The organism is Franconibacter pulveris (assembly GCF_056780215.1).
The window spans coordinates 1,085,127-1,310,873 of record NZ_CM165555.1 but is presented as its reverse complement, the minus strand read 5'-3'; the positions used below and the strand labels follow the sequence as shown (position 1 = coordinate 1,310,873).

Sequence of the window (225,747 nt, the reverse complement as noted above, 5' to 3'; positions counted from 1 at the left end):
GACCAGCAAACAGAGCCCCACCGTCACCGTCGCCACCAGCACCGAGTTAAGCAGGCTGCGGGCGATGCCGTTATCTACCAGCGCCACCACGTAGTTATCCCAGTGCCAGCCAGTGGGCAGATAGGAAGGCAGGAAGAGTTCCTGGCCGGTGCGCAGCGAGGTAAGAATGGCGTAGTAAAACGGGAAAACGCAGAACAAGCAGGCAAGTAGCGCGCCGAAGAAAATCAGCGCCTTAAATGCCGCCTTCCGCTGCCAGCGGGTGGTTTTCATCAGCGTTTCTCCTTCTCGTTAAGCCGTGAAACGCGGATAAAGCAGGCGGCAATGCCCGCCACCATCATAAAGACCAGCACCGACGCCGCCGAGCCGACGCCCATATCCTGATAAGAGACGATCTGTTCGCGGGCATAGCCGGAAATAGACATCGTCGCCTCACTGTTGGAGGTCAGCACGTAGATAAGGTCGAAGACGCGCATGGCGTCCATGATGCGAAAAATCAGCGCCACCACCAGCGCGGGCATAATGAGCGGCAGCGTGATGCGCTTAAAGCGCTGCCACGGGCTCGCGCCATCCACCTTCGCCGCCTCATAGAGATCCGCCGGAATAAGCTGCAGCGCGGCAAGCAGCATCAGCGCCATAAACGGCGTGGTTTTCCAGACATCGGCTATCACCACCGCCCACATGGAGAGCGAAGGTTCGGCAATCCAGGCGAGATGGGAAGGCAGACCAATGGCGCCAAGCAGGTCGTTCACCACGCCGTACTGATCGTGGAACATCCAGCCCCACATCTTGGCACTGACGATGGTAGGGATCGCCCAGGGCACCAGAATGGCGGTGCGCACCAGTCCCTGGCCGCGGAATTTTTCATTCATCAGCAGCGCCAGCAGCATGCCGAGCAGCAGCTCCAGCGCCACTGAGGTAAAGGTAAACCACAGGGTGTTGCCTACCGCCTGCCACCAGAGCGGGTCGCTCAGCACGCCAATGGCGGTGTCGTCGCGCATCGCGTAATAGTTGGCGAGGCCGACCATTTCATACTCGCCGGGGTTATCCAGCATGGCGTTGGTAAAGCTAAACCAGATGGTGCGAAAGAGCGGCCAGCCCGCCGCCAGCGCCAGCAACAGTAGCGCCGGCAGGATAAGCCCCCACGCCACGCGACGGCGGCGCTGATGCCAGGTGAGCTTGCGGGCAGGCGCAGTAACAGGTTGCGTAAGGCTATCGGATTTCATAAGCGCTCCGTAGTCAGAGAAACAACGGTTATTTCCTCCGGGCAGGCCCCTCGCCCCGGCCCTCTCCCTTTGTGCGAAAGCCCCGAAAATCGGGTCTCGCTTACCTGCGGGTTCCCTCGTCCCGTCTAAGAGAGGGTCATGGCGAGGGGCTATTGCGGCAAAACCTTACCGCCAGCCGGCGCCTTTCACCCGGTTAAGCCGCCGCTCCAGGTCCGCCGCCGCCTTCTTACCATCCTCTTTGCCGTTCAGCACGCTGAAGGTCACATTGAAAATGGCGTTGGAAACGCGCGGATACTGGGCTTTGGTTACCGTCGCCGGGCGCGGCGCGGCTTTGGCGAAAATATCGCGGAACATGGTGAGCTGCGGCGCCATGGCCAGCACTTCTTTATCTTCATAAAGCGCGACGCGGGTAGGCGCATGGCCGATGATTTTCAGGCGCGTTTTCTGCGAATCGTCATCGGTAAGGATTTTCAGCAGCTCAATGGCCGCCTGCGGGTTTTTGGTGTTGGCGTTAACCGACCACTGCCAGCCGCCCAGCGCCGTGGCGCTCTGTCCCCCTTCGCCTGCTGGCAGCGGCGCGACGCCGACTTTGCCTTTCAGCGGGCTGTCTTGCGCCTGCGAGAGCTGCCAGACGTAAGGCCAGTTGCGCATAAAGAGCGCGTCGCCATTCTGGAAGACGGTGCGCGACTCCTCTTCTTTGTAGCCCAGCACCCCTTTCGGCGAGATGGTGCCGATCCAGCTTTTCGCCATATCAAACGCCCGGGCCGCCTTCTCGTTATTGATGGTCACGTTCCCTTTTTCATCGACAAAAGAACCACCGCCGTAAGACTGCACCCACTCCAGCGCGTTGCAGGTCAGCCCCTCGTAAGATTTGCCCTGGAAAATGTATCCCCAGAAGTTCTTGCGGCCCGCCTTGCGCTCTTCAGCCTGAATTTTGGTGGCGATGCGCGTCATCTCTTCCCAGGTTTTGGGCGGCTGCTCGTTATATTTCTCCAGCAAATCTTTGCGGTAAAAGAGCACGCCGGTGTCGATGTAGTTAGGGATAGCCTTCAGGCGGCCGTTAACCGTGTCGTTCTGCCACGGCCCTTCGAAGAACTGATCTTTCTGATTGCCCATCGCGTCGGTGAGGTCGAGCGTTTGCTTATCGAGCAGCCCCACCCAGATAGTGTCGGATTCAAACACGTCGACCGCTTTTTCATCTTTCGCGGCGAAAAGCTGCTGGAGCAACGCCAGCTTTTCATCCGAAGCGGCCGGGAATTCGATAAATTCAAGCTGGTTGCCGGTCTGCTTTTCAAACCGCTCTTTGATGTACTGGCAATATTGTTTACCGCCGGGTGAAACAGGACATTCCATGCGCAGGGTATCGGCAAAAGCGAAATGGCTGGTTCCCGCCAGCGCCAGGGTTATGACACTTAACGTCAGCTTTTTCATCATTTCCTCTTATGAGCTGTAGTCAGACAGAGGTGGCGTTGCGCCGCCGTAATCGGAAAGGTGTACAGAAAATCACCTATAAAAAAGCTAGTTAATGAAAGCGTTAAGCGGCAAAGATCATGAATATTCGCTGCTTAAAAGCTGGATATGGCCGACATTTCTGCGCATTTCATCAAAAAAAGGTGCGCAAAAACGGCGAGATGAACTATGAGACGTTTGCAGCGCCGCGGCGAGAGGCAGAGAGCGGTTTTACGACTAAAATTTATCCTTTCCGGACCGGTTAAGGGATAAAAGGCGGAGTTTGAAGTCTGTCGCAAAATGTTAATAAACATGTCGAGGGTTATTTACATCACCTTGCATGTTACCGATATCATGTTACCGGTATCAGAGAAGGCAACGCTCCGGCAATCCGCCTCTCTACTCTACTTCTGAGGAAAAAATAAAGATGACGGAAATAACTGCTGTTTACGGCGCGGGGACCCTGCTCGGTATCGCCGCCGCCGCAGTGGCCCTTCTGCTGGTGCTCATCATGCGCTTTAAGGTGCATGCTTTTCTGGCCCTGACGCTGGTGAGCATCGTGGTGGCGCTGGTCACCAGAGTGCCGTTCGATAAAATCGTGCCAACCATTCTGACCGGCTTTGGCAGCACGCTTGCGGGCGTGGCGCTGCTGGTAGGCCTTGGCGCGATGATTGGCCGCCTGCTGGAGGTTTCCGGCGGCGCGAAAGTGCTCGCCGATACGCTGATTAATAAATTTGGCGAACATCGCGCGCCGTTCGCCCTCGGCATCGCCTCGCTGCTGTTTGGCTTCCCTATCTTCTTCGACGCAGGCCTGGTCGTGATGCTGCCGATTATCTTCAGCGTGGCGAAGCAGTTCGGCGGCTCAACGCTGAAATACGCCTTCCCGGCGGCAGGCGCCTTTGCCGTTATGCATGCGCTGGTGCCGCCGCATCCGGGCCCGGTCGCCGCAAGCGAATTGCTCGGCGCCAACATCGGCCTGCTGGTGATTCTGGGGCTTATCGTCGCCCTGCCAACGTGGTACATCGGCGGCTACCTGTTCGGTCTCTATGCCGGTAAAAAGTTTAACGTGAAGCTGCCCACCTCGTTCCTGGGCGACGTGGAAGTGGATAAAGACCATCGTCCGCCTTCTTTCGGCATGGTGCTCACTATCCTGCTGCTGCCGCTGGCGCTGATTTTCCTTGATACCGGCCTGAATACCGCCAAAGTGCTCGGCTGGGTAAGCGGCGACAATACGGTGGTCAACTTCCTGCGCATGCTCGGGAAAACCCCGGTGGCGCTGCTTATCACCGTCTTCTTTGCGCTGATGGTCTTTAGCCGCAACCACAGCCGCCAGCATCTGGAGAAAATTTGCGACGGCGCGCTCGGCCCCATCTGCGGCATTATTCTGGTGACCGGCGCGGGCGGCATGTTCGGCGGCGTACTGCGCGCAAGCGGCATTGGCGACGCGCTGGCGGGCGTACTCTCCGATACCGGCATGCCCGTTATTCTCGCGGCGTTTGTTATCTCTACCGCGCTTCGCGTGGCGCAGGGCTCCGCAACGGTCGCGCTGACCACTACCGCCGCGCTGGTCGCGCCGATGGTGCAGGCCACACCTGGCTTAAGCCAGTTCGACCTTTGCTTTATCGTTATCGCCATCGCAGGCGGCGCGACCGTGCTGTCGCACGTGAATGACTCCGGCTTCTGGCTGGTGGGCCGCTTCCTGGAGATGGACGAGAAAACCACGCTGAAAACCTGGACCGTAATGGAAACCCTGCTCGGCTCCATCGCCTTTGTGCTGGCCGCTATCGGCAGCGTGCTGCTCTAAGGCGCGTTCTGTGAGCTGAGTCACTTTAAACGGCGGGCGCGGCTCAGTATCATCCCCTCAAGGAGACCCTCATCGTTTTGGCGGTGGGGGTTTTTCTTTGGACACCTTTTAGCGGCCTGGCCGTAAGTATCGACATGGAGTAAATATGTCCCGACCTGCCATTATCATTAACGAACTCGACGCCGAGCGTCTCGATATGCTGCTGGAGAAGCCCGCCTTCGCCGGTTTGCCTGTCGCTCAGGCGTTAAACGAGGAACTTGACCGCGCGCAGATCTGCCGCCCGCAAGCGCTGCCCGCCGATGTGGTGAGCATGAACAGCCAGGTCAAATTTCGCGACCTGACCAGCGGCGAGGTCTATCTGCGCACCCTGGCTTACCCGGCGCAGGTGACCGACAGCACGTCACAGCTCTCCGTTATGGCGCCGGTGGGCGCGGCGCTGCTGGGGCTGCGCGTGGGCGACGCCATCCGCTGGCCGCTGCCGGACGGCAGCGAAACCCATCTTGAGGTGCTTGAGCTGCTCTACCAGCCTGAAGCGGCGGGCGAGTACCACCGCTAAGCCTGTTCAGAGGATGCCCCGCATCCTCTTTCCGTTTTTATCGAGCGTTTACGACGCTGCGCGCCCTTCAGCGAACCCTCAGCGCTTTTGCTTTTGACAGGCAAAAAAACGCCGCTGGCGATGCAGCGGCGCGACGGGTTACGGCTGTACCGGGTTTAGCGGCTCCAGCGGCGTATTGCTAAGCGCGCTCGCGCGTTCGCGGGCGGCTTCCGGCGTGGCGGCGCCCGGAACAAGAATAACCTTGCGGCACTCCTCTTCTTTCTTATCGAAAACCTTATAGCCGTGCACCGCATCTTCCAGCGGTAAATAGTGGGTGACGATTTCTTCGGGCTTCAACAGCCGTTTTTCAACTAACGGCAGTAGCTCCGGCAGCCATGCCTGAACGTGCGTCTGGCCCATTTTGAACGTCAGCCCTTTGTCGAAGGCGTCGCCAAACAAAAAGCCGTGGATAAAGCCCGCATACACGCCCGGCACGCTGACTATCCCGCCGCGGCGCACCGCCGCAATGCACTGGCGCAGCGCTTTACCGCTGCTGCCTTCAATTTTCAGGTTGCTCAGCACGGTTTCGGTCAGGCTGCCTTTAGCCTCAAACCCGACGGCGTCAATGACGGCGTCAACGCCGCGGTTGCCCGTTGTGTTTTCGATGATAAACGCGGCCGGATCGTCGTTATCGTCAAAGTTAATAGGAATAGCGCCGTAGCGTTCTTTGGCGAATGCCAGGCGGTAATTATTGTGGTCGATACTAAAGATCTGCTCCGCCCCCAGCAGGCGGGCGCAGGCGGCGCAGAGCAGCCCCACCGGACCGGCGCCGAAGATAGCGACGCTGGAGCCTTTTTCTACCTGCGCGTTTTTTACCGCCTGCCAGGCCGTAGGCAGAATGTCGGAGAGAAACAGCACTTTGTCATCCGAAAGCACCGGCGGCACTTTGAGCGGGCCGACGTTGCCTTTCGGCACGCGCACATATTCCGCCTGCCCGCCCGGCACGCCGCCATACAGGCCGCTGAAGCCGAAGAGCGCGGCGGGCGACGTTATCGCTTTTTTGTTAAGGATGGCGCCCCGCCCGGGGTTGGTCGTTTCACAAGCGGAATATTGGTGGAGCTTACAGAAAAAACATTCGCCGCAGGCGATAACAAAAGGGATCACCACGCGGTCGCCTTTGCGCAGGTCTTTCACGTCGCGACCGGTCTCTACCACCTCCCCCATAAATTCATGGCCAAAGATATCGCCGTGGCTCACCTGAGGGATCTTGCCGCGATAAAGGTGCAAATCGGAGCCGCAAATCGCAGTGGCGGTGATGCGTAAAATCACATCATCCTGCGCTTCGATAATGGGATCCGGGACGTTTTCAACTTTGACATTATGAGGGCCGTGGTACGTCAGCGCTTTCATGTCGACCTCCTGGCGGATAAGTGAATGGTGTCGCAAGGCGATGAGCCCGGCAATTATTCAAGGGTAGACGGGGTAGCCGCGAGCTTGCACTGTTACCTACGCTGGGGTATTGGCGGTTTAAGAATAATCCTGGTGAACAGCGCGGCGCTGAGATGCATGTCTAATTGAGCCTGCGTAAGGCCCGTGAAACGTCTTGTTCGCCGCATTGCGGGCAGTCGCGCCCTCCTGGCGGAGAGCGCTGCGACGCAAGCATGACGGAATAATCAAACCTTCTGCGTTAAAAATAAAAAAGCCGCCCCGGAGGGCGGCTTTATCAGCGCAGGCTGTCTTACTTTTTTTGATTATGCCGTCTTAGTGCGAATCAGATAATCAAAGGCGCTGAGCGAGGCTTTCGCCCCTTCGCCGGTGGCGATGATTATCTGCTTGTACGGTACGGTGGTGCAGTCGCCCGCCGCGAACACGCCTTTCACGCTGGTTTCGCATTTGGCGTCGATAATGATTTCGCCCATGCGGTTGCGCTCAACGGCGCCTTCCAGCCAGGTGGTGTTCGGCAGCAAACCAATCTGTACGAAGATGCCCGCCAGCTCCAGGTTATGGATAGAGCCGCTCACGCGATCCTGGTACTCAAGACCGGTCAGTTTGGTGCCGTCGCCTTTCACTTCGGTGGTCATGGCGTTCAGAATGATGTCGACGTTTTTCAGGCTGCGCACTTTATCCTGCAGCACCTGGTCGGCTTTCATTTCCGGCGCGAATTCCAGCAGGGTGACGTGTTCAACGATGCCTGCGAGGTCAATCGCCGCTTCCACGCCAGAGTTGCCGCCGCCGATAACCGCTACGCGCTTACCTTTAAACAGCGGGCCGTCGCAGTGCGGGCAGTACGTCACGCCGCGGGTGCGATACTGCTCTTCGCCCGGCACGCCCATGTTGCGCCATTTTGCACCGGTGGCAATGATGATGCTGCGCGCTTTCAACACCGCGCCAGAAGCGGTTTCAATCTGATGCAGGCCGCCTTCAGTCGCCGCCGGAATCAGCTTCGTGGCGCTCTGGGTGTCGATAACGTCGACTTCATAGTCGTTAACGTGCGCTTTCAGCGCGCCAGCCAGCTTCTGGCCTTCGGTTTTCGGCACGGAGATATAGTTTTCGATATCCACCGTATCCAGCACCTGGCCGCCGAAACGCTCGCCCATCAAACCGGTACGGATGCCTTTACGAGCAGAGTAGACCGCCGCCGCCGCGCCCGCCGGGCCGGAGCCGACAATCAGCACGTCGAACGCGTCGCGTTTGTTCAGCGCTTCTGCCGCGCGTTTTTCCGCGCCGGTATCCACTTTAGAAACGATTTCCGCAAGCGTCATGCGGCCGGAACCGAACTCAACGCCGTTCAGGAACACCGCCGGAACGCCCATCACATTGCGATCGGTGATTTCGTTCTGGAACGCGCCGCCGTCAATCGCCGTGTGCTTGATGCGCGGGTTCAGCACCGACATCAGGTTCAGCGCCTGCACCACGTCCGGGCAGTTATGGCAAGAGAGCGAGTAGTAGGTTTCGAACTCAAAGTCGCCATCCAGCGCGGCTATCTGCTCCAGCATCTCTTTCGCTTCTTTCGACGGGTGTCCGCCGGTCCACAGCAGCGCGAGAACCAGAGAGGTAAATTCGTGACCCAGCGGGGAACCGGCGAAACGCGGGCCCTGGGTAGAACCTGGGTTAGTAATCAGGAATGAAGGTTTGCGCACGGCCAGCGTGTTGTCTTCTTTGAAAGAGACTTTATCTGACAGTTCCGCGATTTCAGCCAACAGTTCCTTGATCTCTGCCGATTTTGCGCTGTCATCCAGCGTGGCAATCAACTCAACAGGCTTTGTCAGTCGCTCAAGATAGGCTTTGAGCTGGGTTTTCATGTTTGTGTCGAGCATTGTTAATCTCCTGGGCTTAAAACATCATCATGCAAGCTGCCTTTTGCGGCTGCCTGAATGCAACTTGAATCATGGTGTGCGGGATAAAAATCGGGTGCAAAACTGCACCCGATATAAAGCATCTATTTTTCAAAGCATTTTCGCTTCAGAGCAAGGCGGCGAGCGCTCAAGTCCCCGGGAGCTTACTAAAGTAAGTGACCGGGGCGCGAGCGTGAAGCCAACGCAGCTATGACGCGAAAGCCGAAGAAAAATTAGATTTTGCCGACCAGGTCGAGGGAAGGAGCCAGAGTCGCTTCGCCTTCTTTCCATTTAGCCGGGCAAACTTCGCCTGGGTGAGCGGCAACGTACTGCGCTGCTTTGATTTTACGCAGCAGGTCAGACGCGTCGCGGCCGATGCCTTCAGCGGTAACTTCAATAGCCTGAATGATACCCTGCGGGTCAACGATGAAGGTGCCACGGTCAGCCAGGCCTTCGTCTTCACGCATGTTTTCGAAGTTACGGGTCAGGGCGCCAGTCGGGTCGCCGATCATCGCGTATTTGATTTTAGCGATGGTTTCGGAGCTGCTGTGCCATGCTTTGTGGGTGAAGTGGGTGTCAGTAGAAACGGAGTAAACGTCTACGCCCAGCTTCTGCAGTTCTTCGTAGTGGTCTGCAACGTCGCCCAGTTCAGTCGGGCAAACGAAGGTAAAGTCAGCCGGATAGAAGAAGAATACGCTCCAGCGGCCTTCAGTGTCTTTCTCGGTGACTTCGATGAATTCACCGTTTTTGAACGCCATGTTTTTGAAAGGTTTGATTTTGGTATTAATCAAGGACATCTATACTTCCTCCGTGTTTTCGATGTGTGTAAGTTATCGAAGTTTATTGATTGGTGCCAATGCGTTTGCATTATCAAATCAATAAGTGATAGCTAACAACCCACCGCTAACCGATTTGTGAACTAAACCAGGCCAACGCCCGCCATGTGCTGCCTTTTACGCAAGCGTAACGCGAAAAACAAAAAAGCCGCCCGCAGGGCAGCCTTCTTAGCGGTAAACCCCGCAACGAAATTCAGCGCAACGCGAGCCTACCAAAAGGCACCGGCAGCGCCAGCGATTAAAACACTCCCTTTTTCAAAGGGCAATCGGGACGATGAAAACTCCTGCCTATGACTGTGACAGGAATCGCTTATCAATGCCCTGCGCCCTTTTTAACGTTAAGGACTTTATGATGAAACGCCTGCTGCTGCTTTCGACCCTGCCCTTCTGCGCCAGCGCGCTGGAGCTGCCCGCCCCGGTGAAAGCAATAGAAAAACAAGGGGTTACTATTATCAAAACCTTTCCCGCCCCTAACGGCATGACGGGATACCTGGGCAAATACCAGGAGATGGGCGTGACCATTTATGTAACGCCGGACGGCAAGCACGCTATTTCCGGGTACCTTTATGATGATAAAGGGGTCAACCTGAGCGAAAAACGCATTGAGCAAGAGCTCTACGTGCCCGCCGGGCGGGAGATGTGGCAGCGGCTGGAAAAAGCGAAATGGATAAGCGACGGCAAGGCCGACGCGCCGCGCAAAATCTATGTTTTCGCCGACCCTTTCTGCCCTTATTGCCGCCAGTTCTGGCAGCAGGCGCGCCCCTGGGTAGAGTCTGGCAAAGTGGAGCTGCGCACGCTTTTAGTCGGCGTGATAAAACCGGAAAGCCCCGCTTACGCCGCCGCCATTCTGCGCGCCGAAGACCCGGCGCAAGCCTGGCGGGCCTTTGAGCAGTCCGGCGGTAAAACGGCGCCGGCGCTGCCGACGCGCGTACCCGAGGAGCAGGCGAAGGCGGTTAATATGAATCAGAAATTAATGGATGAGCTTGGCGCTAACGCCACTCCCGCTATCTATTACATGAATGAAGATAATGTGCTGCAACAGGTAGTGGGGCTACCGGATGAAGAGAAATTTGCCGCCATGATGGGAAAATAAACCTATGTCTTATTGATAAAAAACAAAGCGGCGTTCATTGCCAGCGCACTTTTTATAAACTCAGCTATGCTCTTAAAAGAAATTAACGAAGCGCGAAACGCTTTTTGTAATTGCTGAGGCTGGCAATGGCTAATCTTCAGGATTTAAAAAAGTTTGACCTCAATCTGCTGGTCATCTTCGAATGTATTTATCTGCATCGCAGCGTCAGCAAAGCGGCTGAAGCGCTGTTTCTTACCCCTTCGGCGGTCAGCCAGTCGTTACAACGCTTGCGCAATCAGCTTAACGATCCGCTGTTTATCCGCTCCGGCAAAGGCATCAGCCCTACCACCGTAGGCACGAATTTGCATATTTATCTTGAGGATAACCTTAATCAGCTGGAGCAGACGATCAACATCATGCAGGGCGCGCCGCTGCGCAAAAGTTTTGTTATTTATTGCGCCCAGTCGCTCGCTATCGATTTTTTCCCGACGCTTGCGGAAAAGTTTTTTCAGCAAAGCGATTACGAGCTGATTCATTACGATTCAGCGCTAAAAAATGAGACGGCGGAAGACCTGCTTATTTATCGCAAAGCGGATGTGATTATTGGACTGACGCCTATTCTTAGCCATTCCATTATTTGCAAATCCTGTTATAGCGAAGAGACGGTGCTGGTATGCGGCATGGAACATCCGCGCCTGAAGGAAAAAGCCGATGCCGTGATGCTGGCGCAGGAGAAATTCACCCTGTTTCAGGGCACAGGCCAGGGGCAAAAAGATTTCCATGTGAAAACCGACGAGGCGCTGCCGGAGCGCAGGATAGCCTTTCGCAGCAATTCCGCTATGTCGATTCTCGCGATGATAAGCAAAAGCGAACTGGTGGGAATTCTGCCGCGCTCCACTTACGAACGTTACAAGTCGCTGTTCCCGATTAAGCGCCTGGATATCGCCTTCACGCTGCCGAAAGTGGAATATTACATGGCCTGGAACCGCGCTGCGCTGGCGAATCCCGCCGTTACGCAGCTTATCGCCGATATCGAAGGCTATTTCGCCACGCGAAACGCGTAACCCCGGCCTGCGCCGGGGAGCGCGTTAAATGGCGGCGAGTTTTTCCGCCGCAGCGAGCAACGTCGCTTCCTGTTTGGCGAAGCAGAGGCGAATGAGCTTATGCGGGAACGGATCGGCGCAGAACACCGAAAGCGGAATAGCCGCTACCCCTACCTCTGTTGTCAGCCACTGGCAAAAGCTGACATCGTCCATGTCAGAGATAGCGCTGTAGTCCGCCAGCAGGAAATAGGTTCCCTCGCAGGGCAAAATCTCAAAACGGCTGTTCGCCAGCGCCTGAACAAAGCGGTCGCGGCGGGCCTGATAGAACGCCGGCAATTCGCGATAATGCGTCGGCTGGCTGCGCAGCATATCGGCAATCGCCAGCTGCGCGGGCGTATTCACCGCGAACGTTAAATACTGATGTACCTTGCGCAGCTCAGCGCTGAGCGCCGCGGGCGCCACGCAATAGCCCACCTTCCAGCCGGTCATATGAAAAGTTTTGCCGAATGAGGAGACGGCGATGGCGCGCTCGCGCAGCTGCGGATGCGCCAGCACGCTGGCGTGCCCTTCTTTCGCAAAGCAGATGTGCTCATACACTTCGTCGCTTAACACATAAATTTCACGCTCCGCGATGGCCTGCCACAGCGCGGCGAAATCCTCTTTTTGCCAGACGGTAGCGGAAGGGTTGTGCGGCGTGTTAAGGATAACCAACCGCGTACGCTCGCTCAGCAGCGAAGCGAAATGCGCCCAGTCGACGCGAAAATGCGGCGGCTGTAGCGCCTGGCGCTTCAGCACGCCGCCTGCAAGCTGCACCGCCGGGGCGTAGCTGTCGTAGCTTGGGTCGAAGCAGACAACCTCATCGCCCGGGCGCACCAGCGCGGTAATGGCGGCATAAAGCGCTTCTGTCGCGCCCGCCGTTACGGTGATATCGCTTGTCGGGTCGGGATAGTGGCCGTAAAGCTCTGCGGTCTTATCGGCAATGGCTTCGCGAAGCGGTTGCACGCCAGTCATCGGCGCATACTGGTTAGCGCCCTGCGCCACATGGTAAGCGAGCCGCTCCTGCAGGTAACGCGGGCCGTCAAAATCGGGGAACCCCTGGGAAAGATTAATCGCGTTATGCTGCTGCGCCAGCGCGCTCATCCGGGTGAAAATCGTGGTGCCGAGAGAAGGCAGTTTGCTCTCGGGAATCAAAGGCTTAATGCTCATTATTGGTTAACCTTTTGCGCCTGTTTCTGTTTACCCTGTGTTGCCGCCACTATAACACGATGTTAAGCTTTGGCAATCAAGACGCTTAGACGTCTAAACCATAACATTATTCCTGCCGCCACCACGCCACAAGGAAAGCTATGACACAACACCTGCAACTGGCCGCGCTTGTCGAAGCGTGCCACTGGATAGGCGCCAAAGGCTGGGCTCCGGCCACCGGCGGCAATATGTCGGTGCGCGAAGACGCCCGCTGGTGCTGGCTCAGCGAGTCGGGCAAAGATAAAGGCAGCCTGACGGCGGCGGATTTCCTGCAAGTGGAGATAGCCACTAACAAGGCGCCGTCCGGGCGCAAGCCCTCCGCCGAAACCGGTCTGCATACCCTTATTTACCGCCTTTTTCCTGACGCCGCCGCCGTGCTGCACGTGCATACCGTTAACGCGACGGTGCTTTCACGCGTGGAAAAAAGCGGCGAACTGCGCCTGAGCGGCTATGAAATGCAGAAATCGCTCAGCGGCCAGACGACCCATCTCGATACTCTGCCCATCGCCCTTTTCGATAATGACCAGGATATCGACGCGCTGGCCGGGCGCATTGAGGCTTACAGCCGCGAAAACCCGCTGCGCTACGGCTTTTTGCTGCGCGGCCACGGGCTAACCTGCTGGGGACGCAGCGTGGAAGAAGCGAAGCGCCATCTGGAAGGGTTGGAGTTTTTATTTGAATGCGAAATGCAGCGCAGGCTGCTGGAGAGAAGATGATCCGCGCCATTGTTACCGATATAGAAGGCACAACCAGCGACATCCGTTTCGTGCATAACGTGCTGTTTCCGTATGCTCGCGAGCGGCTGGCAAGCTTTGTTCAGGCGGGCGTTGATAGCGAACCCGTGCGCGCAATCCTGGATGATTTACGGGCGGAAATTTCACAGCCGCAGGCGACCCCGGACGCGCTGATTGCCGTGCTGCTCGGCTTTATGGAGGAAGATCGCAAATCCACCGCCTTGAAAGCGCTGCAGGGACACATCTGGCGCGACGGCTACGTCAACGGCGATTTTACCGGTCACCTTTACCCGGACGTGCTGCCCGCTTTCCGGCAATGGAAATCGCAGGGGATTGATCTCTATGTTTATTCCTCCGGTTCCGTCGCCGCGCAGAAACTGTTATTTGGCTACAGCGACGAAGGTGATATTACTGGGCTGTTCAGCGGTTATTTTGACACGCACGTTGGCGCGAAGCGGGAAACACACTCCTACCGCAACATAGCGGAGCAGATTGGTTTACCGCCGGCGCAGTTGCTGTTCTTATCCGATATCCGCCAGGAGCTGGACGCCGCGCGCGAAGCGGGCTGGCAAACGGTGCAGCTAATTCGCGGCGAGGCTGACCATGAAAGTCGCCATCGTCAGGTTTCCCGTTTTGATGACATTCACCCGGAGCAGACTTCTTTATGAGCGCACTGACAATTTTTACCGATAAGGAAGCCGGCGAGCCGCTGTTCCACAGCCGCGACGCCGAGGCCATTCGCGAAAAACTTAACGCGCAGGGCGTGCGTTTCGAGCGCTGGCAGGCAGACCGTGACCTGGGCGCCAACCCGGACGCGGAAACCGTGATTAAGGCGTATCAGCACGCCATCGACCGTCTGGTGGCGGAGAAAGGGTATCAGAGCTGGGATGTGATCAGCATGCGCGCCGACAACCCGCAAAAAGCGGCGATGCGCGAGAAATTTTTAAACGAGCACACCCACGGCGAAGACGAAGTGCGCTTTTTCGTGGAAGGCGCCGGGCTGTTTTGTCTGCATCTCGACGGCCACATCTATCAGGTGTTGTGCGAGAAAAACGATCTGATCTCCGTGCCCGCCGGCACGCCGCACTGGTTCGACATGGGTTCCGAGCCGCACTTTACCGCCATCCGCATTTTCGATAACCCCGAAGGCTGGATAGCGCAGTTTACCGGCGACGATATCGCGCAAGGCTATCCACGGCTGGCGTGACCGGGCCGTAGGGGGATTCGCGCTTTTCCCCCTCACCCCGACCCTCTCCCCAGAGGGACGAGGGAGAAAACCCGCGAGTGGCGCTGCGCTTACGCGCCCTCCTGACCAACAACACGCATTCTGCCCTACAGCGACACCACCTCAACTGTTTTAATCAACCTGCCAGCGATGACGTTTATCCGGCCTCAAAATCGCCTTCCTGGGGCAAGCCGGAGGGAACCGGCGTGAGGGGGAGATGACATATAAAACAACGTTCTGGCGAACGGAACAGTTCACTGCCCGAATATATCCCGGAACAGTAAAACTCAGCGCCTGCGCCCCTCACCTCGGCCCTCTCCCCAAAGGGGCGAAGGAGAAAACCCGCGAGTGGCACGGCGCTTGCTCCCCCCTGAACCACCAGAACGTGTCCTGCCCTACAGCGACACCACCACAACTGTTTTAATCAACCTGTCAGCGATGACGTTTATCCGGCCTCAAAATCGCCTTCCGGGCGGTCAGATGGCTGGGGCTGGCCGTCAGGAACGGCCAGAGGCGTGTCGGCACAGGGATGTGCCGTCGCGTCGACCCGAAGCCAGATGACAGAACGGAAGGTTTGCCCCGAAGGGGTCGATTTTGCGAGCCGGGAGCCGGGATTGTTAAGGGGGCGGCGGCGAGCCCCCTTAACACGTTCGCGTGAAAGGAGGGTACATATTCAACCTCCGCTCCGGCGAACGTAACCTTTCACTGTCCATGCTGATATCCAGAGGGAGTAAGGCCCAGCGCCTGCGCCCCGCTGAATGGCGTCGTCTTACCCCAGCATGTCCTTCAACACGGGTCCTATCGCCTCAAACGCCTGCGGGCTGATGATATCCACGTGCGCGCAGTCTACCGGGTGAATGGCCGTTTCGCGCGTCCATGGCGCCCAGACCTGGCGCGGATCCATGCCCGGCGTGACGGTGCGCTGCGCCACAAACAGCGTCGCTTTACCGTCAAAACGCACGCTTTCCGCTGTCGCCAGCAGGCGCACCGCGTCGGCGTAGTTGCCTTCGATAGCCTCAAACAGACGCGCCGGGCCTTGCCCCTGTTGAGCGGCGATAAACGCTTCACGCTCGCGCTCTATTTCCGCCAGCACCGCCGGGTCGAGCTCATTCGCCCCCTTCTGCGCCCAGTTTTGCGACTCCGGCGGCCAGGTGTCGAGCAGCCCAAGGAAAGCCACCTCTTCACCCGCCGCCTTCAGGCGCGCGGCAATACCGTGCGCCAGCGTGCCGCCAAGGGAATAGCCGAAGAGATAATAAGGTCCGCGGGGTTGCAGTTCGCGCAGCGTGGCGAGATGGGCGTCGCAGACATCAGCGACCGACGCGGCCTGCTGCATCGGGCCTTGTGGTCGCGGCGACTGGATGCCGGTGATGGACCAGCGCGGGTTAAGCCAGCGCTGCAGCACGCTGAACTGCCAGGCGAAGCCGGAAGCGGGATGGAAACAGAAAAGCGTCGGGCCGCTGCCCTGGCGAAGCGGCAGAACGGCCTCAAAGCCGGCCTGCTCCGCCTGCGCCTCGCTCTGGCCGCTTGCGAGCAGCGCCGCCAGTTTTTCCACGGTCGACGCGGTCATCACCTGCCCTACCGTTACCGGCAAGCGCAGCGTGCGCTTAAGCTCCGCGGCAAGCCGCATGGCGAGCAGCGAATGGCCGCCGAGGGCGAAGAAATCGGCCTGCGCGTCGTTGATGTCGATACCAAGCAACGCAGAAAACGCTTTCGCCACTGTCGTTTCAAGACCCGGCGCAGGGCTGCGCCCCGTCGCGCTGGCCTGCGCCTTCGGCAGCGGCAGCGCTTTGCGGTCAAGCTTGCCGTTAGCGCTGAGCGGCAACGAAGGCAGCTGAATCAGCAGCACCGGCACCATATGCGCAGGCAACAGCTCGCTTAAGCGTTCGCGCAGCGCAGCCGTATCCAGCGGCAGGCCGGAAGCGGAAACCAGATAGCCCACCAGTTGGCGCGCATCGCCGCCGTTCGCCGCGTTTTCATTCAGCACGCAGGCGTGGGTCACCGCCTGCGCCACGTCCGGCAGTCCCTGCATTATTTTGTCGATTTCACCCAGCTCGATGCGCTGACCGCGAATCTTTAGCTGGTCGTCGCTGCGGCCCAGGTATTCCACCGCGCCGTTCGCCAGCCACCGCGCCACATCGCCGGTGCGGTACATCCGCGCGCCTGGGGCGAACGGGTCGGCGATAAAGCGGCTGGCGGTAAGGTCCGGGCGCGAAAGGTAGCCCTGCGCCAGCTGAATGCCAGTGAGGTAGAGATCGCCGGCAATGCCAGGCGGCACCGGGCGCATCGCCGCATCCAGAATACGCAGGCCGGTATTCCAGACCGGAAAGCCGATCGGCACGCTGGCGCCCGTGACGTTCGCCAGCGCGTCGCCGAAAGCGGGATACCAGCTCACGTCCACCGCCGCTTCCGTCGGCCCGTAAAGGTTATGCAGCGGCGCGGCGGTCAGTTGCTCCCACTGGCGACAAAGCCCGGCAGGCAACGCCTCTCCGCTGCAGAAAACCTGGCGCAGCGGCGCACAGGAAGCCACGGCTTCTGGCGTCGTCAGCGAGGCGACAAACGCGGCGAGCATAGAGGGCACGAAGTGCGTGGTCGTCACCCGCCAGCGGGCGAACAGCGCCTGCAACGCCTGCGGGTCGCGATGCGCCTGCGGCGGCGCCATCACGAGGCGTGCGCCCACCAGCAGCGGCCAGAAGAACTCCCATACCGAAACGTCGAAGCTGCACGGCGTCTTTTGCAGCACCACGTCATCCGCGCCAAGCGGATAGTGGTTCTGCATCCACAGCAGGCGGTTGACGATAGCCGTCTGGCCTACCATCACCCCTTTCGGCCTGCCGGTGGAGCCGGAGGTGAAAATCACATAAGCCGTGTGCTCCGGGCGCGAAAGCTGAAGCTCCTGCGGCGCGTTGACGTCAAGCGGTTCGGTGTAGCAGAAACTTTTCAGCCCCGGCAACCCGCTAAAGCGCGGCTGCTCTTGCGGCGTGGTGATAAGCAACCGCGGCGCGGCATCTTCCAGCATCATGCGCAGACGATCGTCCGGGTAGCCGGTATCAAGCGGCAGCCAGGCGGCGCCCGCTTCGACAATCGCCTGCAAGGCGAGAGAAAGAAAGACCGAGCGCGGCAGCGCCACCGCCACCACGTCGCCGGGACGTACGCCCTGCGCTATCAGTTCAGCCGCGAGCGTCAGCACTTGCTCGCGCATTTTGCGGTAGCTGAATTGATACTGTTCATCCGCCAGCGCCGGCGCCTGCGGCGTGGCGCTCGCCTGACGCGCCAGCAGGCTGCTTAAGGTCTCAACCGGCAGCGCCATGGCGGTGTCGTTGATCTGCCGAAGCAGCTCTGTCTCCGCAGGCAACAGCAGCTCCGCGTCGATGCAGCGACGCTGCGCATCGGCGGCAAACTGCGCGAGCAAAAGCGGCAGGCGCGCCAGATGCCCTTCCAGCGTCGTTTCGTCATAGCGTTCGGCGTTGGCCAGCAGTTCCATGGCGACCGCGCCCTGCTCATCCACATAAAGCGCGATCTCGATATCTTTCACCGGACCGGAGGCAAGCTGATGGGTAATGCCCTCAATGCCGTCGAAATCCAGCCGGTAGTCGAACATCTTCAGGTTCAGCACCGGGCCATAGAGCGGCGCCTCCTGAGTAACGCGACCGGCGTCGCGCAGCACCTGCTCCGCGTCGTAACGCTGATGACGGCGCAGCCGCTTTAACTGCTTCGCCAGGCTTTCGGCAAAAGCGGGCAGCGTTTGCTGCGGCGCAATGCGCACCGCGAAAGGCAGCACGTTCAGCACCGGGCCGGTCGCAGTCAGCGCCGCAGAGCCAATACGGCGCATAAAGATAAAGCCTGCGCTGTAATCGCGCCGCCCGCTCAACCTTCCCAGCCACAGCGTGACCAGCGCCAGCGCCATATCGGCCGGGGAAAGCGCGCCTGCCTGGCGCATCAGCTGGCTGAATGCGCGCGGGTCAAAGCGCACCGTGCGGCGGATAAGCGCCGTGGTGGAACTCTGCCCGGTAAGCGGGTGCGAAGAGAGCGTGGCGGGCGGCGGCAGCTCGCTCAGTTGCTGCGCCCAGAAAGCGGCGTCTCGGGCAAAGGCGTCGGATCGCTGGTAACGGGCATACTCCTCCACCACCTCGGCGAAAGGCGTGAAGGGCGACGGCGACGGCGTTTCGCCTTTGCGCCAGGCGCGATAAATATCGGCGATCCGGCGGGTAATGGCGGTAAAACTGAAGCCATCTACCACTATGTGATGATAGCGCTGATACCAGAACCAGCGGTTGTCGGCTAAACGCAACAGAACGTGATGATAAAGCGGTTTACCGCTCCCCACGCGCAGATCCTGGTCGAGGTCGTCGCGCATGCGCGCGAGCGCGGTTTGCTCCGGCGCGGCGTCGTTTCGCAGGTCGATAATCTCGGGCGAGCGGAAAATAAAGCGCGGGTCGATGCGCTGGCTGACCACGCCGTCGCGCTCTTCAAAGCGCATCCGCAGCGTGTCGGCTTCCGCCATGCCCGTGACGATGGCGCGGGCAAGCAGGGCGGCGTCAAGCTCGCCATTAAGCTCAACATAGTGCGCCACGCTCCAGGCGTTGCGCTGGTCGGAAAGCTGCTCCGCCATCCAGATGCCGGGCTGCGCCGCCGCCAGCGGCAGTTCGCGTTGCTGTTCCGTCACCGGGGAAAGGATTGTATCGGTCATGATTTACTCGCTCGCGACGGGGACAAAATGGGTTGGCTGAAGGGTCTGCCAGCGCGCGGCGAGCCAGCGCTGGCACTCTTCCTGCGACTGGGGTTCGCACACCACGCGCCAGCCTTGCGGCAGCTGGCAATGTTCCGGCCAGAGGCTGAACTGCCGGGCGCTGTTTTCGAGCAGGTAAAACCGCCCCTGCGGGTCATCGAAGGGATTTGCAAATTCCATACATACTCCTGTCTTTAAATACGCGCCTGCGGTTCGGTAAGCGGACGCCAGAGCGCGCACAGCCCTTCCATCAGCCCGCCCCGCCAGCAAAGCGCGTCGTGTCCGCCGTCAACCTGACGCCAGAAAAGCGGCTGCTGGGTGTGTAGTAAGGAATAAAGGCGCTGGTTGGCCTTATGAATAAGCGGCTCGTGAATGCCCGCCTCAAGAAAAATACGCAGCGGCCGCGCGTCGAGCCGGCCTTCAACCAGTTGCTCCACCAGCCAGCCATCCTGCGCGCCGCCGCGGTTCGGCCACCAGAAGGAGCCGGACTGGCTCAGCACGTTGCCAAAGCGCTGCGGCCAGTTGAGCCCGGCGTAAAGCGCGGCGAGGCCGCCAAAGCTCTGCCCCGCCACCACCGTGGTCGCCGCTTCATCGCGCCAGGGCGCGATGGCCTGCACCTGCGGCAACAGCTCTTCCTGCACCGCCAGCCAGAAATCGGCATTGCAGGGCAACTCATGGCTGCGATGAACGTTGTCGATGACATCAATAAGCAGGTAAACCGCAGGCGGCAGTGTTTTGTCGTTAGTCAGCGCCTGCAACGCGGGAAAGATGGGCTGGCTCTCGGCCCAGAACTGGCCGTCGAGCAAAATCGCCAGCGGGCGCTGCTCAGGCTGCGCTTCACCGGTGGTGAAAACCCAGATGCGGCGGCTGTTAGCAAGACGATGACTGCGCCATTGAATGCAGCGCGGCGGATGATGAGGCGTGTGCGGCTTATCCCATCCGGGCTGCGGCGGCGCGCCGGGCAGATGCAGCGCCGAGACCGGATGGCCGCGTCCGCCGCGCCAGCAGGTCGGGTTGAAGGGGTCGGCGATAGCGCCTGGCAAGAGTTTGCCCCAGCCTTCGCGCAGCGCCGCGCGGTCTGGCGCCTCGCCGGCAAAGACCTCGGGGGCGAAGTCATCCGTACGCTCAGAGGGGATCAGGCAGTAGCTGCCGCGCCAGCGGGCGTTGAGGGTGATTTGCCAGCGCCAGGCGTCGGTGCCGGGCACGCGCGTCAGGCTTTGCGGGCGGGAAGACTTATGGTGATCGGTCAGGCCGGTGATATAGAGCCAGACGCGCTGTACGCGCGAGCTTTCCTCGCTCCCCGCCGGATCTCGCCACCAGAAGGTCACGTTACACTCGTCATTCGCCCCGCAGACGATGTCAGGGATCCCCTGCGCCTGCTTCGCCTGCCACCAGGCTTCACTTCCCGTTGCGTGCGCCGTCACTTTATTAACCCCTTGTTAATTATGGCAAAAGCCGTTCCTGCCAAGAAATTCATGATAATATTATTGATAATTATTTGCATTTGCAATAGCGTATGGGCGCGCTGTGGGAAGCGCATAAGGTATTCAGAAAATGACGAAAACCGCCTGATGCTTTGGCCTCATCGCTCCAGGATGAGTGACGCATTGCAGGCCGCACCGGGCATTATCCACGCTGCGCCACGCCCTTTGGGTACGGAACACATGGTCGGCAGCGCAGAAAAGCAGGACATAAAATGAATAAGAAGATCCACTATTCCCTCGCGATGTTAATCAACATGGGAATCTATGGCGTTGCGCTGTCAGCAAATGCCGCGCAGACCGCTGCTGTTGATAGCGAAGCAGCTCCCGCCACCGGTGATGACACCATTGTGGTCACCGCCGCCCAGCAAAACCTGCAGGCGCCTGGCGTTTCCACCATTACCGCTGATGAAATCCGTAAAAACCCGCCAGCGCGCGACGTTTCTGAAATCATCCGCACCATGCCGGGCGTTAACCTGACCGGCAACTCCACCAGCGGCCAGCGCGGCAACAACCGCCAGATTGATATTCGCGGCATGGGGCCGGAAAACACCCTGATCCTGATTGACGGCAAACCGGTGACCAGCCGCAACTCGGTGCGTCTGGGCTGGCGCGGCGAGCGCGATACCCGCGGCGACACCGCCTGGGTGCCGCCGGAAATGATTGAGCGCATCGAAGTGCTGCGCGGCCCGGCGGCGGCGCGCTACGGCAACGGCGCGGCGGGCGGCGTGGTGAATATCATCACCAAACGCAGCAGCGACGAATGGCATGGCTCGTGGAACACCTATCTCGACGCGCCGGAGCACAAAGACGAAGGCTCCACCAAACGCACCAACTTCAGCCTGACCGGCCCGCTCGGCGGCGATTTCAGCTTCCGCCTGTACGGCAACCTGGATAAAACCCAGGCCGACGCCTGGGACATCAACAAAGGCCATGAGTCTGAACGTACCGGCAGCTACGCCAACACGGTGCCTGCCGGGCGCGAGGGCGTGATTAACAAGGACATTAACGGCCAGCTGCGCTGGGACTTCGCGCCGCTTAACTCGCTGGAGCTGGAGGCGGGATACAGCCGTCAGGGTAACCTGTATGCGGGCGATACCCAGAACACCAACACCAACGCGCTGGTGAAAAAGAATTACGGTAAAGAGACCAACCGGCTTTATCGCCAGAACTACTCGCTGACCTGGAACGGCGGCTGGGACAACGGCATCACCACCACCACTTATGCGCAGTACGAGCACACCCGCAACTCGCGCAAAAACGAAGGTCTGGCGGGCGGCACCGAGGGGATTTTCTCCAACGAGAATTTCTCCAATATCGACCTTAGCGACGTGCTGCTGCACAGCGAAGTTAACCTGCCGCTCGATCTGCTCGTTAACCAGAACCTGACGCTCGGCACCGAATGGAACCAGCAGCGCATGAAGGACCTGGCGTCCAACACCCAGTCGCTGACTGAAGGCGGCACCATTGGCGGCGTTGACGCCACCAACCGCAGCCCCTACTCCAAAGCGGAAATCTTCTCGCTCTTCGCCGAAGACAATATGGAGCTGACCGACAGCACCATGCTGACGCCGGGCTTGCGCTTTGACCATCACACTATCGTCGGCGATAACTGGAGCCCGTCGCTGAACCTGTCCCAGGGGCTGACGGACGATATTACGCTGAAAATGGGCATCGCCCGCGCCTACAAAGCGCCGAGCCTGTATCAGACCAACCCGAACTACATTCTCTACAGCCGCGGCCAGGGCTGCTACGCCAGCGCCGGCGCCTGCTACCTGATGGGCAACGACGACCTGAAAGCGGAAACCAGCATCAACAAAGAAGTGGGGCTGGAGTTTAAACGCGACGGCTGGCTGGCGGGGGTAACCTGGTTCCGTAACGACTACCGCGATAAGATTGAAGCGGGCTACTCGCCAATCGGCAAAGCGTCGAAAGCGACAACGGACGTTTACCAGTGGGAAAACGTGCCGAAGGCGGTGGTGGAAGGTCTGGAAGGCAGCCTCAACGTGCCGGTCAGCGACACGGTGAACTGGACCAACAACTTCACCTACATGCTGCAAAGCAAGAACAAAACCACCGGCGACCGTCTGTCGATTATCCCGGAATATACGCTGAACTCGACGCTGAGCTGGCAGATTCGCCAGGATATCTCCGTGCAGTCCACGTTCACCTGGTACGGCAAACAGCAGCCGAAGATCTATAACTACAAAGGTGAGCGCGCCACCGGCAGCGAAACCAACGAGGTGAGCCCTTACAGCATCGTTGGCCTGAGCGGCACCTGGGATGCGACCAAAAATGTCAGCCTGACGGCGGGCGTGGATAACCTCTTCGACAAGCGCCACTGGCGCGCAGGCAACGCGCAGACCACCGGTAACGACACGACGAAGTCGTATATGTACGGCGCAGGCGCGGAAACGTACAACGAATCAGGCCGCACCTGGTTTGTTAGCGTCAACACGCATTTCTGATAGCCTGGCGTGAAAAATAAAAGGCGGGGGGCGACTCCCGCCTTTTTGTTGAGTGTTGTTACACTAAACCCACGTTCTCCCCTCGCGCAGTTTACCGTTATGCAAACCCAGCTCCGCCCGTTTACGTTCGCCGGCCACACGCTGTTTCGCGTTGATTTCGACCCGGCGACGCTGCACCCCGCTGACCTGTTCTGGCTGGCGCACCACGAGCAGATAACGCGCTTCGCGCCGCGCAGACAGGCCGAACACCTGGCCGGGCGGATAGCGGCGGCGGCGGCGCTGCGCCATGCCGGAAGCGACAACCCTGCGCCCGGCATTGGCGCGCACCGGGAACCGCTCTGGCCGCAGGGGTTTTGCGGCAGCATTACCCATACCGCAGGCGTGGCGATAGCGGTGGCGGTAAAGCGCGACAACGCAACACAGGGCATCGGCATCGACAGGGAAACGCTGCTGGATGAGCGCAGCGCGCCCGATATCGCCGAAGGCGCGCTTCATGCTGGCGAGCGCGAGCGCCTGCGCCAGACCTCCCTTCCCTACCCGGTCGCCGTCACGCTGGCGTTTTCCGCCAAAGAGAGTCTTTTTAAAGCGCTGTTCCCGCAGGTGAAAACCCGGTTTGGCTTTGAATGCGCGCAGATTGTCGCCCTCGCCGGACATCAGCTTCAGCTACGCCTCACGCAGCCGCTGGCGCCTTTTCCCCGCGGCGCGGTTTTTACCGCTCACTGGCAACCAGAACAGAATGCGCTGATAACGCTGGTGCGCCTGTAACTTCAGATTCTCCCGATACCGCAACCCGCCCGCGCAGGCGAAGGTAGCAGCGTTGGCTGGGCCAATGCGTCGGCGGCCGTGCCCGCAACCCGCCCGCGCAGGCGAAGGTAAGCGCGCCAGATTGTTGTTTATCTGGCGTTTATCAGGAGAAAAAAATGAAAAAAATCGCCATTGTGAGCCTGCTTTTATCGCTCGCCAGCTTAAGCGGCTGCGTTTACCACCATCATCATCACGACGGCCACCGTCATCATCATGGCGATCGTCACCACGACTACCGCCGCTAGCCTCTTCTTCGCCCCGCCTGTTTACGCTGAACCGGCGGGGCTTGCCCGTTTCTCCTGCCGTCTTGCCTGTTCCTGTCGCGCGGCAAAACGTTGCACAAAACGCATCGTTATGTTGCAAATATTTCAATGACTAATAATTGCCTCCGTCACGTATTGCCGATACAAAGAATAACGGCGTGATGCAGCCTTTAGCGCTGCTTCCCCAGGTTTTATCGCACCAGCAACGAAACCCCCGCCCGTTCCTCTTCCCCGTTTAACCGGCCCACCAGAAAGCCGGACGGGAGCAGAAATAAACACAACATCTATTTTCAGGAGCAAGCATGACGGTAATTTCCCGTACAGAGGTGGTCTATGCGATGTCGCGCGACAATGCCCCGGTGGCGACAGTCGCAAGCGGCAGTGAAGTCACATTCCAGACCTGTGACTGTTTTTCCGACCAGATAGCGAGCGCCGATGCGGCGTTCACTGAACTGGACTGGCAGCGCATTAATCCGGCGACCGGCCCGGTCTATGTCGAAGGCGCCAAAGCTGGCGACGTGCTGCGCGTGGATATCCAACGCATCGCCCTTACCCACCCTCAGGCGGTGATGGTGACCGCGCCGCAGCTTGGCGTGGTGGGCGATGAGCTGGAAAAGCCGCAAATCACTATCGTCCCGATTGAAAACAACGAAGCGCTGCTGCCGGGCGGCGTGCGCGTGCCGCTTAACCCGATGATCGGCGTGATTGGCGTGGCGCCCGCAGGCGAGCCCATCTCCTGCGGCACGCCGGACAGCCACGGCGGCAACATGGACTGCAAAGTGATTGCCGAAGGGGCCACGCTTTATCTGCCGGTGAATGTCGATGGCGCGCTGTTCGCGCTTGGCGACCTGCACGCCGCCATGGGCGATGGCGAGGTTTCCGTCTGCGGCCTGGAAATTCCCGGCGAGGTTACGGTAACCCTGAGCGTGGTGAAAAACCGCCCGCTGCCGACGCCGATGCTGGAAAACGCCGACGCCCTTTATACGCTCGGCTCCGCCAAAACGCTGGATGAGGCCGCCTCGCTCGCCACGCGCAATATGGCGCACTTTGTTGCTGATAATGCTGGCATGACGCTCGACCAGGCGATCACGCTGCTGAGCATCGCGGGGGACCTGCAAATCTGCCAGGTGGTGGACCCGCTGAAAACGTGCCGCTACGCGCTGCCGAAAGCCGTTGCCGCACAGCTGAATTTGCGTATTGAGGGTTGATCGATGTCCGTTGAACAATTTGGCTATAAGCAGGAGCTGCACCGGGCGCTGACGCTCAAGGACCTGCTGATTTACGGCATGATTTTTATGGTGCCTATCGCGCCGTTCGGCGTGTTTGGCTATGTCTGGGACGGCGCGCAGGGCATGGTGGCGCTGGCCTATCTCATCGGCATGGTGGCGATGTTTTTCACCGCCATGAGCTACTGGTCGATGTCGCGGGCGTTTCCGGTCTCCGGCTCGGTCTACGCTTACGCCCAGCGCGGCATACATCCGACGGTGGGCTTTTTCGCCGGCTGGCTTATCCTGCTGGATTACATTCTGGTGCCTTCGCTGCTCTATATCGTCAGCGCCGCCGCGCTGTCGCCCATTTTGCCGGGCGTGCCTGCCTGGGTTTGGATTGTAGGCTTTATTGCGGTGAACAGCGTTATTAACCTGCTCGGCATTTCGTTTACCGCGAAGGCCAACAAATACATTCTGGTGGCGGAAATTATCGTGCTGGCGGTGTTTGTCGTGCTCGGTCTGATAGCCCTTTACTCCGGCCAGGGCGCAGGGCACCTGACCTTAAACCCGCTTTACAACGCCGACCATTTTAACCTGCCGCTGGTCATGGGCGCGGTCTCCATCGCCGTGCTCTCCTTCCTCGGCTTTGACGGCATCTCCACCCTTTCGGAAGAGACCAAAGGCGGTGTGGATACGGTGGGGAAAGCCTCGCTCGGCGCGCTGATGCTGGTGGGCGTGCTGTTTATACTGCAAACCTGGATTGCGGCTGACCTCGCGCAGGGCATGAACTTCTCAAGCCTCGATACGGCGTTTTACGACACGGCAAACCTGGCGGGCGGCGCCTGGCTGAAACAGCTGACCATCTGGTCGACGGCGCTCTCCTGGGGCATCGCCAACGCGCTGGTAGCGCAGGCGGCGGTGTCGCGCATTCTGTTCGCCATGGCGCGCGATAAACAGCTGCCGAAGCTGCTCGCTAAAGTGCACCCGCGCTTTAAAACGCCCTACGTCAGCACGCTGATCGTGGCGGCGATTTCCATCGCCTCCGGCCTTTATTTCAATGGCAATATCGACAACCTGAGCCGGCTGGTGAACTTCGGCGCGCTGATGGGCTTTTTACTGCTGCATATCTCGGTAATTAACCACTATATGCTGCGCAATAAGTCGCGCAATCTGCTGCTGCATCTTATCTTCCCGCTGATTGGCTTTTTCATTATCGGCTTTGTGATTTACGAGATGGACAGCCAGGCGAAAATCCTTGGCCTGAGCTGGCTTGCCATCGGCGTGATTTACTACCTGGTGATGCGCTTTACCCTCAAGCGCGACGTGGTGCTGGACCTCGACAACTAACCTTCCCTTCTGGCTCCGCCATCCGGCGGGGCCCTTCTCACCGCTATACTTTCTCTTATTCACGGGATAACGCGCGCTTATCCTGCCCCGCTATGCTGCCTGAGAAGGAGTCGCCATGAAACTTTACGCTTACGACCACTGCCCCTTCTGCACCCGCGTGCGCTTTATCACCGGCATCAAAAATATTCCCATCGACGTGCGTTATCTGCTCTGGGACGATGAGCAGACGCCCACGCAACTGGTGGGAAAAAAAGTGGTGCCGATTTTCGATGACGGCGAAGGCACGGTGCTGGCCGACAGCCTGGCGATTGTCGCCTGGCTCGATAACCACTGCGGCGAACCCATTCTGCAAGCGGAAAACCGTCCGGAGGTGGACGCCTGGCTAAGCGACGCGATGCTGCCGCTGCAAAAAATCGGCTATCCGCGCTGGCCGACGCTGCTGCTGCCGGAGTTTCAGGCCGCCAGCGCCCGCGACGCCTGGAAAGCGGCGAAGCAGAGCGAAATTAACGGCTTTGACGAGGCGCTGGCTGAAACGCCCGCGCTGGTGGAGCCGATTTTTACGCTTTTCGAACGCGCCGAAGCGCTGCTTGGCGACGCCATCGATGCGCAGCATCCGGTGAGCTATACCGAAATCAAGCTCTTTACTGTGCTAAGAGGCTTTACCTGCGAGCCGTCGCTGCGCTGGCCGCAGGCGTTGCGTAAATGGCTGGACTTGCGCTCGCGCCACAGCGCCGTGCCGCTGTTCTGGTCATGATCAGGCGACGGTGCGCGGGGTAATCACGCGCCGCGCGCCAAGCCAGTGATCCTGCCAGAAGGGATTGTCGAGGGAGCTGATGCGGATCGTCTCGCCGGTGCGCGGCGCCTGAATAAACTGCCCGTCCCCCAGATAAACGCCGACGTGATCCGCTTTGCGGCCGTGATGAATATGGAAAAAGACCAGGTCGCCCGGCTTTAACTCTGAAGCCGTCACCGGGTTGCCGCGCCGGTCGTGATACATTGCATTGGCCGTACGCGGCAGCGACGCAGACAGGTGCGCGTTATAGGCGTAAAACACCAGCCCGCTGCAATCAAAACCTTCACGCGGACTCTCCCCGCCCCAGACGTAGGGTTTGCCGAGCTGCGCTTTCAGCCGGGCGAGGATTTTCTCCCGCGTCTCATGCAGCGCGTCGGTTTCCGCAAGCCCCGTGCCATCCTGCAAATGGAAATAGCGTTTGCTCGCTTTCGTATCGTAAGAGGCGTTCAGCAGCGAACCATTTACGTCGAAAGCGTCGTAGTGAAAAAGTGTCCTTGCGCTCAAAGTACGGCTTCCCTGCTGATGATGCGTATGTGAAACCGCTTTTTTCGCATGGTGATGCGGCTTTGCCCACAGAGGCATGCTGACGGAAACCGCCATCAGCAGAGTGATGAGTCGTATTTTAGTCTTGAACATAGCGATGAATTACTTACCCGTCGGCGGCGTGATATGCCCGCGCCTGATGAAAAAGAAGAAAGCGCCTGTAGCGCTCAGAAAACAGACTATCATCGACGCGGCGCCAGCGGGTTTAGCGCTTCCTGAAAGTGACGTTAGTTTTATTTCATCTGCAGGCATTGCTTCACTATGTGAAGCAAATCAGCGACCTGTTTTATGACCCTCTTCACGCAACCTTCTCCTGCGATAGCGTCGCGGCCCCGGCTCCTTAACACTGCATAACAACCCGGCGGTACGGGACTTCACCCGCTAACCCCCCAGCGCGCGATGCGTTGCTCAGGAGAAAACATGAACACGACCGACACCCGTTACGTTGCAGGCTACCCGGCGGCCAGCCCGCAGGAAGGACGGCAAAGCACCTTTAAAATCATGACCTCGGCCGGCGTCGGCCATTTTATTGAATGGTTTGATTTCGGCCTCTACGGCACGCTGGCGGCCATCATCGCCAGCAACTTTTTCGCCAGCAGCGACCCGACGGTCGCCCTGCTGAAATCGTTCGCCGTATTTGGCTCCGGCTTTTTAATGCGCCCGCTGGGCGGCCTTTTTTTCGGCTCGATGGGCGACAGGCTGGGGCGGCGCAAAGTGCTGGTGACGGTCATAACGATTACGTCGGTCTCCACCTTTGTGATGGGTATTCTGCCCACTTACCAGCAGGCGGGGATAATCGCCCCGGTCTTACTGGTGCTGACCCGGCTGGTGCAGGGGTTCGCGGCGGGCGGCGAGAGTTCGGGGGTGATTACTTACCTTGCCGAAAGCGCTAAGCCGCACCGTCGCGCCACGCTGACCTGCTGGAGCGAGAATTTCAGCTTTATGGCCTTTGTCTGCGGCTCCGGGCTGGTGCTGGCGCTGACCCACTGGCTTGGCGAGCCCGCCATGAACGACTGGGGCTGGCGCATCCCCTTCCTGCTGGCCGCGCCGCTGGGGCTGGGCGGATTCTATATGCGCCGCAATATGGAGGATTCCGCCGCGTTTCATGAGCTGAAAAAGAGCGGCAAACTTGAGCATTCGCCGCTGCGCACCACGCTGAAAACGTCTACCCGGGCGCTGCTGTTTTGCGTCGGCTTTGTGGTGGTAAAAGCGGTAAGCAGCTGGGTGTTGCAATCGTTTATGCCCGGCTATCTCTCCACCTACCTCAATTACAGCCGCACCGACGCCTATCTCATTACGACGCTTGGCCTTCTGAGCGTGGCGATAGCGATGCCCGTTACCGGTTATCTCTCCGACAGGCTGGGCCGCCGCCCGCTGATGCTGATGGGCTGCGGCGGTTTTATTTTGCTGACCTGGCCTGCGATGCTGCTGATGGCGCAAGGCTCCGTACTCGCATCCGTAGGCGCGATGAGCATGTTGGGCATTTTCGTCGCGCTGTTTAACGGCGGCTGCGGCGCGGCGATGGTCGAGCTTTTTCCCACCGCCATCCGCTATGGCAGCATCGCTATCGCTTACAACATGACGGTGGCGCTGTTCGGCGGCGTCACGCCGCTCGCTTCGGCAAGCCTGATTACCTTCACCGGCAACCCGCTTTCCCCCGCGTTTTATGTGATGGCGACGGCGCTTATCTCTTTTATCGCCGTTCTGCTCGCGAAAGAGACGGCAGGCAAGACGCTGGATTAATTCCCACAACTGGAGTGCGTAATGAAGATTGTTGACGTGCAGTGCTTCCCGCTAAAAATCAGGCCGCAGGAGATTTACCTTGGCGGCAGGCCGGATGACGAAGCCGCAGACTATTACTACCGCCCGGAATACCGCTGCGTCTATTCCCGCAAGATGGAGACGTGTCTGGTGAAAATCACCAGCGATGACGGGCAGGTCGGCTGGGGAGAGGCGCTCGCTCCGGTGGTGCCGCAGGTTATCGCCCAGTTGATAACGCATCTGTTTAAGCCGCTGCTGCTTGGCGCCAGTCCGTTCGACAGCGCGGTGCTGAACGCCAGAATGTACGACTCGATGCGCGATCGCGGGCATGTCGCCGGGTATCACATCGATGCGCTGGCGGCCGTGGATATCGCGCTGTGGGACCTTAAAGGCCGCCTGTTGGATCTGCCCGTCCACCAGCTGCTGGGCGGCAAGTTTCGCGAAAAGGTGCCCTGTTATGTTTCGGGCCTGCCGCGCCCAACGCTTGAAGAGCGCTGCGCGCTGGCCCGCGAGTGGCAGGCGAAAGGCTTTAACGCCATCAAGCTGGCGCTGGGCTACGGCGTGAGCGAAGACCTGGAAAACGTGCGGGCTATCCGCGACGCGCTCGGCCCGCAGGCAACGCTTTTCGTGGACGCTCACTGGAACTACAGCGTCAGTGAAGCAGCGCAGCTTTCGGCGGGGCTGGATGCGCTTAACGTCAGCTTCCTTGAAGCGCCTTTGCTGCCGGAGGACGTGGCCGGGCACGCCGTACTGCGCCGTAAAAGCGCCGTGCCCATCGCCCTTGGCGAAACCGAGCGCACCTGTTACCAGTTCCGTCCTTTTATTGAGCAGCGCGCCGTCGACATTCTTCAGCCCGATGTGGGCCGTACCGGCATTACCGAGCTGATGCGCATCGCGACCCTTGCGCAGACCTGGCATCTGCAGGTGGCGCCGCACTTAAGCGTTGGGCTTGGCCCCTGTATTGCCGCGTCCATCCACGTGGCCGCCGCCCTGCCGCATCTCTTTATGCTGGAATATCAGCCGCCTGTGCTGGAGGTGGCTAACAGCCTGTTGCGCCAGCCGCTGCGCTGCGAAGCGGGCCACTATGCGCTGGCGCAAGGCGCCGGGCTGGGTATTGAAATTGATGAACAACGCGTACGCGAATCTGTCTGGAGTGACGTATGTTAAAAGGTAATGTTCCTATTCTCGCCACCGCGTTCGACGAACAGGGCGCGGTGGACCTGGCCTCTATTGAAAGGCTGGTGGGCTTTCTGCTTAAGCAGGGCATAGACGGGCTGGCGCTGTTTGGCAACGCGTCGGAAGGCTATGCGCTGACGGGGAAAGAAAAAGCGGCGATTTTCCGCACGGTAAAAGCGCTGACCGGCTCTCTGCCGCTGGTCGCGGCGGCTGGCGGCGGATCGTCACAGGCGGCGGTTGAAGATATTCAGCGCATCCAGGCGTGGGGCGCGAACGTGGCGATGGTAAACCCGCCAGCCGTGGTGAAACCGGGGCCGGAAGAGATTTACCGTTTCTACAGCGACATCTGCCGCCAGTGCGATATCGACATCATGATCCAGGACGCGCCGCTGATGACCGGTGTGAATATCCCCGTGGCGACGCTGGTCCGCCTGTGCGAAACGCACCCACAAATACGCTATATCAAAGTCGAACAGCCGCCCACGACGCTGAAGATAACCGAGCTTAAAACGGCGCTGCGCGAGCGCGTCGGGCTGTTTGGCGGCCTGAACGCCGGTTTTCTCTATGAGGAGCTGGCGCGCGGCATTATCGGCACCATGCCGGCCTGCGAATTCCCGGAGGTGATTAACGCCATTTTGCAAGCCTGGCCGCGCGACCGCGACGAGGCGCGCGCGCATTTTTATCGTTATCTGCCGTTTCTGCGCTATGGCGTGCAGCCGGGCATCGGCGTAGCGGTGCATAAAGAGATCCTCTACCGCTCCGGCCTCTTTGCCGCCCGCACCGTGCGAGACCCGGCTAAAACGCTGGATGAGACCACGCGCGAGGAGCTTTGCGACATCACCAACCATCTGCCGCTGGCGATTCTGGAGCGCGCGCGATGAGCGACTATATCGCCGTTGACTGGGGCAGCAGCAATTTTCGCGCCATGCGCGTAAGGCGCGGAGAAGTGGTGCGCAGCGTGGCGTCGCCAAAAGGGGTGGCCCGCGCGCCGCGCGAAGCGCTGGGAGAGATTCTGCGTGAAGAGCTGGCGCGCCTTGGCGACGAATATGACGCCCGCACGCCGGTTATCCTGTGCGGCATGATAGGCAGCAATATCGGTATTATCGACGCGGGTTATCAGTCGCTGCCGCTGAGTTTCGAGGCGTTGACCGCGCGCGGCGTTGTGCTGGAAGGGGTGTTGCCCAATCCGTTGACCGTCAGGCCCGGCATTTGCAGCCGGGCGGAGCATGAGATCTGCCGCGGCGAAGAGATGCAGCTGGCGGGGGCGCTGACGCTATGCGACGCCCGCGTTTTCGCCGCCGTCGGCACCCACAGCAAATGGATAACCGTCGATCGCGCCCTGCAAAAGGTGGTCAGCCTGCGCACGCTAATGACCGGCGAGCTTTATGACCTGGTGTTGAATCATTCCGTGGTGGGACGCGGGCTGCCCGAACAGCGCCCGGATGTCGGCCGTTTTCAGGACGGCGTGGAAACGGCCATCGCCATTGCGCGGGGCAGCGCCGAACTGGTTAGCGAGCTGTTCCGCTGCCGGGGCCGCTATATCTTAGGCGAGATTGACGCCGCCTGCGCGAGCAGCTGGCTTTCCGGCCTGCTCATCGGTCATGAAATCCTGAACGGCCATCCCCGCGGGGAAGCGGTCTGTTTTATTGGCGCTGCGCCGCTGCTGCGCCACTATCAGCAGGCGTGCAAACTGCTCGACCTGCCCTGCCTGACGCTTGAAGCCGAAGCGGCGCTGCTGGCCGGACTGAATAAGGTATTTAACGATGCTGTTTAACGGACGCATTATCGCTATCTTACGCGGCGTAACGCCGGATGACTGCGTGGCGCAGGTCGACGCGCTGGTGGACCATAATATTGTCGATGTGGAGATCCCGGCCAATTCGCCCGACTGGACGCAAAGCATCCGGCTGATTAAGCGCCATTTCGCCCGGCGGGTGAATCTTGGCGGCGGCACCATTATCACCCCTACGCAGGCGGCGGCATGCGCGCAGGCGGGCGCCGATTACGCGCTGACGCCGAATCTGGATGAAAACGTGGTGGAGACATGCAGAGCGCAGGGGCTGAAAATCTGCGCGGGCGTCTATACCAGCACCGAGATTTTCGCCGCCTGCGCGCTGGGGGTGGACGCGCTGAAAATTTTTCCGGCGGTGACGCTGCCCGCCAGTTGGCCCCAACTGATTAAAGGGCCGCTGTCGCAGGCGGTGCCGTTTTGCGCGGTCGGGGGGATTGATGAGAATAATATGGCCGCCTTTTTACAGCATTACGACAGCGTAGGCATCGGCTCCGCGCTCTATCGCCCGGGCCAGGCGGCCAGCGTGACCCGTCAACGAGCCGCTTCGCTTGTCCGCTAGCCGCCGCTGATTTTTTGCGCCGCCGAAACCAGAAATGCTTTAAGCGCCTCCAGCTCAAGCTTTTCTCCGCTCAGGTTGGAAAGCGCAATCGCCGCCTGCATGCCGGGAATGATGCAGGCCATGCGATACTCGCCGTCCGGCCAGGCTTTCACCAGTACCTGATGACGCCGCGCCGCGTCGATATCCGCCCTGATAAGCTGAAAATCGTGTATGCCGATAAGGTCGATAATTTCTTCATCGCTGCGCGCCGCCAGCAGCTTAATGCCGATAACCGAGTCGACAACCGGGTAAGAATCGTAGTTGCCGATAGCCCTGGCCACGCTTTTTCCCTGTCGCGTGTGGATGAGATAGACCACCTCTTTGCCGCTCAGTATGCCAACAACAATAGAAACGGGCTGGCTGCCAACCTCTTCCAGCGTCTCCAGCACCGCTTTGTAAAAGGCGGAGTTATGGATAACCTGGGCGGAGAAGCGGTGTATGCCTGGGCCGAGCGAATATTTCCGCTTTTCGTTGCGCTGCACCATCTCCAGCGCCAGCAGGGTTTGCATCAGCCGCGTGACTTTGGCGGAGTCGAGCGTCAGCTGACGGCCTATTTCACGAATGCCGGCAGGCGCGCCGAGGCTCGCCAGCAGGTTAAGACAGCGAAACGCGTCATGAACCGAACGCAGCAGCATTCCGCCCCCACTCAGCGCGCGTGAAACGCCGAGAGCGGCTCTTTTTGCCGTCCCTGCGCATCGAAGTTTTCCGGCGCCAGCCAGCCGCTCAGCGCGGCGTTTCGCTGCGGCCATTCGCCGTCGATAATGGAAAACCACTCGCTGTCGCGATTGCGGCCTTTGCGCACCATCATCTGCCGCAGGCGCCCTTCAAAGGTAAAGCCGAGCCGCAGCGCGGCATTATGCGATGCGGTGTTCAGCGAATCGCATTTCCATTCCACCCGGCGATAACCCTGCTCAAACGCCGCGCTTAACAGCAACCAGACGGCTTCGGTGCCAAGTACGCTGTTTTTCATGCGCGGCGACCAGGTGACGTGGCCTATTTCCACCGTGCCGTTGCTGGTATCAATGCGCATAAAGCACACCAGCCCTACCGCTTCACCGCGCTTTTGTTCTACCACGGCGTAAGGCACCAGCGTCGGGTCCGCCGCTTTCCCTTGCACCCAGTGCCAGGCCGCCTGCGGCGTATCGGGGCGCGAAGAGGCGAGCCATGTCCAGTCCCGCTCGTCGGGCGCAAGCTGGTACGCCTCGAAGAGCTGCTGTGAATGGCTCTGCGCATCCAGCGGCTCAAGACGGCAATAACGACCGACCAGCGCCGCGCGCGAAAGCGGACGCGCGCCCTGCCATTCCGGTACTGGCGCGCCGACGACCTGGTGGTAATGGTTTAGCTCTGTCACGGGGAGTCCTTGCGGGTGTGGTTGTTAATGAATTGTTGTATCAGGTAACGCATTGGGAGAAAAGCGATTGTCGAACACACGCGCAAGCTAAACGGGTTGCCGCCAGCGCGGCGTGAGCGTTTATCCACTCTTTTCGCTGAAAGACTGGCCTGGCATCCCGTCGCGCTTTTGCGCAATTTCTGAAGGCCTTACCCTCGCCTGCGCGCGTCTTGCCGGGCAGACAACTCGGTTTTATCCGAGCCGCTTCAGCGCAACCAGATGATTTCACGTGACTATACTTGCAGAAAAGCTTTACCCCGCAGCCGCGGTTCTGGCTGTTATAAAATGAGAAACGCCTATGCCTCTGAAACCTTTTAACGCCTCCGATCCTTTCACCCTCGGCATTGAGCTGGAGCTGCAGGTAGCCAGCCCGCCGGGTTACAACTTAAGCCAGGATTCCTCCACGCTCATCAGCGAGCTGGAAGGGAAAATCAGCGCCGGGGAAGTAAAACACGACATCACGGAAAGCATGCTGGAGATAGCCACGGGCGTGTGCAAGGACATTAACCAGGCCAGCGCCCAGTTCGCCGCGCTGCAGCGCGAGATCCTCATCTGCGCCCAGCAGCATCATCTGGTGATCAGCGGCGGCGGCACGCACCCGTTTCAGAAATGGCAGCGTCAGGAGGTGTGCTCAAGCGAACGCTATGCCCGCACGCTGGAGCTGTTCGGCTACCTTATTAAACAGGCGACGGTGTTCGGCCAGCATGTCCACATAGGCTGTCGCACCGGCGAAGAGGCTATTTATTTGCTGCACGGGCTGTCGCGCTTCGTGCCGCATTTCGTCGCCCTTTCCGCGTCGTCGCCTTATATGCAGGGGTCAGACACCGGTTTCGCCTCGTCGAGGCTCAATATTTTCTCCGCTTTCCCGGATAACGGCCCGGCGCCTTTTGTGGAGAACTGGACGCAGTTTGAAAAAATGTACGCCCGGCTGGAAGGCACCGGCGTAGTGGAATCGATTAAAGATCTGCACTGGGATATCCGGCCAAGCCCCGGTTTCGGCACGGTTGAAGTGCGGGTGATGGATACGCCGCTCTCCCTGTCGCGCGCCATCAATATTGCCGGTTTTATCCAGGCTATCGCGCACTGGCTGCTGGAAGAGCGCCCGTTTAAACCGAAGGCGGAAGACTATCTTATCTACCGCTTCAACCGCTTCAGCGCCTGCCGCTACGGGCTGGAGGGCACGCTAACGGATGTCTGCACCGGCGAGCAGCGCACCATCGGCGAGGATATCCTGCGCATGCTGGACAATATTGAGCGCTACGCCGCCGCGCTCAACGGCCAGAGCGCGCTGGAAGGCATTCACCGGTACGTAAGAAATAACGACAGCGACGCGCGCAGCATGCGCGAGTTTATGTCTGACGGGATGTCGCTTTCAGAGCTGGTGCGCCATAACGGCGAAATCTGGGCGGCGGAGCTTTAATTGCAGGCGGCTTCTCCGGCGCAGCGGGCGGTTTCCGTCGCCGGAGAAACGTCTTTAGCTCCGTTCAATCGAAAACCAGCGCCGCCAGACAAAGCGGATAACCAGATATTCGAGCGCGCCAAGGAAGAGAAACCAGGCGCAGAAAATAATGGTGTAAAGCTGACCAAGATCCTGCAAATGGAAGGTGGCGATAATGTTCTGCGCGAGCGACAGCGCCAGCACGGGCGCAGGCAGCAGCAGACAAGAGAGAAAGGCCAGCAGCAGAATGCCGCCAGCCACCATCAGAGATTCAAGCGGATGCTTCATGGGGGATTACAGTCTGAGTTGAAAAGGCGCATTGTCGGGGAATTCGCCCGGCCTTGCAAACTCAGCCGTTCGCCTGCCGCCGGTAGCTGCCCGGCGACAGCCGAAAATGGCGGGTAAAGAGCCGCGTAAACGTCTGCTGTGATTCAAATCCATACTTAAGCGAAATATCGAGCACTCTCTCGTCGGTGGCACGCAAATCGCGCGCGGCGAGATTGAGCTTTTTCTCGCGAATATAGCGCCCCAGACTTTCCCCTTTGTGATGGTGAAACAGGCGCTGCAAATGCCATTTAGAATAACCGGCGTGGCGTGCGACATCGTCAATGCGCAGCGGCTTATGCAGATTGTCGTCGATCCAGCCGGTGAGGGTTTCTATAACCTGAGCGGGCAGTTCCATACAAGCGTCCCTCTGTTTTTAGGTTGAGTGTTAACGTGGCTCGACGGTTTCGTCGTCTTCCCACCACGCGTGAAAATGCTGCTGCGTGTCCGTCAGGCGAACCGGCTCGCCGGGGCGCGGCGTCAGCAGCTGCCAGGGCTTATCCTGGCTTGCGGCCGCCAGCCGTTTTAACGGGTCGTTCCAGGCGTGCTTCGCCATGGCGAAACGTCCGTTATGGCCCGGCAGTACGCGCTTAGCGCCGAGATCCTGCGCGGCCTGCGCCGTCTCTTCCGGCATCATATGGATCTGCTTCCAGTCGCGGTCATACTGACCGTTTTCCATGATAGCCAGATCCACGCCGCCAAACCGTTCGCCGATGGCTTTGAAGTGCGGGCCGTAGCCGCTGTCGCCGCTGTAGTAGAGCTTTTGCTGCGGCGTCTCAAACAAAAAACTTGCCCACAGCGTCTGGTTGCCTTTCAGCCCGCGACCGGAGAAATGACGCGCAGGCAGCGCGTAGAGCGTGAGGTCATCAGCAATGCTGACCGACTGTTGCCAGTCCAGTTCTTTGATGCGCGAAGGAGAGACGCCCCAGGCTTCAAGATGCGAGCCCACGCCGAGCGGCGTTACCACCTGACGGATTTTCGGGCGCAGCGCCCGGATGGTGGCGTAATCCAGGTGATCGTAGTGATCGTGCGATATCACCAGCAGATCGATTTCCGGCATGTCGTTAGCCGACCACGGATAGTCGCCGGTGAAAGCGCGGTTGAAGAGCGCAAACGGCGAAGCGTAGCCGCTGAAAACCGGGTCGATGAGAATACGTTTTCCCGCGAGTTGTATATACCAGGAGGAGTGGCCGAGCCACAGCGCCACCGCTTCGTTTTTGTCGAGCGAGGCAATGTCAGTGTGCACCAGCGGAAGCGGACGCGCGGGCTTGAGGTTATCGATGCGCTTAAAGAGAAACTCGCCCCACGCGGCCCACTGGTTGCCTTCGCCGGTAAACACGCGCGTAGGTTCCTGATTCTGAAACTGACCGTCGCGATAGTGCGGCGAGCGTTCAATCAACGCTTTGCGCTCGCCTTGCGGCGCGGCGCCAAAACCGGGCGCGAGATAAAGCGCCAGGGCGCCTGTTGCTGCAGCTAACATAATGATGACTCCAGTGACCCAGAAACGTAGCGGTTTTCTCATGGTGGCCCTGCTTCTCCCGAAAGCGTCATAGCCCGGCGTAAGCCGATATAATCCCTTTTAAAACAGGGTCATTTATCCACAGCAGCGCATCGCGCCTTGATAATGAGTGAGTAAACACTCATTATAGAAAGCAAAGCTGACCCGTCAAGACGTTTTTACAATGTGACTTATCGCCTTGCGACGGGCCGGAGAGTCTGGTTCAATTCGCGTTTTCGAAAAAAAGAGGTAGAAGCAGTGGCTCGTCCCCGTAGTGAAGATAAAAAGCTGGCGTTACTGGAAGCGGCCGCCGAAGCGATTGCCGAAGCGGGCATTGGCGCCTCCACCGCGCTCGTGGCGCGTAAAGCTGGCGTGGCGGAAGGCACGCTTTTCCGCTACTTCCCGACGAAAGACGATCTTTACAACGCGCTCTATCTGCATCTTAAACACGGCTTTTGCCAGCCGCTGACCGCCAACCTTGACCGCAGCGTCGAGCCGAAGGCCATCACTCGCTATATCTGGGAAAGTTATATTGAATGGGGCCTGCGCAACCCGCTCGCTAACCAGGCGATGCGCCAGCTCGCGGTGAGCGAAAAGATAACGGAAGCAACTCGCCAGACGGTCAACGAGATGTATCCGGAGCTGCGCAACCTGTGCGAGCAGTCCATCGCCCCTGTGTTTCTCTCTACCCCCTGGCGCGCTTTTGGCGACGCCCTTTTCTTTACGCTTGCGCAGACCACTATCGATTTCGCGTCCCGTGAACCGGCACGTGCTAAGGAGTTGATCGCCGTAGGTTTCGACGCCATGTGGCGCGCCCTTGGCGTAAATTAATCGCGCCCGCGGGCGCGGCTTCCTCTCTTTTTCTGACTTGTGACACAACCTGTCGCATTCCCGCCGTTTACTCTATTTAAAGCTTCATTTCTAAAACCAGCGCGCCGTTTGCTAAATAAGCACGGGAATGTTGCGCTTGTCACTGTAAGCACCCGCAAAGGAATGAGATTTATCTTAAACTGGTTAGGCAGGATTAACCTGACAGGAGAAATAAGATGGAACTGAGTAAGGAAGCCATCCGGCGGTTACTGGCGGCGGACATTGAAGTAAGCATTATGGGCGGCTGCTACCAGTGCGCCACGGCACGCGCGGTGTTCTATCACCATACGATTGAGTTAACGGTCGAGGTAACGCATCCGCTTCTTGTCTGGCAGTGCGGCAACCGCGACAGCGTGCAGCTAGTGAAGCATGAGAAAAATGGCCGTAGCGTGCCCATTACGCTGGTTAAAGCATTACAGGATAAAGTGACGCAGATGCGGCTTGCCGCCACGATGAGCGACGAAATGGCAAGCGATCTGAGCGAGCGCAACCGTCAACAAATCGACGCGCTGGAACGCCAGTTAAACGTGAAAAGATAAGCTTAATAATTCGAAAAAGCGTGTGAAGGACAGTACGGCTTCGTCATAGCTGACACAAGCGCGAAGCTTGGGTTCAGGCGCAACGCCTGAACCCTTCGGCAAACGTCAGGCGGTCTGCCAGGAAGCGGTGACCTCATCCTTGTTTTTGTTCAGCAGGATTTTGTCGTTCTCAATTTTATCGACCCAGCTCAGCGGGATGTAATGGTGAACGCCGCCCGCTTTCGGGTCGCTTTTGGCCAGCTTGATTTTATCTTCGCCTTCGAGATGGTCGACAATACCGACATGGCTACCACAGCTGGCGATAACTTCGGCGTGTTCGCGAATTTCGTTTTTATTTACCATATTTCCTCCTGTCGATTAGGTAATAGTCAGTATAGACAGCTTAATCGCAATAAAAGGCGTTATTAATATTCTGTAATACTTCCAAATCCCTTTAAGATTATTCTATTACCGTTCACGCGAAGCGTTATCCGCCCTGGAAAGCGTCAACAGGCTGAAACACGCCCGCGCCAAAAGCAGACTTCCCCTCTTCTGCCATAATAAACAGGACGATAGCCTGAGGCTCAGGGACGACGCGCTTTCGTCGCTGACGCTTTTTTGAAATGACTAAAAAGGAATATCCATGTTGCCAAGAGGCTTTTCTAAGTTTTTCTTTCTGCTCATCCTTGCTGTCGTCACGCTGGCCTTCATGACGATTTTGCGGCCCTACGCTTCGGCAGTGCTGTGGGCGGCTATCCTGGCCGTTATCTTCTATAAAACCAAAGAGTGGATCCGCCGGGCGACAGGCGGGCGGAACAATCTGGCTTCGCTGCTGACGCTGCTGCTTATCTGCCTTATCGTTTTTACCCCGCTGGCTATTATTTTCTCTTCGCTGGCGACTGAATTTAACGTGGTTTACCGCAATCTGCAGGAAGACAACACCTCAATGTCTGTTGTCTTCGCCGATGTTATCCGCCATCTCCCCGCCTGGGGCCAACATCTGCTCGCCGAATATGATCTTGACGATGTAGGCGAGATACAGCGGAAACTTTCCGCCGCCGTAATGCGGGGCAGCCAGTTCCTGGCGGGCAGCGCGCTGGCCATCAGCAAGAACACCTTCGGTCTGGCGATAGGTTTCGGCGTGATGCTTTATCTGCTCTTTTTCTTACTTAAAGATGGCGCGCATCTGGTGGCGCTGATCCTGCGCGCCATCCCGCTGGAAAACCGGGTGAAGTATCGCCTGATTTCCCGCTTCGCCACCGTTGCCCGCGCCACGGTAAAAGGCACGGTGGTTGTGGCGGTGATCCAGGGCTTCCTTGGCGGCGTCGCCTTCTGGTTTCTGGGCATTCAGGGGAGCCTGTTGTGGGGCGCGCTGATGGCCTTCTTCTCGCTGGTACCTGCGGTTGGCACCGCGCTGGTGTGGATACCCGCCGCCATCTATTTATTCGCCGTCGGCGCGCTCTGGAAAGCGATAATCCTCGTCGCCTGGTTCGTGGTCGTGGTCGGGCTGGTCGACAATATCCTGCGGCCTATTCTGGTAGGTAAAGACATTAAGATGCCTGATTATTTAATTCTGGTCGCCACCCTCGGCGGGCTGACGGTTTACGGCATTAACGGCTTTGTGATTGGGCCGCTGATTGCCGCGCTGTTTGTCACTTGCTGGCAATATCTGGCGGAACCGGACCGGGAAGAAAAGGTCAGTAAATAACGCAGAGCCTGCGTTCGCAGGCTCCCGTAAGTGGTTTGTTGCATAAAGGGCTATGCTTAGACAAACGTTTATGACAGAGCGCCTCTTATGCATCAAACCGATCCAACCATGCTCATTCTGCTCTATTTTGTGCTTCCCGTCTGGTTGCTGGCGGGCATCAGCGACTGGCTTTGCCACCGCAGAACCCATATCGAAGCAACTACCGGCGTGAAAGAAACCCTGATTCATATTCTGATGTTCATCGAGGTGGGCGTTCCTCTGCTGGCGGCATTGCTTTTGCAGGTAAACGCGCTGCTTATCGGCGTTATGATCGTCTGCTTTTTTCTGCACGAAGCGACAGCGCTGTGGGATGTTTCCTACGCCGTGACCGCGCGTGAGGTTTCGCCTGTCGAGCAGCATGTGCACAGTTTTCTTGAAATGGTGCCGCTGATGGCGCTGTTGCTGGTTATCGCCAGGCACTGGGAACAATTTTTAGCGCTGTTTGGCGCAGGCCCGGCGCAAGCGGATTACAGTCTGTCGCTGAAAGAGGAGATGCTGCCGATGGGGTATATTGTCGCCATCTTCAGCGCCATTTTGCTGCTGGAACTGCTGCCCTATTTTGAAGAGCTGAAGCGCTGCTGGAAAAACCGAAAAAAAGTGACGGGATAAGCGTAGATGGCGCGCCCTGCAGGACTCGAACCTGCGACCCACGGCTTAGAAGGCCGTTGCTCTATCCAGCTGAGCTAAGGGCGCATCGGGAAGATGCTTTCACGGTAAGAAGATTCTTCAGCGCCGTGAAACGCGTGGAATTATACGGTGAGCGCCTTGTGAGTCAATGGCTTTCCGACTGCCCGCCTGCCTTTTAAGCATAAAGGCGCTTTCGGGACTGACAGCGCGGCCCGCTTCTGACAAAATATCAACATCCCCTCTCTTTTATCATTACAGATGGAATCCTCTCTCTGATGGCAGCAAAGATTATTGACGGTAAAACGATTGCGCAGCAGGTACGACACGAGGTTGCGGAAAAAGTACAGGCGCGCCTGGCGGCCGGAAAGCGTGCGCCAGGTCTCGCCGTTGTGCTGGTAGGCGCGAACCCCGCTTCGCAGATTTATGTCGCCAGCAAACGCAAGGCGTGCGAAGAGGTCGGTTTTCTCTCCCGCTCTTACGATCTGCCGGAAACGACCACCGAAGCGGAGCTTCTTACGCTTATTGATGAACTGAACGCCGATGCCGCTATTGACGGCATTCTGGTCCAGCTGCCGTTGCCGGCGGGCATTGACAACGTGAAAGTGCTGGAGCGCATCGCGCCTGATAAAGACGTGGATGGTTTTCATCCTTACAACGTGGGCCGTCTGTGCCAGCGCGCGCCGCGCCTGCGTCCCTGCACGCCGCGTGGCATCGTTACGCTGCTGGAACGCTACAACATCGATACTTACGGGCTGAATGCCGTAGTCATCGGCGCGTCCAACATTGTCGGCCGCCCGATGAGCATGGAACTGCTGTTGGCAGGCTGCACCACCACCGTCACCCATCGCTTTACCAAAAACCTGCGCCACCATGTAGAGAATGCGGACCTGCTGATCGTTGCGGTGGGCAAACCCGGCTTTATCCCTGGCGAGTGGATTAAAGAGGGCGCTATCGTCATCGACGTGGGCATCAACCGTCTTGAAAACGGCAAAGTGGTTGGCGACGTGGTGTTCGAAGATGCCGCCGCACGCGCTTCCTACATTACTCCGGTCCCGGGCGGCGTGGGTCCGATGACCGTCGCTACGCTCATTCAGAATACGCTGCAGGCGTGTGTTGAGTACCACGACGTAGAAGGAGCATAAGATGGCGACGTTTTCTCTTGGGAAACACCCGCACGTTGAGCTGTGCGATTTGCTGAAGCTGGAAGGCTGGAGCGAAAGCGGCGCGCAGGCGAAAATCGTTATCAGCGAAGGCCTGGTGAAAGTGGACGGCGCGGTGGAAACCCGCAAGCGTTGCAAAATCGTTGCCGGACAGACGGTCACGTTTGAAGGACAAAGCGTCACGGTTGTCGCCTGACTTAGCTTAAAGAAAAACCCGCCGGATGGCGGGTTTTTTACAGGGCGAGCAACGGTCTTCTGAGCCGTAGGTCAATACTTGGTTACGCCTGCGGCGGCTGGCCGTTAGAGGCCGTAAGGCCGCCATCCACCGGCAGATTAACGCCTGTGATATAGCGCGCGTCATCGCTTGCGATAAACGCGATAGCATCGGCGATATCTTCCGGCTCGCCTGCACGTTTAAGCGGGATCCGCTCGTAAAATTTTTGCAGCAGTTGCTCGTTCTGCTTCATCTCTTCAGTCAGCTCGGTAAAAGTAAAGCCCGGGCAGATAGCGTTAACGCGCACGCCGTCAGCGCCATAGTCCATCGCCAGTGCGCGGGTAAAGTTGGTGACGGCGCCTTTCGCCGCGTTATAGACGCTCATGCCCCAATCGCCGCCAAGCCCGGAAACCGACGAGATATTCACCACATTGCCTTTGGTTTTAAGCAGTTCTGGCATGAAGTAATGCGTGCAGTAGAAGACGCCGTTAAGATCGGTCCCCATCAGCGTCGCCCAGTCATCCAGCTTGATTTCATGAATGCGCCCCTGGACGATTACGCCAGCATTGTTGACCAGCACGTCCACGCGGCCATATTCCTCCACCACGCGCTGCGCCAGGTTTTGTACCTCATCAGCATTCGAGACGTCGCAAGGAACAACCAGGTGTTTACCCTGCGCAAGCGTAGCCGCCACCTTCTCCAGTTTTTCCGGGGTGCGCCCCACCAGCACGACGCTTGCGCCTTCGCTGGCAAAGCGCTTCGCCGCGCCTGCGCCGATACCCGAACCTGCGCCCGTAATGACCACTACTTTCTGCTGAAAACGTGCCATATAACCTCCTGTTTGTTCTGCGATGATGCATTTAATAACTTTATTAAGACTGGCATCCAGCGAGCGCATCGCAAGGCAGCAAACGGAATTTGCCGTTAACTCATTGAATTACTGCAGAAAGAAAAATTTAAAAAAATGTGACCAACGGCACAAATAAGAGAGTCGCGTGGTCTTTGGCAGGCGTAGAGGGCAGGAGAAAAAGACCCGGCCGAAGCCGGGTTAAGGTTATTTCGCCGCGGTTGTTGGCTGAACAACGCCGGCGGTTACGTCGACAATTTTAATGTCATAAACCATCGTTGAGTTAGGCGGAATAGCTGGCAACCTACCCTCTTCGCCATACGCGAGTTCGGGCGGCACCACGATGCGCACTTCGCCGTGGTTGTTAAGCACGGACAAGGCGGATTTAAAAAGCGGCGGGTAGTTATTAAGCGGTAGCGCCAGAACCGTGCCCTTTTGTGACATGTCATTGATGACTTTGCCATTTGTCAGGCTTTCTCGAATAACTACGCCGACCGTGTCGCTATTTTTAATTTTGCCGCGTCCTTTGTCGGCGATCAGATAGTAATAACCCATTGAGGCCTTTTTCACGCCCGGCTGTTTACTGAATTGGGTCATGAACCGATCGCCTTCGCTGTTAGCCGCTTTTTTAACCTTCGCTTCTTTCGCGCCGGACGTTTTGTCCAGTTCCTGAAGCACGTTAATCAGCTTATCCTGCGGGACTTTCAGCTGGCCGTTGATCATGTCCGTCGCGCCGCTCAGCACCTGCTGACGGCCGATGTGGTAGCCGTAGCCCTCTTTGCTTTTCATCATGCCTATCATTTCCTGCGCCCAGAAGGCGCCAAGGGCATAATCGCGTATTTCATCATTGCTTTGCGGTTTGGCGGCAACCGTAGCGGCTGGCTTCGCTTTTTCCAGCGCAGCCAGCTGTTTGTTTTTCTCTGCAAGCTGCTTGCTGGCATCCTGCCATTGGGTTTCCAGCTCATCCGCTTTTTTCTGGCTTACTTTCAGGTTTTGCTCAAGGGTGGCATAGGCTTTCGTTTTGGCCTCCTGAGCCGCGGTCAGCTCCGTGACTTTATTGGTCAGTTCACCGCTTCTCTTCTGGCTCTCCGCCAGTTGCTGCTGTAATTTTTCGGTCGCCTGAGTGCCTGCCGCTTGCGCGGTAGTAAGGGCAGCAATCTCTTTTTCCAGCGCCAGCGACTTCTTCTGGCTTTCGAGTAGCCGCGCCTGCAGCTTGTTGCTTTCCTCAGCTTTGGCATTTTGCGCAGTAGTCAGTTCAGCAACTTGTCCTTTTAACTTCTGCGTCTCTTTCTGACTCTCAGCCAGCGACTGCTGTGCGGTAGCCAAGGCCTGGGCTTTGGCGCCCTGTCCTGCCGTTAGCTCTGCAATTTGTTGTTTAAGCGTAAGGATATCCTCACCGCTGGCAGTAAGGGCCTGCTGAAGTCTGGTTAACTCCTGCACGTTCGTCCCTTTTGAGGAGGCAAGGTCTTTAACCTGCGCTTTCAGCGCCTGCGCCTCTTTCTGGCTGGCGGTCAGCGCCTGCTGAAGCTTGCTGCTCTCTTCCGCATTCGCCTTATGGTTGCCGCTAAGTATGGCAATCTGCTTTTCCAGCGCCTGCGCTTTTTTCTCGCTCTCTGCCAGAGCAAGCTGGAGCTTGTTGTTCGCCTGCGCTTTATCCTCGTGCGCACTGCTAAGCGTGGCGACCTGCGTTTTTAACGCCCGCTCCTCTTGCTGGCTGGCGGTCAGCTGCTGCTGGAGCCTGCCGCTTTCGTCAGATTTCATTTTCTGCGTTTCGGTGAGCGCGGCGATTTGTTTTGCCAGCGCCTGCGCTTTCTGTTCGCTTGCCGTCAGCGCCTGTTGCAGCCTGTCGCTCTCCTGCGCCTGGGCGTCCCGAACGCTGGTAAGGGCGGTAATCTGCGCTTTCAGCGCCTGTGCCTCTTTCTGGCTGGCGGTCAGTTGCTGCTGGAGACTGCCGCTTTCGTCAGATTTTGTTTTCTGCGTTTCGGTGAGCGCGGCGATTTGTTTTGCCAGCGCCTGCGCTTTCTGCTCGCTTGCCGTCAGCGCCTGTTGCAGCCTGTCGCTTTCCTGGGCCCGGGCGTTAGTGAGAGCAGTAATCTGCGCTTTCAGCGCCTGCGCCTCTTTCTGGCTGGCGGCCAGTTGCTGCTGGAGACTGCCGCTTTCGTCAGATTTTGTTTTCTGCGTTTCGGTGAGCGCGGCGATTTGTTTTGCCAGCGCCTGCGCTTTCTGCTCGCTTGCCGCCAGCGCCTGTTGCAGCCTGTCGCTTTCCTGGGCCCGGGCGTTAGTGAGAGCAGTAATCTGCGCTTTCAGCGCCTGCGCCTCTTTCTGGCTGGCGGCCAGTTGCTGCTGGAGACTGCCGCTTTCGTCAGATTTTGTTTTCTGCGTTTCGGTGAGCGCGGCGATTTGTTTTGCCAGCGCCTGCGCTTTCTGTTCGCTTGTCGTCAGCGCCTGTTGCAGCCTGTCGCTCTCCTGCGCCCGGGCGTCCCGAGCGCTGGTGAGAGAGGTAATCTGCGCTTTCAGCGCCTGTGCCTCTTTCTGGCTGGCGGTTAAGTTGTGTTGAAGCTGCGCTAATACCTGGGCGCTGCCGCTTTTCGCCGCCGCCAGTTCCGACAGCTGTTTTTCCAACATCTGAGCACGGGTTTCGCTTTGCGTCAGCTGGTTTTGTACCTGCTTAACCTGCTGCTCTTTATCGGTCTGCGTCTGAGCCAGCTGTGCGATTTGCGTTTCCAGCGATTGGTTTTTCTTCTGGCTTTCGGTCAGGGACTGCTGGAGACGGGTTATCTGCCCCGCTTTTTCATCCTGCCCGGAAACGGTAGCGGCAAGCTGCGCTTTTAATGCCTGCAACGCTTTCTCATTTGCCTGCAGATCCCGGCGCGCCTTATCAAGCGCCTCTGCCCGGGCATTACGCGAAACGCGCAGTTCAACAATTTGTCTTTGCAGCTCGGCGCTGAATTGCTGGCTTTCAGCCAGTTTCCTTTGAAGCTGCCCATACTCTTGCGCTTTAGCAGCGCGTGAGCCGGAAAGCTCAGCGAGGTCTTGCTGCAATTGTTTGTTTTGCTGCTGGCTTTCGGCTAAAGCCTGCTGCAGACGCATCGAAGACTGCGCATCGTTATTCTGCCCCTGAGTCAGGGCACTAAGCTGCTGTTGCAAAGCGGCAGCCTGCTTTTCGCTTTCCGCTGCGGCCTGTTGCAGAGCGGCTTTCTCCGTCTGCCATGTGCCTTTCGCGCTGGCGAGCTCCGCGCGCAGGCTCTCTATTATCGCCTGTTGATCACTTGTCGCCGTTGAAGAAGCAGCCTGCGTCGGCTTTTTAGGGCGGGGTTTCTTTGTGGATTTGCCGGAAGGGCGTACTGTCGGTTCCGGCAAAGGGATCGGTTTGACCAGCAATAAATCGGGTATACCGCTCGACTGTGCGGTAATGGCATCCAGAGATTGCAGTGTTTTTTCGTGATTGCTGGCCTGAGCATAAGGCGCGACTGAGGTGCTAATCGTCAGAGGTAATACAAAAAAAAAATGGGTTTTAACTTAAACCGTTTCATCTCACGCTTTCTCCACGGCTAATTAAGCCCTGCTGGATAGCTTGCTCTATATCGTTACATAATTTTTGCGTTTTATACTTATATAACGCATCGAGCGTATCTCGCGTCTGCGCATTAATATCGCCGCGTACAGCGCTATAAGTGGAAGCATTGCGCAAAAGCGTTTCGAAGGCTGCTTTTTTAGCGGCATAAGCCGAGGAACTGATTTTTGCGAGCGCGGCGAGTTCACGCTGACATACCGTCGCTGAACCTTCGCCAGCGCTCGGCTCCTCTGCTGCGGAAGGAGTCGCTTGCGGCGCGGGCAGCGAGACGGCCTGTGAGGGCGCTGGCGCAACCTTTTGCACAACGTGATCAGGTTCCTGCAGCTCGCCAGACTGACAGCCGCTTATAAGTAATACGCCTGCCACAACCAGCACGTTTATTATTTCCGCCACAAAACATTTTTTAGATTTATAGATAATATGCAAAATATTACTCCATTGAATATTGCGAACCAATGTAGCGATGAAATTCCTTTCGCCGACTAAAAAGAGATAAACAAGATTATCCACTAAATATCAGCGTAAAAACAATCCTGGAAATTATAGGAATTCACCAGCAATATTCACGTTAACTATTTTAAAACCTTAATTAATTATTAATAATTATATTTTCATAAATATATTCTTATTTATTCGTTTCCATTACTCTAAAAACGCCAGCCAATCCGTTTTTACCCGATCTTCAGAGAAGCGCCGGAGAGCGCGCCGCCGCTTCTCTGCCCTTCTTTGATCGCCTTTCCTCTCTTCCAGACCACATTTTCTGATCAACTTCAAAGAATCGGAATTTCTTCTGACCGGGCGTTAAATTTCTGTTGCGCAGTTTGCGTGCACTGTAACAGCATAAGTAGAACGTTCTAGTAAAACGTTCTACTTAGATAAAACAGGGTGAAAAAGCCCGTATATATCGTCTGTCGGGGGAAATCAGCATGAGTCTGATGTCAGGGTTGGTTAAATCGCTTTCAAAGCTTTCGATGATTGGCCGCGCGTTGATGCTGCCAATTTCGCTGTTGCCAGCGGCGGGTCTGCTGCTGGCGTTCGGTGATAAGTTTCACTTGCCGCTGATGATGAACGCAGGCGGGGTTATTTTTGATAACCTGCCGGTGCTGTTCGCCATTGGTTCAGCCGTAGGTCTGGCGGCGGAATCCGGCATCGCCGCGCTTTCGGCGGCGGTTTCGGTGTTAATTGTTAACGTCACCATCGGCACCATGCTCGGCATCACGCCGGAAATGGCGGCCAACGGCGGCAAATATGCGCTGGTCATTGGCATCCCGACGCTGCAAATGGGGGTGTTCGGCGGACTTATTTGCGGCATTCTCGCCGCGTGGTGTTATAACCGCTTCCACACGCTGCAGTTGCCGGAGTTTTTGGGCTTCTTTTCCGGCAAGCGCTTTGTCGCTATCGCCACCGCCTTGCTCTCCTTCCTGCTCGGGCTGGTGCTGCCCTACATCTGGCAGCACATTCAGGCGGGCATCGATGCGCTTTCCGTTGTGGTTAACGGTGACAACCAGGCGGCTTCGACCTTTATTTTTGGTCTGGTAGAGCGCGCGCTTATTCCGCTTGGCCTTCACCATATCTGGTATCCGTCGTTCTGGTACTCCTTTGGCGATTACACGACCCAGTCGGGCCAGTTGATCCATGGCGATCAGACCATCTGGTTCAAAATGCTGGAAGAAGGCGTGAAAAGCTTCAGCAGCGACAGTTACCAGAACGCCGGTAAATTCCTGCAGGGCGAGTACCCGCTGATGCTGTTCGCTCTGCCTGCGGCTTGCCTCGCCATGTACCACGAAGCCAACACCAAAAATAAAAAGATCGCCTCCGGCATTCTTTTCTCCGCCGCGCTTACCTGTTTCCTGACCGGGATCACAGAGCCGGTTGAATTTACCTTTATCTTTGTGGCGCCTGTGCTGTATGTCTTTAACGCCATCATGGCCGGGCTTTCCTATATGTGCATGTACCTGCTGCACGCGCATATTGTGAAATCCTTCTCCGCCGGGCTTATCGACTATATCTCGTTTGGGATCCTGCCTTCGTTCAACGGTTACGAGACTAACTACCTGAACGCGGTCATCGTCGGCATCCCGATGGCGATAATTTATTACTTCACTTTCCGCTTCGTTATCCGCCGTTTTGATGTGAAAACGCCGGGCCGTGCGGATGTGGCGGCAAACGCGGATGATAAAACCGACGCGGAACTGGCGAACGATATTATCGGTCTGCTGGGCGGCGCTGAGAATATTTCAAGCGTTGGCTCCTGCATCACCCGCCTGCGTCTTGAAGTGGCGAAGCCGGAGTGTGTGGATCGCGACGGCCTGAACAGCGTAGGCGCGCGCGGCGTGGTGTTCGTTGGCGACAGCGGCATCCAGGTTATCTTCGGCGCCCGGGCGCAATTTATCGCCCAGACCATGTCGGGCATGCTTGGCCGTTAAGGACGCGCCGTTGCCTTTGCAAGCCTCCCGTATCGCTACGGGGGGCTTTGTGGTATCTAACGGATTAAAAAAGCAGAAGGGATCAGATGAAAAAAGTCAGCATTATCGACGTCGCTAAACGGGCGGAGGTTTCGGTTTCTACTGTCTCGTTAGTGCTGCGCCAGAAAGGCAAAATCTCAGAGGCGACGATCGCCCGCGTGCAGGCCGCCATTGAGGAGCTCGGTTACGTCCACAACGTAGCGGCGGCGAACCTGCGCGCCAGCACCTCGAATCTGATTGGCCTGATTGTGCATGACTTTAATGATGCTTTTTCGACTCGCGTGACGGCAAGCGTGGTGCAGGCGCTGGAAGCGCAAGGCTTTATGGTTTTTCTTACGCAGCCCTCAGACAACCCGCAGCGGCTTGAACAGTGCCTGCTCTCTTTTACGCGACAGGGCGTGGCGGGCGTTATCTATCTGGCGGCGAATGCCACCCGCGACACCCTGCCTGAAGTGATTGAAAACTGCCCGCTGCCGCTGGTGGCGATTTCACAGTCGCCGCTGCAAAGCGCGCGCGACCTGGTCATGCGAGATAATCGCCAGGCGGGCGGTCTCGTTACCCGCTATCTGATTGAGCGCGGCCATCGCAATATCGCTTATATCGGCGGCGGTAAAGATTGCCTGATACGCCAGCAGCGGCTGCTCGGCTACCAGGCGGCGTTGAAGCAGTACGGTATGCCGTGGCGTGAAGAGTTTGCCCCAGCCTGCGCCGATGAAACCCATGCCGCAAGCCTCGCCACGCGGCATTTGCTGGAAGCAAACAATAAAATTACCGCCCTGCTCTGCCACTCGCCGAACGCCATTATCGGCTGTATCGACGGGATCCAGCAGGTCGGGCGCACCGTTGGCAAAGATGTGTTCCTGACCCAGCAGGTGTCGCTGGCGGGATTTGAAGACATGATGCACGTAAACCTCACCTCGCCCTCTTTCACCTATGTCTCCTCCGCAAGCGATGAAACCGGACGCCAGGCAGCCTCGCTGATGGTTCGCAAGATTCGTGAGCCGGAGCTGGCGGCGCAGCGCATTACGCTCTCGGGTCAGTTGGTGGTGCGCGGCTCCGCCTGAATGAAGAAACAAACGCCGTCAGAATGGTATAAAGAAAAAGTGTTGAGCGGACAAGCCAGCCCTGCCGGACCGAGTAAGCGCTCAGTAAACAGAGCATGACCTTTTTACGCCGCGCATAAAAAAGCGGCTTTCGCCGCTTTTTCTTATTTACGTCGCCAGGTGGTGCCCTGCGGTCCGTCTTCCAGCACGATGCCCATCTCGTTTAAGCGGTCACGCGCCGCGTCCGCCGCCGCCCAGTCTTTCGACTTACGCGCTTCCAGACGCTTTTGGATCAACGCTTCTATTTCCGCCACCTCAGCGTCGTCCGCCTGCGCGCCGCTTTGCAGGAACTGCTCCGGGTCCTGCTCCAGCAGACCCAGCACGGCGGCAAGTTTACGCAAATGCGCCGCAAGATGATTCGCCGCCGTTTTGTCTTCCGCTTTCAGGCGATTCACTTCGCGCGCCATGTCGAACAGCACCGAGTAGGCTTCCGGGGTATTGAAATCGTCATCCATCGCCTCACGAAAGCGTGTTTCAAAGGCGTCGCCGCCCGCAAAGAAAGACTCGCCGCCCGGTTCGTCCAGACGTTCAGTGCCGCGCAAGGCGGTGTAGAGACGCTCCAGCGAGGCGCGCGCCTGCTTTAAGTTCTCTTCGCTGTAGTTCAGCTGGCTGCGGTAGTGGCCGGACATCAGGAAATAGCGGATAGTCTCGGCGTCGTAATACTTCAGCACGTCGCGCACGGTAAAGAAATTGCCGAGGGATTTCGACATCTTCTCGCGATCCACCATCACCATGCCGGAGTGCATCCAGTAGTTCACATACTCGCCGTCATGGGCGCAGGTCGACTGCGCGATTTCGTTTTCATGGTGCGGGAACATCAGGTCTGAACCGCCGCCGTGAATATCGAAATGGCTGCCGAGCTGCTTGCAGTTCATGGCGGAGCACTCAATATGCCAGCCCGGACGCCCTTCGCCCCACGGCGACGGCCAGCTCGGCTCGCCCGGCTTGGACATCTTCCACAGCACGAAGTCCATCGGGTTGCGCTTCACGTCCGCCACCTCAACGCGCGCGCCCGCCTGCAACTGCTCCAGATCCTGACGAGAAAGCGCGCCGTAGTTCGGGTCGGTCGGCACGGAGAACATGACGTCGCCATTCTCCGCCACATAGGCGTGTTCGCGGGCGATCAACTGCTCCACAAGCTCGATAATTTCAGGAATATGCTGCGTGGCGCGCGGCTCGCTGTTCGGGCGCAGGAGATTCAGCGCATCGAAATCTTTGTGCATCTCGGCGACCATGCGGTCCACCAGCGCGACAAAATTTTCGCCATTTTCATTCGCTCGTTTGATGATTTTATCGTCGATATCGGTAATGTTACGCACGTACTTGAGGTTATAGCCAAGGAAACGCAGGTAGCGCGCCACGACGTCGAAAGCGACAAACGTACGGCCATGGCCGATATGACAGAGATCGTAAACGGTAATGCCACACACATACATGCCGACTTCTCCGGCATGGATAGGTTTGAATTCCTCTTTTTGGCGACTCATTGTGTTGAAGATTTTTAACATCAGGAGATTCCGTATCAGTGTGTGGTAAAGACGAAAAGCGCTATGTTACCTCATAATTCAAACCGGAAGGAGCACACTTTGCAAGGTGATCGCTACCTGCAAGTTATGCTATAACAACAGCCTGACGTCGCCTGCGCAGCAGGCTTCAGCACTACTACACAGAACAGGATGCAAGCATGGTTACTTTTCACACCAATCACGGCGATATCGTTATCAAAACTTTTGACGATAAGGCGCCGGAAACTGTTAAGAACTTCCTGGACTACTGCCGCGAAGGTTTTTACGACAACACCATTTTCCACCGTGTGATTAACGGCTTTATGATCCAGGGCGGCGGTTTTGAGCCGGGCATGAAGCAAAAAGCGACCAAAGACGCTATCAAAAACGAAGCGAACAACGGTCTGAAAAATACCCGTGGTACGCTGGCGATGGCCCGTACTCAGGCGCCGCACTCCGCTACCGCGCAGTTCTTCATCAACGTAGTGGATAACGACTTCCTGAACTTCAGCGGCGAAAGCCTGCAGGGTTGGGGCTACTGCGTATTCGCCGAAGTGGTGGAAGGCATGGACGTGGTCGACAAAATCAAAGGCGTGGCGACCGGCCGCAGCGGCATGCACCAGGACGTACCGAAAGAAGACGTGGTAATCGAGCGCGTGACCGTCAGCGAGTAATCGTGGCCACACTCTTTATCGCAGATCTTCATCTGTGCACAGAAGAACCGGCGATAACCGCCGGTTTTCTGCGTTTTCTGGCAGGCGAAGCGCGGCAGGCCGATGCGCTTTACATTCTCGGCGACCTGTTTGAAGCCTGGATTGGCGACGACGACCCGAACCCGCTGCACGCGCAAATCGCCGCCGCCATTCGCACACTGGTTGAAAGCGGCGTCCCCTGTTATTTCATTCACGGCAACCGGGATTTCCTGCTGGGCAAGCGCTTCGCCAGGGAAAGCGGCATGCAGCTTCTGCCGGAAGAAAAAGTCCTCAACCTGTACGGCAAACGCGTGCTTATTATGCATGGCGACACCCTCTGCACCGACGATGTGGGCTATCAGGCATTTCGCGCCAAAGTGCATCAGCCCTGGCTGCAAACCCTGTTTCTCGCCCTGCCGCTGTTTATACGTAAGCGTATCGCCGCAAAAATGCGCGCCGGCAGTCAATCCGCCAACAGCGTCAAAGATATGGCTATCATGGATGTGAACCCGCAAGCGGTAGCCGACACCCTTGAGCGCCACCGCGTCCAGCACCTGATACACGGCCACACGCACCGCCCCGCCGTTCACGCGCTGACGGCTAACGGCGAGCCCGCCTTTCGCTACGTTTTAGGCGCCTGGCATACGCAAGGCTCCATGATCAAAGTCACCGCCGAAAACATCGAACTTATCGCCTTTCCGTTTTAACTTCTGCATGCCATTTTTGCCGCCGAGACAGCCGCGCAACCGTTTTCCTTGCCGTAAAACCGTGCTATTCTCGCACTCCTCGTAACGACGACTCGTTGTTTTGTCCGCACACCCCACAGGAGTTTTTAGACGTATGTCTTCAGGCAACCATCCGGCGCGTATCGCCATTGTCATGGGTTCGAAAAGTGACTGGGCCACCATGCAGTTCGCCGCTGAAATTCTTGATGCCCTCGACGTTCCCCACCATGTAGAAGTGGTTTCCGCCCACCGCACGCCGGACAAGCTGTTCAGCTTCGCCGAAGCGGCTCAGGTGAACGGCTTTCAGGTGATTATCGCGGGCGCGGGGGGTGCTGCGCATCTGCCTGGTATGATTGCGGCGAAAACCCTGGTGCCGGTACTGGGCGTGCCGGTGCAGAGCGCGGCCCTGAGCGGCGTCGACAGCCTCTACTCCATCGTGCAGATGCCGCGCGGCATTCCGGTGGGCACGCTCGCCATTGGCAAAGCGGGCGCGGCCAATGCCGCCTTGCTGGCGGCGCAAATTCTGGCGCAGCACGACGCGGCGCTGTTAAACCGCCTCAGCGCCTGGCGTCAGCAGCAGACGGATGAAGTGCTGGAAAACCCGGACCCGCGAGGTGCGGCATGAAACAGGTTTGCGTTCTCGGCAACGGCCAGCTTGGCCGTATGCTGCGCCAGGCGGGCGAGCCGCTGGGCATTTCGGTCTGGCCCGTGGGGCTGGACGCTGAACCGCAGGCGGTGCCTTTCAGCCAGAGCGTGATCACCGCGGAAATTGAGCGCTGGCCGGAGACTGCCCTTACCCGCGAGCTGGCGCGTCATCCGGCGTTTGTTAACCGCGACGTCTTCCCGATTATTGCCGACCGCCTGACGCAAAAGCAGCTTTTCGACAAGCTGAACCTGGCCACCGCGCCCTGGCAGTTGCTGTCGCAGAAAAGCGAATGGCCGGCGGTGTTTGACCGTCTTGGCGAACTGGCGATAGTTAAGCGCCGCGTCGGCGGCTATGACGGGCGCGGCCAGTGGCGTTTGCGCGCTGATGAAACCGCGCAACTGCCAGACGACTGCTACGGCGAATGCATCGTTGAACAAGGCATTAACTTCACGGGCGAAGTATCGCTGGTTGGCGCCCGCGGCCACAATGGCGACACGGTCTTTTATCCGCTGACCCATAACCTGCATCAGGAAGGCATTCTGCGCACCAGCGTCGCCTTCCCGCAGGCAAGCGTAGAGCAGCAGGCGCAGGCGGAAACGATGCTCTGCGCCATTATGCAGGAGCTGAACTATGTGGGCGTGATGGCGATGGAGTGCTTCGTGACGCCTGCCGGCCTGCTGATTAACGAGCTGGCGCCGCGTGTTCACAACAGCGGCCACTGGACGCAGAACGGCGCCTCCATCAGCCAGTTTGAGCTGCACCTGCGCGCCGTGGTGGATTTACCGCTGCCGCAGCCGGTGGTCAACAGCCCTTCGGTGATGGTGAACCTGATCGGCACCGACCTTAACTACGACTGGCTGAAGCTGCCGCTGGTTCACCTGCACTGGTACGACAAAGAGGTGCGCCCGGGCCGTAAAGTGGGCCACCTGAACCTGAACGACAGCGACACGGCGCGGCTCTGCGCCACCCTGGAAGCACTGGTGCCGTTGCTACCGCCGGAATACGCCAGCGGCATCGCCTGGGCGCAGATGAAGCTGGGTTGAATAAAAGCGGGCCGCAAAGCCCGCTTTTTTTAACCCCGACGCCTGACGGCGCTGCGCTTACCCGCATTTTGCCAAAGCTGCTTATTCCCCCAGCGCCTGCACTAAATCGGCAATTAAATCATCGGCATCTTCAATGCCCACTGAAAGGCGGATCAGCTGCGGCGTAATGTTGTTGGCGAGCCGTTGCTCAAGAGGAATAGACGCGTGCGTCATAAAGAACGGCTGGCTGACCAGGCTCTCCACGCCGCCTAAGCTTTCCGCAAGCGTAAAAAGGCGCAGCTTTTTGATGATTTTCGCCGCCTGGCCTTCATCGCCTTTCACCACCACCGAAATCATGCCGCCCGGCCCGCGCATTTGCTGCTGTGCAAGCGGATGCTGCGGGTGCGTCTCAAGCCACGGAAAGAACACTTTTTCCACCTGCGGCTGCTGTTCAAGCCAGCGGGCGATTTTCAGCGCGTTGGCGCTGTGCTTTTCCATCCTCAGCGCCAGCGTGCGGATGCCGCGCAGCGTCAGGAAGCTGCTGAACGGGTCGAGCACGCCGCCCACCGCATTTTGCAGGTAAGCGAGCCTTTCACGCAGTTCAGCGTTATCCCCCACCACCGCCAGTCCGGCGACCACGTCGGAATGCCCGTTCAGGTATTTGGTGGCGGAATGCACTACGATGTCGAAGCCCAGCGACAGCGGGCGTTGCAGGGCGGGGGAAGCAAAGGTGTTATCCGCCACGCTGATAACGCCATGGCGTCGGGCGATGGCCGCGATAGCCGCAAGGTCAGCCAGCTTGAGCAGCGGATTGGTCGGCGTCTCCACCCAGACCATTTTCGTTTCCGGGCGAATAGCCGCCTCGAGGGCTGCCAGGTCATCCGGCTTCACCCAGCTCACCGTCAGCCCGGCGGTGCGCTTGCGCACATTTTCCAGCAGGCGATAAGTGCCGCCGTACACATCGTCAATCGCCACAATATGGCTCTCTTTATCCAACAGCTCCAGCACCGTGGAAATGGCCGCAAGACCGGAGGCGAAAGCGTAGCCCTGCGCGCCGCCTTCCAGCTCTGCGATAGCGCGCTCCAGCGCATGGCGGGTTGGGTTGCCGCTGCGCGAATATTCATAGCCGGTATGCTGCCCCGGCGCGGGTTGGGCGTACGTAGAGGTGGCGTAAATCGGCGGCATGACCGCGCCGTGCTGGTCGTCGTGAGTGCCGCTGTGCACGCTCAGGGTGGCGAAATTATCCATGATAAAGCTCCTTATGATTCAAGCCGGTTGCGCCAGACGTTCAGCACGTCGGTGCGGGTAATAAGCCCGAGGAAACGGTCGGCGTCGGTCACTACCGCCACCAGCCCGCGGGAGAAAACCTCAAACAGCTCGCGCTCGCTGGCGCCCTTGTCGAGCGTTTCGACGCGCGGGTTCATGGCGCGGGAGACTGGTTCAAGAAAGCGCGCGCTGTCGCCGCGCACCGCGTTAAGCAAATCCCACTCATCGACGATGCCGACCATGACGCCGCCTTCCAGCACCGGCAGTTGAGAAATATCGTAAAGCCGCATGCGCGCCAGCACCGTCGCCAGCGTGTCGTCGGGCGCGGCGGTCACTGTCGCCCCTTCGTCATGGCGAAAAGCGATGAAATCGCGCAGGTCGCCGGTTGAGGGTCGCTGAAGCAATCCCTGCTGGCGCAGCCAGTCATCGTTAAACATTTTGGAGAGGTATTTGTTGCCGCTGTCGCAGGCGAAAGTGACCACCCGCTTCGGCGTAGTCTGGGCGCGGCAGTAGCGCAGCGCGGCAGCGAGCAGCGTGCCGGTAGAGGAGCCCGCCAGGATACCTTCGGTTTTTAATAGCTGGCGGGCGGTATCGAACGCCTGCGCATCGGAAATGCGATAAGCGCGGCGCACGCCGTCAAGACGCGCGAGCGGCGGTATAAAGTCTTCGCCAATGCCCTCCACCCGCCAGGAGCCCGCCTCGCCGTGGCTTCCCTGCTCCACTTCATCAGCAAGGATCGAACCCGCCGGGTCGGCGAGAATAAATTCCGTTTCAGGCGAATGCTGGTGAAACCAGGCCTGCAACCCGCCGAGCGTACCGCCGGAGCCGACGCCCACCACAATGGCGTCGATTTTCCCCTCCGCCTGGGCATAGAGCTCCGGGGCGGTAGTGGTTTCATGCGCCAGCGGATTGGCGGGGTTGTTGAACTGGTCGATATAAAACGCCCCGGGCGTCTCCTGCGCCAGGCGCTTCGCATAATCCTGGTAATAGGCGGGATGGCCTTTGTTCACGTCTGAACGGGTAAGCCGCACCTGCGCGCCCAGCGCCCGCAGGTGATAAATCTTCTCGCGGCTCATTTTGTCCGGCACCACCAGAATCAGCTGATACCCTTTTTGCGCGGCGATAAGCGCCAGCCCCAGACCGGTGTTGCCCGCGGTGGCTTCAATAATGGTGCCGCCGGGCGCGAGCCGTCCCTGGCGCTCCGCCTCGTTTATCATCGACAGCGCTACGCGATCTTTAATAGAGCCGCCGGGGTTCTGGTTCTCAAGCTTAAGCAGCAGCTCGCAGGGGCCGGTGTCGAGCTTTTGCAGCCGCAACAGCGGCGTGTTGCCAATCAGCTCGCTTACGGTATGGGCTATGGTCATTGCAGTCATCCAGTAACAACGGTATTGCGCAGATGATAGGACCGCGTTTTTTCGCCGTTAAAGAACCTTTACCCCACTTTTAGAACCAAATGGAATATTCTGTGCTGTTTAGCCATCAGGAAGGAAAGCGGTAAAGTCGTCTGGAAATATCGACGGCTAAAAAACCGTTAAACCGGCGTTTTTTGTGGCGAAATCGCCGCTTTTTCACCGTTCTATTGCCATTGCGCGCATGTTATTTACCGAAATTTAGCTAAGCGCTTTACGCCGCTGTTCAGTCAGACAAGCGCAAAGTTTCTCCCTCCCGCCGTTCTGCGGGCGTAGAATGGCGCGGTTATGACGTTCAGGGGAGTTAAATGGAACAGAAGTTAACGGCGCGGCCCGACACCAGCGACTACCGCGCCCTGCTCGCGCAGGCGACGCCGCTTATCGACGTGCGCGCGCCGGTCGAGTTCACCCAGGGGGCGTTGCCGTCGGCCCTTAACCTGCCGTTGATGAATAACGAAGAGCGCGCCGCCGTCGGCACCTGTTATAAGCAGCAGGGTCAGCAGGCGGCACTCGCGCTCGGCCACCGTCTGGTGCAGGGCGAAACGCGCGAGCAGCGCCTGGCGGCCTGGAAAGCCGCCTGCCTGCGCTATCCGCAAGGTTATCTCTACTGCGCCCGGGGTGGGCTGCGTTCGCACATCGTCCAGCAATGGCTGAAAGAGAGCGGCGTGGACTATCCGCTGGTTATTGGCGGTTACAAAGCGCTGCGCCAGGCGGCAGTCGACGCCATTGATGCGCTGGCGCGCCGTCCGCTGGTGCTGGTGGGCGGCTGCACCGGCAGCGGCAAAACCCTGCTGGTGCGCGAGATGGCGACGGGCGTCGACCTGGAAGCGCTGGCGCGCCATCGCGGCTCGTCGTTTGGCCGCACGCTTACCGCCCAGCTTTCACAGGCGAGTTTTGAAAACTGCCTTGCAGGCGACCTGCTGGCGCGTGAGGCGGTGTGGCAAACGCTGCCCTCGCCTTTCTGGGTGCTGGAAGACGAAGGGCGCACGATCGGCGCAAACCACCTCCCCGCCGCGCTTCGCGAGCAGATGGCGCGCTCGCCGGTCGCCGTTGTGGAAGAGCCGTTTGAGCGACGCCTTGAGAGGCTCAGGCAGGAGTATTTTGTCGCTATGCAGCAGGCCTGGTGCGAGGCTTATGGCGAAGAGGCGGGCTGGCGCGAGTTTGGCGATTACCTGCATCAGGGTCTGTATGCCATTCGTCGTCGGCTGGGGTTGCAGCGCTTCGCCGCGCTTGCCGACATTCAGGCGCAGGCGCTTTCGCGCCACCAGCAGACGGGCCGTCACGAGGCCCATTTTGACTGGCTGATCCCGCTGCTGAAGGAGTACTACGATCCGATGTACCGCTATCAGCTGGAGAAGAAGTCAGCGAATATCGTCTTTCGCGGCGACTATACGCAGGTGAAGGCGTGGCTTGCGGAGCGCTACAGCGGATAACACAAGGGGCAGACCTCCTGCCCCAGGCATCAATGCCGGTCGCGCTTGTCGGCGCGTTTCGCCAGCCAGTCGCCCAGCATTTGCACAACCTGCACCAGAACGATTAGCGCCACTACGGTGACGATCATCACCTGCGTCTCATAGCGGTAATAGCCGTAGCGGATCGCCAAATCCCCCACCCCGCCGCCGCCAACGATACCCGCCATCGCCGAGTAGCCTATCAGGCTCACCAGCGTGATGGTCAGGCCGCGCAGCAGTCCGGCGCTCGCCTCCGGCAGCAGCACGGTGCAGATAATGCGCATCGGGCTTGCGCCAAACGCCTCGGCCGCTTCGATAATTCCCCGGTCCACCTCGCGCAGCGCCCCGTCCACCAGGCGCGCGTAAAAGGCGATGGCGGCGACAGAAAGCGGCACCGAAGCGGCTATCGGCCCGATGGTGTTGCCAAGCAGAAACTGCGTCAGCGGCAGCAGCAGCACCAGCAAAATGACGAACGGCACCGAACGGATGATATTCACCAGCACGGAACTCACCACATTCACGACGCGGTTTTGCCAGAAGAGGCGACGGTCGGTCACGAAAATAAGAAAACCAAGCGGCAGCCCGCCGACGATAGCCAGCAGCGTGGAGATGCCCAGCATCTGGAAGGTTTCGTTAAACGCGAGGCCCAGGTCGGCCAGTAAATCATCCATTAATCACCTCCACCTGCGCCGTACGCGCGCGAATGTGCTCCACCGCCGCCGCTACCGCTGCCGGGTTATCCTTCGCGGTGAGCTGCACCACTAAAATGCCGAGCGCCTGCTCGCCGATATACTCGATTTTGCCATGCAGGATATTCACCGCCACGCCGAAGTTTACCGCCGCTTCGCAGAGCACCGGCTGCTCGGCGGAGTCGCCCACAAACAGCACCTTCAGCAGCGACCCTTGCAGGTGCTGACGCAGGCTGCCTGGCAGCGTCAGGTTGAGCGTGTGGGAGACTAACTGTTGGGTAAAGGGATGCTGCGGATGGGCGAAGATATTAAACACCTCGCCCTCCTCCACCACGTTGCCGCCGGACATCACCGCCACGCGGTCACAGATCGTTTTGACAACGTTCATCTCGTGCGTGATCAGCACAATAGTAATGCCGAGCTGCTCGTTGATCCGCTTCAGCAGCGCGAGGATCGTGGCGGACGTTTCCAGATCGAGCGCGGAAGTGGGCTCGTCGCACAGCAACACGTCCGGGTGGTTGGCGATAGCGCGGGCGATGCCGACGCGCTGTTTCTGCCCGCCGGAAAGCTGCGCCGGGTAGCGGTTCGCTTTGTCGCTAAGCCCCACCAGCTCCAGGATTTCCGCCACGCGCGGGGCGATTTTCGCCCGCTCCCATCCCGCCGCCTTCAGGCTGAACGCCACATTTTGCGCGACCGTTCGGGTATGCATCAGGTTGAAATGCTGAAAGATCATGCCGATACGCTGGCGCGCCTGGCGCAGCGCCGCGCCGCGTAGCGCGGAAATCTCGGTGCCATTGACGGTAATGCTGCCTTCGCTCGGGCGCGTTAAGGCGTTCAGCGTGCGCAGCAGCGTGCTTTTCCCGGCGCCGCTGGTGCCGACGATGCCAAAGATTTCGCCGGGGGCGATGCGTAAGCTGACGTTATCAACCGCGCGCGTGGCAGGCCCGCGCCGGGAGGCGAAATCGACGCAGACGTTGTTAATTTCAATCATGCGGAACCTCAATAAACAAAACGCGGGCAGGCCGCAAAGCCTGCCCGCGCAAAAGCGATGCGCTTACTGTTTTTTCGCCGCCGTCATCCAGTCCGGCTGCTGAAACGCGTTATAGATGTTTTTCGGATCGTTGATCACCGCGGCGTAAGCCGGGGATTTCACGACCGTAACAATATCTTTCGCGAAAGGTTTGTCCGCATCTTCCGTGCGCACCGCGATAATATTTTTCAGGCTCTCATCCAGCTGTTCCTGCTTCAGGGCAGTAGAGAGCTTAAGGCCGGCGGCGATAGCGAAGTTGCCGTTTACCAGCGAAGCGGTTACGCCATCCAGCGTGCGGGGCAGTTGCGCGGCTTCCAGCGGCTTAAAGACCAGCCCCTTCGGGTTGCTGGCGATATCGCGCTCGGAAGCTTTCGTCGGGTCAATATTCTCTTTGATGGTGATAAGCCCGAGCGACTGCAAAAAGCGCAGGCCGCGTGCCAGGTTGGTCGGGTCGTTGGAAAGCGTAATGATGTCGCCTTTTTTCAGCTCGTCGACGCTTTTGATTTTGCGCGAATAGAGCCCCATCCCTGCCGTCGGCACGGTAATCAGCTTCGTGAGCTTCAGCCCTTTGTCGGCGGTGAATTTTTCAAAATAGAGCGAGTGCTGGAAGAGATTGGCGTCGATGCTGCCGTTGGCGAGCGCCATGTTCGGCTGCACATAGTCGCTGAACTCGCGCACCACGACTTTATAGCCTTTCTCTTTAAGCGAAGGGGCGATGGCCTGCTTTACCATGTCGCCATACGGTCCCGGCGCCACGCCGAAAACGATAGTGTGCGGGTCGCTGCCAGCATGTGCGAGCTGTAGCCCGCAGGCCAGCAAAAGCGCGCCGGTTGCGGCGCGAAACGAGTGACGCAATCCCATAACTTCTCCATTTAAAACGTTGCGTTGCTGTGTGGTGCGCCGTGCTATGCGGCGCAATCCTTTCTTGCCCTGTGGATAAAGGCCTCGCTTAACATGGCACAGATCGCAAGCCGCTGTCCTTGAAATTATTTCAAGATGTAGCCGGATATGTCGTTGAATAGAGAGCAATAAGGTTATGCATTTTGTGAATTTGCATAGCAGGAGAACGGGAAAGCGCCGGACGGGCGGATGCCTGCCCGGCGTTGGGGTTAAACGCGTTGTCGCTCCGTCAGATAAAAGCGCGCCGGGCGCGCGGTTTAGAAGTCGTAACGCAGACGCACCAGGTCGTCGGTGCTCATCAGACAAGTAGCGGTAAGTTTGATCAGGTACATCCTGATGAAGTAGAAGACCTTAACGATAGCCTTTATTTTATAGAGGCCGGGCTGATTACTTTTGTAACGTCTCGTTGGGAAAACCAAAAGGTAGAAGTGCGAGCTGAGTTTACTTATAACGAAGTAACATACAATCTCAAGGTAACTGATTACAAATGGCTAAATTATTTTGAAGATAAAGAGGTAGGCCGCTACATGAGGCCTAATTGTTTTATAACTGAGAGCCTTGCATCAGAAGCATTTGAAAATGCTGCAGGAAAATTTCACTACAAACTAATAGCTGAGATAATTTAATGAAAGTATTTTCAATTGGATTTACTGAAAAAACTGCTGAAAATTTTTTCACCCTGATTAAGTCACAGCCAATTAAAACTCTGGTTGATGTACGGTTAAATAATGTATCGCAACTTGCTGGTTTTGCTAAAAAGAAAGACCTCGAGTTTTTCCTTCGTGAGTTGTGCGGAGTAAAATATGCACATGTTCCCGACCTTGCACCTACCAAAGAGATGCTCGCCCCTTATAAAAAAGGTAATGTCTCATGGGAGATTTACGAAGATAATTTCTTGAATCTTATGGCAAAAAGAAATATCGAGCGTATAGATAAGAGCTTAATCTCCGACGGTTGTTTGTTATGTAGTGAGCATAAGCCCCACCACTGTCATCGTCGTCTTGTGATAGAATATCTGAACAAGCATTGGGATACAGATTTTGAGGTTAAGCATTTAATATGATGAAAGTACTGATTATGTATCATCCTGATTTTGCTTCAAAGGGTAAGTTTGAGCGAAAGCTTACCCGTATCCTCTCCAAATCGAGTGAATACCAAGTATTCTATTTTGAAGATAACCAGAATTTGATATATAACTATTTTTCTTCTGATTTGATTTTTAAACTTGAACCTGACCTCCTTACAGATGCTTTTAATCTTGGTTTAACCCACGCTGTTCTTATCGATTCAGCTTTGAAACCCGAGTTCACGACAATTTATGAAACGTTATCATCACACTTTCCTGTAAGGTATATAAAAGATAAAATTACTTTTGTATCCAATAAAGACAGGGGTGAACACTTCGATGTTTATTGCGGTCGCGGTACTTTATGAGGTAATCCCTATGCGATTGGAGCCGATGGTGATCGTGATGAAGTTATAAGAAAGTTTAAGTATGACTTTGATCGAAACTTTTTAAAAAGTGGAGAGGATTTTAAAGAGAATCTTAAAGCACATCGAGGTAAAATTCTTGGATGCCATTGCAAACCATATCCGTGCCACGGAGATGTGTTTGCCAAATATTTAAATGAATTAGATGATGGTGAATGAAGCCGCTTCACAGCAGCTTAAAGCTATATAAGAGATATAACCTTAGAGAAACTCACACCGCGATATAGATAGCATTGTACCGCCGATATCCCTGCATCCTGTAGTACTGGTATCTCCTGCCGATCCTCTACTTCTTCTACAATCACATACGGGCAGTACTGCATGATGTTCTTCATTAGTATGTTGAAGGTGGGTTTCTGTACCTCATGACGATAAAACGTCCTATCCAGTTTCACCGCCTCATAACATCCGGTAGTCAGTGCGGCGACATTAGCACGGCCTGAACCAGGATCATCAAGGAACAAGCGATAGCCAACGTTTAACAGTGTTTTAAGTACCAGATGTTCAATACCCATTTCAAACCCTTCAAAGTCTTCTGAGATCCCAAGCCTGATAAAGTCCAGTCTATCCAGTAGTTGAATAATTTCCCTGTCAAAGACACATAGCCGTGCCTGTATGGTATCAATGTTAACGGTACAGAAAAGCCGGTGATCTCTGAAACAGGCAGACCTACCCTCACTAAACATAAGTATTTAACCCATTGAATATTGAACATTTTATTTTATTTTTAGTGATTTATTCTATTACCTCCTGCTCGTACTGATACTCCAGCGATAGATACATCTTGTTTATCATTCAGAGACTTATTACTGTTATGTGAGATATGGATAGGGAGAAACGGGAAGGATTCATGAGCTACAACTCGCTTATACTGAATAAAATTGATGCTGATCGCTACATGGCTAACCTGCTGGACAGGAGCCTTGACGCTGTACAGCAGCAGGCCGTACAACAAGCTAAAAATATCTACTCAGGGGTGGAAAGGCTTTCGTGGTATAGCTCTTGCTTTATGGATAACTACTAGGACGTTTGTACACGCTTAAAGCAAGAAGATATTAGATTTGCTAAGGCAATATTTACATTAGCAAAACACATTGATGTAATTAGAGAGATGATTGAAATATATGTTAACTATATGTTTGAGAATCTCTCTGATCAGCGAATCAGAAATATTACACGAATATTGGCTATGTCCGGTACGTTCGTTACATCTTCAACACTGACAAGATTATCTATTGCTTATTCTGTATCTGCTCTGGTTGCTTCAAGTTTAGGGATGAGAGTATCTGTTGAGGGGGCTTTAACTACTTGGGCTACGAGGGGCATTGCCCTGGTTGGTGCGTATGGGTATGTACAGATAGCTTCTCAGGCTGCCGAACGGCTCTTACATAAACACGGTCGGTACTACAGAGATCTCTACGGTCGCGATCTGGAAATGTTATATTTTCTTATTGAGCCCATCATTGAACGTGTAGATGCTAATAACCAGTGGCAGAAGACTGATCAGGACATTGTATCTGACATTATAAGGTTAATCAGATGAAGAGAATGTTAAAAGTATTTTGGGATGATTTACATAGATTAATCTTTAGAGTTTATTTGCCTATTGGTGTTTCAATAATATTTTTTATTATTGCGGCTAATTATTGGGAAGATTATGCTCATATATCATCATTCATCTTCCTGATAGTTGCTTTTATTGTCAGTGATAAACTGTTCAAACAGAAACGTTAAGTCCTTATCATGTATGCATATTCTTTTTAGAAATGGATTTTATCGACAACCCCATTAATACCGTACATACAGTATTAATGGGAGAGCTAAGAAATGGGCAATAAGAACGGTTACAATCCATCCATACGTAGAGGTGTTCACCAGTTCTCAAACAATGGGATATGGTTCACGGTCTGTTATTGGGGGAGTGCTCTTGAGCAATTCAAATTTGGTGAAAAGTAAGGCTGAATGGATTTCACCGCATACTGCCCCACCGGGAAGTATAACCGGCGAAGTACTCAATGCCCCAGGCGCCGCCCGCAAAATAATCATTCACCGCGACTTTTTTGGTGGTCATGAAGCTCTGATACCCGCCGCCACCTGCGGAGAGAGTCCAGTTATCCGGCTTACAGCTCAGCGCGACGAATACTGCCGCCAACGGTGAAGTTAAGCCGGCTCAGCGGATTGCCCGCCTGCGGGTCTTGTTTAAGAACGGTGATTTCCGCCTGAGCGGCGCAAGAAAGCAGTGCCACTGCCGCGCCGACGGATGCCGCCAGCGCTTTCATTTTTATAGTCATTCTATTCCCTTGATAAATTGCCGTATAACATTTAGCAAGCGAATAATAACCAGGATTAACCCTGCCGTGTTGGCGGTTTTTTACTAAATCGTGCTACTAAATATCAGATTTTTATTATCTGGTGCTGCTAAAACACGCTACGACGGTAGAAAAATCGGCGCAGCGTGTCCAAACGTTAACCAGCGAACTGGCGGAACAGCGCCCGTCCTTTTAACAATCGCACGCCAAGCCAGCCGCCGCAGAGCGAAAGCAGCAGCGCGCCGCAAAGCGGCAGGATGCCCCACAGCCGCCAGTCCGGCTCCCACGGGAAATCAAACACCCGGGTTTGCAATATCCCGAGCGCCGTTTCCGCGCCGATGGCCGCCACCAGCCCCGCCACCAGCCCAAGAACGGCGAACTCGCACCACAGCGTGGCGCGCAGCAGCTTTTTGCCTGCACCCAGCGTACGGTAAACCACCAGTTCCTGATGGCGCTGACGCATGCCCACCTGAACCTGAGCGAGCAGCAGCAGAATGCCGCAGACGGTGACCAGCACCACCATCACTTCCAGCGCCCGGCTCACCTGCTCCAGCACCTGGCCGACCTGGCGCAGAATAGCGCCGATATCCAGCAGCCCCACCGTCGGGAACTCACGGTTAAGCTGCGCCAGCATGGTGTTGCCGTTTTCCCAGCGGAAGCTGGTAAGCCAGGTTTGCGGCTGGCCGTCGAGCGCGCCCGGCGGGAAGATAAAATAGAAGTTGGGCCGCAGGCTCTCCCAGTCGACTTTACGCAGGCTGGTGACTTTCGCGGTGAAATCCTGCGTATCGCCGGTGAAGGTGACGCTGTCGCCGATATGAATATCAAGGCGCGCCGCCAGCCCCTCCTCCATCGACACTTCGCCCGCTTTCGGCGGCCAGCGGCCAGCGGTGATGGGGTTATGTTCCGGCTTCCGGCTCTGCCAGGTGAGGTTAAGCTCGCGGTTAAGCGCCTCATCCTGGTTGCCTGCAGTGGCGACGCCGTTAATCTGCGTCAGCCGCGCCCGCACGATGGGATAAAACGATTCGGGGGCAATTTGCCGTTCGGCAAGAAACGCCTTCATTGGCTCAAACTGTTCCGGCGCGATATTAATCAAAAAATAGTTCGGACTTTCCGGCGGCAGTTGCTGCTGCCAGCGGTCGAGCAGGTCGCCCCTGAGCACCAGCAGCAAAGCCAGCAGCATAAAGGAGAGCGAGAACGCGGCGAGCTGGCTGAGCGTCTGCCAGGGTTGACGCAGCAGGCGGTTAACCGCAAGGCGCAGCGGCAACGCCTTGATAGTCAGCCTCTTCAGCACCCGCAACAGCCCCCACCCCACCAGACCGCAGAGCAGCGCCAGCACCACGGCCCCTGCCAGCACCGACCAGAGCAGCATATTGCCGCCCATCAGCCAGGCGAGCAGCGCCACGACCACCAGCGTAATAACGGGCAGATAAACCTTCAGCGGCCAGACGTTGGCCACCGCGTCTCGTCTTAATACCCGCAGCGGCTGGGTGGCGAGCAGCAACCGGTACGGGCGCAGCCCCACCAGCAGCGAAATCACCCCCATCGACCCCACCGCCCACAGCCACGGCCAGAAGCTCGCCGCAGGCAGGTCGGCGGGCAACACCGGTTTGAGCAGATGCATCAGCACCGCTTCAAACACTTTTCCCGCCAGCCCCCCGGCCACGGCGGAGAGCGTGAGCACCAGCAGCCACTGCCCGACGATAAGCTTGCGCAGCGCGGCGCTGTCCGCGCCGAGGGTCTTGAGAATAGCCACCAGATCGTAACGGCTGCGGCAGTAGTGCCCCATCGCCACCGCCACGGCGGCCACCGCCAGCAACAGCGTCAGGAGCGCCGAGAGCAGCAGGAATTTTTGCGACCGCTCAACGGATTTGCCCAGCGCCCCGTCGTCTTCTTCCATGCCGTACCAGCGATGCTCGGGTTTGAGCTTCGGCAGTAGAAAATCTTCGTAACGTTTAATCTGCGCAGGCGTGCCGGCGAATTTATAGCGCCACATCAGGCGGCTGCCGGGCTGCACCGCGCCGGTTTTTTCCACGTCATCAAAATGCATCAACAGCCGCGGCGCCATCTGGAAAGGGTTAAAGCCCGCGTCCGGCTCCTGGATAACCGCTCCCGCCACGGTAAGCGTGGCGTCGCCCACGTCTATCCTGTCGCCCGCCTTCACCCCGAGCAGCGCCATCAGCCGGGGCGCCAGCAACACCCGGCCCGGCTGCGGCTTCAGATTCGGCGGGTCGGTTTGCAGCGCGCCGTAGAGCGGATAAACGCTGTCTACGGCCTTCACGCTGGCGAGCTGCGGCGCTTCGGCGCCGAACGTCATGGTGGTGAAAGAGAGCTGTTTGCCCGCCTGCAAGCCATCGCGCTTAGCCTCCAGAAGCCAGGCCTCCGGCACTGCGCGCGAGCTTCTCAACGCCCGGTCGCCTGCAAGAAATTCCCGGCTCTGCTGACTTAAGCCTTTTTCCATGCGGTCGCTGATGGTGCCGAGCGCCAGCACGCAGGCCACCGCGAGGCTGAGCGCCAGCCAGACTATCAGCAATGAGGGGGAGCGCCATTCGCGCCAGAACCAGCGGGCTATCATGCTTCCTCCCATAATTTGCCGTCTCGCAGGCGCAGGCGTCTGTCGCAGCGCGCCGCCAGCTCCGGATCGTGCGTGACCAGAATCAGCGTGGTGGCGTAATCGCGGTTTAAGGAAAAAAGCAGATCGGCGATGCGATCGCCGGTGTGGCGATCGAGGTTGCCGGTGGGCTCGTCGGCGAAGAGCACCGAGGGGCGGCCGTTGAAGGCGCGGGCCAGCGCTACGCGCTGCTGCTCGCCGCCGGAAAGCTGCGCGGGCAGATGGTCAAGCCGCTTGCCAAGGCCGAGCTGCTCAAGCAACCGCTTCGCCTGTTCGCGGCTCGCCTTGTCGTTTTCGCCCCGCAGCAGCGCGGGCAGCTCGACGTTCTCCAGCGCGTTAAGCGTTGGGATCAGCATAAACGACTGAAATACAAAGCCGACATGCTTCGCCCGCAGACGGGCGCGCGCCTCTTCGTCCATGTCATGCAGCGGTTCGCCAAGCAAGCGCACCTCCCCGCTGCTGCCGTCGTCGAGCCCGGCCAGGATTGCGAGCAGCGTCGACTTGCCTGAGCCCGACTCGCCAATCAGAGCGATGGTTTCGGCTGGTTTGACAACCAGCTCAACTCCGGTGAGGATGGAGAGCGCGTGTTCCCCCTGACCGACGGATTTAAAAAGATGATGAACTTCAAGGCTGTTTTCCGCTGGCATCTCGCTTTCCTGTTGTTTGTTTTTGTCAGTTTTCGCGCCGCGGCGGCGGACACGCTGCTGGTTCTTGGCGACAGCCTGAGCGCGGGCTATCGCATGGCGGCGAACGCCGCCTGGCCTGCGCTGCTTAACGATAAGTGGCAGCAGCGCGACACCCGCGTGGTGAACGCCAGCATCAGCGGCGACACCGCGCAGCAGGGGCTCGCCCGTTTGCCCTCCCTGCTTGAACAGCATAAACCACGTTGGGTATTGATAGAGCTTGGCGGCAACGACGGCCTGCGCGGTTTTGCGCCGGACGCCATCGCCGCAACCCTGCGCCAGATTATCGAGCAGGTAAAAGCGGCGGGCGCTGAACCGCTGCTGATGCAAATTCGCCTGCCGCCCAACTATGGCCGTCGCTATACCGAAAGCTTCAGCGCCATCTACCCTGAACTTGCGAAAGAGTACTCCGCTCCGCTGCTGCCTTTTTTTATGGAGGAGATCTACCTTAAACCGCAGTGGATGCAGGATGACGGCATTCATCCCAATCGCGACGCGCAGCCTTATATCGCAGACTGGATGGCGACGCGGCTGGCCCCTTTAGTTAAACACGACTCCTGACCCTGAGGGGCCAGAAGCGGGTAAAGTTATGCAAAAATCACTCTTAATTACAGGATGTTCCAGCGGCATTGGCCTGGCCAGCGCCATCGAATTACAGCGCATGGGTTTTCGCGTGCTGGCCGCCTGCCGCAAGCCGGAAGATGTCGCGCGTATGAACGCGCAAGGGTTTACCGGCATACTGCTGGATCTCGATTCGCCCGCGAGCGTCGAGGCCGCCGCCGCCGAAATTATCCGCCTTACCGATAACCGTTTGTACGGCATTTTTAATAACGGCGGCTTTGGCGTTTACGGGCCTCTCGCCACTATCAGCCGCGAGCAGATGGAGCAGCAATTCGCTACGAATTTCTTCGGCGCGCACCAGCTCACCATGCTGCTTTTGCCCGCTATGCTGCCGCACCAGGAAGGGCGCATCGTCAACACCAGTTCGGTGATGGGACTTATCTCCACGCCAGGGCGCGGCGCTTACGCCGCCAGTAAATATGCGCTTGAAGCCTGGTCCGACGCCCTTCGCATGGAGCTTCGCCACAGCGGCATTAAGGTGAGCCTGATTGAGCCAGGTCCCATCCGCACGCGATTCACTGATAACGTTAACCAGACGCAGACGGACAAACCGGTGGAAAACCCGGGCATCGCCGCACGCTTTACGCTGGGACCGGAGGCGGTAGTGGCAAAGGTGCGCCATGCTTTTGAAAGCCCGCGGCCCAAAATTCGTTATCCGGTCACGATGGTGACGCACGCCGTCAGCCTGCTTAAGCGCCTGCTGCCCGCCCGCGCGATGGACAAAATTTTACAGGGCTAAGTTGAAGGCGACGCGCTCGCCCCCATGTAAAAAAGAAATCGACAACAGAGAGTGACTCATGTCCGTACAGAATATTGTCAACATTACCGAAGCGAACCTGCACCAGACGCTGGAGCAATCCGTCTCCGTGCCGGTGCTGTTCTATTTCTGGTCCGATCGTAGCCAGCACTGCCAGCAGTTGACGCCGGTGCTGGAGAAGCTGGCCGCGCAGTACAGCGGTCAGTTTATCCTCGCGAAAGTGGATTGCGACGCCGAACAGATGGTCGCCGCGCAGTTTGGCCTGCGCGCCATTCCTACCGTTTATCTTTTCCAGAACGGCCAGCCGGTAGACGGCTTCCAGGGGCCGCAGCCGGAAGAGGCTATCCGCGCGCTGCTTGAAAAAGTCTTGCCGCGTGAAGAAGAGCTGAAAGCCCAGCAGGCGATGCAGCTGATTGAGCAAGGCGACCACGCCGCCGCGCTGCCGCTGCTGAAAGAAGCCTGGCAGATGTCGAACCAGGAGAGCGAAATCGGTCTGCTGCTCGCCCAGACGCAGCTGGCCTTAAGCCGCGCCGATGAGGCCGAAGCGGTGCTGAAAACCATTCCGCTGCAGGATCAGGATACTCGCTATCAGGGTCTGGTGGCGCAAATCGAACTGCTGCGTCAGGCGGCGGATACGCCGGAGATCCAACAGCTTCAGCAGCAGGTACAGCAAAACCCGCAGGATGCGCAGCTCGCTGCACAGCTGGCGCTACAGTTTCACCAGGTGGGCCGCAACGAAGAGGCGCTGGAGCTGCTGTTCAGCCATTTGAAAAAGGATTTGGCCGCAGGCGACGGCCAGGTGCGTAAAACGTTCCAGGAGATTCTGGCCGCGCTCGGCACCGGCGACCAGCTGGCTTCTAAATATCGCCGTCAACTCTACTCCCTGCTGTATTAATACCTCTCGTCAATACCTGGATTCGGATGACGATGGGCGCTGCGCCCGTCGTCGTCCGGCGCTACAATAAGCAGCAAAATGACAGGAGGTTTTTTAATGCTTATCGTTATCCCGGTTCTTATCTTCGTCGCGCTGGTGATTGTCGCCGCCGGCGTCAAAATTGTGCCGCAGGGCTACCAGTGGACGGTAGAACGCTTCGGCCGCTACACCAAAACCCTGCAGCCCGGTCTTAGCCTCGTCGTCCCCTTCATGGATCGCATAGGCCGTAAAATCAACATGATGGAGCAGGTGCTGGATATCCCCTCTCAGGAGGTGATTTCAAAAGACAACGCCAACGTTACCATTGACGCGGTCTGCTTTATTCAGGTTATCGATGCGCCGAAAGCGGCTTATGAGGTGAGCAACCTTGAGCTTGCCATTATCAACCTGACAATGACCAATATTCGTACGGTGCTCGGCTCAATGGAGCTGGACGAAATGCTCTCGCAGCGCGACAGCATTAACACGCGCCTGCTGCACATTGTGGATGAGGCGACAAACCCCTGGGGCATTAAAGTCACGCGTATTGAAATTCGCGACGTGCGTCCGCCCGCTGAGCTTATCGCCTCGATGAACGCGCAGATGAAGGCCGAGCGCACCAAGCGCGCCTATATTCTGGAAGCGGAAGGGGTGCGCCAGGCGGAAATCCTGAAGGCCGAGGGGGAGAAGCAGTCGCAGATCCTGCGCGCCGAAGGCGACAGGCAGTCCGCTTTTTTACAGGCGGAAGCGCGGGAACGCTCCGCGGAAGCGGAAGCGCGCGCCACGCAGATGGTGTCCGAAGCTATCGCCGCGGGCGATATTCAGGCGGTAAACTATTTTGTCGCGCAGAAATATACCGAGGCGCTGCAGCAAATTGGCTCGGCTAACAACAGCAAAGTGGTGCTGATGCCGCTGGATGCCTCCAGCCTGATGGGGTCTATCGCCGGTATTAGCGAGTTGATTAAAGAAAGCGGCAACGAGCGGAAACGGCCATGATCGCGCTTTTTTTCGAGCATCCTTACGCTTTCTGGCTGAGCCTCGGCGGCCTGCTGCTCGCCGCCGAAATGCTCGGCGCGAGCGGCTACCTGCTGTGGAGCGGCGTGGCGGCGGTGGTCACCGGGCTGCTGGTCTGGCTGCTGCCGTTCGGCTGGGAGTGGCAGGGCCTCTGCTTTGCCGTGTTGACCGTACTCGCCGCCCTGCTCTGGTGGCGCTGGCTCGCACGGCGCCCGCAACCCCGGGCTAACGCCGCGCTCAACCAGCGCGGCCAGCAGCTTATCGGCCAGCGCCTGCAACTGGACGCCCCGCTTAGCAACGGTCACGGCCATGTCCGCGTGGGCGACAGCAGCTGGCCGGTTATCGCGAACGAAGATATGCCGGCAGGCGCGCTGGTGGAAGTCATCGCCGTTGAAGGCATCCGCCTGCGCGTACGTCGCCTTACTCAGAGTACCCCGGCGTCATAAAAAAATGGGCAGCCGGTTACTGCGCTGCCCCAATATGCTGCACTCAACATCTTGTGACTTCCCTGCCTTTTTTCAGAGAAATTTTTTAATTTCGAAATGGGTGGCATCCGGCGCCATGCTGAACGTTTTTCCCCACGTAAAACCGTAATACTGAAAAACCGGCGCCAGCGGCGCGCAGGAAATCCCGTCCATGCCGTCGTTCTGATTGATATCCAGCGCCAGCCCAAAAGCGTGATTAGAAGGCAGCGAACTAAAATAGCCGCTGGTTGGTCTTCTTAAGCGCATCTTAAATACTGAGTTGCATTGCGTAATAATGTCCAGCAGCCCTTGTTTTTCTATTTCCGCAAACACCGTCAGTAATTGTTTATGGGCTTTTTTATGAAAAAAGAGATCGCTGTCAGAATTTTCCCGGCCTTCCAGCTGCGGAATGTGCACAAAGCCAAGCTGCGAAGAGGGTTCAAAGCCCTTGATAAAACTAATAGTATCACCGTACAACGGCGGATTATGGTCGGTAACATAGGTAACCTTGCCTATTAAGGGATGCTCGTAGGAATATACGGACATAATTGCTCCAGACGCTTTTTATAGTCACTCATGTGATGAAATATCTCCGGCATGCAGCGCACTGCATTGCATATCAGGAGGCAGGATATTTTTATTTTTTTAGAATATGAGCAGTATTCCCGCGCAACTAAACCAAAGCCTGCGCAGAAAAATAAAAGCGTTTAATAAAGATCACTATTTATTATTAATCTAAAGCATGATTAGTCATTTTCAATCATACTTTCTTCGCGTTTTTTGCACGTAACAGGCTATCGCCGTGATTTATTTTACCGCGTAATTTTCTGCTGACCCGCTGGGCGCAAAGGATATATTTCACCAAAGCGATGGACTAAAAATAGCCGCGCCAGCATGTAGCCGCGTTATCACTCGCTTTCTTACCGCTTACTTTTCGCTGCGATGGCAGCAGCCGGAAAGCGTATCAATGATTGGGCAGTCAGCGCTGTCGTCGCCGGGGCAAGCCTTTGCCAGCGCCAGCAGATGCAGGCGCATCGACTGAAGCTCTTCAATATGGCGCTCAATCTCCGCCACTTTTTGCAGCGTGCGGGCTTTAACATCCGCGCTGTGGCGGGCCGGATCGTTAAACAGGTGCACCAGCTCCCGGCACTCTTCCAGGTTAAACCCTACCTGGCGGGCCTGGCGCAGCAGCGTTAACTCATCCAGATGCCGCTGGCTGTATGTGCGATAGCCGTTATCGCCGCGCAGCGGCGGCGTCACCAGCCCTTTCTCTTCATAAAAACGAATCGCTTTGCTGGTTAAACCGGTTTTTTTCGCCACATCGCTAATATTCATTATCCCCCCTTGACCTTCCCCTTGATGGAAGGTTTACGCTTTATCACAGTTAAGCAAAACCTTTTTTTGGTCAAGCTCATTGTGAGCAACAGAGGAGCGTTACTATGTCAAACACCATTGAACTGGCCCTGGACGGCCTTTCCTGCGGCCACTGCGTGAAACGGGTAAAAGAGAGTCTGGAGCAGCGCCCTGACGTTGAGCAGGCCGAAGTGACTCTTGATCGCGCGAAAGTCACCACCAGCGCCAGCGCCGATGCGCTTATCGACACGGTTAAACAGGCCGGCTACGACGCGACCCTCGCGCACCCAAAGGCTGAGCCGCTGGCAGAGTCAACGCTCCCGCCGGAAGCACTGACAGCGGCCCCCTCCACGCTTCCGGCAGAGGCGCAGCCTGATGACGACAGCCAGCAGTTGCTGATTAACGGCATGAGCTGCGCCAGTTGCGTCAGCCGCGTGCAAAACGCCTTGCAGGCGGTGCCGGGCGTCCGGCAGGCGCGGGTAAACCTGGCGGAGCGCACGGCCCTGGTGATGGGCAGCGCCTCCGCCGCTGAGTTAGTCGGCGCGGTGGAAAACGCGGGCTACGGCGCCGAAGCGATAGAAGATGACCAGGCGCGCCGCGAGCGCCAGCAGCAGACGGCGGTCGCCGCCATGAAGCGCTTTCGCTGGCAGGCGATCGTCGCGCTTGCGCTCGGCATTCCGGTGATGGGCTGGGGCATGTTCGGCGACAACATGATGGTCACCGACGCTAACCGCAGCCTGTGGCTGGTTATCGGCCTGCTGACGCTCGCGGTAATGATCTTCGCAGGCGGCCATTTCTACCGCAACGCATGGAAAAGCCTGAAAAACGGCGCGGCGACCATGGACACCCTGGTGGCGCTCGGTACAGGCGCCGCCTGGCTTTACTCCATCAGCGTCAACCTCTGGCCGCACTTTTTCCCGATGGAAGCACGCCACCTCTATTACGAGGCGAGCGCCATGATTATCGGCCTGATTAACCTCGGCCATATGCTGGAACAGCGCGCCCGCCAACGCTCATCCAAAGCGCTGGAACGGCTGCTTGACCTTACGCCTCCCACCGCGCGCGTCGTCACCGAAAACGGCGAGAAAAGCGTGCCGCTGGCCGAGGTGCAGTCAGGCATGACGCTGCGGCTTACGACCGGCGACCGGGTGCCAGTGGACGGCGAAATTACCCAGGGCGAAGGCTGGTTCGACGAAGCCATGCTGACCGGCGAACCGGTGCCGCAGCAGAAAGGCAGCGGCGATGCCATTCATGCCGGAACGGTAGTGCAGGACGGCAGCGTGCTGTTTCGCGCCAGCGCCGTGGGCAGCCGCACCACCCTTTCGCGCATTATCCGCATGGTGCGCCAGGCGCAAAGCAGCAAGCCGCAGATAGGCCAGCTGGCGGATAAAATCTCCGCCGTGTTCGTGCCGGTGGTGGTGCTGATTGCCCTGCTCAGCGGCGCCATCTGGTATTTCGCCGGGCCAGCGCCGCAGATTATTTATACGCTGGTGATTGTCACTACGGTGCTGATTATCGCCTGCCCCTGCGCGCTGGGCCTCGCCACGCCGATGTCTATCATTGCGGGCGTGGGGCGCGCGGCGGAATCCGGCGTGCTGGTGCGTGACGCCGACGCCCTGCAACGCGCCAGCGAAGTCGACACGCTGGTGTTTGATAAAACCGGGACGCTGACGGAAGGCAAACCGCAGGTGACGAAGACATTCACCGCTGAAGGTTTTAGCGAAGCGGACGCGCTGCGCCTCGCCGCCGCGCTGGAGCAAGGCTCAAGCCACCCGCTGGCCCATGCCATCCTTGAGAAAGCGCAGGGTATGACGCTGCCTTCCGTTAACGGCTTTCGCACCCTGCGAGGGCTGGGGGTAAGCGGCGAAGCGGAAGGCCGTCAGCTGCTGCTTGGCAACCGTGCGCTGCTGGAAGAACAGCGTGTTGATGCCTCTGCGCTTGCGCAGACGATTGAGCAGCAGGCGGGCTTTGGCGCTACGCCGGTGCTGCTTGCCGTCGACGGTAAGCTGGCGGCGCTGTTCGCTATTCGCGATCCGCTGCGCGGCGACAGCGTGGACGCGCTGGCCCGGCTGCATCGTGAAGGCTACCGGCTGGTGATGCTCACAGGCGATAACCCGGTCACCGCTCACGCTATCGCGAAAGAAGCGGGTATCGACGACGTGATTGCGGGTGTCCTGCCCGACGGCAAGGCGCAAGCGATTATTCGCCTGCAAAGCGAGGGGCGCAAAGTGGCCATGGTGGGCGACGGCATTAACGACGCCCCGGCGCTGGCGCAGGCGGATGTCGGTATCGCCATGGGCGGCGGCAGCGATGTGGCGATTGAAACCGCCGCCGTTACGCTGATGCGCCACAGCCTGCTCGGCGTGGCCGACGCGCTGGCTATCTCCCGCGCTACGCTGCGCAACATGAAGCAGAACCTGCTGGGCGCGTTTATTTATAACTTGCTGGGCATTCCCATCGCCGCCGGGATCCTCTGGCCGTTTACCGGCACGCTGCTTAACCCGGTGGTGGCAGGGGCCGCTATGGCGCTGTCGTCCATTACGGTGGTCAGCAACGCCAACCGGCTGTTGCGCTTCAGGGTGAAGGAGTAAGCCGTTAGCCTGATTGCGCGTTGACGCCAGGCGGTGCGGCTTATCTGTCCTCAGGCAGGCGCTTTGCTGTTTTCTCGCCCTGCCCCTCTCTGCGTTGGCAAGAGAGGGGCAATTCTCTCTTTACCCCTCTCTTCTCTGAGGCGTCGCTCTCCTGGCTGCGAAGCAATTTTCCCGCTTTCAGGTGACGACGGCGATTTGCACCCTCTTCCGCCGCGCGCTAGCATGGTTTTCTTTTGTCAGGGAACGCTTATGGGTCTGTTAAGCCGTCTGATTGCCTTCTTTTCTCCGCTTCGTCCCGCTTATCCCTGGCCCGCGCTGGATGTAACGCTGCCTGGCGGCCGCTACCTGCATCTGGTCGGCAGTATCCATATGGGCACGCCCGATATGGCGCCGCTCTCGGCCCGCCTGCTGGAAAAGCTTAAGCGCGCCGACGCGCTGATTGTGGAAGCGGATATTCGCGGCGATGTCTCACCCTTTGGCAACGAGGCGGTTACGCAGCCGCTGCGCGAAAGGCTACAAGGCGAGACGCTCGCGCAACTGGAAAAATTTGCCGGCGAATTTGGCCTCTCACTCTCCCGGCTGGATGAACAACCCGCCTGGCAAGTGGCGCTGGCGCTGCAGGCGCACCAGGCGCAGCGCCTGGGTTTGCGGCCTGATTTCGGCATCGACTATCAGCTATTGCAGGCGGCGCAACGCTTTTCCGTTCCGGTGATGGAGCTTGAAGGGGCGCAAAGCCAGATAAACCTCCTGCGACAGCTGCCGCAGGAAGGCCTTTCGCTGCTGGAGGATACGCTGACCCACTGGCACACCAACGCCCGGCTGCTGCAGTTGATGATAAGCTGGTGGCTGGAAACGCCGCCTAAAAATACGGACGTTACGCTGCCCACCACGTTCAGCTCCGATCTTTACGACGTGCTGATGCACCAGCGCAACCTGCAATGGCGCGACTACCTCAGCGCGCTTCCCCCGGGACGCTATGTGGTGGCGGTCGGCGCGCTGCACCTTTACGGCGAAGGCAACCTGCCCGGGCTGCTCAAATCGTCCTGAACCCGCTGAGCAAGCTGGTACTATTTTTATCCGCTACAGACCGTTAGGCTGAGGGCAGACGAAGACAAAGGAAGGATGTTATGACTCCCGCCATAAAATTACTCGAAAAACAGAAAGTGGCGTTTACGCTTCACGCTTACGACCATGATCCGCACGAAACCAACTTTGGCGACGAGGTGGTGCGCAAGCTTGGACTGAACGCCGAACAGGTCTATAAAACGCTGCTGGTGGCTCTTAACGGCGATATGAAGCAGCTTGCCGTGGCGGTAACGCCCGTCTCCGGCCAGCTCGACCTCAAGAAGGTGGCGAAAGCGTTAGGGGCGAAAAAAGTGGATATGGCGGACCCGATGGTGGCGCAACGCATCACCGGTTATCTGGTGGGCGGCATCAGCCCGCTGGGGCAGAAAAAGCGCCTGCCGACGCTGATTGACGCGCCAGGCCGCGAGTTCGCCACCATTTATATCTCCGGCGGAAAACGCGGGCTGGATATTGAGCTGGCGGCAGACGATCTGGCGAAGCTGCTGGACGCGCAGTTCGCCGATATCGCCCGTCGCGATTGACTACTGCCAGTTCACCTCGCCCTGCGGTTCAAACGCGCTCGCATCCAGCGGCGAATTTTGCTCAATGAACTGCTTCAGCACTTCCGCATCCACAAAGCCGGTGTTTACGTAACCCGGCTTTTTGTCGATGGCGGGATAGCCGTCGCCGCCGGTGGCGTTGAAGCTGAGCGTCGCCATACGGTAAGTTTTCGCCGGGTCCAGCGGCTCGCCTTTGATCTTGATATCGCTGAGCGCGCCGCCTGAAGCCGTAAAGCTAACACTGGCGAACTGCGGGTAGGCGCCGGAATCGGGCTTCATCTGCGCGACCGCCTTCAGATAATCCGCGACCTCCTGGCCTGTCATATCCACATACACCAGCGTGTTGCCAAACGGCTGCACCTTCAGCACATCTTTATAGGTGATATCCCCCGCCTCAATGGAGTCGCGTATGCCGCCGCCGCTCATGACGGCGAAATCCGCGCTAGTGCGCGCCATCTGGGCGCTGAGGATAAGGTGCCCCATATTGGTCTGCACGAAGCGTACCTTGCTGCGGTCCCCTTCCAGACGAGCATTCACGCTGCCGATTTTCACGCCCAGCTGCGCCTGTCCCTTGTGCTGGAAAGGTGAAAGCAGCGAAAGCATCTGCGGGTTCTCCGGAATTTGCGGGGCATAAAGCACGCGCTCGCTCTGGCCGTTATCCCAGGTGATTTTCTTCTTCAGGTTGATGGGGATCAGCTGGTAGTTCACCAGTTTCATCTCGCCGTTGCGAAACTCAAAATCGGCGCGGCCGACATATTTCCCCCACTCATGGGCCTGCACTATCCAGATGCCATTCTGCTGGTCCGGCGCGCAGGGGGTGCCCGGCACATAATCCGCCTGCTTTTTGTTTTCCGAAGCCATGCAAACCGGATCCTGCGAGTGGCCGCCCACTATCATGGTCAGCGCCCCCGCGGGCAGGCTGCGGGCCAGCTCCACATCCCCCGGCGCGTTAGAGCCATGCTCGCCGTTGTCGTAGTGGCCCATATGGGTGGCGGCGATAATCACATCCGGCTTCTCGGTCTGTTGCAGCTCCTGGATAACCAGCTTCGCCTCGTCGGCAGGTTTGCGAAACTCAATATCGGTGAAGAATTCCGGATTACCGATTTTCGCCGTATCGTCGGTGGTCAGCCCGATGACGGCGATTTTAATATCCTGGCGGTTAAAGAGAGCCCAGGGCTTAAAGAGCCGCTCGTTAGTGCTCTTCTGGTAGATATTGGCGGAAAGGAAGGGAAATTTCGCCCACTTTTCCTGCTGGCGCAGGACGCTTAGCGGGTTGTCGAACTCATGGTTGCCGACCGCCATCGCATCGTAGCCTATCAGGTTCATGCCGCGAAAATCGGGCTCAGCGTCCTGCAAATCAGATTCCGGAACGCCGGTATTGATATCGCCCCCGGAGAGCACCAGCACGCTGCCGCCTTTCGCCGCCACCTCTTTACGCACGTTGTCCACCACCGTTTTTTGCGCCGCCAGGCCATATTCGCCGTAGTCGTTGCGCCAGAAATGGCCGTGATGGTCGTTCGTATGCAGGATGGTGATGTTGTAGGTTTTATCTCGCTCCCAGGCGAATGCGGAACTGCTCGCCAGCCCGGCGAAGATCAGCGCCGCCGCCAAAACCCTGTTGGTACTTTTCATAACAACTCTCCCTGGCACAAAGTAAACGCTGAAATTACAGCGCCCTGAAAGCATAGACAACAGCGTTTTCAGGCGCATGACGCCCCAGAAGAGGAAAAGCGACGATCGGCAGCAACGGCGACAGCGAAGGTTTTTTAACGACGGGTGAAAAAAAGCGCACAGAAAAAACGACGCCGATACCGCTGTGAGCGCGATAGTCTCAGGCCTTGACCTGAGCGCCAGAAAAAAACGGGAGCGTCATCATGCAAAAAGCTCCGCTTAGCATTGGCTTTTAAACGTTCTGGTCATATTTATGCGTGATAAGCGAAATTTATCCCCACCAGCGCCAGGTAAAATTGTTAACGCTTCGTGCTGTTATCAGCGATTATCCAAAGTCTTTTTGCCATAAGCTATGAATATGCCTTGTCGGCACTTTTTTTCGCTTTTGTTTAAAGTTTTATGAGGTATTCACCGATTATTCACAAACGCTGACAGAAAAAGTGTCATAAACTAAAAAACGGAGTTTTGGCTTTTTGCCAAAGCGTGGATTTTTTGCTAACGAAAGGAGACGGAATGCATCACGCCACCCCGCTTATCACCACCATTGTCGGCGGCCTTGTGCTCGCCTTTTTACTCGGCATGCTCGCTAACCGGCTGCGTATCTCTCCTCTGGTGGGCTATTTGCTGGCAGGGGTATTGGCCGGCCCTTTCACGCCAGGCTTTGTCGCGGATACCAAACTCGCGCCGGAGCTGGCGGAGCTTGGGGTTATCCTGCTGATGTTCGGCGTGGGGCTGCATTTCTCTATCAAGGATTTGATGGCGGTAAAGTCCATCGCCATACCCGGCGCCGTCGCGCAGATTGTGGTCGCGACGTTGCTTGGGGTGGCGCTGTCAACGTTAATGGACTGGTCGCTGATGACCGGCATCGTGTTTGGCCTGTGTCTTTCCACCGCCAGCACCGTGGTGCTGCTGCGCGCCCTTGAAGAGCGACAGCTTATCGACAGCCAGCGTGGGCAAATCGCCATCGGCTGGTTGATTGTCGAAGATTTAGTGATGGTGCTGACGCTGGTGTTGCTGCCTGCGGTGGCCGGAATGCTTGAAAAAGGCAACCTCGGCTTTGCCACGCTCGCCGTCGATATGGGCTTTACCATCGGCAAAGTGGCGGCGTTTATCGCCCTGATGATGCTGGTCGGGCGTCGGCTGGTGCCCTGGATCCTCGCCCGCAGCGCCTCCACCGGCTCGCGCGAACTGTTCACCCTCGCCGTACTGGCGCTGGCGCTCGGCATCGCTTTCGGCGCGGTGGAGCTGTTTGATGTCTCCTTCGCCCTCGGCGCCTTCTTTGCCGGCATGGTGCTTAATGAATCGGAGTTAAGCCATCGCGCGGCGCACGACACGCTGCCGCTGCGCGACGCGTTCGCGGTGCTCTTTTTCGTCTCCGTCGGTATGCTCTTTGACCCGATGATCCTGATTGACGAGCCGCTGGCGGTGCTGGGCACGCTGGCGATTATCATTTTCGGCAAATCGCTGGCGGCGTTTTTGCTGGTAAAACTGTTCGGTCACTCACAGCGTACGGCGCTGACCATCGCCACCAGCCTTGCGCAGATTGGCGAGTTCGCCTTTATTCTGGCCGGTCTTGGCATGGCGCTCGACCTGCTGCCGCAGAACGGGCAAAACCTGGTGCTGGCGGGCGCGATTCTCTCCATTATGCTTAACCCGATTCTGTTCGCGCTGCTGGAGCGCTTCCTGCAAAAAACGGAAACGCTGGAAGAGCAGACGCTGGAAGAGGCTATCGAAGAAGAGCAGCAGAACCCGGTGGATATTTGCAACCACGCCTTGCTGGTAGGTTACGGGCGCGTAGGCAGCCTGCTGGGCGAACGGCTGCTGGCGCAGGAGATCCCGCTGGTGGTGGTGGAAACGTCCCGCAGCCGGGTGGACGATTTGCGCGAGCGCGGCATTCGGGCCGTGCTGGGCAACGCCGCGAACGAAGAGATTATGTCGCTGGCGCATCTCGACTGCGCGCGCTGGCTGCTGGTGACGATTCCCAATGGCTATGAGGCGGGCGAAATTGTCGCCGCCGCACGCGCAAAACGCCCTGATATCGAGATTATCGCCCGGGCGCATTATGACGATGAGGTGGATTATATCGCCGAGCGCGGCGCAAACGAGGTGGTGATGGGCGAACGGGAGATTGCCAACACGATGCTTTCGTTGCTGGAGCAGGCGCCGGGGCCGATTACCGCGCCGGAAAAAGCGGCAAGCTGACAACGTAGCGCCTCCCCTCAGCGGGGAGGCGCTAAACGATTACCGCTCCCAGTACGCCTCTTCGAGGCTGTCTTCGCGCTCCGGCAGACCGCGGGTCAGTCGCGGCGAGTGCTGGTTCAGCACCTGATAACTCACGCGGTTCGCGTATTTGCACACTTGCGCCAGCGATGAATAGGTAAGCCAGGTAAACTGATGCTTGCTGGAGTTCGGCACGTTAGCGCGGTGGTAGTTATTGGCGGTAATGTCGTGCAGCAGCGCCGCCAGCGCGCCGTCGCCCGCGCCGTTTGTGTTCATGATTTTCTCCGGCCCACCCATGTATGGGGCGATGTGGGAGAAAATGCGCAGCGGTTGCTGACAATCTTTAAAGCGCATGGCGCGGCTGAATTCATACTGGTTAAATTCGGCAATGGCGCCCGGCAGCAGCGGGTGCTGGGTTTTGCGTTTCGCTTCGTTTTCGGTGAAGCCCGCCATGTAAAGCCCTACCGGCCCGGCGGTGCACAGCACCAGGTCCACCCAGTCCAGCGCCTTATCGGAGGCGAGCAGCGGATCGCTTTCCCCGGTTAACGCTTCCGCTTCCTCTTCATTCATCGCCAGAATGGAAACATGTTCCTTGAGGAAATCACGCCACCACTGCGGGTTATCGGCAATCACATATTTGGTGCCAAGGGTTAACACCACCGGCACGTTATGCTTTTTGGCGTAAGCGATAGCCTGCATCGTGGCGTCCGGCATCGGCTCGCCGGGCTTGCAGCGCACCAGATAAGAGGTGAGCACCAGCGCGGAAGCGCCGGCAATAACCGCTTCCGGAATGCTTTCAGGACGCAGCAGGTTCATGTGGCCGGGGCTGATGGCGAAGGTGCGCTCGCCGTTTTCGCTAATCAGCGTAAAGCAGCGGCCAATCGCGCCGTCCACCCCTTGCAGGTAGTTCAGGTCGGTACGGCTGGAAGTGTTGCAGAGGTAACGGTAGGCGTAGCTGCCAATCTGCACGTTATTGCACATCACGCCCAGCAGCACCGAGCGGTCGTCCGCCAGCACCGAGTAGTTGTGCATGGTGTTGCCGATAGTGCCGCCGGCAAACTGATGGGTGATAAGGTTTTCCCGAACCAGTTCCTGATACAGGGCTTCCGCTACCTCGTCGTCGATAACCAGCGAGTGGCCAAGGCTCAGGCCGTAGCGATGGACGAAATCGTCGTCGACGCGGGCTTCAATATCTACCAGCGTCTGATCGATACCCACCACCCAGGAGGCGCTGGTTTCGCTTTCAGGCTGGATTTGCTGCAGCAGCGGGTCGCGAGCGTTAACGGGGAAGTAGTGTTTGGACTTGCGTTTACCGGGAAATTTCATGGTTCGGGATAGTGATAGCTAATGAGGCGGGGAATGGTAGCACACTCCCCCGCCCAGGCGCGATCAGCGATAGCGCCCGATTAACTCCGCCATCATGGCGATATGAGAAGGCTCGTCATTGAGCGCCGGAATATATTCATACTTCTCGCCGCCGGCGTGCATAAAGATCTCTTTGTTTTGCACGGCTATCTCTTCAAGCGTCTCCAGACAATCCGCCGCAAAGCCCGGACACATCACCTGAATATGCTTCACCCCTTTCTCGCCGAGCATTTTCAGCGTTTCGTCGGTGTACGGCGTAAGCCAGGGTTCGCGGCCAAAGCGCGACTGGAAGGTCATCATCACTTTTTCCGGCGGCAGACCCAGCGCGGAAACCAGCTCGCGGGTCGTGTCGCGGCAGCGCTGCGGGTAGTCATCCCCTTCATTGGCGTAGCGTTGCGGAATGCCGTGATAGGAGAGGAGCAGCAGGTCCGGCTCGCCGTGAATGGCGAAGGAACGACGCGCCGTTTCCGCCAGCGCATTGATATACGCGCTGTTGTCGGCGTAATCGCGAATAAAATTCAGCGAAGGCAGCTTGCGGTAGCGGGCGAAAATGCGCGAAAGCTCATCCCATACCGCCGCCACCGTCGAGCAGGAATATTGCGGATAGAGCGCCAGCACCACAATGCGATCGACGTTCTGATCGAGCAGCTTTTTCACCGCGCTTTCCAGCGACGGCTGGCCGTAGCTCATGCCAAGGACCACCGGCACGTCCGGCAGGGCTTCGGCCAGCGCCTGCTCCTGACGGCGGCTATAAACCATCAGCGGCGAGCCCCCTTCCATCCAGATGGAATTGTAGAGTTTCGCCACGCGCGGCGAGCGCAGCGGCAGGATAACCCCACGCAACAGCGGCCACCAGAGTAAACGCGGCGTATCCACCACGCGTTTGTCGCTCAGAAACTGTCGCAGATAGCGTTTCACGGCGGCGGGCGTGGGAGCATCAGGGGTCCCCAGGTTCGCCAGCAGTACGCCTGTTTTTTCCAGACTCATTACCACACCTTAATCATTCTAACTGGCTGATAATTGTAGCTGATAAGCGCTTAAGATGAACCAATTGCAGCAAGAGGGGAAATGAGAAATTTTCTCACCCGACAGGACGCCGGGTGAGGGAGCGCGATTAGCCGAGGATCTTTTCCAGCTCGGCGCGCACTTCGCTGACCGCTTTGGTGCCGTCAACTTTCGCGTATTTGGTGTGACCCGCCTGCGCTTCTTTCTGGTAGTAGCCGATAAGCGGCGCGGTCATCGCATGGTATTCCACCAGACGCTTGCGCACGGTATCTTCCTGGTCGTCTTTACGGGTGCTCAGCTCTTCGCCGGTCACGTCGTCTTTGCCTTCCACTTTCGGCGGATTGAATTTGATGTGGTAAACGCGCCCGGAAGCGGCGTGTACGCGACGACCGATGATGCGCTCGACAATCAGCTCGTCCGGCACGTCAAACTCCAGCACATAATCAACGTTGATGCCCGCGTCTTTCATGGCGTCCGCCTGCGGAATGGTGCGCGGGAAGCCGTCCAGCAGGAAACCGTTGCGGCAGTCATCCTGAGCAATGCGCTCTTTTACCAGGGCGATAACCAGTTCGTCAGTGACGAGCTTGCCGGCGTCCATAATGTCTTTTGCCTGTTTGCCGAGCTCAGAGCCGGATTTTACCGCGGCGCGCAGCATGTCACCGGTGGAGATTTGCGGAATGCCGTATTTCTCCATGATGAATTGTGCCTGAGTCCCCTTACCTGCGCCCGGAGCGCCGAGCAGAATAATACGCATTGCGTAATTCTCCATACGTTTGGATTTTTACAACGTTATTTGAAGCGAAAACCATACCATTAAAGGCCGTATCACGACAAGGAAGGCGGGCGTGGTGAATGGTTTCATCGCCCGTGCGGATGAGAAAAAATGCGGCTTTGCGATCAAGCGATAAAAAAGCGGGCAAGGCTGACGCCTGCCCGCTTTAGCGGTTATCAATAATGAACGGCCGCAGGGCGGGTAAGCACAGCACCACCCGCCACAGGCGCTATCAGGAAACCAGCAGCTGGTTCATGCGGCGGATAAACTGGTTGGGATCTTCCAGCGTGCCGCGCTCGGCAAACAGCGCCTGGTCGAGCAGCAGCTCTACCCACTCTTTAAACTGCGCTTCATCCTGGGTGTCGGCGGTGCGTTTCACCAGCGGGTGATCCGGGTTCAGTTCAAAGAGGTATTTCACTTCCGGCACCGCCTGGCCCGCCGCCGCGAAGAGCTTCGCCATCTGCGTGCTCATCTCGTCGTTTTCCGTGGTGACGATGGCCGGCGTATCGGTCAGACGATGGGTCAGACGCACCTCTTTCACGCGGTCGCCCAGCAGCGTTTTCACGCGCTCAACAAACGGCTCCAGCGCTTTTTCCGCCTCTTTGGCTTTCTCGTCCACTTCGTCCGCCAGCTTATCCAGCGACTCATCCGCCTTAGCGACAGACTGGAACGCTTTGCCATCAAACTCAGTGAGATAGCTCATCATCCACTCGTCGATGCGGTCGGAAAGCAGCAGCACCTCGATGCCTTTCTTACGCAGCAATTCCAGATGCGGGCTGCTCTTCGCCGCCGCGTAGCTGTCAGCGGTGATATAGTAAATCTTCTCCTGCCCTTCTTTCATGCGGGAGACATACTCTTCCAGCGACACGGTCTGCGCAGCGGAATCGGTGTGGGTGGACGCAAAGCGCAGCAGTTTCGCAATGGCCTGCTGGTTAGCGTTATCTTCCGCCGGGCCCTCTTTCAGCACCAGGCCGAACTGTTTCCAGAAGGTCTGGTATTTTTCAGCGTCATCCTTCGCCAGTTTTTCCAGCATCTGCAATACGCGTTTGGTAAGCGCGGTGCGCAGGTTGCGGGTAACGCTGCTGTCCTGGAGAATTTCGCGGGAGACGTTCAGCGGCAGATCGTTCGAGTCAATCAGGCCGCGCACGAAGCGCAGGTAGTTCGGCATGAACTGCTCGGCGTCGTCCATGATAAAGACGCGCTGCACGTAGAGCTTCAGGCCGTGTTTATGGTCGCGGTTCCACATATCCCATGGCGCCTGAGCCGGGATATAAAGCAGGCTGGTGTACTCCTGCTTGCCTTCCACACGGTTGTGGCTCCAGGTCAGCGGGTCGGTGAAATCGTGGGCGATGTGCTTGTAAAACTCGTTGTACTCTTCGTCCTTGATTTCGCCTTTGCTGCGGGTCCACAGCGCCTGCGCCTTGTTGATCTTCTCCCAGGAAAGGGTGGTTTCGCCATCCTTCTCCTCGCGGGTTTCAATCTCTACCGGCAGCGCAATATGGTCGGAGTATTTGCTGATAATCGAGCGCACGCGCCAGTCGTTGAGGAACTCATCTTCCCCTTCGCGCAGGTGCAGCGTAATTTCGGTGCCGCGGTCGGCTTTGTTGATGTCGGCGACGGTGTATTCGCCTTCGCCCTGGGATTCCCAGAACACCGCTTCATCGGCGCTTGCGCCCGCTGCGCGGGTGCGCACGGTGACTTTATCCGCCACGATAAAGGCGGAGTAGAACCCCACGCCGAACTGCCCGATAAGCTGGCTGTCTTTCGCCTGGTCGGAGCCCATCGACTCCAGGAACGCTTTGGTGCCGGACTTGGCGATGGTGCCCAGGTGATCAATCACCTCGTCGCGGGTCATGCCGATGCCGTTGTCGGCGATAGTCAGGGTGCGCTGGTCCTTATCGAAAGAGACGCGCACGCGCAGTTCACCGTCGCCCTCGTACAGATCCGGGTTCGACAACGCGCGGAAGCGCAGCTTGTCGGCGGCGTCCGAGGCGTTGGAGATGAGCTCACGCAGGAAAATCTCTTTGTTTGAATAGAGAGAATGGATCATCAGGTGCAGAAGCTGCTTTACCTCTGACTGAAAGCCACGGGTCTCTTGTCCTTTCATGGGTGTCATACCTCAACAATACAGACAACATGTCAACGAATGGTGAGGCAGAGATGGGGATGCGTAACGGAGATTTCAAGCGGGGGAACGCAACGCTCCCCCGTTTGTTTAAAAATGAATCTTGTGACGGCCCGCCAGCGAGTGCGAAAGCGTGGTGCCGTCGACCATTTCCAGCTCGCCGCCAACCGGCACGCCATGGGCGATACGGCTGGCTTCCACGCCGTACTGAGCGCAAAGCTCGGCGATGTAGTTGGCGGTCGCCTCCCCTTCCACCGTGGGGTTGGTGGCGAGGATCACCTCTTTGAGCGGCTCGTGTTCCAGACGCTGCTCAAGGCGATCAAGACCGATATCCTCCGGGCCGATGCCGTCGAGCGGCGAAAGATGGCCCATCAGCACAAAGTAGCGGCCGGAGAACTGCCCGGTCTGCTCGATGGCGTGAATATCCGCCGGACTCTCCACCACGCAAATCTGGCCGTTTTCCTGACGACGCGGGTTCGAGCAGATGTTGCAGACCTCCTGCTCGGTGAAGGTGCGGCAGTCGGCGCAGTGGCCGATTTCCGACATCGCGCGGGTCAGCGCCTGCGCAAGGCGCATGCCGCCGCTGCGGTCGCGCTGCAGGAGCGCGAACGCCATACGCTGCGCCGATTTCGGGCCCACGCCCGGCAGGCAGCGCAGCGCTTCCATCAGCTGTGTCAGCAGAGGACTGGTTTGCATCAGAACGGCATCTTGAAGCCCGGCGGCAGCTGCATGCCGGAGGAAACGGAAGCCATTTTCTCTTTCTGCGTCTCTTCAATGCGGCGCGCGGCGTCATTGAAAGCGGCAGCAACCAGATCTTCGAGCATCTCTTTGTCATCTTCGAGCAGGCTCGGGTCGATCTCCACGCGACGGCAGTTGTGCGCGCCGTTGATGGTGACCTTCACCAGACCCGCGCCAGATTCGCCAGTGACTTCCAGCTGCGCGATCTCTTCCTGCATTTTCTGCATTTTTTCCTGCATCTGCTGGGCCTGTTTCATCAGGTTGCCCAGACCGCCTTTACCACCAAACATAAGCTTCTCTCTTTGCTTCAGGTCGCTATCGGTGACCGATACGCGAGGCCAGGGGTTACAACAGGCGACAGCGCCGCCCGTCAAAGGGGACGAATGCTCTCTTCGTCCAGATCCGCGTCGAAAAAGCGCCGCAGCGTCTGGATATTGGCATCCGCGATTATCGATTCACGCGCCTGCGCCAGCTTCTCTTCATAGATAGCCTGCCGCCACTCCAGCGGCGTGCGCTGCGCGAGATTATCATCTTCAATAATAGTCAGTTCAACCGGCGCACCGTATAACACGCCCAGCGCCTCGGCCAGCGTTTTCTGCGCCGAAGCGGAGTTCAGGTGACGCTGGCTCGGGCGCAGATGCAGCGTGATAGTTGCGCCGTCCTGCTCTTTCCAGGCGTTGAGCGCCACCTGCTCAACCAGCTTCGGCACCTGCAGGCGGCTTACTTCAGCCGCCCAGGCGTCGCGCTCAATCGCCTCTTCGGCAAGCTTCGCGGCAAGCTCTGGTGTTTTCTCATGTTCCAGCGCTTGCTTAAGGGCTTTCGGCGTCGCGACCGGCTCCACAATTTTCTCTGTGGGGTTTTGCGCCTTCCAGCGGTACGCCTCTTTCTTCGCCGGTTTTGCCTCTTCAGCCGCCGGGCGCGCCTGAGCGCGCTCGGTCACGGCCGCCAGACGTTCCAGCGCGGAAGTTTTTACCGGCCGCGCGTCGCCTGGCGCTGCCGGTTCACTCTTTTTTAGTTTGGTCGCTCCCTGCGCGCGCTGTAGCTGGCTGCGCGCCTGAAGCACCTGGCTTGTGGTGTCCGGCAGCGGGGTCGCCGCCTCTCGCGGCGGCGGCGCAGGCTTAGGTTCCGGCGTGGCGTTGACTATCGGCAAGTCAACCATTTGCCGCGGCGCTGCCTCCGCCTGCGGTTCCGCCAACGGCGCGCGTGGGTGGAACGCCAGCGCCCGCAGCATGGTCATCTCTACGCCCATGCGCCTGTCCGGCGCCCAGGGCAGCTCTTTGCGGCCAATCAGCAGGGTCTGGTAATAAAGCTGCACATCGGCAGGCGGCACAGTGCGGGCGAGTTCGCGCAAGCGCTGCTCAAGGGCCGCGACATCATTGCCGAGCGCCGAGGGCGACAGCTGCGCCATCGCCACCCGGTGCAGCAGACCGAGCATCTCCACCAGCAGCGATTCCCACTCCACACCGCGCGCGGCGGCGTCGTTAAGCAATGCCATTACGCGATCGCCATTCGCCGCCACCAGCGCCTCAATCAGCGACAGCGCCTGGTCGTCGTCCAGCGTGCCGAGCATCGCGCTCACCGCCTGGGTAGAGACTTCGCCGTCGCCGCTGGCGATGGCCTGGTCGGTCAGGCTCAGCGCGTCGCGCAGGCTGCCGTCGGCGGCGCGCGCCAGCAGTTGCAGGGCGCGCGGCTCGTGAGCTACCTGCTCCTGGGTGAGGATCCTGTCGAGCTGATTGCGGATCTGCTCCACATCCAGCGCCCGCAGATGGAATTGCAGGCAGCGTGAAAGAATCGTCACCGGCAACTTTTGCGGGTCGGTGGTGGCGAGCAGGAATTTAACGTGCGAAGGCGGCTCTTCCAGCGTTTTCAACAGCGCGTTGAAGCTGTGACGCGAGAGCATATGCACTTCGTCAATAAGATAGACTTTAAACCGCCCGCGGGCTGGCGCGTACTGCACGTTATCCAGCAGGTCGCGGGTATCTTCCACTTTGGTGCGCGAGGCGGCGTCGATTTCAATTAAGTCGACAAAGCGGCCCTGTTCGATTTCGCGGCAGTTTTCGCACACGCCGCAGGGCGTGGCGGTGATGCCGGTTTCACAGTTCAGCCCCTTCGCCAGCAGGCGGGCAATGGAAGTTTTCCCTACGCCGCGCGTGCCGGAAAACAGGTAAGCGTGGTGAATGCGGCCCAGCGACAACCCGTTCGCCAGAGCCGTCAACACGTGCTCCTGGCCGACGACGTCAGCAAAGGTTTGGGGGCGCCATTTACGGGCTAAGACCTGATAACTCATGGGCAGGCTCTGAAACGCTGAAAGGTGAATTCTGAAGGGGTAATGCTAACATAGCCCCACCCGATGGGCGAGGCTGATATACACGTCCTGTTTTATGCTTTTGCTTTAATGAAGCAGGATGACGCAATGCGCCGCCGTTTTCCAGGCGCAGGCCTTATCCTGCCTCAATAACGCGTCGCCAGTCAGTGGCCAGGGAACGGCACGAGGCTGTAACAGGTGATGCCCTGCTTGTTCAGACGCGCTTCGCCGCCGATATCAAACAGGTTGATAATAAAGGCTGCGTCGGACACGTCGCCGCCCAGGCGGCGGATGAGCTTCACGGTCGCTTCGATGGTGCCGCCGGTCGCCAGCAGGTCATCGACCACCAGCACTTTATCGCCCGGCTTAATGGCGTCGACGTGAATTTCCAGCTGATCGGTGCCGTACTCCAGTTCGTAGCTCTCAGCGATGGTTTCACGCGGCAGTTTACGCGGCTTGCGCACCGGAACGAAACCTACGCCGAGGGCCAGCGCGACAGGCGCGCCAAAGAGAAAACCGCGCGCTTCGGTGCCCACCACTTTGGTGATGCCGGCGTTTTTATAACGCTCCACCAGCAATTCAATGCTCAGGGCGTAGGCTTTCGGGTCTTCCAGCAGGCTGGTTACGTCACGAAACAGGATGCCCGGTTTTGGGTAATCCTGAATGCTTTTGATGCTGTTCTTAAGGTATTCAAGCTGCTGCGCAGTCGCGGTCATGGATAGTTGCCTGATAAAAACGGTATTACTCACAGGGCGAAAGAAGGAAAAAAGTGAAGTTGTTCAGCCTTTAACCAATCGCGCCTGTACTCGAAAACGCTCGAATTTACTGGCTGCGCGCCGCAATTGCAACAACTGCAACTGCCCTTCAGGGCTTTTGTTGCTTTTCATCAACAACCGGAATGCGCCACATGAAAATCAGCAGTCCGCAGAGGATGACCAGCAACAACATGCGCACCCAAAGAATATTCACTACCCAGAGCGAAATGGCAAAGGTAATGAGGATAAAGGCGACAGCGCGCGGCTTCGCGCCGGGCGGCATGGCGCGATGCTGCTGCCAGAAGCGCAGATAGCCGCCAAACCACGAGCGATAGAGCAGCCAGTCATGAAAACGTGGGGACGAGCGGGCGAAGCACCAGGCGGCCAGCAGCAAAAAGGGCGTAGTGGGCAGCAAAGGCAGCACCACGCCGAGAGTGGCCAGGGCTACCGCCAGCCAGCCGATGATGAGTAAAATGGTCCTTTGCATAAGTCTTCCCACATCAAGAAGAGCGTTACTGTAGCACAGCTCGCCCAGGGCTTTGCGGAGATGAGAATGAAAACGGCCCTATTATTGCAATCGTTACAGGCACATGTGGCGGACCTCGCCGCCCTTCTCGCGCCGCTTGCGCCTCACCAGACGCTCAGCCCCCGCTTTGACCGCCAGCTCTTCCGCGCCCGCGGCACCCGGATCGGCGATTATCTGGCTGAGATTAAGGCGCATCTTACTCAGCTGGAAGCCTTTGTCGCGCAAAATAAAACCGAGCAGGTTGCCTGGCTTGCGCCGCATCTTGCCGGACAGATAGCCGCTTTACAGCGCGAAGCCGCCACCTGGCCGCTTCGCCGCTATGACAGCGCCCATCTCGCGGCTGGCAGAATGAATGCACGACTGTTGCAGCATCAGGACTATGAGCGCAGGCTGCTGGCGATGAAAAACGAGCGCGAGCGGCTACTGGCAACAGAAACGACGCTCAGCGGACAACAGCGTTTGCAGCGCGAGCTGGAGGCGCTGGACGGCCGTCTTGCACGCTGCCGCGCCGCGCTAATGAAAATTGAGCAGGCGCTTTCGCGTATGACGCGCTAATGCTTTAAAGAATGATTCTATAAGGAGAGTGCGATGTCGCTCGATCACGCCCCGGACGAGGTAAAGCTCGCCGTCGACTTAATCATGCTGCTGGAAAACCACCAGATCCCGCCGCAAACCGTGCTGGCGGCGCTGGATATTGTGCGTCAGGACTATTTACGTAAAGCGCAGGAAGCTCGCGAGAGCGATTAACTCACAAGGGCGGCCTGCGCCGCCCTTGTGGTGCTTAACCGGCAAGGCGCTTGTCTTCGCCTGCCTCTTTACCCAAATCGCGTTTCACTTCGGTATGCTGTTCGCCTTTTTTATTGTGCAGGTGAACCTCAAGCTGGTTAAAAGCGATGTTAATGCCGTTTTCACGACACAGCCGGTCAATGGTGCGGTTAAGTTCATCCACCGTGTAGCTGCGATCGCGCAGTTCACGCACGTAAAGGCGCAATTCGTGATCCAGCGTGCTTGGCCCAAAGGTGGTGAAGAAAACCGCCGGTTCCGGGTCGTGCATGACTTTCGGGTGCTCCATCGCCGCCTGCAGCAAAATGGCCTTCACTTTATCCAGATCCGATCCATACGCTACGCCCAGGCGGATCACCACGCGCGTGATCGTATCGGTCAGCGACCAGTTAATCAGGCGCTCGGTCACAAACGCTTTGTTAGGGATAATGACCTCTTTACGGTCAAAGTCGGTAATGGTCGTGGCGCGGATGCGGATTTTGCTGACCGTTCCCGAGAAAGTGCCGATGGTCACCGTATCGCCAATGCGCACCGGGCGTTCAAACAGGATTATCAGACCGGAAACGAAGTTACCGAAAATCTCCTGTAAACCAAAGCCCAGACCAACCGACAGCGCCGCCGCCAGCCACTGTAACTTGTCCCACGAGACGCCGAGCGAGCCGAAGACCGTCATGGCCCCTGCGGCGATAATCACGTAGTTGAGAATAGTGGTGATGGCGTACGAGGCGCCCTGGCGCATTTTCAGGCGCGAGAGCACCAGCACTTCCAGCAGACCCGGCAGGTTGCGGATCAGCGCCCATGCGACGGTGAAGGCCACCAGCGCGAACAGGATGCTGCCCATGGTGACATTTTTCGTGACCGCCGCCCCGGCCTCGGTGCCGTTGTAATGCCACAGCACGATGCTGTCGAGATAGGCGAACACGGTGATTAAATCAGACCAGATAGCCCAGAAGACCAGGCCGAACAGCGCGAACATCACCAGCATGGTAATACGCAACGTCTGCTGGTTAACCTGATCCAGCGCCAGCGCCGTCTCTTCTACCGGCTCCGCCCCTTCGGCGCCCTCTTTCACCATGTTCTGCCGACGCGCGAGGGCGCGGCGGTAGGCGATGCGACGCGCCGCCACGCTCAGGCCGCGCAGCACGGTCTGATAGAGCAGGTTCCAGATAATCACCAGATAAACGGTCTCAATCCAGCGGCCGGCCAGACGCAGCGTGGTGTAGAAGTACCCCGTAACGGTCAGCACCAGCAGCGCCACCGGCACGATAGAGAGCACGGTTACGGTGACCAGGCGCATAGTATGCGACTCTTTATCGCGCCAGCTTTCCCGGCACATTGGCCACACCAGCGCGGCGATAAGCAGCAGGTTGAGGAAGATCATGAACTGGCCGAGCACGTCATCCATCAGATGCAGCGGCGACAGCTCCGCCACGACCGACCAGAAGAGCAGCGGCAGCAGCGCAAGGCTCACGCGCACAATCTGACGACGCCAGTGGCTGGTAAGCGTGGAAGGCATCGCGAAGTGGCTCACCGCCATGCCCTCTTTCTCCAGCACGCGCCAGCAGAGGCCGAACACCAGCCAGAACAGCGCCAGCTCTTTGCTGAAGGCCCACAGCAGGTCGCTGATGTTCAACTGCATCATGTAGAGAATCAGCCCTACCGCGAGAATGATAAGGCAAACCGGCAAAGCGCGGATGAGGTTGATAAGAATGGCTTTTGGCGTATGCAGCTGGCTGTCGTTACGCAGTTGCCCTACTTCGCCTGCAAGTTTCGCGAGGTATTGACGCAGCCAGCCGAAGCGCCAGCGGATAAGCCCGGCGATAAGCAGCAGCGGCAGCCCGGCGAGGAACGCTTTTACCATCGACGGCCAGGCTTTTTCCCAGTTGAACGTCAGCTTCATGCCTTTTATCTGGTCATGCAGCCCTTTCGGGAAGGATTTAATCCACTCCCAGTCCATCGGGCGGTTACTGTTTACCCAGAAGATCTGCTGGGTCAGTATTTCCTGCAGGCTTGTGCTGACGCTCATCAACTGCTGCTGGTTGATTTGCAGATTGATGGCCATCATCAGCTGGTTGCCAAGCTGCTTATTGAGCTGGTCGAGCAGTTCGCGGCGCATATCCACGACCTGCAACAGCGCGTCGTGAACGTCGTCATTCACCTCAGCGGTATGTCCCTCTTCCAGCTTCGCGACAAATGCATCGTTCTGGAACAGCGCGTCGCGCTGCTGGTTGACCTCGAACTGTTCAAGACGCAAATCCGCGATGCGGTTGGTCATATCTTCCAGCTCATCGGCCGAAGGCAGAGTCTGCTGTTGCTGGTAAAGAATGCGCGAAAGCAGCAGGCTGCCCTTGAGCACCGAGATCTGCTCTTTAAGCGTGCGCTCCGACTGTAACGCCCGGTCGAGCCAGTTTTTCACCCGGATATTCTGCTGCACCAGCTCGTTGCCGCTCTGGGTGGCGGTAATAAGCCGCTGGCTCAGCTGATGGTTAACATCCAGCTCCTGCTTAACCAACGGGTTGTTCTGAATGCTGCTGGCGTCTTCCGGGGTGACCGCTTCCTGAGCCGTCTTCTCCGTGATGGTCAGACGCTTACTGTTTACCGCTTCCTGCAACAGCTGAAGCTGGTGCTCAAGGCGGTTAATATGCGCGGTCGTGTAGTCGCGCTGTTTTTGCAGCGAATCCTGAAGCGTGGTGTTGCCCTCCAGACTTTTACGCTGCTGATCTATCTGCGCGTTAAGCAGCGCCTGCTGGGCCAGCAGCAGCGTTTGCTGCGAGGGACGCAATGTCTCTTCGCCCGGCGCGGTGCCGTTCAGACGGTTGCGAAGCTGCTGAAGCTGCTGGGAAGCGGCGTACATGGCGTTCTGTACCCGCTCCGGCTGGGTTTGCAGCGAAACCAGCTGGCTGTTGAAGGTGGAGAGATCCGCCTGCGCGGCCTGTAAATCGTCCAGCACGGAAGTCACTCGCGTTTCCAGCCCGCGCAGCGAAAGCGCGTTCAGCGTCTGGCGCGTGGCGTCGTCGCCGTCCTGGTTATTCAGCGCGTTCAGGTTGTCCGTCGCCTGACGCATTTTTTCCGGCGCCTGGGCCACCTGCTGGCGAAGCTGGACGGTCTCCTGCTTCACGCGCTCGATTTTGTCGAGCGTTTCCAGCGTTTGCGTCAGATCCTGCTGAACGAGCTTATCCTGCGGCGAAAGGCTTTTTTGCTTGCCGAGCGCGTCCAGCTGCGACTGGACTTCCGCGCGCGTGGGCGTCTCGCTGGTAGTCTGCGCAAAAGAGGCGGCGGGCAGCAACGTGCCAAACGCCAGGATGAAGGCGAAAAAAATAACGGAAATAAGGTTCCGAAAAGGGGTGTTGAGCTGCATAGTCGTTGAATGTGTCATTACGGGCTGCGAAAGGGTTTCGCGGCCGCCTGCGTGGCGCAGAGAATACCACGCCTTCCTTTCCTGGAATAGCGAAGCGCCAACCCTCCAGGAGAAATCCGACCTGCTACTTCGCGCGCAGCGTCGGGCAAAATTGATACATCTCGATAAGAATAGCGACGTAGGTGCGCGCTTCGCTTTGTAAATCAAACATCTCCGGCGCGAAAAGCCAGTTTTCCATCAGCCCGGAAATATAACTGCGCATCAGAATAGCGGCGCGACGTACAAATAAAGTCTGCGGCAATAACCCCGCCTGCATGCATTGCTGAAGGCTTTGCTCTATACGTTCATTACTTGCCAGGCAGAGATTGCGATGCGCCTGTTGCGCCACCGCCATTTCGCCGACAAACTCACATTTATGGTAAATAATTTCCATCATCAAACGACGCCGCTCCTCGGCGGCTGTCGCTTCGAGTATATAGACCAGAATTTCCCTTAAAACTGAGAGTGGATCGTCAGGAAATTTTGCCCGATACTCAATTTCAAGATCGGCAATGCTTGCCTCTGATAATTCCCAGATCTCGCTAAATAAATCCGACTTATTTTTGAAGTGCCAGTAAATAGCGCCACGCGTAACCCCCGCGGCCTGCGCGATATCGGCAAGGGAAGTGGCCGAAACACCCCGTTGCGAAAACAACTTTAAAGCCACATCCAGAATATGTTGTCGCGTCGCCAGCGCCTGCTGTTTGGTTTTTCGTGCCATAGGTCGATGAAAACAGGGGAGTCAGATTTACATACATTTATGAATGTATGTACCATAGCATGACGATAATATAAACGCAGCAATGGGTTTATAGACTTTTGATCCATTGATCAATTTTTGGAATCGGACACTCGAGGTTTTGATATGAACAAAAACAGAGGGCTTACGCCTCTGGCGATCGTTCTGATGCTCTCAGGCGGCTTAGCGCTTACAGGATGTGACGATAAACAGGAACAGCAACAAGCGCCGCAAGCGCCCGAGGTCGGTGTTGTAACGCTGAAAAGCGAACCTCTACAAATAACCACTGACCTGCCGGGCCGCACCAGCGCGTACCGCGTAGCGGAAGTTCGGCCTCAGGTAAGCGGCATTATCCTGAAGCGTAACTTCACGGAAGGCAGTGATATTGAAGCGGGTGTCTCGCTTTATCAGATTGATCCGGCGACCTATCAGGCGACTTATGAGAGCGCTAAAGGGGATCTGGCGCGAGCGCAGGCGGCGGCGAATATCGCTCAGGTGACGTTAAAGCGCTACCAGCGCCTGATTGGCACTAAGTACATCAGCCAACAGGATTTTGACAACGCGCAGGCGGAAGCCCAGCAGGCTAACGCCGCCGTCGTCGCAGCCAAAGCGGCCGTAGAAACCGCGCGAATCAACCTCGCCTATACCAAAGTCACCTCCCCTATCAGCGGCCGCATTGGTAAATCCAACGTGACCGAAGGGGCGCTGGTGCAGAACGGCCAGACTACGGCGCTGGCGACCGTTCAGCAGCTGGACCCGATTTATGTCGACGTGACGCAGTCGAGCAACGATTTCCTGCGCCTGAAGCAAGAGCTGGCGAACGGCAGCCTGCAACAGGAAAACGGTAAGGCGAAAGTCGAGCTGCTGACGCAGGATGGGCAGAAGTTCTCCCAACAGGGCACTCTCGAGTTCTCTGACGTGACGGTGGATCAAACCACTGGCTCCATTACGCTGCGCGCTATTTTCCCGAACCCCGATCGCACGCTGCTGCCGGGCATGTTTGTTCGCGCCCGTCTGGAAGAAGGGGTTAACCCGAACGCCATTCTGGTGCCGCAGCAGGGCGTAGCCCGTACGCCGCGTGGGGAAGCGACGGTGATGGTGGTTGGCGCAGGCGATAAAGTCGAAGTGCGTCCGGTTACCACCGCCCAGGCTATCGGCGATAAGTGGCTGGTAACCGACGGGGTGAAAGCGGGCGACCGCGTAATTATCACTGGCCTGCAAAAAGTGCGCCCTGGCGCGCAGGTAAAAGCGCAGGAAGTGGCAGCAAACCAGGAAAACCAGAAACAACAGCAGAATCAGCAACAAGCTGGCTCAGGCGAAGCCGCCAACGCAGGCGGTCAGTCAGAGCAACCGAAGTCTTAACTTAAACAGGAGCCGTTAAGACATGGCTAAGTTTTTTATCGATCGCCCCATCTTTGCGTGGGTGATCGCCATCATCATCATGCTGGCGGGGGCATTGTCCATTATGAACCTGCCCATCGCGCAATATCCTTCCATTGCGCCGCCAGCCGTGACGATTAACGCCACTTACCCGGGCGCTGACGCGAAAACGGTGCAGGATACCGTAACGCAGGTTATCGAACAGAACATGAACGGTATCGATGGCCTGATGTACATGTCCTCCACCAGCGACTCCTCGGGTACCGTCCAGATAACCCTGACGTTTGAATCCGGTACCGACGCGGATATCGCCCAGGTGCAGGTGCAGAACAAGCTGCAGCTCGCGATGCCGCTGTTGCCGCAGGAAGTGCAGCAACAGGGCGTAAGCGTTGAGAAATCTTCCAGCAGCTTCCTGATGGTGCTTGGCATGATAAGCACCGATGGGTCGATGACGCAGGAAGATATCGCTGACTACGTGGGCGCCACCATTAAAGACCCGATTAGCCGTACCAGCGGCGTGGGCGACGTGCAGCTGTTCGGCTCGCAGTACGCGATGCGTATCTGGCTTGACCCAAACAAGTTGAACAACTTCCAGCTCACTCCGGTTGACGTTATCAACGCCATCAAAGCGCAGAACGCCCAGGTCGCGGCAGGCCAGCTTGGCGGCGCGCCGCCGGTAAAAGGCCAGCAGCTTAACGCCTCGATAATCGCGCAAACCCGTCTGACCTCTGCTGATGAGTTCAGCAAAATCCTGCTGAAGGTGAATCAGGATGGTTCGCAGGTTCGCCTGCGCGACGTGGCGAAAGTGGAGCTCGGCGGCGAGAACTACGACGTTATCGCGAAGTTCAACGGCCAGCCAGCATCGGGTCTCGGGATTAAGCTTGCTACCGGCGCGAACGCGCTCGATACCGCAGAAGCGGTTCGCGCGACCATCGCCGAGCTTGAACCTTACTTCCCGGCCGGTCTGAAAGTGGTTTACCCGTACGACACGACGCCGTTCGTGAAAATTTCAATCAACGAAGTAGTAAAAACGCTGGTTGAAGCTATCGTGCTGGTATTCCTGGTAATGTACCTGTTCTTGCAGAACTTCCGCGCGACGCTTATCCCGACCATCGCCGTACCGGTCGTACTGCTGGGCACCTTCGCCATCCTTGCGGCGTTTGGCTACTCGATAAACACCCTTACCATGTTCGGTATGGTGCTCGCCATCGGTCTGCTGGTGGATGACGCCATCGTGGTGGTGGAGAACGTCGAACGCGTCATGGTTGAAGACGGGTTGCCGCCTAAAGAGGCGACGCGCAAATCCATGGGGCAGATCCAGGGCGCGCTGGTGGGTATCGCACTGGTGCTCTCGGCGGTGTTTATTCCGATGGCCTTCTTCGGCGGTTCGACCGGCGCTATCTATCGTCAGTTCTCGATAACTATCGTTTCCGCGATGGTGCTGTCGGTACTGGTGGCGTTGATTCTGACGCCTGCGCTTTGCGCCACCCTGCTTAAGCCTGTGGCGAAAGGCGACCACGGCGAAGGTAAAAAAGGCTTCTTCGGCTGGTTTAACCGCATGTTCGATAAGAGCACGCACCATTACACCGACAGCGTAGGCAACATCCTGCGCAGCACCGGTCGTTATCTGCTGCTTTATCTGATCATCGTGGTGGGCATGGCGTACCTGTTTGTTCGACTGCCAAGCTCCTTCCTGCCGGATGAAGACCAGGGCGTATTCCTGACCATGGCGCAGCTGCCAGCGGGCGCGACGCAAGAGCGCACCCAGAAAGTGCTCGACGAGGTAACCGACTACTACCTGACCAAAGAGAAAGCGAACGTTAACTCTGTCTTTACCGTTAACGGCTTTGGTTTCTCCGGTCGCGGCCAGAACACCGGTATCGCGTTCGTTTCGCTGAAAAACTGGGATGAGCGTCCTGGCGCGGAAAACAAAGTCGAGGCGATTACCGGTCGTGCGATGGGCCGTTTCTCACAGATTAAAGATGCGATGGTCTTCGCCTTTAACCTGCCGGCTATCGTCGAACTGGGCACCGCGACAGGCTTTGACTTTGAGCTTATCGACCAGGCGAACCTGGGACATGAGAAGCTGACTCAGGCGCGTAACCAGCTGCTTGGCGAAGCGGCGCAGCACCCTGACCTGCTCTCTCAGGTCCGTCCAAACGGTCTGGAAGATACGCCGCAGTTCAAGATTGATATTGACCAGGAGAAAGCGCAGGCGCTGGGCGTCTCCATCAGCGATATCAATACTACGCTGGGCGCAGCGTGGGGCGGCAGCTACGTCAACGACTTCATCGACCGTGGTCGCGTGAAGAAAGTGTACGTGATGTCTGAAGCGCAGTACCGCATGCTGCCAAACGATATCAACAGCTGGTTTGTACGCGGCGCTGACGGCCAGATGGTGCCTTTCTCCGCCTTCTCAACCACCCGTTGGGAGTATGGTTCGCCACGACTGGAGCGCTATAACGGTCTGCCTGCGATGGAAATCCAGGGTCAGGCGGTTGCGGGCAAGAGTACGGGTGAAGCGATGGCGATGATGGAAGAGCTGGCGTCTAAACTGCCGACCGGGATTGGCTATGACTGGACCGGCATGTCCTATCAGGAACGCCTCTCCGGCAACCAAGCCCCTGCCCTGTACGCCATCTCGCTTATCGTGGTGTTCTTGTGTCTCGCCGCGCTGTATGAGAGCTGGTCGATTCCGTTCTCGGTCATGCTGGTGGTGCCGCTCGGCGTTATCGGCGCGCTGCTGGCGGCCTCGCTGCGCGGCCTGAACAACGACGTTTACTTCCAGGTGGGCCTGTTGACCACCATCGGTCTGTCGGCGAAGAACGCCATTTTGATTGTGGAATTCGCCAAGGATCTGATGGAGAAAGAAGGCAAGGGCCTGATAGAAGCGACGCTGGAAGCGGTGCGTATGCGTCTGCGCCCGATTCTGATGACGTCACTGGCGTTTATCCTTGGGGTAATGCCGCTGGTTATCAGCTCCGGCGCAGGCTCCGGCGCACAGAACGCAGTGGGTACCGGCGTAATGGGCGGCATGGTGACCGCTACCGTGCTGGCTATCTTCTTCGTGCCGGTCTTCTTCGTGGTGGTGCGCCGCCGCTTCAGTCGTAAGAGCGAAGATATTGAGCACAGCCATCCGGTTGAGCATCATTAATCTAAAAGGCCGCGCAAGCGGCCTTTTCTTTTTAGCCTAATTATCCCTCGCGTTATTCCCGGTTTATTGTTTCCCACTCATCCATTAACATCAGGGTTATTAATATTCGTCATCAATAAATACTAAGATTATTCTCATAAATAAGCCGTCAGTATTAGAGACTATTCCCCAGAAAAGAAGGTTCGGGTTATTTATAGTTAAAAGCCGCATAGCCGAACCGTAAAGGCGCGTACTCTTAACGCGGATATTCAGCTTTGCCTATATGATCAAGAGGCTTAACCGATTAATTGTAATTTTTCGTAATAGCGCGAGGAAAAATCCAAAAGCCTGTTTTATAGTTAAAGCAGATTGAAAATGGAGACCGAAGCCTTCATATAAGTGAAGTATCTGCCCCTCAGCCGTCACGTGGTAAAAATTTTCGCTAAAAAGGGGGTTGCGTATGGACGAATACTCACCAAAACGGCATGATATAGCCCAGCTAAAATTCCTCTGTGAAAGCCTGTATCATGACTGTCTCGCTAATCTGGGTGAGAGTAATCATGGGTGGGTTAACGACCCGACCTCAGCGGTCAACCTGCAGTTGAATGAACTGATTGAGCATATCGCCAGCTTCGCACTTAATTACAAAATTAAGTACGAGGAAGACAATGTGCTGATTGAACAAATTGATGAATATCTGGATGATACTTTTATGTTGTTCAGCAATTACGGCATTAATGCGCAGGATTTGCAGAAATGGCGTAAATCCGGGAATCGCCTGTTTCGCTGCTTCGTCAACGCCAGCCGCGCAAATCCGGTGAGCCTCTCTTTCTAAAACTATTACAAGCAGTTAAGGTGCAACGATGACTACCAAACCACTCACAAAAATTGATTATTTAATGCGTCTGCGACGCTGTCAGACTATCGATACTCTTGAGCGCGTTATTGAAAAAAACAAATACGAATTATCTGACAATGAACTGGCGGTTTTTTATTCCGCTGCCGATCATCGTCTCGCAGAGCTGACCATGAATAAGCTCTACGACAAAATCCCTACTTCAGTGTGGAAATTTGTACGTTAATTTTTTGTAAGTCTTTTAATTTTGAGCATCCTTTAATAAATATAACGCTTTCCGCGTCTCGGGTTGACGTTACGTTTTGCTGTCGCGCCATGTTAGTGTTGAGCCATCTGGTTGATTTACCGTGCCGGGTTTGCCGCTCCATTAACATGGCTCCGTAACTGTTTCTGATATAGCATCAGCGGTTCCGCTCCTCATATTTTTTCTCACTATTTTGTATTACCTTACAGACACCGATAACGGCCCTGGGCAGATACCGTCAGGTAGACAAAATATGAGTGAAGAAAAACGCAAAATGATCGCCGGCGAGCTTTATCGCCCGGAAGACCCAACGCTAAAAGCGGATCGCCTTCGCGCGAGACAACGCCTGCACGCCTTTAATCACAGCGAGCCGGAGGAGAAAGCGTTGCGCAACCAGCTGCTTAACGAACTGCTGGGCGAAGGGAAAAACGCTTATTTTGAACCGCCTTTTCGCTGCGATTATGGCTATAACATTTTCGTCGGCAACGATTTTTACGCCAATTTTGATTGCGTGATTCTGGATGTTTGCCCGGTGCGTATTGGCAATAACTGCATGCTCGCGCCCGGCGTACATATTTATACCGCCACGCACCCGCTGGACCCGGCGGCGCGCAACAGCGGCGCGGAATATGGCAAACCGGTGACGATTGGCGATAACGTCTGGATTGGCGGACGGGCTATCATTAATCCGGGCGTCACTATCGGCCATAATGTCGTTATTGGTTCCGGGGCCGTCGTCACGCAGGATATCCCCGACAACAGCGTCGCCGTAGGCAATCCGGCGCGCGTGATAAAAACGCTTTAACCGGTACAGGCGCCAAACTGTTATAGCTATTTCGGCGCCTTCTGTTACTTTTTAACGCCTCTGCGCGCCAGTAAAATGGTTTCGTCACCCCGTCCTTGCGCAACGCAACAGAAAGGTTTTGCATGACAGAAATACAGCGCCTGCTTATCGCCACTATCGACGAGCTTAATCGCCAGGAAAAGCGCGACAATCGTCCACGCTTCAGCATTAGCTTTATTCGCAACCACCCCTGGCTTTTCATCGCCATGTATGTCGGCTGGCTCGCCACGCTGGCGGTGATGTTGCAGTCCGAAACACTCGCAGGCTCCGTCTGGCTGCTGGTAGTGCTTTTCGTTCTGCTGAACGGCTTTTTCTTTTTTGATGTGAATCCGCGCTACCGCTACGAAGATATCGACGTGCTGGACTTGCGGGTTTGCTACAACGGGGAGTGGTATAACACGCGCTTCGTGCCGCCTTCCCTGATTGACGAGATCCAGCACTCGCCGCGCATCAGCGAAGAGCAAAAAGCGATGTTGAATAAAATGCTCGCCCGAAAAGGCGAACTCTCGTTCTACGATATCTATTCGCTGGATAAAGGCGCCGCACCGCTCCAGGCGTCCATGTCCGCGCCGGTCCCTGCCCGTTAAAATAAAAACCCCCGCCAGCAGGCGGGGGTTTTGTTTAACGCCGTTTTTTTCTGCCCTGCACCGCCTTAAAGCGCGGGTTAGATTTACAAATCACATACAGTCTCCCTTTACGCTTCACAATCTGGCAGTCCGGATGGCGCGCCTTCGCGTTACGTAATGAATTCAGTACCTGCATGGTTTAGCCCCGTTTTGCATTGATAAAGCCCGCATAGCGCTGGCGGAAACGGGCGGCGCTGCCTTCGTTAGCGAAGGTTTTCTGGCGACCAGTGTAATAAGGGTGCGAAGCCGAAGAGACATCAATGGTGACGTAGGGATATGTCACGCCGTCAAGCTCAATCTCGCGATCGGTTTTAATGGTCGAACCCACTTTGAAGTACTCATTCGCGCTGGTGTCATGAAACACCACGGTGCGGTAATGGGGATGAATGTTCTCTTTCATATCCGCCTCATTTGATATGTTATAACGTATCAATATCGTAAGGGCGTTGGCAGACGAATGCAAGGGGCGGAATGTAAAAGCAGAGAAGAAAGGATAAGCGCGCCGGTAAACCCGACGCGCCTGGGATCAGAGACGGAAACCAGCAACCACCAGATCGAGCTGCTGCGTCTGTTCGGTCATCGAATGGGAAGCCGCTGAGACTTCCTGCACCAGCGCAGCGTTCTGCTGGGTCGTGCTGTCGAGCTGGTTAATGGCGATATTTACCTGCTCAATGCCCGCGCTTTGCTCACGGCTGGAGGACATTATCTCGCCCATCAGCGTGGTGACATTGCGCACGCCCTGCAACAGCTCTTCCATCGTGGCGCCCGCTTCAGTCACCAGTTCTGTTCCCACGTCGATATTGCTGACGGAGGTTTCAATAAGCTGTTTAATCTCGCGGGCGGATTGCGCCGAGCGTTGCGCAAGGTTGCGCACTTCCTGGGCAACGACGGCGAAGCCCCTGCCCTGCTCGCCTGCGCGCGCCGCTTCCACCGCTGCGTTAAGCGCCAGGATATTGGTCTGGAAGGCGATGGAGTCGATAACGCTAATAATATCCACCACCTTGCCGGACGAAGCCTGAATGCTGCTCATGGTCGTCACGACCTGCTTCACTACCTCGCCGCCCCGCTCCGCGACCTGAGAGGCTTCATGCGCCAGCTTGTTGGCATGCGCGGCGTTGTCCGCGTTCTGGCGAACGGTGCTGGTCAGCTCCTCCATTGAGGCGGCGGTTTCTTCAATAGAGCTCGCCTGGTCTTCAGTTCGCGCCGAGAGATCCTGGTTGCCGGTAGAGATTTGCTGCGACGCGGAAGAGATAGCGCGCGCGCTGTCGCCCACCTGACGCAGCATGGTTTGCAGGTAAGCAATCACGCCGTTGAAGCTGTCGATAATGGCGTTGAACTCCGGGCTGCTGGTCGGCTCAAGACGCTGGGTCAGATCCGCCCCGCCAGCGGACAGGCGGCTGATGTTGTGATTCAAATCCGCCAGACGGCGCATCAGCGAGCGAATGAACAGCACCAGCACGCCGAGCAGCAGCAGCGCCATCGGGATCTGCACCATGCTCAGGCGCCCCATGATGGTGCTGGTTTGCTGCGTCAGCAGCGAAGTGGGCAGATCAACGGCGATAATCCACGGGCTGCCTTTAATCGCCTGCAGCATCACCGTATGCGATTCGCCATCGTTGTCGTACTCCTGCTCGCCGCTTTGTCCCGCCTGATAACCGTTCAGCATCGCCTTCACGGTCTGCGCCATCGGGTTTGCGCCCATCTCCGAGAGATTTTTCAGGCTGGCGGTTTTACCAATCTGCTCGGCGTTGCCGACGATTTTACCGTCCGCTTCCACAATCAGCACGCGTCCCTGGATAGCTTCATCCATCTGCTTCGCCAGCTGGTTGAAAAAGCCGAGCGTAACGTCGATGGTCGCAACGCCCCACGGCGCCCCGTCTTTGGTGATGGCCATCGCGCAGTTGGTGCGCGGCTGCGGGCTGGCGTCATCCTGATAGGCGTTAGCCCAGGCGCACTGTCCGGCAGGCGAAGCGAGGCCCGCCTTGTACCACACTTGCTCGTAATAGTTCGGCGCCGCTTCCGAGTTCCAGTACGTATTCACCTCCAGCTGATTGCTGCCGGGGTTGCGGGCAAAGAAGGTGCTGAACTTATTGCGGCCCGCCTCTCGTTTCTCCGGCAGCGGCCAGATGCCGCCGCCAAACACATTCACATCTTTATATTGGTCGACAAGCGCGGGCAGCAGGCGGTCAATCTCTTCACTCTGCATCGCCGCGGCGGTCTGGGTGACGGTGCGCATCTGCGCCTGCACGCGGTTCATCTGCTCAACAATGCTGACGGCCACATTGCCGACCTCATAGCGAATGAGCTGGGTTTCACTGCGTTTGATTTGCGGCGTGACAAAGAAGTGAATGACCAGCATGGTCACCCCCGTCAACACGGCGAAAAAGAGACACAGGGCCACAATAAAACGGGATTGGGTTGTTCTTAACATAATCAGATACCTGCTGGCTGTCTGGCGGTGCGCCTTAGGTGGACAACGGCAGGCGGCGGGTAAACTTGAACGAAAAATAGATCTGCGTAAAAGCTAATGGTTTCAGGCCGAAACTAACCTGCTGATCTGACACAGACCTTTCCGGTTCAATGAAACATTTTGAAATACTTTCGCTTATGCAACGGCTGCAAATGCTTCGAACCCTGCCCGTTCATAACTTAGAAAATAAGGGTATTGGTCGGTAAAAAAACCTTCTGGCAGGGTAGAAGTCACTGCCGAACCAGACCAGAAAGGAAAACTGACATGATACCAAGCCGCTGTTGTGCCCAACCGTTCACTGTCAACCGCACTGACCCTATTTATGCTTACGGAGAACATTATGAGCACCGCTTCCCTCACCGCCCTGCCCCTTCTCGATCTCGCAAGGCTTAACGCCAGCCCCGCGGATAAAGCGGACTTTTTAGCGCAACTGCGCCAGGCGGCCCGCGACATCGGCTTTTTCTATATCACCAACCATGGGATTGACGCCGCGCTTTCGCAACGCGTGCAGCAGGAAGCGCGCCGCTTCTTCGCCCTGCCGGATGCGCAAAAGCAGCAGGTGGCGATGATCCACTCTCCTCATTTTCGCGGCTATAACCGCGCCGCCGCTGAGATAACCCGCGGCAAACCAGACTGGCGCGAGCAGTTTGATATCGGCGCCGAACGCCCTGCGCTGCTGCTGGCGGATAGCGACCCGCGCTGGCGTCGCCTGCAGGGACCGAACCTGTGGCCGGAAAGCCAACCGTCGCTCAAACCGGTGCTACTGCGCTGGCAGAGCGAAATGACCCGGATGGCGCTGACGCTGCTGCGCGCCTTCGCCGAGGCGCTGGCGCTGCCGCATAACGCCTTCGACCCGCTTTATGGCGACAAGCCCAATGAGCACATCAAACTTATCCGCTATCCCGGCAAGCTGCCTTCGCAAAGCAACCAGGGCGTCGGCGCGCATAAAGACTCCGGCTTTTTAAGTTTCCTGCTGCAGGATGAACAAAAAGGCTTGCAGGTGGAGGTGTCGCCGGGCCGCTGGATTGACGCCGCGCCGCTGCCAGGCACTTTTGTGGTGAATATTGGCGAGCTGCTGGAATTGGCCACCAATGGTTATCTGCGCGCCACGGTACACCGCGTGGAATCGCCGCCCGCAGGCCAGGAACGCCTTTCCATCGCGTTTTTCCTTGGCGCGCAACTGGACGCGACTGTACCGGTCTACGCCCTGCCCGAGCGGCTTGCCCGTGAAGCGCACGGCCCGGAGAGCGATCCGCTCAACCCGCTACTGCGTGATGTGGGCTGGAACTACCTGAAAGGCCGTCTTCGCTCGCACCCTGACGTGGCTGAGCGCTATTACCGTGACGTACTGCGCCAGAGCGCGGAAATTATCGCCTGATTAACAATAAGGAAAACGACCTATGAAACATGCCGCATTTAAACTGGCAGGGGCCGCGTTGTCCCTCTCTCTGGCGCTCTCCGCTTACGCCGCCGAGCCGCTGCGCGTTGCGGCGGACCCGGTGCCGCACGCGGAAATCCTCAATTTCATTAAGAAACTCGACCCAAAGCTCGATTTAAAAGTGGTCGAACTCACAAGTGGCGTTAACGCCAACGAGCTGCTGGCGAACGGCGACGTAGACGCTAACTATTTCCAGCATGTGCCTTACCTGAAAGACCAGGAAAAAGCGCTCGGCAAAACCTTCGCCGTGGCGGCCACGGTGCACATAGAGCCGCTTGGCATCTACTCGCACAAGTATAAAGATCTTAAATCGGTGCCGGAAAACGCCACTGTCGCGGTACCGAATAACGTCACTAATTTAAGCCGCGCGCTGTTCCTGCTGCAAAGCCAGGGCTTGATTAAGTTAAAGCCGGGTTTCAACGATCCGGCGAATAATCTCGCCACGCCGAAATCGATCGCGGAAAACCCGAAAAAGCTGAAGATCCTGGAAGTGGAATCGCCGCAGATCCCGCGCTCGCTGGATGATGTGGATCTGGCGGTTATCAACGGCAACTACGCGCTGGAGGCGGGGCTGACGCCAGCGAAAGATGCGCTGGGCCTTGAGAGCGCGGAGCATAACCCCTACGCCAATATTCTGGTGACCAACCCCAATCTGGCAAGCGATCCGCGCATCAAAGAACTGGCGAAAGATCTTCAGTCGCCGCAGGTGGCGGAATTTATTCGCAAGCAGTACAACGGTTCGGTGATCCCGGTGGTGCCGCAGTCATGATGGTTATTGAGCGGCTGAGCAAAGTGTACGCCGGAGAAGGCCGACCGGCGCTGAACGAGGTCTCCTTAACCGTGCCCGACGGCGCCATTTACGGCATTCTGGGCCGCAGCGGCGCCGGAAAAAGCACGCTTATCCGCTGTCTCAATCTGCTGGAGCGGCCCACGTCGGGCCGCATCCTGATGAACGGGCAGGATATCACGCAGCTCACGTCGCGCGAGCTGCGCCAGCATCGCCAGCGCACCAGCATGATCTTCCAGCATTTCAACTTGCTGCATGCCCGCACGGTGGCAGACAACGTGGCGGTACCGCTGGAGATAGCAGGCCAGCCGCGCGCGCAGCGGGAAGCCCGGGTGGCGGAGCTGCTTGCGCTGGTCGGGCTTCACGACAAAGCCCGCGCCTTTCCCTCGCAGCTCTCCGGCGGGCAGAAGCAGCGGGTCGGCATCGCCCGGGCGCTGGCCGCCCGTCCCGACGTTCTGCTGTGCGACGAAGCCACCAGCGCGCTCGACCCGGAGACCACCGCTTCGGTGCTGGCGCTGCTCGCCGATATCAATCGCCAGCTTGGGCTGACTATCGTGCTGATAACCCACGAGCTGGAAGTGGTAAAAGCGATTTGCGACCATGCCGCGCTGCTGGAACAGGGTCAACTGATTGAAAGCGGGAGCCTGAGCGAACTGCTGCAGGCGCCCTGGTCGAGACTGCGCCAGACGCTGGTGCGCGACAGCGTCGCCCAGCAGGCCTTTTTGCGTCGGCATGGCGTTGACGGGAGGACATTATGGGAAGTCGCATGAGCTGGGAGGAGGTCTGGCCGATACTGCTTAACGGCACGCTGGAAACGCTCTACATGGTGGGACTGGCGGCGCTGTTTACGGTGCTGCTCGGCTTACCGGTTGGGGTGCTGCTGTTTATCTCGCGCCGCAACGGCGTCCTGCCGCTGCCCCGCCTGAATGCGGTGCTGGGCGCGGCGATAAACATGGGCCGTTCGCTGCCGTTCATCGTGCTGCTGGTGGCGCTTATTCCCTTTACCCGCCTGCTTATCGGCACCACGCTTGGCAGCACCGCCGCCGTCGTGCCCATTACCCTCGGCGCGTTTCCCTTTTTCGCCCGGGTGGTGGAGAACGCGCTGGACGAAGTGGATAAAGGGCGCATAGAGGCTGTGCTGTCGATGGGCGGCAATATCTGGCACGTCATCGCCAAAGCGCTGCTCCCCGAGGCGCTGCCCGCTATTCTGGCCGGCATCACGCTGACCGTGGTGATGCTGATTGGCTTCTCTTCGATGGCGGGCGTCATCGGCGGCGGCGGGCTTGGCGACCTCGCTATCCGCTACGGCTATCAGCGCTTTAACGACCAGATTATGGCGGGCACGGTGGTTATTCTTATCGCCCTGGTCCAACTGGTGCAATCCTCCGGCGACCGGCTGGTGCGCCGCCTTGCCCATCGCCGCTAATGCTCTCCCCGGCGCAGGCCGGGGGAAGCTTACGCCGCGTCCCGCTTCAGCAGCGTGGTCAGCATGAACTCTTTTTTCTTCACTTGCCCTCTCCCGCAGCGAAATCATGCTTCGCCGCTGTGCAAAAATTTCCCCGGATCGCTATGCTAACGTGAGCCTGATGTTTTGTATAAACATCAACAGGAAGGTTGGGGATGACGTGAAGACAAAACATCGAGTAAGTCTGATTACCGGCATGCTAACGCTGGCCGTACTGCTGCCAGTGCTGTTCAGCATCTGGTTTGCCCATCACCAGGCGGAAAAACGCTTTCGCAGCGAACTGAACAGTTATACCGACCGTACGATACGCCGCACCGGCCAGGTGGAGGAGCAGGCAAAACTCGCGCTGTGGGAGATTAACCGCTTTCAGGGCGAAACCTGCAGCCCTGCACACCTTCAGGCGATGCGTCGACTCACCTTCAGCTTTCGTCACGTTCAGGAAGTGATGTATATGCGCAACCGCACGTTGCTCTGCTCATCGCTTGAAAGCCGCGGCGAGCAAATGCGCTGGCCGCGCCCGGATCGCATCAACGCGGAAGGCTACGCCGTCTGGTTTACGCAAAGCAACGATCTGAATTTTTATCACTATATGGTGGCGCTCGGTATCGGGCCGCATGTTGTCGTGATGGACCCCATGTCGTTTATCGATGTTATCCCCTTCGGCAGTTGGCCTATTGAGGTGGCGCTGATTGGCCTGAATCAGAACCGGGTCATCGCGAGCAGCGTGCGCTTTGATGAGAGCGTCTGGCAGCGCGCCCAGCAGGGAAAGCTCAGCAGGCTTGAATATCAGGGCAATGTTTATCTCATCCGTCGCCAGCCCGAATCCGGCTTTGCGCTGGTGGTCTGGGCCTCGCGCCTGCCGCTGGAAAAAGAGAGCCGCGACCAGATGATGGTCTGGCTGCCGCTCGGCGTGGCGATAAGCGCCTTCGCCGTGGTGCTCATGCTGCGTCTGCTGCGCCGTATCCAGTCGCCGCGCTACCGGCTGCTGGATGCGATTAACGCCTCCGAGTTGCGGGTCTATTATCAGCCTGTCGTCAACCTTTCCAACGGTCGGGTGGCGGGCGCCGAAGCGCTGGTGCGCTGGCCGCAGCCAGACGGCTCCATGCTAACGCCCGATATTTTTATTCCGCTTGCCGAACAAACCGGGCTTATCTCGCGCATTACGCGTCAGGTGGTGCAGAGTGTGTTTCGCGATCTGGGCGACTATCTGCACGTTCATCCCGACATGCATATTTCCATTAATCTCGCGCCGGAAGATTTATTTTCAGATGAGCTGCTCAATTTGCTTACGCCGCTGCTGGCGCGCTGGCAGGTGGAGCCGCAGCAGATAGCGCTGGAGATAACCGAGCGCGGCTTCGCCGACCCGAAAGTCACCTCGCCGGTTATTGAGCGGCTGCGTGAAGCGGGGCATAAAGTTTATATCGACGATTTCGGCACCGGCTACTCCAGCCTGAGCTACCTGCAGGATTTACCCGTCGATATTCTGAAAATCGACAAATCCTTTGTCGACGCGCTGGAATACAAGCAAGTCACGCCGCACATCATCGAAATGGCGAAAAGCCTGAAGCTCGAAATGGTGGCGGAGGGGGTGGAAACGGAAAGCCAGGCGGACTGGCTGCGCCTGCACGGCGTGCAGTACGGGCAGGGCTGGCTCTACAGCAAAGCCCTGCCGCCAGGCGAATATATTGCCTGGTTTAATCAGCAAAACGCCACGCTATTTACGTAACAGTTGCTGTAGCCGCTGCTGCTGGCGGCGCGCCAGCCAGTCCCCCAGCACAAAAAGCTTTATCCCGCGTACGGCGATAAGCGCGCCCCAGATAAGCGTCGGCCACATAAACCAATAATGGCCGGGCGACGTAAACAGGTTAATGAGCGTAAGCCCGCTACAGACCACAAACCAGGTAATAAGCTGCCGCCAGAAGGCGGACTCGCGGGCAAGACGCGCCCGGGCCGCCTTAACGCGCTTATCCAGCGCGTCATCCTGACCGGGCGGCGTGGCCTCCTGGGTCAGCTCAGCGACGTTCACGCCAAAGGCGGCGGCGATGGCGCCCAGGGTGTCCAGGCTCGCCTGGCCGCCGTTTTCGATGCGCTGAATGGTGCGCACGTTTAATGAAGCGAGCTCTGCCAGTTGCTCTTGCGACCAGGCCCTGGCGAGACGCCGTTCGCGAACGCTATTTTTATTCATAAACCCCTCCGGATAACGAGACCTGGCAAGCGTAAAGCGAGGCGTTCGCCAGCGCCACGACACGCACCCGACACCCGCACGACACCCGCCCGACAGGCACGCGGCGGCGGTTTTTCTTCTACGCTGGAAGTATAAGCAACGCGAGGGGTGTCATGCCTGCTTCGAGTGGCGTTTTTACGATGAAGCGATGGCGGAAAACGCTAACGTTTTTACCGTTGAGGTAGTCTACGCGCGGGCGCGGCAGAGCCGCAATGGCCCCGCACGCTGCCTTACGCCGGGGCCGGTCAGTTTCGCACCGCAGGCCTGGTGCCTGACTGCAAAAAGGTTTACTAAAATCTCGTCGCGCTAGTTATCCAGAATCGGCATAAAGCCGCCGTAAATCATCCGTTTGCCGTCAAAAGGCATCTCATCGCCAAGCGCCTTCATGCGCGGGTCCGCCATCATTTTTTCATTGGCGGCGTCGCGCACCTCTTTGGAGGGATATTCAATCCAACTGAATACCACCTCCTCGTTATCCTGCGCCTGCACCGCGCGACGAAAGTCGGTCAGCCTGCCGTCGGGCACATCCTCGGCCCAGCATTCCACGACACGCAGCGCGCCAAACTCCTTAAACAGCGGCGCGGCTTTTTCGGCCAGCGCCTGGTAGGCCGCTTTATTTTCCGCAGGCACCGCCACGACAAAACCATCAACATAGTTCATTTCACACCTCCGTAACGAAGGAACGGGCGGCGAACCGCCCGCGTTGATCGTGCGAGGATAAGTGTAGCGGCGCGCCCGGTTTCACGCCTGTCGCCAGCTGAAGCTGTAATGCAGACGTTCTTCATTGAAAATAAACTCTGGCGCGACGCTGGGGCTCCAGGAGTCGTCACCGCCCACGCCCATATGGAACGCATCAAGATTAAGCCAGACGCCCGCCTCTTCGCGCAGCAGGTGGCGGTGACTGGTCTCTTTAAGCTGCTGCGCGCTGTAGCGGCTCAAACCAAAGTGGAACAATCCCGCTAGCAGGTGCGAGCCGTAACGCAATTCATGCGTATCACAGCGCAAGCCGTTTTCGCCCGGGAAGATATAGGGCGTATGCAGCGCGTTTAACGGCAGCGTCCAGCGCCCCTGTTGCGCCGCGAGGCGTCTGTCGGGGTAGTTTTCATGCGGCCCCAGCCCCAGCCACTGCGCCTCTTCCGCCACTTCCGCAAGCTGGCAGCTCAGGCCGATGCGGGCGGGCGCCGGGATACCCTGGGCGACCTGAACGTCTACGCTGCCGTGCAGCGCGCCGCTGGCGTCAATACGCCAGTTTTTCTCGCTGATGAACAGCGTCTGGCCCGCATGGCGCCAGGCGTGAAGGGTGCGGATAAGCACCTCGCGCCCGGTTGTCACCGCCTCGCAGCGCAGACATTCCGCCGTCATTTCATACATGCCCGCCGCTTTCCAGCGCTCCACCCAGGCGTTCGGGTCAATTCGCGTCGCCTCGCTGACGCCGATGTCGTTATCCAGCGGCGCGCGGGTGAAGTTATCCTTAAGCGGCGACAGCAGCGTCGGCAGGCCGTCGCGCCACCACTGCTCCAGCCAGCCGCTGTGGCGGTTGAAGCACCACTCATTCTCGCCTTGCCGCACGCGCAGCGCGGTTTCGGTAACCTTAAGCTGCGGCGTTTCGCCCTGCGCTACCGGCTCCGGTAAAACCAGCGGCGCCGGCAGCCGCCACTGATCCCACGCGCTGCGATGTCCGGCCGCTGACCAGGCGGTCGCCTGCGGCTGCACCACTTCCACATTCAGCCAGCGCTGGCCGGGCGGCAGGGTTTCAGGCAGAGTCAGCGTAAACAGCTGTTTCCCCTGCGGCGCGAGTTCGAGCGTCATCTCCCCCTGCTCTGCCGTTTCGCCTTCCACTTCCAGCCGCCAGCGCAGCCGTTCGTTATCCGTGCGGCGGAAAAGGTATTCGCTGGTCACTTCCACCACCAGCGGCGTGTGGGAAACCAGACGAAACTGGAAGAACTGCTGGGCGCGCTGCGCTTCATAAAGCGCCGGATGCGGGGTGCGGTCCGGGAAGACCAGACCGTTCATGCAGAACTGGCGGTCATTAGGCGTATCGCCGAAATCGCCGCCGTAAGCCCAAAACGTGTTGCCGTCGGCATCGGTTTTACACAGCGCCTGGTCGACCCAGTCCCAGACAAAGCCGCCCTGCAGGCGCGGAAACTCGCGAAACGCCTGCCAGTAGCGGGCGAACCCGCCGAAGCTGTTGCCCATCGCGTGCGCATACTCGCAGAGGATCAGCGGGCGGGTTTCGCCAGGCAGGCCAATCCACTTTTTCAGCGACCACTTCGGCACCGCCGGAAAAGGCTGGTCCTGGTCCACGCGGGCGTACATCGGGCAGATAATGTCTGTCGCCGCCGTGTTCGCCCCGCCGCCTTCATACTGCACCGGGCGCGTGGGATCGTTGGATTTGATCCACCGGTAGAGCGCGTCGTGATTCGCCCCGTGGCCCGACTCATTGCCGAGCGACCAGATAATAATGCAGGGGTGATTGCGGTCGCGCTGCACCATGCGCGTGACGCGCTCGCTCATGGCGGGCAGCCAGCGCGGATCGTCGGAAAGACGGTTCATCGGCTCCATGCCGTGCGTTTCAATGTTCGCTTCATCCACCACATACAAACCGTACTGGTCGCATAACCGGTACCAGAGCGGGTGGTTGGGATAATGGGAGCAGCGCACGGCGTTGAAGTTGTGCTGCTTCATCAGTTCGATATCGCGGCGCATGGTTTCTTCGTCCACCGCCTGCCCCCGCTCGGGATGGTGCTCGTGGCGGTTTACGCCGCGGATCAGCAGCGGCTGTCCGTTGAGTTTCAGCAGCCCTTCGCTGATCTCCACCTTACGAAAGCCGATGTCGCACGCCTCGGCTTCCAGCAGCGCGTTATGCTCGTCATAAAGCGCCACCACTAGCCGGTAAAGATGCGGCGTTTCAGCGCTCCACAGCAGCGGTTTTTCCACCGGCAGGCGCAGCGTTACGCGGTCGCTCCAGGCGCCGCGCTCATCGACGATCTCGCTGCCGAAGGGGCTGTCGCCCTGCGCCACGCACGCTCCGTCGCGCCAGAGCGACAGCGCCACGCGGCAGGCGGCAACGGTTGGGCCTTCCGCGCGCGCCAGCACCTCAAGCGTCGCGCGGCTAAAGTCCTCATTCAACTGCGTGGTTGCCTGGTAATCCGCAAGGCGGGTGGCGGGCTTGTGCTGTAGCGTGACGTCGCGAAAGATGCCGCTCATGCGCCACATATCCTGGTCTTCCAGATATGTTCCGTCGCTCCAGCGCAGCACCAGCACGGCGAGGCGGTTTTCGCCAGCGCGCAGCACGCCGCTCAGGTCAAACTCCGCAGGCAGACGACTATCCTGCGAATACCCCACCCAGCGTCCGTTGCAGAAGAGGTAAAACGCAGAGTTCACGCCGTCAAAAACAATGCGCGTCTGCCCCTGCGCCAGCCAGCTTTCCTCAACATTGAATGTGAGCGAGTAACAACCGGTCGGGTTTTCTTTGGGCACGCAGGGCGGCGTGACGGGAATGGGATAGGTGACGTTGGTGTAAATCGGCGTATCGAAACCCTGCATCTGCCAGTTGGAAGGCACCGGCATCGCCACTGCTTGCGGCAGATCGGTCAGTAACCAGCTTTCCGGCACCTGTTCCGGCGCGCTGAAGAAAGAGAACCGCCACTGGCCGTTCAGGCTTAGCCTGTGGGCCGAGGCAGACGCTTCACGCGCCGCTTCCACGGTGCGCCAGCTGTGAAACGGCGGGTGGGCATCAAGCCGGTTAAGGCTGGTTACCAGCGGATTTTCCCAGTCGCGGCGGGCCAGCAGCGTCTGTAAAGCAACAGTCTGAGCAGGGGCGGTCATCGTTACCTCATCTATTTTTGCGAAGCGCTCACAATGAAGTCACGATGCACCAGGATCGCGCTCAGGTAAAGCAGGAGATCGTTATCCGTCGAGGAGGATCACAGAAGCATCAGGCGTTTTTCAGCAGCGCCACTTCTGCGGCCAACTGCCGAAGCGCGTGCGCGAGGCGCTGCGCATCAGGCGCATCCTGGCGCGGCGCGGTAGTCCGACGCTCAACCAGCGAGACCGGCAGCACGCGCTGGCCGCCCGCCAGCGGTTGGGTAAGCCCCGCCACCAGCCCATCCACCGCCTGTTCGCCCAGTTCGCGGAAATCCTGCCGAATGGTGGTGAGCGGCGGCGAGTACCAGGCGCTGTCGGCGGTGTCGTCATAACCGATAACCGAGAGCGCCTCCGGCACGTTGATGCTGCGCTCGGCGCAGGCGCGAAGCACGCCCAGCGCCATCTGATCGTTCGCGACGATAATGGCCTCCGGCCGGGAGGCGAGCAAGGCGTGGCACTGCTGGTAGCCGGAGGCGGCGCTCCAGTCGCCCTGCGCCACCGCGCAGGGTTCCAGATCCGCCTGAGAGAGCGCCGCAAGCCAGCCATCGTGGCGCAGGCGCGCCGACACCGCGTTTTGCGGACCGGCCAGGAGCGCGATACGCCTGTGCCCAAGCGCCAGCATATGTTCCACCGCCAGCCGCGCGCCGGCAAAAGCATCGAAAACCAGGCTGCTGACCTGCGCCTGCGGCCCGACATCAAGAAACAGCGTCGGCAGCGGATGGCAGCGCTGCGCCAACCGCTGCGCCTCGTCCTCTTCCAGCGGCACGTTGATAAGCACGCCATCCACCCGCTGCGCCAGCAGATTATCCACCGCCGCGTGGCAGGCTTCGGGAAGGTTTTCATCAAGCATAGAGATGACCACGCTGAAGCCGCGCTGGCTGGCGCGGATTTTCATGGCGGCGGCGATTTGCGAAGGGGCGTGCAGCGCGAGCGTCGTGGTCACCAGCCCGAGCGTCATGGTGGGCTTGCCGGCGAGCTGCTGCGCCACCCGGTTAGGCACGTAGTGCAGCTGCGCCATCGCCTGTTCGACTTTCTCGCGGGTACGCGTTGATACGTGCTCCGCCTGGTTTATCACCCGCGACACGGTCTGGTAGGAGACGCCCGCATGGCGGGCAACGTCGTAGAGCGTAATGGCTTTTGGCTTCATGGCATCGCCGATAAAAGTAAGAGTCTTGCCATTCTAGCGCAATCTGGCGGGCAGTCATGCTACTCTTATAATTACGGCTTTTCTAAATTGTAAAATTAAAAAGAAGTCGTAATTAAAATTACGGCGTCAAATTAACTTCATTCACGCTTAATTTAAAATAAAGAAATTTAATAGCTGTTGAATTAATTTACAGCGCACACGGCCTTTCCGCTTACGGCTATCTTCTGCCGATCATCCATTTTTATACAGCATTATTCTGAATAAACTGCATATAAAGCGGGATAGCTTTCGTGAACATAGATAAAAAACAGGCGCGCTCCGTATAATCTGCTTTACCTGGCGAGCATTATGATAATTACGCCCTGTTTTCAGCATATCTATTGAATCCCATTTAAAAGGAACAAAAATGAAAAAGGATTTATACAAAGATGAAGATTTAAATAAACAGCAAACCGCCCCCATTTTACCGTTGCGTAACCCTCCCCTTTCAGTCGCAGGCATCATCAGCCTTGGCGTGACCTTCTGTCTGCCTTCAGCCTACGCAGAGGAAATGGGCAGCCTGTCAGGTTCGAATATCACCCTTCATGATGGCGATCATATTATCGCGGATAAGCGAGACGCTTATATGGCGTTATACGGTCTGATGAGCTCGCCGAATGACAGAGGAAAATACGACCTGGCAAATAACGTTATTATAAGCGCGAAGGATACTGGAGCGAATGGCGCCGCTAAAGGGATGCAGCTGGAAGCGAATTATAGCGAGGTTAAAGGAAACGCGTTATTTATTGACGTCGAGGGAGTAAAATCGGCCGCCGGGATTGTCGCTCTTGGCAAAAATATGAATATAGACCTGGGAAGCGGCAGCCAGGTGATAGTCAATAAAACCGACAATCTGGTGGCAGGTAGCGGAGGCCTGCTTATCAGCAATGGTTCAGATCTCAACGCTAACGCATTCACGTTAACAACCACGGGCAACTATTTACCAGGCCTGATTATAGAAGATCATGGAAGTCAGGTTAATGTTGGCAGCGAGAGTAAAATTACGACCAGCGGCTCACACAGTTCCAGCGTGTTAGTCAGCGGTCTCAATGGTTCATCTTATGACGGACTGGCGACGTTTACCGCGAATAACCTGGCAATAGCGACAGCCGGCGAAATGTCTCATTCCATAGAAGTGCAAAAATCAGCGAAGGTCGATTTAACCGGTAAAACCGTTATCACGACAGAGAGTTCGCTTTCCAGCGCTGTGGTGAACATGAGCGGCCAGTTTAATGCACAATCATTGATTATCAAGGCGACAGGCGATAACACGCGTGGCGTTGAAACCTATACGGGTTCGCAAACACATATCGGCGCGGGCAGCGCTATTTCAACGAAAAACGCAGGCGGGTTAGTTTCCAGCGCGGCCACAATTAATTATCTGGGAGAAAAAAACAACCATAATAAAATTACCGTTGGCGATTCTTATGGCGCCTCCGCCCAGCAGAACGGCGGACAACTTAATCTCGCTTACACCGATATAGAATTAAACGGCAATAATACCACCAGCATCGGTCTTTGGGCGATGCGCTACGGTATTATTAACGCAAACAACCTTTCTATTTCCGGTCAGCAAGGCATGAAAGGTATTTATACTGAGACGACTGGCCAGGTTAATCTGACTGGCGACACAATAATTGTTATGGGCAATCAGGCGGATATGGCAATCGGCACAAAAAGTACGCCAGGCTATAACCCAGCCCAGGTTAATGCGGTCGGTAAAATGACCTTGTTTGGCGGTATATATTCTTATGGTGGGCTGATTAATGTCGATATGCAGCCTGGCTCAGAATGGCGCGGATTAGCCTATAGCGATCACGTTGATAACGGTGAGCTTAATATTTCATTGGATAATAGCGTTTGGCATGTGGCAGGCAACTCCAACCTCGATAAGCTTATGCTTAATAACGCTGTTATTGATTTTACCCAGCCTGCCAGTAGCGGTTACTCAACACTGACAGTGGCGGACTTAAGCGGCAGCGGCAATTTATTTATGCGCAGTAATATTGCTGGCGAAGGCAATGGCGTGAACAATGCTGGCGATAAACTGATAGTGACAAACAGCAGCGCTGGCGAGCATCGCATCACGGTACAAAACCAGGGCGCTTTGCAAACAAACGGCACGGAAACCTTGACGCTGATTGAGACACCGGATGGCCAGGCGCACTTTTCCGCAACTTCTCAGGTTGAGCTGGGCGGCTATCTTTATGATGTGCGCCAAAACGGCACAAACTGGGAGCTATACGCTGCAGGCGCAACGCCGCCAGATCCGACGCCTGACCCCGAACCGACGCCCGATCCTGAACCGATGCCCGATCCTGACCCCGCGCCGGAGCCTGAACCCGCTCCGCAACCCGAGCCGACGCCAGAACCGGCCCCGGATCCTAAACCTACCAATCCCGCAGACGCCGGAGCCAACTATCTTAATATTGGCTATTTGATGAACTATCTTGAAAATCAAACCCTTCTGCAGCGACTGGGCGATATACGGCAGGAGGCGGGAGACGGCAACGGATGGATTAAAAGCTATGGCGGGAAATTCGCCTCTTTTGCAGGCGAAAAGCTTCGCGCTTTTAGCCTCAAATACAGTGGGGTTCAGTTAGGGTTTGATAAGCGTCTTTCTGAAAGCAGCCCTATGCATTTTGGCGTATTTATGGGGCTCACCCGCGGCACGCCCGATTATCAATCCGGAACCGGGAACGTTCAGTCGCACCATGCCGGCCTTTACAGCACTTTTCTTTCGCAACGCGGGTTTTATATCGACGCCATTGCTAAATTGTCGCGTCTGAAGAATGTCTTCAATGTACTGGATAGCCAGAGCAATACGGTAAGCGGCAGCGGTAATTCCAGCGGCTGGAGTCTTTCTCTTGAAGCGGGACAGCGAATTTATCTTCAGGAGGAGAAGAAAGGGTTCTATATCGAACCCCAGGCGCAGTACACCTATAGTCATCAGCAAGCAGCGCATATTAACGAAAGCAATGGCCTGGATGTGGATCTCGGCAGCTATGCCTCTTCACTTGGCCGCATGAGTATGCTGCTGGGTTATGAGCGTAATACCGGAGCCGTCAAAACCAACGCTTATTTTAAAACTGGCCTTGTGCGCGAATTTTCCGCAGACACCTCATTCTGGTTAAACGGATCGCGTGAACGACACAGCTTTAAGGGAAACTGGTGGAGCAACGGGCTTGGAGTCAGTACACAGATAGAAAATCAGCACGTTTTCTATCTGGAGGCCGACCTCGCAACGGGAAACAAGTTTAACCAGAAGCAACTTAACATGGGCTATCGCTACAGTTTTTGATAGCCCATACCTTGCAGGGCGCATTCATCTTCCTTATGAATTGTGCCCTGCCTGTACGACCCCTGCCACCATAGGTGATTGAGCGCGAAACCACGGCAGGCAGAGCTGGATAAGCGGTCCGATAGTGAGCGCATACAATACGGTGCCAACGCCAAACGTGCCGCCCATCGCCCATCCCGCCAGCAGCACCGTCACTTCAATCGCGGTGCGAATGCTGCGCACCGACCAGCCGGTACGAGCGTGAATGCCGGTCATCAGGCCGTCGCGCGGTCCGGCGCCGAAGCCAGCCCCAATATACATGCCAGTGGCAATCGCGTTTACTGCCACCGCCGCCGCCAGCAGCACGCCGCGGGCAACGAGCGATTCCAGCGGCGGCATTACCGCCAGCGCTGCGTCTGCCGCCAGCCCCAGCACCACCACATTGCTTACCGTGCCGAGACCCGGTCGCTGGCGCAGCGGTATCCACAACAGCAGCACCAGCGCGCCTACCAGAATCATCACCATGCCGATATTGAGTGAAAAAATCCGCGCCACGCCAAGGTGAAAGACATTCCACGGGTCGGCGCCCAGATCGGCCCGCACGAACATCGCCGTGGAAATGCCGTACAGCGCCAGGCCGGTATAAAGCTGAAGCAATCGACGCACCATTTTTTCATCCTCTTTTGCGTGAATGGCTATCACTCTACGCTTTCCGGCCTTACTATTAAGGTCCAGTTTTCAGAAAGTGGACTGCTTATGAGCCTTCGCCGTACCGCCACCGCCTCTCTGTTGCGCCAGCTTGGCCGCTGGCAGCAGGAAAACAGCCGCGCCCCGGTATACCGCCAGTTGGCGGATGCGCTGCGCCTGCTCATTCTCGACGGCCGCCTGCCGCTGGACAGCCGTTTACCCGGCGAGCGGGAGTTGGCCGCGGCGCTCGACGTGAGCCGCACCACCGTCGCCAGCGCGCTGGGCGTGTTGCGTGATGAAGGTTATTTGACGAGCCGCCATGGCTCCGGCTCCGTGACGCAGTTGCCCGCCAGCCGGGAACGCATCCCCACCCGCACCAGCGGCACGCCGCTGCTCGATCTCTCTACCGCTGCCCTCAGCGCCGGGCCAGAAATCCATCATGCTTACCAGCAGGCGCTGATTGCGCTGCCGCCGCACCTTGCCAGCACGGGTTATGACCCGCAGGGCATCGCGCCACTGCGAGCCGCCATTGCGCAGCGTTACCAGGCTCGCGGTTTGCCGACCACGCCGGAACAGATCATGGTGGTAAACGGTGCGGTCAGCGGCTTCGCGCTGGTGTTACGGCTGCTCACAGGCCCCGGCGACAGAGTCGTGGTCGATCACCCCACCTACCCGCTCGCCATCGCCGCCATTCAGGGCGCGTCCTGCCGCCCGGTGCCCGTCGCGCTGCCGCAAACGGGCTGGGATACCGACGGGCTTGCCGCCACTATCGCCCAGACCTCGCCGCGTCTGGCTTACCTGCTGCCCGATTTTCATAACCCGACCGGGCAGTGCATGGATGAGAAAACCCGCGCGCAGGTAGCGCACATCGCCGCACGTACCCGCACCACGCTTGTGGTGGACGAAACAATGGTTGACCTCTGGTATGACGCGCCGCCCCCGCCACCGCTTGCCGCCTTTGATGAAGATGAACGAGTGATTACGCTTGGCTCCGCCGGTAAGAGCTTCTGGGGCGGGCTGCGGCTTGGCTGGATCCGCGCCAGCGCGAAAACCATCGCCTCGCTGATTCAGGTGCGCGATACGCTGGACTTAGGCTCGCCCGTGCTTGAGCAACTGGCGGTCGCTTCACTTATCACGCACAGCGAAGACTTTCTCCCGGCGCGCCGGGCATGGCTGCGTAAACGCCGGGATGACTGCGCGGCGATGCTGGCGCAGCTTTACCCAAGCTGGCACACCGTTACGCCGCCGGGCGGTCTCTCGTTCTGGGTGGAGCTGCCCGGCGCGCTGGCGACGCGCTTTGCCGCCAGCGCCGAAAACGCCGGCGTTCACCTTGGCGCTGGCACGCGCTTTGGCGTAGAGGGCGCTTTTGAGCGTTATCTGCGGCTGCCTTTCACGCATGAGACTGAACTTTTGCGTCAGGCGCTGGAAAGCGTGCAGCCGCTCTGGCTGCAGCTGGAACAAAACGGAAATAATGCGATGCGCCGCGTAGTGTGAACCTGAACCAGATTATTTAGCCAGCCGCATTTGCAATGATAGTGAAGAGAGAGGATGCCGTTGACATCCGTCAACAAAACCGTTGACAGGCGTCAACAACACTATCATGATAGGCAGGAGGCAAATGAAGGGACACCCTGATAAAGATATACGGGCAGCCATCGACTCTGCGTTGTTAAAAGGCTGGTATTTCGTCCAGGGCGGCAACAGTTCGCATTGCTTCGGACGACTCAAGTGCGGCATACCGGAGCACAGGGATCACATGATGAGCATCTGGTTTACGCCCCGGGACCCACGGCGCCACGCCAGACAGATTATCCGGCTGGTGGAGCGCTGCGAGCCTGTTAAGCATTGAGCGCGACAAGGCGGGGCGACCCGCCTTTTCATCACACTGAGAAAAGAGGGATCTATGGCACTTTACAATTTCACGCTTACTCTGTCTGGCGTCACGTCAGACACCGAAGGGCTTGAGGACGCGCTCTTTGCCAGCGGTTGCGACGATGCGCTTATTTGCTTCTATGGCACGTCGGTCTGGCTGGAGTTTGATCGGGAATGCGATACGTTGAGCAAGGCGGTGCTGAGCGCCATCAGGGATATCGAATCGGCGGGCATTAACGCGCGCGTTGAGTCGGTGGATTCCGCACTGGTCGGCCTGAGCGATATTGCCGAACTGACGGGCCTCTCCCGCCAGGCGATAGCGTTGCTGAAAGATGGCGCCCGCGGTTCGCGCAACTTTCCTTCCCCGGTGCAACGCGTAAAGGGGAACTCGCCCCTCTGGCGCTGGAAAACCGTGACGGACTGGCTGGTTAGCGAAGGACGCGTGAGGGCCGATGACCCGCTGGTCAGCAATGCGCTGGTGCTCGACAGCCTGAACCTGGCGTTGCAGCTTCGCGCTGCCCGGGAAAGCGACGACGTCGCGCGCTATCTTGACCTTCTTAACCATCCGGGAAAACGCTCGGCTTGTTGCTGACATCACCGCCTGGCCCCTTTCAGGCATGCAGAATGTTCAACGTTATCCGGCTTAAAAAGACCGTAAGAATAAACAGCAGCCAGGCGCACCACACGCCCATGACAACGTTAAGCGTTATCTCACCCATGGAAAATAAGCGACGCATCACGATACCGGACTCCCGCCACGTTATTGACTGAGAACGAAGCCAGGATAAAACGACAATGTTGCAGGTAAATGATGCAAGAAAATAAAACACAGAAAAACAAATGACGAGCCATAAGGCTCGTCACAAACAGCATCATCCATGATGGCACATTGCGAGATGGTGAGGCGTATTTTTATTTTATGGCTGCATTCTGGCATGCCAGAATGTCGGCTTTGTGGCGTTTTTATGAAAATAATATGTCAGCATTATTGCATTACCATTACGCCTGACGCGGGATCGGAAACCCTTTCACGGAAATAACAAAGACGCCCTCTTCGCGTTTTATTTTTGCGCCTGCATCGCACCAGTCTGAGGCAATACGAAAAAACTCGTCGCTGCCGATGTCCCAACCCAGACGAACTTTTTTCACATAGCCCGAGCGCAGGAGTTCACAGGCTTCGCGATAGGTGGAAGCCGTAGGAAGTGTGGTTTGCGTTTTCATTTTTTCTTCTTCAGCAGTTTTCTTAATGCTTTGATCTCTTTGGGATTGAGAGGGGAGACATCCTCTTCTTCAGTATGCTGGTTATCAATATCTTCATGGCCAGGCTCAGGCGATTCATTGGCAGCGAACAGCGCCTGAGAGAGCAGTTTTTCGGTGACGGCGCTGAGGGTTTCGTTGTTTTGCTCAGCATGAAGGCGGATCTGGTCTTTTAACTCTGCGCTAATTTTAACGTTAAGCACCGCTGTACTCATAAGAAAATCCTTTGAGAAGAAAAGCAGGGAGATATTTAATACCGTAAATAACTATTAATATCCAGCACTAAGACTTACCTGATTCGATTAAGCGCGCATAACAAAAGAAGACAATATTATTGTGACAATAATATGACAGTTAAATGACATTATTAAGACAGTAATAAAGCCAGGGCAATAAAAATAAAGGAAGAACTACATTAGCGAAATTACCGCCCCGCCTGGAGAGGCAGAGCGGTATGCGAGATTATGCCGGGATAAGCTTATCGCGCTTCAGTTGATCAAAGAGCGCGAACAGATCGTCGCGGGTGCAGTGATAAGCCAGAAAGCCCGCTTTGCGGCTTTTGCTCATGTCGGTGAACACTTCCATCGGGCGGCCAAGGTCGGCATCGGTGTGCCACCAGGAGGCCAGTCGGTTGACGTCCGGCTCGCTGAGCTGATGCGCCTGAGCGACCGCTTGCCATAATGCCGGAGCGTTATGGCGCGCCATGCTTGCTTCCAGCGGTTGTTCCGTTTCCGGGAACGGCGCCGCCTCGATACCGAAATAAGCGGCGATTTCCGACCACATCCATTTCCAGCGGAACACATCGCCGTTCACGGTGTTGAAATCTTCGTTTTTCGCCGCAGGCGACGTGGCAGCCCACTCCAGCTGCTCGGCAACCAGGCTCGCGCTGCTCATGTCCGTTACGCCATTCCACTGCGCCGCTGAGCCCGGGAAGACAAACGGCAGGCCGTGGAATTTACACAGCGAGGCGTAAACCGCCAGCGTCTGGCCCATGTTCATGGCGTTGCCAATGGCGTAGCCGATGATGGTGTGCGGACGGTGCACGCTCCAGCTGTAGCCATACTTTTGCGCGCCGGCGAACATCTCATCTTCCTGAGCGTAATAGAAGTTGGCGACCGGCTGGCGGCCCTGCTCTTCACGGAACGGCGTGAGCGGCACTTCGCCTTTGCCGTAGGCGTCGAACGGGCCCAGGTAGTGCTTCAGTCCGGTGACCAGCGCAACGTGGCTGCCGTTGAGCTTTTCACCCAGCGCCTCGATAACGTTACGCACCATGCCGCCGTTAACGCGAATATTCTCTTCTTCATTCGCCTGGCGCGCCCAGACGCTGAAAAAGAGCGCGTCCGGCGTAATCTCTTTCACCGCCTCTTTTACGGACGATTCAGACGTGAGATCCGCCGTCAGGGAGTGGCAGCCCTCTGGCACCGGCGTGCGCCCGCGCGAAAGGCCATAAACGTCCCAGCCCTGCTCCAGTAACCGTTTCGCCGTAGCGGAACCCACAACGCCGCTGATCCCGGCGATAAGCGCTTTTTTCTTCATTGAACTCTCCTTCAGGTAGTGAGATAAAGCTTAATCGGGAATGTGATTCTTATCCCGGGTATAAAATCGCGGCATACGGGAAAAATATTCATCAATCATGATTACCGAAGAAAACCTGAAAGGCATAAGCTGCTTTGTCGCGACCGTCGAGTGCGGCAGTTTTAGCGCCGCCGCCGGACGGCTGAACCTTACCGGCTCCGCCGTGAGTAAAAGCGTGGCGCGCCTTGAAAGCCGCCTGGGCTCGCGGCTGCTTGACCGCACCACCCGCCGCATGGCGTTAACTGACGCAGGCCAGGCCTATTACGACACCTGTCAGCGCATCCTGAGCGAGCTCAGCGAAACCGAAGCGATACTGGCGGCGCAGCGGCGCATTCCCGCAGGCAGGCTGCGCATCGCCCTGCCGCAGACTTTTGGCCGCAAAGAGGCGATGCCGCTGCTTAACCGCTTCGCCAGCGCCAACCCGGAGCTGCGCCTTACCCTCGCCTTCTCCGACCGTTTTCTCGATCTGTTTGATGAGGGGGTCGATCTCGCCGTGCGCATCGGCGGCCCGCTCGACTATCCGCAGACGCTTTCGTCCATGCTGCTCGGTATGGAAAAGCGCGCCTTCTTCGCTGCGCCTGATTACCTCGAGCGGCATCCGCCGGTGCGCAGCGTGGAAGATTTACCGTCGCATCGGGCGATTGTTTATCAACTGGCGGACGGCAGCCATAAAGCCTGGCGCATTGTGCAGGAGAACGGCCAGGCGGTGGACCGCCCCGCGCCGTGGCGCATGGCGGTAGGCGATGGCGAAGCGCAGCTTTCAGCCGTTAAAGCGGGGCTTGGCGTGGCACAGATGGCGACCTGGCTTACCCGTGAAGCCGAAGCGGCGGGCGAGCTGGTGCGGCTGTTGCCGGAACGAGTCGTGGAAGGCTTGCCGCTGATGCTGGTGTGGCCGCGTAAAAAGACATTAACGCCGAAGATGGAAGCGCTGCTGGCAGCGATGCAGGCGCTAAGGATTGAGTAAGGGATAAATGGGTGGGGGCCCTGCCAGCTAACGCTAACTCTTACTTTTCAATCAACCAGAAGCATGTGAAACACGGCCTTTGTACCGCCAGATGAAGGCGCACTCAGGCCATCCCTCTTTAATCGTACTTATTGACTGGCTATCTGCTTTCACATTGACGTGGTCTCTGTTTCAGCATCGTAGCTCGGTATTAAGTTCATGCAGGGAAAACAACGGAGTCGCGTAAAAAGATTGCCGAAGCGAAAGCGTCGCCCGGCAATATTGAGTTAAGTAAAGAAATAAACCGCTCAGGATGCCGGCGGCGTTAACGGCTGAACATCATTGCTATTCACCCAGCCGTGCGTCATTTTTCCACTGTTGCCGGGATACTCAACCTCTGTCCAGCCGCCCTGGGTTTGTATTACCCCAACCACGTCTCCTTTGACGATCCAGGCTTTACGCCGGGTCGCGGCATCAGGCGTGGAGCTTAGATAAGTCCGTGGGCTGCTTACCTGCATCAGCGTTTATTTGAGGATTCTGGGCAGCTCAGACCGGAGGGCTAAAAAATCGCGTTAAGCATTCCACGCAACCACGTCGTCTAACATGAGCTCAAAATTGACAAGGCAGAAACTTCCTGCCCGTCATTTTTATGTGTTTTCGGTAGGAGAAATATTTTTATTAGTCTGCACCTTCGCATTCTTCGCTTTAGGCAACACTTCACAAGCGAGTATTAATCTTTCTGCGTATGAAAACCCAGCTTCGCGTACAGCACTTTCAGTAAACAGCAACAGCCAAACAACCAACATTATTAACGACATTCCTACCGTGATCCATTCACCCGGAAGAAGAACTGATTCTATACCGTTCCCAGAATACAGTCGCAGGCTGAAAGTGTTTATGTTGCCCCTGACAACCACCCAAATTAAACAAAGAAAACATATTGTTACACCAATCCACTTCAAGCCATATCCATTACGCCTGAAGCCGTAGCTGATATTATCTCTGAAGAGTAAGTTAAACTTCCCCTTATCCCTTGTTGCATTTCGCAAGTAGTTACCAGCTGATGCGTAAATTTTATCAGCTTCACATGGATTGCTGCGCTCCTCGTGCTGCGAAGGAAACTTAACTCCTATTTTCTTTGATAGGATAGAGTGATACCGAGAAGTCGATACATCATCAAATGTATCGTTGGCATACCTCAAGACTTGAACTGATGGAGCTCCTCCCCACGATGCCCAGAGGCTTTTCTCCTTCATTTTCCCACGGCGACGAGCAAGTTCTGAAAGTAAAAGCAAACCACCACAGGATAGAATAGCAACTACTAAAGTGTGAAATTTCGATAATTGGTCTTGATACAGGCCGAAGATCATCACCAAGAACGGCGAAATTGCAATAAGTGCCGGAAACAATCGCGCCTGACGTTCATAAGGGTCAGTTACCTGCCCAAGCACTTTAACAAATGACAACGGAGTAGAAGTATCCATTATTCGTCCGTCTCATCATAGAAAGGAACACAGGTTGCCGAAACCCAGCCTGCACGAGCTCCCATGTTATGATGATGGCGAACGTGCGTCCCTTTAGTTTGAATCACCTTAAAACCACGACGAATAAACGCATTTGTCACTACTTTCTTCGGATGCTTTGGTGCTTTGGCACTCGCAGAAACTAACGCAACACGTGTAGGTTCATCAGTTCTCGCCTTTGGTTCACCAATAATGAGGTTGAGCGTCTCAGTTGATACATTATGGCGGCCCCCATGATGGGGTATTTGCGCAAAATTTACTTCATTAGGGAGATCAATGCCGAGTCCCTCTGCATAAGCCGCTGCTTCTCGAAGTGATTGGATACCAGCATCGCCAGTTAACAAATAACCCCGCCCATCCAGTTTTCCGAATAAGATAGCACTGCTCTCATTCTCTGAAGAGGTTTCCACCGACTCAGGTAAATATTCTTTATCCCATGCATCAGCTAACGCTACGACAGCATCCTGGATGACGGTCCCAATGGACTCTGCGATACCCTCCATAGATAGGGCCGATTTTTTCAGCTCTGGCGATTTGGAGAAATTTGGAATTAGCTCATAGACATAACGGCTTCTCAAAGGCGAGAGGACTGTGAATATTCCAATCGTAGAATCAGCGAACGGCTCATAGATGGGGATTTTTTTTGCTATAGCAGCTTGTTCAAGCGCATATGCAGCAGACATTTTTTGCTTCAGCCTTTCCGCCAGGCTGTTGTCTGTCATGCGCCCATCATGAAAGAACTCACGTATTACTTCGCTGTACTCCCACGGGCGATGCATCCATAATTCGCCAACTTCAATATTTTCAATCACATAAACCAAGCCACCAGCATGATCATTATCAGGGTGAGAATTGACAACATAGTCAACAAAATCCACCCCATAGTGATTACGAACATGGTTTACGAGTGCTTCACCATAGCCCTTCGTACCACCATCGTAAATCATAACTTTAGACTCATCGCCTTGCTTCCAACGAATAGCAATTGCATCGCCGCTATGTTCACCTTCACCAACAGGCAAAAAATCAATCTCAATACCATCCGCCATAAAGCCCCCTAAGTGTGGAGAAAAAATTGGCAACGAAACACTGAGTTATGAGATCTCATTAGCTCAATCGTTGTCAGCTTCAACTTAAGTGTGGGCACAAAAAACATTCTCAATGAGAGAAATACTAAAAAGTAAAATATTTCAATTAATTAGGTTTAATCTATTTTCTAAGTCAAGAACTTCAAAAGAATCAATACCAAAATCTATTAAATGCATATAAACAGACGAAAAACACAATTTAAAGCGAAGGTTGACTAAAATCATGGTTTTCGAGTTAGCAGCCGAAAGCGCCGGGCTAAAGAGTCTCAATCAAAGCTATCAATGATGAAATGTCGATACCTTTCCCATATCGGTTATAAGTTATCGTCGCATTCGAGTGACCGAGAACTTGTGAAGCGAACTATTCAGGGAAGCCATTTTGTTTAAATGTTGTGGCGGCGTAGTGGCGCAACGAATGGTACTCAGGCAAACCATGCTTACCCCTGAACCTCGTGAACCAGCGGCTAAAGTAATGACTATAACTGCCGAGGTGCAAGGCCAGCTCAGGGAACAGATGCCCTTTTCTGTCTTTGATGAAATCAAGCAGACCAAGCGCCAATAGTTGAGAATGGATCGGAACGAATCGCCGCGAACTGTCCGTTTTAAGCGTCTGATTCGGATTCAAATTATCAACACGGAAGCACCAAACTCCATCAACTTTCATCACGTCATTGTGGTAAAGCTGGCAGATCTCATTCTGCCTCATCCCCGAATAGCGACCAATCAGAATGATCCACCGCTTCCAGTCCTTCACGCCATGCAAAGCAATCTGCAATCGTTTCAGATCGTTAAGCGAGTATGCAGGACGGCGATCCATCGGTGCTGTTGTTTCCTTAACACCCATCCCCTCAAATGGGTTTCGAATCTCTTCATCTGTGCGAGTTGCAAGCCATTTGAAAAACGCCGCCGCGCTTCTTTTGCTGAAAGGCTCTTTCGTGCAGCCAAATAAGCATTCACGCGCCTGTTTATCGTCAAAATCTCGCGCTCACCCACAGACCCCGTTTTGGCATTGGCGTACTTCTCAAGCTTACTTTTTAGGTTCGGAAATAATGGCTTCTTCTCGTTCACCAGTGCAGGTGTAGCCAGGGCAGAAGATGAGTGTGCCTGGGGAACACAGGCGAAAGGCTGTGAGGTGATGTATTGCTCTGCACGTTTCATAGCTTCACGCTTTTAACGTGTACGCAGAGAAATGCGAATCTCGCGCCGTCTCCGAGGTGTTAAGTAGACTCTACGGTAGTACCAGATTCCGTGACGGGATAGCATCAGATGTGACATTGATTAGCCTTCTAAGTGATACACAAAAGTTGTACCACCAGCAAATCAATGCAAAGTAATGAGATTTTTAGCTATAGAAATCATAGCGTTAGCACAGATGGGTGGGGGCCCTGCCAGCTACATCCCGGCACACACGTCCTTTGCTTTGGCTGCTTCCTTCCGGACCTGACCAGGTAAACAAAGTAGCGTTGCGGGAGAACCAACAGGGCCCCCATTGAGGGCGTCGTTAAACGCGCAGGCGGCATTATGTCGCCTGCCCCCACCAATTGCAAGCAAGCCCGCGCCGGATGCCGGTTTATTGCGCAGTGGCGACGCGCTGAAGGGTTTCCGGCAAGCCAAAATCTCAATCTTCTTTGCTCCCTTCCGCTTTGCGAGCCGCCTCGCATTGCCTTTATTTACCCCTGTAGCACGCTGCTGTAACATGCTCGCGCCACTGGCAAAATCCAGTGGTCGGGATTTGCAGCCCGCTCAACCCAACCTGGCCAGATGCTTTTCGTGTCTGGTTCGCCCTGCTACACCTCAATGGTGGGTCGGGCGAGGGAGCCTTACGGCTCGCCAGTGCAGGTTGGCTGGTACTGCAAACCTCGTTCGATCCACCACCAAAGGAATGCAACCATGAAACAAGACTGGCATCGGGCGGACATCATTGCAGCCATCAAGAAATCAGGTTCTTCGCTTGCCGCGCTCTCTCGTGAAAACGGACTCTCCTCCTCCACCCTTGCTAACGCCCTGTACCGACACTGGCCGAAAGGCGAACAAATTATCGCCGCAAGAATAAAAACACCAGCCAAAGAGATCTGGCCTTCACGCTACGGTGAATAAAAGCGCTATGCGGCGAACCGCTGGGCTCGCCGCTTTTACATCTTATTTAATGTGACTAAACAAATTTTAAAACCGAATACGATTCCTGTAGTCGGCGTATGGCTTTTCGTTTTGTAAAGCTGATAACACGCCAGCCAGGCGAATGCGATTTCTTTATGAGGCGGTTTATCCCCGCTGGCGCGGGGAACACGGAACGCACCATTCAGGCCGAGAGTGGTCTGGAGGTTTATCCCCGCTGACGCGGGGAACATTTACCTATGGCTGCTATCAAGAGCCGGGAATCCGGTTTATCCCCGCTGGCGCGGGGAACACTGAAGCAGGCGATTCATAACTTCGTCAAACTGCGGTTTATCCCCACTGGCGCGGGGAACACTTCGCCGCGTTTACGTAGGCATTTCTCGGTTTATCCCCGCTGGCGCGGGGAACATGAACAGAGAAGTCCTGAAAGAGGTAAAAACCGCGGTTTATCCCCGCTGGCGCGGGGAACACAGCGCTACCCGTCTTTCAGCCTCGGATTGCTCCGGTTTACCCCCGCTGGCGCGGGGAACACACTGCGTATAGAGTGAGGGAGGATGCGATCTATGGTTTATCCCCGCTGGCGCGGGGAACACGTCAGGAACAGTTCACGTTCAATGCTGCGACGCGGTTTATCCCCGCTGGCGCGGGGAACACAAGGCTCCAGCCGACGACGACGCGGGAGCGGCCGGTTTATCCCCGCTGGCGCGGGGAACACGCTGTGGCTTATCAGGCTGATAGCGATATCCGACGGTTTATCCCCGCTGGCGCGGGGAACACGAGGAGTTTAACGCCGGGCGCAAAGGCGTACTCGGTTTATCCCCGCTGGCGCGGGGAACACGCATTGATAAAAGGCTCACGTTTAAAACTACAAGGTTTATCCCCGCTGGCGCGGTTTATCCCCGCTGGCGCGGGGAACACTATTGCTCTAACTGCTGCATAGCCTTGTCCGCCGGTTTATCCCCGCTGGCGCGGGGAACACGCGCGGCGGTGAAGGCGTATAAACAGGAAACACGGTTTATCCCCGCTGGCGCGGGGAACACATAGCAGCGCTGGAAGCCATGGCCGCAGCTCACGGTTTATCCCCGCTGGCGCGGGGAACACATCGCCAGAAATCCAGCACCAGTTTCCAATCACGGTTTATCCCCGCTGGCGCGGGGAACACGTTCCAGGCTCTAGCCATTTCGCGCAAAGTATCGGTTTATCCCCGCTGGCGCGGGGAACACGTATCAAGCTCTGACTCTATCGTCGCCGCGTACGGTTTATCCCCGCTGGCGCGGGGAACACTACTGATATTGTTTACCAATTAAACCACAAAGCGGTTTATTCCCGCTGGCGCGGGGAACACCTGCCGTACCTGCGCCGTGCGGCTCTCCACCGCGGTTTATCCCCGCTGGCGCGGGGAACACATCGCCGCCGCCATTTTTTCGTAGTTCGCCACCGGTTTATCCCCGCTGGCGCGGGGAACACACCTTTATCCCCTCTCGCTGCCGCTCCCTTATCGGTTTATCCCCGCTGGCGCGGGGAACACATTTGATGCAGACGAACTGATTAGCGTTTACGCGGTTTATCCCCGCTGGCGCGGGGAACACGACGTTAAAAGCGGGCGTGCAACTATTGATGACGGTTTATCCCCGCTGGCGCGGGGAACACTCCACCAGCACATGACGGCCCACTGTGCCCGCCGGTTTATCCCCGCTGGCGCGGGGAACACATCAGGCTGACGAGTGCCCAAAAAAAGAAGTGCGGTTTATCCCCGCTGGCGCGGGGAACACGCCTGTATTGCCGTGAGTTTTTTTTTGGTCGTTCGGTTTATCCCCGCTGGCGCGGGGAACACCTCATCGACACATCTAGACGCTGACTGATTATCGGTTTATCCCCGCTGGCGCGGGGAACACAAGGAATGTCGCCGCTTGAGTTTTTAAATTTTCGGTTTATCCCCGCTGGCGCGGGGAACACCAGCGGCACCCGCAAGCCAAGGCGGAATTTCACGGTTTATCCCCGCTGGCGCGGGGAACACATAGCGAGAATTTACGAACCGGGTGTTGCCTGCGGTTTATCCCCGCTGGCGCGGGGAACACATGACAGACAGGCGCTGATTGTGCTCGCCAAGCGGTTTATCCCCGCTGGCGCGGGGAACACAACAGGCTGTAACGTCTGGCTTTTTGCGGGAGCGGTTTATCCCCGCTGGCGCGGGGAACACTCCAGCCTGTAGCCGTGCGCTCCGCCCTCTGCCGGTTTATCCCCGCTGGCGCGGGGAACACCGCTGATGAATAACCCGGGTGCGGTTGTCGAGCGGTTTATCCCCGCTGGCGCGGGGAACACCTGCCGGGCCATTGGCGTATTTTCGCTAACCACGGTTTATCCCCGCTGGCGCGGGGAACACGCCTGTACTGCTGGCGCTGCTGTTTCAGTTTTCCGGTTTATCCCCGCTGGCGCGGGGAACACGCCAATAAGTTTCGCCAGCCGGCGCTGGTTGCCGGTTTATCCCCGCTGGCGCGGGGAACACAAAATTAACAGTCAAAAGGTCGAGCGCTACGACGGTTTATCCCCGCTGGCGCGGGGAACACATTCAGCAGGTTCTGCGGTGTGGTGCCGGGTGCGGTTTATCCCCGCTGGCGCGGGGAACACGGGTGGGGCATGGCGTGCCACCGACGTGCTCGCGGTTTATCCCCGCTGGCGCGGGGAACACCTTTTTGTTCAGGGGCGCAGGGTTTGCGGGTGCGGTTTATCCCCGCTGGCGCGGGGAACACCGACCTATCAAACTGTACGCACGCTGTATTAGCGGTTTATCCCCGCTGGCGCGGGGAACACATGGGCACGGGGTGGGCTGACAGCGCCACTCGCGGTTTATCCCCGCTGGCGCGGGGAACACGCCGCTGGCGTTACAGTTCAGCTCGGGCTCGGCGGTTTATCCCCGCTGGCGCGGGGAACACATGCGTATCATCAACGAGTACAAAAACAGCCGCGGTTTATCCCCGCTGGCGCGGGGAACACCACCGAAAGATGATCGCGACTATCACAGAGTGCGGTTTATCCCCGCTGGCGCGGGGAACACGGCAATTTGAAAATAATCGGGTGCCCTGTATTTGGTTTATCCCCGCTGGCGCGGGGAACACAATCAGAAAAAACCTCCAATAAAAAAGGGCCGCGGTTTATCCCCGCTGGCGCGGGGAACACGAAATAAACACGAAACTATATGAAGCAGGTAGCGGTTTATCCCCGCTGGCGCGGGGAACACACAGGCGTTACGTCTAAGGTATTCTCGTTTTGCGGTTTATCCCCGCTGGCGCGGGGAACACGCCGGAGCCAGTCGCGGCCTTGATAAAGTCGGCGGTTTATCCCCGCTGGCGCGGGGAACACCGCAATTCACAGGCGGCTACAACGGCCTGTAGCGGTTTATCCCCGCTGGCGCGGGGAACACACGTGTACGGCCTGCGTGATGGCCTGCGCCAGCGGTTTATCCCCGCTGGCGCGGGGAACACGAATTGCGCCGGAGCCGATTAGCGTGCGCTGCCGGTTTATCCCCGCTGGCGCGGGGAACACCACATTCCCGGCAATGACGACATTGTCCGACCCGGTTTATCCCCGCTGGCGCGGGGAACACCAATAGGTGAATACCTCAAAACTGCAAATAAGCGGTTTATCCCCGCTGGCGCGGGGAACACATAATCAGCGTCGGGATACCAGCTCCCTGACGCGGTTTATCCCCGCTGGCGCGGGGAACACATTGCTATCCCGGTTTCGCTACGGCTGGAGGCCGGTTTATCCCCGCTGGCGCGGGGAACACTTGTATCAACTCGCCCGCAGCGTACCGCCCCGCGGTTTATCCCCGCTGGCGCGGGGAACACTCTTTAACCCACTGATAAAGCCGCAGCTCGCGCGGTTTATCCCCGCTGGCGCGGGGAACACGTATTCAATGTTTAGTTTCCTGTGCTGCTTTTCGGTTTATCCCCGCTGGCGCGGGGAACACACCTCTTCGGCCACCGCTCCCAGCAGTTTACGCGGTTTATCCCCGCTGGCGCGGGGAACACTAACGCCACGGCAACGGGCGGGGTGAATTTCACGGTTTATCCCCGCTGGCGCGGGGAACACCCCCTGGAGTATTCCCTCGATGACGCCCGCTGCGGTTTATCCCCGCTGGCGCGGGGAACACCGATCCGCTAGGTTATGCGCTCTACGCGTTCCCGGTTTATCCCCGCTGGCGCGGGGAACACCGGCAATGAATCTGTTGCATGCGGAAACATCACGGTTTATCCCCGCTGGCGCGGGGAACACTCTTCCAGAACGGCCAGCAATCAGGACGATAACGGTTTATCCCCGCTGGCGCGGGGAACACGGGCGGATATGAGGGGTGGACAATCGTGAGGACGGTTTATCCCCGCTGGCGCGGGGAACACCGGATGACATCGCCGGGATATTTCAGGCAACCCGGTTTATCCCCGCTGGCGCGGGGAACACTGATTGTTACCACCGCGACGACGTGCTGTCAGCGGTTTATCCCCGCTGGCGCGGGGAACACTCGCACCCGTCCCGATTGCGGTGTTGCGTTGACGGTTTATCCCCGCTGGCGCGGGGAACACTACGCCTTCTGCTGGCGTACCAGCCCCGGTTTCGGTTTATCCCCGCTGGCGCGGGGAACACAAAATGTGCATTCCCCGGAAGGCGTCGCCATGCGGTTTATCCCCGCTGGCGCGGGGAACACACTTAAACTATACAATTGTTTTTTATCGTCTTTTTTGACAGACAACAATCTACCAACCTTTTAATTACATCTCCATATTATTAAAGAGCAAATAACCTACTGATTTTCGTGAGGTAAAAATGAAACCAGCCGCAGGCCATCGAGATCTACCGGCACGCGTCGGTTAGCCCCGTAAGTTTGAAAATCAAAACCCGATTCGTTATTTGTCGCCCAGGCCATCACCACATTTCCCGCTTCCGCCAGTTCCGTAATCTGGTGCCAGATCATCTCGCGAACGCGACGAGAAACATCGCCAACGTAAACCCCGGCGCGCAGCTCAAGCAGCCAGACGGCGAGCCTTCCACGCAACCGGGGCGGCACGCTTTCCGTCACCACAACCAGCATGCTCATTAACGACTCCTGAACCCGGCTTCCGCCAGCGATTCCGCCTCCGGAATAGCGGGTGGAAGCATATCGGCGGCAGGCTGCGGCGGTTCAATTTCACCTGCCGACAACACCTCTTCAATAAGCGGGATCAATTTGCCGGTAAGCTTTTCACTGCGGAAAATATCGCGACAGGCCAGACGCACTTCACGATCCGGCTGATCGGGATGACGAGCGGCGATCTCAAACGCTTTCGGCACCACAGCTTCAAACTTGATGATGTCTGCAATGTCATAAACAAAAGAGAGCGGTTTGCCGCTGTGAATAAAACCTATTGCCGGGGCGTAACCCGCCGCCAGCACCGCCGCTTCCGTAATGCCATAGAGGCAAGAGGTGGCTGCGCTGATGCATTGATTAACCACATCGCCTTTCTCCCACGCCTTTGGATCGTACCGGCGTCCGTTCCACTTCACGCCGTAGCGCTTTGCCAACAGAGCGTAGGTCTGGCGCACCCTCGCGCCTTCAATACCGCGCAGTTGCTCAACCGAACGCCGCGCGGGCGGCGGCTCGCCAAAGCGCAGCTCATACATTTTGCGCACCACCTTTAGCCGCAAGGTCTCATCCAGCGCAAGCTTCGCCTGGTAAAGCAGCTTGTCCGCCCGCGCCCCGCCGGGCTGGCCTGAAGCGTAAAGCCGAACGCCCGCTTCGCCCACCCACACCAGCAATGTGCCTACCTGCGAAGCCAGCCGCACCGCCGCGTGAGAAATACGCGTTCCCGGCTCCAGCATGATGCAGGCGACCGAACCCACCGGCACATGGGTGCGTATCCCGGTTTTGTCGACCAGCACAAAGGCGCCGTCCAGTACGTCGAGCTGACCGTACTGAAGAAAAATCAGGGAGGTGCGATCCTTAAGCGGAACAGGGTTCAACGGAACGAAGCTCATTCCCGCCGATCCGGTTTGATGAGCATCAGGCCGCAGCCAAAAGCGCGACATTTGCCGAACCCTAGCGCCATCCGTTCCAGAAAGAACGCTGGCTGGGTCACGCGCAGCACGCCTTCAAAATCCACGCTGCTGAACTGAATAAGCTCCCCACGGGATTTGACGATCTGCTGCTGTCGGTAAGCAGCAATGTTTGCCTGTTCAACACAAAAGCCGCTTTGCTCACCCTGTGCGACAAGCCACGCCAGCGCCGCCTGTTGCTGACTCGCCCAGAGCGCGTTATCGCCCTCGCCGCGCCGCCATTCGCGTTTAGCGTTCATCAACACGTCGTGCCGCTTACCGTTGCGGGTTATCACCGGGTTCGCCCGCAGCGTGAAACGCAGCGTGATGCCTTCTTCAACAGACGGTGCGAAGGGCCGCGTCTGCACATCAAAAAGCGGATGATCAACCTGTGGCGCGGCGGCGGAAAGCAGGTAAAAACAGAACCCCTCCTGCAGCGCTTCACGGCGATAAAGATACTGCCGCTGCGCTGCGCCAGGGAAAAGCTCCCACAGCCACTGGTGCATGACGTACTCGCCGCGCGCCATCATCTCCATCAGCCTTTCAGGGGTAAGCCTGGCGGTGGGGAGCATTATTTTTGAGAGGTACATGGCGCCTCCTGCGTCAGTCGTCCTTGTTTTACGGTTCGGGTATCGAAATCCCAGCGCCTGCGGCTCTGCGGCTGGTCACGCCAGGTCTGGAGTTCGTCAGCCTTAAGCCCATCGTGGTCGCCCTCCCACCAGATCTGCGGATGAAACTGCGCAAGTTGTTTTAGCGCCGGACAAAGCTCGCTTAACGCGGCGCCGTAGCGCGTCTGTGCCTCGCGCAGCACCGACGCCGCCTCGCCTTCGCACAGCTGCGGCCAGAGCGGCAGCCCGAGCGGGTGGCTTTTACGGCCGAGACAGAGCGGAAACACAGGCGCCAGCAAAGCCGCCTGTAACGCCTCCAGCGTGTAAGGCGCGCCAGGGGTTGCCGCCACCGCAACCAGCCAGTAGCCGTCGGTGTAGTAGTCGCGGCGGGAAAGCGTGGTTTCGAGCACGAGCTTGTCACGCAGTTCGTCTTTGCGGGTGAAATAACGCACCTTGCGCGCCTCGCGCGGCACCTGAACCGTATGGTAATCCCGCGCCCAGACGGCAGACTTCCCGGCGCAGACGATAAACTGGTAATGCTGATTAAGCGCGTTCAGCGCCGCGTCATCATCGCGCCGGATGCCGAGGGCGGCGGCAAGCAGCCCCAGCAGCGCCGAACGCCCCGGCAGCGCGCGCGTATGGCGCACTTCGCCAACGGCAATCTCCCCCCAGGAGGCCATTGCCCCCTGGAGCTGGAAAATAAGATAGCGGTTCATGGTCGCCCCTTAAGCGCTAATAAAATCCAGCAGTTGCGCGACAGAACCTTCGCCTTTCACGCCGTATAAGGTCGCGCACGGCGTTTTTTCGCTCCCATAGACTTTATTCATGTTGTCGCGAAGCGTCGTGATGCGGCGCACCGCCTCTTCCAGTTGGTTATTGCCGGTCACCGGCTCCCAGAACGCGGCGGCCAGCGAGCGCGGCTGATCTGTGCTTTTTTCCGCCAGCGCCCAGCTGGCGTATGCGCGGGAGGCGAAGCTGTTTTGTTTGCCGGTCGGGGAGATTTTCAAGGTACATTCGCCGAGCGCGCGCAGCGTTTTCGTCAGCAGCTGTTCGTCGCCGTTGAGGTTTTCCAGCAGGCGATCGCGGTCGATACATATATAGGTGTAAAACAGCGCCGAACCAAAACCGAGCTCGCCGATATGGCCTGCGCCTGCATCCTGCGCCGATGCCTGACGCAGATCGTCAACAGCCGTGAAGAAATCGTCCTCCATCAGGGTCTCGCCCACGCCGAATGCGTGGGCCACCTGACATGCAGCCTCAATGTTATACTCCGGCGTTGAAGCGAGCATGCGGCCAAACAGCGCGATATCGACGGCCATGGCGTCTTTACGCAGGAAGGAAAGTTCATCCGGCGCCGGAGCGCGTTTTTCTTCTGCCAGCGTGCGGGCCAGCGCCTGCACTGCCTGCATCTCAAGCGGGCTGATATGCGCCAGCTGTTCAGTCTCGGTATTGATAAGCGGATCTTTATCGATTTTTGTCTTGTCTTTCTCGCTTTTCACCTTGCCAAAGCAACCGGCGATAGCGCCGCCCCACTCAATGGCTTTTGGCTGCGAAACGCCGCCATCCAGCATAATTTCCGCCGCCTCGCGGCCAATACGCGCGGTGCGGGTGCCGATATGTCCAGCCAGCGCCTCCTCAAACAGCGCGGACGTACGCCAGGCGCGCTTGAGGCTTTGCGAAGAAATACGCAGGCGCGACGCGCCGCCGATAGTAACGGTTTTCGGCGCGCCGGTGTCGTCGCGGTTCAGGTTGGCGGCTGGGTAGGCGGTTAACAGATGAAGCTGAATAAATGTGGTCATAGCGAATGTTCCTTATTCCTGAGTGGCGGCCATATCGGCCGGTAAAGTGGTATCGACGGCATCCGGAGCGTCTGACGGGGTGCCCGCCATGTAATAGTCGAGTGCCCAGCGCACGCGAATGTATTCAGTTGGAGTGCGCTTTTGCGCCGCGTGGCGCGCGTGCGCGTCTTCTTCCGCGCACCAGCGAAACACGCCCTCGGCGAGATCGGGCAGATTGACCGTGCCGCCAAGCAACTGCACCGCGCGACGCAGCTGGCGGAACAGTTCTTCCTGGGTTCGCGCCTGGCTCAGCCGCCGAAAGCGCAGTTCAGACATCACCGGGTTATTGCCATTGGTTTGCCCGAGCTGCGCGGCGAAAGGCTGACGTGTTTCAATGGTTTTAACGTGTGCGGCCAGTGCTGCGACAATGCCGAGCGCGCAAAAACGCCACTCGCGCCCCGGTACGTTCCAGAGCGAGGGGAGACGTGCAACCAATACTCTAAACCCTTCGCTGAGCCAGACGTCGGAAAGCGTATGGCTGCGCCGCAAGCTGGCGCGCAATCGTCGTCCCTGTTGCTCATTAATCAGCGAATGCCACTTCAGCAGCGATTCGCGGTGCGCCTGCGATAACATGCTCACTTAATTTGCCTCCTGCGTTTTTTTAGCCCGCGCGCCTTTCCCGCCAGGCTTAACTTTCGTCTGCGTGAAAAATTTCTTGCGCGCTTTCATGATGTCTGAGAATTCTGTGCGCTCTTGCGGATTGGTCAGGGCACGATCGTCGAAGTAGTGGCGCGTAAAGCGCCAGATGTCGCTGTTCCAGGCGCTCAGCAGCGCGCGGTTGTCGCCCGTCTCGTCGGCTTTCACCGCCTCGACCAGTGCCAGAAACCGCGGCTGCGTCTGCTGCCAGAAATCGATGTCAATAAAACTGAAATCGCCGCGCACGGTGGCATTCTCGCCGTACCAGGCTTCTTTCAGAGCGCTGCGCAACAGGCTGAGCATTCGGGTCGCAAAACGGGCGGCGTCGCTCAGCGTCTGGCGGATAAATGGCAATTTCTCTTCGGGGAGCTGTAGAAAAGGTAAATGATGCTCGTACCAGCAGCTGGCCTTCATGTTGTCGAAGTCATAACCAAAGCACCACAGGCCGGTTTGCGCGCCTTCCAGCCGCTTTTGCTGGCGAATTTTGATAATGCGGGCGGGCTGCTCGTAATTATTTTCGCTTTCGCTCTCCATCATCAATCCCAGCCAGTCGCGCCAGAGCAGACCGCCCGGCTGCGCTTTCACCGAGAACATCTCCCCGCCCTCTTTTTTAGGAACGCGATGCGGCGTAAGCGGATGTACCCAGCCGACGTAGTTGATGCCGTAGTTTTTTACTGTCATCGCCGTTAACAACGCGTCGCCCGGCTCACCACAGAGATCGCAGGCGCCCTGCTGCGTGGCGGAAAAATCAATACGGATACGGCGCGGCATGCCCCAGAATGCCTGAAGCGCGTCGGCCTGTTCCGGGGTCACGATATCGCTCGCCTTTTCGCTGGTGCGGGTCGGCGCAAGCCAGGGAAATACGCGGGCGTCATAGTTTGCGGGCAGCGGCATATGGCTTTCACGCTGCGGCATTACGTTGAGCCACAGCCTGCGCCACAGCGGCGCGGGCTCGCCGTTATAGCGGTGCAATTCCAGCAGCGTGGTCATCGGCCCACCGCCGCGCAGTCCGGTGCGGTAGCCTTTGCCGCCCGCTGGCGCATTTAATTGCAGTGAAAAGAGCGCCAGCGCGGCACAGTGCGGGCAAAGCTTCTCCGTCACACCACGCTTAATAAAGTGGTCTTTATTCAGCCTCAGCGTCTGGGCGCCGGGCGTTTCCGGCAGCAGCAGCGCCAGCGGAACGCTTTCACCATCCAGCGGTTCGAAATCCTGCATAAACGAGGGCGTGCCAGGCCCGAATTCAAACAGCGGCTCTAGCGGCGCGAGGGCATTGCGGATCATCCCGGTTGTTAACCCCTCTTCCCAGATATCCTCCCAGCCTTCCTTGTCCTTCGGCGCCAGCGCGGTTTGCAGCACGCCGAGCAGAAACTGCCAGGCGGCGCCCTGAAAGTCGGGGCGGGGTAAAACCAGCTCCATAATATTTTCATCGGCCAGGTCCATCGGCGCGATTTTTCCATGGCCGCCATCGCGGTAAATAACGGGTAGCCATTTTGTGGTGAGCAAATTGAAATGCATTTAACCTCCTTGATATACAGGCCGTCCGTGGCCTCGCAGTCCGTTAGATATTATTTACGACAAAGGAAAACATAAGCACTACTGTCAACTCCAGCCTCGTAAATATACGAAGCTTACACGCCCACTTTCTGATATGAGCAAAACGAAAAATAAGGTTCATCAATATCTCAGGGAAAAAAATTAACCCGCCAAACATATATCCCTAAAGGGGTATACAATCATAACCCTCAAACTTCCAATGACAATAAGAACTCTTTGATAGAAAGAGCAATTAGGAATAGATAAATAGTTTAGAAAATAACATCCGATAGAATGTGCAGGTTCCCTGATTCCGGGATAAACCCACAATAAGAACACTTGGTATTCGTTCCCCGCGACAGCGGGGCTTTACTGGCATTACTCAACACCTGTCAGACCTTCTTTAGGCGAATACCCACCCGGCAGCAAAATGACCACCGCCTCTTTTTTACGCTGCGTAACGCGCCAGCGTTCCAGCGCCTCGCCAGCCAGCAGCGTAAAGGCGGTTTTGTGCTTATCCCACCAGCTTTTACGCACCCGCAATGCGCTCATCTCCCACGGGTTATCCCCCTGCGCATAGGGCTTAATGTCCTCAGGTGTGCTGTATGCCAGCCAGATATCGACGGTGAGTTCACCGAGGCGCGTAGAAACCTCAGGTCCCCATTGTTTTGCGCTGTTCGGGTCATATCCGCCTTCAAGGTAAATTTCAAAATTGGCGGCAATCGCACGCTGACTGTAATAGTCGGCCATTGCTTTTTCTTCAGAAAGTTTCATGCCTTCCGGCACTTCGCTTTCCTCGCCATAAACGGCCTCAATTAATAAACGCGCCGCTTCCGGCATGCGTATTTCGCCCTGCTCGCGCAGTACGCGCTGGGTTAGCCACAGCCGTGAATGCGCCGGATAAACGTAGCTGGTGTTGCGCATCGCGGAGGTTAACCACTTTTCATCTGGCTGCGCCTGCCACGGCGGCGCCAGAATATCGAGGCGCGGCGCGGGCCTTTCATCCACACCGGTTAATTTAATGTTTCCGTGACCATCGCGAATGTGCCGCTGCATTCTCCCGGCGCGCTGAATTAACAGATCCACCGGCGCCAGATCGCTAATTAAATAATCCAGGTCAATATCTAAAGATTGTTCAATCACCTGAGTAGCTATTATTACTTTTCCGGCGCGATGGTCGGCATTTTCTTTACCAAACCATGCCAGCGTTTTTATTTCCGTAGCAGCACGATCCGTAAAAGCGAAACGACTATGGAACAAAATAATATTTTCTTCGGGAATATTTCCGTTGCGAATTAGTTCGCGGTAACTGCGCACCGCGTCGTCAACCGAATTACGTATCCAGCCAATACAACTCCCTTCCCCCACGACCTTTTCTATTTTATTGAGGCAGGCGGCTTCGTCTTCCATCCAGCCGATGCTGACGCGCCGTTGCACCTGCGGGCGCGTAGCAACGCGATGTCCGCCACTGCCCTGTGCGTGAAGGTGCGTTACCCACGGATAATCATCGAGCCCAGGGCGCACCGGCTCACAGGGCATATTTAACCCTCTGTAAAACGCGGTAGCCAGACGGTCTCGCTGGGTCTGCGAGAGCGTGGCGGAGAGCAAAATCGTGGCGTTGCCGCTGGCGGCCTGGACTTCAACCAGCTTTTCCAGAAGGTGCGACATATAAGCGTCGTAAGAGTGGATCTCATCGGCTATCAGGATTTTGTCGCTCAGGCCCAGCAGGCGCAGATTCTGATGCTTAAACGACATGACTGCCATCAGCGCCTGATCAAGCGTACCGACGCCAGTCTCCGCCAGCAGCGCCTTTTTGGGCGACTCGGCAAACCAGGCGGCGCAGCCTTCGAACGAGGCGACTTCATCGCCAGACTCATTCGCCAACAGCTCGCGGGCCCAGATGGACGCGTTAAAATTCGCCGATAGCCTGCGCGCGCTGTGCGCCAGCGCAAGGCTTGGATGGCTGCCCTCGCGGTAGAGCCGCAGCCAGGCGCGCTCCATCCGCGCATACATCGCGTTCGCCGTCGCCATCGTCGGCAGTCCAATATACAACCCACGAGCATGACCGGCCGCCATCAGCCGATGCGCCAGCACCAGCGCCGCTTCGGTTTTCCCGGCGCCGGTGACATCTTCAAGAATGATAAGCCGCGGGCCGGGCGTGTTGATATCGAGCTCCAGAGCTTTTTGCTGAAGCGGCGTTGGATCGGTAATAAAAGGAAAAAGGGTATCGATGCCTTCAAACGGCGCGACGTCGCTGGCTGCCGGCAACAGGCGCAGCGCATTTTTCGCCTGGTTGACAGCGCGCGCCCAGTAGCTTTCGAGCGGCATTTTACCAGCCGACCAGGGGAAAAAATGATTGCCGGAGCCAGCCCAGTCCGCCAGCACCACCAGCGCCGAAACCAGCCAGCTCAGCGGTAAAAATTGATCTCGCCAGCCCGCTTCGCTCCATGTTTGCGGCAGCGTAACGGACGGAAAGAGTGTATTCACCGCCCGCGCAAAGGCTTGCGCGGCTTCTATATCTTCAGGCAAAAAATCGTTATGGCAGTTTTCGCTTGATACCGGCTGGCCGTGGTGCCCAATTACCACCGGCATCCAGCGCTCGAGCACGCGTTTGCGCAGACGCAGAGAGAGCGGGCTGACGACGCTTGCGGCAACAGTCTCGCTGAGGTGATATTGCCACAACCACATGCCCGTCACGGTGTGATGATGCCGATTTTCGCTGACGTCGCGCTGGCCATGAGCGAGCGCTTCATGGGTATATTTTTGCTGAAACAGACGCGCAAACTTGCCGATGTCGTGCCAGCAAAGCAGCCAGGCGAAGAATTCCGCCGCCGTTTGACGCTCTGTTATGCCCAGCGCGGCGAATATCCCGGCGGCGTTAAACCGGTTCTCCATCACCATTACGTAGCCACATGCCGCCACATCCAGCGAATGCCAGCACAGAAGGTGATAGTCATCGCCTTTATGCTCTTGCCCGTGAGCGGCTTTTCCCCAGTAAGAATAAAAATCCATTTAATTCATCCATGTGCTGTTTCATGAATAAATTATTCTTTTTATTCTGAAATCGAACTGTGAGTAGTGTCGCCAAATAACGGTACATTCATGTATGTAAAAACAAGCGGTTAAGCCTTCCCTCCTCCCCCACTCCTCACTATCCTTACTTTCTCATCTCACGGAGTGCGAATGATGGATAACCCGGACAGTTTCCCGATGCGCGTTTATCAGATTGTCGCGGCCATTCCTGAAGGGTGCGTGACGACCTATGGCGAAGTGGCAAGACTTGCGGGCTCGCCGCGAGCGGCGCGGCAGGTGGGCGGCGTGCTGAAAAGATTGCCGGAAGGCAGCCAGTTGCCCTGGCATCGGGTCGTGAACCGCCACGGCGCGATTTCGCTTACCGGGCCCGATTTACAGCGTCAGCGGCAGGCGCTGCTGTCGGAAGGGGTTCAGGTTTCCGGCAGCGGACAGATAGACCTCGCCCGCTACCGCTGGCGCTATTAAAAACGCCTCCGAAGAGGCGTTAATGTTAACTCAGAACTGCGTGGGAGCCGGAACCGCTGACGAAGGGTTAACCTGCGTTGGCGACGTGCTCGGCACCGTCGTTGCCGCACCGCCGCCTTCCTGTAACGGGATCGCGGTCTGCTGCACCGGCACCAGGTTCAGGTCGATTTTAGTGCCGCCCTGAGTTACCGCCGGTTTAACCTGGTCGGTTACCAGAACAATCTTGTTGTCGATGGTGATGGCGGCGCTCAGCAGAATGCGGGCATTCGGCTGTACGTCGGCCGGATTAAACGGCAATACGAAGCTGAATGGCGCCTGCTTGCCTTCGGTACGTACCGCTTTTTGCGCGATAACGCGGGAAGGCGCGTCAGACTGCGAGGCGTCGGCGAGCGTTACGGTCAGCACGGCATCCGGCGGCAGCGCCACTTTTTGACGGATCCAGACCGTACCGGAGACGTTAGGCTGTTTAATAACCGGCTGTGTCGCCACGCCGGCGGTGTTCGGATTCGGCGCCGGAACCGCTATGTCCGCGCTTTTATCCTGTGCGCAACCCGCCAGAGCAACCGCAACCGCTAAACCACTTAACATGTGCACGAGTTTCATTGCGTTCTCCTTATTTTCAATGCACCAGTGAGCGCGATAACTCACCAGAAGTGAGTGGTCAGAACTTGCTTGTCGTGCTAAGTGTGGCACAGGTCACTGATTTTCGCCTGGTAATCGCCCGCCATTAAGATAATTCCACCCCTCGGACCAGTTGTGGTTCTACGTTATACTCTCGTTACTTTCCCGGCACCGCTGTGCTTTCTTTTGCTGTTGAGGACCCGTTATGAGTCAGGCGCTGAGCAACCTACTGGCATTGTTGAATCTGGAAAAAATTGAAGAGGGGCTGTTTCGCGGCCAGAGCGAAGATTTAGGTCTGCGCCAGGTGTTTGGCGGGCAGGTCGTCGGGCAGGCGCTTTACGCCGCCAAAGAGACCGTTCCGGCGGAACGTCTGGTGCACTCTTTCCACAGTTATTTCCTGCGCCCGGGCGACAGTCAGAAGCCGATTGTGTATGACGTTGAAGTGCTGCGCGACGGTAACAGCTTCAGCGCCCGGCGCGTAGCGGCTATCCAAAACGGCAAACCTATTTTTTACATGACCGCCTCGTTCCAGGCGCCGGAATCGGGTTTTGAGCATCAGAAAACGATGCCTGACGCGCCGCCGCCGGAAGGGCTGAAGTCGGAAACCGATATCGCCCGGGCGCTGGAAAAGTTCCTGCCGCCGCAGGTGAAAGAGAAGTTCCTTAGCGATAAGCCGCTCGAAATTCGCCCGGTGGAATTTCATAACCCGCTGAAAGGACATGTGGCGGAGCCGTCGCGCCAGGTGTGGATCCGCGCTAACGGGGCGATGCCGGACGATTTCCGCGTACACCAGTCGCTGCTGGGCTACGCTTCCGACTTTAACTTCCTGGTGGTGGCGCTGCAGCCGCACGGCGTGGGCTTCCTGGAGCCAGGCATGCAGGTGGCGACTATCGACCACTCCATGTGGTTCCACCGTCCGTTCGACATGAACGAGTGGCTGCTTTACAGCGTGGAAAGCACCTCTGCCTCCAGCGCGCGTGGCTTTGTGCGCGGCGAATTCTGGAGTATGGACGGCAAACTGGTCGCCTCTTCTGTGCAGGAAGGGGTGATGAGGAAGCGCGGTTAAGTTAAGCGGCGACGGCGGCCCGCCCTGCCGTTCAGGCGAGCCGTTTGCTGGCTGAATATGCGAAACGCCACCCACCGTAAAGACGCTGCGCCACTGGCTTTTCCTCTCCCCTGAAAATAAAAAACCTCCCGCAAGCGGGAGGTTTTAACAAGAGAGACGTTTTACTCAGGCGTTGTAGGCATTCTCGCCGTGGCTGTTGACGTCCAGACCTTCGCGCTCCTGGTCTTCCGGCACGCGCAGACCAACCGTCATATCCGCCAGTTTGTAGCCGATGAACGCCACCACGCCGGACCAGACCACGGTAACCGCAATGCTTTCCAGCTGCACCAGCACCTGGTGACCCATGGTCACGCCTTCTGCGTAACCCACGCCGCCCAGCGAGCTTGCTGCGAACACGCCGGTCAGGATGCAGCCTACGATGCCGCACACGCCATGCACGCCGAAGACGTCGCACGGGTCATCAACGCGCAGCCAGCGTTTCAGCATGGTGACGCCCCACAGACCCGCCAGACCCGCCGCAATGCCCACAATCAGAGAGCCGCCGACGCCGATGTAGCCACAAGCCGGAGTCACGCCCACCAGACCCGCGATAGCGCCGGAGCAGGCGCCCAGCAGAGAAGGCTTGCCGCGCAGCGCCCATTCGCCGAAGACCCAGGCGAGAATGGCGGCGGCTGTCGCCACAACGGTGTTCAGGAAGGCCAGACCGGCGATTTCATTCGCCGCGCTGGCGGAGCCGGCGTTGAAGCCAAACCAACCAAAGTAAAGGATCGCCGTGCCGATAAAGACCATCGGCAGGTTATGCGGTTTGAACGCTTCTTTGCCAAAGCCCACGCGTTTACCCACCAGGTACGCGCCCACCAGGCCCGCCACCGCGGCGTTGATGTGCACAACGGTGCCGCCTGCGAAATCCAGCGCGCCGTGAGAACCCAGCAGGCCGCCGCCCCACACCATGTGGGCGATAGGCACGTAGGAGAGCGTCAGCCATACCACTACGAAGATAAGCACGGCGGAGAAGCGAATGCGCTCAGCCAGCGCGCCGACAATCAGCCCCACGGTAATACAGGCGAACGAACCCTGGAACGCCACGTGGATGTACTGGTAGAAGCTGCCCATGAGATCGGTGATGTTAATACCCTTCAGCAGGATCCAGTTAAGGTTGCCGAAGAAGCTGCCGCCGGAGCCAAACGCCAGCGAGTAGCCGTAAACCACCCAGAGAATGCAGACCAGCGCGAAAGTCACGGAGATCTGCGTCAGCATGGAGAGCACGTTTTTACCGCGCAGCAGGCCGCCATAAAAGAGCGCCAGGCCAGGTACGGTCATAAAGAGCACCAGCGCGGTGCAGATCATCATAAAAGCGTTATCCGCTTTGTCCGCCACCGCCGGAGCGGCCATGGCAAGGCCGGGCAGAAGCGAAAGCAGGCCGAGGCCAGATTTCAGTGCTGTGTGTTTCATCTTTTCCATTCCTGTCACGGTTGGCCAGTTACAGTGCCGCTTCGTCGGCTTCGCCGGTACGAATACGAATCACGCGTTGCAGCTCGGCAACGAAAATTTTGCCGTCGCCAATTTTGCCGGTATAGGCAGCTTTACTAATGACATCAATCACTTCATCAAGTTGATCGTCTGCAATAGCAACGTCAATCTTCACTTTCGGCAGGAAGTTAACGCTGTATTCGGCACCGCGGTATAACTCGGCGTGGCCCTTCTGGCGACCAAAGCCTTTCACCTCGGTTACCGTCAGCCCCTGAATGCCAATTGAAGAAAGCGCCTCGCGCACGTCTTCCAGTTTGAATGGTTTGATTACCACGGTAACCAGCTTCATAAATCCCCTCCAGTCGAATTGGGTAATGGCCGCAGCTAACAACTTTGTTAAAGCAAGCGGCGTGCCAGGAATGAAAAAGCGGGAGATTTTGCGCCTGGCAAGCGGGCATTCATGGAGTGAATGAGTAAGAAAAAAGTGTGACCGGGATTCAGATTGTTCCTGGAAAGCAAAAACGCACCATGCTGGTGCAGGGTGCGTTGCATTTTTGCACCAGCAAAGCGAGCGGCTGGCGCGGTGCGTAATTTTAGTGCATCAGGCGATAAGCGACTCTTCCCGCTCGCTCGCTTCCAGCTCTTCGCCTGCCAACTGAAGCTGGTACATCTGCCAGTAACGCCCTTTCGCGGCGAGCAGTTCCTGATGCGTGCCGCGTTCAACGGCCTGGCCGCGGTGAAGCACCATGATCGTATCCGCTTCCACAATGGTGGAAAGACGATGCGCGATGACCACAAGCGTGGTGTGTTCACGGATAGCCGCCAGCGCCTGTTGAATCGCCTGCTCGGTGCCGGAGTCGATATTGGCCGTCGCTTCATCAAGAATCAAAATTTGCGGCGTATCAACCAGCACGCGGGCCATCGCCAGCAGCTGTTTCTGGCCGACAGAGAGGTTATTGCCCTGTTCGCCAAGACGGGTGTGGATACCCTGCGCCATGCCGCGCGCCAGCTCCGCCAGTTGCACCGTCTCCAGCGCCTGCCAGACCTGTTCTTCGCTGATGTCGCGCCCGAGAGTGACGTTAGCGAAAAACGAATCCGCCAGCACCACCGGGTCCTGCTGCACCATCGCCACCCCCTTGCGCAGCGCGCCATGGCTCAGGCTCTGGAGCGGCCGCCCGTCGAGGCGGATTTCGCCGCGCGTCAGCGGGTAATATCCCATCAGCAGGTTCGCGAGCGTACTTTTACCGCTGCCGGTATGGCCCACCAGCGCAACGAAATGACGCGACGGAACGCGCAGGTCGATATCCTGCAAAACCAGACGATCGTCGCGATAAGCGAACGAGACATTATCGACGTCGATCGATCCGCTTTGCAGCGGCCGCTCGTCATCGCCGTAGTTCTGGCGCGGCCTGTCCATCAGCTCGAAGACGCGCTCGCCCGCCACCACCGCCTGTTGCAGCATCGACTGCTGGGTGGTGAGCTCGATAAGCGGTTCGTTAAGGCGCCCAAGATAGCTAATAAAGGCGTACAGCACCCCAACCTCTATCGTGCCGACTGACGTAAAGCCGAACAGCATCAGCAACCCGCAGAGCACCAGCGCGGAAAAGAGGCTTAACAGCGGACGCAGCAGGAAACCATCCAGGCGCAGCGTCTGCATGCGCGCCAGATAGTGCGAATGGCTCGCTTCATTCATCCGTTCGCCAAAGCGCGCCTGCTGGCGAAACTGCTGGATGACGCTCATGCCGTTGATCACTTCGTTAAAGCCGTCGTTGATATCCGCCAGATAAGCGCGCACCCGGCGCACAATGGGCGTGCTATAGCGCTGATAAATCAGCATTACAATCAGCACCGCTGGGAAGATGGTGATAGCCACCAGCGCCATCCGCCAGTCGAGGCTGAACATGGCCACCAGCATCGCGCCCACCAGCGCCGCGCTGCGCAATACCGTTGCGACAACGGTGACGTAGAGATCGCGGATAACTTCGGTGTCGTTGGTCACGCGGGAGATAAGCTGCCCTACCGGCTGGGTGTCGAAGGCGCCGAGCGGCTGGCGCAGCGCGGCGTCCATCGCATCGGTGCGAAGCTGCTGCACCACGCCCACGGCCGCTTCGTTAAACAGCAGCGACTGCCAGTAGTGCAGCCCGGCGGCGAGCAGTTGCAGCAGGAGATAAACCGCCGCCAGCCCGCTGACCAGCGCAAGCGGCATACGATGCTGCGCGACGAGATTGTCAATAAAGTAGCTGATGAGTGCCGGGCCGCTGACTTCCGCGGCGGCGGCAACCCACAGCATAACCACCGCCATCGAAAGCGGTTTACGCCAGGGCTTGCCATACGCCAGCAGGCGTTTTAGCGTCGGCCACAGCTGACCAAAATTACGCATTCATCGCCTCCTGTTGGTTCTCTTCCGGCGCGTCGTCCAGCGCCGCTTCAAGCTGCTGATAGCGGTACATATCGCGATACCAGCCCGGCTGGCTCGCCAGCTGTTCATGCTGACCCCGCTGGGCTACATGACCGTGCTGCAGCACCAGAATTTCGCTCGCTTCGGTCAGCGCCGAAAGGCGATGGGCGCTGATGATAACCGTACGGTCTTCTCCCCACTGGCGCAGGTTGTGCAGGATCTGGTGTTCCGTGCGCCCATCTACCGCCGAAAGCGCGTCATCCAGAATCAGCATCTCTGCGTTCAGCAGCAGAGCGCGGGCAATGGAGATACGCTGCTTCTGCCCGCCGGAGAGCATCACGCCGCGCTCGCCCACTTCGGTGTCGTACCCCTGCGGCAGGCGCAAAATATCTTCGTGCACGCAGGCGAGTTTCGCCACATGCTCAATCTCCTGCTGCGTGGCTTCAGGCTTGCCGAGGGCGATATTGTTCGCCACCGTGTCAGAGAAGAGGAACGGCGTCTGGTTCACAACGGCCAGCCGGGCGCGCCAGTCATCCAGCTTCAGACGAGGCAGCGGGATGTCATGAAAGCGAATCTCCCCTTCATCAACATCAAAATGGCGCTGTATCAGCGTTAACACGGTGCTTTTCCCCGCGCCGGTCGGCCCGCACAACCCTAACATCTGCCCCGGCTTCAGGGCGACGTTGAGGTTTTGCAGCGTCGGCTGGGTAACGCCTGGATAACGGAAGGCGCGGATAGCCACGCGCAGCTCTCCGCGTCCCGGCGGCGCGCTTTCGTCGCCGTCGTGAACCACGGGCGCCTCAGCAAGCATGGCGCGGATGCGGCTGTACGCCGCGCTGCCGCGCTCGACGATGTTAAACATCCAGGCCAGCGCCAGCATCGGCCAGATCATCAGGCCCAGATACATCGTGAAGCTGGTGAGCTGGCCGAGCGTCAGCGTGCCGTTCATCACCATCCAGCTGCCGCCGCCGATAGCCAGCAGGTTCGCCATGCCGATGGCGATGTAAATAGTCGGGTCGAAGCGGGCATCCACACGCGCCACCCGCAGGTTCTTCTGCCCCGTCTCCCGCGCGTCTTCGGCGAACAGCGCCGACTGACGGTCTTCCAGCCCGAACGCCTTGATCATGCGGATGCTGGTCATGCTCTCCTGAGTGCGATCGTTAAGCGTTGAAAACGCCGCCTGCGCCGCCTTGAAGCGGTGGTGCAGCTGGTCGCCGTAGCGCTTAATGACAATGGCCATCACCGGCATCGGCAGCAATGCCAGCAGCGTAAGCTGCCAGCTTATCTGCGTGCTCATGACTATCAGCACCGCGCAGCCCATCACCAGCGAATCCACCAGCGTTAATACCCCTTCGCCCGCGGCAAAGACCACGCGGTCGACGTCGTTGGTGGCGCGCGCCATTAAATCGCCGGTGCGGTGGCGTAAGTAGAACTCAGGATGCTGGCGGCTGAGCTGGCGATAAAAATCGCGGCGCAGCTCTACGGCAAGCTGATAAGACGCGCCGAACAGCAGCACGCGCCAGACGTAGCGCAGCAGATAAACCACAATCGCAATCGCCACCATGACGCCTACCCACAGCAAAATCTGCCCGGCGGTGTAGTGGCGTTGGGTGACGCCGTCCACAATAACGCCCACCAGTTTTGGCGGCACGAGTTGCAAAACGGCGATGATGATAAGCAGGGCGACGGCGCCGAGATAGCGTCGCCACTCCCGGCCGAAGTACCAGCTTAACTGAGCAAATAATCGCAAAACGTTTGTCCTGATTGTCTTTAATGACGATAAGCGCAGGGATGGAGTATAGGTGGCCGCTAAAGGCTACGCCTCCACCGGCAGGGCTGTGGTGTATTTTATCTGCTCCATGGCGAAACTCGAAGTGACCTCGGAAAAGCCCGGCACCTGGTTCACCAGTCGCTTGTAAAACTCGTCATACCGCTTCATATCCGCTACCTGAACCTGCATCAGATAGTCGTACTCCCCCGCCATGCGCCAGAAGCCCAGTACTTCAGGCATGCCGCTGACCACCGAGACGAAATGGCTGTACCACTCGCGGTTATGGTGCTGGGTTTTGATAAGCATAAACGCCGTCAGGCCAAGGCCGAGCTTTTCCGGGTCCAGCAGCGCCACTTTACCCGTGACGTAACCTTCGTCTTCCAGACGCCGGAGCCGTTTCCAGCAGGGGGTTGTTGTCAGATTAACGGCATCGGCGAGCGCCTGCAAAGAGCGGGTGCAGTCGCTTTGCAGCAATGCCAGGAGCTTGCGGTCAATTTTATCTAACATAGCGGCCACCGGGAGAATAATTTTCCCTTATTCAAGCCGTCTGTAGGTGAAATGGCAACGTTTTTCCCCGCGCTCTTCGTTACTCTAAGCACAAATTGACAAACGGATCACGCGCATGACCAGCTCCTGGGTACGCCACGCCATTACTGAAATTAACGCTGATAACCAGCGTTCTGCGGATACGCACCTGCTGCGCCTGCCGCTGCCCGCCTTTCCGGGCATTTATCTCTATCTGAAAGATGAAAGCACCCACCCGACCGGCAGCCTGAAGCACCGCCTCGCCCGCTCTCTTTTTCTCTACGCCTTAAGCAACGGCTGGATAAAAGAAGGCACGCCGATTATTGAAGCCTCCTCGGGGTCGACTGCTGTTTCAGAAGCCTGGTTCGCCCGGCTGCTGGGGTTGCCTTTTATCGCGGTCATGCCCGCCTGTACGGCGAAGCGCAAGGTTGAGCAGATAGCGTTTTACGGCGGCCGCTGTCATTTCGTGCAAAGCGCCTGCGAAATTTACGACGCGTCCGAGACGCTGGCGCGCGAGCTTGGCGGCCATTATATGGACCAGTTTACCTACGCCGAGCGCGCCACCGACTGGCGAGGCAACAACAATATCGCCGACAGCATTTTTCGCCAGATGCGCCATGAGCCGCATCCGGTGCCGGCGTACATTGTGATGAGCGCCGGCACGGGCGGCACTTCCGCAACGCTTGGCCGTTACCTGCGCTACCAGGGACACGACACGAAGCTGATGGTGGTAGACCCGCAAAACTCGGTGTTTATGGATTACTGGCACACCCGCGACAACACGTTGCGAAGCGGCGTGGGGAGTAAGATTGAGGGCATCGGCCGCCCGCGCGTGGAGCCTTCTTTTATTCCGGACGTCGTGGATGAGATGTTGCGCGTGCCGGACGCCGCGAGCGTCGCCGCCATGCAGTGGCTGGAGACGCAGCTTGGCCGCAAAGTGGGCGCCTCCACCGGCACCAATATGTGGGGCGCGTTGCAGCTGGCGGCGCGCATGCGCGACGAAGGCCGCCAGGGGGCGATTGTCACCCTGCTGTGCGACAGCGGCGAGCGCTATCTCGATACCTATTACCAGCCGGAATGGGTGGCGAAAAACATCGGCGACCTGGCGCCGTATCAGGCGGCGCTGGCCTCGCTGCTGGAAGAAAAAAAGCCGGGCTAGCCCGGCTTGCTGGAAATCCTCATCATTCGGGGGAATAAGTAAGGTGTGGTGTATCCAGCCAATGTGTTAAATAGTGTGAAACCGCTTGTCGGCTACAGTGACCTATCACCCGCAGGTGGGGTAAGTCCGCTATCAGCTGCGGCATGGCGTTGCCCATAATCAGCCCATGGCCGACCAGCGAGAGCATTTCGCGATCGTTCATGGCGTCGCCGAACGCCATGCATTCCGCCAACGTATAACCCAGATGCTGGCTCAGCACGGTCAGCGCTGCGCCCTTATTGCATCCCGGCGGCAGCACTTCCAGACAATCTACGGCGGAAAAGCACAGGTGCGCGTCGTTTCCCAGCGCCTCGTTAAGCTGAACGCGCAGGCGACACAGATCGTCATGATCGCCGCAGAAGCAGATCTTCGTCACCCGGTGCGCCGGGATCCGCTTGAGATCCGCCAGTTGATAACGAAAGCCGCTATAGCGGTGCGCGACGAGCAGTTCGGGCATATCGCGGTCGGTAAGCCAGCCGTCATCATTAAAGACGTGAATGCTCGCCTGCGTATCCCAGTGGCTGTGCAGCACCGTTTCCGCTACGCCGGGCGCCAGATCCTGGCTGTGCAGCAGTTCCCCTTCCAGGGTATGAATGCGGGTGCCGTTGCCGGTTATCAAAAACGCTTCCAGAGAAAACTGGCCGAGAAGGGGGCGCATCTCCATGACGTGCCTGCCGGTCGCAAAGGCCAGCGCAATGTCCCGCTCCCTCAGGCGGCGCAGCGTGCTGATAGTCTTTTCGCCCAGCCGATGGTCCGGCATCAGCAGCGTGCCGTCCATATCAAAGGCCGCGAGTTTCGCCATGGTTATCTCCTGTGTGAAGGTGATTGCATGCCGAAAAGTATCGCCTGGTATATACGGAACTAATAGTGAATACTTGCCAAAAACAGTTCCGGGTTTTGTATGCGACTGCTCAATCGATTAAACCAGTTTCAACGGCTCTGGCAGCCTTCGGCAGGCTCGCCTCAACAGACCACCGTGGCGGAACTGGCGGCGCGCTGCTTTTGCAGCGAGCGCCACGCCCGCTCTCTGCTGCGTCAGCTTGAAGAAGCAGGCTGGCTGACGTGGCAGGCGCAGTCAGGCCGGGGAAAAAGAGGCACGCTTACCTTTCTGGTTAGCCCGCAAAGCGTGCGGGCGGGGATGATGGAAAACGTATTACGCCTGGGAGAGCATCACAACGCCCTTGCGCTTGCGCAACTGGCGCCGGAGCAGTTGCGTCATCTGCTGACGCCGTTTCTGGGCGGCCAGTGGCAGAACGACACGCCAACCCTGCGCATTCCCTATTACCGTCCGCTGGAGCCGCTAACGCCCGGCTTTTTGCCAGGACGCGCCGAGCAACATCTGGCAAGCCAGGTTTTTGCCGGGCTGACGCGCTTTGAGGCGGCAAGCCTTCGTCCGCACGGCGACATGGCGCACCACTGGGAGGTTTCCCCCGACGGCCTGACCTGGCGTTTTTATCTTCGCGCCACCCTGCACTGGCATGACGGCAAGCCGGTCGAAACGGCGCAGCTGCTTACAAGCTTTACCCATCTCCTGGCGCTGCCCGCGCTGCGTCAGCTTTTCTCAAGCGTAAAAACGGTCGACTCGCCCCATGCCCGGTGTTTGCGCTTCACGCTCTTCAGGCCCGATTACTGGCTTCCCTGGCGGCTCGCCAGCTATTGCAGTTTTCTCGGGCACCCGGATGATAATCAAACTGGCTGCGGCCCGTTTCGGCTCACGGCTTTTACGCCTGAGCTGGTGCGGCTGGAAAGCCACGAGTTTTACCATCTGCAACATCCGTTGTTGAAGGCGGTGGAATACTGGATAACGCCGCAGCTTTTTGACCGCGCCCTCGGCACCAGCTGTCGCCATCCGGTGCAGATAGCCCTTGGCCAGGAAGAAGAGCTGGCCCATCTGCGTCCAGTCAGCAACAGCATCAGCCTCGGCTTTTGCTACCTCGGCGTGCGCCAGTCCGGACGTCTCTCCATCGCTCAGGCGCGGCGGCTTATCAGCCTTATCCACCAAAGCGGCATGATTGAAGCGCTGCCGCTGGACGAAGGGCTGATTACGCCGAGTCGCGAAATGCTGCCGGGCTGGGAACTGCCGCAATGGCCGCCGCAAGCGGTGCAACTGCCGCCCCGGCTGACGCTCTTTTATCATCTGCCGGTCGAGTTGCATGTTATGGCGCAGCAGTTACGCGAACAGCTGGCCTCTTTAGGCTGCGAATTAACCCTCCATTTTCACGACGCCAAAAACTGGGACGGCTGCGGCGAACTGGGGAAAGCGGATATGGTGATGGGCGACAGGCTTATCGGTGAAGCGCCGGAATATACGCTGGAACAGTGGTTGCGCTGTGACGCGCTCTGGCCGAATTTGCTAACGCTGGCGCAACAGCATCACCTGCTCGCCACGCTGGATTCCGTACAACGCTATCCTGATGACGAAACCCGTAACGCCGCCCTGAAAGCCGTGTTTTATGAAATGATGTCCGCAGGCATCATCACGCCGCTCTTTAATTATCGCTACCAGATAAGCGCGCCGCCGGGGATTAACGGCGTTGAGCTTAACGCGCGCGGCTGGTTTGATTTCACCCGCGCCTGGCTGCCGCCGCCTGCGCAAGGCGAAGAAGCTGGTTAGCATGGCGCTACGGCGCTACCATACCGTTTTTACGATTAAGAACCACAAGGTTGATTATGAAACGTGCCGTTGTTGTCTTCAGCGGAGGACAAGACTCCACCACCTGCCTGATTCAGGCGCTCCACCAGTATGATGAAGTTCATTGTGTGACGTTTGATTACGGCCAGCGTCATCGGGCCGAGATTGATATCGCTCGTGAACTGGCGTCTACGCTGGGCGCACGGGCGCACAAAGTGCTGGACGTCACGCTGCTGAATGAACTGGCGGTGAGCAGCCTGACCCGCGACAGCATTCCGGTGCCGGATTACGACCCGCAAGCGAGCGGCATTCCCAGCACCTTTGTGCCAGGCCGTAACATTCTGTTCCTGACGCTGGCGGCCATTTACGCCTACCAGGTACAGGCGGAAGCGGTGATAACCGGCGTTTGCGAGACCGATTTTTCCGGTTACCCCGATTGCCGCGATGAATTTGTTAAAGCGCTTAACCATGCCGTAAGCCTTGGCATGGCGCGGGACGTGCGTTTTGAAACGCCGTTGATGTGGCTGGATAAAGCGGAAACCTGGGCGCTGGCGGACTACTGGGGCAAACTCGAGCTGGTACGCCATGATACCCTCACCTGTTACAACGGCATCAAGGGCGAAGGCTGCGGCGAATGCGCCGCCTGCAACCTGCGCGCCAACGGCCTTAACCGTTATCTTGGCGATAAAGCGGGCGTTATGGCCGCGCTCAAGCAAAAAACGGGATTACGCTAACCGCGCTTCGCCCGCTTTCAACCGCTCGAACTCTTTGGCGTCATGGCTGCAAAACAGCGTGACGCCAACGTTAGCATCGGTCGCCAGCGCCCTTAAGCGGCGCTGGTTATTCAGCCTGGCGTCTTTATCTTCCTGCATCATCGTCTGGTAAAAGCGCAACCCCGGCGTACAGTGATAAGTAGGCGCCATTTCTTCGCGGAAAAACCACGCATCGCCGCCGTGCAATAGCCAGCCGTCTGGCGTATCTATCGCCACCCCTGCGTGCCCCTGCGTATGTCCACGCAGTGGGATCAGCAAAATCTCCGGCGGCAGGCCTTTTAACTCTCTCACCGACTCAAAACCAAACCACGCTTCGCCTCGGGGCTGATAGCCGTGCCAGCCTGAAATCGCGCCCCACTGACCGGGCCGATAACGCTCGCGCGCCAGCCAGCCGCGACGGTCGCTGGCGGTATCGATTTCAGTCTGCATCAGATGCACCTGAGCGTTCGGGAAATCGCTCAGGCCGCCGGCATGGTCGAAATCAAGATGCGTAAGCACAATATGGCGGACATCACCCGGCGTAAAGCCCAGCGCCGCAAGCTGATATGCAGCCGTAAGCTCTTTACGGTACTGAATATTATTCATTGCCCGGAAAAACCACGGCAGGCGATGGGAGGGCTCCGCCATATCTTCAAGCCCAAAGCCGGTGTCCACCAACACCAGACCATGCTGGTCCGTCTCTACCAACAAACAGTGGCAAATCAGATGCGCGTGCGCGCCTTTGCTGAATCCGTCGTAAAGCTTGCCGCCCAGCGGACACATGCAGCCGCAGTTAAGATGGTGAATCCGCATTGCACCTCCGGTTATACGAGTCAGTAACCTGAAGTATAAGTGGTTAAAAAATATAAGCAGAACGGCAGGGAGTGATTAGTTTTGGAATGGTGGCATGGCGCAATTTACAGACAGGCGGCAGGCTAATAATTTGCTCTGTTGCGGTTTACCACCTGTAGGCGGGGAATGCCAAAGCGAAACGCGCTGGCGTCATTTTCAAGGGGGTTCCCCCGCTTACGCGGGGGACACCAGCCTTCGCAATACCAGCTTATCTACTGGGCCGAGGAGCCAAAAGCCATCAGGCACATGAAAACATTTTTAAGCAATTAGCCTGGTAATTTTTCGAGCTTTTCACGCAGCTCGCCTTCAATCGGCAGCGCTTTTTGCGTTTTGAGATCGATGCAGACAAAGGTGATTAACGCGTCGGCGACCACCTGCCCTTCTGGCTCAAGCGTAATAACCTGGCTCAGAACGCCGCTTTTACCGTTAAGCTGTTTCATTTCGCTGGTGACGGTAAGCAGATCGCCCAGCACGGCGGGACGGCGGTAATTGATGTTGATATTTACCACGACAAAAGCAATGTTGTTGGCCGTCATCCACTGAAAACTTTCTTCCTGCTCAAGGCCATCCCAGCGCGCCTCTTCAAGAAACTCCAGATAGCGGGCGTTATTAACATGTTGATAAACATCAATATGAAATCCCCGTACTTTGATTTGTGTCTGCATAGCGCTTTAACCCTTGTCGTTGTTTTAGTAGATACAGAGGTCACACCACTGGTATGACCTCTTTAGTCTGGCAAAAGTTTTTAACTCTGCAAGGACAAGTTACGGTTAAAGCTTGAGGTTAGGCAGGTTCCTTTCCACCAGCGAATCGCCCATGCCGGGCACCTGTTTTAACTCTTCCAGCGCTTTGAAAGGGCCGTGCTCTTCGCGATAGCTAACGATGGCCTGCGCTTTTTTCTTACCAACGCCGTTCATCGCCTTCGCCAGCTCATCTACCGTGGCGGTATTGATGCTGACGGTGCCTTCCTCGCTTTGCGATGCTTTCTCGCCAGGTGTCAGCGCTTTGCTATCGGCGCTATCGGGTCGGGTTTGCGTTACCTGCGCTTTACCTGCAGAAGGCGCCGCCAGTGAGGTGCTGCTAAGGCCGCAGCCTGCTACAGCCAATGCCAGACAGAGTGCTTTGATTCCACGTTTCATGCTGTTTTCTCCTTGTTTGTTGACAGCAAAGCTACCTTATTGCGCCAGCCGTAACGCGACAAACAGCAATCTTTAAAAATGGAAAAGGCCGCGTAAGCGGCCTTTGTCTGTTGCAGCGTATTGCAAAAATGTGCGAAACGTCTCGTTATTGCTGCTGTTCCGTCACCATGTCGCCCATTTTGATTTTGGCGTCTTTACGCAGGTTGCTCATCAGCGCCTCGAAAGCGACCTGGGCATTATTCTGGGTGATCCCCTGCACCATCGCTTTCTTCTGCTCTTCCGGCAGCGTGCCGCTGCGCACTTCGTCCAGCGCCAGCAGAACCACGTTCCCCTGCATATCGTTGCCCATACCGTAGCTGGGTTTGCCCTCAGCAGGCAGCGGCAGGGTAAAGGCGGTCTGGCTCAGCGGGTCCTGACCGGTGCGGCTCAGCGTTTTCGCTTCGCCAAAACTCAGGCCAGCGGCTTTCAGCGCGTCGTCGCCTTTGCCGTTTTTGAGCGCGCTCAGCAATTTCTCAGCGTCAATTTTCGCCTGCTGTTCAGCTTTCTGATGCTTAACCGCGTCCACCACTTCGTTACGCACGTCCGCCAGCGGTTTTGTCGCTTCCGCTTTGTGATCGGTAACGCGCAGCACAAACGCACGGTCGCCTTCAACGGTAATGATGTCAGAGTTGCTGCCCGGCGTGCCGTTCTCGCCAATCAGGCTGCCGCCGAAAATCGCATCCGCTATCGGTTTGAAGTTCAGCTCCTGCGGCAGATTGTCGTGGCCGAACCAGTCGGTTTGTACGGCCTTAACGCCCGCGGCTTGCTCGGCGCCCACCAGCGATTCATTGTCATTACTGGCCGCCTCGCTCACTTTCTGCTGCAGCGCGAAGTAGGCATCCAGCGCTTTTTCCTGCTTCACTTTTGCGGCAATAGCGTCATGCACTTCGGCAAGCGGCTTCACCTGCGCCGGCTGAACGTCATCCAGACGGACTATCAGGAAACCTACCGAAGACTTGATAACGCCCGAGAGCTGGCCTTTCTCTTTCAGACCGGCGTTTTTCAACTCTTCCGGCGTAGTGGCAGGCTCAAGCCAACCCATGTCGCCGCCGTTGCGGGCAGAAATGATGTCGGCAGATTTCTCTTTCGCCAGAGCAGCAAAGTCACCGCCCTGCTTCAGCGCGTCCAGCACCGCTTTCGCTTCCGCTTCGGTTTTGGTCTGAATGACGCTGTAGCGATTACGCTGCGGCTGGGTAAATTCATCCTGATGCTGATCGTAATAAGCCTGGATTTCCGCATCGCTCGCGGTTTCCGGCATCGCAGCTGCGTCCAGCTTGATATAGCTTACGCGAAACTGTTCCGGCGCCACGAAACGATCTTTGTTCTGCTGGTAGTAGTTATTGATTTCCGCATCGGAAACCTGCTGTTTAGCCGCCAGCGCGTTTACGTCAATGGTGGCTTCACGCACCAGACGCTGCTGAGAAACCAGCGCAGCCAGTTCATCCGTTTCGCCGTTCAGCATAAAGTCGGTGCCGACGATAGCGTTGATCAACTGTTGCGTGGTGAGCTGATTACGCAGCGCCTGCGCGTATTGATCCGCCGTCATTCCCATCTGACTGACAATGGCGTTGTAACGCGTGTTGTCAAACTTACCGTTGCTCTGGAACGCGGGCTGCTTAAAGATAGCTTGTTTTACCTGCTCATCGCTGATGCCAAGACCCAGCTTTTTGGCGTACTGATCGAGAAGGGTCTCGTCTATCATGCGCTGCAGCACCTGCTGGCGCATGCCTTTCATGTAGCTTTCGTTCGCCGCCAGCGCAGAGAACTGATCGCCAAGCTGCTGCTGCATGCGGTTGCGCTCGCCCATGACCGCGTTTTCAAACTGCGCCCGGTTAATCTCCTGGCCGTTAACTTTTGCGGCATAATTATTGTTACCGCCAATCAGGTAATTACCTACGCCCGTCAGAATGAACGAGACGATAATTAAACCCAATATGATTTTGAGCACGACGTGATTAGCCGCCGCGCGTAAATTGTCCATCATGGTGTAACAACACTCCGCTGTAGTGTAACTGGTAAACCCTGCACAGAGACGTATCGCGTCCTTCGGAACACGGCTCTGCCGCTGCGCCCTGAGGCATATTGTGACAAGAAAACGGGGCGGTTGTCAGCCCACGCGCCTCATAAAAATCCGGGCATATAAAAAAGGCACATCTGACGATGCGCCCTTAGTTTCAAAAACCTTACGGGACTTCCGCAAGCGTTTCTTAATTTACCGCGTCTTTAAGCGCTTTACCGGCACGGAAGCCAGGCACTTTAGCCGCTGCAATGGTGATCTCTTTACCAGTTTGCGGGTTGCGGCCAGTGCGGGCAGCACGCTCACGAACAGCAAAAGTCCCAAATCCAACCAGAGCCACTTCGTCCCCCGCCTGCAGAGATTCAGTAACGGAAACAATCAAAGCATCTAACGCACGTCCAGCCGCGGCTTTGGAAATATCAGCGCTTGCGGCAATTTTGTCTATCAGTTGAGATTTATTCACTCTTCTCTTCCTCTCTTTATTATTTATATCGCACCCGATCCCTTCGTAGCGCGACCGCGCAGCAGTTATAACAGGCATGCATCGCCCTTACAACAGTAGTTATTGATGGCACGCCCGGTCAGCAATCTAAATTAGCTATACAAAAAAAAGCTGGCAAGTGACAAATCACTCGCCAGCCCTGTTTTTATCAGTGCTCTTTGCGTCAGGTCACTATTTCGCAGTGACTACCTGCATGCCGAACGGTTCGTTCTGCAGCGCCAGCGTCAGCACCTCTTCAATGCGTTTCACCGGATGGATATCCAGGTCGGCAATGACGTTCTCCGGAATTTCTTCCAGATCGCGCTTGTTGTCATACGGGATCAACACGGTTTTAATGCCGCCGCGATGCGCCGCCAACAGTTTCTCTTTCAGACCGCCAATCGGCAGCACCTGGCCGCGCAGCGTTATCTCGCCGGTCATCGCCACGTCGGCGCGAACCGGGTTGCCGGTCAGGCAAGAAACCAGAGCGGTGCACATGGCAATGCCTGCGCTTGGGCCATCTTTCGGCGTCGCTCCTTCCGGCACGTGAACATGAATGTCGCGTTTCTCGTAGAAATCCCCATTGATGCCGAGTTTTTCCGCGCGCGCGCGCACCACGGTCAGCGCAGCCTGGATAGATTCCTGCATAACTTCACCCAGCGATCCGGTGTAAGTAAGCTTGCCTTTACCTGGTACGCAGGCGGTTTCGATGGTCAGCAAATCGCCGCCCACTTCGGTCCAGGCAAGACCTGTCACCTGCCCTACGCGGTTTTCGTTATCGGCGCGACCGTAATCGAAGCGCTGAACGCCCAGGTAATCTTTCAGATTGTCGCCCGTAATGGTTATCTGCTTAAGCGCCGGATCGAGCAGCAGTTGTTTCACCGCTTTACGGCACAGCTTAGAGATTTCACGCTCAAGGCTACGCACGCCCGCTTCGCGGGTGTAATAGCGGATAATGCCGATAATCGCGCTGTCTTCAACGGTCAGTTCGTTCGCTTTCAGGGCGTTACGCTCAACCTGCTTCGGCAGCAGATGGCGCTTCGCGATGTTAAGCTTTTCATCTTCGGTATAGCCGGAGAGACGAATCACTTCCATACGGTCCAGCAGCGGCGCAGGAATGTTCATGGAGTTAGAAGTCGCCACAAACATGACGTCGCTGAGATCGTAATCCACTTCCAGATAGTGGTCGTTGAACGCCACGTTCTGTTCCGGATCAAGCACTTCAAGCAGAGCGGAAGCCGGATCGCCACGCATGTCGGATGACATCTTGTCGATTTCATCCAGCAGGAAGAGCGGGTTTTTCACGCCGACTTTCGCCATTTTCTGAATAAGCTTACCTGGCATAGAGCCGATGTAAGTACGGCGGTGGCCGCGGATTTCTGCTTCATCACGCACGCCGCCGAGCGCCATACGGACATATTTGCGTCCGGTGGCCTTCGCAATGGATTGCCCCAGAGACGTTTTACCCACCCCCGGCGGTCCCACCAGGCACAGGATGGGTCCTTTGATTTTGTTTACGCGGCTTTGCACGGCAAGATATTCAAGGATGCGGTCTTTCACACGGCCCAGACCGTAGTGGTCCGTATCCAGAATCTCCTGCGCCTGACGCAGATCTTTTTTAACCTTGCTGCGCGCGTTCCACGGAACCTGCACCATCCAGTCGATATAGCCGCGCACCACGGTCGCTTCCGCAGACATCGGCGACATCATTTTCAGCTTCTGCAGTTCCGCTTCGGCTTTTTCCTTCGCCTCTTTCGGCATTTTCGCCGCATCGATTTTGCGCTTCAGCGCTTCGTTTTCATCCGGCGCGTCGTCCATTTCGCCAAGTTCTTTCTGAATGGCTTTCATTTGCTCATTCAGATAGTACTCGCGCTGGCTTTTCTCCATCTGCTTTTTCACGCGGTTGCGGATACGCTTCTCAACCTGCAGCAGATCGATTTCCGATTCCATCATCGCCATCAGATATTCAAGGCGCTCGTTGATATCGGACATTTCAAGCACGGACTGTTTGTCGGCGAGCTTCAGCGGCATATGCGCGGCGATAGTATCGGCCAGGCGCGCCGGGTCGTCGATGCTGTTCAGTGAAGTCAGCACCTCCGGAGGAATCTTTTTGTTAAGTTTGATGTAGCCTTCAAACTGGCTGATCGCGGTGCGAACCAGCACTTCCTGCTCGCGCTCGTCAATAGCCGGCGAGTTCAGGTATTCAGCTTTAGCCGCAAAGTGTTCGCCATTATCCGACAGGGTGGTAATACGCGCGCGCTGCAAACCTTCTACCAGCACTTTTACCGTGCCGTCAGGCAGTTTCAACATCTGCAGAATCGAAGCCACTGTACCTACAGTGAAAAGATCGTTCACACCCGGCTCATCCGTTGAAGCTTCTTTCTGCGCGACGAGCATGACTTTTTTGTCATTGTCCATGGCCGCTTCAAGACAACGAATGGATTTTTCCCGTCCCACGAATAAAGGAATAACCATGTGCGGATAAACCACCACATCGCGCAACGGCAATACGGGGATTTCAATGCGTTCAGAACGCTCAGGATTCATAGAGCTCTCTCTTAGTTTAGTTTCCGCCAGGTGATGGGTGCACGTGAACCCACTTCACGGCATCACCAACAAGTAAATCAGTATATGGGGATGTTTCCCGGACATTCAATGTCAGGATGGCAGGAAAAATAAATGGGGGATTATTTCCCCCATTTATTGTTTAACGGATTGTATAAAGAGGCTATTTATTCGCCGGAGGCTTGCGCTTCCGGTTTGCCGTAAATCAGCAGCGGCTCAGACTGGCCCGCGATAACCGATTCGTCGATAACCACTTTTTCAACCTCTTCCATGGAAGGTAGATCGTACATGGTATCCAGCAGCGCGCCTTCAACGATAGAGCGCAGACCACGAGCGCCGGTTTTGCGCGACATGGCTTTCTTTGCAATGGCTTCCAGCGCTTCGTCGCGAAACTCCAGTTCAACGCCTTCCAGGTTAAAGAGCGCCTGGTACTGCTTGGTCAGGGCGTTCTTCGGCTCTTTCAGGATCTGGATAAGCGCTTCTTCACTCAGTTCGTTCAGCGTAGCGACAACCGGCAGACGGCCAATGAACTCGGGAATCAGGCCGAATTTGATCAGATCTTCCGGCTCGACCTGCGAAAGCAATTCGCCTTCTGTCGCTTTCTGCGATTTACCTTTCACCGTTGCGCCAAAGCCGATACCGGAGCCGGTTTCGACACGGTTGGCGATGACTTTATCAAGGCCAGCAAACGCGCCGCCGCAGATAAAGAGGATTTTGGAGGTATCAACCTGCAAAAACTCCTGCTGCGGGTGCTTGCGTCCACCCTGCGGCGGTACTGCCGCCACGGTGCCTTCAATCAGCTTCAGCAGCGCTTGCTGCACGCCTTCGCCGGACACATCGCGGGTGATAGACGGGTTATCGGATTTACGGGAGATTTTATCAATCTCATCAATGTAAACGATCCCGCGCTGCGCTTTCTGCACGTCGTAATCGCATTTCTGCAGCAGCTTCTGAATGATGTTCTCAACATCTTCGCCCACATAGCCCGCTTCAGTCAGGGTAGTGGCGTCCGCCATGGTAAACGGCACATCCAGCAGGCGAGCCAGCGTTTCGGCAAGCAGGGTTTTACCGCTACCGGTTGGGCCTATCAGCAGAATGTTGCTTTTACCCAACTCAACGCCGTTAGAGCTGTCGCCGTTACGCAGGCGCTTGTAGTGGTTATAGACCGCTACCGCCAGGACTTTTTTAGCTTTTTCCTGACCGATGACGTAATCATCAAGATGGCTGCGAATTTCATGCGGCGTAGGCAATGCGCTACGTTCGCGATGCGGAGCCACTTCTTTAATCTCTTCGCGAATAATGTCGTTACATAAATCGACACACTCGTCGCAGATATACACGGACGGTCCGGCAATCAGCTTACGCACTTCATGCTGGCTCTTGCCGCAAAAAGAGCAATACAACAGTTTGCCTGAACCGTCTTTGCGCTTATCTGTCATGAGTCAAAACCTCTTTTCTGTTCTTCGTGCCGCACGCGACCACGCAATGCCCCATACAGGCGCCAGCCGCCAGGGTGACTAAGGCAGCCGCTTACTAACTATAGTATAGCGGCTGCCTTTGGCGGGCATTAGTTACGATGGGTCAAAATGGAGTCAACCAGGCCGTACTCCACCGCTTCGTTGGCGGAGAGGAAGCGGTCGCGCTCTGTGTCTCTTTCGATTTGCTCAAGAGATTGACCCGTGTGTTGCGCCATAAGTTCATTCATGCGTGCTTTCACTTTCAGGATTTCACGGGCGTGGATCTCAATATCCGTCGCCTGACCCTGATAGCCGCCGAGCGGCTGGTGAATCATCACGCGCGAGTTGGGCAGGCAGAAGCGCTTGCCTTTAGCCCCCGCCGTCAGCAGGAAGGCGCCCATAGAAGCCGCCTGGCCCATACAAATGGTGCTGACGTCCGGCTTAATAAATTGCATGGTGTCGTAAATCGACATCCCGGCGGTAATGACCCCGCCCGGCGAGTTGATGTAGAGATAGATGTCTTTTTCCGGGTTTTCCGCTTCCAGAAACAGCATCTGCGCCACAATCAGGTTAGCCATCTGGTCTTCGACCTGGCCTGTCAGAAAAATGACACGTTCCTTAAGCAGACGGGAATAGATATCGTAAGAACGCTCACCGCGTGAGGTTTGTTCAACCACCATCGGCACCAGCGCCATATGGGGTGCAAATTGATCTCGTTCGCCACTGTATGACATATCCGTCTCCTGGATAAAAATTCTGAGTAACCTGCTGTACTGATCCTACATGAGCCTGCATCAGGATAACGATGCCCTCAGCGGCTCTCAACCTTTACGGACGGATTATCAGTCAGAGTCTTTACACTGCCTAACCCTTTAATGGGGATAAGTTTGGCCTGTTTCAAGCATAACAATCTTTTGCTGTTACGCTAACACCCTAAGGCGCTAATTGGCACCTCTACGCCAGGTTGCAGCATAAAAAAGCCCGTCACCACCGGGTGACGGGCTGATTAAGCGCTTCCTGAGAGAGGAATACGGGCTTATGCCTGCTGGTTCATCAGCTCGTTGAAGGAGGTCGCTTTTTCAGTCACTTTGGCTTTGGACAGCACAGCTTCAACAGCCTGCTCTTCCAGCGCGACATTGCGCATGTTGTCCATCAGCTCTTTGTTTTTGCTGTAGAACTCAACCACTTCGCTCGGATCTTCGTAAGCGGAAGCCATCTCTTCAATCAGAGACTGTACGCGTGCTTCATCAGCTTTCAGCTCGTGGGTGCGGATAACTTCGCCCAGCAGCAGGCCGACGATAACGCGACGTTTAGCTTGCTCTTCGAACAGCTCACGCGGCAGTTCCAGCGCTTGCTTCTCGTTGCCGCCGAAACGCTGTGCAGCCTGGCGACGCAGCACGTCGATTTCGCCGTCGATCAGCGCAGCCGGTACGTCGATTGCGTTAGCATTTACCAGACCGTCGATAGCCTGCGACTTGATGCGGTTACGCACAGCGCCTTTCAGCTCGCGCTCCATGTTCTTACGCACTTCAGCGCGCAGACCATCAATGGAGCCATCTTCCACGCCGAAACGCTTGATAAAATCGGCGGTCAGCTCCGGCAGTTCACGCTCTTCCACTTTCTTCAGGTTGATAGCGAACTTCGCGGCTTTACCTTTCAGGTTTTCAGCGTGGTACTCTTCCGGGAAGGTCACATCGATGGTGAACTCTTCGCCCGCTTTGCGGCCTTTGATGCCCTCTTCGAAGCCCGGGATCATGCGGCCCTGGCCCATCGCCAGCACGAAGTCAGAGGCTTTGCCGCCTTCAAACTCTTCGCCGTCAACAGAACCGGTGAAATCGATAGTAACGCGATCTTCAGCGTCAGCCGCGCCGTCTTTATCTTTCCAGGTCGCCTGCTGCTTGCGCAGGGTATCCAGCATGGTGTCCACGTCAGCGTCAGTGACTTCGACAACCGGCTTCTCAACTTCGATGGATTCCAGACCTTTCAGCTCAACTTCCGGATACACTTCGAACTCAACAGCGTAGGTGAAGTCTTCGCCCAGCTTGTATTCGCCCGGAACGTAGTTCGGCGCGCCGGCCGGGTTGATTTTTTCTTTAATGATAGCGTCAACAAAGTGACGGCTCATCAGATCGCCCAGCACATCCTGGCGAACAGAGGCGCCATAACGCTGAGCAACGACGTTCATCGGTACCTTGCCCTTGCGGAAGCCGTCGATACGAACTTTTTTCGCCACGTTGACCAGCTCGCTTTTTACAGCGTTTTCGATGCTGTCAGCAGGGATAGTAATCGTTACACGGCGCCCAAGGCCCTGAGTGGTTTCAACTGAAACTTGCATCTTGTTACCTCAAAAAATCACAGTGCTCGGTCAACTCTGGAAGCCCTTATGATGGTCATCGCTTCGCAGAACCGGGATCTTTTCTGAATCAGAATCACAATCCCTGTCGCCAGAATCATCCCGAAGACATTCCGAAAAATAAGACGCGCATTATAGCGGCATCCCTGGGGGTAGTCGAGAAAAGCAAATGTACCGCTTTGCGGCTTTTTTCACACTTCCCGGCTCTTTTTTGCCTGAACCGCCGTTAATTCGTGCAAAATTCAGACAAAACAAAACGGCCCGTAGGCCGTTTTACACGTTTAGCTCTGGCGCAACATACTGGAAAAAGCCTCGTCGTTGCAAATTCCTCTGCTCAGGCGATGCTGCCCGCGCCGCGACAAGGGGGCGATGCGAAAACCGTATCCTGCAATCCTTCCCATTCCTTAATAGTGTAGGTATGCAGCGCAAGCGCGTGCACAGTGCCGGCCAGTTCTTCACTTAAGGTGCCGTAAATAAGGCGGTGACGGTTTAAAAAACGTTCGCCCGTAAAGCGATCGCTCACTAACACCACTTTAAAGTGGCTTTCTGAACCAGCAGGAACGTTGTGACGATAGCTTTCATCTACCACTTCCAGAAACACGGGATCAAACGCTGCCCTTAATTTTGATTCTATTTGCTCGCGTACCATCATAACGATCTCCTCGACAACGCTGTGATGCCTGCCATTTCTATAAATGTTAGCCGCATTTGCCGTTTACATAACCGACAGGCAACAAAATTTTAGCTTTTCATTCCATTATTTCGATGAAAGCCTCACGAGGTAAAGCTAAACGGCAGGAGCAAAGGCTTTTTCTTACCAAAAAACAGCTTACTTGCTCAGAAAAAGGCCAACGCGATGAATTTACATCCATTCCCTCTTCCCCTTGCGAATGGCGATGTTATGATGGCGAGAATTTTATTCTTGACAGCCCAAGGTACTTCGAGAGCCACAACATGTTAAAAAAACTCTTTTTCCCGCTGGTTGCCCTTTTTATGCTGGCTGGTTGCGCTACGCCGCCTACGACTATTGACGTTTCACCGAAGATTACCCTGCCGCAGCAGGATCCAAGCCTGATGGGCGTAACCATCAGCATCAACGGCGCCGATCAGCGTCCCGATCAGGCGCTGGCCAAAGTAACCCGTGACAACCAGCTCGTTACGCTGACCGCCTCCCGCGACCTGCGCTTCCTGCTGCAGGAAGTGCTGGAGAAACAGATGAGTTCTCGCGGTTATATGATTGGGCCGAACGGCGCGGTAGATTTGCAGATAATCGTTAATCAGCTGTATGCCGATGTTTCCCAGGGCAACGTACGCTACAACATCGCTACCAAAGCGGATATCTCTATCATCGCAACCGCGAAGACCGGTAACAAGATGACCAAAAACTACCGCGCAAGCTACTCCGTTGAAGGCGCGCTTCAGGCGTCCAATAAGAATATCGCTGAAGCGGTCAACTCTGTCCTGACTGACACCATCGCCGATATGGCGCAGGACACCAGCGTTCACGAGTTCATCAAGCAGAACGCCCGTTAATCACACCTTCACTGGCCCGGCATGCCGGGCCAGCTTTTTATTATGCCCATGTCCAGTCACGCGCTTCGTATCTTTCAGCAGCCTAAATCCGCCATTCTCCTGATGCTGGGCTTCGCCTCCGGTTTGCCGCTTGCGCTGACCTCCGGCACCCTTCAGGCCTGGATGACTGTCGAGAATATCGACCTGAAGACTATCGGCTTTTTCTCGCTGGTAGGGCAGGCCTATGTCTTTAAATTCCTCTGGTCGCCGCTTATGGACCGCTATACGCCGCCGTTGTTTGGCCGTCGTCGCGGTTGGCTGTTGCTGACGCAAGTTCTCTTACTGATTGCTATCGCAGCCATGGGGTTCCTCGAACCGGCCACTCACCTGCGCTGGATGGCGGCGCTGGCCGTCGTTATCGCCTTCTGCTCCGCTTCGCAGGATATTGTATTCGATGCCTGGAAAACGGACGTTTTGCCTGCGCAAGAGCGCGGCGCGGGCGCGGCTATCAGCGTGCTCGGCTACCGCCTCGCCATGCTGGTTTCCGGCGGGCTGGCGCTATGGCTTGCCGACCGCTGGCTTGGCTGGCAAGCGACTTACTGGCTGATGGCCGCCCTGCTTATTCCTTGCATCATCGCCACGCTATTTGCGCCAGAGCCGCACGACGCTATTCCCGTACCGCGCAGCCTTGAACAGGCGGTGGCGGAGCCGCTGCGTGATTTTTTCAGCCGCAATAACGCCTGGTTAATCCTGCTGTTGATCGTGCTTTACAAGCTCGGCGACGCCTTTGCCATGAGTCTCACCACAACATTTTTAATTCGCGGCGTGGGGTTTGACGCAGGCGAAGTGGGCGTAGTGAATAAAACGCTGGGGCTGTTCGCGACCATTATCGGCGCGCTCTATGGCGGCGTATTAATGCAACGTCTGTCGCTGTTTCGCGCATTGCTGATTTTCGGCGTGCTGCAGGGAGCTTCTAATGCCGGTTACTGGCTGCTCTCCATAACGGATAAACATATGGTGAGCATGGCGGCGGCGGTTTTCTTTGAAAACCTCTGCGGCGGCATGGGCACCGCAGCGTTCGTCGCCCTGCTGATGACGCTGTGCAACAAATCTTTCTCCGCCACGCAGTTCGCCCTGCTTTCCGCGCTTTCAGCCGTGGGCCGGGTCTATGTCGGGCCGATTGCAGGCTGGTTTGTGGAAAGCCACGGTTGGCCGAGCTTCTACCTCTTTTCCGTCTTCGCTGCCGTGCCGGGAATTGTGCTGCTGCTGATTTGTCGCGACACGCTGGATTACACCCAGCGAACCGATGGCTTCCTGCAACGCCGCGCTTTCCCGCAGGCTTATCGCTTCTCCCTCTGGTTGCTTGGCGCAGGCGCTTTGCTGCTGGGCATAGGGTTAACAGGCCTCATTGCCAATGCACTGGATCTCATCGTTTTCGTCCATAGCGCCATGTTGCTGGAAGGCGGCGCGCTGCTGGCGGTGGCAGGCGTCGTGCTGGGCGCAACGCTCGACTATCTGGCGCTGCGTAAACAGGCCTGACGGCATTTTTACTCCTTAATGGGTAGTCATAATAAAAAGTTATTTGCCGTGGCAATCACGAAGGGGAATTATAGCGGTGAAATAAGCAACAATTTATTTACCATCATTTTTGTTTTTTTGTGCGACTAAAAACGATGAAAATTAATCAATCGAAAAATATGAATAAATTGCCTTTATCGATTCAGCTCAGGTAGTATTAATTTTAAGTTCTTTAATTGTCCTTTTATTGATAATTAATTGTTAATTATTTGTGTGTTTAAATTCCTGTTTATGCCCTTGCCCCGCCCGTTCCCCCTTTGAAAGCCTCTTTCGTTATAAGCCTTCTCAGCAGGCCATTCATTGTATAAATTTGAAATGCGCTGAAACAGCTGTGACCCATGCGGCAGAAGCCACTAACACGGGCCTGACAGTACTTCAACCATGTTTACAGTAATGTAACCTTCCCGTAAAATGCCGCCACACTTTAAGCGACAATAGAGCCCCCTGAATTGAGGTCGTTAAATGAGACTCAGGAAATACAATAAAAGTTTGGGATTGTTGTCATTATTCGCAGGCACTGTATTACTCAGTGGTTGCGATTCTGCACTTCTCAATCCAAAAGGACAGGTTGGACTGGAGCAACGTTCGCTGATACTGACGGCCCTCGGGCTGATGTTGATTGTCGTTATTCCGGCCATCGTTATGGCGATTGGCTTTGCCTGGAAATATCGGGCAACCAATAAGGACGCTAAATACAGCCCCAACTGGTCGCACTCGAACAAAGTTGAAGCTGTAGTCTGGACCATTCCTATCCTTATCATCATCTTCCTTGCGGTACTGACGTGGAAAACTACGCATTCGCTCGAACCCAGCCGCCCGCTGGCAAGCGATGTGAAGCCGGTTACCATCGAAGTGGTCGCACTGGACTGGAAATGGTTCTTCATTTATCCGGAGCAGGGTATCGCTACGGTGAATGAGATTGCCTTCCCGGCAAACACCCCGGTGGAATTCAAAATCACCTCTAACTCGGTGATGAACTCCTTCTTTATTCCGCGCCTTGGTAGCCAGATCTACGCGATGGCGGGCATGCAGACTCAGCTGCACCTGATCGCCAACGAAGCCGGCACCTATAACGGCATCTCCGCTAACTATAGCGGTCGCGGCTTCTCCGGCATGAAGTTTAAGGCCATCGCCACGCCGGATACCGAAACCTTCAACCAGTGGGTAGCGAAAGCGAAGCAGTCTCCGAACGCCATCAATGACATGGCGACCTACGAGAAACTGGCTGCGCCGAGCGAATACAACAAGGTTGAATACTTCTCCAGCGTCAAACCGGGTTTGTTTAAGGATGTTATTAACAAATTCATGGGACACGGGAAGAGCATGGACATGACCCAGCCGGAAGGGGAACACGCGTCCCATGAAGGTATGGAAGGCATGGACATGAGCAAAGCGGAAACCTCTCATTAAGGGGCCGAGGAATATTACGATGTTCGGAAAACTTACACTGGATGCAATCCCGTACCATGAGCCGATTATCATGGTTACGGTGGCTGCGATTCTCGTCGGGGGACTGGCGTTAGTTGCAGGCCTCACTTACTTCGGTAAGTGGTCTTATTTGTGGAATGAGTGGCTCACCTCCGTGGACCACAAGCGCCTCGGGATTATGTATATCCTCGTGGCAATCGTTATGCTGGTGCGCGGCTTCGCCGACGCCATCATGATGCGTACCCAGCAGCTGCTGGTTTCCGCCGGCGAGCAAGGCTTCTTGCCACCGCACCACTACGACCAGATCTTTACCGCCCACGGCGTTATCATGATCTTCTTCGTAGCGATGCCGTTCGTTATCGGTCTGATGAACCTCGTGGTGCCGCTGCAAATCGGCGCTCGCGACGTGGCCTTCCCGTTCCTGAACAACCTGAGCTTCTGGTTCACCGTTGTTGGGGTTATCCTGGTGAACGTATCGCTGGGTGTGGGCGAGTTCGCGCAGACCGGTTGGGTTGCTTATCCGCCGCTGTCGGGCATTGAGTACAGTCCAGGCGTGGGCGTTGACTACTGGATCTGGAGTCTCCAGCTCTCCGGTATCGGTACAACGCTGACCGGTATTAACTTCTTCGTTACTATCCTGCGCATGCGTGCGCCGGGCATGACGATGTTCAAAATGCCGGTATTTACCTGGGCGGCGCTCTGCACCAACGTGCTGATTATCGTCTCCTTCCCGATCCTGACCGTCACTATCGCGTTGCTGACCCTGGACCGCTATCTGGGCACCCATTTCTTCACCAATGATATGGGCGGCAACATGATGATGTACGTGAACCTGATCTGGGCCTGGGGCCATCCGGAAGTGTACATTCTGGTTCTGCCAGTATTCGGTGTCTTCTCTGAAGTTACCGCGACCTTCTCCAAAAAGCGTCTGTTTGGTTATACCTCACTCGTTTGGGCGACCATCGCGATTACCGTGCTGTCGTTCATCGTGTGGCTGCACCACTTCTTCACCATGGGCAGCGGTGCGAACGTTAACGCCTTCTTTGGTATCACCACGATGATTATCGCCATCCCGACCGGGGTGAAGATCTTCAACTGGCTGTTTACCATGTACCAGGGTCGTATTCAGTTCCACTCCGCCATGCTGTGGACCATCGGCTTTATCATCACCTTCTCCATCGGTGGTATGACCGGCGTACTGCTTGCAGTACCAGGCGCAGACTTCGTTCTGCACAACAGTCTGTTCCTGATTGCCCACTTCCATAACGTGATTATCGGTGGTGTGGTGTTTGGTTGCTTCGCCGGTATGACCTACTGGTGGCCGAAAGCCTTTGGTTACACCATGAACGAAACCTGGGGCAAACGCGCCTTCTGGTTCTGGATCATCGGCTTCTTCGTGACCTTTATGCCGCTGTACGCTATGGGCTTCATGGGTATGACCCGTCGCGTGAGCCAGGACATCGATCCGATGTTCGAACCGCTGATGATTGTGGCTGAAATCGGTGCGCTGCTGATTGCCTGCGGTATCTTCAGCATCATCATGCAGATCTACACCTCTGTTCGCGATCGTGACCAGAACCGTGACCTGACTGGTGACCCGTGGGGCGCGCGTACGCTGGAGTGGGCAACCTCTTCTCCGCCGCCGTTCTACAACTTTGCCGTAGTGCCGGAAATCCAGGAGCGCGACGCGTTCTGGGAAATGAAGAACAAAGGCGAAGCGTATAAGCAACCGACGCATTATGAAGAAATTCATATGCCGAAAAACAGCGGCGCAGGCGTGATTATCGGCTTGTTCAGCACCATCTTCGGTTTCGCCATGATCTGGCATATCTGGTGGCTGGCGGCGCTGGGCTTCGTAGGTATCCTGGTTACATGGATTGCGAAAAGCTTCGATGAAGACGTGGATTACTACGTACCGGTCGCTACCGTTGAGAAACTGGAAAACCAGCATTTCGATGAAATTAGCAAAGCAGGGCTGAAAAATGTCAACTGATTCACTTGCACACTCTGGAGCCCATGCGCACGACGTAGGGCACCACGATGCGGGAGCCAATAAGGTCTTTGGCTTCTGGATCTACCTGATGAGCGACTGCATTCTGTTTGCAACGCTGTTCGCTACCTATGCCGTTCTTGTGAACGGCACGGCGGGGGGCCCGACCGGGAAAGATATTTTCGAGCTGCCGTTTGTGCTGGTTGAAACTTTCCTGCTGCTGTTCTCCTCCATTACCTATGGTCTGGCGGTTATCGCCATGAACAAAGACAACCGCAGCCAGGTTATGGCCTGGCTCGGTCTGACGTTCCTGTTTGGCGCAGGCTTCGTCGCTATGGAAATTTATGAGTTCCATCATCTGATCGCCGAAGGCTTCGGTCCTGACCGCAGCGGCTTCCTGTCCGGGTTCTTTACCCTGGTCGGCACCCACGGCGTTCACGTAACCTCCGGTCTTATCTGGATGGCGGTGATGATGTTCCAGATTTCCCGTCGCGGCCTGAACAGCATGAACCGCACCCGCCTGATGTGCCTGAGCCTGTTCTGGCACTTCCTGGACGTCGTGTGGATTTGCGTATTCTCTGTTGTCTATCTGATGGGGGCGATGTAATGAGTCATTCTACCGATCACGCAGGCGCCCATCACGGCAGCGTAAAAACCTATCTGACCGGCTTTATCCTCTCCATCATCCTGACGGTCATCCCGTTCTGGATGGTGATGAATGGCTCTGCGTCTCACACAGCTATTCTGGGTACCGTCCTGGTCACGGCAGTGGTACAGATTCTGGTTCATCTGGTGTGCTTCCTGCACATGAACACCTCCTCTGAGGAGCGCTGGAACCTGGTGGCCTTTGTCTTTACCGTGCTGATTATCGCCATCCTGGTAGTAGGCTCAATCTGGATTATGTGGAGCCTCAACTACAACATGATGGTTCACTAAGAGCGGCGAGTATGTTTAAGCAATACCTGCAAGTAACGAAACCAGGCATCATTTTCGGCAACCTGATCTCCGTGATCGGGGGGTTCCTGCTGGCCTCCAAGGGCAGCATCGACTATCCCCTCTTCCTCTTCACGCTGGTTGGGGTGTCGCTGGTAGTGGCGTCGGGTTGTGTGTTCAACAACTACATCGATCGCGATATCGATCGCAAGATGGAAAGGACCAAGAATCGGGTGCTGGTGAAAGGCCTGATCTCTCCGCAGGTCTCGCTGGTGTACGCCGCGTTGCTGGGTATTGCTGGCTTTATGCTGCTGTGGTTTGGCGCCAATCCCCTGGCCTGCTGGCTGGGGGTGATGGGGTTCGTGGTCTATGTGGGTGTTTATAGCCTGTATATGAAACGCCACTCCGTCTACGGCACGCTGATTGGTTCGCTCTCCGGCGCTGCGCCGCCGGTGATTGGCTATTGCGCGGTGACCAATGAGTTTGACAGCGGCGCGCTCATCTTGCTGGCTATCTTCAGCCTGTGGCAGATGCCCCACTCTTACGCCATCGCGATTTTCCGCTTTAAGGATTATCAGGCGGCGAATATTCCGGTTCTGCCGGTGGTGAAAGGTATCTCTGTCGCCAAGAACCATATCACGCTTTACATCATCGCTTTTGCTGTCGCTACGCTGATGCTGTCGCTTGGCGGTTACGCCGGCTACAAATATCTGGTGGTTGCGGCGGCGGTGAGCGTCTGGTGGCTCGGTATGGCCCTGCGCGGCTATAAAACCGAAAACGACAAGGTGTGGGCGCGCAAGCTGTTCGTCTTCTCCATTGTCGCCATCACTTCGCTTAGCGTGATGATGTCGGTCGATTTTATGGTGCCTGACTCACATAATCTTCTGACTTACGTCTGGTAAGACGCCAGTCGGCTAAAAGGGTGCTTCGGCACCCTTTTTTATTAGCAGCATCAATAGATAACCTCTGAAATATTTCCTAAATAACCGATTATTTACCCTCCCCCGCCGTGGCACTACACTAGGGCCTGCTTTTTATCTGAGGTGGTAATGAACGATAACAAAATGACGCCCGTCGAGCTGCGAGCGACGTGGGGTTTAGGGACGGTGTTCTCGCTGCGCATGCTCGGCATGTTTATGGTGCTGCCGGTTCTTACTACTTACGGAATGGCGTTACAGGGCGCGAGCGAAGCGCTGATTGGCTTCGCGATTGGCATCTACGGCCTGGCGCAGGCCATCTTCCAGATCCCCTTCGGCCTGCTTTCCGACCGTATCGGCCGCAAACCGCTGATTGTGGGCGGTCTGGCGATTTTTGTGGCCGGCAGCGTGCTGGCCGCGCTTTCTGATTCTATCTGGGGCGTTATCCTCGGGCGCGCGCTCCAGGGCTCCGGCGCGATAGCCGCCGCGGTCATGGCTCTGCTTTCCGATCTCACCCGCGAGCAAAACCGCACCAAAGCGATGGCGTTTATCGGCGTGAGCTTCGGCGTTACCTTCGCTATCGCCATGGTGTTAGGGCCGATTATTACTCATGCGCTGGGGTTGCAGGCGCTCTTCTGGATGATAGCTCTGCTGGCGAGCTGCGGCATCGCCCTTACTCTGTGGGTTGTGCCAAACAGCACCACGCACGTGCTGAACCGCGACTCCGCGATGGTCAAAGGCTGCTTTACCAAAGTGCTGGCGAATCCGCAGCTGCTGAAGCTGAACTTCGGCATTATGTGTCTGCATATTCTGCTGATGTCGACATTCGTCGCCCTGCCCGGCCAGCTTGAGGCCGCCGGTTTCGCCGCCGCTCAGCACTGGAAAATCTATCTTTGCACCATGCTGATTTCTTTTGTCTCCGTCGTGCCTTTCATTATTTACGCCGAAGTGAAACGCCGCATGAAGCGCGTATTTCTGTTCTGCATAGCGGTTCTGCTGATTGCCGAAATCGTGCTCTGGGGTTCGGGACCGCACTTCTGGGAGCTGGTGGCGGGCGTGCAGCTTTTCTTTCTCGCCTTCAACCTGATGGAAGCGCTGCTGCCTTCGCTTATCAGCAAGGAAGCGCCGGCGGGTTATAAAGGCACCGCCATGGGCGTCTATTCCACCAGCCAGTTTCTCGGCGTCGCCATTGGCGGCTCGCTGGGCGGCTGGATTGACGGTCTTTTTGATTCCCAGACCGTGTTTCTGATTGGCGCGTTGCTGGCGACATGCTGGCTGCTGGTGAGTTCTACCATGAAAGAGCCGCCCTATGTCAGCAGCCTGCGCATTGCATTGCCTGAAGGAATTGAAATCGACAGCGCGTTGCAGCGGCGCCTGCTGGAGAAAGAAGGGGTGAGCGAGGCGGTGATTGTGCCGCAGGAGCGCACCGCTTACGTGAAAATTGACAGTAAAGTCACTAACCGGTTTGAAATCGAACAGGTTGTCAAAGGAGTATAAAAAAGGGCGGAGTTTCCGCCCTTTTCTTTGGCTTAATCGCGGAAGTTTTTGAACTGGAACGGCTGCCCCAGGTTACCGCCGCGCACCAGCGCCATGGCTGACTGAAGGTCGTCGCGCGATTTACCCGTTACGCGAATTTCTTCGCCCTGAATCTGGGTTTGCACCTTCAGCTTGCTATCTTTAATCAGCTTAACGATTTTCTTCGCTACGCTGGCTTCGATGCCCTGCTTGAGCTTTGCTTCCACGCTCCAGGTTTTACCGCTGTGCACAAACTCTTCCGGCACGTCCAGCGAGCTGTTTTCAATGCCGCGTTTAAGCAGCTTCGCACGCAGAATATCCAGCAGCTGATTTACCTGGAAATCGGACTCGCTCGTGACTTTTATCGTCTTGCTGGCGTCATTCAACTCAAAACTTGCGGTCACGTTACGAAAATCGAAGCGCGTTTCCAGTTCACGGGTCGCATTTTCCACCGCGTTACGCACTTCCTGCAGATCAACTTCCGACACAATATCAAAAGATGGCATGTTTTCTTCTCCCTCTCTTTTTGTTGCGATGCATAATACCCGCAAAGTTGCATAAAACAACCCGTAATCGGGCCGCCAGACGCAGCCTGGTCGACAACGCTATAATAGACGCAGTATAAAACGCCTGGCGCCGTTGCAGGTGGGGAGGAGCAATGAAAATTACCGTACTGGGGTGCGGTGCGCTGGGGCAACTGTGGCTTTCCGCGCTGATAAAGCAAGGCCACGACGTACAGGGATGGCTGCGGGTGCCGCAGCCTTTTTGTCAGGTAAACCTGCGTGAAACCGACAACACGGTGTTCAACGCCTCGCTGATGGCCAATAACCCCGATTTTCTGGCGCAGAGCGACCTGCTGGTGGTGACGCTGAAAGCCTGGCAAGTCTCCGGCGCGGTGAAAGCGCTGGCTGAACGTCTGCCGGCCAGCAGCCCTGTGCTGCTCATCCATAACGGCATGGGCACGATAGAGGAGCTGAAAAGCCTGGCGCAGCCGCTGCTGATGGGGGTAACCACCCACGCTGCGCGCCGTGAAGGCAACCTGATCATTCATGTTGCGAACGGCATTACCCATATCGGCCCGGCCTCCTCCTGCCGTCAGGATTACAGCCAGCTTGCGGTGGAACTCCACCGCGCCTTGCCCGACGTGGCCTGGCATAACGACATCAGCGCCGCCTGCTGGAAAAAGCTCGCGGTAAACTGCGTGATTAACCCGCTGACCGCCCTCTACGACTGCCCGAACGGCGAGCTGCGTCATCGGCACGACGAGATCCGGGAAATTTGCGAAGAGGTCGCGCAGGTTATGGTGAGAGAAGGTCTTCACACTTCGGTCGAAAGCCTGTTCTTCTATGTGGATCAGGTTATGGAGAGCACCGCGCAGAACATCTCTTCCATGCTGCAGGACGTGCGCCAACAGCGGCATACCGAAATCGACTATATCACCGGCTATGTGTTGCGCCGCGCCCGGGCGCACGGGCTAACGCTGCCTGCCAACACTCGCCTGTATGAACACATCAAGCGTAAGGAGAACCATTATGAGCGCATCGGCACTGATCTGCCTCGCACCTGGCACTGAAGAGACCGAAGCGGTCACCACCATCGACCTGCTGGTGCGGGGCGGCATTCGCGTTACGACCGCCAGCGTGGCGAGTGATGGCGATCGGGTCATTACCTGTTCACGCGGCGTGAAGCTGCTGGCGGATGCGCCGCTGGTGGAAGTCGCGGATGGCGATTATGACGTTATTGTTCTGCCGGGCGGGCTGAAAGGGGCGGAATGTTTTCGCGACAGTCCGCTGCTGGTGGAAACCGTACGCCAGTTCCATCTTTCAGGTCGCCTCGTCGCCGCCATTTGCGCGGCTGCCGGCACGGTGCTGGTTGCGCATGATCTCTTTCCCATCGGCAACATGACCGGTTTCCCGGGGCTTAAAGACCGCATTCCGCAAGAGAAGTGGATGGATAAACGCGTGGTATGGGACCCCCGCGTCAAGCTGCTGACCAGCCAGGGCCCCGGCACGGCGATGGATTTCGCGCTGAAGATTATCGATCTGCTGGCGGGTCGCGAGAAAGCGCGGGAAGTGGCGGCGCAGCTGGTGCTGCCGCCCGGCATTTATAATTATCACGACTAATAAAAAAGCCTCCGCAAGGGAGGCTTTTTTTACAGACCATTCATAACGCGTTACGGGCGATACACTTTCACGTTTTTAAAGCCCTGCTCGTGCAGATAGAGCGCCTGCAGGCGGCTCATCACGCCACGCTCGCACCACAGCAGGTACGTTTTGCTCTGGTCGAGGTCGCCGAATTTAGTGCTGAGTTTATAGAACGGCAGGCAGACCACCTCCACCCCTTCTACTTGCAACGGCTTGTCGTCCTGTTCGTCGACAGAGCGGATATCCAGAATCGCGTCGTCAGGGCCAAAACCGTTTACGGTTTCCACCTCCACCACGTCCTGTTCGGTCTGCTCGGCGATTTCACGAATATCGACGTTAGTCGCGTTTTCCACAACGCTATCGAGGATAGAGAAATCGAAGTTCGCCTCTTCCGCTTCAATCTTCGCTTTTACTGCTTTCACGGTCGGGCTTTTTGAAATCACGCCGCAATATTCCGGCATGGTGCGGGCAAAATCTTCGGTGCCGATTTTACGTGCGATATCAATAATATGCTCTTTGTCGTGCGAAATAAGCGGACGCAAAATCAGCGTATCGGAGACATTATCGATAAGGCGCAGGTTGGTCAGCGTCTGGCTGGACACCTGCCCCAGCGCTTCGCCGGTCACCAGCGCCTGCACGCCGTAGCGTTCGGCGACTTTCGACGCAGCGCGCACCATCATGCGCTTGAGCACCACGCCCATCTGGCCGTCGTCCACTTTCTCCAGAATTTCGCCGACCACTGGCTCGAAGTTAATGGCGACAAAGCGAACGCGGTGCGAGCTGCCGAAGCGGCTCCACAGATAATGCGCGACCTGACGCACGCCGATTTCGTGCGCCGCGCCGCCCAGATTAAAGAAGCAATAATGGACGCGGCAGCCGCGGCGCATCAGCATATAGCTGGAGACGCCCGAGTCGAAGCCGCCGGAGATAAGCGACATCACATCTTCCTGCGTGCCGATCGGGAAACCGCCAATCCCTTCGTAACGTCCTTTTACCAGCAGCAGACGATCGTCTTCGATTTCAAGATGCACGGTGACGTCCGGGTGCGTCAGCTTCACTTTCGCCGATTCAATATGCTGATTCAGGCCGCCGCCGACGTAGCGTTCTACTTCAATAGAGCTAAACTCATGCTTGCCGCGACGCTTTACGCGCACGCAGAAGGTTTTGTTCTGGAGCTTTTCGCGCCAGTCGGCGAGCGTTTTTTCGAAAATATCGTGCAGGTCGGTAAAGGGAACATCCTCTACCTCCAGAATATGGTGAATGCCCGGGATGCGGGTCAGGGCGTCACGCACGGCGGGACGCTGGTTTTCATCTTTAGCGCGAACTTCGATGTGGTCCCAGTGACGGACAACAGCGATCTCTTCGCTGTAAGGCTTCAGAACGTTACGAATGTTCCCGGTCAGGATTTTAATAAAGCGCAAACGCACAGATTGGCTTTTAATGGTGATTTCCGGGAACAATTTAATGATAAACTTCATGGCGGCTATGATTCGTTGGCAAGCCCTTTGGGCTTAGAAAGTAGTACCGCAAGGCAACCATCGCGCTTGCATCGTGAGCGCGCAAGTATATCACCATCGTGATGCGACTGCGCACATAACCAACCCACAAGGCGTTATTTGCTAATCAATTCGTCTCCGCTACCATGCAGTGTTGCGAAGATGATAATTAACCCAAGAGTCAGACATTCACTATGCCGAAGAAAAACGAACGCCCGGCCAGCTTTGAAACGGCGCTGGCGGAGCTTGAGCAGATTGTCAGCCGTCTGGAAAGTGGCGATCTGCCGCTGGAAGAGGCGTTAAACGAGTTTGAACGCGGCGTGCAGCTGGCGCGCCAGGGGCAGGTGAAGCTGCAACAGGCCGAACAGCGGGTACAGATCCTGCTCTCTGACAGCGAAGAGGCGCCGCTGACGCCTTTCACTCCGGACGCTGAGTAATTCAATGGATTTTAATCAACAGCTCAAGCGGCAGGCTGAACGGGCCAACGCCGCGCTGCAACACTTTCTTGAACCCCTGCCGTTTCAGAACAGTCCACTGGTTGAAGCGATGCACTACGGCGCACTATTAGGCGGTAAGCGCCTGCGCCCGTTCCTGGTTTACGCCACTGGCGAGATGTTTAACGTATCGCCTCAGGCGCTGGACGCGCCCGCCGCCGCCGTCGAGTGCATTCACGCCTATTCGCTGATGCACGACGATCTTCCCGCAATGGACGATGACGACCTGCGCCGCGGTCAGCCGACCTGCCATATTAAATTTGGCGAAGCCAACGCAATTCTCGCCGGTGACGCGCTGCAAACGCTCGCTTTTTCTATACTTACGGATGCGCCGATGCCCGACGTGGCGCTGCGCGACCGACTGGCGATGGTCTCTGAACTGGCCCGCGCGAGCGGCGTCGCAGGCATGTGCGGCGGCCAGGCGCTGGATCTGGATGCGGAAGGCAAGCAGGTATCGCTGGAAGCGCTTGAGCGCATTCATCGCCACAAAACCGGGGCGCTGATTCTGGCGGCGGCGCGCATGGGCGCGCTTTGCGCAGGCGACGCCGGACGTGAAGCGCTGCCTTATCTTGACCGCTACGCGCAGAGCATTGGCCTGGCGTTCCAGGTACAGGATGACATTCTGGATGTGGTGGGGGATACTGCGACCCTTGGTAAACGCCAGGGCGCCGATCAGCAACTTGGCAAAAGCACCTACCCCGCCCTGCTGGGTCTTGAGCAAGCCCAGGCCAAAGCGCGCGATCTCTGCAATGAAGCCCTCGCGGCCTTGCAACCCCTGGCCGCACAGTCGCTGAATACCGCGACACTGGAAGCGTTAGCGAATTATATAATTCAACGTGATAAATAACGTATAAACACCACAACGAGTCTCTGATGAGTTTTGATACAGCCAAATACCCGACCCTGGCACTGGTGAACGCCACGCAGGAGTTGCGCCTGTTGCCTAAAGAGAGCCTGCCGAAGCTGTGCGACGAGCTGCGTCGCTACTTGCTCGACAGCGTGAGCCGCTCCAGCGGCCATTTCGCCTCCGGGCTTGGCGCAGTGGAACTGACCGTGGCGCTGCATTATGTTTACAACACGCCATTCGACCAGCTTATCTGGGATGTCGGCCATCAGGCTTACCCGCACAAAATTCTTACCGGGCGTCGCGATCGCATCGGCACCATCCGTCAGAAAGGCGGTCTGCACCCCTTCCCGTGGCGCGGCGAGAGCGAGTATGACGTATTAAGCGTCGGCCACTCTTCCACCTCCATCAGCGCAGGCATTGGCGTGGCTATCGCCGCGGAGAAAGAAGGCAAAGATCGCCGTACCGTCTGCGTGATTGGCGATGGCGCCATTACGGCGGGCATGGCGTTTGAAGCGATGAACCACGCGGGCGATATTCGCCCTAACATGCTGGTTATCCTCAACGATAACGAAATGTCGATTTCAGAAAACGTCGGCGCGCTCAATAACCATCTGGCGCAGCTGCTTTCCGGCAAACTCTACTCCACGCTGCGCGAAGGCGGGAAAAAGGTCTTCTCCGGCGTGCCGCCGATTAAAGAGCTGCTTAAGCGCACCGAAGAGCATATTAAAGGCATGGTGGTTCCCGGCACGCTGTTTGAAGAGCTGGGCTTTAACTATATCGGCCCGGTGGATGGCCATGACGTGCTGGGGCTGGTGCACACCCTCAAGAACATGCGCGACCTGAAAGGCCCGCAGTTCCTGCATATCATGACTAAAAAAGGCCGTGGCTATGAGCCGGCGGAGAAAGATCCCATCACGTTTCACGCCGTGCCGAAGTTCGACCCGAAAAGCGGCACGCTGCCGAAAAGCAGCGGCGGTCAGCCGAGCTACTCGAAAATTTTTGGCGACTGGCTTTGTGAAACAGCGGCGAAAGACGACAAGCTGCTGGCCATTACGCCCGCGATGCGCGAAGGCTCCGGCATGGTGGAGTTTTCCCGCCAGTACCCGAGCCAGTATTTTGACGTGGCGATTGCCGAACAGCATGCGGTAACGCTGGCGGCGGGCTTCGCCATCGGCGGTTACAAGCCGGTTGTCGCCATCTACTCGACCTTTTTGCAGCGCGCCTACGACCAGGTTATCCACGATGTCGCTATCCAGAAGCTGCCGGTGCTGTTCGCTATCGATCGCGCCGGTATTGTTGGCGCCGACGGACAAACTCACCAGGGCGCGTTCGATCTCTCGTTCCTGCGCTGCGTGCCGGATATGGTCATCATGACCCCGAGCGATGAAAATGAGTGCCGACAAATGCTTTTCACTGGCTACCACTATAACGACGGCCCCAGCGCGGTGCGTTACCCGCGCGGCAATGCCCTCGGCGTAGCGCTTCAGCCGCTGCAAAAGCTGCCGATTGGCAAAGGGGTTATCAAGCGTCAGGGCGAGAAAGTCGCCATCCTCAACTTCGGCACCCTGCTGCCGGAAGCGGCGAAAGTGGCCGAGGCGCTCGACGCTACGCTTGTGGATATGCGCTTTGTGAAGCCGCTGGATGAAGCGTTAATTCTGGAACTGGCTTCTCGCCATGCATCGCTGGTCACCGTGGAAGAAAACGCCGTCATGGGCGGCGCGGGCAGCGGCGTAAACGAAGTGCTGATGGCCCACCGCAAGCCGGTGCCGGTGCTCAATATCGGCCTGCCGGACTGGTTCATCCCGCAAGGCACTCAGGATGAGGCTCGTCAGGAGATAGGCCTTGATGCCGCCGGTATGGAAGCGAAAATCCGCGCCTGGCTCGCCTGAGCCCTTCCGCCCTCCCCTTTCCGCTCCTGCTATGCTTAAAGGTAACCTTTGTTACCCTATGGCAGGAGTGGAACCATGCAATACAACATGTTAGGAATAACGGATCTCAGGGTTTCCCGGCTGTGCCTTGGCTGTATGACCTTTGGCGAACCCGATCGCGGCAAGCACGCCTGGACGCTTCCCGAAGAGAGCAGCCGCCTTATCATCAAGCATGCCATTAACAGCGGCATCAACTTTTTCGACACCGCAAACAGCTATTCCGACGGCAGTAGCGAAGAGATCCTCGGTCGTGCGCTGAAAGACTTCGCCCGCCGCGATGACGTGGTCGTCGCCACCAAGGTTTATCATCAGGTGGGGGACTTACAGGAAGGGCTTTCACGCGCGCAGATCCTGCGCTCCATCGATGACAGCCTCACGCGGCTCGGCATGGATTATGTCGATCTCTTTCAGATTCACCGCTGGGACTACAACACGCCGATTGAAGAGACGCTGGAAGCGCTTAACGATGTGGTAAAAGCGGGTAAAGCGCGCTATATCGGCGCCTCTTCCATGCACCCTGAGCAGTTTGAGCAGGCGCTGAAGCTTCAGCAGAGCAACGGCTGGGCGCGCTTCGTCACTATGCAAAATCATTACAACCTGATTTACCGTGAGGAAGAGCTGGAGATGCTGCCGCTCTGCCTGCGGGAAAATGTGGCGGTCATTCCCTGGAGCCCGCTGGCCCGCGGCCGTCTGACCCGCCCCTGGGGCGAAGCCACGGCTCGCTCGGTGTCGGATGAATTTGGCAAAACGCTCTATAACGAAAATGATCAGACCGACGCGCAAATTGCCGAGCGTCTGGGACGCATCGCAGAAGATAAAGGGCTGACGCGCGCGCAAGTGGCGATTGCCTGGGTGCTCAGCAAGCCCGGCATCGCCGCGCCGATTATTGGCGCGTCGCGCGAAGAGCAGCTTGAAGAATTAGCGCAGGCGGTGGATGTTACGCTTACCGATAGTGAAATCGCCGAGCTGGAAATGCCTTACCAGCGCCACGCCGTGGTGGGTTTCCGGTAAAAAAGCCTTCCCCCTCCCCTGACGGCGAGGGGGAATAACTCAGAAGACGCCAATCGGCCAATGGTGGCCAATGTAGTAGAGGATCCCGGCCGAGATAACCCCGGCGACAATATCATCCACCATGATCCCCATGCCGCCGTGCACGTTACGATCGAACCAGCGGATCGGCCACGGCTTCCACATATCCAGAATGCGGAAAATAACAAACCCGGCGGCGACCCATTGCCAGTCGCCAGTGGGCAGCGCCATCAGCGTTATCCACATGCCGATAAATTCATCCCAGACGATGGCGCCATGATCGTGCACGCCCATATCTCTGGCGGTCTGATGACAAAGATAAACGCCAAGGCTAATGCCTAGCATTATTACCAGCGAGTAAAGCTGCCAGGGTAAAAAGGTCATCAGATACCAGAACGGGATAGCGGCAAGCGACCCCATGGTGCCCGGCACCCAAGGACTTAGCCCGCTGCCGAATCCCGTCGCCAGCAGATGCCAGGGATTACTGAGTTTCAGGCGGCTTTTCGCCACATCCTTAAGCGGTTTTGAAGTGGTCATAGCCTTTCCAGTTTAGTGTTACCGGCTCGCCGTCGCGCACAAACTGCATGCCTTCCGAAGGCGGCATGACCTGGCCGATACAGGTAAACGGCACGCCCAGATGACCGAGCGCCACATCCAGCGCGCCGCGGTTAAGCTCCGGTACGGTGAAACAGAGTTCATAATCTTCGCCGCCGGAAAGCGCCCAGCGCTGTGCCTGTTCAAGCGTCGTCACGCTGCGCAGCTGTTCCGATAACGGCAGATCGTTGAGTTCTACGCGGGCGCCGCAGTTGCTCGCCTTAAGGATATGACCAAGGTCAGAGATAAGCCCGTCGGAGAGATCGATAGCGGCGCTGGCGCGATCGCGTAGCGCCTGGCCCTGCAGCACGCGCGGCGTCGGCCGCAGGTGACGCTGCACCAGGTAATCAGCGCACTGCGCATCGGCAGCCTGAAGCTGCTTTTGTAAAATCGCCAGCCCGGCGGCGCTGTCGCCCGGCGTGCCGGTCACATAAATCCAGTCGCCCGGACGTGCGCCGGCGCGCTTAAGCGCGCGACCCGCGGGCACCAGGCCGTGAATGCCAAGCGTCATGGCGAGCGGGCCGCGGGTCGTGTCGCCGCCAATCAGCTGCATTTCGTAATAGCTCAATTGCTCAAACAGGCTATCGCTGAATGCCGCAAGCCAGGCCTCGTCCACTTCCGGCAAGGTCAACGCGAGCGTCAGCCACGCGGGCGTCGCGCCCATGGCGGCCAGATCGCTTAGGTTCACCGCCAGCGCTTTATAGCCCAGATCGCGCGGATCGATATCCGGCAGAAAATGGATGCCCGAAACCAGCGTATCGGTGCTTATCGCCAGCGTCTGTTTTTCCGGCACGTTCAGCAGCGCGCAATCGTCGCCAATACCGGTTTCCACATCCAGGCGGGCCGTTCTGACGCGATCAAAGTAGCGAGCAATCAATGAAAATTCGCCGCAAGCCATACGTTATGCCTCAGCAGGAAAAGAAGAAAGGGCCGGAAAACCGGCCCTGAGATTACTTTTTGTGGGGGCGGATCTGCGGGGCGGCTTTATCGAGAACGCCGTTGACGAACTTGTGGCTGTCTTCAGCGCCGAAGGTTTTCGCCAGTTCGATCGCTTCGTTGATGGCGACTTTGTAGGGCACATCGTCACGTTTAGAGAGTTCGAACAGGGCGATACGCAGCACCGCTTTCTCGACCTGGCCCAGCTCTTCGAGCTGACGGGACAGGTAAGGCTTCATCAGCCCATCGAGATATGCGCTGTTGGTCGCCACCCCGGAGAGCAGTTCGCGGAAATACATGACGTCCACATCTTTTACGTCCTGTTCCGCCAGGAACTGGTATTCAACATCAGCGATGTCGTTCTGGGACAACTGCCAGGAGTAGAGCGCCTGGACGGCACACTCACGGGCGCGGCGACGAGCAGCAGGTTTCACGGAATTCCCCTTACAAAATTCAGGCTTGGATAGCTTTCAGGACATTAATCATTTCAAGCGCGGTCAGCGCCGCTTCGGCGCCTTTGTTGCCGGCTTTGGTGCCAGCACGTTCGATGGCTTGTTCAATACTTTCAGTGGTGAGTACGCCAAAGGCTACCGGGATTTCGCTCTCCTGGGCTACGTGAGCCAGGCCATTGCTGGCGCCGCCTGCCACATATTCAAAGTGGGCGGTGCCGCCGCGAATCACCGTACCGAGCGCGATAACCGCGTCATATTTACCGGTTTTCGCCAGCGCCTGCGCCGCGAGCGGCAGTTCATATGCGCCAGGCACCCAAACCACGGTGATATTTTCATCTTTTACCTGGCCGATGCGCTTGAGCGCATCGACAGCGCCTTCGAGCAGGCTGTCGTTGATGAAGTTGTTAAAACGCGCAATGGTGATGGCGACGCGAGCGTCCGGGGCAGCAACGGTAGCTTCAATAATGTTCATACTCTTACCTTAGGGTTATGTAGCCCCCGCAGGGGGGCGGATTTTATCATAATCTTTGCAGCACTGCTTACGTTTTACCGCACCGGTTTCACGCAGGCGTTAAATGCAGACAGATATCAGGGCCAACGGGACGTATCTCGTTGAATGCAAACTGCGGCGCATCGGCAAGCCGCTCAAGGCCTGGCAGTTGAAAAAGGCCGCGCGCATTATCGCCCAGCAGCGTCGGCGCCAGGTAGACGATAAGCTCATCCACCAGCCCCGCCTGCAGCAGCGCGCCCGCAAGCTGCGCGCCAGCTTCCACCCAGACGCTGTTAATCTGCCGCTTGCCAAGCTGCATCATCAGCAGCACCAGGTCGAGGCGGCCGTTATGCTCCGGCACAATCAGCTGTTCGACGCTCTGCGGCCATAGCGCGTCATCCGCCCGGGTGCGCGCAAGCCACGTTTTTCCCGGCTGCTGCACAACGCGATGCTGCGGCGTAACGCGGTTATGGCTGTCGATAATCACGCGCAGCGGCTGGCGAAGATTCTCCTGAGGATAAAGCGCCTGCGTATCTGCGCCGAGCTCTTCCCGGCGCACCGTCAGCGCCGGGTCGTCCGCCAGCACCGTTGCGCTGGTAGAGAGAATGGCGTGGCTCTGCGCGCGCAGACGCTGTACATCGCGGCGCGCTTGCGGTGAGGTTATCCACTGGCTTTCGCCGTTCGCCATCGCCGTGCGGCCGTCGAGCGACGCGCCAAGCTTCAGCTGAATATAAGGAAAACCGGTGCGCATGCGCTTAAGAAAACCTTTATTAAGCCGCTCGGCTTCGCTCATCATCAGCCCGTGGCTGACTTCAACGCCCGCCTGTTGCAGGCGATAAAGGCCACGCCCCGCGACCTGCGGATTCGGGTCTTGCATCGCCGCGACGACGCGGGTTACTCCCGCCGCAATCAGCGCTTCGCAGCAGGGCGGCGTGCGGCCATGATGACTGCAGGGCTCAAGCGTGACGTACGCCGTCGCGCCTCGCGCTTTCTCCCCAGCCATCCGCAATGCATGCACTTCTGCATGCGGTTCGCCTGCCCGCAGGTGAAACCCCTCGCCGACGATGTCGCCATCCTTAACAATGACGCAGCCGACGTTAGGGTTAGGATGCGTGGTAAAGCGTCCGCGGCTCGCAAACTTAAGCGCGCGCGCCATGTAAATTTCATCGGACATGCGTTAATCCTGTAAGCGGGCGATCTCTTCGCCAAATTCGCGGATATCTTCGAAGCTGCGGTAGACCGAGGCGAAGCGGATATAAGCCACCTTATCGAGCTTTTTCAGCTGGTCCATCACCAGGTTGCCGATCATTTTGCTGGGCACTTCGCGCTCGCCGGTGGCGCGCAGGTGCGATTTGATATGGTTGATGGCCATTTCCACGTCGTCAGAGCTGACCGGACGCTTCTCCAGCGCCTTCTGCATGCCGCTGCGCAGCTTGTCTTCATTGAAAGGCTCGCGCACGTCATTGCTTTTTACCACGCGCGGCATAACCAGTTCCGCCACTTCAAAGGTGGTGAAGCGCTCGTGGCAGACCAGACACTGGCGGCGGCGGCGAACCGAGGAACCTTCGCCTACCAGGCGGGAATCAATGACTTTGGTGTCCACAGCGAGACAAAATGGGCAATGCATAGCGCTTCCTGAAAGACAAAGTTAACTTCCCGTAGTTTACCCTGAACTGCCGGGACTACAAAGGCGCAACGTTTTTGAGAATAAATCGCTATGGCAACAAGGGTAGCCCGTTCTACGCTTAGCAGAGGCTATTTTTAAGGAATTTCCATGATGACAAGACGTTACCTGAAGCTGTTAACCGCCGCCAGCGTACTGGTGTTAAGCGCCTGCGCCCCGCAAAGCGAGGTGCGCCAGATGCACCAGAGCGTGAGCACGCTAAACAGCGAAATGACGCAGCTGAAAAAAGAGACCGTGAAAATCACTCAGCAAAACGCACTTAATGCGAAATCCGCCAGCGGCGTTTACTTATTGCCGGGCGCCAATACCCCGGCGCGGCTCAACAGCCAGCTTGGCATGTTGCGTATGTCGGTGAGCAACATCAGCGCCACCGCGAATGGCACGCAGGCCACGCTCAATATTCATGGCGAATCAAACACGGCGCTGCCCTCTTTCACCGGCACCGTTGAATGGGGGCAGCTGCAGGGCACGACCGAAAATTACCAGGAAGTGAACGTGCAGAACCAGCAGTTCAGCGCCCCGGCGAGCCAGCTTGCGCCAAGTGATATCGCCATTCCGCTGATGCTCAACGGTATTACGCCAGAACAGCTGGGTTTCCTGCGCATTCACGATATTCAGCCGCTTTTGCAGGATTAACACATTCACAGGCCGGCAGAGAACCGGCCTTGCGTTTTGTTACAAAGCACAGCACAGAAAGCTTATCCCCCGCCTTGCCTTTTTCGCGCAAATTTCATTCAACTGTCACCCTTTGATGCCGTTTTGTTTGGCTTGAAAAACCAAAGCCGTTAGAATCGCGACGTTCAATGTACGCAAACGTGAACGCAATCGATTACGTACATGAGAAGAATGTGAAACAACACATATTTTTGTGAGCGAGGATTTCTATAATAGGGGCCTCATCCAGACGGTAACGGTTGTTCGCGAATTACCGGGTGCGTTTTACTCTTCCCGCTTACGGGATTTCCTTAAAACAGTGGCATAATTATGAAAAAAATTATTCTGGCTGCCGGTGCTGCGCTGGCGCTTTCCGCTTCTTTCGCTGCAAACGCTGCTGATACCAGCAACAGCGAGTTCGTTTCTGACTGGTGGCACCAGAGCGTTAACGTCGTAGGCAGCTATCACACCCGCTTCGGACCGACTATCCGCAACGATACCTATCTGGAATACGAAGCCTTCGCTAAGAAAGACTGGTTTGATTTCTATGGTTACCTGGACGCCCCGGTGTTCTTCGGCGGCAACACCGACGCCAAAGGTATCTGGAACCATGGCTCCCCGCTGTTTATGGAAATCGAACCGCGTTTTTCTATCGACAAGCTGACCGGCACCAGCCTGGCGTTCGGTCCGTTTAAAGAGTGGTATTTCGCGAACAACTATATCTATGACATGGGTCGCAACGAGTCGGGCCGCCAGAGCACCTGGTATATGGGTCTGGGTACCGATATCGACACGGGCCTGCCGATGAGCCTCTCTCTGAACGTGTACGCTAAATACCAGTGGCAGAACTACGGGGCGGCAAACCAGAACGAATGGGACGGTTACCGTTTCAAAGTGAAATACTTTGTACCGATCACCCAGCTGTGGGGCGGCAACCTGAGCTATATCGGCTTTACCAACTTTGACTGGGGTTCAGACCTCGGCGATGAATCCGGCTATGCCCTGAACGGCGTGAAGTCGCGCACTAACGACTCCATCGCCTCCAGCCATATCCTGGCGCTGAACTATGACCACTGGCACTACTCCGTAGTGGCGCGTTACTGGCACAACGGCGGTCAGTGGAATGATGACGCTGAACTGGCCTTTACCCGCTACAACACCCGTACTACCGGCTGGGGTGGTTACCTGGTGGTCGGTTACAACTTCTGATTTGCCAAAGCCAGCCGTTATCCAGCGGCTGGCTTTTTATTCCCGCTTTTCCCGCTTTTCCCGCTTTTCCCGCTTTTGCCGTCGTAAAAAGTCCTGTAGCGATAAATCCGCGCGTGGCGAAAACGCCCTGCCCGCAAGGCTTATGTCACTGCAGCGATCAAGCCGAAAGCAGCGGTAATCCTCACGGGTTTCGCACCAGCTCACCATGACCCAATGCTCGCCCCAGAAAGACAAGCCGAGCGGATATATATTTCGCTGCGTCGCTCTCCCCTGCTCGTCCTGATAGCGGATATGTAAAACCTGAAGGTTATTAATAGCTTCATGGCAGACGTCAAACCAGCGGCGGACCTGGGGATAGCGATCAAAATCCGGGGCCAGAATGCGGCTTTGTTCGGCGATAAGGCGCCGCTCGGGTGAGAGCACGGCAAGCAGCTTTTCATGAGCTGACTCCGCCGCCTGGGCCATCGCATTCCCGCTCCAGGTTTGCACCATTCTCAGCGCGGCGATCGTCGCTTCCACTTCCCCAGGCGTCAGCATTAACGGCGGCAGGTCGAAGCCAGCAAGCAGGCTGTAACCGCTCCCCGCCTCGCCCCGTACCGGCACGCCGGAAAGCGAAAGGTCCTGAATATCGCGATAAATAGTACGCTCTGAAACCGCTAACCGCTCGGCCAGCAGCCGCGCGGTAACGTGTCGTTTTCCACGTAAAATCTGCACTATCTGAAAAAGCCGGTCAGCTCGTCTGCTCATGGAACGCCTTTTGTTGAAGCCCTGCCCGTTATGCAGGCAGGACTGGCGAGTATATCAGCCGTCAGGCAGGCTGATGCAACCCGACGCGGTTGCCTTCGCTGTCGATAATCATGGCTATCGTGCCGATATCATGCGGCAGCGTCTGTGGGGGCATACAGCAACGACCGCCCGCCTCCTGCGCTTTCTCAAGCGCCGCCTGAAGGTCAGGCGTGTGCAGATAGACCACCGTGCCCTGCTCGCCGGGCGTAAGTCCCGCCATTTTTACCAGCGCGCCCCCGGTTGCAGGCTTAACGTGCGGGAAAACAGCCATGTCGATACCGGCTATCGTTTCGCGTCTGAAAGCAGCATCGAACAGCTTTTCGTAAAAGGCGATAGCGCGATTTAAATCTTCTACAGGAATTTCAAACCAGTTGATTGGGTTATTCATTGCGTTGTTCCTCTGTTGATTAGCGACAAGGCAAGCGTAACCCCCTGCTCCTGACAGCATCCTGTCAGGAGCCTTTTTGCAGACGAAAAAAAACCGCGAAACAGGTTCGCGGTTTTTTCAGTTTCCAGGCCTTACGGCAGGATTGAGGGCTGGTCCGCCCCCTCTTTCTCGACCTTCTGCTGCAGCAGGTGTTCACGCTTCATACCCAGCTTCAGCGCCAGCGCAGAAGCCACGTAGATAGACGACGCGGTACCGATAGAAACACCGATAAGCATTGTCAGCGAGAAGCCCTGCAGCATCGCACCGCCGAAGAGGTAGAGCATCAGGATCACCACAAGCGTCGTGCCGGAGGTGATTAAGGTCCTGTGCAGCGTCTGGGTCAGCGACACGTTAAAGATTTCGTAAGGCGTTCCGCGGCGGATCTTGCGGAAGTTCTCACGAATACGGTCGGAAACCACGATACTGTCGTTCAGCGAGTAACCGATGACCGACATCAGCGATGCGATGATGGTCAGGTCAATCTCAATATGGAAGAGCGACAGCACGCCCATGGTGATCACCACGTCGTGCGCCAGCGCGATAACCACACCCGCCGCCAGACGCCACTCGAAGCGAAAGCCGACGTAAACGAGGATGGAGATCAGCGCCACCAGCAGGGCCATCGCCCCCGCCTGAGCGAGGTCGGCGCCGACGCTCGGGCCGACAAACTCGATACGTTTCACCGCGGCGTTCTGACTGGTGGCGTCGTTAATGACGCTCACCACTTTGCTGCCGAGCTCCTGGCCTCCGGTTTCCCCCTGGGCAGGCGGCATGCGCACCATAATATCGCGGCTGCTGCCGAAGTTCTGCAGCAACGGCTCTTCAAAGCCCGCTTTCTCCAGCGCTTCACGCATCAAATCCATATCCGCCGGTTTTTCCAGCGAAATTTCAATGACCGTACCACCGGTGAAATCCAGCCCCCAGTTAAAGCCGCGCACGCCCATGATGATGATGGAAGCGACGAGCAGCAGACCAGAGATGGCGAATGCCCAGTAGTCCCAGCGCATAAAGTCATAGACTTTACGGCCGTGGTTCAATTGTTCAACGGTATATTCCTGTGCCACAACGCACTCCTCAGATAGACAGCTTGTTGATGCGTTTGCCGCCGTACAACAGGTTTACGATGGCACGGGTGCCGACGATGGCAGTAAACATAGAGGTCGCCACGCCGATGCCGGTAGTAATGGCGAAGCCTTTAATCGCGCCGGTACCCACCGCATACAGGATGATAACCTTGATGAGCGTCGTCACGTTCGCATCAAAAATCGAGCTGAACGCGCCGCGGTAACCTTCATCGATCGCCTGCTGCACCGTACGCCCGTTCTTGAGCTCTTCTTTAATACGCTCGTTGATAAGCACGTTGGCGTCCACCGCCACCGCAAGGGTTAACACAATGCCCGCAATACCCGGCATGGTCAGCGTCGCCCCCGGCAGCAGCGACATGATGCCGACGATCAGCACCAGGTTGGCAATCAGCGCGGTGGTCGCGATAAGACCAAACTTCTTATAGAAGAAGACCATGAAGATAATGGAGACAGCAAGACCGGCGAGGCATGCTTCCAGACCCTGCTTGATGTTTTCCATACCAAGGGTTGGGCCGATGGTGCGCTCTTCAACAATCTGAATCGGCGCAATCAGCGCGCCCGCACGCAGCAGCAGCGAAAGCTGACGCGCTTCGTTCGGGTTATTGATGCCTGTGATGCGGAAGCTGTTGCCAAGACGCGACTGAATATTCGCGACGTTGATAACCTCTTCCTGCTTCACCAGCACCGCGCGGCCATTAGCGTCTTTCTTACCGCTGTCCTTGTACTCCACAAACAGGGTCGCCATCGGCTTGCCGATGTTGTCCTTGGTGAAGTTGGACATGATGTTGCCGCCCGCGCTGTCCAGCGAAATATTCACCTGCGGCTGGTTATATTCATCGGTGCTGGAAGTGGAGTCGGTGATATGGTCGCCGGTCAGGATAACGCGCTTATAAAGCACAACCGGTTGGCCTTCACGCGTCTGTTTCACTTCCGAATCGCCCGGCACGCGGCCGGACGCGGCGGCGGCCTGGTCAACGTTGGTGTTTACCAGACGGAACTCAAGCGTGGCGGTCGCGCCCAGAATCTCTTTGGCGCGCGCGGTGTCCTGAATACCCGGCAGTTCAACCACGATGCGGTCTGCGCCCTGGCGCTGCACCAGCGGTTCAGCAACGCCGAGCTGGTTTACGCGGTTACGCAGGATGTTGATGTTCTGCTGCACCGCATATTCACGGGCTTCTTTCAGACGAGCGTCGGTCATCACCGCGCGCAGGCTGTTGTCGCCCTGGTTGGAGATAACCAGATCGCGGTGGCGACCTGTCAGGTAAGTCACTGCGTTATCACGCGCCGACGCGTCGCGAAACGCGATGGTCACGCCATAGTTATCCGCTTTGCGAACGTTAGTATACGCAATGCCTTTTTCGCGCAGGTCGCTGCGCAGGCCATCGATATTCTGCTCCTGAAGCTTGCCGAGAGCGGTGTCCATATCCACTTCCATCAGGAAGTGAACGCCGCCGCGCAGGTCAAGACCCAGCTTCATCGGTTCAGCGTTAAGCGCCGTCAGCCAGCGAGGGGTTGCGGGGGCGAGGTTCAGCGCGACGACATAGTTGTCGCCCAGCACGCCCATCAGCGCTTCGCGGGCGCGCAGCTGCGTGTCGGTGGAGTCAAAACGGGCGAGAATAGCGCCCTCTTCCAGTGCCACAGACCTGGCGGTAATTTTTTCTTCTTTTAAGGTGTTCTGGACCTGGATCAGCGTTTGCTCACTGGCGGCGACGCCGCGCGCGCCAGTGATTTGAACAGCCGGATCCTCACCATACAGGTTGGGAAGTGCGTAAAGCAGGCCGACGAGAATCACGACGACCAGCATGATGTACTTCCACAAAGGATAACGGTTTAACACGGCAGTTCCCTTTGGGAAAACGAAAGATTACAGCGCCTTCATGGTGCCTTTCGGCAGGACGGCTGCGACGAAGTCACGTTTGATAACCACTTCGGTGGTGTCGTTCAGCGCGATAGCAATGTAGCCGTTTTCAGCCACTTTGGTCACGCGGCCCACCAGGCCACCGTTGGTCAGCACTTCATCGCCTTTCGCGATGGAGTCCATCAGCTTTTTATGCTCTTTGGTGCGCTTCTGCTGCGGGCGCAGGATCATGAAATAGAAGATCAGACCAAAAACCACCAGCATCAGGATCAGTGACATCGGGCTGCCCTGCGACGGAGCACCAGTCGCCGCTACCGCATCAGAAATAAAAAAGCTCATTAAAATTCCCTCATTATTAAATTAATCAACGTTCAACGGAGGCACCGGCCGCCCCTGACGTTGGTAGAAGTCCGCTACGAAGTGCTCTAATTTACCCTCTTCAATAGCCTTGCGTAAACCAGCCATTACGCGCTGGTAATAGCGCAGGTTATGAATGGTATTCAGCCGCGCGCCCAATATTTCGTTGCAACGATCGAGATGATGCAAGTAGGCGCGTGAATAATTGCGACAGGTATAGCAATCACACTCTTCATCAAGCGGCGCCGTGTCGCTTTTGTACTTCGCGTTACGGATTTTTACCACGCCGTTGGTGACGAAAAGATGGCCGTTGCGGGCATTGCGCGTCGGCATGACGCAGTCGAACATATCGATGCCGCGACGCACCCCTTCGACCAGATCTTCCGGTTTGCCCACGCCCATCAGGTATCGTGGCTTGTCCGCCGGGATCTGCGGGCAGACATGCTCCAGAATGCGGTGCATATCTTCCTTCGGCTCGCCGACCGCCAGGCCGCCGACAGCGTAGCCATCAAAGCCTATTTCCACCAGACCCTTAACGGAGATATCGCGTAAATCTTCGTAAACGCTGCCCTGAATGATGCCGAACAGCGCGTTTTTGTTGCCGAGCGAGTCAAAACGGTCGCGGCTGCGTTTCGCCCAGCGCAGCGACATCTCCATCGAGCGTTTAGCGTAATCCCAGTCCGCCGGGTAAGGCGTGCACTCGTCAAAGATCATGACGATGTCGGAGCCGAGATCGTACTGGATCTCCATCGACTTTTCCGGGTCGAGGAAAATAGCGTCGCCGTTGATCGGGTTGCGAAAGTGAACGCCCGCTTCGGTGATTTTACGAATATCGCCCAGGCTGAAGACCTGGAAGCCGCCGGAGTCGGTGAGGATAGGGCCTTTCCACTGCATAAAATCGTGCAGGTCGCCGTGCAGCTTCATAATTTCCTGACCCGGGCGCAGCCACAGGTGGAAAGTGTTGCCAAGGATAATCTGCGCGCCGGTGGCTTCCACCTCTTCCGGCGTCATCCCTTTTACGGTGCCGTAGGTGCCAACGGGCATAAAGGCCGGCGTTTCCACCACGCCGCGATCGAAAATCAGACGGCCGCGGCGCGCGCGCCCGTCAGTAGTTTGCAGTTCGTACTTCACATTTCCTCCAGCATCAGAGAAACAGTCTGATGAGTAAACAAGCGCCGCAGAGAGCTTCTGCGGCGCGGTATGCTGTATAAATTTATCGCCGCTGGCCCGACAAGCGGCTGCGCATCGGCCTTTCCCGCAAGGTTACTCGCCGGGGCGTTCGTTTACGGCCTGCGGATTATGCGTGATAAACATCGCGTCGCCGTAGCTGAAAAAGCGATATTCCGCTTTTACCGCCTCTTTATAGGCGCGCATGGTGTGCTGATAACCGGCAAAAGCGGAAACCAGCATGATAAGCGTCGATTCCGGCAGGTGGAAGTTGGTGACCAGCGCATCGACGACTTTCCACTGGTAGCCCGGATAGATAAAGATTTGCGTGTCGCCGAAGAACGGTTCGATAAGGCTGTTTTTCGCCGCCTGCGCCGCGCTTTCCAGCGAGCGAACAGAGGTCGTGCCCACGGCCACCACGTTGTTGCCGCGCGCTTTCGCCGCCAGCACCGCGTCCACCACCTCCTGCGGCACTTCGGCGTATTCAGAGTGCATGATGTGATCTTCAATGCTGTCCACGCGCACCGGCTGGAAGGTGCCTGCGCCTACGTGCAGCGTCACAAACGCCATCTCGATGCCTTTTTCACGCAGCGCGGCGAGCAAAGGCTCATCAAAATGCAGGCCCGCCGTCGGCGCCGCGACCGCGCCAGGCTTCTGGCTGTAGACGGTCTGATAAAGTTCGCGGTCCGCCTCTTCGTCCGGGCGCTCGATATAAGGCGGCAGCGGCATATGGCCGATGGCGTTGAGGATATCCAGCACCGGGCGTTCGTCGTTAAACTTCACTTCGAACAGCGCGTCGTGGCGCGCCACCATGGTAGCCTGTACGCTTTCATCATCGCCCAGCAGCAGCTCGGCGCCCGGCTTCGGCGCTTTCGACGCGCGAATGTGCGCCAGCACGCGGGTTTCATCCAGCATGCGCTCTACCAGCAGTTCGATTTTGCCGCCGCTGGCTTTACGGCCATACAGGCGCGCCGGGATAACGCGGGTGTTGTTGAACACCAGCAGGTCGCCAGGCTTGAGCTTATCGAGCAGATCGGTGAAAGTGCCATGCGTGAGCTGCCCCGTTGGTCCGTCCAGCGAGAGCAGACGGCAGGCGCTGCGTTGCGGTTGAGGATAATGAGCAATCAGGGATTCAGGCAGTTCAAAGGAGAAATCAGCTACGCGCATGGCAAGAAACTCAGACGTAAAAAAACAAGCGGCTTAGTCTAGTGCCGGGGCGCTTTCCCTGCAACCAGTAAGCCGCTTTATGGCCCATTTCGGAAAAGAGAATTATGAATTTCCTTGCACACCTCCACCTTGCCCACCTTGCTGAAAGCTCGCTGCTTGGCAACCTGATGGCGGATTTTGTCCGCGGCAACCCCCATGACGAGTGGTCTGACGAGGTGGCGGCGGGCATCCAGATGCACCGTCGCGTTGATGTGATGACCGATAACCTGCCGGAAGTGCGCGAGGCGCGAGAGTGGTTTCGCCCACAAACGCGCCGCGTGGCGCCCATCACGCTTGACGTGATGTGGGACCATTTTCTTTCGCGCCACTGGGAGACGCTCTCCCCGGCGCTGCCGCTTGGCGATTTTGTCGCGCTCTCGCGCGAGCAAATCGTTCCGGCGCTGCCCTCTACCCCGCCCCGCTTTGTGAATCTCAATAACTTTCTGTGGTCGGAGCGCTGGCTTGAACGCTACAGCGAAATGGATTACATCGCAGGCGTGCTCGACAGAATGGCTATCCGCCGCCCGCGCCTCGCCGCGCTGGGCGACTCCTGGCACGACCTGGACGCCCACTACGATGCGCTTGAAGCAAAGTTCTGGCAGTTCTACCCGCGCATGATGGCGATGGCGCAGGAGAAAACGCTCTGAGTCAGGCCGCTTTCCCTGCGTTGACCTCCCGCCACAGCCGCCAGGCGAGCAGCAACAGCCCGGCGGCCCCCGCCACCAGCACGCCCCAGATAAGCCAGGTTTGCAGCTGGTTGCGCTGCGCGGCCGGGTCTTTCGCCGTCAGGCGCGCCTCGCCGCCCAGCTCAACCTGCTTACCAGGCTGAGCGTAAGGCAGCGCGTCCAGACGCGCCGCATTATTTCCCTTTGCCGGTATGAGCGCTTGCAATGCCAGCGTCTGGGGCGCCGCCGCGCCGTTGCCCCAGGCAAGCAGGAACGGGCCGTTGCCCTGGGCGTTAAAGATAAGGGTCTTTTCATCGCGCTCGCCGGTCACGTCTACAAGCGAGTCACCCAGGCGCTGGTTGATTGCCTTCACGCGAACGGCTGCAATCGGTTCGCCCTGAAGGGGCACAGACACGGCAGGACTATCCGGAAGACGATAAATCACGGTGCGGGCCAGCGGTCGCCACGGCGATTTTTCATCGCTGCGGTACTCAATTTCCACCGGCATGACGGCATTCTCCTGCGCCGGGCGCAGCGTCAGCGCATCCAGCGGCTGCGGCCGCGCCCAGCGATAGACCGCCGTGTCCTCCGCGGTTTTTTCGCCTTGCGCCGGTAAAGCAATACGCGCCGGTTGCGGGTGCGACGTCTGCCATTCTCCGCTGACGGCGGTGAAATCGAGCGGCACGCTGGCGTTTTTTACAATCACCAGCAGGTACTTAGCGCCGGAAAGCGCCAGCCCTGCGTCAAAGTCCAGCTTATCGAGCAACAGCCGGTTATCGCCGGAGGTCAGGTCCATCAGCGGCGCATCGCTTATCTCCGGCTGCCAGTGGCGCAGCCCTTCGCTGCTGTAGATATCGACGCGCGCCTGCCAGCCCTCACGCTGGCGCGGCCAGCTAAAGCGCAGTTGCTTCAGCGCGCTCCCGGCTTCGCCTTCTCCCAGCGGGATAAGCCAGGTGCCGCTCAGCGTCTCATCGCGTTGGCTGGCGAGGCGGATCTCCACGCCCTCTGGCGTTTTTAGCAGCACGGCGCGGTTACCCTCTTCATCCTTTTGCTGTAAAGGCTGCGATTCAAGTTTATACAACGTCAGCGGCGCCGTTTGCGGCGCTGGCGCAGGCGGGACGGTGGTTTCCAGCGCAAAAGGCAGGCTCGCCCCTTGCTGATTAAAGACCCGGATATCGCGCAGATCCGCCCAGGCGCTTTGTTGATAGACCGCCTCAGGCAGCGGAACCTGATACCAGGGAGAGCCGCCTTGCGCGCTTAGCTCCACGCCGCGCAGGTAATCCTGCGGGCTTTCCGGCGCGTTTTGCCCGTAGCAGACGGCGGAAAACGCCGCCATCGCGCCAATTACGCCTGCGTATAACCTTTTCATTGCGCATCTCCTTGATCCGCAGAAACCGGCTGCGCCGCTTTGGGCGGCAGCGGAGAAAAATAGCCGACAATGAGCACCAGCACCGCCACGCCAATAAAAGCCACGGCGCGCGCCAGTCCGCCGCCGCCCGCGCTGTCCACCAGCATGAGTTTCGCGATGACCACGCCCAGCAGCCCGGCTCCGCAAAACCAGCTCTGGCGCGCGCGACGCCGGGTGGCGCGCACCATTAGCAGCAGCGCGAGCAGCATCCACAGCAAGGCGAAAGTGGTCTGCACCAGCCTTGACCCCCAGAGCGTTTCCATCTGCCAGGGAATGGCGTCAGCCCAGGCGAGGGTCCGCAACACCACGCCATTGCCCCACCAGAAAAGCAGCGCCGGTAAAACCAGCGGCGTCCATGAGGCCGCCTGGCGCAGCCGCGCGGCCCACTCGCGTGAAAGCAGCCGCCACCATACCGCCAGCGCCAGCAGCCCGAACCCGGCGCCGAGCTCAAGCGGGTTGATAAGCGGCAGATAACGCCACGTCGTCATCACGCCATCCATCAGGTTGGCGGTTATCAGCAACAGCAGCAGGCCGGGCGCCAGCGGTAATAAACCAGGCCCGCAGTAAAGCGCAGGCCAGCGGGCGAAGGGCCACCACTGACGGCGAATCGCCTGATTCACCAGCAGCACGATAAGCGCGCTGAACGCCAGTATGATTCCGGCTCGCCACTCCTCGCTGCCCCAGGGCAGACTTTGCGTAAAGCGCCAGATCTCCGCGCCGAACGCCAGCAGCGCTAACCAGAAGAGCGTAAGGTGCAGCCCCTGTTGAAGCCTGACGGAGCGCGCGGCGGCGTCGTTTCTCAGCAGCCATAACGCCGAAGGGAGCGCCAGACACCAGACGAGGCTCGGCCAGCCCGCCCGCAACAGCGTGCCATTAAGCAGCAATTGACAGGCAAGCGTCGCCGCCATGCCCGGCCACAGCAGCCAGACGGCGAGTGAAAGATCGGGCCAGCGGAACCGAAGCGCGCTGAATCGCCATAGCCAGACGGAGAGCGTCAGCAGCGCCAGCATGCAGGCGACGCCAGCGCCCGGTGCGTTAAACGGCCAGCGCGCCAGTTGCAGCAGCGCCGTCAGCCAGAAAAACAGGCCGCCGCCAAGCAGCGTCCGGCTGAGAATGCGTAGCGGCTCTCGCCACAGCCAGCCGCCCGCCAGCCAGCAGAGCGCCAGCACGGCGCTGATAAACGAGGCGTTCAACACCCCCAGACCGTTGCTCCAGGCGTAAACGCCGCTCGCCGCCGCCAGCGCCAGCAGCGCGCTGCCGCTGTAGCTCATGCGCCGCTGCCCCTGCTGCATCCCAAACCACAACAGCCCCAGCCCTTCCAGCGCCCAGGCCATCGCCGTCCAGCGCGCCGACAGCGCGAGCGGGATAGCTAACGTGACAAACGCGCCGCCCAGCGCCAGCCCGCCGAGCGCCAGCATTCTGCCCTGATCGGGATAGCGGCGCAGCGCCATTCTTGCAAGCAGTAAATAGACCAGCCCATAGCCGAGCGCCGAAAAGGCGGGGCCATAAGTCCAGTGGCGCGTAATGGCATATTGCATGCCAAAGCCCACCAGCGGCGGAACGAACAGCAACACGCCGTCGATAATCTTTTGCTGTTTTTGCGCGCGCAGCGACAGCGCCACGCACAGCACGCCGAAAAGCAGAATATTGGCTATCAGGAAGAGCTGGCAACTCAGCCAGTCGCCGGGCTGCCAGGCCCGCATTCCCCACAGACCGGCGACCCCGAATGTAAACAGCAGCCCCAGCAGGTTAAGCTCCCGCCAGTGCTGCCAGAAGCTTATCGCCGCAATGCCGAGCGACAAAAGCAGATAGAACGAGAAGAGCGCGATATGGCTCCCGCCGCCGCTTGAGAGCAGCAGCGGCGCAAGATAACCGCCAAGGCTTGCCAGCATCGCGAGGCTTAACGCGCGCTGCAGCACCGCGAGCGCCACGCTCGCCGCGCAGACGACAAGCATCAGACCGAAGGCGAGCGGCATCGGCAACATCTGCCAGAGCCGGAAAGCGCCAAAGAGCGTGATATAGAGCGCGCCCACTGCGCCGCCCTGCAAAATCAACCCATACAACGGCGCCTTGCGACGTAGCCGCCAGCCGAACGCCAGCAACGCCAGCGCGGCGACGCCCGCGCCCGCCACGCGCAGCTCCAGCGGCAGCAGGTCGCGCTCGACGCCATAGCGCAGCAAAAAAGAGAGGCCGAGGAAGAGCAAAATAACGCCGATTTTGGCAAGCGGATTGCCCTGCATAAACCAGCGCAACAGGCTGGAGAGGAGGCCGCCCATCGCCTGGCCGGAAGCCTCTTCCTGTGGGTTCGCGCCGCGGCGCGGGAAGGCTTTACGCAGGTTTTCTGTCGCCTCTTGCCGTACAACGCGTACCGCCCGCGACCAGACCGGGGACGCCGCCTCACTGGCTGCTGCCGGTTCGGGTGCCGGTTCAGGTACAGCGCTTAAAACAGGCGACGGCGCAGTCTGCGGCGCATCCGCCGTTTCGACGGTGACAGAGGCGTGGCGCGCGGTTTCGCTTGCGGCGGCAGGCGGCGCGGCGGCAAGCCGCGCTTCCAGCTCCTCAACCCGCGCGCGCAGGCGAGCAAGCTCAAACTCGTTACGCCCGCTTTTGTTGAGCGCCATGATGGCAAGCGTCGGCACCACTACGACGCAAAAAAGCCCAAGCAGTGCGGCAAAAACAAAAATCTCATCCATTGATTTCAGACCCTGCGGCGAAAGTGCGGCTACTTTCCCATATCTGAATAAAAAGCGGTATTCCTTTACCGCTTTCCCCCTAAGGCTAGTAGTCTGTGCGCAACACCGCCGCCGTGTTTGCTGAAAGCCGCAAAGACAGCCCGGCTATTTCCCCCGCCCCTTCCAGCAGTTGCCATTCACAACCCGCCAGCAGCGGCTCGTCAAAAAGCGTCACGTCGCAAGCCTCGCCGCGGTTTATCGCCACCAGCACCCGTTCGCGCTGATAAACGCGGACAAAGACGATGACATCCCCTTCAGCATAAAGCACCTGACACCCTCCGGCGCGCAGGGCCTGGCTGCGGCGGCGCAGTGTCGCCATGCGCTGATAAAGCGCCAGCAGCTCGCCGTCCTGCTGCTTTTTATCCCATGGGAAAGGCTTGCGGCAGTAAGGATCGTGGCCGCCATCCAGCCCTATTTCGTCGCCATAATAAATGCACGGTACCCCCGGCCAGGCGAACAGCCACACCACGCCGAGCGGCAGACGTGCGACATACTCGCCCAGCCGCGTTTTAAAACGCGGCGTGTCATGGCTGTCGAGCTGATTAAACATGCGCAACTGCTGCTGGTGAGAAAGCCCGGCGCGGTACTGGTTCATCCAGGCGACGCAGTCGGCGGCGTCCAGATGCTGCGGCTCATCTGAGTTATCTACGCACGCCAGGAAGCTCCACACCGGAATGGAGAAGCCCCGGTAGTTCATCGCCGCGTCCTCGGCATCGTTTTGCAGCCACTGGCGGGCATCGCCGAAGTGTTCTCCCACGATGTAGGCTTGCGGATTAACGGCTTTCGCCGCCTGCGAAATGCCCGCCACATGGATAAGATTGTTTTTCGCCCCGCCCTCTTCGCCAATCATATGCGCCACGTCCAGCCGCCAGCCATCCATGCGCCACGGCTCGCTCAGCCAGTGCTTCACGATGCTGTTCTCGCCTTCATAAATTTCGTCCACCAGCCCTGCGGAGCGGAAGTCGAGCTTGGGCAAGCTTGAGAAACCCAGCCAGTCGAGCGCATGGCCCTCCGGCGAGAAGCTATACCAGTCGCGCCAGGGCGACTGCGGATTATGGCTGGCGCCTTTCGCGTGCGTTTTGTGGCGGTCAAACCACGGGTGCGTTTCGCCGCTATGGTTGAAGACGCCGTCGAGAATCAGCTTCATGCCCGCTTCAAGGGTGTTTTTGCGCAGACGCAGCAACGCCTCGTCGCCGCCAAACTGCGGGTCAACGTGGCGATAATCATGGGTATCGTACTTATGCACGCTCGGCGCGCTGAAGACGGGGTTGAGGTAAAGCGCGGTGACGCCGAGTTTTTTCAGGTAGGGCAGCTTTTCGCTGATGCCGTCAAGATCGCCGCCGTAGAAGGTTGAGCCGCCCTCTTCCTGAGTGACCGGTTCATCCCAGTCGCGCAGCGTGATGTCCCGTTTTGCCGCGTGGTAATAATAGACATTGTCCTGACCAGGCTTGCGCGGTTCGCTGCGGGCGAAACGGTCGGGAAAAATTTGGTAAAAGATTTGATCCTGCACCCAGTGCGGCCCGTCGTCCGGCCTGTCGACGGCGAACATCTCAAGCCTTGCGGGCGGATAAGCGCTAAAGCCCAGCGGCGAAAACCAGCGCTGCCTCGCTTTCCAGAGCAGCTTAAAAGCGTAGCGGCGACGCGGCTGCCCCTCGCTCAGGTCGATGGCCGCACGCCAGGCGCTCACCCCTTTCGCAGGAGAAGCGCGTTGACGCTTCATCTCAACCGCGGTCTCTTCGTTGTCTCTTTCATAACGCATCATGACCTTTTCCGGCAGGTCGTCGCCCGCCAGCCAAAGGGTGATATACAGCCGCGCTTTACGCTCCTGAAGGAATGGCGCAACCGGCAGGTGCCAGGCTTTCAACATTCTACTGCTCCCCGTGTCAGAAAATGCGCTCACCATGCCACACCCGCTTCGCAAAGCACTCCTCACTGGCCGTGATTTTGCCGGAGGAGACGGGAGGCGGAGCCAACTTTCGAAGCGTAGAGCCAAAACAACATCCCCGCCAGGCGGCGGGGATGGAGGAGAGCGGTATCAGGCTGGCAGTCGCGCGGCGCGGCGGCGCTTAAACGCCCAGCCGACCAGCAGCAAGGCAATCCAGGCGAAGCCCACATAGAGCGAAATGCGGGTGTCGGGGTGGTAGCCTATCAGCGCGATGATAAAGGCGAGGAACACCAGACCGACGATAGTCGTCGCCACGCCGCCCGGCACTTTGAACTTCAGCGCCTTAACCTCTTCTTTCGACAGACGACGGCGGAACGCCACCTGCGACAGCAGGATCATTATCCACACCCAGACGGTGGCGAAGGTGGCAAGCGAGGCAATAACCAGGAAGACATTCTCCGGCATCACGTAATTGAGGTAGACCGCCAGCAGCATCGCCAGGCACATCACCACCACCGTCACCCACGGAATACCGTTGCGGGAAGTTTTGGCGAACGCTTTCGGCGCGCTGCCCTGTTCCGCCATGCCGTGCAGCATGCGGCCTACGCCGAACACGTCGCTGTTGATAGCGGAAAGCGAAGCGGTCAGCACCACAAAGTTCAGGATGCCCGCCGCAAAGGTAATGCCCATATGCTGGAAGGTCAGCACGAACGGGCTGCCGTTGGTGCCCACCTCGTTCCACGGGTAGATAGACATAATCACAAACAGCGTGCCGACGTAGAACACCAGAATACGCAGCGGTACAGAGTTAATGGCGCGCGGGATAGATGTCGCCGGGTCTTTCGCTTCGCCGGCGGTGATGCCGATAATCTCAATGCCGCCGTAAGCGAACATCACCATCTGCAGCGCCATTACGGTGCCAACCCAGCCGTTGGCGAAGAAGCCGCCGTTGCTCCAGAGGTTATGAATGCCGGTCGGCTGGCCGCCGTTGCCGATCCCCCAGATGATGATGCCAAAGCCTGCCAGAATCATGATGATAATGGTGGCGACTTTGAAGAACGAGAACCAGAACTCCATCTCGCCGAACACCTTCACGCTCATCAGGTTGATGGCGCAGATAATCAGCACCACGCTCAACACCCAGACCCAGTGCGGCACGGTGGGGAACCAGACGCCCATATAGATGCCGAAGGCGGTCACATCGGCGATGGCGACAATCAAAATCTCAAAGCAGTAGGTCCAGCCGGTGATATAGCCCGCGAGCGGCCCGAGGTTCTCCTGGGCATAGCGAGAGAAGGAGCTGGCCGCCGGGTTATGCACCGACATTTCGCCAAGCGCGCGCATAATGATGTAAGCCGCCACGCCGCCGATAATATAGGCCAGCAGCACGCTCGGCCCGGCCATTTTAATGGCGTCCGCGGAGCCATAAAAAAGCCCGGTGCCGATAGCGGAGCCGAGCGCCATAAAACGGATATGTCTGGTGCTCAACCCGCGTTTGAGCTTGTTGTTTTCCATCGTTCCAATACCACTTAACAAAATAAAAAACCACGGGGCGGGACCCCGTGGTTAAACATTAACCCATCGATTTAGTGGGCGGCGGAGGTGACCTGCCGTCCGGCTGCGCGGTCCCAGACTGCCGTGATGATAACCATCGCGACGGTCGGCAGCAGCCACGCCAGATTCTGGTCGCCCAGCGGCAGGTGTGCGGTCCAGCCGGGGAGTATACCGCTCAACGCCGACGCTTTCACGCCATCAATTAAACCAAACAGCAGGCTGATGAGCATCGCCGGGGCGATAACGCGAGCGGAGCGGTGCCACCACGGACGGGTGAAGCTCAGCACCACCAGCACGATGCATGGCGGATAAATGGCGGTCAGCACCGGAATGGAGATCTGAATCAAATGGCTCAGGCCCAGGTTCGATACCACCATGGAGAAGCCGCCCAGAATAAAGACCAGCGTGCGGTAAGAGAGCGGCAGATACTGGGCGAAGAACTCGGCGCAAGCGCAGGTCAGACCCACCGCTGTCACCATGCAGGCGATGAAAATCAGCGCCGCCAGCAGGAAGCTGCCCGCCCCGCCGAAGGTGTGCTGAACATAAGCGTGCAGGATAGCCGCGCCGTTAGCAGACTGTTCCACCAGCGCAGAGCTGTCGGAGCCCAGACGGAACAGCGCCAGGTAGAGCAGCGTCAGGCCGATGCCCGCCATCAGGCCCGCCCAGATGGTGTAACGCGTCAGCAGACGAGACTCGTTAACGCCGCGGGAGCGAGCGGCATTGACGATAACAATGCCGAACACCATCGCGCCCAGCGTATCCATGGTCAGATAGCCGTTCACAAAGCCGTTGGAGAACGCCGCTTTCTGATAAGCGTCGGTCGCCACGCTGATATCGCCCGCCGGCCAGATAATCGCGGCCACGGCCAGCACAATCAGCGCCACAATTTTAAGCGGCGCGAGGAAGTTGCCGACGGTATCCAGCAGCTTGCCCGGGTAGAGCGACACCAGGATGACCAGCGCGAAGTAGATAAGGCTGTAGATGAACAGCGGCAGCGCGCCGTCACCGGTCAGCGGGGCGATGCCCACTTCAAAAGAGACGGTGGCGGTGCGCGGCGTGGCGAACAGCGGGCCGACGGCCAGATAGGCGACGGTGGCGAGCAGAATGCCCGCGCCGCGGCCAATCGGGGTGCTGAGGCTGTCGATGCCGCCGCCTACGCGGGCGAGCGCCACCACGGTCAGCACCGGCAGGCCCACTGCGGTAATCAAAAAGCCCAGCGCGGCGGTCCAGACGTGTTCACCCGCCTGCAACCCCACCATGGGAGGGAAAATGATATTGCCCGCGCCAACGAATAACGCAAAGGTCATAAAGCCCAGAGCGATAATGTCGCGCGTTGTTAACTTGTGGGTCATAAGATTTACTGCCTGTGGATGTGGTGTTGAAATCGTTGAAATTATTACGTTCGCCGCATGACGAAACGCGGCCATTTCAGACAAAAGACAGCGGGATATGCTTCCCGATTGCGTTGGCGAAGAATTGTTTTTCGATTAACCACGCAAATTCAGTCGGTCTGCCAACGGCAGGGGCGCAATTTAAACGCTTATAACGTTTGAAGGCAATACGGGATCGCAAAACCAGACCATTATTCTGCATGAGTCATTACACGCAGTGGGAAACGCTAAGATATAAAAATAGCACCACCTTTTCGTGCGAACAAAAAATAATCAACAGAGTAAATGCGGTATAAGAAAACGTAATGGAAGGAAAAAAGGCCAGTCAGGCTGGCCTTTGGCAAGCGGCGTTTACAGTACGAAGGAAATTACTCAGCGAGCGCTTTCTCTTTGGCAATCAGCCTTTCGGGCAACAGAAAGGAAAAACGGGCGCCTTTGCCGGGCGCGCTGTCGATTTCAAGCCGCGCGTCGTGGTGGCTGATGGCGTGCTTGACTATCGCAAGCCCAAGACCGCTGCCGCCTGTCTGGCGCGACCGAGCCTTATCAACGCGGTAGAAACGCTCCGTCAGACGCGGAATATGCTCCGCCGCGATGCCCGGCCCGTCATCCTCCACGCTAAACAGCGCGCCGTGCGGCGCACGCTGCCAGCGCACGGTAATATGCGTGCCTTCCGGCGTATGGTTCACGGCGTTATAGACCAGGTTCGACATCGCGCTGCGCAGTTGTTCTTCATTGCCCAGCACCTTAAGCGTGGCGTCAACATCGAAAGTCAGCGCATGCCGCTGCTGGCTGAGGGTTGCCGCCTCGCGCTCCACCACGCGCAGCATCATCGGCACGTCGATTTTTTCATTCAACTGCAGCGTGGGCGACGCTTCAATTTTTGACAGCGTCAGCAGCTGTTTCACCAGCCCTTCCATACGGGACGTTTGCTCGCGCATGGTATGCAGCGCTTTGTCCCGCAGCGGCCCTTCCAGCGTCTGCTCCTGCATCATCTCCAGGTAGCCCTGCAATACCGTCAACGGCGTGCGCAATTCATGGCTGACGTTAGCGAAGAAGTTACGCCGCGCGCCTTCGAGCTGGTGCATCTGCGTCACGTCGCGTGCCACCATCAGCCACTGCTGTTCGCTGTAGGGCATCACGCGAAACTCAAGATGGCGACCGTTGTTCAGCACCAGGTTAAGCGGACGAGTGAAGTTTTTTTCGCGCAGGTAGCGGGTGAACTCCGGGTAGCGCAGCAGGTTGAGGATATTCTGGCCGTTGTCGTCCGGCCAGCGCAGGTTAAGGAGCTGCTGCGCCAGGCCGTTGCACCAGAAGATAGTGCCCTCTTCAGTGGTCAGGATCACCGCATCGGGCAGCGACTCGGCGCCGCTGCGAAAGCGCTTGATAAGATTGCCCAGCTCCCGGCGGCGCTTTTTATTGCGCAACTGCATCTGGTGCAGCCCGTACAGCAGCGGCTCCCAACTTCCTCTTCCCGGCGGCGGCGTCATGCTGCGATCGACCCATAACCACCAGGAGAGGCGCAGCAGGTTCCAGTAATGCCAGATAAGCAGCCCGGTCACCGCCGCCAGTAAAAACCAGGCCACATGGCCGAAAAACGCCCCGAGGATCAGCGCCGGGAGACAACACAACACCAGCTCCAGAGCCAGCCTTTTCCATGACAGCCGTTCGAGCACGGTCACACTCCAGGTTATGAGTTAAAAACGGGTTGAGAAACGATACCCCGTACCGCGCACCGTCTGCACCATTCTGTCATGCCCGCTGTGCTCCAGCGCCTTGCGCAGGCGGCGGATATGCACATCCACCGTACGATCTTCGACATACACATTGGTACCCCAGACATGATTCAGCAGCTGCTCGCGGCTGTAAACACGCTCCGGGTGCGTCATAAAGAAGTGTAATAGCTTAAATTCGGTCGGCCCCATGTCCAGCGGATTTTCGCCGGTCATGACGCGGTGAGAGGTCGGGTCCAGGCTCAGGCCCTGCATCTCGATAACCTCTTCCACCGCCATAGGCGAGATGCGGCGCATAACGGCTTTGATGCGCGCCACCAGCTCTTTTGGCGAGAACGGCTTGGTGATGTAGTCGTCCGCGCCGGTCTCCAGCCCGCGTACGCGGTCCTCTTCTTCACCGCGCGCGGTCAGCATCATCACCGGGATATCGCGGGTCATCGCTTCGCGCTTGAGGTGCTTGATAAACTGAATGCCCGAACCGCCGGGCAGCATCCAGTCGAGCAGGACCAGATCGGGCCAGGGCTCGTTGAGCTGGTTTACCGCACTGTCATAATCTTCAGCTTCAACGGGCTGGAAGCCGTTTTGCTCGAGCACAAAACAGACCATTTCACGAATCGGTGCTTCATCTTCTACGACCAGAATACGTCTCGCCATAATTAGCCCTGTAATATAAAGTCAACATTATCCAATGCGGCGCCATTATGCGTCAGATTTATGACAGATTTATGAAAAGATGACCGTCTGATGACTCCCTCTGCGGCATTTATGACACCCGTCCGGCAAGCCGTTCAGGACACCAGCCCGCCTGCTTGTTTATAATCACCCTCTCGCTTTTTCGCCACAGGGAAATCTATGCGCATCCTCCACACTTCCGACTGGCATCTTGGTCAGAATTTTTATACCAAAAGCCGCGCCGCCGAGCATCAGGCCTTTCTCGACTGGCTGCTGGAGGCCGCGGTGGAACATCAGGCAGACGCCATCATCGTGGCGGGGGATATTTTCGACACCGGCTCGCCGCCAAGCTACGCGCGCGAGCTTTATAACCGCTTCGTGGTGAAGCTGCAGGCCACGCAGTGTCAGCTGATTGTGCTGGCGGGAAACCATGACTCGGTGGCGACGTTAAATGAATCCCGCGAGTTGCTCGCCTGCCTTAACACCCGCGTGATCGCCAGCGCCCAGCAGGATCCGGCAAGCCAGGCGATTGTCCTCAACCGTCGCGACGGCGCGCCCGGCGCGGTGCTCTGCCCTATTCCGTTTCTGCGCCCGCGCGATATCCTGCGCAGCCGCGGCGGCCAGTCCGGCAGTGAAAAACAGCAGCAGCTGCTGGAGGCTATCACGCAGCATTACGAACAGTGCTACAACGCCGCCTGCGCCCTGCGCGGCGAACAAGCGCTGCCCATCATCGCCACCGGCCACCTCACCACGGTGGGCGTGACCAAAAGCGACGCGGTGCGCGATATCTACATCGGCACGCTGGACGCTTTTCCCGCTCACCTCTTCCCGGCGGCGGATTACATCGCGCTCGGCCACATTCACCGCGCCCAGAAAGTGGCGGCAAGCGACCATATTCGCTACAGCGGCTCGCCCATCGCCCTGAGCTTTGATGAAACAGGTAAAGAAAAAAGCGTCTTTCTGGTGGAGTTCGCGGAGGGCAAGCTGCGTGACGTGACCGCGCTGCCGGTGCCGGTAAGCCAGCCGCTCGCGGTGGTAAAAGGCACGCTCGAGGAGATTGCCCAGGCGCTGACCCAGTGGCGCGACGCGCCCGCCGGGCCGAAAGTGTGGCTTGATATTGAAATCGCTACCGAACAGTTCCTGCACGACATGCAGCGCCAGATAACCCAGCTCACCGAAGACCTGCCGGTGGAAGTGGTGCTGCTGCGCCGCAGCCGCGAGCTGCGCGAGAAAAACCTCGGCACGCTGCAAACCGAAACGCTGAGCGAGCTGGGCGTTGAGGAAGTTTTCGAGCGCCGTTTGCAGCAGGAACAGCTGGAAGAAGAGGAGGCGCGACGGCTGCGCACCCTCTTCGCGCAAACGCTGGAAAGTCTGCATCAGGAGGAAGAGGCGTGAAAATTCTCAGCCTGCGGTTAAAAAACCTCAACTCGCTTAAGGGCGAATGGAAAATCGACTTTACCGCCGAACCCTTCGCCAGCAACGGCCTGTTCGCCATCACCGGCCCGACCGGCGCGGGGAAAACCACGCTGCTCGACGCCATTTGCCTTGCGCTTTATCACCAGACGCCGCGCCTGAACACTATCTCGCAGACGCAAAACGACCTGATGACCCGCGATACCGCCGAGTGCCTGGCGGAGGTGGAGTTTGAAGTAAAAGGGGTGGCCTACCGCGCTTTCTGGAGCCAGTACCGCGCCCGCAACCAGCCGGACGGCAAGCTTCAGGCGCCGCGCGTGGAGCTGGCGCGCTGCGATTCGGGCAAAATCCTCGCCGACAAAGTTAAAGACAAGCTCGATCGCATCGCCGCCCTGACTGGCCTCGACTATGACCGTTTCACCCGCTCGATGATGCTCTCCCAGGGGCAGTTCGCCGCCTTTCTGAATGCCGACGCCAAAGACCGCGCCGAACTGCTGGAAGAGCTGACCGGCACCGAGATTTACGGTCAGGTTTCCGCCCGCGTGTTTGAACAGCATAAGCTCGCAAAAGCGGAGCTGGAAAAACGGGAAGCGCAAGCCCAGGGAGTGAAATTGCTGAGCGATGAAGAGCAGCAGCAGCTGCGCTCAGGTTTGCAGGCGCTTACTAATGAAGAAAATGCGCTACTGTCGCGCCAGCAGCAGACGCAGCGCCAGTACGAATGGCTCACGCACGCCGCGAAGCTTGAGCAGGCGCAGGCGGCGGCCCGCAGCGGTGTGGAAAACGCCGCGCGCGCGTTACAGGCCGCCGCGCCGGATCTTGCAAAGCTTGAAGCCGCTTTGCCCGCGGAAAAACTGCGGCCTTACTGGCAACGCTTGCAGGAACAGGAAGCGGCGCACGCCGAAACCCAACGGCAGTACGAAGAAGTAAGCGTTCGCTTACAAACTGCCCGAACCCGACGTCAGCAAATCCGTCAGGTGGCCGCCGACGAGCTTGCGCGCTGCGATGACGGGCTGCGCCAGCTTGCCGCATGGCTTACTGAACATGAACGCTTTCGCCAGTGGAGCAGCGAGCTGGCGGGCTGGCGGGCCGCCTTCAGCCAGCAAAAGCGCGACCAGCAGCAGGCGCAAACGCTGCGCGAAAGCCTCTCGGCGATTGAGCAAAAACGCGCGGCGCTGGCTCCGGTCAGCCTGACGTTATCCCCCGATGAGATTGCCGAACAGCTCGCCGCCAGCACCCGCCTGCGCGCCACGCGGGAAAAACTCTCCGTCCTGCACGCCCAGTTCGCCCCGCTGGCGCAGCGCAAAGCCCGCCAGGCGCAAAGGCAGGCCGCGCTTGAGCAGGAGCTACAACAGCTGGAAGCGCAGCTTGCCGATAAGCGCCAGCGCTACAAAGCCAAACAGGAAGAGGTGGCGCAGGCGAAAAAAGTCTGCGAGCTGGAGAGCGCCATCGCAAGCCTTGTGGAAGAGCGCAACCGCCTGCAGCCCGGCAGCCCCTGCCCGCTCTGCGGCGCGACGGAACACCCGGCCGTGGAGCACTACCAGGCGCTGAAGCCCGATCTCAATAAACAGCGGCTGGCGGTGCTTGAGCAGGAAAAAGATGAGTTGGTTAAAGAAGGCGCCACCCTTCGCGGCCAGCAAGAGAGCCAGTTGAAGCAAAAGCAGCAACTGGAAAGCGAAGCGGCAAGCATTGCACAAGAGGAGCAAGCGCTCACATCGCAGTGGCATGCTCTTTGCGCGGCGCTGGAGATAGCCTTCCTGCCGCAGGACGATATCACCCCCTGGCTGGAGGAACAGGCGCAGCATGAACAGCAGCTTCATCGCCTCCAGCAGCATCAGTTGCTGGAAAACCAGCGTCAGCAAACGCAGCAGCAGCTCACGCAGCTTGAAGCCGCCTGCCAGGCGCAGCAGGAAAGCCTGCATCGACAGCTCAGCGAGCTGGCGCTAACGCCGCCGCAGCCGGGCGACGAGGCGCGCTGGTTCAGCGAACGCGAAGCGGAAGCGAAGACCTGGCAGCAGCAGCAGGAGCAGCAGACGCAGCTGCGCGAAAAACGCGCGCACTATGAAACGCTGCTGGCCGCCCTGCCGCAGGAGCAGGAGGCGCCGCCGCTGCCGGATTCGCAGCGGCAGGCGGCGCTTAGCGAAGGCCAGCAGAGCCACACGCTTTGCCTTTCGCTTGAGGCGCGTAGCCAGGCGCTGCATCAACAGATGCGCCAGGAGCAGGCGCGCTGTCAGCAGGCCCGTGTTGATTTTGAGACGGCGCTGGCGGCCAGCCCCTTCAGCGAACAGGCCGCCTTTTCCGCCGCCCTGCTGGACGAGGCGACGCTTCGCGAGCTGGAAGGGGTGAAAGCGCGGCTGGAGCGGCAACTGCATCAACAACAAACCCTGCTGGAGCAAGCGCAGGCCCAGCTGGCGCAGCACCTTACGCAACGCCCGGCAGAATTAAGCGAGCAAGAAAGCAGCGAAGCATTGCAGCAGGCGCTGGCCTCAGTCGCCGGCATGCTTCGCGACAACGCCAGCCGCCAGGGCGAACTCCGCCAGCAGCTGCGCCAGGATGAGCATAACCGCACGCAGTTGCAGACGCTGATGCAGGAGATTGCACAGGCGACGCGCACGCTGGCGGAGTGGGGACATCTCAATTTGCTGATTGGCTCGCAAAAAGGGGACAAATTCCGCAAGTTTGCTCAGGGGCTGACGCTCGATAACCTGGTCTGGCTCGCCAACAACCAGCTCACGCGCCTGCACGGACGCTATTTGCTCAAGCGCAAGCTTAGCGAGGAGCTGGAGCTGGAGGTGATCGATACCTGGCAGGCCGACGCGGTGCGCGACACCCGCACGCTTTCCGGCGGCGAAAGCTTCCTCGTGAGCCTCGCGCTGGCGCTGGCGCTCTCGGATCTGGTGAGCCATAAAACGCGCATCGATTCGCTGTTCCTTGACGAAGGGTTCGGCACGCTGGACGCCGAAACGCTCGATACCGCGCTGGACGCCCTCGACGCGCTGAACGCCAGCGGCAAAACCATTGGCGTGATAAGCCACGTCGAGGCGATGAAAGAGCGCATCCCGGTGCAGATCAAAGTGAAAAAGGTGAACGGGCTGGGCTTCAGCCGGCTTGCGCGCGAGTTTTCGGTGGCGTAAAAAAGGGCGCGTTAAGCGCCCTCGCTTTTACTCACCGAGCGGCCAGAGCCAGGCCGCGCCGCGCACGCCGCTGGAGTCGCCGTGCCGCGCCTTGCGGATGGGGGTTTCGCACTCGCCGCCAAACACCCACGGCTTGATTAGCTGCGGCACGGTTTTATAGAGTCGGTCGACGTTGCTCATGCCGCCGCCCAGCACAATGACGTCCGGGTCGAGAATATTCACGATATGCGCCAGCGACTTCGCCAGCCGCAGCTCGTAGCGGCTGAGCGCCAGCTCCGCCAGCGCGTCCTGCTCGCTTACCAGGCGAATGATTTCGTTGCCCTTTAACGCATGTCCGCTCAGGCGCTGATAGTCGGTCGCAAAGCCCGTGCCGGAGATAAAGGTTTCGATACACCCCTGTTTGCCGCAGTAGCACGGCACTTCCTCGCGATAGCGCAGCTCATCTTCGTCCATCCACGGCAGCGGATTGTGCCCCCATTCGCCCGCGTTGCCATTGCCGCCGATATGGCTGTGGGCATTGAGCGCGATGCCCGCCCCGCAGCCGGTGCCGATAATCACCGCGAAAACCGTCTGCGCGCCCGCCGCCGCGCCATCCACCGCTTCGGAAACGGCGAGGCAGTTGGCGTCGTTCGCCAGACGGACTTCACGCCCCAGCCGGGCGCTGAGATCTTTATCGAAAGGCTGGCCGTTCAGCCAGGTGGAGTTGGCGTTTTTCACCACGCCGGTATAAGGCGAAATCGTGCCGGGGATCCCTACGCCGACCGTGCCGCGCTCGCCGGTCGCCTCTTCCGCCAGACGCACCAGTTCGGCGATGGTTTCAATGGTCTGTCGATAGTCGTCGCGCGGCGTCGGCAGGCGGTGGCGAAAACGCTGTTCGCCCTGGTCGCTGAGCGCGATAACTTCAGTTTTGGTACCGCCTAAGTCAATCCCAATACGCACGTGTTGCTCCTTATATCTGATGAATTATCAAGAGAGTAGAAGGCGCGCCCCGGAAAGGCAATGAAACGGAACCCCCGATTCGCTATCATGCCCGCTGCGTTTAATAAGCAGGCCGTGGAAAAGATTATGCTGTGGTTCAAAAATGTAATGGTATACCGTTTAAACCGCGACGTTTCCCTTCGCGCGGATGAGATGGAGAAACAGTTAGCGCCCCTTTCCTTTACCCCTTGCGGTAGCCAGGATATGGCGAAAACCGGCTGGGTGTCGCCCATGGGCTCGCACAGTGATGCATTAACCCACGCCGCCAACGGGCAGATTGTGATTTGCGCCCGCAAAGAAGAAAAAATGTTGCCCGCGCCGGTTATCAAGCAGGCGCTGGAAGCGAAAATCGCAAAGCTTGAGGCAGACCAGGGCCGCAAGCTGAAAAAAACCGAGAAAGACTCGCTGAAAGACGAAGTGCTGCATTCGCTGCTGCCGCGCGCCTTCAGCCGCTTCAGCCAGACCATGATGTGGATAGATACCGTCAACGGACTCATTATGGTGGACTGCGCCAGCGCCAAAAAAGCGGAAGATACGCTGGCGCTGCTGCGCAAAAGTCTGGGTTCGCTGCCGGTGGTGCCGCTGACGCTTGAGACGCCCATCGAACTGACGCTGACCGAGTGGGTGCGCAGCGGTAGCGCGGCGCAGGGCTTCCAGCTGCTGGATGAGGCCGAGCTGAAAGCGATTCTTGAAGGCGGCGGCGTGATCCGCTGCAAACAGCAGGAGCTGGTAAGCGACGAGATTGCGGTGCATATCGAAACGGGCAAAGTGGTCACCAAACTGGCGCTCGACTGGCAGCAGCGCATCCAGTTTGTGCTGGCCGACGACGGTTCAATCAAGCGGCTGAAATTCGCCGATGAGCTGCGCGACCAGAACGAAGATATTGACCGGGAAGATGTCGCGGCGCGTTTTGACGCCGACTTCACGTTAATGACCGGCGAACTGGCGGCGCTTATCCAGAACCTGGTGGAAGGTTTGGGCGGCGAAGCGCAGCGCTAATCCTCGTTTTGCGCCACAAAGAAAAAAGCACCGTTAAACGGTGCTTTTTTTACAGGGTTCGGTTATCAAAGGTAGCGGCACAGGTAAGTGGTGGTATCCGCAACCTGCAGGTGAAATTCGCTGTGGCCCGGCACGTTAAACAGCTGGCCCGCTTCGTAGGTTTTCCATTCCGTTTCGCCCGGCAGCAGAACATGCAGCGCGCCGCTTATCACCGTCATCTCTTCCGGCTGCGCGGTGCCGAAGGTGTATTCACCCGGCTCCATCACGCCTACGCTGGCGCGGCCCGTGCTACTGCTGGTAAAACCGATGGATTTCACTTTACCGGAGAAGTACTCATTACTCTGAAGCATGGCCTGGCCCTTTTAAAAATGGTTGGAAAAACAATATAGAGGGCAAGCCGTCGGCCTGTCACGCAAATTGTTAACGCCTCTCAGACCAGCAATTCCGCCGCCAGTCGGGCCACCAGCACATTTGACAGCAGTACTGGCACATCAAGCGCTTTTTGCAGCAGATCGCGGTGTTTTTGATAGAAACCGAGGCAGTCGAGCACCAGCACGTCGGCGCCGCGGCCAATCAGTTCGCGTCCGGCGTTTACCAACTCTTCATCGGTGCCGAATACCGGATTCGCCAGCGCGTAGAACGGCGCTTTCTCCAGCGTCTGCCACTTTTGCGCCTGCACGTTCAACAACTCCGGCACCGGAATGACGACCCCCACCTGATGCCCGTCGACAATAGAAGCCACCAGCGGCGGGATAATACGCTCCGGCTCCAGCAGCATGGAATTGCGCGCTTTGAGGTAGTTGAAGCGGTAGGTGCTCATCAGCAAAATAACGTCGTAGCCCTGGTTATCCAGCACCTCGACCAGGCCCTGCAGCGCCTTCTCCACTTTATTACGAGAAACTTCCGCCGCGCGGTTATCGTTAAGCAGCGTCAGCATGACCTCATCGCCCGGGTCAGGCGAGTAATCCTCCATCACCTCTTCGCGGGTAATCTTCCCAAGCAGGCTGATGTGAGTTATCTGGTCTTCAGAAATGTGTTCGGTTAATAGCGGCAGAACTGCACTTACCGGCACCACACCGACAGTAAGTATTGCCAAGGTTGCACTCATTCTTATTCCGCCTTTCTTAACTCCAGTTTGCTGCGACAGTTTGCTGCGACGCAGGCTACCTGACCTGGCAGGATTTATAGGTGAGATCAAAAAGCGTAGCAGTTTTCCTCTTATGCGCTTCCCGGCTTTTGGCTGCATTCGCCACGAGGCATAACTTAATAGTAACGGATTATTAACGAAGCGAATGGATTAATGGTGTGATAATTCACTGCGGGGACGATTTTTCAGAATCAGGGACAGGGTTGCTAATGCAACCCACTTCCCTTGTCATGGCGGTCAGGTTTTATCCGGGTCTTCATAGCGGCGCTGCGCATCCAGCGCTTCCTGCTCGGTCGGATGTTCGCTGATAAGCGTATTCGGCTCCGGATGATCCGCGCGCAGTTGATACCAGGTGACGGTTTTGTCTGTACCGCCCTTTTCAACGGTAACAATGCGCGATTCGCGGGGGTAAGGGGGTCTTGTCGGCATAATGCTTCCTTTTTATGGTGGAGAAGCAGTAAGTATAGACAATCCCGCAGGTTAGCTTGCCTGAGCCAGACGCAATGCCGCGAGGATGGCCGCGACAACCTGCTCCGGCGCCCGGGCTGCGTTAATCACATGATGAGCGGCCTGACGGTAAAGCGGCTCACGGTCGGCGAGCACTTCGCTTATCTCTTGCGAAACCGGTTTGCCGGTGAGCGTAGGACGCTGCCCCTCTTCCGGAAACGCTTCCAGGCGACGCGCCAGCTCTTGCGGCTCCACCTGGAGATAGATAACCGCGCCTTTTTCGCGCATAAACTGGCGGTTTTCCGCCGCGAGGACCATTCCGCCGCCGGTCGCGACGAGCGTAGAGGGCGCGGTGACGGTTTTAAGCGCCTGCGTTTCACGCGCGCGAAATCCGGGCCACCCTTCGCTTTCTACAATTTCCGCGACTGTCATGCGCGTGCTTTCCAGCAGCCAGTGATCGGTATCGACAAAGGCGTACCCCAGGGCTTTCGCCAGAGCTTTCCCAATGGTGGTTTTGCCGCAACCGCGGGCGCCGACCAGGAAAATGGGTTGGGTCATGGATGGATTATCCTCAGTCGCTGTTGCCAGCGCAGATTAAGCGTAAAGAGTATGACGGGTGCGTCATCATATCATTAAACTAGTACGCAAGACAGGCGTAAAATAAAAGTTACAGCTATGTTTCAAGTGGCTGAATTTACAATTCAATTTCATTTGAAAGCTGGCGTTAGCTGTAAAGCTTATCTGGCACATTCGAGAGCGCCCACCTTACTTGAAAAAGATGGCCGGGCACAAGCCCTGCGGGCAAGCCTTCGGTAACACATTTCTTAATAGCTTTACGAATCAGGCTGTTTACAACCGCCAAATTTTCTCCAGACTTAGATTTATGACTCAATGACAGAGGTGTAAATCATGCAATCGGAAGAACAACGTCTGATTGATGGACTTTTTTCCAGACTGAAAACCACTGAGGCCAACAGCGCGCCGCGCGACGCGCAAGCCCAGCAGCTGATTGAACAACACCTGCGCGAGCAGCCCGCGGCGGGCTACTACATGGCGCAGACGATCCTTATTCAGGAAGCGGCGATTAAAGAACTCAACAGCCGCATTCAGGGGCTGGAAGCGCAGGTCGCGCAGCTGCAGCACGCCGCGAAACAGCAGCAGAGTAGCGGCGGCTTCCTGGCGGGCCTCTTTGGTGGCGGTTCCCGCGCAAGCGAACCACAACCGCAGGCGCAGACGAGTCGCAGCGCAGACCCTATCCCTGGCGCGCAAAACTACCAGGGCGCCGCGCCGGGCAGCTATAACAATGCCCCTGCGCAGGGTTACGCCCAGCAAAACTACAGCGCGCCGCGCGGCGGCGGCTTTATGGCAGGCGCGCTGCAAACGGCGGCAGGCGTGGCGGGCGGCGTGGTGCTTGGCAATATGCTTACCAGCATGTTCAGCCATCATCAGCCGCAAGAGATTGTGAATATTATCAATGAACCGGCGCAACCGGCTGACAACAGCGCGGTTAACGCGGTGGAGGATTACAACCAGGCCGATGACAGCCAGCTCCTGAACCAGGACGCCGGGCTGCAGCAGGACGACACCAACGACTATTACGCCAATGAAGATGTTAATAATGACTTCAGCGGCGATGATTTTGGCGGTGACGACTTCGGCGGCGACGACGACAACTGGGTTTAAGCCTTAACCTTTTTTGCCGCTGAGCCATTTATCGAGCTCGGCGGCAAAACGCTGCCGGTCGCGCTGGCTCAGGCTGTCAGGCCCGCCGGTCTGAATGCCGCTTGAGCGCAGCGTATCCATAAAATCGCGCATCGTGAGGCGTTCTTTAATGGTCGCTTCGCTATAAAGCTCGCCGCGCGGATTCAGCGCCGCCGCGCCTTTCGCCAGCACTTCCGCCGCCAGCGGGATATCCGCGGTAATCACCAGATCGCCCCGCTCGCACAGCCGCACAATTTCGTTATCCGCCACGTCGAAGCCCGCCGGCACGCGCATAGCGCGTATAAACCGCGATGGCGGCACCCGGATATTCTGGTTCGCCACCAGCGTGACGGGGGTTTGCGTGCGCTCAGCTGCGCGGAACAGCACCTCTTTAATAACATTCGGACACGCGTCGGCATCCACCCAGACTGGCATTACGACTCCTGTTTTTCGGCGGGAATAACGGCAATTTTGCCGTTTTTCTCAAGAATGGCGAATTTTATCTGATCCAGCCGCTCAATGCCCTGGCTAGTGCGCGCCGAGCTTAAAATATCCTCTTCGGAAATCCCCGAGCGCCGCATTCGCTTCTCCAGCAGCTTGCCGTTTTCCACCAGTATCAGCGGCGAGCCGTCAATAATAAGATCGAGACGCGGGATCGTATTTTTCAGATAGCTAAAGAGAATATCGAGCACGATCAGGGTGATGATGGTAATCGCCGCGCCGGTCACAGAGAAGTCGTTGCCCAGCAGCGCCTGCTGCGTCGCCTCGCTGATAATCAGCAACAGCACGAAATCAAAAGAATTCATCTCCAGCAGCGTGCGCCGCCCGGCTATTTTCAACACAATCAGCAGCAGCACGTACATTCCCGCAGCGCGAAGTACGCTTTCCATCTTTCTCTCCTAGGGATAAACCCACTGTTTCAGCGTGACGGCGTCAGCGCCTTCAAGCGCAATCCGTGAGGTGAAAAGCCCTGCCGTTTGCGGCTGGGTCATCAGCCAGACGGCATGTTCGCCCGTTTTGGTGGCAGGAAAGGTCAGCAAAATTTCATGCGTCGAGGAGTGCGTGACCAGCGGCTGCGGTCGCAGCGTCTGGATAACAAACTTATCCATGAAGTCGCCGGCAAGCCGCACCGTTACCGGTTTATCAGGCTCGCCTCTAATACGCAGTGTGAAAGGCTCATCGCTCTCTGAGCGCAAAAAGCGCTGATATTCCACCGTAAGCGTCCCCTGCGCGTTCGCCTTTGACGTTTCGCTCAGCCAGCCGTCGGAGAAGCCGCCAAGCAAAGCGATAACCACAATGGTATAAAGCAGCCAGTTGCCGCCGCGCTGTAGCACCCACTCCACTCGCTGGGCGCGCATATCCTCCTGAATCGGATAGTGACGACTGCGGTATTCATCCGTTGTCTTATCCATATCAGCCTCCTGGTTTTTCATTTAAGCCTAGCCGAAGCCTTAACGAATCGCCCGAAAGCGCGTTAAGCTATACCCCTTCTGACTACTTACGCGACAGAAACGGAGTGAAGCTGTGGAAAAGAAAATAGGGTTTATCGGGTGCGGCAATATGGGCAAGGCTATCCTGGGCGGGCTGCTCGCCAGCGGCCAGGCGCGCGCGGACCAGATTTGGGTTTATACGCCGACGCCGGAAAATGTCGCTGAGCTTCAGGAGGCGTATGGCATCAACGGCGCCGGGAGCGCGCAGGAAGTGGCGCAAACCGCCGATATCGTTTTCAGCGCGGTGAAGCCGAACATTACCGTGAAAGTGTTAAGCGATATCGCTTCCAGCTTCAATAAAGAGTCGCTGGTGGTCTCTATCGCCGCGGGCGTTACGCTGGATCAGCTCGCCACGGCGTTGGGCCACGACCGAAAAATCATCCGCACGATGCCCAACACGCCGTCGCTGGTGCAGGCGGGCATGACCTCCATCACCCCCAACGCGCTGGCGACGGCGGACGATATCGACGCCGTGCTGGCTATTTTCAGAAGCTTCGGCGAAGCGGAAGTGGTGGCCGAATACCTGATTCATCCGGTTGTGGGCGTTAGCGGCTCCGCTCCGGCGTATGTCTTTATGTTTATCGAAGCGATGGCCGATGCCGCCGTGCTGGGCGGCATGCCGCGCGCTCAGGCTTATAAATTTGCCGCCCAGGCGGTGATGGGTTCGGCGAAAATGGTGCTGGAAACCGGCAAACACCCGGGCGAGCTGAAAGACATGGTCTGCTCCCCCGCCGGCACGACTATCGAGGCGGTGCGGGTGCTGGAGGAGCGCGGCATGCGTTCTGCCGTGATTGAAGCGATGCAGGCCTGCATGGCGAAGTCGGAAAAGCTCAGCAAAGGGTAAGAAAAAGGCCCCTTCAGGGGCCTTTTTTTATCGTCCGATGTCGCGAAGCTTTTTGCCCGCCATCAGGTTTTTCTCGATATGTTCCAGCGTGACGTTTTTGGTCTCCGGAATAAGCCAGAAGGTGACGCCGATAAAGGCGACATTCAACAGCGTGTAGATCCAGAAGGTGCCCGCCGCGCCGACGTTATCAATCAGCGTCAGGAAGGTCGCGCCGATAATCATGTTCGACACCCAGTTAGTGGTGGTTGAACAGGTGACGCCAAAGTCGCGGCATTTCAGCGGCTGGATTTCTGAGCACAGGATCCAGACCACCGGCGCGGCGCTCATGGCGTAACCGGCGATGCACATCATGGTCATACCGACGGAAAGCCAGGAGATGCCGCGCGAGACGTCGCCGCCATTGACCTGCATCAGGCAGTAGCCCAGCACCAGCGTGCCGATGGCCATGACGCTAAAGCCTATCTTCAGCGCCGGTTTGCGCCCGGCCTTATCCACGGTAAACACCGCGATAAACGTGGCGAGCATAAAGGTCAGCCCCACGACCACAGTGGCTATCATCTGCTGTTCAGTGCTGGCGAACCCGGCCATCTCAAAAATTTTCGGCGCGTAATACATGATGATGTTCATGCCGGTGAACTGCTGCATCGCCTGTAGCAGCATGCCGAGAAAGACGGCGCGGCGCACGTTGCGGTTGGCTTTGAATAATGCCCAACCTCCCTGCTTCACCTTCAGGCTCTCACGAATGTCGTTAAGCTCCTGGCGTGCTTTCTCGGACGTGTCGCGCAGCATGCGCAGCACCTCTTCCGCTTCGATATGCATCCCCTTCGCCGCCAGCCAGCGCGGGCTGTTGGGCAAGAAAATCACCATAATCAGCAGCGCGATGGCGGGCAGCGCCAGCACGCCGAGCATGGCTCGCCAGTTGCCGCTGTAGCTCAGCGCCGTGTCGGATAAAAAGGCGAGCAAGATCCCAAGCGTCACCATCAGCTGATAGAGACTTATCATCTTGCCGCGGACGTTCTCCGAGGCCATTTCAGAGAGGTAGAGCGGCGCGGTATAAGAGGCGATGCC

General features: G+C 57.5%; 208 protein-coding genes, 1 tRNA gene, 1 other RNA gene, 1 pseudogene, 1 CRISPR repeat array and 1 other annotated feature (2 of these 213 running past the window's edge). Of the genes and pseudogenes, 92 read left to right on the top strand and 119 right to left on the bottom strand.

Annotated elements, in window-relative coordinates; all coding sequences use genetic code 11:
* From ACU4F7_RS06220 to ACU4F7_RS06210, 3 genes are all read right to left on the bottom strand, one after another.
* Positions 1 to 270, bottom strand: the 5' end (the start) of a protein-coding gene (locus tag ACU4F7_RS06220; RefSeq protein WP_024561429.1) for a carbohydrate ABC transporter permease. The gene continues 576 nt to the left of window position 1, outside the view; the window shows 270 of its 846 coding nt (coding positions 1–270); its start codon is at positions 268 to 270; its stop codon lies off the left edge, out of view.
* Entirely contained in the window at positions 270 to 1,223 is a 954-nt protein-coding gene (locus ACU4F7_RS06215; RefSeq protein ID WP_024561428.1) for a carbohydrate ABC transporter permease, read from the bottom strand. Before ACU4F7_RS06215 ends, ACU4F7_RS06220 begins: the two co-directional genes overlap by 1 nt.
* 165 nt (positions 1,224 to 1,388) lie before the next feature.
* The gene (locus ACU4F7_RS06210) at positions 1,389 to 2,654 is read right to left on the bottom strand and encodes an ABC transporter substrate-binding protein (protein ID WP_481638700.1); all 1,266 of its coding nucleotides are present in this window, start codon (positions 2,652 to 2,654) and stop codon (positions 1,389 to 1,391) included.
* Between the two features lie 445 nt (positions 2,655 to 3,099).
* On the opposite strand from ACU4F7_RS06210, the gene ACU4F7_RS06205 reads away from it, so the two are divergent.
* Entirely contained in the window at positions 3,100 to 4,476 is a 1,377-nt protein-coding gene (locus ACU4F7_RS06205) for a GntP family permease (RefSeq protein WP_481638268.1), read from the top strand.
* 145 nt (positions 4,477 to 4,621) lie between these two features.
* On the top strand, positions 4,622 to 5,032 hold the full coding sequence (rnk, locus tag ACU4F7_RS06200) for a nucleoside diphosphate kinase regulator (protein ID WP_024555469.1): 411 nt from the start codon (positions 4,622 to 4,624) through the stop codon (positions 5,030 to 5,032).
* A 138-nt stretch (positions 5,033 to 5,170) separates the two neighbouring features.
* Here the strand turns inward: rnk and ACU4F7_RS06195 are convergent, their stop codons facing one another.
* From ACU4F7_RS06195 to ahpC, 3 genes are all read right to left on the bottom strand, one after another.
* Positions 5,171 to 6,421: a zinc-dependent alcohol dehydrogenase gene (locus tag ACU4F7_RS06195; protein ID WP_029592189.1), complete on the bottom strand. Its 1,251-nt coding sequence runs from the start codon at positions 6,419 to 6,421 to the stop codon at positions 5,171 to 5,173.
* 341 nt (positions 6,422 to 6,762) lie between these two features.
* A complete protein-coding gene (gene ahpF, locus ACU4F7_RS06190; RefSeq protein ID WP_024555471.1) occupies positions 6,763 to 8,328 on the bottom strand; it encodes an alkyl hydroperoxide reductase subunit F in 1,566 nt (521 codons plus the stop codon).
* A 251-nt stretch (positions 8,329 to 8,579) separates the two neighbouring features.
* A complete protein-coding gene (gene ahpC / locus ACU4F7_RS06185; RefSeq protein ID WP_024555472.1) occupies positions 8,580 to 9,143 on the bottom strand; it encodes an alkyl hydroperoxide reductase subunit C in 564 nt (187 codons plus the stop codon).
* 388 nt (positions 9,144 to 9,531) lie between these two features.
* Here ahpC and dsbG point away from each other — a divergent pair, with 388 nt between their 5' ends.
* Both dsbG and citR read left to right on the top strand, forming a co-directional pair.
* Positions 9,532 to 10,275, top strand: coding sequence for a thiol:disulfide interchange protein DsbG (gene dsbG, locus ACU4F7_RS06180; protein ID WP_029592188.1), 744 nt, complete (start codon positions 9,532 to 9,534; stop codon positions 10,273 to 10,275).
* A gap of 125 nt (positions 10,276 to 10,400) precedes the next feature.
* Entirely contained in the window at positions 10,401 to 11,318 is a 918-nt protein-coding gene (gene citR / locus ACU4F7_RS06175) for a DNA-binding transcriptional repressor CitR (RefSeq protein WP_481638267.1), read from the top strand.
* Between the two features lie 24 nt (positions 11,319 to 11,342).
* Here citR and ACU4F7_RS06170 read toward each other — a convergent pair whose 3' ends face one another.
* Positions 11,343 to 12,503: a pyridoxal phosphate-dependent aminotransferase gene (locus tag ACU4F7_RS06170; RefSeq protein WP_481638266.1), complete on the bottom strand. Its 1,161-nt coding sequence runs from the start codon at positions 12,501 to 12,503 to the stop codon at positions 11,343 to 11,345.
* Positions 12,504 to 12,643: 140 nt separating this feature from the next.
* Here ACU4F7_RS06170 and ACU4F7_RS06165 point away from each other — a divergent pair, with 140 nt between their 5' ends.
* The 3 genes from ACU4F7_RS06165 to ACU4F7_RS06155 are packed head-to-tail and all read left to right on the top strand — an operon-like array spanning position 12,644 to position 14,483.
* The gene (locus ACU4F7_RS06165) at positions 12,644 to 13,258 is read left to right on the top strand and encodes a methylthioribulose 1-phosphate dehydratase (protein WP_029592185.1); all 615 of its coding nucleotides are present in this window, start codon (positions 12,644 to 12,646) and stop codon (positions 13,256 to 13,258) included.
* A complete protein-coding gene (mtnC, locus tag ACU4F7_RS06160) occupies positions 13,255 to 13,944 on the top strand; it encodes an acireductone synthase (protein ID WP_481638265.1) in 690 nt (229 codons plus the stop codon). The genes ACU4F7_RS06165 and mtnC overlap by 4 nt, the downstream gene beginning before the upstream one ends.
* Positions 13,941 to 14,483 (top strand): 1,2-dihydroxy-3-keto-5-methylthiopentene dioxygenase, encoded by a 543-nt coding sequence (locus ACU4F7_RS06155; RefSeq protein ID WP_481638264.1) that lies wholly within the window; start codon positions 13,941 to 13,943, stop codon positions 14,481 to 14,483. Before mtnC ends, ACU4F7_RS06155 begins: the two co-directional genes overlap by 4 nt.
* A gap of 787 nt (positions 14,484 to 15,270) precedes the next feature.
* On the opposite strand, the gene ACU4F7_RS06150 is transcribed toward ACU4F7_RS06155, so the two are convergent.
* The 3 genes from ACU4F7_RS06150 to fes are packed head-to-tail and all read right to left on the bottom strand — an operon-like array spanning position 15,271 to position 20,651.
* Complete coding sequence (locus tag ACU4F7_RS06150) at positions 15,271 to 19,188, bottom strand: amino acid adenylation domain-containing protein (protein ID WP_481638263.1); 3,918 nt, start codon at positions 19,186 to 19,188, stop codon at positions 15,271 to 15,273.
* 3 nt (positions 19,189 to 19,191) lie between these two features.
* Positions 19,192 to 19,407, bottom strand: coding sequence for an MbtH family protein (locus ACU4F7_RS06145; RefSeq protein ID WP_029592181.1), 216 nt, complete (start codon positions 19,405 to 19,407; stop codon positions 19,192 to 19,194).
* Between the two features lie 14 nt (positions 19,408 to 19,421).
* Positions 19,422 to 20,651: an enterochelin esterase gene (gene fes, locus ACU4F7_RS06140; RefSeq protein ID WP_481638262.1), complete on the bottom strand. Its 1,230-nt coding sequence runs from the start codon at positions 20,649 to 20,651 to the stop codon at positions 19,422 to 19,424.
* 272 nt (positions 20,652 to 20,923) lie between these two features.
* On the opposite strand from fes, the gene ACU4F7_RS06135 reads away from it, so the two are divergent.
* The 6 genes from ACU4F7_RS06135 to grxB all read left to right on the top strand — a co-directional run bounded on the left by ACU4F7_RS06135 (position 20,924) and on the right by grxB (position 27,552).
* Complete coding sequence (locus ACU4F7_RS06135; protein ID WP_481638261.1) at positions 20,924 to 23,176, top strand: TonB-dependent siderophore receptor; 2,253 nt, start codon at positions 20,924 to 20,926, stop codon at positions 23,174 to 23,176.
* A gap of 99 nt (positions 23,177 to 23,275) precedes the next feature.
* Positions 23,276 to 23,941, top strand: a complete 666-nt coding sequence (entD, locus tag ACU4F7_RS06130) for an enterobactin synthase subunit EntD (protein ID WP_481638260.1) — start codon at positions 23,276 to 23,278, stop codon at positions 23,939 to 23,941.
* A 155-nt stretch (positions 23,942 to 24,096) separates the two neighbouring features.
* Positions 24,097 to 24,225, top strand: a complete 129-nt coding sequence (locus tag ACU4F7_RS06125) for a hypothetical protein (RefSeq protein ID WP_268761117.1) — start codon at positions 24,097 to 24,099, stop codon at positions 24,223 to 24,225.
* Positions 24,226 to 24,545: 320 nt separating this feature from the next.
* Positions 24,546 to 25,451 carry an acetamidase/formamidase family protein gene (locus ACU4F7_RS06120; protein ID WP_029592178.1) on the top strand — a complete coding sequence of 302 codons (906 nt, stop codon included), beginning with the start codon at positions 24,546 to 24,548 and terminating at the stop codon, positions 25,449 to 25,451.
* Between the two features lie 3 nt (positions 25,452 to 25,454).
* On the top strand, positions 25,455 to 26,798 hold the full coding sequence (locus tag ACU4F7_RS06115) for an APC family permease (protein ID WP_029592177.1): 1,344 nt from the start codon (positions 25,455 to 25,457) through the stop codon (positions 26,796 to 26,798).
* 115 nt (positions 26,799 to 26,913) lie between these two features.
* Entirely contained in the window at positions 26,914 to 27,552 is a 639-nt protein-coding gene (gene grxB, locus ACU4F7_RS06110; RefSeq protein WP_029592176.1) for a glutaredoxin 2, read from the top strand.
* Here the strand turns inward: grxB and ACU4F7_RS06105 are convergent, their stop codons facing one another.
* Positions 27,553 to 28,095, bottom strand: a complete 543-nt coding sequence (locus ACU4F7_RS06105; RefSeq protein WP_481638259.1) for a C40 family peptidase — start codon at positions 28,093 to 28,095, stop codon at positions 27,553 to 27,555.
* Positions 28,096 to 28,171: 76 nt separating this feature from the next.
* On the opposite strand from ACU4F7_RS06105, the gene ACU4F7_RS06100 reads away from it, so the two are divergent.
* The 6 genes from ACU4F7_RS06100 to ACU4F7_RS06075 all read left to right on the top strand — a co-directional run bounded on the left by ACU4F7_RS06100 (position 28,172) and on the right by ACU4F7_RS06075 (position 33,422).
* Complete coding sequence (locus ACU4F7_RS06100) at positions 28,172 to 28,426, top strand: hypothetical protein (RefSeq protein WP_481638258.1); 255 nt, start codon at positions 28,172 to 28,174, stop codon at positions 28,424 to 28,426.
* Between the two features lie 209 nt (positions 28,427 to 28,635).
* Positions 28,636 to 29,877: an MFS transporter gene (locus ACU4F7_RS06095; protein WP_481638699.1), complete on the top strand. Its 1,242-nt coding sequence runs from the start codon at positions 28,636 to 28,638 to the stop codon at positions 29,875 to 29,877.
* A gap of 21 nt (positions 29,878 to 29,898) precedes the next feature.
* Positions 29,899 to 31,062 (top strand): mandelate racemase/muconate lactonizing enzyme family protein, encoded by a 1,164-nt coding sequence (locus tag ACU4F7_RS06090; RefSeq protein WP_481638257.1) that lies wholly within the window; start codon positions 29,899 to 29,901, stop codon positions 31,060 to 31,062.
* Positions 31,056 to 31,952 (top strand): dihydrodipicolinate synthase family protein, encoded by an 897-nt coding sequence (locus ACU4F7_RS06085; protein WP_481638256.1) that lies wholly within the window; start codon positions 31,056 to 31,058, stop codon positions 31,950 to 31,952. The genes ACU4F7_RS06090 and ACU4F7_RS06085 overlap by 7 nt, the downstream gene beginning before the upstream one ends.
* On the top strand, positions 31,949 to 32,845 hold the full coding sequence (locus ACU4F7_RS06080; protein WP_481638255.1) for a 2-dehydro-3-deoxygalactonokinase: 897 nt from the start codon (positions 31,949 to 31,951) through the stop codon (positions 32,843 to 32,845). The genes ACU4F7_RS06085 and ACU4F7_RS06080 overlap by 4 nt, the downstream gene beginning before the upstream one ends.
* On the top strand, positions 32,835 to 33,422 hold the full coding sequence (locus tag ACU4F7_RS06075; protein WP_029592170.1) for a beta/alpha barrel domain-containing protein: 588 nt from the start codon (positions 32,835 to 32,837) through the stop codon (positions 33,420 to 33,422). The genes ACU4F7_RS06080 and ACU4F7_RS06075 overlap by 11 nt, the downstream gene beginning before the upstream one ends.
* Here ACU4F7_RS06075 and ACU4F7_RS06070 read toward each other — a convergent pair.
* Together ACU4F7_RS06070 and ACU4F7_RS06065 are read right to left on the bottom strand one after the other, a co-directional pair.
* Positions 33,419 to 34,096 (bottom strand): helix-turn-helix domain-containing protein, encoded by a 678-nt coding sequence (locus ACU4F7_RS06070; RefSeq protein ID WP_029592169.1) that lies wholly within the window; start codon positions 34,094 to 34,096, stop codon positions 33,419 to 33,421. The genes ACU4F7_RS06075 and ACU4F7_RS06070 overlap by 4 nt on opposite strands.
* 11 nt (positions 34,097 to 34,107) lie before the next feature.
* Positions 34,108 to 34,812, bottom strand: coding sequence for a GNAT family N-acetyltransferase (locus ACU4F7_RS06065; protein WP_481638254.1), 705 nt, complete (start codon positions 34,810 to 34,812; stop codon positions 34,108 to 34,110).
* 337 nt (positions 34,813 to 35,149) lie between these two features.
* On the opposite strand from ACU4F7_RS06065, the gene ACU4F7_RS06060 reads away from it, so the two are divergent.
* Entirely contained in the window at positions 35,150 to 36,271 is a 1,122-nt protein-coding gene (locus tag ACU4F7_RS06060; protein WP_481638253.1) for a YbdK family carboxylate-amine ligase, read from the top strand.
* A gap of 54 nt (positions 36,272 to 36,325) precedes the next feature.
* On the opposite strand, the gene ACU4F7_RS06055 is transcribed toward ACU4F7_RS06060, so the two are convergent.
* The 3 genes from ACU4F7_RS06055 to ACU4F7_RS06045 form a co-directional block, all read right to left on the bottom strand.
* Entirely contained in the window at positions 36,326 to 36,577 is a 252-nt protein-coding gene (locus ACU4F7_RS06055; RefSeq protein ID WP_029592166.1) for a DUF1158 domain-containing protein, read from the bottom strand.
* A gap of 61 nt (positions 36,578 to 36,638) precedes the next feature.
* Positions 36,639 to 36,971 carry a RamA family antibiotic efflux transcriptional regulator gene (locus ACU4F7_RS06050; protein WP_024555500.1) on the bottom strand — a complete coding sequence of 111 codons (333 nt, stop codon included), beginning with the start codon at positions 36,969 to 36,971 and terminating at the stop codon, positions 36,639 to 36,641.
* A gap of 30 nt (positions 36,972 to 37,001) precedes the next feature.
* Complete coding sequence (locus tag ACU4F7_RS06045; protein ID WP_481638252.1) at positions 37,002 to 38,135, bottom strand: MBL fold metallo-hydrolase; 1,134 nt, start codon at positions 38,133 to 38,135, stop codon at positions 37,002 to 37,004.
* Positions 38,136 to 38,369: 234 nt separating this feature from the next.
* Here ACU4F7_RS06045 and ACU4F7_RS06040 point away from each other — a divergent pair, with 234 nt between their 5' ends.
* The gene (locus ACU4F7_RS06040) at positions 38,370 to 38,942 is read left to right on the top strand and encodes a TetR/AcrR family transcriptional regulator (RefSeq protein ID WP_029592164.1); all 573 of its coding nucleotides are present in this window, start codon (positions 38,370 to 38,372) and stop codon (positions 38,940 to 38,942) included.
* Between the two features lie 215 nt (positions 38,943 to 39,157).
* Positions 39,158 to 39,520: a hypothetical protein gene (locus ACU4F7_RS06035; RefSeq protein WP_029592163.1), complete on the top strand. Its 363-nt coding sequence runs from the start codon at positions 39,158 to 39,160 to the stop codon at positions 39,518 to 39,520.
* A 105-nt stretch (positions 39,521 to 39,625) separates the two neighbouring features.
* On the opposite strand, the gene ACU4F7_RS06030 is transcribed toward ACU4F7_RS06035, so the two are convergent.
* A complete protein-coding gene (locus ACU4F7_RS06030) occupies positions 39,626 to 39,862 on the bottom strand; it encodes a DUF2171 domain-containing protein (protein ID WP_029592162.1) in 237 nt (78 codons plus the stop codon).
* 280 nt (positions 39,863 to 40,142) lie between these two features.
* Between ACU4F7_RS06030 and ACU4F7_RS06025 the strand changes: the two genes are divergently transcribed.
* Together ACU4F7_RS06025 and ACU4F7_RS06020 are read left to right on the top strand one after the other, a co-directional pair.
* Positions 40,143 to 41,207 (top strand): AI-2E family transporter, encoded by a 1,065-nt coding sequence (locus tag ACU4F7_RS06025; RefSeq protein ID WP_481638251.1) that lies wholly within the window; start codon positions 40,143 to 40,145, stop codon positions 41,205 to 41,207.
* Between the two features lie 87 nt (positions 41,208 to 41,294).
* A complete protein-coding gene (locus ACU4F7_RS06020) occupies positions 41,295 to 41,855 on the top strand; it encodes a hypothetical protein (RefSeq protein WP_029592160.1) in 561 nt (186 codons plus the stop codon).
* Positions 41,856 to 41,862: 7 nt separating this feature from the next.
* On the opposite strand, the gene ACU4F7_RS06015 is transcribed toward ACU4F7_RS06020, so the two are convergent.
* Positions 41,863 to 41,939 (bottom strand) — tRNA-Arg (locus ACU4F7_RS06015).
* A gap of 209 nt (positions 41,940 to 42,148) precedes the next feature.
* On the opposite strand from ACU4F7_RS06015, the gene folD reads away from it, so the two are divergent.
* The gene (gene folD / locus ACU4F7_RS06010; protein ID WP_024559486.1) at positions 42,149 to 43,015 is read left to right on the top strand and encodes a bifunctional methylenetetrahydrofolate dehydrogenase/methenyltetrahydrofolate cyclohydrolase FolD; all 867 of its coding nucleotides are present in this window, start codon (positions 42,149 to 42,151) and stop codon (positions 43,013 to 43,015) included.
* Position 43,016: 1 nt separating this feature from the next.
* The gene (gene ybcJ, locus ACU4F7_RS06005) at positions 43,017 to 43,229 is read left to right on the top strand and encodes a ribosome-associated protein YbcJ (protein WP_029592157.1); all 213 of its coding nucleotides are present in this window, start codon (positions 43,017 to 43,019) and stop codon (positions 43,227 to 43,229) included.
* Positions 43,230 to 43,311: 82 nt separating this feature from the next.
* On the opposite strand, the gene budC is transcribed toward ybcJ, so the two are convergent.
* The 3 genes from budC to ACU4F7_RS05990 form a co-directional block, all read right to left on the bottom strand.
* Positions 43,312 to 44,076 (bottom strand): meso-2,3-butanediol dehydrogenase, encoded by a 765-nt coding sequence (budC, locus tag ACU4F7_RS06000; protein ID WP_029592156.1) that lies wholly within the window; start codon positions 44,074 to 44,076, stop codon positions 43,312 to 43,314.
* Positions 44,077 to 44,301: 225 nt separating this feature from the next.
* Positions 44,302 to 47,454: an FKBP-type peptidyl-prolyl cis-trans isomerase gene (locus ACU4F7_RS05995; RefSeq protein ID WP_481638250.1), complete on the bottom strand. Its 3,153-nt coding sequence runs from the start codon at positions 47,452 to 47,454 to the stop codon at positions 44,302 to 44,304.
* Positions 47,455 to 47,623: 169 nt separating this feature from the next.
* Positions 47,624 to 48,178 carry a hypothetical protein gene (locus tag ACU4F7_RS05990; protein WP_481638249.1) on the bottom strand — a complete coding sequence of 185 codons (555 nt, stop codon included), beginning with the start codon at positions 48,176 to 48,178 and terminating at the stop codon, positions 47,624 to 47,626.
* A 416-nt stretch (positions 48,179 to 48,594) separates the two neighbouring features.
* Here ACU4F7_RS05990 and ACU4F7_RS05985 point away from each other — a divergent pair, with 416 nt between their 5' ends.
* Positions 48,595 to 50,094, top strand: a complete 1,500-nt coding sequence (locus ACU4F7_RS05985; RefSeq protein ID WP_481638248.1) for a PTS transporter subunit EIIC — start codon at positions 48,595 to 48,597, stop codon at positions 50,092 to 50,094.
* 86 nt (positions 50,095 to 50,180) lie between these two features.
* Positions 50,181 to 51,197 carry a Mal regulon transcriptional regulator MalI gene (gene malI, locus ACU4F7_RS05980; protein ID WP_481638247.1) on the top strand — a complete coding sequence of 339 codons (1,017 nt, stop codon included), beginning with the start codon at positions 50,181 to 50,183 and terminating at the stop codon, positions 51,195 to 51,197.
* Positions 51,198 to 51,340: 143 nt separating this feature from the next.
* On the opposite strand, the gene cysS is transcribed toward malI, so the two are convergent.
* Positions 51,341 to 52,744 (bottom strand): cysteine--tRNA ligase, encoded by a 1,404-nt coding sequence (gene cysS, locus ACU4F7_RS05975; RefSeq protein ID WP_029592150.1) that lies wholly within the window; start codon positions 52,742 to 52,744, stop codon positions 51,341 to 51,343.
* 176 nt (positions 52,745 to 52,920) lie between these two features.
* On the opposite strand from cysS, the gene ppiB reads away from it, so the two are divergent.
* From ppiB to purK, 4 genes are all read left to right on the top strand, one after another.
* Positions 52,921 to 53,415, top strand: coding sequence for a peptidylprolyl isomerase B (ppiB, locus tag ACU4F7_RS05970; protein WP_024557356.1), 495 nt, complete (start codon positions 52,921 to 52,923; stop codon positions 53,413 to 53,415).
* 2 nt (positions 53,416 to 53,417) lie between these two features.
* Positions 53,418 to 54,140 (top strand): UDP-2,3-diacylglucosamine diphosphatase, encoded by a 723-nt coding sequence (gene lpxH / locus ACU4F7_RS05965; RefSeq protein WP_481638246.1) that lies wholly within the window; start codon positions 53,418 to 53,420, stop codon positions 54,138 to 54,140.
* A gap of 133 nt (positions 54,141 to 54,273) precedes the next feature.
* Complete coding sequence (purE, locus tag ACU4F7_RS05960; RefSeq protein WP_481638245.1) at positions 54,274 to 54,783, top strand: 5-(carboxyamino)imidazole ribonucleotide mutase; 510 nt, start codon at positions 54,274 to 54,276, stop codon at positions 54,781 to 54,783.
* A complete protein-coding gene (gene purK / locus ACU4F7_RS05955; RefSeq protein WP_481638244.1) occupies positions 54,780 to 55,847 on the top strand; it encodes a 5-(carboxyamino)imidazole ribonucleotide synthase in 1,068 nt (355 codons plus the stop codon). Before purE ends, purK begins: the two co-directional genes overlap by 4 nt.
* An 81-nt stretch (positions 55,848 to 55,928) precedes the next feature.
* On the opposite strand, the gene ACU4F7_RS05950 is transcribed toward purK, so the two are convergent.
* Together ACU4F7_RS05950 and ACU4F7_RS05945 are read right to left on the bottom strand one after the other, a co-directional pair.
* Complete coding sequence (locus ACU4F7_RS05950; RefSeq protein ID WP_481638243.1) at positions 55,929 to 57,074, bottom strand: trans-sulfuration enzyme family protein; 1,146 nt, start codon at positions 57,072 to 57,074, stop codon at positions 55,929 to 55,931.
* 11 nt (positions 57,075 to 57,085) lie between these two features.
* A complete protein-coding gene (locus ACU4F7_RS05945) occupies positions 57,086 to 58,456 on the bottom strand; it encodes a pyridoxal-phosphate dependent enzyme (protein ID WP_481638242.1) in 1,371 nt (456 codons plus the stop codon).
* A gap of 353 nt (positions 58,457 to 58,809) precedes the next feature.
* Here ACU4F7_RS05945 and mnmH point away from each other — a divergent pair, with 353 nt between their 5' ends.
* On the top strand, positions 58,810 to 59,934 hold the full coding sequence (gene mnmH / locus ACU4F7_RS05940) for a tRNA 2-selenouridine(34) synthase MnmH (RefSeq protein ID WP_481638241.1): 1,125 nt from the start codon (positions 58,810 to 58,812) through the stop codon (positions 59,932 to 59,934).
* A 29-nt stretch (positions 59,935 to 59,963) separates the two neighbouring features.
* On the opposite strand, the gene ACU4F7_RS05935 is transcribed toward mnmH, so the two are convergent.
* The 3 genes from ACU4F7_RS05935 to ACU4F7_RS05925 form a co-directional block, all read right to left on the bottom strand.
* Positions 59,964 to 60,623: a methionine ABC transporter permease gene (locus tag ACU4F7_RS05935; RefSeq protein ID WP_029592144.1), complete on the bottom strand. Its 660-nt coding sequence runs from the start codon at positions 60,621 to 60,623 to the stop codon at positions 59,964 to 59,966.
* On the bottom strand, positions 60,616 to 61,632 hold the full coding sequence (gene sfbB / locus ACU4F7_RS05930) for a virulence-associated ABC transporter ATP-binding protein SfbB (RefSeq protein ID WP_029592143.1): 1,017 nt from the start codon (positions 61,630 to 61,632) through the stop codon (positions 60,616 to 60,618). Before sfbB ends, ACU4F7_RS05935 begins: the two co-directional genes overlap by 8 nt.
* Positions 61,633 to 61,695: 63 nt before the next feature.
* Complete coding sequence (locus ACU4F7_RS05925) at positions 61,696 to 62,532, bottom strand: MetQ/NlpA family ABC transporter substrate-binding protein (protein ID WP_481638240.1); 837 nt, start codon at positions 62,530 to 62,532, stop codon at positions 61,696 to 61,698.
* Positions 62,533 to 62,789: 257 nt separating this feature from the next.
* Here ACU4F7_RS05925 and ACU4F7_RS05920 point away from each other — a divergent pair, with 257 nt between their 5' ends.
* Genes ACU4F7_RS05920 through ACU4F7_RS05905 form a run of 4 tightly spaced genes read left to right on the top strand, consistent with a single transcriptional unit; the run spans position 62,790 to position 64,221 of the window.
* Positions 62,790 to 63,197 (top strand): dual OB domain-containing protein, encoded by a 408-nt coding sequence (locus tag ACU4F7_RS05920; protein ID WP_481638239.1) that lies wholly within the window; start codon positions 62,790 to 62,792, stop codon positions 63,195 to 63,197.
* On the top strand, positions 63,197 to 63,634 hold the full coding sequence (locus ACU4F7_RS05915; RefSeq protein WP_029592140.1) for a DUF488 domain-containing protein: 438 nt from the start codon (positions 63,197 to 63,199) through the stop codon (positions 63,632 to 63,634). Before ACU4F7_RS05920 ends, ACU4F7_RS05915 begins: the two co-directional genes overlap by 1 nt.
* The gene (locus ACU4F7_RS05910) at positions 63,631 to 64,005 is read left to right on the top strand and encodes a hypothetical protein (protein ID WP_235470215.1); all 375 of its coding nucleotides are present in this window, start codon (positions 63,631 to 63,633) and stop codon (positions 64,003 to 64,005) included. The genes ACU4F7_RS05915 and ACU4F7_RS05910 overlap by 4 nt, the downstream gene beginning before the upstream one ends.
* 15 nt (positions 64,006 to 64,020) lie before the next feature.
* Positions 64,021 to 64,221, top strand: coding sequence for a DUF4326 domain-containing protein (locus ACU4F7_RS05905; RefSeq protein ID WP_268761140.1), 201 nt, complete (start codon positions 64,021 to 64,023; stop codon positions 64,219 to 64,221).
* 23 nt (positions 64,222 to 64,244) lie between these two features.
* On the opposite strand, the gene ACU4F7_RS05900 is transcribed toward ACU4F7_RS05905, so the two are convergent.
* On the bottom strand, positions 64,245 to 64,748 hold the full coding sequence (locus tag ACU4F7_RS05900) for an EAL domain-containing protein (protein WP_481638238.1): 504 nt from the start codon (positions 64,746 to 64,748) through the stop codon (positions 64,245 to 64,247).
* Positions 64,749 to 64,912: 164 nt separating this feature from the next.
* Here ACU4F7_RS05900 and ACU4F7_RS05895 point away from each other — a divergent pair, with 164 nt between their 5' ends.
* The gene (locus tag ACU4F7_RS05895) at positions 64,913 to 65,086 is read left to right on the top strand and encodes a hypothetical protein (RefSeq protein WP_481638237.1); all 174 of its coding nucleotides are present in this window, start codon (positions 64,913 to 64,915) and stop codon (positions 65,084 to 65,086) included.
* 925 nt (positions 65,087 to 66,011) lie between these two features.
* On the opposite strand, the pseudogene ACU4F7_RS05890 reads toward ACU4F7_RS05895, so the two are convergent.
* The 3 genes and pseudogenes from ACU4F7_RS05890 to ybbA form a co-directional block, all read right to left on the bottom strand.
* Positions 66,012 to 66,353 (bottom strand): annotated as a pseudogene (locus ACU4F7_RS05890) (hypothetical protein); the annotation flags it as partial.
* A 175-nt stretch (positions 66,354 to 66,528) separates the two neighbouring features.
* The gene (gene ybbP, locus ACU4F7_RS05885; protein WP_481638236.1) at positions 66,529 to 68,943 is read right to left on the bottom strand and encodes a putative ABC transporter permease subunit YbbP; all 2,415 of its coding nucleotides are present in this window, start codon (positions 68,941 to 68,943) and stop codon (positions 66,529 to 66,531) included.
* The gene (gene ybbA / locus ACU4F7_RS05880) at positions 68,940 to 69,626 is read right to left on the bottom strand and encodes a putative ABC transporter ATP-binding protein YbbA (protein WP_029592135.1); all 687 of its coding nucleotides are present in this window, start codon (positions 69,624 to 69,626) and stop codon (positions 68,940 to 68,942) included. Before ybbA ends, ybbP begins: the two co-directional genes overlap by 4 nt.
* On the opposite strand from ybbA, the gene tesA reads away from it, so the two are divergent.
* The 5 genes from tesA (at position 69,594) to ACU4F7_RS05855 (ending at position 73,413) form a co-directional block, all read left to right on the top strand.
* Positions 69,594 to 70,223: a multifunctional acyl-CoA thioesterase I/protease I/lysophospholipase L1 gene (gene tesA / locus ACU4F7_RS05875; RefSeq protein WP_024557368.1), complete on the top strand. Its 630-nt coding sequence runs from the start codon at positions 69,594 to 69,596 to the stop codon at positions 70,221 to 70,223. The genes ybbA and tesA overlap by 33 nt on opposite strands.
* A gap of 28 nt (positions 70,224 to 70,251) precedes the next feature.
* A complete protein-coding gene (locus ACU4F7_RS05870) occupies positions 70,252 to 71,022 on the top strand; it encodes an SDR family oxidoreductase (RefSeq protein WP_481638235.1) in 771 nt (256 codons plus the stop codon).
* Between the two features lie 58 nt (positions 71,023 to 71,080).
* On the top strand, positions 71,081 to 71,935 hold the full coding sequence (locus ACU4F7_RS05865) for a co-chaperone YbbN (protein WP_029592132.1): 855 nt from the start codon (positions 71,081 to 71,083) through the stop codon (positions 71,933 to 71,935).
* A gap of 96 nt (positions 71,936 to 72,031) precedes the next feature.
* Entirely contained in the window at positions 72,032 to 72,949 is a 918-nt protein-coding gene (locus ACU4F7_RS05860) for an SPFH domain-containing protein (protein WP_029592131.1), read from the top strand.
* Entirely contained in the window at positions 72,946 to 73,413 is a 468-nt protein-coding gene (locus ACU4F7_RS05855) for an NfeD family protein (RefSeq protein WP_481638234.1), read from the top strand. The genes ACU4F7_RS05860 and ACU4F7_RS05855 overlap by 4 nt, the downstream gene beginning before the upstream one ends.
* 72 nt (positions 73,414 to 73,485) lie before the next feature.
* Here the strand turns inward: ACU4F7_RS05855 and ACU4F7_RS05850 are convergent, their stop codons facing one another.
* A complete protein-coding gene (locus ACU4F7_RS05850; protein WP_481638233.1) occupies positions 73,486 to 73,977 on the bottom strand; it encodes a M15 family metallopeptidase in 492 nt (163 codons plus the stop codon).
* Positions 73,978 to 74,358: 381 nt separating this feature from the next.
* Entirely contained in the window at positions 74,359 to 74,766 is a 408-nt protein-coding gene (gene cueR, locus ACU4F7_RS05845; protein WP_029592127.1) for a Cu(I)-responsive transcriptional regulator, read from the bottom strand.
* A 104-nt stretch (positions 74,767 to 74,870) separates the two neighbouring features.
* Between cueR and copA the strand changes: the two genes are divergently transcribed.
* The 3 genes from copA (at position 74,871) to ybaK (ending at position 78,982) form a co-directional block, all read left to right on the top strand.
* Positions 74,871 to 77,375 carry a copper-exporting P-type ATPase CopA gene (gene copA / locus ACU4F7_RS05840; RefSeq protein WP_481638232.1) on the top strand — a complete coding sequence of 835 codons (2,505 nt, stop codon included), beginning with the start codon at positions 74,871 to 74,873 and terminating at the stop codon, positions 77,373 to 77,375.
* 249 nt (positions 77,376 to 77,624) lie between these two features.
* A complete protein-coding gene (locus tag ACU4F7_RS05835) occupies positions 77,625 to 78,422 on the top strand; it encodes a TraB/GumN family protein (RefSeq protein ID WP_029592125.1) in 798 nt (265 codons plus the stop codon).
* Positions 78,423 to 78,502: 80 nt separating this feature from the next.
* Positions 78,503 to 78,982, top strand: a complete 480-nt coding sequence (gene ybaK / locus ACU4F7_RS05830) for a Cys-tRNA(Pro)/Cys-tRNA(Cys) deacylase YbaK (protein ID WP_481638231.1) — start codon at positions 78,503 to 78,505, stop codon at positions 78,980 to 78,982.
* Here ybaK and ushA read toward each other — a convergent pair whose 3' ends face one another.
* A complete protein-coding gene (gene ushA / locus ACU4F7_RS05825; RefSeq protein ID WP_481638230.1) occupies positions 78,983 to 80,632 on the bottom strand; it encodes a bifunctional UDP-sugar hydrolase/5'-nucleotidase UshA in 1,650 nt (549 codons plus the stop codon).
* Between the two features lie 552 nt (positions 80,633 to 81,184).
* Between ushA and ybaL the strand changes: the two genes are divergently transcribed.
* Positions 81,185 to 82,873, top strand: a complete 1,689-nt coding sequence (gene ybaL, locus ACU4F7_RS05820) for a YbaL family putative K(+) efflux transporter (protein ID WP_029592123.1) — start codon at positions 81,185 to 81,187, stop codon at positions 82,871 to 82,873.
* Positions 82,874 to 82,912: 39 nt separating this feature from the next.
* Here the strand turns inward: ybaL and ACU4F7_RS05815 are convergent, their stop codons facing one another.
* The 9 genes from ACU4F7_RS05815 to ACU4F7_RS05775 form a co-directional block, all read right to left on the bottom strand.
* Positions 82,913 to 84,217 carry an inosine/guanosine kinase gene (locus tag ACU4F7_RS05815; RefSeq protein WP_029592122.1) on the bottom strand — a complete coding sequence of 435 codons (1,305 nt, stop codon included), beginning with the start codon at positions 84,215 to 84,217 and terminating at the stop codon, positions 82,913 to 82,915.
* Between the two features lie 63 nt (positions 84,218 to 84,280).
* Complete coding sequence (gene hemH, locus ACU4F7_RS05810; RefSeq protein WP_029592121.1) at positions 84,281 to 85,243, bottom strand: ferrochelatase; 963 nt, start codon at positions 85,241 to 85,243, stop codon at positions 84,281 to 84,283.
* A 127-nt stretch (positions 85,244 to 85,370) separates the two neighbouring features.
* The gene (gene adk, locus ACU4F7_RS05805; protein ID WP_024557382.1) at positions 85,371 to 86,015 is read right to left on the bottom strand and encodes an adenylate kinase; all 645 of its coding nucleotides are present in this window, start codon (positions 86,013 to 86,015) and stop codon (positions 85,371 to 85,373) included.
* 250 nt (positions 86,016 to 86,265) lie between these two features.
* A complete protein-coding gene (htpG, locus tag ACU4F7_RS05800; RefSeq protein ID WP_481638229.1) occupies positions 86,266 to 88,140 on the bottom strand; it encodes a molecular chaperone HtpG in 1,875 nt (624 codons plus the stop codon).
* 108 nt (positions 88,141 to 88,248) lie between these two features.
* Positions 88,249 to 88,854: a recombination mediator RecR gene (gene recR / locus ACU4F7_RS05795; protein ID WP_024557384.1), complete on the bottom strand. Its 606-nt coding sequence runs from the start codon at positions 88,852 to 88,854 to the stop codon at positions 88,249 to 88,251.
* On the bottom strand, positions 88,854 to 89,186 hold the full coding sequence (locus ACU4F7_RS05790) for a YbaB/EbfC family nucleoid-associated protein (protein WP_004386900.1): 333 nt from the start codon (positions 89,184 to 89,186) through the stop codon (positions 88,854 to 88,856). The genes recR and ACU4F7_RS05790 overlap by 1 nt, the downstream gene beginning before the upstream one ends.
* Before the next feature lie 80 nt (positions 89,187 to 89,266).
* On the bottom strand, positions 89,267 to 91,183 hold the full coding sequence (gene dnaX, locus ACU4F7_RS05785; protein WP_029592119.1) for a DNA polymerase III subunit gamma/tau: 1,917 nt from the start codon (positions 91,181 to 91,183) through the stop codon (positions 89,267 to 89,269).
* Positions 89,864 to 89,928 (bottom strand) — a sequence feature (DnaX frameshifting element). (Overlaps the previous gene by 65 nt.)
* A 182-nt stretch (positions 91,184 to 91,365) precedes the next feature.
* Positions 91,366 to 91,917, bottom strand: a complete 552-nt coding sequence (gene apt / locus ACU4F7_RS05780; protein ID WP_024557386.1) for an adenine phosphoribosyltransferase — start codon at positions 91,915 to 91,917, stop codon at positions 91,366 to 91,368.
* 148 nt (positions 91,918 to 92,065) lie between these two features.
* Positions 92,066 to 92,443: a DUF454 family protein gene (locus tag ACU4F7_RS05775; protein ID WP_024557387.1), complete on the bottom strand. Its 378-nt coding sequence runs from the start codon at positions 92,441 to 92,443 to the stop codon at positions 92,066 to 92,068.
* Between the two features lie 66 nt (positions 92,444 to 92,509).
* Here ACU4F7_RS05775 and priC point away from each other — a divergent pair, with 66 nt between their 5' ends.
* Both priC and rsmS read left to right on the top strand, forming a co-directional pair.
* Positions 92,510 to 93,037 (top strand): primosomal replication protein PriC, encoded by a 528-nt coding sequence (gene priC, locus ACU4F7_RS05770; RefSeq protein WP_481638228.1) that lies wholly within the window; start codon positions 92,510 to 92,512, stop codon positions 93,035 to 93,037.
* Between the two features lie 33 nt (positions 93,038 to 93,070).
* Positions 93,071 to 93,229 carry a pleiotropic regulatory protein RsmS gene (gene rsmS, locus ACU4F7_RS05765; protein ID WP_071788473.1) on the top strand — a complete coding sequence of 53 codons (159 nt, stop codon included), beginning with the start codon at positions 93,071 to 93,073 and terminating at the stop codon, positions 93,227 to 93,229.
* A 34-nt stretch (positions 93,230 to 93,263) separates the two neighbouring features.
* Here rsmS and mscK read toward each other — a convergent pair whose 3' ends face one another.
* Together mscK and acrR are read right to left on the bottom strand one after the other, a co-directional pair.
* Positions 93,264 to 96,623, bottom strand: coding sequence for a mechanosensitive channel MscK (mscK, locus tag ACU4F7_RS05760; RefSeq protein ID WP_481638698.1), 3,360 nt, complete (start codon positions 96,621 to 96,623; stop codon positions 93,264 to 93,266).
* 124 nt (positions 96,624 to 96,747) lie between these two features.
* The gene (acrR, locus tag ACU4F7_RS05755) at positions 96,748 to 97,383 is read right to left on the bottom strand and encodes a multidrug efflux transporter transcriptional repressor AcrR (RefSeq protein WP_029592116.1); all 636 of its coding nucleotides are present in this window, start codon (positions 97,381 to 97,383) and stop codon (positions 96,748 to 96,750) included.
* A 144-nt stretch (positions 97,384 to 97,527) separates the two neighbouring features.
* Between acrR and acrA the strand changes: the two genes are divergently transcribed.
* The 6 genes from acrA to ACU4F7_RS05725 all read left to right on the top strand — a co-directional run bounded on the left by acrA (position 97,528) and on the right by ACU4F7_RS05725 (position 104,445).
* The gene (gene acrA, locus ACU4F7_RS05750; protein WP_481638227.1) at positions 97,528 to 98,763 is read left to right on the top strand and encodes a multidrug efflux RND transporter periplasmic adaptor subunit AcrA; all 1,236 of its coding nucleotides are present in this window, start codon (positions 97,528 to 97,530) and stop codon (positions 98,761 to 98,763) included.
* Positions 98,764 to 98,785: 22 nt separating this feature from the next.
* Positions 98,786 to 101,935, top strand: coding sequence for a multidrug efflux RND transporter permease subunit AcrB (gene acrB, locus ACU4F7_RS05745; RefSeq protein ID WP_029592114.1), 3,150 nt, complete (start codon positions 98,786 to 98,788; stop codon positions 101,933 to 101,935).
* 439 nt (positions 101,936 to 102,374) lie between these two features.
* Positions 102,375 to 102,749, top strand: a complete 375-nt coding sequence (tomB, locus tag ACU4F7_RS05740) for an Hha toxicity modulator TomB (RefSeq protein WP_024557393.1) — start codon at positions 102,375 to 102,377, stop codon at positions 102,747 to 102,749.
* A gap of 28 nt (positions 102,750 to 102,777) precedes the next feature.
* Positions 102,778 to 102,996, top strand: a complete 219-nt coding sequence (locus tag ACU4F7_RS05735) for an HHA domain-containing protein (RefSeq protein WP_007706154.1) — start codon at positions 102,778 to 102,780, stop codon at positions 102,994 to 102,996.
* A 271-nt stretch (positions 102,997 to 103,267) separates the two neighbouring features.
* The gene (gene maa, locus ACU4F7_RS05730) at positions 103,268 to 103,819 is read left to right on the top strand and encodes a maltose O-acetyltransferase (RefSeq protein ID WP_029592113.1); all 552 of its coding nucleotides are present in this window, start codon (positions 103,268 to 103,270) and stop codon (positions 103,817 to 103,819) included.
* A 122-nt stretch (positions 103,820 to 103,941) separates the two neighbouring features.
* Positions 103,942 to 104,445 carry a YlaC family protein gene (locus ACU4F7_RS05725; RefSeq protein ID WP_029592112.1) on the top strand — a complete coding sequence of 168 codons (504 nt, stop codon included), beginning with the start codon at positions 103,942 to 103,944 and terminating at the stop codon, positions 104,443 to 104,445.
* A gap of 34 nt (positions 104,446 to 104,479) precedes the next feature.
* Here the strand turns inward: ACU4F7_RS05725 and ykgO are convergent, their stop codons facing one another.
* The 3 genes from ykgO to ACU4F7_RS05710 form a co-directional block, all read right to left on the bottom strand.
* Positions 104,480 to 104,620 (bottom strand): type B 50S ribosomal protein L36, encoded by a 141-nt coding sequence (gene ykgO, locus ACU4F7_RS05720; protein WP_024557397.1) that lies wholly within the window; start codon positions 104,618 to 104,620, stop codon positions 104,480 to 104,482.
* A 3-nt stretch (positions 104,621 to 104,623) separates the two neighbouring features.
* On the bottom strand, positions 104,624 to 104,884 hold the full coding sequence (locus tag ACU4F7_RS05715) for a type B 50S ribosomal protein L31 (protein ID WP_029592111.1): 261 nt from the start codon (positions 104,882 to 104,884) through the stop codon (positions 104,624 to 104,626).
* A gap of 126 nt (positions 104,885 to 105,010) precedes the next feature.
* Positions 105,011 to 106,915: a methyl-accepting chemotaxis protein gene (locus ACU4F7_RS05710; protein ID WP_481638226.1), complete on the bottom strand. Its 1,905-nt coding sequence runs from the start codon at positions 106,913 to 106,915 to the stop codon at positions 105,011 to 105,013.
* 379 nt (positions 106,916 to 107,294) lie between these two features.
* Between ACU4F7_RS05710 and ACU4F7_RS05705 the strand changes: the two genes are divergently transcribed.
* The 5 genes from ACU4F7_RS05705 (at position 107,295) to ACU4F7_RS05685 (ending at position 112,370) form a co-directional block, all read left to right on the top strand.
* Complete coding sequence (locus tag ACU4F7_RS05705) at positions 107,295 to 108,332, top strand: isopenicillin N synthase family dioxygenase (protein WP_481638225.1); 1,038 nt, start codon at positions 107,295 to 107,297, stop codon at positions 108,330 to 108,332.
* A 22-nt stretch (positions 108,333 to 108,354) separates the two neighbouring features.
* The gene (locus tag ACU4F7_RS05700) at positions 108,355 to 109,161 is read left to right on the top strand and encodes a MetQ/NlpA family ABC transporter substrate-binding protein (RefSeq protein ID WP_481638224.1); all 807 of its coding nucleotides are present in this window, start codon (positions 108,355 to 108,357) and stop codon (positions 109,159 to 109,161) included.
* Positions 109,158 to 109,949: a methionine ABC transporter ATP-binding protein gene (locus ACU4F7_RS05695; protein WP_481638223.1), complete on the top strand. Its 792-nt coding sequence runs from the start codon at positions 109,158 to 109,160 to the stop codon at positions 109,947 to 109,949. The genes ACU4F7_RS05700 and ACU4F7_RS05695 overlap by 4 nt, the downstream gene beginning before the upstream one ends.
* Positions 109,946 to 110,605 (top strand): methionine ABC transporter permease, encoded by a 660-nt coding sequence (locus tag ACU4F7_RS05690; protein WP_481638697.1) that lies wholly within the window; start codon positions 109,946 to 109,948, stop codon positions 110,603 to 110,605. The genes ACU4F7_RS05695 and ACU4F7_RS05690 overlap by 4 nt, the downstream gene beginning before the upstream one ends.
* 199 nt (positions 110,606 to 110,804) lie before the next feature.
* A complete protein-coding gene (locus ACU4F7_RS05685; RefSeq protein ID WP_481638222.1) occupies positions 110,805 to 112,370 on the top strand; it encodes an EAL domain-containing protein in 1,566 nt (521 codons plus the stop codon).
* Here ACU4F7_RS05685 and ACU4F7_RS05680 read toward each other — a convergent pair.
* From ACU4F7_RS05680 to ACU4F7_RS05665, 4 genes are all read right to left on the bottom strand, one after another.
* Entirely contained in the window at positions 112,359 to 112,829 is a 471-nt protein-coding gene (locus ACU4F7_RS05680; protein WP_481638221.1) for a 2TM domain-containing protein, read from the bottom strand. The two genes, ACU4F7_RS05685 and ACU4F7_RS05680, sit on opposite strands and share 12 nt — an antisense overlap.
* Positions 112,830 to 113,174: 345 nt before the next feature.
* A complete protein-coding gene (locus ACU4F7_RS05675; protein ID WP_024557407.1) occupies positions 113,175 to 113,528 on the bottom strand; it encodes a DUF1428 domain-containing protein in 354 nt (117 codons plus the stop codon).
* 81 nt (positions 113,529 to 113,609) lie between these two features.
* Complete coding sequence (locus ACU4F7_RS05670; RefSeq protein WP_481638220.1) at positions 113,610 to 116,696, bottom strand: beta-galactosidase; 3,087 nt, start codon at positions 116,694 to 116,696, stop codon at positions 113,610 to 113,612.
* Between the two features lie 109 nt (positions 116,697 to 116,805).
* Entirely contained in the window at positions 116,806 to 117,882 is a 1,077-nt protein-coding gene (locus ACU4F7_RS05665) for a LacI family DNA-binding transcriptional regulator (protein WP_481638219.1), read from the bottom strand.
* Between the two features lie 406 nt (positions 117,883 to 118,288).
* Between ACU4F7_RS05665 and ACU4F7_RS05660 the strand changes: the two genes are divergently transcribed.
* Positions 118,289 to 121,222: an autotransporter outer membrane beta-barrel domain-containing protein gene (locus ACU4F7_RS05660; protein WP_481638218.1), complete on the top strand. Its 2,934-nt coding sequence runs from the start codon at positions 118,289 to 118,291 to the stop codon at positions 121,220 to 121,222.
* A 33-nt stretch (positions 121,223 to 121,255) separates the two neighbouring features.
* On the opposite strand, the gene yczE is transcribed toward ACU4F7_RS05660, so the two are convergent.
* Positions 121,256 to 121,870: a membrane protein YczE gene (gene yczE / locus ACU4F7_RS05655; protein ID WP_029592103.1), complete on the bottom strand. Its 615-nt coding sequence runs from the start codon at positions 121,868 to 121,870 to the stop codon at positions 121,256 to 121,258.
* 87 nt (positions 121,871 to 121,957) lie between these two features.
* On the opposite strand from yczE, the gene yczR reads away from it, so the two are divergent.
* Together yczR and ACU4F7_RS05645 are read left to right on the top strand one after the other, a co-directional pair.
* A complete protein-coding gene (gene yczR / locus ACU4F7_RS05650) occupies positions 121,958 to 123,382 on the top strand; it encodes a MocR-like transcription factor YczR (protein WP_481638217.1) in 1,425 nt (474 codons plus the stop codon).
* A 409-nt stretch (positions 123,383 to 123,791) separates the two neighbouring features.
* A complete protein-coding gene (locus ACU4F7_RS05645) occupies positions 123,792 to 124,352 on the top strand; it encodes a helix-turn-helix transcriptional regulator (protein WP_029592100.1) in 561 nt (186 codons plus the stop codon).
* Between the two features lie 19 nt (positions 124,353 to 124,371).
* Here the strand turns inward: ACU4F7_RS05645 and ACU4F7_RS05640 are convergent, their stop codons facing one another.
* The 4 genes from ACU4F7_RS05640 to ACU4F7_RS05625 all read right to left on the bottom strand — a co-directional run bounded on the left by ACU4F7_RS05640 (position 124,372) and on the right by ACU4F7_RS05625 (position 126,553).
* Positions 124,372 to 124,497, bottom strand: coding sequence for a hypothetical protein (locus ACU4F7_RS05640; RefSeq protein ID WP_481638216.1), 126 nt, complete (start codon positions 124,495 to 124,497; stop codon positions 124,372 to 124,374).
* A gap of 262 nt (positions 124,498 to 124,759) precedes the next feature.
* A complete protein-coding gene (locus tag ACU4F7_RS05635) occupies positions 124,760 to 124,981 on the bottom strand; it encodes a hypothetical protein (protein ID WP_024557414.1) in 222 nt (73 codons plus the stop codon).
* Entirely contained in the window at positions 124,978 to 125,232 is a 255-nt protein-coding gene (locus ACU4F7_RS05630; protein ID WP_481638215.1) for a hypothetical protein, read from the bottom strand. The genes ACU4F7_RS05635 and ACU4F7_RS05630 overlap by 4 nt, the downstream gene beginning before the upstream one ends.
* Positions 125,233 to 125,479: 247 nt before the next feature.
* The gene (locus ACU4F7_RS05625) at positions 125,480 to 126,553 is read right to left on the bottom strand and encodes an SDR family oxidoreductase (protein WP_029592098.1); all 1,074 of its coding nucleotides are present in this window, start codon (positions 126,551 to 126,553) and stop codon (positions 125,480 to 125,482) included.
* A 94-nt stretch (positions 126,554 to 126,647) separates the two neighbouring features.
* On the opposite strand from ACU4F7_RS05625, the gene ACU4F7_RS05620 reads away from it, so the two are divergent.
* A complete protein-coding gene (locus ACU4F7_RS05620; protein ID WP_481638696.1) occupies positions 126,648 to 127,556 on the top strand; it encodes a LysR family transcriptional regulator in 909 nt (302 codons plus the stop codon).
* 626 nt (positions 127,557 to 128,182) lie between these two features.
* On the opposite strand, the gene ACU4F7_RS05615 is transcribed toward ACU4F7_RS05620, so the two are convergent.
* From ACU4F7_RS05615 to ffs, 5 genes are all read right to left on the bottom strand, one after another.
* Entirely contained in the window at positions 128,183 to 129,019 is an 837-nt protein-coding gene (locus tag ACU4F7_RS05615; RefSeq protein WP_481638214.1) for a hypothetical protein, read from the bottom strand.
* Complete coding sequence (locus ACU4F7_RS05610) at positions 129,019 to 130,107, bottom strand: ComEC/Rec2 family competence protein (protein WP_481638213.1); 1,089 nt, start codon at positions 130,105 to 130,107, stop codon at positions 129,019 to 129,021. Before ACU4F7_RS05610 ends, ACU4F7_RS05615 begins: the two co-directional genes overlap by 1 nt.
* A 400-nt stretch (positions 130,108 to 130,507) precedes the next feature.
* Positions 130,508 to 130,963, bottom strand: coding sequence for a site-specific integrase (locus tag ACU4F7_RS05605; protein WP_481638212.1), 456 nt, complete (start codon positions 130,961 to 130,963; stop codon positions 130,508 to 130,510).
* Positions 130,927 to 131,304 carry a hypothetical protein gene (locus ACU4F7_RS05600; RefSeq protein WP_481638211.1) on the bottom strand — a complete coding sequence of 126 codons (378 nt, stop codon included), beginning with the start codon at positions 131,302 to 131,304 and terminating at the stop codon, positions 130,927 to 130,929. Before ACU4F7_RS05600 ends, ACU4F7_RS05605 begins: the two co-directional genes overlap by 37 nt.
* Before the next feature lie 225 nt (positions 131,305 to 131,529).
* Positions 131,530 to 131,626, bottom strand: an RNA gene (gene ffs, locus ACU4F7_RS05595) — signal recognition particle sRNA small type.
* 410 nt (positions 131,627 to 132,036) lie between these two features.
* Here ffs and ACU4F7_RS05590 point away from each other — a divergent pair.
* On the top strand, positions 132,037 to 132,243 hold the full coding sequence (locus ACU4F7_RS05590) for a helix-turn-helix domain-containing protein (protein WP_481638210.1): 207 nt from the start codon (positions 132,037 to 132,039) through the stop codon (positions 132,241 to 132,243).
* Positions 132,244 to 132,404: 161 nt separating this feature from the next.
* Positions 132,405 to 136,963: direct repeats of the CRISPR family, unit length 29 nt; unit sequence CGGTTTATCCCCGCTGGCGCGGGGAACAC.
* A 96-nt stretch (positions 136,964 to 137,059) separates the two neighbouring features.
* Here the strand turns inward: ACU4F7_RS05590 and cas2e are convergent.
* The 8 genes from cas2e to cas3 all read right to left on the bottom strand — a co-directional run bounded on the left by cas2e (position 137,060) and on the right by cas3 (position 145,954).
* The gene (cas2e, locus tag ACU4F7_RS05585; protein ID WP_481638209.1) at positions 137,060 to 137,353 is read right to left on the bottom strand and encodes a type I-E CRISPR-associated endoribonuclease Cas2e; all 294 of its coding nucleotides are present in this window, start codon (positions 137,351 to 137,353) and stop codon (positions 137,060 to 137,062) included.
* Entirely contained in the window at positions 137,353 to 138,270 is a 918-nt protein-coding gene (gene cas1e, locus ACU4F7_RS05580) for a type I-E CRISPR-associated endonuclease Cas1e (RefSeq protein ID WP_188723132.1), read from the bottom strand. Before cas1e ends, cas2e begins: the two co-directional genes overlap by 1 nt.
* Positions 138,267 to 138,917: a type I-E CRISPR-associated protein Cas6/Cse3/CasE gene (gene cas6e / locus ACU4F7_RS05575; RefSeq protein ID WP_481638208.1), complete on the bottom strand. Its 651-nt coding sequence runs from the start codon at positions 138,915 to 138,917 to the stop codon at positions 138,267 to 138,269. The genes cas1e and cas6e overlap by 4 nt, the downstream gene beginning before the upstream one ends.
* Complete coding sequence (gene cas5e / locus ACU4F7_RS05570; RefSeq protein WP_481638207.1) at positions 138,899 to 139,651, bottom strand: type I-E CRISPR-associated protein Cas5/CasD; 753 nt, start codon at positions 139,649 to 139,651, stop codon at positions 138,899 to 138,901. The genes cas6e and cas5e overlap by 19 nt, the downstream gene beginning before the upstream one ends.
* A 9-nt stretch (positions 139,652 to 139,660) precedes the next feature.
* Positions 139,661 to 140,734 (bottom strand): type I-E CRISPR-associated protein Cas7/Cse4/CasC, encoded by a 1,074-nt coding sequence (gene cas7e, locus ACU4F7_RS05565; protein WP_481638206.1) that lies wholly within the window; start codon positions 140,732 to 140,734, stop codon positions 139,661 to 139,663.
* Positions 140,735 to 140,746: 12 nt separating this feature from the next.
* Positions 140,747 to 141,352, bottom strand: a complete 606-nt coding sequence (casB, locus tag ACU4F7_RS05560) for a type I-E CRISPR-associated protein Cse2/CasB (RefSeq protein WP_338464371.1) — start codon at positions 141,350 to 141,352, stop codon at positions 140,747 to 140,749.
* Complete coding sequence (casA, locus tag ACU4F7_RS05555; RefSeq protein WP_481638205.1) at positions 141,353 to 142,924, bottom strand: type I-E CRISPR-associated protein Cse1/CasA; 1,572 nt, start codon at positions 142,922 to 142,924, stop codon at positions 141,353 to 141,355. It lies immediately after the preceding gene.
* Positions 142,925 to 143,320: 396 nt separating this feature from the next.
* Entirely contained in the window at positions 143,321 to 145,954 is a 2,634-nt protein-coding gene (gene cas3, locus ACU4F7_RS05550) for a CRISPR-associated helicase Cas3' (RefSeq protein WP_481638204.1), read from the bottom strand.
* A 174-nt stretch (positions 145,955 to 146,128) separates the two neighbouring features.
* On the opposite strand from cas3, the gene ACU4F7_RS05545 reads away from it, so the two are divergent.
* Positions 146,129 to 146,440, top strand: a complete 312-nt coding sequence (locus tag ACU4F7_RS05545) for an MGMT family protein (RefSeq protein WP_024561509.1) — start codon at positions 146,129 to 146,131, stop codon at positions 146,438 to 146,440.
* A gap of 30 nt (positions 146,441 to 146,470) precedes the next feature.
* On the opposite strand, the gene ACU4F7_RS05540 is transcribed toward ACU4F7_RS05545, so the two are convergent.
* Entirely contained in the window at positions 146,471 to 147,043 is a 573-nt protein-coding gene (locus ACU4F7_RS05540; RefSeq protein ID WP_481638203.1) for a YbaY family lipoprotein, read from the bottom strand.
* Between the two features lie 223 nt (positions 147,044 to 147,266).
* On the opposite strand from ACU4F7_RS05540, the gene tesB reads away from it, so the two are divergent.
* Complete coding sequence (gene tesB, locus ACU4F7_RS05535) at positions 147,267 to 148,127, top strand: acyl-CoA thioesterase II (protein ID WP_029592093.1); 861 nt, start codon at positions 147,267 to 147,269, stop codon at positions 148,125 to 148,127.
* Positions 148,128 to 148,292: 165 nt separating this feature from the next.
* Here tesB and amtB read toward each other — a convergent pair whose 3' ends face one another.
* From amtB to ACU4F7_RS05505, 6 genes are all read right to left on the bottom strand, one after another.
* The gene (gene amtB, locus ACU4F7_RS05530; RefSeq protein WP_024557426.1) at positions 148,293 to 149,579 is read right to left on the bottom strand and encodes an ammonium transporter AmtB; all 1,287 of its coding nucleotides are present in this window, start codon (positions 149,577 to 149,579) and stop codon (positions 148,293 to 148,295) included.
* 28 nt (positions 149,580 to 149,607) lie between these two features.
* Entirely contained in the window at positions 149,608 to 149,946 is a 339-nt protein-coding gene (glnK, locus tag ACU4F7_RS05525) for a P-II family nitrogen regulator (RefSeq protein WP_002891893.1), read from the bottom strand.
* Between the two features lie 47 nt (positions 149,947 to 149,993).
* The gene (locus tag ACU4F7_RS05520; protein ID WP_161808642.1) at positions 149,994 to 150,149 is read right to left on the bottom strand and encodes a hypothetical protein; all 156 of its coding nucleotides are present in this window, start codon (positions 150,147 to 150,149) and stop codon (positions 149,994 to 149,996) included.
* Between the two features lie 49 nt (positions 150,150 to 150,198).
* Positions 150,199 to 151,977: a SmdB family multidrug efflux ABC transporter permease/ATP-binding protein gene (locus tag ACU4F7_RS05515; protein ID WP_481638202.1), complete on the bottom strand. Its 1,779-nt coding sequence runs from the start codon at positions 151,975 to 151,977 to the stop codon at positions 150,199 to 150,201.
* On the bottom strand, positions 151,970 to 153,745 hold the full coding sequence (locus tag ACU4F7_RS05510) for a SmdA family multidrug ABC transporter permease/ATP-binding protein (protein ID WP_481638201.1): 1,776 nt from the start codon (positions 153,743 to 153,745) through the stop codon (positions 151,970 to 151,972). The genes ACU4F7_RS05515 and ACU4F7_RS05510 overlap by 8 nt, the downstream gene beginning before the upstream one ends.
* Positions 153,746 to 153,811: 66 nt before the next feature.
* Positions 153,812 to 154,273, bottom strand: a complete 462-nt coding sequence (locus ACU4F7_RS05505) for an Lrp/AsnC family transcriptional regulator (RefSeq protein ID WP_029592090.1) — start codon at positions 154,271 to 154,273, stop codon at positions 153,812 to 153,814.
* Positions 154,274 to 154,388: 115 nt separating this feature from the next.
* Between ACU4F7_RS05505 and ACU4F7_RS05500 the strand changes: the two genes are divergently transcribed.
* Positions 154,389 to 155,450, top strand: a complete 1,062-nt coding sequence (locus ACU4F7_RS05500) for a PLP-dependent cysteine synthase family protein (protein ID WP_024557430.1) — start codon at positions 154,389 to 154,391, stop codon at positions 155,448 to 155,450.
* 22 nt (positions 155,451 to 155,472) lie between these two features.
* Here ACU4F7_RS05500 and cof read toward each other — a convergent pair whose 3' ends face one another.
* Positions 155,473 to 156,291, bottom strand: a complete 819-nt coding sequence (gene cof / locus ACU4F7_RS05495; RefSeq protein WP_481638200.1) for an HMP-PP phosphatase — start codon at positions 156,289 to 156,291, stop codon at positions 155,473 to 155,475.
* 99 nt (positions 156,292 to 156,390) lie between these two features.
* Here cof and ACU4F7_RS05490 point away from each other — a divergent pair, with 99 nt between their 5' ends.
* Both ACU4F7_RS05490 and queC read left to right on the top strand, forming a co-directional pair.
* Positions 156,391 to 158,103, top strand: coding sequence for an SgrR family transcriptional regulator (locus tag ACU4F7_RS05490; RefSeq protein ID WP_481638199.1), 1,713 nt, complete (start codon positions 156,391 to 156,393; stop codon positions 158,101 to 158,103).
* A 56-nt stretch (positions 158,104 to 158,159) separates the two neighbouring features.
* Entirely contained in the window at positions 158,160 to 158,855 is a 696-nt protein-coding gene (gene queC, locus ACU4F7_RS05485; protein WP_029592087.1) for a 7-cyano-7-deazaguanine synthase QueC, read from the top strand.
* Here the strand turns inward: queC and ACU4F7_RS05480 are convergent.
* The 10 genes from ACU4F7_RS05480 to bolA form a co-directional block, all read right to left on the bottom strand.
* The gene (locus tag ACU4F7_RS05480; protein WP_481638198.1) at positions 158,847 to 159,686 is read right to left on the bottom strand and encodes an MBL fold metallo-hydrolase; all 840 of its coding nucleotides are present in this window, start codon (positions 159,684 to 159,686) and stop codon (positions 158,847 to 158,849) included. The two genes, queC and ACU4F7_RS05480, sit on opposite strands and share 9 nt — an antisense overlap.
* Before the next feature lie 305 nt (positions 159,687 to 159,991).
* Positions 159,992 to 160,390 carry a YbgC/FadM family acyl-CoA thioesterase gene (locus ACU4F7_RS05475; protein ID WP_029592085.1) on the bottom strand — a complete coding sequence of 133 codons (399 nt, stop codon included), beginning with the start codon at positions 160,388 to 160,390 and terminating at the stop codon, positions 159,992 to 159,994.
* A gap of 105 nt (positions 160,391 to 160,495) precedes the next feature.
* Positions 160,496 to 160,864, bottom strand: coding sequence for a ComEA family DNA-binding protein (locus tag ACU4F7_RS05470; protein WP_029592084.1), 369 nt, complete (start codon positions 160,862 to 160,864; stop codon positions 160,496 to 160,498).
* Positions 160,865 to 161,009: 145 nt separating this feature from the next.
* Entirely contained in the window at positions 161,010 to 162,887 is a 1,878-nt protein-coding gene (gene ppiD / locus ACU4F7_RS05465) for a peptidylprolyl isomerase (RefSeq protein WP_481638197.1), read from the bottom strand.
* A gap of 223 nt (positions 162,888 to 163,110) precedes the next feature.
* Positions 163,111 to 163,383 (bottom strand): nucleoid-associated protein HU-beta, encoded by a 273-nt coding sequence (gene hupB, locus ACU4F7_RS05460; RefSeq protein ID WP_024554059.1) that lies wholly within the window; start codon positions 163,381 to 163,383, stop codon positions 163,111 to 163,113.
* Between the two features lie 210 nt (positions 163,384 to 163,593).
* Positions 163,594 to 165,948 carry an endopeptidase La gene (gene lon / locus ACU4F7_RS05455; RefSeq protein WP_024557438.1) on the bottom strand — a complete coding sequence of 785 codons (2,355 nt, stop codon included), beginning with the start codon at positions 165,946 to 165,948 and terminating at the stop codon, positions 163,594 to 163,596.
* 185 nt (positions 165,949 to 166,133) lie between these two features.
* Positions 166,134 to 167,405 carry an ATP-dependent protease ATP-binding subunit ClpX gene (clpX, locus tag ACU4F7_RS05450; protein ID WP_024557439.1) on the bottom strand — a complete coding sequence of 424 codons (1,272 nt, stop codon included), beginning with the start codon at positions 167,403 to 167,405 and terminating at the stop codon, positions 166,134 to 166,136.
* A 128-nt stretch (positions 167,406 to 167,533) separates the two neighbouring features.
* Positions 167,534 to 168,157 carry an ATP-dependent Clp endopeptidase proteolytic subunit ClpP gene (gene clpP / locus ACU4F7_RS05445; RefSeq protein ID WP_024554056.1) on the bottom strand — a complete coding sequence of 208 codons (624 nt, stop codon included), beginning with the start codon at positions 168,155 to 168,157 and terminating at the stop codon, positions 167,534 to 167,536.
* A gap of 302 nt (positions 168,158 to 168,459) precedes the next feature.
* Positions 168,460 to 169,758 (bottom strand): trigger factor, encoded by a 1,299-nt coding sequence (gene tig, locus ACU4F7_RS05440; RefSeq protein WP_024561380.1) that lies wholly within the window; start codon positions 169,756 to 169,758, stop codon positions 168,460 to 168,462.
* A gap of 352 nt (positions 169,759 to 170,110) precedes the next feature.
* Positions 170,111 to 170,428, bottom strand: a complete 318-nt coding sequence (gene bolA, locus ACU4F7_RS05435; RefSeq protein ID WP_024557441.1) for a transcriptional regulator BolA — start codon at positions 170,426 to 170,428, stop codon at positions 170,111 to 170,113.
* A 302-nt stretch (positions 170,429 to 170,730) separates the two neighbouring features.
* Between bolA and ACU4F7_RS05430 the strand changes: the two genes are divergently transcribed.
* The 8 genes from ACU4F7_RS05430 (at position 170,731) to ACU4F7_RS05395 (ending at position 179,631) form a co-directional block, all read left to right on the top strand.
* Positions 170,731 to 171,309 (top strand): lipoprotein, encoded by a 579-nt coding sequence (locus ACU4F7_RS05430; protein WP_024557442.1) that lies wholly within the window; start codon positions 170,731 to 170,733, stop codon positions 171,307 to 171,309.
* A 48-nt stretch (positions 171,310 to 171,357) separates the two neighbouring features.
* Positions 171,358 to 172,827, top strand: a complete 1,470-nt coding sequence (gene ampG, locus ACU4F7_RS05425; protein ID WP_029592082.1) for a muropeptide MFS transporter AmpG — start codon at positions 171,358 to 171,360, stop codon at positions 172,825 to 172,827.
* 501 nt (positions 172,828 to 173,328) lie between these two features.
* Complete coding sequence (gene cyoA / locus ACU4F7_RS05420) at positions 173,329 to 174,276, top strand: cytochrome o ubiquinol oxidase subunit II (RefSeq protein WP_034882051.1); 948 nt, start codon at positions 173,329 to 173,331, stop codon at positions 174,274 to 174,276.
* 19 nt (positions 174,277 to 174,295) lie between these two features.
* A complete protein-coding gene (cyoB, locus tag ACU4F7_RS05415) occupies positions 174,296 to 176,287 on the top strand; it encodes a cytochrome o ubiquinol oxidase subunit I (RefSeq protein ID WP_024557445.1) in 1,992 nt (663 codons plus the stop codon).
* Positions 176,277 to 176,891, top strand: a complete 615-nt coding sequence (locus ACU4F7_RS05410) for a cytochrome o ubiquinol oxidase subunit III (protein WP_029592081.1) — start codon at positions 176,277 to 176,279, stop codon at positions 176,889 to 176,891. The genes cyoB and ACU4F7_RS05410 overlap by 11 nt, the downstream gene beginning before the upstream one ends.
* Positions 176,891 to 177,220, top strand: coding sequence for a cytochrome o ubiquinol oxidase subunit IV (locus tag ACU4F7_RS05405; RefSeq protein WP_024557447.1), 330 nt, complete (start codon positions 176,891 to 176,893; stop codon positions 177,218 to 177,220). The genes ACU4F7_RS05410 and ACU4F7_RS05405 overlap by 1 nt, the downstream gene beginning before the upstream one ends.
* Positions 177,221 to 177,231: 11 nt before the next feature.
* Entirely contained in the window at positions 177,232 to 178,119 is an 888-nt protein-coding gene (cyoE, locus tag ACU4F7_RS05400) for a heme o synthase (RefSeq protein WP_024552981.1), read from the top strand.
* A gap of 147 nt (positions 178,120 to 178,266) precedes the next feature.
* The gene (locus ACU4F7_RS05395; protein WP_481638196.1) at positions 178,267 to 179,631 is read left to right on the top strand and encodes an MFS transporter; all 1,365 of its coding nucleotides are present in this window, start codon (positions 178,267 to 178,269) and stop codon (positions 179,629 to 179,631) included.
* 32 nt (positions 179,632 to 179,663) lie between these two features.
* Here ACU4F7_RS05395 and ACU4F7_RS05390 read toward each other — a convergent pair whose 3' ends face one another.
* Positions 179,664 to 180,155, bottom strand: coding sequence for a YajQ family cyclic di-GMP-binding protein (locus ACU4F7_RS05390; protein ID WP_029592079.1), 492 nt, complete (start codon positions 180,153 to 180,155; stop codon positions 179,664 to 179,666).
* 152 nt (positions 180,156 to 180,307) lie between these two features.
* Between ACU4F7_RS05390 and panE the strand changes: the two genes are divergently transcribed.
* Both panE and yajL read left to right on the top strand, forming a co-directional pair.
* Positions 180,308 to 181,222, top strand: a complete 915-nt coding sequence (panE, locus tag ACU4F7_RS05385) for a 2-dehydropantoate 2-reductase (protein ID WP_481638195.1) — start codon at positions 180,308 to 180,310, stop codon at positions 181,220 to 181,222.
* Positions 181,182 to 181,772, top strand: a complete 591-nt coding sequence (gene yajL / locus ACU4F7_RS05380; RefSeq protein ID WP_048887252.1) for a protein deglycase YajL — start codon at positions 181,182 to 181,184, stop codon at positions 181,770 to 181,772. Before panE ends, yajL begins: the two co-directional genes overlap by 41 nt.
* A 50-nt stretch (positions 181,773 to 181,822) precedes the next feature.
* Here the strand turns inward: yajL and thiI are convergent, their stop codons facing one another.
* Positions 181,823 to 183,271 carry a tRNA uracil 4-sulfurtransferase ThiI gene (gene thiI / locus ACU4F7_RS05375; RefSeq protein ID WP_481638194.1) on the bottom strand — a complete coding sequence of 483 codons (1,449 nt, stop codon included), beginning with the start codon at positions 183,269 to 183,271 and terminating at the stop codon, positions 181,823 to 181,825.
* A 212-nt stretch (positions 183,272 to 183,483) separates the two neighbouring features.
* On the opposite strand from thiI, the gene xseB reads away from it, so the two are divergent.
* The 4 genes from xseB (at position 183,484) to ACU4F7_RS05355 (ending at position 187,569) form a co-directional block, all read left to right on the top strand.
* Positions 183,484 to 183,726 carry an exodeoxyribonuclease VII small subunit gene (xseB, locus tag ACU4F7_RS05370; RefSeq protein WP_024552987.1) on the top strand — a complete coding sequence of 81 codons (243 nt, stop codon included), beginning with the start codon at positions 183,484 to 183,486 and terminating at the stop codon, positions 183,724 to 183,726.
* A gap of 4 nt (positions 183,727 to 183,730) precedes the next feature.
* Positions 183,731 to 184,630 carry a (2E,6E)-farnesyl diphosphate synthase gene (gene ispA / locus ACU4F7_RS05365; protein WP_024557453.1) on the top strand — a complete coding sequence of 300 codons (900 nt, stop codon included), beginning with the start codon at positions 183,731 to 183,733 and terminating at the stop codon, positions 184,628 to 184,630.
* Between the two features lie 26 nt (positions 184,631 to 184,656).
* Positions 184,657 to 186,519, top strand: a complete 1,863-nt coding sequence (gene dxs / locus ACU4F7_RS05360) for a 1-deoxy-D-xylulose-5-phosphate synthase (protein ID WP_029592075.1) — start codon at positions 184,657 to 184,659, stop codon at positions 186,517 to 186,519.
* A 75-nt stretch (positions 186,520 to 186,594) separates the two neighbouring features.
* On the top strand, positions 186,595 to 187,569 hold the full coding sequence (locus ACU4F7_RS05355) for an aldo/keto reductase (protein ID WP_024559801.1): 975 nt from the start codon (positions 186,595 to 186,597) through the stop codon (positions 187,567 to 187,569).
* A 39-nt stretch (positions 187,570 to 187,608) separates the two neighbouring features.
* On the opposite strand, the gene pgpA is transcribed toward ACU4F7_RS05355, so the two are convergent.
* From pgpA to nrdR, 6 genes are all read right to left on the bottom strand, one after another.
* The gene (pgpA, locus tag ACU4F7_RS05350; RefSeq protein WP_029592073.1) at positions 187,609 to 188,124 is read right to left on the bottom strand and encodes a phosphatidylglycerophosphatase A; all 516 of its coding nucleotides are present in this window, start codon (positions 188,122 to 188,124) and stop codon (positions 187,609 to 187,611) included.
* Positions 188,102 to 189,079 (bottom strand): thiamine-phosphate kinase, encoded by a 978-nt coding sequence (gene thiL, locus ACU4F7_RS05345; RefSeq protein WP_481638193.1) that lies wholly within the window; start codon positions 189,077 to 189,079, stop codon positions 188,102 to 188,104. The genes pgpA and thiL overlap by 23 nt, the downstream gene beginning before the upstream one ends.
* 52 nt (positions 189,080 to 189,131) lie before the next feature.
* Positions 189,132 to 189,551: a transcription antitermination factor NusB gene (nusB, locus tag ACU4F7_RS05340; protein WP_024552992.1), complete on the bottom strand. Its 420-nt coding sequence runs from the start codon at positions 189,549 to 189,551 to the stop codon at positions 189,132 to 189,134.
* Positions 189,552 to 189,570: 19 nt separating this feature from the next.
* Positions 189,571 to 190,041: a 6,7-dimethyl-8-ribityllumazine synthase gene (ribH, locus tag ACU4F7_RS05335; RefSeq protein ID WP_024557458.1), complete on the bottom strand. Its 471-nt coding sequence runs from the start codon at positions 190,039 to 190,041 to the stop codon at positions 189,571 to 189,573.
* Between the two features lie 88 nt (positions 190,042 to 190,129).
* Positions 190,130 to 191,233, bottom strand: a complete 1,104-nt coding sequence (ribD, locus tag ACU4F7_RS05330) for a bifunctional diaminohydroxyphosphoribosylaminopyrimidine deaminase/5-amino-6-(5-phosphoribosylamino)uracil reductase RibD (protein ID WP_481638192.1) — start codon at positions 191,231 to 191,233, stop codon at positions 190,130 to 190,132.
* Between the two features lie 3 nt (positions 191,234 to 191,236).
* Positions 191,237 to 191,686, bottom strand: coding sequence for a transcriptional regulator NrdR (gene nrdR / locus ACU4F7_RS05325; RefSeq protein ID WP_024552995.1), 450 nt, complete (start codon positions 191,684 to 191,686; stop codon positions 191,237 to 191,239).
* Between the two features lie 150 nt (positions 191,687 to 191,836).
* On the opposite strand from nrdR, the gene ACU4F7_RS05320 reads away from it, so the two are divergent.
* A complete protein-coding gene (locus tag ACU4F7_RS05320; protein ID WP_029592070.1) occupies positions 191,837 to 192,379 on the top strand; it encodes a SadB/YajI family lipoprotein in 543 nt (180 codons plus the stop codon).
* A 348-nt stretch (positions 192,380 to 192,727) separates the two neighbouring features.
* Positions 192,728 to 193,606: a nucleoside-specific channel-forming protein Tsx gene (locus ACU4F7_RS05315; protein WP_024557461.1), complete on the top strand. Its 879-nt coding sequence runs from the start codon at positions 192,728 to 192,730 to the stop codon at positions 193,604 to 193,606.
* A gap of 36 nt (positions 193,607 to 193,642) precedes the next feature.
* Here the strand turns inward: ACU4F7_RS05315 and ACU4F7_RS05310 are convergent, their stop codons facing one another.
* The 7 genes from ACU4F7_RS05310 to queA all read right to left on the bottom strand — a co-directional run bounded on the left by ACU4F7_RS05310 (position 193,643) and on the right by queA (position 200,453).
* On the bottom strand, positions 193,643 to 194,353 hold the full coding sequence (locus ACU4F7_RS05310; RefSeq protein WP_481638191.1) for a helix-turn-helix transcriptional regulator: 711 nt from the start codon (positions 194,351 to 194,353) through the stop codon (positions 193,643 to 193,645).
* Between the two features lie 61 nt (positions 194,354 to 194,414).
* The gene (locus ACU4F7_RS05305; RefSeq protein ID WP_481638190.1) at positions 194,415 to 194,780 is read right to left on the bottom strand and encodes a VOC family protein; all 366 of its coding nucleotides are present in this window, start codon (positions 194,778 to 194,780) and stop codon (positions 194,415 to 194,417) included.
* A gap of 131 nt (positions 194,781 to 194,911) precedes the next feature.
* Positions 194,912 to 195,883, bottom strand: a complete 972-nt coding sequence (secF, locus tag ACU4F7_RS05300) for a protein translocase subunit SecF (RefSeq protein WP_024557464.1) — start codon at positions 195,881 to 195,883, stop codon at positions 194,912 to 194,914.
* 10 nt (positions 195,884 to 195,893) lie between these two features.
* Positions 195,894 to 197,741: a protein translocase subunit SecD gene (secD, locus tag ACU4F7_RS05295; protein WP_071788474.1), complete on the bottom strand. Its 1,848-nt coding sequence runs from the start codon at positions 197,739 to 197,741 to the stop codon at positions 195,894 to 195,896.
* 27 nt (positions 197,742 to 197,768) lie between these two features.
* Positions 197,769 to 198,101 (bottom strand): preprotein translocase subunit YajC, encoded by a 333-nt coding sequence (gene yajC / locus ACU4F7_RS05290; RefSeq protein ID WP_024557466.1) that lies wholly within the window; start codon positions 198,099 to 198,101, stop codon positions 197,769 to 197,771.
* A gap of 21 nt (positions 198,102 to 198,122) precedes the next feature.
* Positions 198,123 to 199,250 (bottom strand): tRNA guanosine(34) transglycosylase Tgt, encoded by a 1,128-nt coding sequence (tgt, locus tag ACU4F7_RS05285; protein ID WP_481638189.1) that lies wholly within the window; start codon positions 199,248 to 199,250, stop codon positions 198,123 to 198,125.
* A gap of 132 nt (positions 199,251 to 199,382) precedes the next feature.
* Entirely contained in the window at positions 199,383 to 200,453 is a 1,071-nt protein-coding gene (queA, locus tag ACU4F7_RS05280) for a tRNA preQ1(34) S-adenosylmethionine ribosyltransferase-isomerase QueA (protein ID WP_029592066.1), read from the bottom strand.
* Positions 200,454 to 200,557: 104 nt separating this feature from the next.
* Here queA and acpH point away from each other — a divergent pair, with 104 nt between their 5' ends.
* Positions 200,558 to 201,139: an ACP phosphodiesterase gene (acpH, locus tag ACU4F7_RS05275; protein ID WP_481638188.1), complete on the top strand. Its 582-nt coding sequence runs from the start codon at positions 200,558 to 200,560 to the stop codon at positions 201,137 to 201,139.
* 1 nt (position 201,140) lies between these two features.
* On the opposite strand, the gene ACU4F7_RS05270 is transcribed toward acpH, so the two are convergent.
* The 7 genes from ACU4F7_RS05270 to phoB form a co-directional block, all read right to left on the bottom strand.
* Positions 201,141 to 202,526, bottom strand: a complete 1,386-nt coding sequence (locus ACU4F7_RS05270; protein WP_481638187.1) for a DUF3999 family protein — start codon at positions 202,524 to 202,526, stop codon at positions 201,141 to 201,143.
* Positions 202,523 to 205,258, bottom strand: coding sequence for a DUF2339 domain-containing protein (locus tag ACU4F7_RS05265; protein WP_481638186.1), 2,736 nt, complete (start codon positions 205,256 to 205,258; stop codon positions 202,523 to 202,525). The genes ACU4F7_RS05270 and ACU4F7_RS05265 overlap by 4 nt, the downstream gene beginning before the upstream one ends.
* A gap of 85 nt (positions 205,259 to 205,343) precedes the next feature.
* Complete coding sequence (gene malZ, locus ACU4F7_RS05260; RefSeq protein ID WP_481638185.1) at positions 205,344 to 207,164, bottom strand: maltodextrin glucosidase; 1,821 nt, start codon at positions 207,162 to 207,164, stop codon at positions 205,344 to 205,346.
* A gap of 168 nt (positions 207,165 to 207,332) precedes the next feature.
* A complete protein-coding gene (gene proY, locus ACU4F7_RS05255; protein ID WP_481638184.1) occupies positions 207,333 to 208,697 on the bottom strand; it encodes a proline-specific permease ProY in 1,365 nt (454 codons plus the stop codon).
* A 71-nt stretch (positions 208,698 to 208,768) separates the two neighbouring features.
* Positions 208,769 to 210,088: a branched-chain amino acid transporter carrier protein BrnQ gene (gene brnQ / locus ACU4F7_RS05250; RefSeq protein WP_024559371.1), complete on the bottom strand. Its 1,320-nt coding sequence runs from the start codon at positions 210,086 to 210,088 to the stop codon at positions 208,769 to 208,771.
* Between the two features lie 407 nt (positions 210,089 to 210,495).
* Positions 210,496 to 211,800 (bottom strand): phosphate regulon sensor histidine kinase PhoR, encoded by a 1,305-nt coding sequence (phoR, locus tag ACU4F7_RS05245; protein ID WP_481638183.1) that lies wholly within the window; start codon positions 211,798 to 211,800, stop codon positions 210,496 to 210,498.
* 21 nt (positions 211,801 to 211,821) lie between these two features.
* Positions 211,822 to 212,511, bottom strand: a complete 690-nt coding sequence (gene phoB, locus ACU4F7_RS05240) for a phosphate response regulator transcription factor PhoB (RefSeq protein ID WP_024553010.1) — start codon at positions 212,509 to 212,511, stop codon at positions 211,822 to 211,824.
* A gap of 198 nt (positions 212,512 to 212,709) precedes the next feature.
* Here phoB and sbcD point away from each other — a divergent pair, with 198 nt between their 5' ends.
* Entirely contained in the window at positions 212,710 to 213,924 is a 1,215-nt protein-coding gene (gene sbcD, locus ACU4F7_RS05235) for an exonuclease subunit SbcD (protein WP_029592060.1), read from the top strand.
* The gene (sbcC, locus tag ACU4F7_RS05230) at positions 213,921 to 217,073 is read left to right on the top strand and encodes an exonuclease subunit SbcC (protein ID WP_481638182.1); all 3,153 of its coding nucleotides are present in this window, start codon (positions 213,921 to 213,923) and stop codon (positions 217,071 to 217,073) included. Before sbcD ends, sbcC begins: the two co-directional genes overlap by 4 nt.
* 27 nt (positions 217,074 to 217,100) lie before the next feature.
* Here the strand turns inward: sbcC and mak are convergent, their stop codons facing one another.
* The gene (gene mak, locus ACU4F7_RS05225; protein WP_035888234.1) at positions 217,101 to 218,012 is read right to left on the bottom strand and encodes a fructokinase; all 912 of its coding nucleotides are present in this window, start codon (positions 218,010 to 218,012) and stop codon (positions 217,101 to 217,103) included.
* 126 nt (positions 218,013 to 218,138) lie between these two features.
* Here mak and rdgC point away from each other — a divergent pair, with 126 nt between their 5' ends.
* A complete protein-coding gene (gene rdgC, locus ACU4F7_RS05220) occupies positions 218,139 to 219,050 on the top strand; it encodes a recombination-associated protein RdgC (RefSeq protein WP_035888395.1) in 912 nt (303 codons plus the stop codon).
* 65 nt (positions 219,051 to 219,115) lie between these two features.
* Here the strand turns inward: rdgC and ppnP are convergent, their stop codons facing one another.
* The 4 genes from ppnP to aroL all read right to left on the bottom strand — a co-directional run bounded on the left by ppnP (position 219,116) and on the right by aroL (position 221,202).
* Complete coding sequence (gene ppnP / locus ACU4F7_RS05215) at positions 219,116 to 219,400, bottom strand: pyrimidine/purine nucleoside phosphorylase (protein ID WP_024555692.1); 285 nt, start codon at positions 219,398 to 219,400, stop codon at positions 219,116 to 219,118.
* 80 nt (positions 219,401 to 219,480) lie between these two features.
* A complete protein-coding gene (locus ACU4F7_RS05210; RefSeq protein ID WP_029592057.1) occupies positions 219,481 to 220,158 on the bottom strand; it encodes an AroM family protein in 678 nt (225 codons plus the stop codon).
* Between the two features lie 276 nt (positions 220,159 to 220,434).
* Entirely contained in the window at positions 220,435 to 220,626 is a 192-nt protein-coding gene (locus tag ACU4F7_RS05205) for a YaiA family protein (protein WP_024555690.1), read from the bottom strand.
* 51 nt (positions 220,627 to 220,677) lie between these two features.
* Entirely contained in the window at positions 220,678 to 221,202 is a 525-nt protein-coding gene (gene aroL, locus ACU4F7_RS05200; RefSeq protein ID WP_029592056.1) for a shikimate kinase AroL, read from the bottom strand.
* A 351-nt stretch (positions 221,203 to 221,553) separates the two neighbouring features.
* Between aroL and ACU4F7_RS05195 the strand changes: the two genes are divergently transcribed.
* A complete protein-coding gene (locus ACU4F7_RS05195; RefSeq protein ID WP_029592055.1) occupies positions 221,554 to 222,327 on the top strand; it encodes a DUF2076 domain-containing protein in 774 nt (257 codons plus the stop codon).
* A gap of 3 nt (positions 222,328 to 222,330) precedes the next feature.
* On the opposite strand, the gene ACU4F7_RS05190 is transcribed toward ACU4F7_RS05195, so the two are convergent.
* Genes ACU4F7_RS05190 through ACU4F7_RS05180 form a run of 3 tightly spaced genes read right to left on the bottom strand, consistent with a single transcriptional unit; the run spans position 222,331 to position 223,757 of the window.
* Positions 222,331 to 222,780, bottom strand: coding sequence for a YaiI/YqxD family protein (locus ACU4F7_RS05190; protein ID WP_024560709.1), 450 nt, complete (start codon positions 222,778 to 222,780; stop codon positions 222,331 to 222,333).
* The gene (locus ACU4F7_RS05185) at positions 222,780 to 223,235 is read right to left on the bottom strand and encodes a DUF421 domain-containing protein (protein ID WP_024555686.1); all 456 of its coding nucleotides are present in this window, start codon (positions 223,233 to 223,235) and stop codon (positions 222,780 to 222,782) included. The genes ACU4F7_RS05190 and ACU4F7_RS05185 overlap by 1 nt, the downstream gene beginning before the upstream one ends.
* Positions 223,236 to 223,244: 9 nt before the next feature.
* On the bottom strand, positions 223,245 to 223,757 hold the full coding sequence (locus ACU4F7_RS05180) for a hypothetical protein (RefSeq protein ID WP_029592054.1): 513 nt from the start codon (positions 223,755 to 223,757) through the stop codon (positions 223,245 to 223,247).
* A 112-nt stretch (positions 223,758 to 223,869) separates the two neighbouring features.
* Here ACU4F7_RS05180 and proC point away from each other — a divergent pair, with 112 nt between their 5' ends.
* Positions 223,870 to 224,679: a pyrroline-5-carboxylate reductase gene (gene proC / locus ACU4F7_RS05175; protein WP_029592053.1), complete on the top strand. Its 810-nt coding sequence runs from the start codon at positions 223,870 to 223,872 to the stop codon at positions 224,677 to 224,679.
* 27 nt (positions 224,680 to 224,706) lie between these two features.
* On the opposite strand, the gene ACU4F7_RS05170 is transcribed toward proC, so the two are convergent.
* A protein-coding gene (locus tag ACU4F7_RS05170) for a sugar porter family MFS transporter (RefSeq protein WP_029592052.1) crosses the window boundary here: on the bottom strand, positions 224,707 to 225,747 show its 3' portion. 378 nt of this gene lie beyond the right edge of the window; only the last 1,041 of its 1,419 coding nucleotides appear in the window; the start codon falls outside the window, past its right edge; it ends in the stop codon at positions 224,707 to 224,709.

What these genes read in the sequence shown, in the direction of transcription:
- ACU4F7_RS06030 (WP_029592162.1), bottom strand. Translation starts at nt 39,862, where the DNA reads ATGGTAAATAAAAACGAAATTCGCGAACACGCCGAAGTTATCGCCAGC.
- ACU4F7_RS05500 (WP_024557430.1), top strand. Translation starts at nt 154,389, where the DNA reads ATGACCAGCTCCTGGGTACGCCACGCCATTACTGAAATTAACGCTGAT.
- ppiD (WP_481638197.1), bottom strand. Translation starts at nt 162,887, where the DNA reads ATGATGGACAATTTACGCGCGGCGGCTAATCACGTCGTGCTCAAAATC.
- queA (WP_029592066.1), bottom strand. Translation starts at nt 200,453, where the DNA reads ATGCGCGTAGCTGATTTCTCCTTTGAACTGCCTGAATCCCTGATTGCT.
- cas3 (WP_481638204.1), bottom strand. Translation starts at nt 145,954, where the DNA reads ATGGATTTTTATTCTTACTGGGGAAAAGCCGCTCACGGGCAAGAGCAT.
- cysS (WP_029592150.1), bottom strand. Translation starts at nt 52,744, where the DNA reads ATGTTAAAAATCTTCAACACAATGAGTCGCCAAAAAGAGGAATTCAAA.
- sbcD (WP_029592060.1), top strand. Translation starts at nt 212,710, where the DNA reads ATGCGCATCCTCCACACTTCCGACTGGCATCTTGGTCAGAATTTTTAT.
- clpX (WP_024557439.1), bottom strand. Translation starts at nt 167,405, where the DNA reads ATGACAGATAAGCGCAAAGACGGTTCAGGCAAACTGTTGTATTGCTCT.
- yczR (WP_481638217.1), top strand. Translation starts at nt 121,958, where the DNA reads ATGAGCCTTCGCCGTACCGCCACCGCCTCTCTGTTGCGCCAGCTTGGC.
- ACU4F7_RS06135 (WP_481638261.1), top strand. Translation starts at nt 20,924, where the DNA reads ATGAATAAGAAGATCCACTATTCCCTCGCGATGTTAATCAACATGGGA.
- amtB (WP_024557426.1), bottom strand. Translation starts at nt 149,579, where the DNA reads ATGAAACACACAGCACTGAAATCTGGCCTCGGCCTGCTTTCGCTTCTG.
- ACU4F7_RS06145 (WP_029592181.1), bottom strand. Translation starts at nt 19,407, where the DNA reads ATGGAATTTGCAAATCCCTTCGATGACCCGCAGGGGCGGTTTTACCTG.
- citR (WP_481638267.1), top strand. Translation starts at nt 10,401, where the DNA reads ATGGCTAATCTTCAGGATTTAAAAAAGTTTGACCTCAATCTGCTGGTC.
- cas6e (WP_481638208.1), bottom strand. Translation starts at nt 138,917, where the DNA reads ATGTACCTCTCAAAAATAATGCTCCCCACCGCCAGGCTTACCCCTGAA.
- ACU4F7_RS05705 (WP_481638225.1), top strand. Translation starts at nt 107,295, where the DNA reads ATGAGCACCGCTTCCCTCACCGCCCTGCCCCTTCTCGATCTCGCAAGG.
- ACU4F7_RS05710 (WP_481638226.1), bottom strand. Translation starts at nt 106,915, where the DNA reads ATGTTAAGAACAACCCAATCCCGTTTTATTGTGGCCCTGTGTCTCTTT.
- acrB (WP_029592114.1), top strand. Translation starts at nt 98,786, where the DNA reads ATGGCTAAGTTTTTTATCGATCGCCCCATCTTTGCGTGGGTGATCGCC.
- brnQ (WP_024559371.1), bottom strand. Translation starts at nt 210,088, where the DNA reads ATGACCCACAAGTTAACAACGCGCGACATTATCGCTCTGGGCTTTATG.
- aroL (WP_029592056.1), bottom strand. Translation starts at nt 221,202, where the DNA reads ATGACCCAACCCATTTTCCTGGTCGGCGCCCGCGGTTGCGGCAAAACC.
- yczE (WP_029592103.1), bottom strand. Translation starts at nt 121,870, where the DNA reads ATGGTGCGTCGATTGCTTCAGCTTTATACCGGCCTGGCGCTGTACGGC.
- ACU4F7_RS05310 (WP_481638191.1), bottom strand. Translation starts at nt 194,353, where the DNA reads ATGAGCAGACGAGCTGACCGGCTTTTTCAGATAGTGCAGATTTTACGT.
- ACU4F7_RS06020 (WP_029592160.1), top strand. Translation starts at nt 41,295, where the DNA reads ATGCATCAAACCGATCCAACCATGCTCATTCTGCTCTATTTTGTGCTT.
- ACU4F7_RS05610 (WP_481638213.1), bottom strand. Translation starts at nt 130,107, where the DNA reads ATGGCGGATGGTATTGAGATTGATTTTTTGCCTGTTGGTGAAGGTGAA.
- ACU4F7_RS06100 (WP_481638258.1), top strand. Translation starts at nt 28,172, where the DNA reads ATGCTGACGGAAACCGCCATCAGCAGAGTGATGAGTCGTATTTTAGTC.
- ACU4F7_RS06075 (WP_029592170.1), top strand. Translation starts at nt 32,835, where the DNA reads ATGCTGTTTAACGGACGCATTATCGCTATCTTACGCGGCGTAACGCCG.
- ACU4F7_RS05895 (WP_481638237.1), top strand. Translation starts at nt 64,913, where the DNA reads ATGAGCTACAACTCGCTTATACTGAATAAAATTGATGCTGATCGCTAC.
- cyoB (WP_024557445.1), top strand. Translation starts at nt 174,296, where the DNA reads ATGTTCGGAAAACTTACACTGGATGCAATCCCGTACCATGAGCCGATT.
- ACU4F7_RS05305 (WP_481638190.1), bottom strand. Translation starts at nt 194,780, where the DNA reads ATGAATAACCCAATCAACTGGTTTGAAATTCCTGTAGAAGATTTAAAT.
- ACU4F7_RS05605 (WP_481638212.1), bottom strand. Translation starts at nt 130,963, where the DNA reads ATGGATCGCCGTCCTGCATACTCGCTTAACGATCTGAAACGATTGCAG.
- ACU4F7_RS05700 (WP_481638224.1), top strand. Translation starts at nt 108,355, where the DNA reads ATGAAACATGCCGCATTTAAACTGGCAGGGGCCGCGTTGTCCCTCTCT.
- ACU4F7_RS06195 (WP_029592189.1), bottom strand. Translation starts at nt 6,421, where the DNA reads ATGAAAGCGCTGACGTACCACGGCCCTCATAATGTCAAAGTTGAAAAC.
- ACU4F7_RS05475 (WP_029592085.1), bottom strand. Translation starts at nt 160,390, where the DNA reads ATGCAGACACAAATCAAAGTACGGGGATTTCATATTGATGTTTATCAA.
- ACU4F7_RS06060 (WP_481638253.1), top strand. Translation starts at nt 35,150, where the DNA reads ATGCCTCTGAAACCTTTTAACGCCTCCGATCCTTTCACCCTCGGCATT.
- ACU4F7_RS05790 (WP_004386900.1), bottom strand. Translation starts at nt 89,186, where the DNA reads ATGTTTGGTGGTAAAGGCGGTCTGGGCAACCTGATGAAACAGGCCCAG.
- ACU4F7_RS05355 (WP_024559801.1), top strand. Translation starts at nt 186,595, where the DNA reads ATGCAATACAACATGTTAGGAATAACGGATCTCAGGGTTTCCCGGCTG.
- rdgC (WP_035888395.1), top strand. Translation starts at nt 218,139, where the DNA reads ATGCTGTGGTTCAAAAATGTAATGGTATACCGTTTAAACCGCGACGTT.
- tesB (WP_029592093.1), top strand. Translation starts at nt 147,267, where the DNA reads ATGAGTCAGGCGCTGAGCAACCTACTGGCATTGTTGAATCTGGAAAAA.
- cof (WP_481638200.1), bottom strand. Translation starts at nt 156,291, where the DNA reads ATGGCGAAACTCGCGGCCTTTGATATGGACGGCACGCTGCTGATGCCG.
- ampG (WP_029592082.1), top strand. Translation starts at nt 171,358, where the DNA reads ATGTCCAGTCACGCGCTTCGTATCTTTCAGCAGCCTAAATCCGCCATT.
- ACU4F7_RS05410 (WP_029592081.1), top strand. Translation starts at nt 176,277, where the DNA reads ATGTCAACTGATTCACTTGCACACTCTGGAGCCCATGCGCACGACGTA.
- pgpA (WP_029592073.1), bottom strand. Translation starts at nt 188,124, where the DNA reads ATGACCACTTCAAAACCGCTTAAGGATGTGGCGAAAAGCCGCCTGAAA.
- ACU4F7_RS06120 (WP_029592178.1), top strand. Translation starts at nt 24,546, where the DNA reads ATGACGGTAATTTCCCGTACAGAGGTGGTCTATGCGATGTCGCGCGAC.
- ACU4F7_RS06115 (WP_029592177.1), top strand. Translation starts at nt 25,455, where the DNA reads ATGTCCGTTGAACAATTTGGCTATAAGCAGGAGCTGCACCGGGCGCTG.
- ACU4F7_RS06125 (WP_268761117.1), top strand. Translation starts at nt 24,097, where the DNA reads ATGAAAAAAATCGCCATTGTGAGCCTGCTTTTATCGCTCGCCAGCTTA.
- mnmH (WP_481638241.1), top strand. Translation starts at nt 58,810, where the DNA reads ATGGAACAGAAGTTAACGGCGCGGCCCGACACCAGCGACTACCGCGCC.
- cas5e (WP_481638207.1), bottom strand. Translation starts at nt 139,651, where the DNA reads ATGAACCGCTATCTTATTTTCCAGCTCCAGGGGGCAATGGCCTCCTGG.
- ACU4F7_RS05545 (WP_024561509.1), top strand. Translation starts at nt 146,129, where the DNA reads ATGGATAACCCGGACAGTTTCCCGATGCGCGTTTATCAGATTGTCGCG.
- ykgO (WP_024557397.1), bottom strand. Translation starts at nt 104,620, where the DNA reads ATGCAGGTACTGAATTCATTACGTAACGCGAAGGCGCGCCATCCGGAC.
- ACU4F7_RS05695 (WP_481638223.1), top strand. Translation starts at nt 109,158, where the DNA reads ATGATGGTTATTGAGCGGCTGAGCAAAGTGTACGCCGGAGAAGGCCGA.
- yajC (WP_024557466.1), bottom strand. Translation starts at nt 198,101, where the DNA reads ATGAGCTTTTTTATTTCTGATGCGGTAGCGGCGACTGGTGCTCCGTCG.
- ahpF (WP_024555471.1), bottom strand. Translation starts at nt 8,328, where the DNA reads ATGCTCGACACAAACATGAAAACCCAGCTCAAAGCCTATCTTGAGCGA.
- ACU4F7_RS06080 (WP_481638255.1), top strand. Translation starts at nt 31,949, where the DNA reads ATGAGCGACTATATCGCCGTTGACTGGGGCAGCAGCAATTTTCGCGCC.
- ppiB (WP_024557356.1), top strand. Translation starts at nt 52,921, where the DNA reads ATGGTTACTTTTCACACCAATCACGGCGATATCGTTATCAAAACTTTT.
- glnK (WP_002891893.1), bottom strand. Translation starts at nt 149,946, where the DNA reads ATGAAGCTGGTTACCGTGGTAATCAAACCATTCAAACTGGAAGACGTG.
- entD (WP_481638260.1), top strand. Translation starts at nt 23,276, where the DNA reads ATGCAAACCCAGCTCCGCCCGTTTACGTTCGCCGGCCACACGCTGTTT.
- nrdR (WP_024552995.1), bottom strand. Translation starts at nt 191,686, where the DNA reads ATGCATTGCCCATTTTGTCTCGCTGTGGACACCAAAGTCATTGATTCC.
- ACU4F7_RS05270 (WP_481638187.1), bottom strand. Translation starts at nt 202,526, where the DNA reads ATGAAAAGGTTATACGCAGGCGTAATTGGCGCGATGGCGGCGTTTTCC.
- mscK (WP_481638698.1), bottom strand. Translation starts at nt 96,623, where the DNA reads ATGCAGCTCAACACCCCTTTTCGGAACCTTATTTCCGTTATTTTTTTC.
- ACU4F7_RS05950 (WP_481638243.1), bottom strand. Translation starts at nt 57,074, where the DNA reads ATGGATAATTTCGCCACCCTGAGCGTGCACAGCGGCACTCACGACGAC.
- ACU4F7_RS05855 (WP_481638234.1), top strand. Translation starts at nt 72,946, where the DNA reads ATGATCGCGCTTTTTTTCGAGCATCCTTACGCTTTCTGGCTGAGCCTC.
- ACU4F7_RS05945 (WP_481638242.1), bottom strand. Translation starts at nt 58,456, where the DNA reads ATGACCATAGCCCATACCGTAAGCGAGCTGATTGGCAACACGCCGCTG.
- ACU4F7_RS05860 (WP_029592131.1), top strand. Translation starts at nt 72,032, where the DNA reads ATGCTTATCGTTATCCCGGTTCTTATCTTCGTCGCGCTGGTGATTGTC.
- ACU4F7_RS05315 (WP_024557461.1), top strand. Translation starts at nt 192,728, where the DNA reads ATGAAAAAAATTATTCTGGCTGCCGGTGCTGCGCTGGCGCTTTCCGCT.
- apt (WP_024557386.1), bottom strand. Translation starts at nt 91,917, where the DNA reads ATGACCGCGACTGCGCAGCAGCTTGAATACCTTAAGAACAGCATCAAA.
- cueR (WP_029592127.1), bottom strand. Translation starts at nt 74,766, where the DNA reads ATGAATATTAGCGATGTGGCGAAAAAAACCGGTTTAACCAGCAAAGCG.
- ACU4F7_RS06085 (WP_481638256.1), top strand. Translation starts at nt 31,056, where the DNA reads ATGTTAAAAGGTAATGTTCCTATTCTCGCCACCGCGTTCGACGAACAG.
- maa (WP_029592113.1), top strand. Translation starts at nt 103,268, where the DNA reads ATGAGTGAAGAAAAACGCAAAATGATCGCCGGCGAGCTTTATCGCCCG.
- ushA (WP_481638230.1), bottom strand. Translation starts at nt 80,632, where the DNA reads ATGAAAAGTACCAACAGGGTTTTGGCGGCGGCGCTGATCTTCGCCGGG.
- acpH (WP_481638188.1), top strand. Translation starts at nt 200,558, where the DNA reads ATGAATTTCCTTGCACACCTCCACCTTGCCCACCTTGCTGAAAGCTCG.
- dxs (WP_029592075.1), top strand. Translation starts at nt 184,657, where the DNA reads ATGAGTTTTGATACAGCCAAATACCCGACCCTGGCACTGGTGAACGCC.
- malI (WP_481638247.1), top strand. Translation starts at nt 50,181, where the DNA reads ATGAAAAAAGTCAGCATTATCGACGTCGCTAAACGGGCGGAGGTTTCG.
- purE (WP_481638245.1), top strand. Translation starts at nt 54,274, where the DNA reads ATGTCTTCAGGCAACCATCCGGCGCGTATCGCCATTGTCATGGGTTCG.
- cas7e (WP_481638206.1), bottom strand. Translation starts at nt 140,734, where the DNA reads ATGACCACATTTATTCAGCTTCATCTGTTAACCGCCTACCCAGCCGCC.
- ACU4F7_RS05675 (WP_024557407.1), bottom strand. Translation starts at nt 113,528, where the DNA reads ATGAACTATGTTGATGGTTTTGTCGTGGCGGTGCCTGCGGAAAATAAA.
- phoB (WP_024553010.1), bottom strand. Translation starts at nt 212,511, where the DNA reads ATGGCGAGACGTATTCTGGTCGTAGAAGATGAAGCACCGATTCGTGAA.
- ACU4F7_RS05690 (WP_481638697.1), top strand. Translation starts at nt 109,946, where the DNA reads ATGAGCTGGGAGGAGGTCTGGCCGATACTGCTTAACGGCACGCTGGAA.
- tomB (WP_024557393.1), top strand. Translation starts at nt 102,375, where the DNA reads ATGGACGAATACTCACCAAAACGGCATGATATAGCCCAGCTAAAATTC.
- ACU4F7_RS05680 (WP_481638221.1), bottom strand. Translation starts at nt 112,829, where the DNA reads ATGAATAAAAATAGCGTTCGCGAACGGCGTCTCGCCAGGGCCTGGTCG.
- copA (WP_481638232.1), top strand. Translation starts at nt 74,871, where the DNA reads ATGTCAAACACCATTGAACTGGCCCTGGACGGCCTTTCCTGCGGCCAC.
- ACU4F7_RS05635 (WP_024557414.1), bottom strand. Translation starts at nt 124,981, where the DNA reads ATGAAAACGCAAACCACACTTCCTACGGCTTCCACCTATCGCGAAGCC.
- ribD (WP_481638192.1), bottom strand. Translation starts at nt 191,233, where the DNA reads ATGTCCGATGAAATTTACATGGCGCGCGCGCTTAAGTTTGCGAGCCGC.
- ACU4F7_RS06035 (WP_029592163.1), top strand. Translation starts at nt 39,158, where the DNA reads ATGGAACTGAGTAAGGAAGCCATCCGGCGGTTACTGGCGGCGGACATT.
- ACU4F7_RS05625 (WP_029592098.1), bottom strand. Translation starts at nt 126,553, where the DNA reads ATGAAGAAAAAAGCGCTTATCGCCGGGATCAGCGGCGTTGTGGGTTCC.
- sfbB (WP_029592143.1), bottom strand. Translation starts at nt 61,632, where the DNA reads ATGATTGAAATTAACAACGTCTGCGTCGATTTCGCCTCCCGGCGCGGG.
- acrA (WP_481638227.1), top strand. Translation starts at nt 97,528, where the DNA reads ATGAACAAAAACAGAGGGCTTACGCCTCTGGCGATCGTTCTGATGCTC.
- ybaL (WP_029592123.1), top strand. Translation starts at nt 81,185, where the DNA reads ATGCATCACGCCACCCCGCTTATCACCACCATTGTCGGCGGCCTTGTG.
- ACU4F7_RS05870 (WP_481638235.1), top strand. Translation starts at nt 70,252, where the DNA reads ATGCAAAAATCACTCTTAATTACAGGATGTTCCAGCGGCATTGGCCTG.
- ACU4F7_RS05185 (WP_024555686.1), bottom strand. Translation starts at nt 223,235, where the DNA reads ATGGAAAGCGTACTTCGCGCTGCGGGAATGTACGTGCTGCTGCTGATT.
- ACU4F7_RS05390 (WP_029592079.1), bottom strand. Translation starts at nt 180,155, where the DNA reads ATGCCATCTTTTGATATTGTGTCGGAAGTTGATCTGCAGGAAGTGCGT.
- ACU4F7_RS05900 (WP_481638238.1), bottom strand. Translation starts at nt 64,748, where the DNA reads ATGTTTAGTGAGGGTAGGTCTGCCTGTTTCAGAGATCACCGGCTTTTC.
- ACU4F7_RS05490 (WP_481638199.1), top strand. Translation starts at nt 156,391, where the DNA reads ATGCGACTGCTCAATCGATTAAACCAGTTTCAACGGCTCTGGCAGCCT.
- ACU4F7_RS05505 (WP_029592090.1), bottom strand. Translation starts at nt 154,273, where the DNA reads ATGTTAGATAAAATTGACCGCAAGCTCCTGGCATTGCTGCAAAGCGAC.
- ACU4F7_RS05725 (WP_029592112.1), top strand. Translation starts at nt 103,942, where the DNA reads ATGACAGAAATACAGCGCCTGCTTATCGCCACTATCGACGAGCTTAAT.
- ACU4F7_RS06155 (WP_481638264.1), top strand. Translation starts at nt 13,941, where the DNA reads ATGAGCGCACTGACAATTTTTACCGATAAGGAAGCCGGCGAGCCGCTG.
- ACU4F7_RS05715 (WP_029592111.1), bottom strand. Translation starts at nt 104,884, where the DNA reads ATGAAAGAGAACATTCATCCCCATTACCGCACCGTGGTGTTTCATGAC.
- ACU4F7_RS05395 (WP_481638196.1), top strand. Translation starts at nt 178,267, where the DNA reads ATGAACGATAACAAAATGACGCCCGTCGAGCTGCGAGCGACGTGGGGT.
- ACU4F7_RS05265 (WP_481638186.1), bottom strand. Translation starts at nt 205,258, where the DNA reads ATGGATGAGATTTTTGTTTTTGCCGCACTGCTTGGGCTTTTTTGCGTC.
- dnaX (WP_029592119.1), bottom strand. Translation starts at nt 91,183, where the DNA reads ATGAGTTATCAGGTCTTAGCCCGTAAATGGCGCCCCCAAACCTTTGCT.
- ribH (WP_024557458.1), bottom strand. Translation starts at nt 190,041, where the DNA reads ATGAACATTATTGAAGCTACCGTTGCTGCCCCGGACGCTCGCGTCGCC.
- cas2e (WP_481638209.1), bottom strand. Translation starts at nt 137,353, where the DNA reads ATGAGCATGCTGGTTGTGGTGACGGAAAGCGTGCCGCCCCGGTTGCGT.
- ACU4F7_RS05630 (WP_481638215.1), bottom strand. Translation starts at nt 125,232, where the DNA reads ATGAGTACAGCGGTGCTTAACGTTAAAATTAGCGCAGAGTTAAAAGAC.
- ACU4F7_RS06055 (WP_029592166.1), bottom strand. Translation starts at nt 36,577, where the DNA reads ATGAAGCATCCGCTTGAATCTCTGATGGTGGCTGGCGGCATTCTGCTG.
- ACU4F7_RS05210 (WP_029592057.1), bottom strand. Translation starts at nt 220,158, where the DNA reads ATGAGTGCAACCTTGGCAATACTTACTGTCGGTGTGGTGCCGGTAAGT.
- ACU4F7_RS05180 (WP_029592054.1), bottom strand. Translation starts at nt 223,757, where the DNA reads ATGGATAAGACAACGGATGAATACCGCAGTCGTCACTATCCGATTCAG.
- ACU4F7_RS06070 (WP_029592169.1), bottom strand. Translation starts at nt 34,096, where the DNA reads ATGCTGCTGCGTTCGGTTCATGACGCGTTTCGCTGTCTTAACCTGCTG.
- ACU4F7_RS05935 (WP_029592144.1), bottom strand. Translation starts at nt 60,623, where the DNA reads ATGGATGATTTACTGGCCGACCTGGGCCTCGCGTTTAACGAAACCTTC.
- thiI (WP_481638194.1), bottom strand. Translation starts at nt 183,271, where the DNA reads ATGAAGTTTATCATTAAATTGTTCCCGGAAATCACCATTAAAAGCCAA.
- lon (WP_024557438.1), bottom strand. Translation starts at nt 165,948, where the DNA reads ATGAATCCTGAGCGTTCTGAACGCATTGAAATCCCCGTATTGCCGTTG.
- ACU4F7_RS05915 (WP_029592140.1), top strand. Translation starts at nt 63,197, where the DNA reads ATGAAAGTATTTTCAATTGGATTTACTGAAAAAACTGCTGAAAATTTT.
- priC (WP_481638228.1), top strand. Translation starts at nt 92,510, where the DNA reads ATGAAAACGGCCCTATTATTGCAATCGTTACAGGCACATGTGGCGGAC.
- ACU4F7_RS06090 (WP_481638257.1), top strand. Translation starts at nt 29,899, where the DNA reads ATGAAGATTGTTGACGTGCAGTGCTTCCCGCTAAAAATCAGGCCGCAG.
- ACU4F7_RS05515 (WP_481638202.1), bottom strand. Translation starts at nt 151,977, where the DNA reads ATGCGTAATTTTGGTCAGCTGTGGCCGACGCTAAAACGCCTGCTGGCG.
- ACU4F7_RS06150 (WP_481638263.1), bottom strand. Translation starts at nt 19,188, where the DNA reads ATGACCGATACAATCCTTTCCCCGGTGACGGAACAGCAACGCGAACTG.
- ACU4F7_RS06165 (WP_029592185.1), top strand. Translation starts at nt 12,644, where the DNA reads ATGACACAACACCTGCAACTGGCCGCGCTTGTCGAAGCGTGCCACTGG.
- ACU4F7_RS05520 (WP_161808642.1), bottom strand. Translation starts at nt 150,149, where the DNA reads ATGCAACGCACCCTGCACCAGCATGGTGCGTTTTTGCTTTCCAGGAAC.
- ACU4F7_RS05660 (WP_481638218.1), top strand. Translation starts at nt 118,289, where the DNA reads ATGAAAAAGGATTTATACAAAGATGAAGATTTAAATAAACAGCAAACC.
- ACU4F7_RS05480 (WP_481638198.1), bottom strand. Translation starts at nt 159,686, where the DNA reads ATGCGGATTCACCATCTTAACTGCGGCTGCATGTGTCCGCTGGGCGGC.
- ybbP (WP_481638236.1), bottom strand. Translation starts at nt 68,943, where the DNA reads ATGATAGCCCGCTGGTTCTGGCGCGAATGGCGCTCCCCCTCATTGCTG.
- ACU4F7_RS05190 (WP_024560709.1), bottom strand. Translation starts at nt 222,780, where the DNA reads ATGCCAGTCTGGGTGGATGCCGACGCGTGTCCGAATGTTATTAAAGAG.
- thiL (WP_481638193.1), bottom strand. Translation starts at nt 189,079, where the DNA reads ATGGCTTGCGGCGAATTTTCATTGATTGCTCGCTACTTTGATCGCGTC.
- ACU4F7_RS05540 (WP_481638203.1), bottom strand. Translation starts at nt 147,043, where the DNA reads ATGAAACTCGTGCACATGTTAAGTGGTTTAGCGGTTGCGGTTGCTCTG.
- dsbG (WP_029592188.1), top strand. Translation starts at nt 9,532, where the DNA reads ATGATGAAACGCCTGCTGCTGCTTTCGACCCTGCCCTTCTGCGCCAGC.
- ACU4F7_RS05865 (WP_029592132.1), top strand. Translation starts at nt 71,081, where the DNA reads ATGTCCGTACAGAATATTGTCAACATTACCGAAGCGAACCTGCACCAG.
- ACU4F7_RS05640 (WP_481638216.1), bottom strand. Translation starts at nt 124,497, where the DNA reads ATGCGTCGCTTATTTTCCATGGGTGAGATAACGCTTAACGTTGTCATG.
- ACU4F7_RS05910 (WP_235470215.1), top strand. Translation starts at nt 63,631, where the DNA reads ATGATGAAAGTACTGATTATGTATCATCCTGATTTTGCTTCAAAGGGT.
- casA (WP_481638205.1), bottom strand. Translation starts at nt 142,924, where the DNA reads ATGCATTTCAATTTGCTCACCACAAAATGGCTACCCGTTATTTACCGC.
- mtnC (WP_481638265.1), top strand. Translation starts at nt 13,255, where the DNA reads ATGATCCGCGCCATTGTTACCGATATAGAAGGCACAACCAGCGACATC.
- ACU4F7_RS06170 (WP_481638266.1), bottom strand. Translation starts at nt 12,503, where the DNA reads ATGAGCATTAAGCCTTTGATTCCCGAGAGCAAACTGCCTTCTCTCGGC.
- recR (WP_024557384.1), bottom strand. Translation starts at nt 88,854, where the DNA reads ATGCAAACCAGTCCTCTGCTGACACAGCTGATGGAAGCGCTGCGCTGC.
- clpP (WP_024554056.1), bottom strand. Translation starts at nt 168,157, where the DNA reads ATGTCATACAGTGGCGAACGAGATCAATTTGCACCCCATATGGCGCTG.
- ACU4F7_RS05470 (WP_029592084.1), bottom strand. Translation starts at nt 160,864, where the DNA reads ATGAAACGTGGAATCAAAGCACTCTGTCTGGCATTGGCTGTAGCAGGC.
- tesA (WP_024557368.1), top strand. Translation starts at nt 69,594, where the DNA reads ATGATGAACTTCAAGGCTGTTTTCCGCTGGCATCTCGCTTTCCTGTTG.
- budC (WP_029592156.1), bottom strand. Translation starts at nt 44,076, where the DNA reads ATGGCACGTTTTCAGCAGAAAGTAGTGGTCATTACGGGCGCAGGTTCG.
- ybaK (WP_481638231.1), top strand. Translation starts at nt 78,503, where the DNA reads ATGACTCCCGCCATAAAATTACTCGAAAAACAGAAAGTGGCGTTTACG.
- ACU4F7_RS06025 (WP_481638251.1), top strand. Translation starts at nt 40,143, where the DNA reads ATGTTGCCAAGAGGCTTTTCTAAGTTTTTCTTTCTGCTCATCCTTGCT.
- queC (WP_029592087.1), top strand. Translation starts at nt 158,160, where the DNA reads ATGAAACGTGCCGTTGTTGTCTTCAGCGGAGGACAAGACTCCACCACC.
- purK (WP_481638244.1), top strand. Translation starts at nt 54,780, where the DNA reads ATGAAACAGGTTTGCGTTCTCGGCAACGGCCAGCTTGGCCGTATGCTG.
- bolA (WP_024557441.1), bottom strand. Translation starts at nt 170,428, where the DNA reads ATGATGGTACGCGAGCAAATAGAATCAAAATTAAGGGCAGCGTTTGAT.
- xseB (WP_024552987.1), top strand. Translation starts at nt 183,484, where the DNA reads ATGCCGAAGAAAAACGAACGCCCGGCCAGCTTTGAAACGGCGCTGGCG.
- ACU4F7_RS06045 (WP_481638252.1), bottom strand. Translation starts at nt 38,135, where the DNA reads ATGAGAAAACCGCTACGTTTCTGGGTCACTGGAGTCATCATTATGTTA.
- ACU4F7_RS06215 (WP_024561428.1), bottom strand. Translation starts at nt 1,223, where the DNA reads ATGAAATCCGATAGCCTTACGCAACCTGTTACTGCGCCTGCCCGCAAG.
- cyoE (WP_024552981.1), top strand. Translation starts at nt 177,232, where the DNA reads ATGTTTAAGCAATACCTGCAAGTAACGAAACCAGGCATCATTTTCGGC.
- ACU4F7_RS06050 (WP_024555500.1), bottom strand. Translation starts at nt 36,971, where the DNA reads ATGGAACTGCCCGCTCAGGTTATAGAAACCCTCACCGGCTGGATCGAC.
- ACU4F7_RS05590 (WP_481638210.1), top strand. Translation starts at nt 132,037, where the DNA reads ATGAAACAAGACTGGCATCGGGCGGACATCATTGCAGCCATCAAGAAA.
- htpG (WP_481638229.1), bottom strand. Translation starts at nt 88,140, where the DNA reads ATGAAAGGACAAGAGACCCGTGGCTTTCAGTCAGAGGTAAAGCAGCTT.
- ACU4F7_RS06210 (WP_481638700.1), bottom strand. Translation starts at nt 2,654, where the DNA reads ATGAAAAAGCTGACGTTAAGTGTCATAACCCTGGCGCTGGCGGGAACC.
- ACU4F7_RS05985 (WP_481638248.1), top strand. Translation starts at nt 48,595, where the DNA reads ATGAGTCTGATGTCAGGGTTGGTTAAATCGCTTTCAAAGCTTTCGATG.
- cyoA (WP_034882051.1), top strand. Translation starts at nt 173,329, where the DNA reads ATGAGACTCAGGAAATACAATAAAAGTTTGGGATTGTTGTCATTATTC.
- ACU4F7_RS05835 (WP_029592125.1), top strand. Translation starts at nt 77,625, where the DNA reads ATGGGTCTGTTAAGCCGTCTGATTGCCTTCTTTTCTCCGCTTCGTCCC.
- ACU4F7_RS05925 (WP_481638240.1), bottom strand. Translation starts at nt 62,532, where the DNA reads ATGGGATTGCGTCACTCGTTTCGCGCCGCAACCGGCGCGCTTTTGCTG.
- panE (WP_481638195.1), top strand. Translation starts at nt 180,308, where the DNA reads ATGAAAATTACCGTACTGGGGTGCGGTGCGCTGGGGCAACTGTGGCTT.
- ahpC (WP_024555472.1), bottom strand. Translation starts at nt 9,143, where the DNA reads ATGTCCTTGATTAATACCAAAATCAAACCTTTCAAAAACATGGCGTTC.
- ACU4F7_RS05670 (WP_481638220.1), bottom strand. Translation starts at nt 116,696, where the DNA reads ATGACCGCCCCTGCTCAGACTGTTGCTTTACAGACGCTGCTGGCCCGC.
- ppnP (WP_024555692.1), bottom strand. Translation starts at nt 219,400, where the DNA reads ATGCTTCAGAGTAATGAGTACTTCTCCGGTAAAGTGAAATCCATCGGT.
- ispA (WP_024557453.1), top strand. Translation starts at nt 183,731, where the DNA reads ATGGATTTTAATCAACAGCTCAAGCGGCAGGCTGAACGGGCCAACGCC.
- ACU4F7_RS06095 (WP_481638699.1), top strand. Translation starts at nt 28,636, where the DNA reads ATGACCTCGGCCGGCGTCGGCCATTTTATTGAATGGTTTGATTTCGGC.
- ACU4F7_RS05405 (WP_024557447.1), top strand. Translation starts at nt 176,891, where the DNA reads ATGAGTCATTCTACCGATCACGCAGGCGCCCATCACGGCAGCGTAAAA.
- ACU4F7_RS05195 (WP_029592055.1), top strand. Translation starts at nt 221,554, where the DNA reads ATGCAATCGGAAGAACAACGTCTGATTGATGGACTTTTTTCCAGACTG.
- folD (WP_024559486.1), top strand. Translation starts at nt 42,149, where the DNA reads ATGGCAGCAAAGATTATTGACGGTAAAACGATTGCGCAGCAGGTACGA.
- ybbA (WP_029592135.1), bottom strand. Translation starts at nt 69,626, where the DNA reads ATGCCAGCGGAAAACAGCCTTGAAGTTCATCATCTTTTTAAATCCGTC.
- adk (WP_024557382.1), bottom strand. Translation starts at nt 86,015, where the DNA reads ATGCGTATTATTCTGCTCGGCGCTCCGGGCGCAGGTAAGGGGACTCAG.
- ACU4F7_RS05320 (WP_029592070.1), top strand. Translation starts at nt 191,837, where the DNA reads ATGACAAGACGTTACCTGAAGCTGTTAACCGCCGCCAGCGTACTGGTG.
- acrR (WP_029592116.1), bottom strand. Translation starts at nt 97,383, where the DNA reads ATGGCACGAAAAACCAAACAGCAGGCGCTGGCGACGCGACAACATATT.
- rnk (WP_024555469.1), top strand. Translation starts at nt 4,622, where the DNA reads ATGTCCCGACCTGCCATTATCATTAACGAACTCGACGCCGAGCGTCTC.
- ACU4F7_RS05205 (WP_024555690.1), bottom strand. Translation starts at nt 220,626, where the DNA reads ATGCCGACAAGACCCCCTTACCCCCGCGAATCGCGCATTGTTACCGTT.
- ACU4F7_RS05600 (WP_481638211.1), bottom strand. Translation starts at nt 131,304, where the DNA reads ATGAAACGTGCAGAGCAATACATCACCTCACAGCCTTTCGCCTGTGTT.
- ACU4F7_RS05430 (WP_024557442.1), top strand. Translation starts at nt 170,731, where the DNA reads ATGTTAAAAAAACTCTTTTTCCCGCTGGTTGCCCTTTTTATGCTGGCT.
- tig (WP_024561380.1), bottom strand. Translation starts at nt 169,758, where the DNA reads ATGCAAGTTTCAGTTGAAACCACTCAGGGCCTTGGGCGCCGTGTAACG.
- ACU4F7_RS05615 (WP_481638214.1), bottom strand. Translation starts at nt 129,019, where the DNA reads ATGGATACTTCTACTCCGTTGTCATTTGTTAAAGTGCTTGGGCAGGTA.
- ACU4F7_RS05815 (WP_029592122.1), bottom strand. Translation starts at nt 84,217, where the DNA reads ATGAAATTTCCCGGTAAACGCAAGTCCAAACACTACTTCCCCGTTAAC.
- grxB (WP_029592176.1), top strand. Translation starts at nt 26,914, where the DNA reads ATGAAACTTTACGCTTACGACCACTGCCCCTTCTGCACCCGCGTGCGC.
- malZ (WP_481638185.1), bottom strand. Translation starts at nt 207,164, where the DNA reads ATGTTGAAAGCCTGGCACCTGCCGGTTGCGCCATTCCTTCAGGAGCGT.
- ACU4F7_RS05735 (WP_007706154.1), top strand. Translation starts at nt 102,778, where the DNA reads ATGACTACCAAACCACTCACAAAAATTGATTATTTAATGCGTCTGCGA.
- ybcJ (WP_029592157.1), top strand. Translation starts at nt 43,017, where the DNA reads ATGGCGACGTTTTCTCTTGGGAAACACCCGCACGTTGAGCTGTGCGAT.
- ACU4F7_RS05645 (WP_029592100.1), top strand. Translation starts at nt 123,792, where the DNA reads ATGGCACTTTACAATTTCACGCTTACTCTGTCTGGCGTCACGTCAGAC.
- proY (WP_481638184.1), bottom strand. Translation starts at nt 208,697, where the DNA reads ATGGAAAACAACAAGCTCAAACGCGGGTTGAGCACCAGACATATCCGT.
- ACU4F7_RS05665 (WP_481638219.1), bottom strand. Translation starts at nt 117,882, where the DNA reads ATGAAGCCAAAAGCCATTACGCTCTACGACGTTGCCCGCCATGCGGGC.
- ACU4F7_RS05850 (WP_481638233.1), bottom strand. Translation starts at nt 73,977, where the DNA reads ATGTCCGTATATTCCTACGAGCATCCCTTAATAGGCAAGGTTACCTAT.
- cas1e (WP_188723132.1), bottom strand. Translation starts at nt 138,270, where the DNA reads ATGAGCTTCGTTCCGTTGAACCCTGTTCCGCTTAAGGATCGCACCTCC.
- ACU4F7_RS05775 (WP_024557387.1), bottom strand. Translation starts at nt 92,443, where the DNA reads ATGCAAAGGACCATTTTACTCATCATCGGCTGGCTGGCGGTAGCCCTG.
- hemH (WP_029592121.1), bottom strand. Translation starts at nt 85,243, where the DNA reads ATGAGTCTGGAAAAAACAGGCGTACTGCTGGCGAACCTGGGGACCCCT.
- rsmS (WP_071788473.1), top strand. Translation starts at nt 93,071, where the DNA reads ATGTCGCTCGATCACGCCCCGGACGAGGTAAAGCTCGCCGTCGACTTA.
- ACU4F7_RS06205 (WP_481638268.1), top strand. Translation starts at nt 3,100, where the DNA reads ATGACGGAAATAACTGCTGTTTACGGCGCGGGGACCCTGCTCGGTATC.
- yajL (WP_048887252.1), top strand. Translation starts at nt 181,182, where the DNA reads ATGAGCGCATCGGCACTGATCTGCCTCGCACCTGGCACTGAAGAGACC.